The organism is Bartonella sp. MR30HLJHH, assembly GCF_042194195.1.
GTDB lineage: Bacteria > Pseudomonadota > Alphaproteobacteria > Rhizobiales > Rhizobiaceae > Bartonella > Bartonella grahamii.
Genome location: NZ_JBHIMO010000003.1, coordinates 33266 through 249136 on the forward strand (window position 1 = coordinate 33266; position 215871 = coordinate 249136).

Annotated in this window: 167 protein-coding genes, 3 tRNA genes and 3 pseudogenes; 102 read left to right on the forward strand and 71 right to left on the reverse strand. The window is 37.5% G+C overall.

Annotated elements, in window-relative coordinates:
• The 5 genes and pseudogenes from ACFIKR_RS02790 to ACFIKR_RS02810 all read right to left on the reverse strand — a co-directional run.
• Positions 1 to 1076: pseudogene (locus ACFIKR_RS02790) on the reverse strand (autotransporter outer membrane beta-barrel domain-containing protein); the annotation flags it as partial.
• A gap of 392 nt (positions 1077 to 1468) precedes the next feature.
• On the reverse strand, positions 1469 to 2254 hold the full coding sequence (locus ACFIKR_RS02795) for a DUF1499 domain-containing protein (protein ID WP_375658741.1): 786 nt from the start codon (positions 2252 to 2254) through the stop codon (positions 1469 to 1471).
• Positions 2255 to 2783: 529 nt separating this feature from the next.
• Positions 2784 to 3323 carry a hypothetical protein gene (locus ACFIKR_RS02800; RefSeq protein WP_375658742.1) on the reverse strand — a complete coding sequence of 180 codons (540 nt, stop codon included), beginning with the start codon at positions 3321 to 3323 and terminating at the stop codon, positions 2784 to 2786.
• Positions 3316 to 3912, reverse strand: a complete 597-nt coding sequence (locus ACFIKR_RS02805; RefSeq protein WP_375658867.1) for a DUF1214 domain-containing protein — start codon at positions 3910 to 3912, stop codon at positions 3316 to 3318. Before ACFIKR_RS02805 ends, ACFIKR_RS02800 begins: the two co-directional genes overlap by 8 nt.
• Before the next feature lie 17 nt (positions 3913 to 3929).
• Positions 3930 to 6080, reverse strand: coding sequence for a transglycosylase domain-containing protein (locus ACFIKR_RS02810; RefSeq protein ID WP_375658743.1), 2151 nt, complete (start codon positions 6078 to 6080; stop codon positions 3930 to 3932).
• A gap of 347 nt (positions 6081 to 6427) precedes the next feature.
• On the opposite strand from ACFIKR_RS02810, the gene ACFIKR_RS02815 reads away from it, so the two are divergent.
• From ACFIKR_RS02815 to ACFIKR_RS02870, 12 genes are all read left to right on the forward strand, one after another.
• Positions 6428 to 6664, forward strand: a complete 237-nt coding sequence (locus ACFIKR_RS02815) for a hypothetical protein (protein ID WP_375658744.1) — start codon at positions 6428 to 6430, stop codon at positions 6662 to 6664.
• 21 nt (positions 6665 to 6685) lie between these two features.
• Positions 6686 to 7351 carry a response regulator transcription factor gene (locus ACFIKR_RS02820; RefSeq protein WP_375658745.1) on the forward strand — a complete coding sequence of 222 codons (666 nt, stop codon included), beginning with the start codon at positions 6686 to 6688 and terminating at the stop codon, positions 7349 to 7351.
• A complete protein-coding gene (locus ACFIKR_RS02825) occupies positions 7351 to 8769 on the forward strand; it encodes an ATP-binding protein (RefSeq protein ID WP_375658746.1) in 1419 nt (472 codons plus the stop codon). Before ACFIKR_RS02820 ends, ACFIKR_RS02825 begins: the two co-directional genes overlap by 1 nt.
• A 246-nt stretch (positions 8770 to 9015) precedes the next feature.
• A complete protein-coding gene (locus tag ACFIKR_RS02830; RefSeq protein ID WP_375658747.1) occupies positions 9016 to 9789 on the forward strand; it encodes a tetratricopeptide repeat protein in 774 nt (257 codons plus the stop codon).
• Positions 9790 to 10090: 301 nt separating this feature from the next.
• Positions 10091 to 10570 (forward strand): cytochrome c maturation protein CcmE, encoded by a 480-nt coding sequence (gene ccmE, locus ACFIKR_RS02835; RefSeq protein WP_375658748.1) that lies wholly within the window; start codon positions 10091 to 10093, stop codon positions 10568 to 10570.
• A 7-nt stretch (positions 10571 to 10577) separates the two neighbouring features.
• Positions 10578 to 12557, forward strand: coding sequence for a heme lyase CcmF/NrfE family subunit (locus ACFIKR_RS02840; RefSeq protein ID WP_375658749.1), 1980 nt, complete (start codon positions 10578 to 10580; stop codon positions 12555 to 12557).
• 1 nt (position 12558) lies between these two features.
• A complete protein-coding gene (locus ACFIKR_RS02845; protein WP_375658750.1) occupies positions 12559 to 12990 on the forward strand; it encodes a cytochrome c-type biogenesis protein CcmH in 432 nt (143 codons plus the stop codon).
• 204 nt (positions 12991 to 13194) lie between these two features.
• A complete protein-coding gene (locus ACFIKR_RS02850; RefSeq protein WP_375658751.1) occupies positions 13195 to 14706 on the forward strand; it encodes a Do family serine endopeptidase in 1512 nt (503 codons plus the stop codon).
• Between the two features lie 72 nt (positions 14707 to 14778).
• Entirely contained in the window at positions 14779 to 15465 is a 687-nt protein-coding gene (locus ACFIKR_RS02855; protein WP_375658752.1) for a winged helix-turn-helix domain-containing protein, read from the forward strand.
• Positions 15462 to 16844: an ATP-binding protein gene (locus tag ACFIKR_RS02860; RefSeq protein WP_375658753.1), complete on the forward strand. Its 1383-nt coding sequence runs from the start codon at positions 15462 to 15464 to the stop codon at positions 16842 to 16844. Before ACFIKR_RS02855 ends, ACFIKR_RS02860 begins: the two co-directional genes overlap by 4 nt.
• Before the next feature lie 77 nt (positions 16845 to 16921).
• On the forward strand, positions 16922 to 19867 hold the full coding sequence (locus ACFIKR_RS02865) for a bifunctional [glutamine synthetase] adenylyltransferase/[glutamine synthetase]-adenylyl-L-tyrosine phosphorylase (protein ID WP_375658754.1): 2946 nt from the start codon (positions 16922 to 16924) through the stop codon (positions 19865 to 19867).
• A gap of 684 nt (positions 19868 to 20551) precedes the next feature.
• Positions 20552 to 21370, forward strand: a complete 819-nt coding sequence (locus ACFIKR_RS02870; RefSeq protein WP_375658755.1) for an outer membrane protein — start codon at positions 20552 to 20554, stop codon at positions 21368 to 21370.
• Between the two features lie 1428 nt (positions 21371 to 22798).
• Here ACFIKR_RS02870 and ACFIKR_RS02875 read toward each other — a convergent pair.
• The 5 genes from ACFIKR_RS02875 to ACFIKR_RS02895 all read right to left on the reverse strand — a co-directional run bounded on the left by ACFIKR_RS02875 (position 22799) and on the right by ACFIKR_RS02895 (position 31401).
• Entirely contained in the window at positions 22799 to 23689 is an 891-nt protein-coding gene (locus tag ACFIKR_RS02875) for a metallophosphoesterase family protein (protein WP_375658756.1), read from the reverse strand.
• Between the two features lie 880 nt (positions 23690 to 24569).
• Positions 24570 to 26666 carry a glutamine amidotransferase gene (locus ACFIKR_RS02880; RefSeq protein WP_375658757.1) on the reverse strand — a complete coding sequence of 699 codons (2097 nt, stop codon included), beginning with the start codon at positions 26664 to 26666 and terminating at the stop codon, positions 24570 to 24572.
• A complete protein-coding gene (locus ACFIKR_RS02885) occupies positions 26663 to 29461 on the reverse strand; it encodes a DUF4159 domain-containing protein (protein WP_375658758.1) in 2799 nt (932 codons plus the stop codon). Before ACFIKR_RS02885 ends, ACFIKR_RS02880 begins: the two co-directional genes overlap by 4 nt.
• Positions 29458 to 30369 carry a DUF58 domain-containing protein gene (locus ACFIKR_RS02890; protein WP_375658759.1) on the reverse strand — a complete coding sequence of 304 codons (912 nt, stop codon included), beginning with the start codon at positions 30367 to 30369 and terminating at the stop codon, positions 29458 to 29460. The genes ACFIKR_RS02885 and ACFIKR_RS02890 overlap by 4 nt, the downstream gene beginning before the upstream one ends.
• The gene (locus ACFIKR_RS02895; RefSeq protein WP_375658760.1) at positions 30370 to 31401 is read right to left on the reverse strand and encodes an AAA family ATPase; all 1032 of its coding nucleotides are present in this window, start codon (positions 31399 to 31401) and stop codon (positions 30370 to 30372) included.
• Between the two features lie 248 nt (positions 31402 to 31649).
• Here ACFIKR_RS02895 and ACFIKR_RS02900 point away from each other — a divergent pair, with 248 nt between their 5' ends.
• The gene (locus ACFIKR_RS02900) at positions 31650 to 32903 is read left to right on the forward strand and encodes a CCA tRNA nucleotidyltransferase (protein WP_375658761.1); all 1254 of its coding nucleotides are present in this window, start codon (positions 31650 to 31652) and stop codon (positions 32901 to 32903) included.
• A gap of 605 nt (positions 32904 to 33508) precedes the next feature.
• Here the strand turns inward: ACFIKR_RS02900 and ACFIKR_RS02905 are convergent.
• The gene (locus ACFIKR_RS02905; RefSeq protein WP_012754878.1) at positions 33509 to 33985 is read right to left on the reverse strand and encodes a tRNA (cytidine(34)-2'-O)-methyltransferase; all 477 of its coding nucleotides are present in this window, start codon (positions 33983 to 33985) and stop codon (positions 33509 to 33511) included.
• 732 nt (positions 33986 to 34717) lie between these two features.
• Between ACFIKR_RS02905 and petA the strand changes: the two genes are divergently transcribed.
• From petA to ACFIKR_RS02925, 4 genes are all read left to right on the forward strand, one after another.
• Complete coding sequence (petA, locus tag ACFIKR_RS02910) at positions 34718 to 35266, forward strand: ubiquinol-cytochrome c reductase iron-sulfur subunit (protein WP_012754879.1); 549 nt, start codon at positions 34718 to 34720, stop codon at positions 35264 to 35266.
• A 4-nt stretch (positions 35267 to 35270) separates the two neighbouring features.
• Complete coding sequence (locus ACFIKR_RS02915) at positions 35271 to 36527, forward strand: cytochrome bc complex cytochrome b subunit (protein ID WP_375658762.1); 1257 nt, start codon at positions 35271 to 35273, stop codon at positions 36525 to 36527.
• A complete protein-coding gene (locus ACFIKR_RS02920) occupies positions 36521 to 37417 on the forward strand; it encodes a cytochrome c1 (RefSeq protein WP_375658763.1) in 897 nt (298 codons plus the stop codon). Before ACFIKR_RS02915 ends, ACFIKR_RS02920 begins: the two co-directional genes overlap by 7 nt.
• 111 nt (positions 37418 to 37528) lie before the next feature.
• Entirely contained in the window at positions 37529 to 37969 is a 441-nt protein-coding gene (locus ACFIKR_RS02925) for a PRC-barrel domain-containing protein (RefSeq protein WP_375658764.1), read from the forward strand.
• A gap of 157 nt (positions 37970 to 38126) precedes the next feature.
• Here the strand turns inward: ACFIKR_RS02925 and ychF are convergent, their stop codons facing one another.
• Complete coding sequence (gene ychF, locus ACFIKR_RS02930) at positions 38127 to 39230, reverse strand: redox-regulated ATPase YchF (protein ID WP_375658765.1); 1104 nt, start codon at positions 39228 to 39230, stop codon at positions 38127 to 38129.
• Positions 39231 to 39497: 267 nt separating this feature from the next.
• On the opposite strand from ychF, the gene ACFIKR_RS02935 reads away from it, so the two are divergent.
• Positions 39498 to 40241, forward strand: a complete 744-nt coding sequence (locus ACFIKR_RS02935; protein WP_375658766.1) for a L,D-transpeptidase — start codon at positions 39498 to 39500, stop codon at positions 40239 to 40241.
• A gap of 236 nt (positions 40242 to 40477) precedes the next feature.
• On the opposite strand, the gene pth is transcribed toward ACFIKR_RS02935, so the two are convergent.
• Positions 40478 to 41059: an aminoacyl-tRNA hydrolase gene (gene pth, locus ACFIKR_RS02940; protein ID WP_375658767.1), complete on the reverse strand. Its 582-nt coding sequence runs from the start codon at positions 41057 to 41059 to the stop codon at positions 40478 to 40480.
• 76 nt (positions 41060 to 41135) lie between these two features.
• Positions 41136 to 41765 (reverse strand): 50S ribosomal protein L25/general stress protein Ctc, encoded by a 630-nt coding sequence (locus ACFIKR_RS02945; RefSeq protein ID WP_375658768.1) that lies wholly within the window; start codon positions 41763 to 41765, stop codon positions 41136 to 41138.
• A 292-nt stretch (positions 41766 to 42057) separates the two neighbouring features.
• Between ACFIKR_RS02945 and ACFIKR_RS02950 the strand changes: the two genes are divergently transcribed.
• Complete coding sequence (locus tag ACFIKR_RS02950) at positions 42058 to 43557, forward strand: helicase HerA domain-containing protein (RefSeq protein WP_375658769.1); 1500 nt, start codon at positions 42058 to 42060, stop codon at positions 43555 to 43557.
• On the opposite strand, the gene ACFIKR_RS02955 is transcribed toward ACFIKR_RS02950, so the two are convergent.
• The 4 genes from ACFIKR_RS02955 to lgt all read right to left on the reverse strand — a co-directional run bounded on the left by ACFIKR_RS02955 (position 43554) and on the right by lgt (position 47789).
• On the reverse strand, positions 43554 to 44486 hold the full coding sequence (locus ACFIKR_RS02955; protein ID WP_375658770.1) for a ribose-phosphate pyrophosphokinase: 933 nt from the start codon (positions 44484 to 44486) through the stop codon (positions 43554 to 43556). The two genes, ACFIKR_RS02950 and ACFIKR_RS02955, sit on opposite strands and share 4 nt — an antisense overlap.
• Positions 44487 to 44962: 476 nt before the next feature.
• On the reverse strand, positions 44963 to 45754 hold the full coding sequence (pgeF, locus tag ACFIKR_RS02960; RefSeq protein ID WP_375658771.1) for a peptidoglycan editing factor PgeF: 792 nt from the start codon (positions 45752 to 45754) through the stop codon (positions 44963 to 44965).
• A gap of 102 nt (positions 45755 to 45856) precedes the next feature.
• The gene (locus ACFIKR_RS02965) at positions 45857 to 46936 is read right to left on the reverse strand and encodes a class I SAM-dependent methyltransferase (protein ID WP_375658772.1); all 1080 of its coding nucleotides are present in this window, start codon (positions 46934 to 46936) and stop codon (positions 45857 to 45859) included.
• Complete coding sequence (lgt, locus tag ACFIKR_RS02970; protein WP_375658773.1) at positions 46911 to 47789, reverse strand: prolipoprotein diacylglyceryl transferase; 879 nt, start codon at positions 47787 to 47789, stop codon at positions 46911 to 46913. Before lgt ends, ACFIKR_RS02965 begins: the two co-directional genes overlap by 26 nt.
• Positions 47790 to 48096: 307 nt before the next feature.
• On the opposite strand from lgt, the gene ACFIKR_RS02975 reads away from it, so the two are divergent.
• A complete protein-coding gene (locus ACFIKR_RS02975) occupies positions 48097 to 48342 on the forward strand; it encodes an accessory factor UbiK family protein (RefSeq protein ID WP_375617607.1) in 246 nt (81 codons plus the stop codon).
• Positions 48343 to 48746: 404 nt separating this feature from the next.
• Positions 48747 to 49247: a YbjN domain-containing protein gene (locus tag ACFIKR_RS02980; protein ID WP_375658774.1), complete on the forward strand. Its 501-nt coding sequence runs from the start codon at positions 48747 to 48749 to the stop codon at positions 49245 to 49247.
• A gap of 45 nt (positions 49248 to 49292) precedes the next feature.
• On the opposite strand, the gene ACFIKR_RS02985 is transcribed toward ACFIKR_RS02980, so the two are convergent.
• Positions 49293 to 50633, reverse strand: coding sequence for an ATP-binding protein (locus ACFIKR_RS02985; protein WP_375658775.1), 1341 nt, complete (start codon positions 50631 to 50633; stop codon positions 49293 to 49295).
• Positions 50634 to 50641: 8 nt separating this feature from the next.
• The gene (locus ACFIKR_RS02990) at positions 50642 to 51346 is read right to left on the reverse strand and encodes a response regulator (RefSeq protein WP_375658776.1); all 705 of its coding nucleotides are present in this window, start codon (positions 51344 to 51346) and stop codon (positions 50642 to 50644) included.
• Positions 51347 to 51490: 144 nt separating this feature from the next.
• Between ACFIKR_RS02990 and ACFIKR_RS02995 the strand changes: the two genes are divergently transcribed.
• A complete protein-coding gene (locus tag ACFIKR_RS02995) occupies positions 51491 to 52141 on the forward strand; it encodes an MBL fold metallo-hydrolase (RefSeq protein ID WP_375658777.1) in 651 nt (216 codons plus the stop codon).
• 65 nt (positions 52142 to 52206) lie between these two features.
• On the opposite strand, the gene ACFIKR_RS03000 is transcribed toward ACFIKR_RS02995, so the two are convergent.
• The 3 genes from ACFIKR_RS03000 to ACFIKR_RS03010 form a co-directional block, all read right to left on the reverse strand.
• Positions 52207 to 52968 carry a BA14K family protein gene (locus ACFIKR_RS03000; RefSeq protein ID WP_375658778.1) on the reverse strand — a complete coding sequence of 254 codons (762 nt, stop codon included), beginning with the start codon at positions 52966 to 52968 and terminating at the stop codon, positions 52207 to 52209.
• A gap of 737 nt (positions 52969 to 53705) precedes the next feature.
• Complete coding sequence (uvrB, locus tag ACFIKR_RS03005; protein WP_375658779.1) at positions 53706 to 56048, reverse strand: excinuclease ABC subunit UvrB; 2343 nt, start codon at positions 56046 to 56048, stop codon at positions 53706 to 53708.
• 259 nt (positions 56049 to 56307) lie between these two features.
• On the reverse strand, positions 56308 to 56622 hold the full coding sequence (locus ACFIKR_RS03010) for an SH3 domain-containing protein (protein ID WP_375658780.1): 315 nt from the start codon (positions 56620 to 56622) through the stop codon (positions 56308 to 56310).
• Positions 56623 to 56961: 339 nt separating this feature from the next.
• Between ACFIKR_RS03010 and greA the strand changes: the two genes are divergently transcribed.
• On the forward strand, positions 56962 to 57435 hold the full coding sequence (gene greA / locus ACFIKR_RS03015; RefSeq protein ID WP_012754902.1) for a transcription elongation factor GreA: 474 nt from the start codon (positions 56962 to 56964) through the stop codon (positions 57433 to 57435).
• Positions 57436 to 57452: 17 nt separating this feature from the next.
• Positions 57453 to 58511 carry a glycosyltransferase family 4 protein gene (locus ACFIKR_RS03020; RefSeq protein ID WP_375658781.1) on the forward strand — a complete coding sequence of 353 codons (1059 nt, stop codon included), beginning with the start codon at positions 57453 to 57455 and terminating at the stop codon, positions 58509 to 58511.
• Between the two features lie 846 nt (positions 58512 to 59357).
• Here the strand turns inward: ACFIKR_RS03020 and ACFIKR_RS03025 are convergent.
• Positions 59358 to 60752 (reverse strand): TrkH family potassium uptake protein, encoded by a 1395-nt coding sequence (locus tag ACFIKR_RS03025; RefSeq protein WP_375658782.1) that lies wholly within the window; start codon positions 60750 to 60752, stop codon positions 59358 to 59360.
• Positions 60753 to 61062: 310 nt separating this feature from the next.
• Between ACFIKR_RS03025 and trxB the strand changes: the two genes are divergently transcribed.
• Both trxB and ACFIKR_RS03035 read left to right on the forward strand, forming a co-directional pair.
• Positions 61063 to 62019, forward strand: coding sequence for a thioredoxin-disulfide reductase (trxB, locus tag ACFIKR_RS03030; RefSeq protein WP_375658783.1), 957 nt, complete (start codon positions 61063 to 61065; stop codon positions 62017 to 62019).
• Positions 62020 to 62061: 42 nt separating this feature from the next.
• A complete protein-coding gene (locus tag ACFIKR_RS03035; RefSeq protein ID WP_375658784.1) occupies positions 62062 to 62967 on the forward strand; it encodes a LysR family transcriptional regulator in 906 nt (301 codons plus the stop codon).
• Between the two features lie 1158 nt (positions 62968 to 64125).
• On the opposite strand, the gene ACFIKR_RS03040 is transcribed toward ACFIKR_RS03035, so the two are convergent.
• The 3 genes from ACFIKR_RS03040 to carB all read right to left on the reverse strand — a co-directional run bounded on the left by ACFIKR_RS03040 (position 64126) and on the right by carB (position 69591).
• Complete coding sequence (locus ACFIKR_RS03040) at positions 64126 to 65328, reverse strand: pyridoxal phosphate-dependent aminotransferase (RefSeq protein ID WP_375658785.1); 1203 nt, start codon at positions 65326 to 65328, stop codon at positions 64126 to 64128.
• Positions 65329 to 65649: 321 nt separating this feature from the next.
• The gene (locus ACFIKR_RS03045) at positions 65650 to 65859 is read right to left on the reverse strand and encodes a cold-shock protein (RefSeq protein WP_012754908.1); all 210 of its coding nucleotides are present in this window, start codon (positions 65857 to 65859) and stop codon (positions 65650 to 65652) included.
• Positions 65860 to 66105: 246 nt separating this feature from the next.
• The gene (gene carB / locus ACFIKR_RS03050; protein WP_375658786.1) at positions 66106 to 69591 is read right to left on the reverse strand and encodes a carbamoyl-phosphate synthase large subunit; all 3486 of its coding nucleotides are present in this window, start codon (positions 69589 to 69591) and stop codon (positions 66106 to 66108) included.
• Between the two features lie 763 nt (positions 69592 to 70354).
• Here carB and ACFIKR_RS03055 point away from each other — a divergent pair.
• Positions 70355 to 70879, forward strand: coding sequence for a methylated-DNA--[protein]-cysteine S-methyltransferase (locus tag ACFIKR_RS03055; protein ID WP_375658787.1), 525 nt, complete (start codon positions 70355 to 70357; stop codon positions 70877 to 70879).
• On the opposite strand, the gene ACFIKR_RS03060 is transcribed toward ACFIKR_RS03055, so the two are convergent.
• From ACFIKR_RS03060 to thiC, 9 genes are all read right to left on the reverse strand, one after another.
• Complete coding sequence (locus ACFIKR_RS03060) at positions 70876 to 73197, reverse strand: ATP-binding protein (RefSeq protein ID WP_375658788.1); 2322 nt, start codon at positions 73195 to 73197, stop codon at positions 70876 to 70878. The genes ACFIKR_RS03055 and ACFIKR_RS03060 overlap by 4 nt on opposite strands.
• Positions 73198 to 73481: 284 nt before the next feature.
• Positions 73482 to 76109 (reverse strand): aminopeptidase N, encoded by a 2628-nt coding sequence (gene pepN, locus ACFIKR_RS03065; protein ID WP_375658789.1) that lies wholly within the window; start codon positions 76107 to 76109, stop codon positions 73482 to 73484.
• A gap of 69 nt (positions 76110 to 76178) precedes the next feature.
• Positions 76179 to 77009 carry a uracil-DNA glycosylase family protein gene (locus tag ACFIKR_RS03070; RefSeq protein WP_375658790.1) on the reverse strand — a complete coding sequence of 277 codons (831 nt, stop codon included), beginning with the start codon at positions 77007 to 77009 and terminating at the stop codon, positions 76179 to 76181.
• 473 nt (positions 77010 to 77482) lie between these two features.
• Positions 77483 to 78241 carry a hydroxymethylpyrimidine/phosphomethylpyrimidine kinase gene (locus ACFIKR_RS03075; RefSeq protein ID WP_375658791.1) on the reverse strand — a complete coding sequence of 253 codons (759 nt, stop codon included), beginning with the start codon at positions 78239 to 78241 and terminating at the stop codon, positions 77483 to 77485.
• Entirely contained in the window at positions 78232 to 78837 is a 606-nt protein-coding gene (locus ACFIKR_RS03080; RefSeq protein ID WP_375658792.1) for a thiamine phosphate synthase, read from the reverse strand. Before ACFIKR_RS03080 ends, ACFIKR_RS03075 begins: the two co-directional genes overlap by 10 nt.
• A complete protein-coding gene (locus tag ACFIKR_RS03085; protein ID WP_375658793.1) occupies positions 78834 to 79607 on the reverse strand; it encodes a thiazole synthase in 774 nt (257 codons plus the stop codon). Before ACFIKR_RS03085 ends, ACFIKR_RS03080 begins: the two co-directional genes overlap by 4 nt.
• A gap of 4 nt (positions 79608 to 79611) precedes the next feature.
• Positions 79612 to 79809 carry a sulfur carrier protein ThiS gene (gene thiS, locus ACFIKR_RS03090; protein ID WP_375658794.1) on the reverse strand — a complete coding sequence of 66 codons (198 nt, stop codon included), beginning with the start codon at positions 79807 to 79809 and terminating at the stop codon, positions 79612 to 79614.
• Positions 79810 to 79812: 3 nt separating this feature from the next.
• A complete protein-coding gene (locus ACFIKR_RS03095) occupies positions 79813 to 80763 on the reverse strand; it encodes an FAD-dependent oxidoreductase (protein WP_375635700.1) in 951 nt (316 codons plus the stop codon).
• The gene (gene thiC, locus ACFIKR_RS03100) at positions 80760 to 82595 is read right to left on the reverse strand and encodes a phosphomethylpyrimidine synthase ThiC (protein ID WP_375658795.1); all 1836 of its coding nucleotides are present in this window, start codon (positions 82593 to 82595) and stop codon (positions 80760 to 80762) included. The genes ACFIKR_RS03095 and thiC overlap by 4 nt, the downstream gene beginning before the upstream one ends.
• A gap of 3486 nt (positions 82596 to 86081) precedes the next feature.
• Between thiC and ACFIKR_RS03105 the strand changes: the two genes are divergently transcribed.
• Positions 86082 to 87056, forward strand: a complete 975-nt coding sequence (locus ACFIKR_RS03105; RefSeq protein WP_375658796.1) for a tail fiber protein — start codon at positions 86082 to 86084, stop codon at positions 87054 to 87056.
• Positions 87057 to 88126: 1070 nt separating this feature from the next.
• Here the strand turns inward: ACFIKR_RS03105 and ACFIKR_RS03110 are convergent.
• From ACFIKR_RS03110 to ACFIKR_RS03130, 5 genes are all read right to left on the reverse strand, one after another.
• Complete coding sequence (locus tag ACFIKR_RS03110; protein WP_375658797.1) at positions 88127 to 88960, reverse strand: heme ABC transporter ATP-binding protein; 834 nt, start codon at positions 88958 to 88960, stop codon at positions 88127 to 88129.
• Positions 88957 to 90054 (reverse strand): FecCD family ABC transporter permease, encoded by a 1098-nt coding sequence (locus ACFIKR_RS03115; RefSeq protein WP_375658798.1) that lies wholly within the window; start codon positions 90052 to 90054, stop codon positions 88957 to 88959. Before ACFIKR_RS03115 ends, ACFIKR_RS03110 begins: the two co-directional genes overlap by 4 nt.
• A 5-nt stretch (positions 90055 to 90059) precedes the next feature.
• Positions 90060 to 90962 carry a hemin ABC transporter substrate-binding protein gene (locus ACFIKR_RS03120; protein ID WP_375658799.1) on the reverse strand — a complete coding sequence of 301 codons (903 nt, stop codon included), beginning with the start codon at positions 90960 to 90962 and terminating at the stop codon, positions 90060 to 90062.
• An 18-nt stretch (positions 90963 to 90980) separates the two neighbouring features.
• Positions 90981 to 92024: a hemin-degrading factor gene (locus ACFIKR_RS03125; protein ID WP_375658800.1), complete on the reverse strand. Its 1044-nt coding sequence runs from the start codon at positions 92022 to 92024 to the stop codon at positions 90981 to 90983.
• A gap of 271 nt (positions 92025 to 92295) precedes the next feature.
• Complete coding sequence (locus tag ACFIKR_RS03130; protein ID WP_375658801.1) at positions 92296 to 94473, reverse strand: TonB-dependent hemoglobin/transferrin/lactoferrin family receptor; 2178 nt, start codon at positions 94471 to 94473, stop codon at positions 92296 to 92298.
• Between the two features lie 245 nt (positions 94474 to 94718).
• Here ACFIKR_RS03130 and ACFIKR_RS03135 point away from each other — a divergent pair, with 245 nt between their 5' ends.
• A complete protein-coding gene (locus ACFIKR_RS03135; RefSeq protein ID WP_375658868.1) occupies positions 94719 to 95471 on the forward strand; it encodes an energy transducer TonB in 753 nt (250 codons plus the stop codon).
• A gap of 1023 nt (positions 95472 to 96494) precedes the next feature.
• On the opposite strand, the gene ACFIKR_RS03140 is transcribed toward ACFIKR_RS03135, so the two are convergent.
• Positions 96495 to 98585, reverse strand: coding sequence for a lytic transglycosylase domain-containing protein (locus ACFIKR_RS03140; protein WP_375658802.1), 2091 nt, complete (start codon positions 98583 to 98585; stop codon positions 96495 to 96497).
• Between the two features lie 251 nt (positions 98586 to 98836).
• On the opposite strand from ACFIKR_RS03140, the gene dapA reads away from it, so the two are divergent.
• Both dapA and smpB read left to right on the forward strand, forming a co-directional pair.
• Positions 98837 to 99721 (forward strand): 4-hydroxy-tetrahydrodipicolinate synthase, encoded by an 885-nt coding sequence (gene dapA / locus ACFIKR_RS03145; protein WP_375658803.1) that lies wholly within the window; start codon positions 98837 to 98839, stop codon positions 99719 to 99721.
• An 18-nt stretch (positions 99722 to 99739) separates the two neighbouring features.
• Positions 99740 to 100216, forward strand: a complete 477-nt coding sequence (smpB, locus tag ACFIKR_RS03150; RefSeq protein WP_375658804.1) for an SsrA-binding protein SmpB — start codon at positions 99740 to 99742, stop codon at positions 100214 to 100216.
• A gap of 49 nt (positions 100217 to 100265) precedes the next feature.
• On the opposite strand, the gene ACFIKR_RS03155 is transcribed toward smpB, so the two are convergent.
• Positions 100266 to 100934: a uracil-DNA glycosylase gene (locus ACFIKR_RS03155; RefSeq protein WP_375658869.1), complete on the reverse strand. Its 669-nt coding sequence runs from the start codon at positions 100932 to 100934 to the stop codon at positions 100266 to 100268.
• A gap of 557 nt (positions 100935 to 101491) precedes the next feature.
• Between ACFIKR_RS03155 and rpoZ the strand changes: the two genes are divergently transcribed.
• The 11 genes from rpoZ (at position 101492) to panB (ending at position 110892) form a co-directional block, all read left to right on the forward strand.
• Positions 101492 to 101890, forward strand: a complete 399-nt coding sequence (rpoZ, locus tag ACFIKR_RS03160) for a DNA-directed RNA polymerase subunit omega (protein ID WP_273791104.1) — start codon at positions 101492 to 101494, stop codon at positions 101888 to 101890.
• A 127-nt stretch (positions 101891 to 102017) separates the two neighbouring features.
• Positions 102018 to 104243 carry a RelA/SpoT family protein gene (locus ACFIKR_RS03165; RefSeq protein ID WP_375658805.1) on the forward strand — a complete coding sequence of 742 codons (2226 nt, stop codon included), beginning with the start codon at positions 102018 to 102020 and terminating at the stop codon, positions 104241 to 104243.
• 16 nt (positions 104244 to 104259) lie between these two features.
• Positions 104260 to 104838, forward strand: coding sequence for an orotate phosphoribosyltransferase (gene pyrE, locus ACFIKR_RS03170; RefSeq protein WP_375658870.1), 579 nt, complete (start codon positions 104260 to 104262; stop codon positions 104836 to 104838).
• 94 nt (positions 104839 to 104932) lie between these two features.
• Positions 104933 to 105523, forward strand: coding sequence for a DUF2062 domain-containing protein (locus ACFIKR_RS03175; RefSeq protein ID WP_375658806.1), 591 nt, complete (start codon positions 104933 to 104935; stop codon positions 105521 to 105523).
• Positions 105524 to 105543: 20 nt separating this feature from the next.
• Entirely contained in the window at positions 105544 to 105945 is a 402-nt protein-coding gene (gene acpS / locus ACFIKR_RS03180; RefSeq protein WP_375635690.1) for a holo-ACP synthase, read from the forward strand.
• An 80-nt stretch (positions 105946 to 106025) separates the two neighbouring features.
• A complete protein-coding gene (lepB, locus tag ACFIKR_RS03185; protein WP_375635832.1) occupies positions 106026 to 106838 on the forward strand; it encodes a signal peptidase I in 813 nt (270 codons plus the stop codon).
• On the forward strand, positions 106819 to 107526 hold the full coding sequence (rnc, locus tag ACFIKR_RS03190) for a ribonuclease III (RefSeq protein WP_375644889.1): 708 nt from the start codon (positions 106819 to 106821) through the stop codon (positions 107524 to 107526). Before lepB ends, rnc begins: the two co-directional genes overlap by 20 nt.
• Positions 107519 to 108424 (forward strand): GTPase Era, encoded by a 906-nt coding sequence (era, locus tag ACFIKR_RS03195; protein ID WP_375658807.1) that lies wholly within the window; start codon positions 107519 to 107521, stop codon positions 108422 to 108424. The genes rnc and era overlap by 8 nt, the downstream gene beginning before the upstream one ends.
• A 25-nt stretch (positions 108425 to 108449) precedes the next feature.
• Positions 108450 to 109196 (forward strand): DNA repair protein RecO, encoded by a 747-nt coding sequence (gene recO / locus ACFIKR_RS03200; RefSeq protein ID WP_375658808.1) that lies wholly within the window; start codon positions 108450 to 108452, stop codon positions 109194 to 109196.
• A gap of 23 nt (positions 109197 to 109219) precedes the next feature.
• Entirely contained in the window at positions 109220 to 110080 is an 861-nt protein-coding gene (gene panC, locus ACFIKR_RS03205) for a pantoate--beta-alanine ligase (RefSeq protein ID WP_375658809.1), read from the forward strand.
• The gene (gene panB, locus ACFIKR_RS03210; RefSeq protein WP_375658810.1) at positions 110077 to 110892 is read left to right on the forward strand and encodes a 3-methyl-2-oxobutanoate hydroxymethyltransferase; all 816 of its coding nucleotides are present in this window, start codon (positions 110077 to 110079) and stop codon (positions 110890 to 110892) included. The genes panC and panB overlap by 4 nt, the downstream gene beginning before the upstream one ends.
• 593 nt (positions 110893 to 111485) lie before the next feature.
• Here panB and ACFIKR_RS03215 read toward each other — a convergent pair.
• Together ACFIKR_RS03215 and ACFIKR_RS03220 are read right to left on the reverse strand one after the other, a co-directional pair.
• Entirely contained in the window at positions 111486 to 112103 is a 618-nt protein-coding gene (locus ACFIKR_RS03215) for an HD family hydrolase (protein WP_273788501.1), read from the reverse strand.
• A complete protein-coding gene (locus ACFIKR_RS03220; protein WP_375658811.1) occupies positions 112096 to 112968 on the reverse strand; it encodes a YgfZ/GcvT domain-containing protein in 873 nt (290 codons plus the stop codon). Before ACFIKR_RS03220 ends, ACFIKR_RS03215 begins: the two co-directional genes overlap by 8 nt.
• Before the next feature lie 64 nt (positions 112969 to 113032).
• Here ACFIKR_RS03220 and ACFIKR_RS03225 point away from each other — a divergent pair, with 64 nt between their 5' ends.
• A complete protein-coding gene (locus ACFIKR_RS03225) occupies positions 113033 to 114361 on the forward strand; it encodes a dihydroorotase (RefSeq protein WP_375658812.1) in 1329 nt (442 codons plus the stop codon).
• A 413-nt stretch (positions 114362 to 114774) separates the two neighbouring features.
• Here the strand turns inward: ACFIKR_RS03225 and ACFIKR_RS03230 are convergent, their stop codons facing one another.
• Entirely contained in the window at positions 114775 to 115143 is a 369-nt protein-coding gene (locus ACFIKR_RS03230; RefSeq protein ID WP_208439587.1) for a TIGR02301 family protein, read from the reverse strand.
• 498 nt (positions 115144 to 115641) lie between these two features.
• Here ACFIKR_RS03230 and cysS point away from each other — a divergent pair, with 498 nt between their 5' ends.
• From cysS to pssA, 5 genes are all read left to right on the forward strand, one after another.
• On the forward strand, positions 115642 to 117150 hold the full coding sequence (gene cysS, locus ACFIKR_RS03235; RefSeq protein WP_375658813.1) for a cysteine--tRNA ligase: 1509 nt from the start codon (positions 115642 to 115644) through the stop codon (positions 117148 to 117150).
• 45 nt (positions 117151 to 117195) lie between these two features.
• Positions 117196 to 117867: a DUF421 domain-containing protein gene (locus tag ACFIKR_RS03240; protein WP_375658814.1), complete on the forward strand. Its 672-nt coding sequence runs from the start codon at positions 117196 to 117198 to the stop codon at positions 117865 to 117867.
• 116 nt (positions 117868 to 117983) lie between these two features.
• On the forward strand, positions 117984 to 119867 hold the full coding sequence (locus tag ACFIKR_RS03245) for an ABCB family ABC transporter ATP-binding protein/permease (protein WP_375658815.1): 1884 nt from the start codon (positions 117984 to 117986) through the stop codon (positions 119865 to 119867).
• A gap of 117 nt (positions 119868 to 119984) precedes the next feature.
• Positions 119985 to 120683, forward strand: coding sequence for a phosphatidylserine decarboxylase (locus ACFIKR_RS03250; protein ID WP_375658816.1), 699 nt, complete (start codon positions 119985 to 119987; stop codon positions 120681 to 120683).
• An 8-nt stretch (positions 120684 to 120691) separates the two neighbouring features.
• A complete protein-coding gene (gene pssA, locus ACFIKR_RS03255; RefSeq protein WP_375636563.1) occupies positions 120692 to 121531 on the forward strand; it encodes a CDP-diacylglycerol--serine O-phosphatidyltransferase in 840 nt (279 codons plus the stop codon).
• Positions 121532 to 121601: 70 nt separating this feature from the next.
• On the opposite strand, the gene ACFIKR_RS03260 is transcribed toward pssA, so the two are convergent.
• The 9 genes from ACFIKR_RS03260 to rpsF form a co-directional block, all read right to left on the reverse strand.
• The gene (locus tag ACFIKR_RS03260) at positions 121602 to 122351 is read right to left on the reverse strand and encodes an SDR family NAD(P)-dependent oxidoreductase (RefSeq protein WP_375658871.1); all 750 of its coding nucleotides are present in this window, start codon (positions 122349 to 122351) and stop codon (positions 121602 to 121604) included.
• Positions 122352 to 122353: 2 nt separating this feature from the next.
• Positions 122354 to 123847: an amidophosphoribosyltransferase gene (gene purF / locus ACFIKR_RS03265; protein WP_375628701.1), complete on the reverse strand. Its 1494-nt coding sequence runs from the start codon at positions 123845 to 123847 to the stop codon at positions 122354 to 122356.
• 90 nt (positions 123848 to 123937) lie between these two features.
• Positions 123938 to 124504, reverse strand: a complete 567-nt coding sequence (locus ACFIKR_RS03270) for a CvpA family protein (protein WP_375658817.1) — start codon at positions 124502 to 124504, stop codon at positions 123938 to 123940.
• A 127-nt stretch (positions 124505 to 124631) separates the two neighbouring features.
• Entirely contained in the window at positions 124632 to 126008 is a 1377-nt protein-coding gene (gene radA / locus ACFIKR_RS03275; protein ID WP_375658818.1) for a DNA repair protein RadA, read from the reverse strand.
• Positions 126009 to 126014: 6 nt separating this feature from the next.
• Positions 126015 to 127505 carry a replicative DNA helicase gene (locus ACFIKR_RS03280; protein ID WP_375619412.1) on the reverse strand — a complete coding sequence of 497 codons (1491 nt, stop codon included), beginning with the start codon at positions 127503 to 127505 and terminating at the stop codon, positions 126015 to 126017.
• Positions 127506 to 128099: 594 nt separating this feature from the next.
• On the reverse strand, positions 128100 to 128696 hold the full coding sequence (gene rplI / locus ACFIKR_RS03285) for a 50S ribosomal protein L9 (RefSeq protein ID WP_375658819.1): 597 nt from the start codon (positions 128694 to 128696) through the stop codon (positions 128100 to 128102).
• 46 nt (positions 128697 to 128742) lie between these two features.
• Positions 128743 to 129702 (reverse strand): hypothetical protein, encoded by a 960-nt coding sequence (locus ACFIKR_RS03290; protein WP_375658820.1) that lies wholly within the window; start codon positions 129700 to 129702, stop codon positions 128743 to 128745.
• 149 nt (positions 129703 to 129851) lie between these two features.
• Positions 129852 to 130100, reverse strand: a complete 249-nt coding sequence (gene rpsR, locus ACFIKR_RS03295; RefSeq protein WP_012754957.1) for a 30S ribosomal protein S18 — start codon at positions 130098 to 130100, stop codon at positions 129852 to 129854.
• Entirely contained in the window at positions 130100 to 130507 is a 408-nt protein-coding gene (rpsF, locus tag ACFIKR_RS03300) for a 30S ribosomal protein S6 (protein ID WP_375658821.1), read from the reverse strand. Before rpsF ends, rpsR begins: the two co-directional genes overlap by 1 nt.
• Before the next feature lie 333 nt (positions 130508 to 130840).
• Between rpsF and ACFIKR_RS03305 the strand changes: the two genes are divergently transcribed.
• From ACFIKR_RS03305 to gmk, 7 genes are all read left to right on the forward strand, one after another.
• Complete coding sequence (locus ACFIKR_RS03305) at positions 130841 to 131428, forward strand: undecaprenyl-diphosphatase (RefSeq protein ID WP_375658822.1); 588 nt, start codon at positions 130841 to 130843, stop codon at positions 131426 to 131428.
• Between the two features lie 77 nt (positions 131429 to 131505).
• Complete coding sequence (gene fabD, locus ACFIKR_RS03310) at positions 131506 to 132450, forward strand: ACP S-malonyltransferase (RefSeq protein ID WP_375658823.1); 945 nt, start codon at positions 131506 to 131508, stop codon at positions 132448 to 132450.
• A gap of 19 nt (positions 132451 to 132469) precedes the next feature.
• Complete coding sequence (gene fabG, locus ACFIKR_RS03315) at positions 132470 to 133207, forward strand: 3-oxoacyl-[acyl-carrier-protein] reductase (RefSeq protein ID WP_375658824.1); 738 nt, start codon at positions 132470 to 132472, stop codon at positions 133205 to 133207.
• Between the two features lie 261 nt (positions 133208 to 133468).
• Positions 133469 to 133705: an acyl carrier protein gene (locus ACFIKR_RS03320; RefSeq protein ID WP_004860281.1), complete on the forward strand. Its 237-nt coding sequence runs from the start codon at positions 133469 to 133471 to the stop codon at positions 133703 to 133705.
• 101 nt (positions 133706 to 133806) lie between these two features.
• A complete protein-coding gene (fabF, locus tag ACFIKR_RS03325) occupies positions 133807 to 135069 on the forward strand; it encodes a beta-ketoacyl-ACP synthase II (protein ID WP_375658825.1) in 1263 nt (420 codons plus the stop codon).
• Positions 135070 to 135165: 96 nt separating this feature from the next.
• Entirely contained in the window at positions 135166 to 136275 is a 1110-nt protein-coding gene (gene mltG, locus ACFIKR_RS03330; RefSeq protein WP_375658826.1) for an endolytic transglycosylase MltG, read from the forward strand.
• A gap of 299 nt (positions 136276 to 136574) precedes the next feature.
• Positions 136575 to 137252: a guanylate kinase gene (gmk, locus tag ACFIKR_RS03335; RefSeq protein WP_375638578.1), complete on the forward strand. Its 678-nt coding sequence runs from the start codon at positions 136575 to 136577 to the stop codon at positions 137250 to 137252.
• Positions 137253 to 137282: 30 nt separating this feature from the next.
• Here gmk and rsmA read toward each other — a convergent pair whose 3' ends face one another.
• The 6 genes from rsmA to lptF all read right to left on the reverse strand — a co-directional run bounded on the left by rsmA (position 137283) and on the right by lptF (position 144822).
• A complete protein-coding gene (gene rsmA / locus ACFIKR_RS03340) occupies positions 137283 to 138113 on the reverse strand; it encodes a 16S rRNA (adenine(1518)-N(6)/adenine(1519)-N(6))-dimethyltransferase RsmA (protein ID WP_273788483.1) in 831 nt (276 codons plus the stop codon).
• Positions 138104 to 139117: a 4-hydroxythreonine-4-phosphate dehydrogenase PdxA gene (gene pdxA / locus ACFIKR_RS03345; protein WP_375644910.1), complete on the reverse strand. Its 1014-nt coding sequence runs from the start codon at positions 139115 to 139117 to the stop codon at positions 138104 to 138106. The genes rsmA and pdxA overlap by 10 nt, the downstream gene beginning before the upstream one ends.
• Positions 139117 to 140073, reverse strand: coding sequence for a SurA N-terminal domain-containing protein (locus tag ACFIKR_RS03350; RefSeq protein WP_375658827.1), 957 nt, complete (start codon positions 140071 to 140073; stop codon positions 139117 to 139119). Before ACFIKR_RS03350 ends, pdxA begins: the two co-directional genes overlap by 1 nt.
• 109 nt (positions 140074 to 140182) lie before the next feature.
• Positions 140183 to 142543, reverse strand: coding sequence for an LPS-assembly protein LptD (locus ACFIKR_RS03355; protein WP_375658828.1), 2361 nt, complete (start codon positions 142541 to 142543; stop codon positions 140183 to 140185).
• Positions 142544 to 143635, reverse strand: a complete 1092-nt coding sequence (lptG, locus tag ACFIKR_RS03360; protein WP_375658829.1) for an LPS export ABC transporter permease LptG — start codon at positions 143633 to 143635, stop codon at positions 142544 to 142546.
• Positions 143632 to 144822 carry an LPS export ABC transporter permease LptF gene (lptF, locus tag ACFIKR_RS03365; RefSeq protein WP_375658830.1) on the reverse strand — a complete coding sequence of 397 codons (1191 nt, stop codon included), beginning with the start codon at positions 144820 to 144822 and terminating at the stop codon, positions 143632 to 143634. Before lptF ends, lptG begins: the two co-directional genes overlap by 4 nt.
• A 397-nt stretch (positions 144823 to 145219) precedes the next feature.
• On the opposite strand from lptF, the gene ACFIKR_RS03370 reads away from it, so the two are divergent.
• The 3 genes from ACFIKR_RS03370 to ACFIKR_RS03380 are packed head-to-tail and all read left to right on the forward strand — an operon-like array spanning position 145220 to position 146093.
• A complete protein-coding gene (locus ACFIKR_RS03370; protein WP_375658831.1) occupies positions 145220 to 145666 on the forward strand; it encodes a DNA polymerase III subunit chi in 447 nt (148 codons plus the stop codon).
• Entirely contained in the window at positions 145666 to 145821 is a 156-nt protein-coding gene (locus tag ACFIKR_RS03375; protein WP_375658832.1) for a hypothetical protein, read from the forward strand. Before ACFIKR_RS03370 ends, ACFIKR_RS03375 begins: the two co-directional genes overlap by 1 nt.
• 8 nt (positions 145822 to 145829) lie before the next feature.
• Positions 145830 to 146093, forward strand: coding sequence for a hypothetical protein (locus tag ACFIKR_RS03380; protein WP_375658833.1), 264 nt, complete (start codon positions 145830 to 145832; stop codon positions 146091 to 146093).
• Here the strand turns inward: ACFIKR_RS03380 and ACFIKR_RS03385 are convergent.
• Positions 146090 to 147379, reverse strand: a complete 1290-nt coding sequence (locus ACFIKR_RS03385; protein WP_375658834.1) for an MFS transporter — start codon at positions 147377 to 147379, stop codon at positions 146090 to 146092. The two genes, ACFIKR_RS03380 and ACFIKR_RS03385, sit on opposite strands and share 4 nt — an antisense overlap.
• 562 nt (positions 147380 to 147941) lie before the next feature.
• Here ACFIKR_RS03385 and bafA (ACFIKR_RS03390) point away from each other — a divergent pair.
• The 4 genes from bafA (ACFIKR_RS03390) (at position 147942) to ndk (ending at position 160535) form a co-directional block, all read left to right on the forward strand.
• Positions 147942 to 153506 (forward strand): BafA family autotransporter, encoded by a 5565-nt coding sequence (gene bafA, locus ACFIKR_RS03390; protein ID WP_375658835.1) that lies wholly within the window; start codon positions 147942 to 147944, stop codon positions 153504 to 153506.
• Positions 153507 to 153786: 280 nt separating this feature from the next.
• The gene (bafA, locus tag ACFIKR_RS03395) at positions 153787 to 156351 is read left to right on the forward strand and encodes a BafA family autotransporter (protein WP_375658836.1); all 2565 of its coding nucleotides are present in this window, start codon (positions 153787 to 153789) and stop codon (positions 156349 to 156351) included.
• Positions 156352 to 157154: 803 nt separating this feature from the next.
• Entirely contained in the window at positions 157155 to 159719 is a 2565-nt protein-coding gene (bafA, locus tag ACFIKR_RS03400; RefSeq protein ID WP_375658837.1) for a BafA family autotransporter, read from the forward strand.
• A gap of 393 nt (positions 159720 to 160112) precedes the next feature.
• On the forward strand, positions 160113 to 160535 hold the full coding sequence (gene ndk, locus ACFIKR_RS03405) for a nucleoside-diphosphate kinase (RefSeq protein ID WP_375628682.1): 423 nt from the start codon (positions 160113 to 160115) through the stop codon (positions 160533 to 160535).
• Positions 160536 to 160832: 297 nt separating this feature from the next.
• Here ndk and pgsA read toward each other — a convergent pair whose 3' ends face one another.
• From pgsA to ACFIKR_RS03420, 3 genes are all read right to left on the reverse strand, one after another.
• Complete coding sequence (gene pgsA, locus ACFIKR_RS03410; RefSeq protein ID WP_375647554.1) at positions 160833 to 161414, reverse strand: CDP-diacylglycerol--glycerol-3-phosphate 3-phosphatidyltransferase; 582 nt, start codon at positions 161412 to 161414, stop codon at positions 160833 to 160835.
• 72 nt (positions 161415 to 161486) lie between these two features.
• Positions 161487 to 163466 (reverse strand): excinuclease ABC subunit UvrC, encoded by a 1980-nt coding sequence (gene uvrC / locus ACFIKR_RS03415; RefSeq protein ID WP_375658838.1) that lies wholly within the window; start codon positions 163464 to 163466, stop codon positions 161487 to 161489.
• A 396-nt stretch (positions 163467 to 163862) separates the two neighbouring features.
• Positions 163863 to 164726, reverse strand: coding sequence for a 23S rRNA (adenine(2030)-N(6))-methyltransferase RlmJ (locus ACFIKR_RS03420; protein ID WP_375658839.1), 864 nt, complete (start codon positions 164724 to 164726; stop codon positions 163863 to 163865).
• Between the two features lie 1358 nt (positions 164727 to 166084).
• Between ACFIKR_RS03420 and tatA the strand changes: the two genes are divergently transcribed.
• The 9 genes from tatA (at position 166085) to ACFIKR_RS03465 (ending at position 174828) form a co-directional block, all read left to right on the forward strand.
• Entirely contained in the window at positions 166085 to 166396 is a 312-nt protein-coding gene (gene tatA, locus ACFIKR_RS03425) for a twin-arginine translocase TatA/TatE family subunit (protein ID WP_273788360.1), read from the forward strand.
• A gap of 55 nt (positions 166397 to 166451) precedes the next feature.
• On the forward strand, positions 166452 to 166856 hold the full coding sequence (locus ACFIKR_RS03430) for a twin-arginine translocase subunit TatB (protein WP_375658840.1): 405 nt from the start codon (positions 166452 to 166454) through the stop codon (positions 166854 to 166856).
• Positions 166853 to 167635, forward strand: coding sequence for a twin-arginine translocase subunit TatC (tatC, locus tag ACFIKR_RS03435; RefSeq protein ID WP_375636512.1), 783 nt, complete (start codon positions 166853 to 166855; stop codon positions 167633 to 167635). Before ACFIKR_RS03430 ends, tatC begins: the two co-directional genes overlap by 4 nt.
• A 61-nt stretch (positions 167636 to 167696) precedes the next feature.
• The gene (serS, locus tag ACFIKR_RS03440; RefSeq protein ID WP_375658841.1) at positions 167697 to 168974 is read left to right on the forward strand and encodes a serine--tRNA ligase; all 1278 of its coding nucleotides are present in this window, start codon (positions 167697 to 167699) and stop codon (positions 168972 to 168974) included.
• Between the two features lie 133 nt (positions 168975 to 169107).
• Positions 169108 to 169767 (forward strand): protein-L-isoaspartate(D-aspartate) O-methyltransferase, encoded by a 660-nt coding sequence (locus ACFIKR_RS03445; protein ID WP_375658872.1) that lies wholly within the window; start codon positions 169108 to 169110, stop codon positions 169765 to 169767.
• 155 nt (positions 169768 to 169922) lie between these two features.
• Positions 169923 to 171104: a peptidoglycan DD-metalloendopeptidase family protein gene (locus ACFIKR_RS03450; protein ID WP_375658842.1), complete on the forward strand. Its 1182-nt coding sequence runs from the start codon at positions 169923 to 169925 to the stop codon at positions 171102 to 171104.
• Positions 171105 to 171792: 688 nt separating this feature from the next.
• Positions 171793 to 172245 (forward strand): preprotein translocase subunit YajC, encoded by a 453-nt coding sequence (yajC, locus tag ACFIKR_RS03455; protein WP_375658843.1) that lies wholly within the window; start codon positions 171793 to 171795, stop codon positions 172243 to 172245.
• Positions 172246 to 172706: 461 nt separating this feature from the next.
• Positions 172707 to 173093, forward strand: a complete 387-nt coding sequence (locus ACFIKR_RS03460) for an Mth938-like domain-containing protein (RefSeq protein WP_012754989.1) — start codon at positions 172707 to 172709, stop codon at positions 173091 to 173093.
• Between the two features lie 874 nt (positions 173094 to 173967).
• The gene (locus ACFIKR_RS03465) at positions 173968 to 174828 is read left to right on the forward strand and encodes a phytoene/squalene synthase family protein (RefSeq protein ID WP_375658844.1); all 861 of its coding nucleotides are present in this window, start codon (positions 173968 to 173970) and stop codon (positions 174826 to 174828) included.
• A gap of 737 nt (positions 174829 to 175565) precedes the next feature.
• Here ACFIKR_RS03465 and ACFIKR_RS03470 read toward each other — a convergent pair.
• Positions 175566 to 177455 carry a peptidyl-prolyl cis-trans isomerase gene (locus tag ACFIKR_RS03470; RefSeq protein ID WP_375658845.1) on the reverse strand — a complete coding sequence of 630 codons (1890 nt, stop codon included), beginning with the start codon at positions 177453 to 177455 and terminating at the stop codon, positions 175566 to 175568.
• A 154-nt stretch (positions 177456 to 177609) separates the two neighbouring features.
• Here ACFIKR_RS03470 and tpiA point away from each other — a divergent pair, with 154 nt between their 5' ends.
• The 14 genes and pseudogenes from tpiA to ACFIKR_RS03540 all read left to right on the forward strand — a co-directional run bounded on the left by tpiA (position 177610) and on the right by ACFIKR_RS03540 (position 191709).
• A complete protein-coding gene (tpiA, locus tag ACFIKR_RS03475) occupies positions 177610 to 178374 on the forward strand; it encodes a triose-phosphate isomerase (protein WP_375658846.1) in 765 nt (254 codons plus the stop codon).
• Between the two features lie 82 nt (positions 178375 to 178456).
• Complete coding sequence (secG, locus tag ACFIKR_RS03480) at positions 178457 to 178909, forward strand: preprotein translocase subunit SecG (RefSeq protein ID WP_375658847.1); 453 nt, start codon at positions 178457 to 178459, stop codon at positions 178907 to 178909.
• Positions 178910 to 179036: 127 nt separating this feature from the next.
• Complete coding sequence (locus tag ACFIKR_RS03485; RefSeq protein WP_375658848.1) at positions 179037 to 180665, forward strand: CTP synthase; 1629 nt, start codon at positions 179037 to 179039, stop codon at positions 180663 to 180665.
• A gap of 36 nt (positions 180666 to 180701) precedes the next feature.
• Positions 180702 to 181538 (forward strand): 3-deoxy-8-phosphooctulonate synthase, encoded by an 837-nt coding sequence (gene kdsA, locus ACFIKR_RS03490; RefSeq protein ID WP_375658849.1) that lies wholly within the window; start codon positions 180702 to 180704, stop codon positions 181536 to 181538.
• 71 nt (positions 181539 to 181609) lie between these two features.
• Positions 181610 to 182881: a phosphopyruvate hydratase gene (gene eno, locus ACFIKR_RS03495; RefSeq protein WP_375658850.1), complete on the forward strand. Its 1272-nt coding sequence runs from the start codon at positions 181610 to 181612 to the stop codon at positions 182879 to 182881.
• A 111-nt stretch (positions 182882 to 182992) separates the two neighbouring features.
• Positions 182993 to 183400, forward strand: a complete 408-nt coding sequence (locus tag ACFIKR_RS03500; RefSeq protein WP_375658851.1) for an NINE protein — start codon at positions 182993 to 182995, stop codon at positions 183398 to 183400.
• Positions 183401 to 183782: 382 nt separating this feature from the next.
• Positions 183783 to 184241: pseudogene (locus ACFIKR_RS03505) on the forward strand (hypothetical protein).
• A gap of 64 nt (positions 184242 to 184305) precedes the next feature.
• On the forward strand, positions 184306 to 184623 hold the full coding sequence (locus ACFIKR_RS03510) for a septum formation initiator family protein (protein WP_375658852.1): 318 nt from the start codon (positions 184306 to 184308) through the stop codon (positions 184621 to 184623).
• Between the two features lie 130 nt (positions 184624 to 184753).
• Positions 184754 to 185794, forward strand: a complete 1041-nt coding sequence (pdhA, locus tag ACFIKR_RS03515; protein WP_375658853.1) for a pyruvate dehydrogenase (acetyl-transferring) E1 component subunit alpha — start codon at positions 184754 to 184756, stop codon at positions 185792 to 185794.
• A 16-nt stretch (positions 185795 to 185810) separates the two neighbouring features.
• Positions 185811 to 187175 (forward strand): pyruvate dehydrogenase complex E1 component subunit beta, encoded by a 1365-nt coding sequence (locus tag ACFIKR_RS03520; protein ID WP_375658854.1) that lies wholly within the window; start codon positions 185811 to 185813, stop codon positions 187173 to 187175.
• A 14-nt stretch (positions 187176 to 187189) separates the two neighbouring features.
• On the forward strand, positions 187190 to 188533 hold the full coding sequence (locus ACFIKR_RS03525) for a pyruvate dehydrogenase complex dihydrolipoamide acetyltransferase (protein WP_375658855.1): 1344 nt from the start codon (positions 187190 to 187192) through the stop codon (positions 188531 to 188533).
• 221 nt (positions 188534 to 188754) lie between these two features.
• The gene (lpdA, locus tag ACFIKR_RS03530) at positions 188755 to 190215 is read left to right on the forward strand and encodes a dihydrolipoyl dehydrogenase (RefSeq protein ID WP_375658856.1); all 1461 of its coding nucleotides are present in this window, start codon (positions 188755 to 188757) and stop codon (positions 190213 to 190215) included.
• 67 nt (positions 190216 to 190282) lie between these two features.
• On the forward strand, positions 190283 to 191245 hold the full coding sequence (gene lipA, locus ACFIKR_RS03535) for a lipoyl synthase (protein ID WP_375658857.1): 963 nt from the start codon (positions 190283 to 190285) through the stop codon (positions 191243 to 191245).
• Between the two features lie 2 nt (positions 191246 to 191247).
• The gene (locus tag ACFIKR_RS03540) at positions 191248 to 191709 is read left to right on the forward strand and encodes a type II toxin-antitoxin system RatA family toxin (RefSeq protein ID WP_375658858.1); all 462 of its coding nucleotides are present in this window, start codon (positions 191248 to 191250) and stop codon (positions 191707 to 191709) included.
• A gap of 549 nt (positions 191710 to 192258) precedes the next feature.
• On the opposite strand, the gene ACFIKR_RS03545 is transcribed toward ACFIKR_RS03540, so the two are convergent.
• Genes ACFIKR_RS03545 through rirA form a run of 3 tightly spaced genes read right to left on the reverse strand, consistent with a single transcriptional unit; the run spans position 192259 to position 194402 of the window.
• Positions 192259 to 192747 (reverse strand): CinA family protein, encoded by a 489-nt coding sequence (locus tag ACFIKR_RS03545; RefSeq protein ID WP_375636491.1) that lies wholly within the window; start codon positions 192745 to 192747, stop codon positions 192259 to 192261.
• Entirely contained in the window at positions 192744 to 193934 is a 1191-nt protein-coding gene (locus tag ACFIKR_RS03550; RefSeq protein WP_375658873.1) for a bifunctional 2-C-methyl-D-erythritol 4-phosphate cytidylyltransferase/2-C-methyl-D-erythritol 2,4-cyclodiphosphate synthase, read from the reverse strand. Before ACFIKR_RS03550 ends, ACFIKR_RS03545 begins: the two co-directional genes overlap by 4 nt.
• Before the next feature lie 24 nt (positions 193935 to 193958).
• Entirely contained in the window at positions 193959 to 194402 is a 444-nt protein-coding gene (rirA, locus tag ACFIKR_RS03555) for an iron-responsive transcriptional regulator RirA (protein ID WP_375658859.1), read from the reverse strand.
• Between the two features lie 175 nt (positions 194403 to 194577).
• On the opposite strand from rirA, the gene ACFIKR_RS03560 reads away from it, so the two are divergent.
• The 8 genes from ACFIKR_RS03560 (at position 194578) to ACFIKR_RS03595 (ending at position 205761) form a co-directional block, all read left to right on the forward strand.
• The gene (locus ACFIKR_RS03560; protein WP_375658874.1) at positions 194578 to 196842 is read left to right on the forward strand and encodes an ATP-binding protein; all 2265 of its coding nucleotides are present in this window, start codon (positions 194578 to 194580) and stop codon (positions 196840 to 196842) included.
• Position 196843: 1 nt separating this feature from the next.
• Entirely contained in the window at positions 196844 to 198202 is a 1359-nt protein-coding gene (locus ACFIKR_RS03565; RefSeq protein WP_012755009.1) for a sigma-54 dependent transcriptional regulator, read from the forward strand.
• A 4-nt stretch (positions 198203 to 198206) separates the two neighbouring features.
• The gene (gene trkA, locus ACFIKR_RS03570) at positions 198207 to 199583 is read left to right on the forward strand and encodes a Trk system potassium transporter TrkA (protein WP_375619458.1); all 1377 of its coding nucleotides are present in this window, start codon (positions 198207 to 198209) and stop codon (positions 199581 to 199583) included.
• Between the two features lie 10 nt (positions 199584 to 199593).
• Positions 199594 to 200403: a hypothetical protein gene (locus tag ACFIKR_RS03575; RefSeq protein ID WP_375658860.1), complete on the forward strand. Its 810-nt coding sequence runs from the start codon at positions 199594 to 199596 to the stop codon at positions 200401 to 200403.
• 146 nt (positions 200404 to 200549) lie between these two features.
• Positions 200550 to 201182, forward strand: a complete 633-nt coding sequence (clpP, locus tag ACFIKR_RS03580; protein ID WP_375619460.1) for an ATP-dependent Clp endopeptidase proteolytic subunit ClpP — start codon at positions 200550 to 200552, stop codon at positions 201180 to 201182.
• Between the two features lie 183 nt (positions 201183 to 201365).
• Complete coding sequence (gene clpX / locus ACFIKR_RS03585; RefSeq protein WP_273723371.1) at positions 201366 to 202640, forward strand: ATP-dependent Clp protease ATP-binding subunit ClpX; 1275 nt, start codon at positions 201366 to 201368, stop codon at positions 202638 to 202640.
• Between the two features lie 183 nt (positions 202641 to 202823).
• Positions 202824 to 205250: an endopeptidase La gene (gene lon, locus ACFIKR_RS03590; protein ID WP_375658861.1), complete on the forward strand. Its 2427-nt coding sequence runs from the start codon at positions 202824 to 202826 to the stop codon at positions 205248 to 205250.
• A 232-nt stretch (positions 205251 to 205482) separates the two neighbouring features.
• The gene (locus ACFIKR_RS03595) at positions 205483 to 205761 is read left to right on the forward strand and encodes an HU family DNA-binding protein (protein WP_012231443.1); all 279 of its coding nucleotides are present in this window, start codon (positions 205483 to 205485) and stop codon (positions 205759 to 205761) included.
• A 1100-nt stretch (positions 205762 to 206861) separates the two neighbouring features.
• Here the strand turns inward: ACFIKR_RS03595 and trmFO are convergent.
• Complete coding sequence (gene trmFO, locus ACFIKR_RS03600; protein ID WP_375658862.1) at positions 206862 to 208274, reverse strand: methylenetetrahydrofolate--tRNA-(uracil(54)-C(5))-methyltransferase (FADH(2)-oxidizing) TrmFO; 1413 nt, start codon at positions 208272 to 208274, stop codon at positions 206862 to 206864.
• Positions 208275 to 208408: 134 nt separating this feature from the next.
• On the opposite strand from trmFO, the gene ACFIKR_RS03605 reads away from it, so the two are divergent.
• The 6 genes from ACFIKR_RS03605 (at position 208409) to ACFIKR_RS03630 (ending at position 214387) form a co-directional block, all read left to right on the forward strand.
• Positions 208409 to 208491: transfer RNA gene (locus ACFIKR_RS03605), tRNA-Leu, on the forward strand.
• A gap of 135 nt (positions 208492 to 208626) precedes the next feature.
• Positions 208627 to 210054 (forward strand): trigger factor, encoded by a 1428-nt coding sequence (gene tig, locus ACFIKR_RS03610; protein ID WP_375658863.1) that lies wholly within the window; start codon positions 208627 to 208629, stop codon positions 210052 to 210054.
• Positions 210055 to 210182: 128 nt separating this feature from the next.
• A complete protein-coding gene (gene gatB / locus ACFIKR_RS03615; RefSeq protein ID WP_375658864.1) occupies positions 210183 to 211682 on the forward strand; it encodes an Asp-tRNA(Asn)/Glu-tRNA(Gln) amidotransferase subunit GatB in 1500 nt (499 codons plus the stop codon).
• Positions 211683 to 211863: 181 nt separating this feature from the next.
• Positions 211864 to 212262 (forward strand): NADH:ubiquinone oxidoreductase subunit NDUFA12, encoded by a 399-nt coding sequence (locus tag ACFIKR_RS03620; RefSeq protein ID WP_012755018.1) that lies wholly within the window; start codon positions 211864 to 211866, stop codon positions 212260 to 212262.
• A gap of 88 nt (positions 212263 to 212350) precedes the next feature.
• Complete coding sequence (locus tag ACFIKR_RS03625) at positions 212351 to 212776, forward strand: DUF2155 domain-containing protein (RefSeq protein ID WP_375658875.1); 426 nt, start codon at positions 212351 to 212353, stop codon at positions 212774 to 212776.
• 885 nt (positions 212777 to 213661) lie between these two features.
• Positions 213662 to 214387 (forward strand): rhomboid family intramembrane serine protease, encoded by a 726-nt coding sequence (locus tag ACFIKR_RS03630; RefSeq protein WP_375658865.1) that lies wholly within the window; start codon positions 213662 to 213664, stop codon positions 214385 to 214387.
• A 3-nt stretch (positions 214388 to 214390) separates the two neighbouring features.
• On the opposite strand, the gene ACFIKR_RS03635 is transcribed toward ACFIKR_RS03630, so the two are convergent.
• Positions 214391 to 215221 (reverse strand): TrmH family RNA methyltransferase, encoded by an 831-nt coding sequence (locus ACFIKR_RS03635; protein ID WP_375658866.1) that lies wholly within the window; start codon positions 215219 to 215221, stop codon positions 214391 to 214393.
• Positions 215222 to 215426: 205 nt separating this feature from the next.
• On the opposite strand from ACFIKR_RS03635, the gene ACFIKR_RS03640 reads away from it, so the two are divergent.
• From ACFIKR_RS03640 to ACFIKR_RS03650, 3 genes and pseudogenes are all read left to right on the forward strand, one after another.
• Positions 215427 to 215510: transfer RNA gene (locus ACFIKR_RS03640), tRNA-Tyr, on the forward strand.
• Positions 215511 to 215541: 31 nt separating this feature from the next.
• Positions 215542 to 215615 (forward strand) — tRNA-Gly (locus tag ACFIKR_RS03645).
• Positions 215616 to 215795: 180 nt separating this feature from the next.
• Positions 215796 to 215871, forward strand: a pseudogene (locus ACFIKR_RS03650) (elongation factor Tu); the annotation flags it as partial.

Here is a 215871-nt window from a genome sequence, read left to right on the forward strand (position 1 = left end):
AAAGAAACCGTGCTTCCTTTGTCAGCACTTATTCCTTTCCCCATAAGAAAGCCATCTTTACCGCTTGATATTTTCACATCTTTCAGCGTGTTTTCTTTGCTTGTGGTTTCAAGGAATAATGCCCCTACTGCTTCGCCTTCTGTGATCTCAATAGATCCTCCTGTCATCTTGATTGTCGCATTATCACTTTGGGCTTTAACACCGATCGTAGCATTTTTAATTGTTGTGTTTCCATTCAATTCAATGGTGCTGGAACCTCTTGCAAATGCGCCGAATTTTGTTCCTTTTCCATTTGCTGTGAGAGCAACGTCTTTAACATTAATATATCCACCAGCTTTTGTATATAATACACTATTGCTACCGGTAACAGTTCCCCCTGTCATAAAAATGTTTGATTGCTTACCAATTGCATGGAGGCCATTACCCTCAGATGATGTGATTTTAGCCTCATTGTTCAAAGTAATGGTACTACCGCTTTGAGCATTGATTGCATCTTCTTTTGCCTCAAAAGATCCATTAGAAACCATTACTTGAGATTTGTTATCTGCATAGATGCTGCGTTTTGCTTTTGTGACGGTTACATTATTTAAAGAAACCGTGCTTCCTTTGTCAGCACTTATTCCTTTCCCCATAAGAAAGCCATCTTTACCGCTTGATATTTTCACGTTTTCTAATATCGTTGTGCCATTGTTATCAGTGTCTGATATAACGCCATAATCGGCTGCAATAACACCTCCTATCATCTTAAATGTACTACCATGCCATATTCCAACACCACTATGAAGCTGAGTATTGTTTGCACTTTTAATGGTTGTATCCCATAACTCAATTGAAGATTTGGTTCTAAGGACTACAGCATCCAAATCGTTGTTTATTGGATGACCTCCGATCACTGTTAAATTTTTACCGATGACTTTTCCACCATTTGTTGTTTTAATATATTCATAAGTCTTGTTTGATACGTTTTTTACTTCTCCTTTATCAACTTCAAGAGATTCAGCATGTACGTTGAGATTTTTGCCAAAAAGCATAATTGCTGCGACAGCTGTACAGGAGAGTAAAGATTTTTTAGACATAGCTGTTCCTCCCTTATAAGCTCCGCATGTTTTCCCCGCTTAGAAGTAAGAAAAATAAACAATTAAAATTTTAATTACAATACTTACCTATTAGTTAATTTGTTATTTTTTGTCAAATATTATAAATTTACTTTTTAATAAAATAAATCATTTTTATTGTTTAATACATAGTATATTAATAGTTAATATATTTTAATACTTAAAATATTTTAAAGAAAAACATCAAATGAGAGACAAAACAATATTTTTGTTATGAAATAATTTAGGATTGAGATATTTTCGTTTAAAAGCTTTGTCTTGAAAGAGTAAAAGCACTTTCAGTAATAAGTAATAATAGTGGAAACAAATGACAGGTTAGTAGGGATTTTTCTGTTGGAAGTAAGTACAAGTTTCTACTCATCATCTTGAGAAAGAGGAAGTGACGAGATTTCTGTATCAAGCGCATCCATAAAATCGATAATAAAAACAGCATTTGTCCCCAAATCTCTTGGCAAATAACGTGAAGCAGAGCGCATATCAACAAAAGTTGTGTCCCCTTCATCAGTTAAGCGTATCACGATATCCGAAATAAACCCAAGGTAAAAAGTTTTTGCTATTGTTTCAATATAAAGCGCATTTTCTTCATCTTTAAACTCTCGTTGAGCCACAACAGGCCAATCATAGGCTGCTAAAACATTGAGAACAGATTCGCGAATACGATCAGGTGAGCCATCATAACGGCGCCCCGACATTTCTGGCCATTGTGACATCTGTAATGTTGCTTGTTCAGTCAAAACACTTTTAAGTGGCAAAGCATCGCTGGGACGTATTGTACGAAAAAAAACCGGTGGTCTTTGTGTATCGGTAGAAATATCGTAAAGAGCTGGTAAGGTAAACCAAAGTCCAAAAAATAACATCAATGGTGTAGCAGTTATGAGTGAATAAATGATCCCTTTTAAAGCTTTCATTCCTCCTAGGGCTCCATAGACCCATAAGCTATAAAGTGCTTTTAAAGCAAGAAAAAGAGAAATAATCATACAGCCAGTAGAGATACCTATCAAAATTATGAAGTCGGTTACGTTAATGACGGAAAAACGTTGTAAAATGACTGAAAATAATAAAACAAAGAACGCCAATCCACCAAATCGAGGGGACCATACTGCTGCTCTTGAAACGAACCGAACATATCTCTTCTTCATGAAGTTTTTTCCCCTCAATTGTAAACTATAAGCCAAGTTTTTTCAGAGTGCATATCTTACAAAAAGCTTCTGCTTATAAGAGAAAAATAAAGCACTTATTTTTGAGGTCAAGGATGCGTAATGTCTTATAAGTTTCCAGCGATTGTTTTAGCACTTTATTGAAGGTAATCAGTATTTCTTCTATAGTTTATCATGTCATTGATGCGAATTTTATAGGAATGTTTGTAAATAAAAAGAAATAAACTCAAATAACAAGTTTTACGGTTGTTAGTAGCATATTTATTTAGAGTTTTGATTTTTCTCTTCTGATTGCGGGGAGTGTTTTCTGTCAGATAATGCGTATCAAATAGGATATGATGATGTGCAACAGAGATTTCATACTACTTCAATAAAAAATTTAGGGATCTATAATCAGACAAACCTGAATTCGAATATTCGATTAATAAAAGAAAAAGATAATCATTTTGATAGGCTTCATTTATTTTGTATAGAAAGTAAGGTGTTATACAAATGAGAGGTTAGACCGTTTTTATTCATAAAATATATGGCAGGTTGCAGATGAAAGGAAAGATTCACTTTCCTTTTTTGCAAGTGAAGAAGGGGCAAAAATACGTAAAATGACAAAACCTTCATTCAAATTTTTAGCAACCAAAACTGAATTGGCATTTTTTTTAGGTTTTGATTTTTTGAGTTCTATTATTTGTATTGGTTTTCCAATAATAAGATCGAGTGTATTATTAGGGGCTGTTCGGTCATTAAGGTTATAGAAAATAATTCCGTTGTGTGTGTAGGCTGCTAATGACCAAAATTGTCGTGTTTTCAAAGCTTTTAAATGAACAGGTCCATTTTCAAGATTAAATCTGCAGACTTTAAGAAGAAAGAGTGGATCAGCAGATTGTTGAATAGGACTATCGGGAGTAAAAGCAACAAATTGATAAGGGGCTCCGGATTTTTTAAGTGCTGTCCATATATTATTTTGTGCCCAATAGGGGATCAGAAAGAGAACGCAAATATGAACGATAATAGCGCCAATGATTGCAAGAAGTGCGATATAAATGAATCTAGTCACAATTTATTTGTCCTGATGGGATTTGTTCTATTGATGGCATTGTAAGCTTTTGTAATGCCGTTGCAGAGATGATTGAGGTATCGTATAAGGTAAGAATAAGCCCGAATTCTTTTTGACTAACTGTTGCAAGCCAATTGCCGGCTTGCGGTGTAGGTGAAATATTGATGTGCAATGAGCCATCATGCTCATAAGTAACAGCGTTCGTATGGAGTTCAAAAGGTATTTCTTTGGATGAAGTATAGGGCTTTAGGGATTTGTCAGCTGTATAAAGGGTAAAAAGACGGGTTTCAGGGATGGTGCCTTTGAGCAAATAATGACAGCGGGGGTGGAGTGGACGCCCTTGGTTATCTTGCCAAATCTGGAATTGAATACCTTCAGTACGTCCGAGTGAAACAATGCCTTGTTTAGCGGTGCGGGCGCTGGTATAAGGATCCATATTGGCGGTTCCCATTTGTGGATAAGCACTCCATTTTCCAATTCTAAAAAGTCCAAAATGATGAGAGGAATTGAGTACATAATCGACACTCAATTTTCCACATAAAATAGAAAAAGCGAAGATAAAAAAGAAAATGGTGATATTAAAAAACATCATAGAATATTTTGAATTCAAAATGTTGAATCTCCAGTTGTTTTCATCTTCAAAGAAATTGCAGATGGTTTTTTCAGATCTTTGTTAATCAATCGCACAATATTCAATGTTTCAGGAGAAAGCGTAGAGGGTATTGGGGGAAAAAATTCAGAATCTGTATGGGAGGAAAGTATTGGGGGATGATAAGGAAGAAGAGAATCTTTAACACCATAGAGTTGTTTGAGCATAATATTTTGATGTGCAGCAAGCATGATGCGATGCCATATCATGGCAGGAACTCCACCCCCAAAAGCACGATTCATCGGTGAAAAGTTATCATTTCCCATCCATACCGCTCCAGTATAATTGCCTGTAAAGCCAACAAACCAAGCATCACGATAGGATTGTGATGTTCCAGTTTTTCCAGCGACAAGAGTCATGGGCAGAGCAGCACGCTTACCAGACCCTCGTGTTGTGACACCCACCATCATTTGGTTCATATAGGCAGCTGATTGTCTGCTGAGAACTCGGTGTAACTTATTTCCGTTATGCTCGAAATCCCATACCTCATGTCCATCGATTGTTCTGATTTGCATGAACCCATGACGATTACCAGCTATCCCGCCATTCGCAAAGACATTAAAGCCAGTTGCTTGATCCATGGGGGTCATGTTGGAAGTGCCAAGAACCATCGTTTTGTGTGATAAAATATGCGCGTTAATCCCCATATTTTTGATGAGATCTATGATAGGTTGGGTATCGCGGTGAAGATATTGATAGGTGAGATACACAGGGACTGTATTAATGGAAAAAGCTAAAGCTGTTGCTAAATCAATTTTCCCCAAATAACGACCAGAATTATTTTTTGGTGTCCACCCCCCCCAATTGATGGGAGCATCTAAAACGATTGTTGAGGGAGACAGTCCGTGTTCCAGTGCGGTTGCGTAAACATAGGGTTTGAATGAAGAACCGGGTTGTCTTCCCCCTTGTGTTGCTCTGTTAAATTGGCTTTTACTATAATCCAATCCTCCAACAATTGCGCATACGGCACCGTTATTATCGAGTATAACAGTGGCAGCTTGTGTTACGCGATATTGTTGACCATATTGATGTAAATGATATGCAATTGATTCTTCTGCTGCTTTTTGAATATTCGGATCAAGGGTCGTTTGAATAATTAAACTATGGCTTGGAAGTTGATTACGCATTTTTTTGACTTCCTCGAATGCCCAATCAAGAAAATAATCAGCCTGATTATTTTCTATTTGGGGAAGTGCCCTAGCAGGGTGGCGATGCGCATTGATAATCTGGCTCTTCGTCATAAAGCCACTATTAACAAGATTAGAAAGGACTACATTGGCGCGTGTTTGAGCAGCGAAGAGATGACTATGAGGAGCATATTTTGTTGGAGCTTTAAAGAGTCCTGCTAACATAGCAGATTCACTTAAAGATACATGACGTATGTTTTTTCCAAAATAAAATTTTGCAGCTGCTGCAATACCAAAATTGTTTCCTCCCATATAGGCTCGGTCAAGATAAAGTTGCAAAATCTGTTTTTTGCTAAAATTTGCTTCTAGCCAAAGAGCAAGATAAGCTTCTTTGATTTTACGTGTTATGGTTCTCTCGTTTGTTAAGAATAAATTTTTAGCCAATTGTTGTGTGAGAGTTGAACCACCTTGCACCACACCTTTAGCTTGCATATTTTGTGAAATTGCCCGTGTAAGTCCTTGAAAATCAATACCCCAATGATCGAAAAAACGACGGTCTTCTGTAGCAAGAACCGCTTTAATGACAGTGTCAGGCATTTCTTCAACGGGGACAGAGATCGCCGGTAGTGCACCACGGTGCCCAATGGAATTTCCATAGCGATCTAGAAAAAGAATGGAAAAGTTTTTAGGAGAAGACCAATCTGTTTTGGTCAGTTCAAAAACAGAAATGCCCAAAATAGTGAAAAGAGTAAAGCCCATCAACCCTAATGTCAGTATTTCATCGAGAACTTCAACGATAAAACGTTTCCATCCTTGAAGATGAAAATTTTGTGAGATAATTTTTGCCTTTTTCCAGAAAAAACTGTTAGCAGAACGAATGTGATAAAGCGCTGTATCTAATCGTGCGTCTAATTCAATGAGAGCAGGACTGTGAAATGGCTTACGATGTTGCCCTTTCTTTTTTTTAAAAAAATCAAACATTTAAAGAGAGCCTATGGCAAAGAAATACAACCAAACAAATCTACAATAATTATATGGAGTAGAAGTATTTTTTTGCTATAGTGCTAACAGAGAAAGAGTTGATTTTAGAATTATTCATTTTTCGTAAGATAGTGTATTAAGATTTTATTATTTTATCTAATAAATTTTATTCTCATTATTAAAAATATTTTATTTTGAGTTTTTAAAAATTTAGAGTAGTGTTAATGCATTCTTCTGTAAGATAGAGGATAAATTATTTCCATTTGTGATTTTTAGATCGACCCAAAAAAACCATTATTTCTTTTATCCTTATTAAGGAAGAGAAGAGGTGGGTTATTGAAATATTTATGATGAAAAAAAATTTCTTGTTCGTAATAATAGCAGCTTTTTTAGGAGCAGATTCTGTTCTAGCTTCTGGGTGTGCTGAAGTAGGGAAGAAGGTTGCCGCGCAAGAGAGCGGGGTTCTCGTCCGTTCAAACCCAGTTGTTCAGGATGGAAAGCGCATGTGTGCAATTGTGATTGTTATACCAGCCCGTAATGGTGAAAAGTTACGTCGTGTTGAGTTTTTTGTTCCTGCTGATTAGTCTTTGGCAGATGGTGTTGTGATGCGTATCTTAATTGTTGAAGATGATCGGAATCTTCACCATCAATTAGCAGAAGCTGTAAGACGTGCAGGATATGTTTCCGATAGTGCTTTCGATGGTGAAGAGGCTTATTTTTTAGGGAGCACAGAGTCTTACGACGCGGTGATACTTGATATAGGTTTACCGCAGATTGATGGTATTAGTGTTGTTGAAAAGTGGCGTCAAGAAGGGCTCTCCATGCCTGTTTTAATGCTAACAGCGCGAGACCGTTGGTCTGATAAGGTGCACGGTATTGATGCTGGGGCTGACGATTATGTTGTGAAGCCATTTCATTTGGAGGAAGTGATGGCGCGTTTACGAGCATTAATTCGTCGCGCTACGGGACATGCGACAAGTGCATTATGTTGCGGAAATGTTTTGTTGGATACGAAGACGTCTCGTGTTTTTGTGGATGGTCAGTTGATTAAACTAACATCTTATGAATTCAGACTGCTTTCGTATCTCATGCATCATTGTGACAGGGTCATTTCAAGAACAGAGCTTACTGAACATCTTTATGATCAGGATTTTGATAAGGACTCGAATACGGTGGAAGTCTTTGTAGGTCGGTTACGGAAAAAGCTTGGAGTGGATTTGATTGAAACTATTCGAGGAATGGGGTATCGCGTGAGAACGCTAGGTGATTAATGAATACTTTCGAAGAGAATAATTGGTGTAGGAGGTTCTTTTTTGTAATTACTCGATCTCTCAGTTTACGTGTTATGGTCTTATCAACATTATGGGTTGTTATTTCTCTTTTATCGATTTCTGCAGTAAGTATTTTATTTTATAAACGTTCAACTGAACAAAGCCTAGAGCGTATTCTTTCTGCTCAACTCTACAGTCTTATTGCAACAGTGACGGTGTCATCGGAAGGTATTTTGAGAGGAGAGGCTGGGATTGATGATATTCGTTATTCTGATCCAACAACAGGATGGTATTGGGAAGTTGTTGCTATATCTCATAATTTAAAAGGAAGATTGACATCCCCCTCATTGGGGACAGGTGAGATATTTACACCAAGTGATGTTGATATACCTTTTGACAATAAATTCTTTCGCTCTTATCGGATAAAGGGGAACAATGGTCAAAAGCTACAAGTGATTGAGAGTGATGTTGTTCTTGATAATAAAAATCATATTGCACGTTTTCGGCTTGTTGGGAATATCGATGAAGCTCATGCCCAAGTAAAGGAATTTAAGCGAACTTTGCAAATTTTTCTTTGGAGTTTTGGTATCGGCAGTGTCCTTATTAATATTGCTATTATTTTCTTTAGTTTTCAACCGTTGAAGCTTATTCGACGCGCATTGAATGATATTCGCGAAGGAAGAGTTCACTATGTGAATACGGATTTAATAAGCGAAGTGATGCCGCTTGTACAAGAGATGAATGCTCTCATTAATAATAATCAACGTATTATTGAGCGATTTCGCACACAGGTTGGTAATCTCGCGCATTCATTGAAGACGCCTCTATCCGTGATTATGAATGAGACAGATAAGATGCGCGGAGAAAAGGCTTGTATGTTGAGAGAGCAAACGCAAATAATGCAAGCTCAAATCAATCATTATCTTCAGCGTGCGCGGATTGCAGCACAATGCGATAGTATTGTCTATCATACGTCTGTTCGCAGTGTGCTTGAACGTTTGGTGCGGGTTATGAAAAAGCTTAATCCTGAAAAACAAATTCGATTTATTATGGATGTTGATGATATTGTTTTTTCTGGAGAGAAGGAAGATTTAGAAGAAATTATAGGGAATTTGATTGAAAATGCTACTCAATGGTCTCGAGCAAAGGTTTTGATCTCTTGTTGTTTAGAAGAAAATGTTGAAGAAACAGAATATTTTAGTATCTTTGTAGAAGATGATGGTCCTGGTTTAACAGAAGACAAAATGGAGGAAGCATTAAAAAGAGGGCAGCGGTTTAATGAAAGTAAACTAGGGGCAGGCTTAGGGCTAGCAATTGTTTCAGATATGGTCGGTGAATATGGTGGCAAGCTCTTTTTATCACGTTCTGATTTGGGTGGGTTGTATGCAAAAGTTTTATTACCTAAGATGGGAGAATAACATATTTTCGCCTTAAGCAAGAAATGTCTATAAAGTTTGTAAAGCAGTATTTTCAGATAATACATAAAAAGTAGGGAAACATTGTTTTTAGTTCCTTTGTTTAATTGATATATATAAGAAAAATGGACAATAGATTTTATAATATTTTCCATGAAAAAGTGAATTTTTATCAATTCACATCACTCTTCTCATGAAGAGGGTAAAATGTAAGCGAGTCATTCTCTGTGCGTATTGGAAAAAAATGATATGCTTTTATTAATTTTTGCAGCATTTTTTCTGATTTTTCTGGCAAGTATTCTTTTTCTTTCACTACGTTTTGACGATGATATAAAAAAAGAATGGAAAGTTCAAACCGTGGATGGCTATAGAAGTCATAAGCATACGATTGAGTTTAACAAGCTTTATATGCATTATAAAAAAAGAAATATTCTTAAGGCTTTAAGTATTTTATTTGTTCTTCTTATGACATGGAATATTTATGGTCTGACAGGCAGTCCAGAAGTGAAAAGTTATTTTTTTAGCGAATTAATGGATAAGGATCCTAAAACTCTTAGTAAGCAAGAAAAGCTTATTCGTTTACAAGTGCTTTTTTTCCGTGCACCTCATGATGGCAAGCTAGCAGATGCGTTAGCGGTAGGGTATCTCGAAGAAAGCCTTTTTCAAGAGGCTGTGAATACTTATTTAGATGCACTTCGTTTGAATGGAGAAACAGCTCCAAGGCTTGTAGGATATGGTTTAGCATTGGTTGGTTATGAAGGGGGAGTGATAACACAAGAAGCACAAAATGCTTTTCAAAAAGCAGCAGATTTAGCGCCAACAGATTTTTATCCACGTTTATTGTTGGCCGATGCACTGCATCAAGCAGGAAAAACTGCGCAGGCAGTGCAATTTTTACAAAGCTTTCTTGATACAATGCCTGAAAATTTTTCAGGACAATCACGTGTTAAAAAAATGATGATTCAGTTACGTGATTTATCGAGTGAGCATACAAAGAAAAGCAATCGTCGCCAATTGAGATGATGAAATATAAAGAGAAATGCTGTTTAGAAAGACAAGAGAAGTAATCTCTTAGAAGTAGGTGTTTATGAAGAAGATTGAGGAATAGAAATGAAGAATGTAAAGAGCGCGATATAAGTGGTTATAGGTTAAATAAAAATTGGTTGTAAAGCTAAAAAGGAAGAAAGATATTGATAAGTTTGTTAGCAAAGGTGAGGTATTGGATAAAAAGTTGCACCTATGTAGAAGATGTGCAAAGCTCTTAAAAAAAATAAAATATTGATACTTAATTATAACGTATTTAAATTTTTTTCGTAGAGTGTCTATGAAAAGTCAATCTTTAAAGAATTCTTCTTCGTTGAAGGTTATTTTAGAGCAGCGAAAAAAAAGGCGCTTGCTGATCATATTATTATGTTGTTTGGTTATGACAATTGCAGCAAGTCTTATAGTATATGCAATGCGTCATGCGGTCAGTTTTTTTAGAATGCCCTCTGAAATTACAAGAGAAGATATTTTAACAGGGCGCCCTTTGCGTTTGGGTGGCTTTGTTGAAAAGGAAACTGTTCAATATATTGGAGAGAGAGGCGTTATTTTTTTTGTAACGGATAATAAAAAACATGAAAAAGTGGTTTTCAATGGTGCCTTACCGGATCTTTTTCGTGAAGGTCAGGGGGTGATTGTAGAAGGGCATTTCGATGAACAGGGTTTTTTTATAGGGACACGTATTTTAGCAAAACATGATGAAACTTATATGCCTAAAGAAACAGCTGATCGTTTGAAAAAACATTACGGTATGGAGAAATAATTCGATTGTGCTTGTCGAACTGGGTCATATTTTTTTAGCTGCAGCATTTTCAGTAAGCTTATTAGGGGCGTTCTTACCTGCTTTAGGTGTTTGGTGGAGAGAGCGTTTGTTAATGCAAACAGCTGTTCCTCTAGCATATATCACTTTTACATTACTGCTTTTATCTTTTTTAGTGATAATTTATGCTTATGTCGTATCTGATTTTTCTGTTTTGAACGTTGTTGAAAATTCTCATTCAGAAAAACCGATGCTCTATAAAATTACAGGTGTTTGGAGCAACCACGAAGGCTCTATGTTGTTATGGGTTTTAAGTCTTGCTTTTTTTAGTGCATTGATGGCCTTTTTTAGCCAACATTTTCCAGAAGATTTTAAGACGCTTGTTTTAATTTGCCAAAGTTGGATTACAAGTGCTTTTCTTTTGTTTATTCTTTTTGTATCCAACCCATTTTTACGTGTGAATCCACCAGCATTACAGGGAAATGGTCTCAATCCTCTTTTACAAGATATTGCATTAGCAATTCATCCACCGCTACTTTATTTAGGTTATGTCGGTTTTTCACTTTGTTTTTCTTTTGCCGTTGCGGCATTGATTATGGGACATGTTGATAGAATTTGGGCGCGTGGGATTCGTCCATGGCTTTTACTTTCTTGGTGTTTTTTGACATTGGGTATTATGGTTGGCTCCTATTGGGCTTATTATGAGCTAGGATGGGGGGGCTATTGGTTTTGGGATCCTGTTGAAAATGTTTCGTTTATGCCTTGGCTTTCAGGAACGGCTCTTTTACATTCTGCTCTTGTTCTCGAAAAACGAGAAATATTGAAAAGTTGGACTTTGTTTTTAGCGCTGCTTACTTTTTCCCTTTCTCTGATGGGAACTTTTCTTGTGCGTTCGGGGCTTTTAGTTTCTGTTCATAGTTTTGCTGTTGATCCAGCACGGGGGCAAGCAATTCTTGCGCTTTTATTTTTTTTTACGGGAGCGGCTTTTCTTCTTTTTGCTTTGCGCACTCCTATTTTAAAAACAGGAATTTTTTTTCAACCAATTTCACGTGAAGGGTTTATTGTTTTAAATAACTTGTTACTTACAACAATAACAGCAACAGTATTGATTGGTACGCTTTATCCTTATTTTATTGAGATATTAACAGGACAAAAAATTTCTGTAGGGGCTGCTTTTTTTAACCTTACCTGTGGACCGCTAATGGTTTTTCTGTTGTTGTTTGTTCCGTTTGGGACAATGATGGCATGGAAACGCGGTGATTTTCTTGCAGTTTTTGAACGGTTATGGTTTGTTTTTGTATTGGCTGGTATCGTCTGTTTTATAATATTTTATGCGACATCTTTGCGTGATATTTTTGCAGTTTTAGGGATTGGGCTTTCAGCGTTTGTTTTTCTAGGAAGTTTAGTGGATCTATGGGGAAAGAGTGGATATGGCAAGAGAGCTTTTTCAGTACGCGTTAAGAGATTTCTTGGATTGCCATGGTCTACTTTTGGTGCAGCAATAGCACATATGGGATTAGGCGTTACATTATTTGGTATTGTTTGTGTGGCAAGTTTTGGGCAAGAACGTATTTTAATCATGAACGTAGGGGATAGGGTGACGATAGCGGATAAAACGCTCCATTTTGATGCAGTGTATGATGGTGTTGGTTCGAATTATTCGGCAATGGAGTTTTATTTTAAAATATATGAAAATAAAAACATTGTGGGTCATGTAACAGCCTCAAAGCGATTTTATTCAAGCCAAAATACATCAACAACAGAAGTTGGTCTTCAAAATTATGGCTTATCGCAGCTATATATTGTACCAGGACATACCGATAATCGGGGTCTTGTTGTACACATATGGTGGAAGCCTTATGTAATATGTATTTGGTTAGGGGCATTCATGATGGCTGTAGGCGGATGTCTTTCTCTTCTGGGGTATTGGTTTCGCATTGGCATGTACAATAGGGTACTGCTTGCTTTAAATTTTTGGAAAAAACATTGAGATGAAAAAAAATCTTTGGATTTTATTTTTTTTAATTGCAACATTTCCTTTTCGATTAGCAATAGCAGTAGAGCCGGATGAGATTTTAAAGGATAAGGTTCTTGAAGCGAGAGCACGCCATATTTCATCACATTTACGTTGTCCGGTTTGTCAAAATCAATCAATTGATGATTCAGATGCTGCTCTAGCACGTGATTTACGGCTTTTAATTCGGGAAAGGCTAAAAATGGGCTATAGTAATCAGCAAGTCACTGACTTTCTTGTTGAACGATATGGTGAATTTATTCTCTTGAAACCACCATTGAATAAAATAACTTGGTTTTTATGGTTTTCGCCTTTGATCATTATCATCATTGGCGCAAATATCATATTTTTTCACTTAAAACGGAATAATCATGAGAAAATAACGAGTTATCTGAATGGAAAAGAATAGTCAAAAATGCCATTGCATTAAAAAAGATATTACATAAAAAAAATCGGCTCATCTGCAATGAGCATACAATCTTATTATAATTATATTAGGGTATACTGAAACCTTACAAAACTTTAATAATTTAGACAGAAAACGGTAAGGTCTAGTATTTTATAAGTGATCGCAATTGGAATAAAGGTATGATTGAATAGGAGCATAGAGTAAATGGTTAAAAAGGCTTTCTTTAAAACGTTTGTCGCAGTGAGTTTTTCTGCGATATTGGAAAGTGCACTGTTTTTTAGTGGATGTACATCAAGCTTGTTGATGACAAAGGCTCATGCAAGTTCTGTATTTACTTCGTTAATGCAACAACAGGGATTTGCCGATATTGTTGCTCAAGTGAAACCAGCAGTTGTAGCAGTACAAGTAAAGAGCAATAAAAAGAAAGAAGATAGGTTCTTTAGCAACTTTTTTAGTGGTCCAGGGTTTGATCAATTACCAGACCAGCATCCTTTGAAAAGATTTTTTAAAGAGTTTTATGATTTTGATAAACCTAAAAATAAATTTCCCCACCAATCACGGAGACTCCGTCCTGTTGCTTTTGGATCGGGTTTTTTTATTTCGTCTGATGGTTACATTGTGACCAACGATCATGTGATTTCTGACGGAACAAGTTATACTGTTGTTCTTGATGATGGTACAGAATTGAACGCAAAGCTCATTGGGAAAGACCCCAAAACCGACCTTGCCGTATTAAAAGTGAGTGATAAAAGAAAATTTTCCTATGTTGATTTTGGCGATGATTCAAAGCTTCGTGTTGGGGATTGGGTTGTTGCCATTGGGAATCCATTTGGCCTTGGTGGAACTGTGACAGCAGGTATTGTTTCTGCACGTGGACGTGATATTGGCACTGGTGTGTACGATGATTTTATTCAGATTGATGCTGCTGTTAATCGAGGAAACTCTGGTGGCCCAACATTTGATCTTAATGGAAAGGTTGTTGGGGTTAATACAGCAATTTTTTCTCCTTCTGGAGGAAATGTTGGGATTGCTTTTGCTATTCCGGCAGCGACTGTAAAACAGGTTGTACAACAACTTATTGAAAAAGGTTCAGTTCAACGTGGTTGGTTAGGTGTTCAGATTCAGCCGGTAACAAAGGAGATTTCCGATTCAATAGGTTTGAAAGAAGCCAAAGGTGCTTTGGTCACTGATCCGTTAAAAGGACCGGCAGAAAAGGCTGGTATTAAAGCGGGTGATGTAATTATTTCAGTGAATAATGAAAAGGTTGCTGATGCGCGTGAGCTGGCGAAACGTATTGCAAATATTAAACCAGGAGAAACGGTAACCATAGGGATTTGGAGATCAGGTAAGGAGGAGAGTATCAAGGTTAAACTCGCATCAATGTCTGAAGATGAAAGTAAGAAAGAGGCTTCAAAACATTCAAATGAACGGGGTGATTTAGATGAAACATTGGAAGATTATGGTCTGATTGTTATGCCTTCTGATGATGGTGTAGGGGTTGTCGTAACGGATGTCGATACCGATTCAGATGCTGCAGATAAAGGGATACGCCCTGGTGATATCATTGTGACAGTAAATAATAAACCGGTTAAAAAAGTCTCTGATATTATTAGCACAATCAAAAATGCTCAGCAGTTAGGACGAAAGGCTATACTCTTACAAGTGCGAACCAATGATCAAAATCGTTTTGTTGCTCTTCCAATTTTGAAAAAATAAGGCTTTAGTTGTAGGACAAATGTTTATTAAATGTTTGTCCTACAACATAATAAAATAATGGAGATACGTTTTATGAAGATACTCGTTATTGAAGATGATCATGAGACGGGGCATTATCTCGAAAAAGCTTTTTTGGAAGTAGGGCATTCTGTTGATGTTGCTTATGATGGGGATACGGGATACGCTTTAGCGACCACGGAAAATTATGACGTTATGGTTGTTGACCGAATGCTTTTGCATCGTGATGGTCTTTCTATTATTGCTGAATTGCGCGCTAAAGGCAATGAAACACCGGTTCTTATCCTGTCGGCTTTAGGGCAAGTTAATGATCGTGTAACGGGGTTGCGCGCAGGGGGAGATGATTATTTGACAAAGCCTTATGCTTTTTCTGAACTTCTTGCGCGTGTTGAAGTTTTACAAAGGCGGAAAAATCCTAAAGAAGCAGAAACTGTTTATTGTGTAGGTAATCTTGAGCTTGATCGGCTAGCACATACGGTAAAACGGGGTGGTAGAAACATCTTATTGCAACCACGAGAGTTTCGTTTACTTGAATATTTGATGCGCTATGCGGGGCAGGTTGTTACACGCACTATGCTTTTGGAAAATGTTTGGGATTACCATTTTGATCCACAAACGAATGTCATTGATGTCCATATCTCCCGTTTGAGAGCTAAAATTGAAAAAGATTTTGATGTTCCCCTTCTCCATACCGTGCGTGGAGCTGGATATATGCTGAAAGCACCAGATAACAAAGCATGAATCGTTTGATTAATATAATGCGCACGACGGCGCTAAGGCTTTCAGCACTTTACATTTTATTGTTTGGATTGGTAGCAACAGGGCTTTCTATTTACATGACGGCATTTTCTGCTTCATTGTTAACAGAGCAAACTGAACAAGCTTTACATGAAGAATTAAAGTATATTGAAAATGCTTATAATTATGGGGGATTATCCTTATTAATGCGCACTATTGATTATCGTTCAAGACAACCAGGAGCATTTCTTTATCTTGTCACGGATTCTATGGGGCGTATTTTGGCAGGAAATGTAGCACGTATTGAATTAGGTCTTTTGAATCAGAGTGGTTTTATTTCTACCTCTTTTTTGTATTCCCGTTTTGGAGAACATGGCAAAACAAGTGAACATCGCGCTTTGGCGGTTATTGTTGATTTACCGAATGCTATGAAGATTCTTATAGGACGCGATTTGGATGAGCCAGAACGTTTTGCAGTGGTTATTCGTAAAGCTGTGATCATTGCACTTGCTGCAATGGTTGGAGGCGCTTTACTCATATGGTTTTTTGTTGGAAGGAGAGCCCTACAAAGGATTGATCATGTAACGGCTGCATCACAGCGCCTGATGGATGGTGATTTCAGTGGGCGTTTACCTGTTTCTGGAGTAGGGGATGAGTTTGATCGATTGTCAACTAATCTTAATGTTATGTTAGACCGCATTGAAGAGTTAAATATTGGTTTACGTCAAGTATCAGATAATATCGCTCATGATCTGAAAACGCCGTTAACGCGTCTTAGAAATTGCGCTGAAGAGGCGCTTTCAGGAAATAAGACAAAGCTTGAATATCGTCAGGTCCTTGATAGGGTTATTGCAGAATCAGATCAACTTATTTGTACGTTCAATGCGATTTTAATGATTTCACGTATTGAGGCCAGCAGTGCAATTGAGCATCTTGAAATGATGAATATGAAACTGATCCTTGAAGATGCTGTTGAGATTTACGAACCTTTTGCTGAAGAGTCAGGTGTTTTACTTCGGTTGGGAAATATATTTGATAAAGAGCTTAAGTTGAATCGTGAGCTTGTTGCACAATCAATTTTTAACCTTATAGATAATGCCATTAAATATGCTTCTAAAGGTGAAGGGAAAGCGGAGGTTTGCTTATCAATGGAATATCGTGATGAACATTTATTAGTTGTTGTGAGCGATAATGGACCAGGAATAGCAGAGGATAAACTTGAAAAAGTGACAGAACGATTTGTTCGTCTTGAAGAAAGCCGCACACAACCTGGATTTGGGATTGGTTTAAGTATAGCAAAAGCAGTTATGAAGCTTCACGGGGGTGAATTGTTACTTGAAAATGCAAATCCAGGGCTTAGGGCTGTTTTGTTATTTCCTTAAAGATATTTTTCTTCACTTTTCTCTTTTCATACGTAACAACTATTTTAAAAGTATAAAGCAATAGAAAGGAAGGCAAAATGCTTTTCAAGGGAGCGCAGACGAAACAGGCTTTTTTAAAAACACAGCTTTCCCCTTTATGCCCTCTCGATAAAAGTGGTTTCCAATGGTTAAAAGACATGGAAGAACAAGCAAGGAAAGAAGGTTTAGAATCACTTGTTTCCCTTATTTCAGAAAGTGGAACGCAGATTGATTTTATCAGTTCGGTTATGACCTTATCTCCTTTTTTGCGTGAGGTTTTAATTGCCAATCCATCATATCTTAGTGCTTTATTAAATGTTGATATAGAAACAAGGCTGAGCGAAATTATAGATGATATTACGGCTATTGATAAGGATGAATCTATAAATGAAACTTCATTGATGTCTGCTTTAAGGCGCAAAAAACGAGAAGCGCATGTTCTCATTGCTTTAGCTGATTTGAGTGGTGTTTTTACTTACGAAGTTTCATGTGCTTGGTTGACAGGTTTTGGCGAAGCAGCATTAAGTGTAGCGCTGCGTTTTCTATTAAGAGAAGCGCATGATCATGGTAAGATCAATTTATTAAGCCGCGAGAATCCAGAAAAAGACTGTGGTTTAATTATTTTAGGGATGGGAAAATTAGGAGCAGGGGAACTTAATTATTCTTCTGATATTGATCTTATTGTTTTCATTGATGAAACATCACCTCATATTGGTAATCTTTCTGAAAGTGTTGACGTATTTTCTAAAATGGTACGCCGATTAATCCGTATCATTCAAGAACGCACTGCGGAAGGATATGTTTTTCGTCTTGATTTTCGGCTTCGTCCAGATCCAGGATCAACTCCTTTGGCTTTACCAGTAAGGACTGCCTTGCGGTATTACGAAGGGCGTGGGCAAAATTGGGAACGAGCAGCCATGATTAAAGCACGTCCAGTTGCTGGCGATAAGAGGGCAGGTTTTAACTTTCTTAAAGAGCTTTTTCCCTATGTGTGGCGGAAATATTTAGATTACGCTGCTATTGCTGATATTCATTCGATCAAACGTCAAATTCACGCGCATAAAAATTACGGTCAAATTGCAGCTTATGGGCATAATATAAAGTTAGGTCGTGGTGGTATTCGTGAGATTGAGTTTTTTGTTCAGACACAACAGCTCATTGCTGGTGGGCGTTTTCCTCAATTACGTGGACGTCAGACAGTTGCAATGTTAGCAGAACTTCACACGCTTGGTTGGATCAGTGAGAAAACAAGAAATAGCCTTATAAAAAGTTATGCTTTTCTTCGAAATGTGGAACATCGGATTCAAATGCTTTTCGATGAACAAACACACCTTCTTCCAAATGATATTGCTCAATTCACGAGTGTTGCCTATTTAATGGGTTATCAAGACAGTAGCAGCTTTATCCGTGATTTATTAAAAACACTTCAGGTTGTTGAAAAACATTATGCAGCACTGTTTGAGAATGAGCAAGAACTTGGTTTAGAAATTGGTAATTTAGTTTTTACAGGTGAAGAAGATGATCCGGAGACATTAATAACGTTAAGCCGTTTAGGCTTTGAAAGAGCAAGTGATATTTGTCGTATTATGCGCACTCTCCATTGTGGTCGTTATAAAGCAACGCAATCAGCCGAAGCACGCGAGAGATTAACGGAATTAACACCAGCTCTTTTGAAAGCTTTTGGTGGGACAAAACGAGCTGATGAAGCGATGTTACGTTTTGATAGTTTTTTACAGGGCTTACCTTCAGGAATTCAACTTTTTAGTCTTTTGCAGTCTAATCCCTCTCTTCTGGATATGCTTGTCCTTATTATGGGTGCTGCTCCACGTCTTGCAGAAATTATTACACGCAGATCTCATGTTTTTGATGGAATGTTAGATCCGAATATTTTTTCAGAGTTACCAACAAAAACGTATTTAGAAAAACGGCTTGAATATTTTCTTGAAAATATTCTTCCTTATGAGGAAATTCTTGACCATTTAAGAATTTTTGCAGATGAACAACGTTTTTTGATTGGTATTCGGATTTTGAATGGTGGAATTACAGGAGAAAGAGCGGGTTTTGCTTTTACTGCGCTTGCTGATCTTATGATTACAAAAACATTTGGAGCTGTTCAAGAGGAATTTTCTCGTCTTCATGGTAGTGTTAAAGGGGGGCGTGTTGGCATATTGGGTATGGGGAAGCTTGGAAGTCGCGAATTAACGGCAGATTCCGACGTTGACCTCGTTTTGCTTTATGAACACGATGATGATGCAGAAATATCTGATGGAGAAAAGCCTCTTTATATCTCTCAATATTATACGCGTTTAGCACAGCGCCTCATTTCTGCTTTATCCACTCTTACAAGCCAAGGTGTTCTTTATGTCGTTGATTTAAGGTTACGGCCATTAGGCAATAAAGGACCTGTCGCTGTTTCTTTTCCATTTTTTAAAAAGTATTATCGCCAAGAAGCATGGATATGGGAATATCTTGCTTTAACAAGGGCTCGAGGCATTGCAGGAGATCCTGATTTTTTACAAAAGCTAGAAAATGAAGTGTGTGCAATTATTGCTATTTCTCGTGATAAGAAGGAAGTTGCAAGAGAAGTATGTGAAATGCGTTCCTTGATTGCAAAAGAAAAGCCGCCAAAAAATCAATGGGATTTAAAAACGATGTCTGGTGGCATTATAGATTTGGAGTTTATTGCTCAATTTTCTCTTATTACGCATGTCATTGAGTTTCAAATTGGAGCAACGACAGCTGATATTTTAGATCACTTACCAAACAGTTTTCTTAATCAGTCATGTATTGCTGATTTACATTATGCCTATCGTCTTTATACAAATTTGAGTCAAATTATACGACTTTGCTTAAATGATTCTCTTGATCCCAATGATATGCCACCTGGATTAAGTGACCTTTTGTTAAGTAGTGTTGGGGAACCTGATTTGCTTCGTGTTGAAAAATTAATTGCAGAAACTGGGCAATTGGTCTGTTCAATTTTTACAAAAATCATGAAACATTAGAATAATTCTATAAGAATAATAAAAATTATTAATTCCATTTTTATATATTAATTTTTGTCTTTTATTTCATTACACCCTTGAAAGGGTTAGAGTAAAATTCTCTAATGGTTTCTCAAGTGTGATGAAAAAATTTCTCTGTTAAATGTGCCATTCTAGGTGTCATTCTTTATACAAAAAGCGATGAGTGACGAGTTCAGTGAATGATATTCTTTATGAGCCTTATCTCATGTGTATGATAAAAGCATATGGGCCATTTACTAAGCAGTAGTATACCAGATACATTTATGAATTAAGAGATATTCAACACAAAAATATATTGCAAGAGTGTTTTTATCGTACATATTTAATAAAAACTTATAGAGATTATGTCTCATTACACTAATAATACCAAAATATTATTAATATGATAAAAATCTTTATTGATTACATATCTCATTTTTTTAAAATTTACATTATAATTATTTATATAATTTTGTATAGTAATGATTAATATGAAGATATAAAAGATAATATGTAATAATTAATAGAAATATAAAGCATATTTAAATTTGTTTTATAATATTATTTATTAAAACTAATTTTATTTTTTTTGTAACTGTGTCAGTTTTGCTATAGATTTTTTAAAAAAACTGTGAAACGATTTACTATTATTTATGTATCACATTAGCTTTTAGGGGAGCAATTATGATTACAAAGTATTTAGTCTCAACATCTATCGTTTCTTTAATTTCAATTTCTGTAGTACAGGCGGCGGATGTCATTATTCCTGAACAGCCTGTTCCTGTTATTGCAGCTCCTACTTTTTCTTGGACAGGATTTTATCTTGGAGGACAGATTGGTAGCTTTTCAGGTAAAACAACTGCAAGTTATTTAAAAGATGAGACAGGGATATGGAATCCAATTGAAAAGGAGGATTTACCTAAACTTTCTGGTTTTATAGGGGGAGTTTATGCAGGTTCTAATATTGATATCGATAATGGTTTTATTATAGGTATTGATACGGATATTATGTGGTCTGATAAAAAGAGTACAAAAGATATTAATCGATCAAAAAAAAGTCAAACTGAAGAAGCTTCTTCAGAAGAAAAAAATCTAACAAGAGATTCTCATGAGGAGGATTCAACAACACCTATTGGAGCTGTACGCCATACTTTAAAACAAAAATGGGCTGGTGCTACGCGGGTGAAAGTTGGTTTTGCAGTTGAGCGTGTGATGCCTTATGTTTCTGGAGGGATTGCCTATACGCAGCTTCAGAATATTTTTGGGTTAGTTGCTGATAGCAACAACAGATCAGTTAATTTTTCTGATTGGTTGCATGATGAAAAAAAGACCATGATTGGTTATACCCTCGGAGGTGGTGTTGATTTTGCAATGGCTGATAATCTTATTGTGCGTGCAGAATACCGTTATTCAGATTTTGGTAAAAAGAAGTTCGTGTATGATAAATTTGAAATGGGCTACAAGACAAACGATTTCCGCGTGGGTGTAGCTTATAAATTTTGAATTTTTGCAGAATTAATAATTCAAAAGTCTCATTTTCAAATGAGGCTTTTATTTTTTAGATATGTGCTGGTAAATATCCTTTACTCAAAAGATCTACTATTTTATTTGAACAATACTTTGATTTGTAAATATAATTTGCTTTTTTCATGTTGAGTGAGAGCCCTAAGTATCATAAGATTTTCTCATTTTAAATCTATACCATGTTTTTGTACGTCAAAGGAGGGAGAGCCGTGAGATAAAAAACATTGAAGAAAAAATAAAAATGCCTCTTATGAACCATCTCAAGTGCCAAAGGCTGTCGCTAGATTGGGGGGGGGTAGCAAAGTGTGAGATTTGGTACTAGCTTTCTTTTTCATAATGTAAAGATGGTAGCTTCTAAATGGACTTATCATTACCTAATTCATAGGTGTCGTCGGGAAATGGGGTTGGGTGCTTTAAAAGATGCTTTTTTAAACCAACATGTGAATTGGCAAGCTAATGGCATTTTACCTTATTTGAAAGATCTCTCATACAATCAACTTTTCTGTTTTGCGGTATCGTAAAATATTTTATTTAATAACAAAAAGATCGCAAAAAAATTCTAAAGCACGTAAAATTACATCCGCAATATAACTCAATAATAATGAAAATTCATATTATAATTTTTATTATTATTAGATATTTTATGTGATATTATAAATAATAATTTATAGTAATAAAATAATTATAAAGAGTATTATAAAGTGATTTATAGGAAAAATAGATAGCAAATTAGGAATTTATCGAGATATAAAAAACATTATTACATGCCTGTTATCGAAATAGAATCTATTATTTTTTATAAATCTTTTAAATGTACGATAGTAAATGTCGAGTGAAATAGGAGGGGATAACTTCAAATCTATTGACGATAAATCAATCAGCGTCGTTTGTTTATGAATTACAAGTAGGTTGGGTTATTGGAATTATATACTTTAGTTATTATTGGGCTTTTTTAGTCATTGATTTTCAGGTATAGAAGCTGAATGAGCTTCTCGATTATTTTATAAAATATCATCACTATAGTGGTATAAGGATTTTAGGCATTAGATGCTTTTGGAGGAGTGTATGATGAAATTCAAGGCAGGATTTGTGTGTAGAGCTTTGTGAAGTAAATCACATGCACAATTAGCAGGTGGAACCCGTGCGACAAGAATCTAGATTATTTATAGATCAGGTGAGGTAGGAATTTTCGTTCTCTAAGACGGGAAGGAAGTAAACCAATGAGTTTGTAAAGCCAGTCATATAAGAGGGTAGCAGATGGAATTCTCTGAGAGAAATTAATTTATCGACAGAGAAAGTGAAGCTTTGTCTTTTAAGGAGAAAAAGGGAAATAAGAATTATGATTTCCAAAGGGATATGAAATAAAAACATTTTTGTTTTTGGTTGTTTTGGCAACTATGAAGATGTTTAAAGATTAATTGTTTCAGTACATGCAATCTCATTTTGGGGGTTGATAATGCTATAACGTTGCAATTGGCAGTGCCATTGATTGTGTAGGCGTTTAATGGAGAATAAATTAAAGCCTGCGGGTGGTTTTTTATCACCAAAAGCTTGTGATGCGGAAGGAACACCAACAATAGGAATTTTTTTAATTGGTCCTTCAATGTAATTCAATGTGGGTAAATGAGTATGTCCGTGAAGAATAAGTTCGCAACCGTGATATTTGATAACGTCTAGAAAACGTTTTATATCTCGTAGTTTTTTATGCCAAGATGTTGCCTTGGGAAAGGGGGGATGGTGAATCATGACGACACGAAAAAGGTTACGCTGTGCTGCTTCCTTTAAAAAGAGCGGTAAAGTTTGCGCTTGCATTTTACCAAAATAACCAGAAGCTTGAAAAGGTGGTGTCGCGATGGCTGAAGAAGTTGCTATGATGGCAACATTTTCGCGAATGCGCATGTAAGGAAAAAGAAAGGCGCTTTTTTGAGGGACGTCACCTGTGATCCAAGGTTTAAAAAGGGTACATGCTTTTTGAAAAGCACCGCGGACATAGGCGTCATGATTTCCAAATGTCAAGGAAATATCTTGAGGTTGTCCTAAGTTAAGTAGCCAACGATGTGCTTGTTCAAATTCTTTATCTAGAGCAAGATTCACAAGATCACCAGAGATCACAAGATGATCAGGCTTTTTTTTGTTCAAGGCATCTATTAAAGTTTCTAGGACATTTGTTGCCATTTGATTCTTACGTTTTCTTTGCCAATTCAGATAACCGGTAAGACGCTTTCCAGAAAGTTCAAAAAGGGAAGGTTGCGGGAGAGGGGAAAGATGTACATCCGATATATGGGCAAGATAAAACATAAAAGCTCGTAGGGTATTAAAAAAGATTTAAAAAATAAACATAAGATAAGTTGATACTTAAAGGCAAGAAGGATTGTAAAATGAAAAATAGCTTTTTGAAAGTATGAGAAAATTCTTTGAAGAATTAACGCTGTATTGTATTCTTTATGAAAAAAGGCAGCGTAATACAACATATCATTCTTGGCAACCGATATGTCTTTTGTATAATGGGATAAACTTTAAAATGATGGTCTTAAAATTTTAAGACTTTTAAACAGTTTTATACGACCACACATTATCATAAAAAGTCTAATTATTCAGTGTAAAATGCAAAAGAATGTATTGTATTTATCAGGAATTTTTACGGTTTTGCGCTGCCATGTATTGCTTTGAATGAGAGATTTTTTCACACAAAACAGAAGGTTTCAAGAGAAATATTCCGAAATAGAATATCATTGTGTTGTACATTTATATATTTTTTTTGAAGAGGTATTTCCCAGTTCGCGTGATCCCATTTCATGAAAGTTCTCAATGCTACGAAAAGCCTCGTTTATAAGGCTTATTATGCGCTACTATTTTACATTTATACAAGGTACAAAGTAAAACTATCATACTATTCCCTCCCAATTTTGTGAAAATCCTTGCTTTAAGAGGATTCATAAGAGGTACTTTACTCTCTTCTTCAATGGTGTTTATTCATACAGACCTCTTTTAATGATGCGCAAGCGAGTGATTTTAATTAATTTAATATAGAAAGTATTACAAAAAAAATCCTACTGGGAATAATGACTCAATATGACAATAATGATAAATTATCATTATAGATCAATGTTTTTATCTAATTGTAAAAGACAAGAAAATAAGCTGAGTTTTAAGACTATTATACGAAATTTCAGATTTTTCAACGGCTTTCACGATGCCACATGCTGCTCAACAGTAAAAGACAAGCAAGCATTGCTAAGAAACCAGAAAATATCGAAAAATAAAAGGTATTAATTAAACGGGTTTCTGCCGCTTCTTTCAGAATAATTGAATGTGCTGAGGAAGAAGACGGGTTTATTTTTGATTGAATCAGCTTGAATGGAGGAAGATGAATGTTTTCTTTTCCCTCAGGGTACAACCGTCCGATGTAACCACCGGTGTGCTTAATAATAGGGGCTAGTTTTTCTTGTGTTGAAATTAAGTCAAACAATTCAAGATTATCGAGCATCCCTACAGAAGAAAGTATTGTTAAATCGCCATTTTTAATGGTAAAAATCCCTGTTTCATCAGTGATCACAGTTGCGCTGAAGAGACCTTCTTGCTCTTTGGTGAGAGTGATATGTTCTTTTTTTCCAGAGGGAAAGGTTATTTCAGCGGGTTCTGGATGGTTTTTTAGAGTTTGGCGGCGAATTGTTAAATGATGATGGCTGCTGGTTGCACTTAATTTTTCTTCCTCAAGCTCTGGTTCTTTCATGAGCCAATGGGCAATACGACGATAAAGAGCTGCATAAGGACCGCCGCCTTCGAAACCTCGTGCCCAAAGCCAACTTTCATCGGAGAGCAACATGCCTACACGTCCTTTATCAACATGAGCGAGAAGTAAAAGAGGTTGTTCATCGGCTCCTTTCATGAGAGCGATTCCGTTATTTATGTTTTGAATAGCAATTTGTCGCAACCATTTTCCCCATTGAGAAGCTGGAAGGTTAAGTGTTGCAAGGCCCCTTGTGACAGGATGGCGCTCACCTTCTTTGGTTAATGTGGGGCGAAAAGGCTTTTCAATAATAGTTCCATTGGGCAATGCCGGTAGAATGCTTATTAAAGGTGTTTTCGCAAGTGAGTTGTTTTTTGTAAATTCAGGTCCTGTTACCATCAGCAATGCACCCCCCTTTTGTACATATTGGGCGATATAATCATAATAGATTAAGGGTAGAGCAGCAGAGTGCTGGTAGCCATCAAGGATGATGAGATCAAAGTTATTAATCTCTTCAACAAAGAGTTTTCTAGTCGGAAAGACCACCAAGGATAATTGGCTTAAGGGCGTATTATCTGCTTTGGTGGGAGGACGCAAAATAGTAAAGTGAACAAGATCAATATTGGAGTCACCTTTCAAAAGGTCTCGCCATGTCCGTTCTCCATTATAAGGAGCACCTGAAATAAGAAGAACGCGTAAATTTTCTCTGATTCCTTCAATGATTGTTATGGCGCGGTTGTTTTCAAAGCTTAGTTCACCTTTGTGTGGATCGGTTATCACTTGGATAATATTTTTTTCAGCATGAGGAAGGGTAATTTCAGTTTGAAAAATCACGCCAGGAGTTACAGAATAATGGCCAATGTCTTGTCCATTGACGCTTAGCGTAATATTTGCTTTCTGTGGTATTGTTTTTTTGGCGGGGCCTTTATCTTCTACCAAAATGGAGAGCGTTTGTGGTTTGTTGACAAGGGCAAAGCGTGGAGGAGAAATAAACTTGATTTGGCGATCAAATTCATCTGAGTGTCCTGTAATCAGAGCATTGAGAGGTGCTTTATGATGAAGGTCTGAAAAGGAAGGGATGTCATGTACTTGCCCATCGGTGATAAAAATGGTTCCTGCATAACGAGAGGGCGGCACATCAGATACTGCTTGTGTTAAAGCATCAAATAAATTCGTTGAGGGCGCATACTGATTATCAGCAAGTTTTCCAGCTTCAATAAAGCGTGGTTCAAATTGTGGATAATGCGCCAATGCTTGCGTTAATTGCGCGCGCGCTTCATCACTGTCGTTTGTACGTGTTCCAAATGTTTGGCTTTTGCTGCGGTCAATGACAATACCTACTGTGCTTTTCAGTGGTTCGCGCTGTTCTTTTATGATCATTGGATTGAGCAAAGCAAGGATGAGGGCGCTTAATGCCATTAGACGAAATAAAGAACCTTGACGTTGCGTAACAAGACCAACAACGACAAAAAGCATCGATATTCCACTTAAGAACAGAATCCAAATGAGTGGTAAAAAAGGCTGAAAAGTGAAAAATGATATCATTGCCTTCTTTCTCTTTTAAAGCGTTCCAAGAGTGCTGGAACATGAACTTGGTCCGCTTTATAGTTTCCTGTAAGAACATAAAGGACAATATTTAAACCTGCACGAAATGCCCATAGACGTTGCATTGGATCATTGGGAACAAGGGGATATTTCCATGCCCCTTTTTCATCGAGTGCCCAAGCACCGGCAAAGTTATTGGCGGTGATGAGAAGAGAACTTACATTATCACCGCTAGCAAGAGAATTTTTATTTTTTTTGTTTGTTGATGAGGATTCAATCCATAAAGGTGAACCACGGTAGAGACCAGGAAAATCTGGCATAATATAAAAAGAACGTGCAACAACATGATCCGTTGATGCTGGCTCAATGGATGGAATATTTAACTCTTTTAAGATATCTCGTAATCGTTGCGTTTCTGGAGTGGCATCTCCTTCAAGATTAAGATTACTCTTTATCTGATCGCGTGTGTCAAATAAAATTGTTCCCCCATGTTTCATAAAGTTATTTATTTTTTCAAGACTTTTGGGGGTAGGTATAGGACTCTTAACATCAATTGGCCAGTAAATAAGAGGATAAAAAGAGAGTTCATCTTTATCGAGATCAAGTGCTGTAACAGAGCCTGGGGTAAGCATTGTGCGCTCTGCAATAAATTGACTTAACGCTTCTAGACCACGTTTACTCGTTGTATCAATCTCATGATTATTGGTTATAACATAGGCAAGATGTGTTGCACCAGCAGCTTGTACACTATCATGATGATTTTCTTTCGTTTGTGCATGAAGAGTTGGATCATATGAAAACAAGGCAATAAGACTTATAAAAGGGAGGAGAAACATATTACGCCGTTTCATGAAAGAAAAAATATCTCCCATCCATAAAATGAGAAAATTGTCAAAGGCGAATAATAAGATGGCTAATCCTAAAAGTGGACCGATAAGATTTTTTTCTTTTGTATCGTAAGATAAAGGGCTTTTATTAAGAGAAGTTGGCAATGATGATTGTTTCATCAAGTGCGACGAATGAGTTAAGAGATTGAGTGCATAAAAATCGCTTTTGACACCATAAAGTCCTGGGGGAGTATTATAGGAAGGATGGGGTGGATTTTGAGAGTCAAAGACCAGTGGAACAACATGAGAGGTCGGTACTTGTAATTGTCCGTCAGCGGTTATGGTTCGCCACGGGTTTTGTACCATTGTTCTTTTTTCTCTGTGTGTTAGGTTTGTGTTTTCGTTAGACCCTAATGTGATTAGTTTTTGCAACATTTGTGCAAAAAAGCCAGAAAGAGGAAGATTAGACCATGTGGGGTCAGGAGCAACATGAATGAGAATGAGGGTTCCTTTACCACGTTTTGCTGCGGTAATAAGAGGGGTTCCATCCGAAAGGCTAAGCCACGTTTTTTCAAAAAGATCTGGGGTTGGTTCTGCGAGGATTTGGCGCGAGACAGTGACATCTTCTGGAAAAGGAAGATCAAAGAAAAAGCTATTTTTTGCAAAAGGGGCAAGCTTTTGTGGTTTCGTCCAAGACATAATACTTCCAAGGAAACGTTGCCCCTGACGTAGCGGTATCGGAAGGAGACTATCATAATGTTCTGCACTACTGAGTTTTTCTCCTGCAAAGCGGATGAGTGTTCCCCCTTTATTCACAAAATTAGAAAGTTTTTTTTCTGCTTTTTCAGGCATGTTAACCATGTCGCTCATAATGAAAACAGATGGATTTTGTTTAAGCAAATAATCAATATCCGTTGAAAGCTCTCTTCCACCGGCGGTTATAAGCTGTGTATATTCCTGTAATGCTTTGATAATGTAATAAAATGGAGAAAGTAAAGGCTGTGCCATTTCATTGGTATCGGGTGATAGAAGAGCAACACGGCTTATCTTGTTATGGCTGTCTACCAAGAAAGTTGCAGCAGCATGGTTTTGATTATTCATTTTTATCCAAGCGATATCATTGCGTAGTTCAAGTGGTACATCAAAAGGAACAAGAGCTGTTGTTTCTCCTTCAGAGAAATTTTTCGTAAATTGACCGAGAAGTTGATTGTTTGAATCGTAGAGGTTGAGTGTAGCGGAAGTTTTGCCGTGTGTTGTTGAGCGGATAATACGCGCGACCATGCTTCCATCGTTATTTTCTACGGATGTTATGCCGATTAAATCGGAAATATCAGCCAAATACCATAAGAGTTTTTCAGGTTTTAATTCTTCAAGCAAAGCAAAAGCCTGCTCATCTTCATTTGTTTGTAATCCATCACTTAAATAAGCAACATCAAGAGGTTTTCCTTTGGTTATTTTTATGAGTTTTTTCAGTGCGTGCACACGGTTGACAGGCCAAGGACGCGGTTGCAAATGCATTAAATGCTGTTTTATAATCTTGGCGGGTTGCGGCTCTATATTGGAGATATCATTTTCAGCTGTTGCAATAAGATAAATATTTTTTTGCTGTTTTTCTGCCTGAGCAAGGAGCATTTCAGCGATAGAGATGCGCTTTTTCCATTCTTTTACAGAAGCCCAACCATTATCAATAATGAGTGCAAGGGGTTGAGATCCGGAAAAGCTGATTGGTTTTTGATCCCACGTGGGGCGTGCTAACGCTATGATAACAAGTGCCGCTATGGTTAAACGCAACAAGAGCAACCACCAAGGTGTATGTTTTGCTGTTTCCTGCTGATGAGTTGGTTTGGGTAAGAAGCGTAACGGAGGAAAAAGCTCTTTACGCGGAGATGGAGGAGTTATCCGCAACAGCCACCAAATGACCGGTAGGAACAAAAGCCCTAGTAACAGAAAGGGAGCAGCAAAACTCAAAGGGCCCTCCTTTTTTGCAATGGAGAGTCGCCCATTGTATTTGCAAGATGAAAAATGGTCTCTGTTAAAGGTTGATCCGTTTTACTAACGTGATAAGACCATCCTTGACGTGCGCAAAAATTTGCCAACTCTTGTCGCCTTGCGTGATATAGTTTACAATAGCTCTTACGAAGATCTTCTGCTTTTGTAGAAACATGTTTCTCTTTCGTTTCAGGATCAAAAAATTCTGTGTGACCTGCGTAGGGAAAGCTTTCTTCTGCGGGATCAGAAATTTCAATTAAATGAGCTGTCACCTGTTTTGTAGTTAAAACGGTTAAATGTTGGATGATTTTTTCAGGATAGTCGAGAAAATCACTCATTATAACGACATGTGAAAAGCGTGTAATCGTTGAAAAATCCAGAAATGAATTTTCATCTGAATGATTTTCTAAAGCAAAGGCTATTCGCTCTACGACATTGGATGTCATTGTGGGGGACATTAAGTTTGGAATAGCAATATGTTCGCCACTGCGAGCAAGAAGTGATGCTAGGGTAAGGGTAAGAATAATGGCATGATTACCTTTAGAGATTTTAGAAAAGCGCGAACAGTAATGCATTGACGCGCTTTGATCAGGACAGAGCCAAACGGTTTGTGTCATTTGCCATTCGTGTTCGCGGAGATATGTATTTTCATCACGCGCTGAGCGACGCCAATCAATGCGGGTAATGGATTCTCCTTCAACATAGGGACGAAATTGCCAAAAGTTTTCCCCATTACCGCGTTTGCGTTGTCCATGCCATCCGGTTATCAGTGTATTAGCGATATGACGTGCTTGTAAAAGGAAATATGGCATTTTGCCAGTATCCTTATGCAGTTCATTTGCCAGTGACAATGGAGGCTTTTGTAAAACTTTTTTGCCAATAGCCATTCAAAGAACATCTTTCACAAGGTTATTGATAATATCTTTTACAGTTACATCTTCAGCACGGGCAGAAAAATTAAGAGCCATGCGGTGTTGTAATACGGGATAGGCCAATGCTTCAACATCATCAAGTGAGGGGGCTAAGCGTCCATAATAAAGAGCACGGGCGCGAACACAAAGTGAAAGGGCTTGTGATGCCCGTGGACCAGGTCCCCAAGAAACATAAGTATTAGCAAGGCTATTGTCTTTATGAGGGCGAGTTGAGCGGACAATTTTTAAAATAGCTTCGATCACATTTTCTGAAAGAGGCATTTTGCGAACGATATTTTGAATTTTTTGCAATTTTTTGGCGGACAAAATTGGTTTTGCATTTGATTTCTTTTCTTTTGTTGTTTCTAAAATGATCCGTCGCTCTGTTGTGAGGTCAGGATAGTCAATATCGATTTGCATCAAAAAGCGATCCAGTTGTGCTTCAGGAAGTGGATAGGTCCCTTCTTGTTCGAGAGGATTTTGCGTTGCAAGAACATGAAAAGGTTTTGGCAAATCATAACGGTTACCTGCAACAGTAACATGATATTCTTGCATAGCTTGTAAAAGGGCTGACTGTGTCCGTGGAGAAGCACGATTGATTTCATCGGCCATGAGAAGTTGCGTGAAAATAGGACCTTGAATGTATCGAAAAGAACGTTTACCGTCTTTATCGGAATCCATAATTTCAGAACCAATAATATCCGATGGCATTAAGTCAGGAGTAAATTGGATGCGTTTTTCATCAAGTCCTAAGACTGTTCCCAATGTTTCAACAAGACGTGTTTTTGCAAGTCCTGGAGCACCGACAAGAAGGGCGTGACCACCAGCAAAAATAGCGATTAAAGCATATTCGATTACCTGACTTTGCCCAAAAATAACTTTGTCAATTTCTTGTTGTAAAATATCCAATTCTTTGTGTGCCATATCAATATCATCAATAATGACTTGAGCCTCATGATTGATATTGACCTTTTTTACAGAATTGGATGATAGATCATGTTGACTCATATTTCTTCCTTAAGGCGTTTGTCGCAAAAATGGTAATTTTCTCTGCATGATAATGGATATTTTATTGTTTGTAACAGAAAATGAGAAGAAATGAAGTATCATATGCCATTTTTTTCATATTCGTATACAAGAAGAGAAAAGTTTTTTTGGAAGGAATAGACGTGTTTTATAAGGGATGTCTTAAAAATTTTGTTTTATGAAGAGAGTTCTTTAAAGCAATGAAGACAACTTTTTTGAAAGGTTAAAGGGTGAATATAAGACAGGACTTCAAACAGGTTGCGTGGTTACAACAAAGGGATATCCAAACACTTCTTCGTGTTTTGTCTTTGGAGGGAGAAGAGGCGCGTATTGTAGGGGGAGCAGTGCGCAATCAACTGCTAGGGCAGCCTATTAGTGATATTGATATTGCAACAACCTGTTTGCCACAACAGGTTATTGCACGTGTAGAAGAAGCAGGATTTAAAGCTATTCTTACAGGGATTGCTTTTGGTACAATAACAGTAGTTGCTCATTCATGTTCTTATGAGGTTACAACGCTTCGCTGCGATATTGAAACAGATGGTCGTCATGCAAAAGTGGCATTTGGTCGTGATTGGAAAAAAGATGCTGAACGGCGGGATTTCACGATAAATGCGCTTTATTGTGATGCTGCTGGCAATCTTTATGATGATGTGGGAGGTTTGAGTGATATTGCTAGCCAAACAGTTCGTTTTATTGGGATTGCAGAAGATCGTATTTGCGAAGATTATTTGCGTATTTTACGTTTTTTTCGCTTTTTTGCATGGTATGGAGCAGGGCGACCTGATGTACAAGGATTGAAGGCATGTGTTAGTTTAAAACACGGTTTAAAAAAACTTTCTTCTGAACGTATTTGGGCAGAAATGAAAAAGCTTCTTGCAGCGTTTGATCCAACGCGTGCTCTTTTATGGATGCGACAAAGCAGAATTTTGGCACTCATTTTTCCTGAAACAGAACGATGGGGTATTGATGCAATTCACGCATTGGTGAAGACAGAACAGGCTCTTGGTTGGAAAGTTGATCCATTGTTACGGCTAGAAAGCCTTCTTCCTCCTGACCCCATACGTCTTCATGAAATGGCACAGCGCTTGCATTTTTCCCATAAAGAAACAACACGATTAAAAGAATGGGCAGAGTTAGAAATAATAAACCAAAACTGTTCTGATCATTTTGTGCAAAAACTGATTTATTTTCATGGACGACAGCCAGTTTTAGATCAATTATCGTTGTCTGTCGCTGCATCACATCTCGATAATCTGGAAAAAAGTGATGCTTTGCAAAGAGCAGAGGATTATGCCAAGCTTCATCAGCTTGCCAAAAAATGGCAGATTCCAACTTTTCCCATTAATGGTAACGATTTAATAAAGAAAGGTTTTGCTAAAGGTGTGCTTTTAGGAAAAAAGCTTAAAGAGTTAGAAATGATATGGGTCGAAAGCGGATTTTTAATGGATCGTCATGCATTATTAGAAAAAATTGATTTATAATAATAATTCATTATTCGTCATGTGAAACAAGAGCTCCGAATATTGTGAGGTTATTTCAAACCTGTTCATATTACATAAATCCAAATTATAGCCTTACACGTTACAAGTGGGGGAAGCCGTGTGAGGAAAAATGATTACAGAGAGAAAAAATGTCTCTTATGAACCATCTCAAAGATAAGGATTCTCGAAAGTGAAAACGGATAAAGAGAATAATGATAGCAGTTTGCACTTTGTATGAGCATAAAGAGGGGGGTGTCCAATGGATTTTTACTATGAGGAGTATTTAATCATTCATAGGTGGTGATATGAAGTGATATGAAATGGATGTGATGGGCACTAAGAAATGTTTATTTTATCAGCACCTGATTGTTGGAAAATGATAAGTGTTATACGCTCTAACTATTCTTTATATGTTGTATATTGTTTTTCGTGATAATTTATGAGTTTTTATAGGCATTCTGTAAGTTATTCCAAAAGTATTAGTGAACTTTATGCGCTTTTAATTACTCATTATATTCTATAAAAAAGATTTTTTTAATTATTTAAAACCATATTTCATGCATTTTTATTGTTTTATTAATTATTTTAATGGAATTGTTGTGTTTTTATAGATTACAGTTTCTTTCATGATAACCAATTTGGCGTAATGCTTCTCCCGTTGTTATGGCTACGCACATGGCGAGATTTAGAGAGCGTGCCTGTGGTTGCATGGGAATTTTCAATGTGTAATCGGCAGCTTCATGAACATAATCGGGAACCCCAGCTGTTTCACGACCAAAAAGTAAAACATCATTTTTTTGATAGCATATCTGCGTATAGCATGTTTTTGCTTTTGTACTTAAAAGCAACAGACGGCGGTTAAAGTGTTTCATGGAGCTTATAAAATGTTGCCAATCAATGTGTCGTTCTAAGGAAGCATATTCGAGATAATCCAATCCTGCGCGTTTGAGATTACGATCCGACAGATTAAAGCCTGCGGGTTCAATAATGTGCACATGTAAACCAAAACAAGCGCTAAGACGTAAAATCGTTCCAGTATTACCAGCAATATCAGGTTGGAAAAGAGCTATATGAAGTGTCATGTTCTCTGTAATATGATTTTTCTTTCAACTTTGTAAAGAAGCGTTACAATTTATTCGAAAAATATGCTTTGAGAAATACATATTTTTTTACGTTTAATTTTTATTCACTTTAAATTTCAGGGAAAAATTTATGTACACAGGTTTGTTTGGGATAAGAGAGAATCTCCCTATTAGGGACTTCCTTTATATTGAGCGATACATAAAATGGATTGGCTCATTATGTTGAAAAGTGGGATATTTAATGAGGTTAGATCATCCATTTTAATGAAAATCAACAAAATATGCTTTTTATGCAAAAGCAGAAGCGGAAAAAATACTCATTCAACCAGTTGGAATTGAGGGAGGGAGAGATGCTGTAAATGTGTTAAAGAAATAACCGATAAGCTCAACTTATTTACTGAGATCTGGTCATAATAAGACTATGTTTCTTTCTTTAGGAGTGTTTATTTACACGCTATTTCCGTTTTTTACAGGCGGGAGAGTAATTTTGATTGATTAATATGAAAATAGGTTTGAAATGAAAGAAACTTACGGTGTTTCAGGATTTTATTACACTCTGTAAAACGATGAATTATCATTATAAAACAGTTTTTTGTATAGACCATACAAATGGCAGAAGTTTTTTTACGGGGATGTTTTTATGGTTGATGCAACTGAGTGATCAAGCATTGTACAATGGGAGAGGGTATGGTAGAAGAATGTTTTAGCAAATAGTCTCTTTAAGTTAAGGCCATGGGTGAGCAAACGAGGCGGGATTTTCTGTTTTTGGTAACAGCTGTTGCAGGAGCAGTTGGAATGGGAGCGGTTGCGTGGCCTTTTATCCGTCAGTTGCGTCCAGATGAAGCTGTTTTGGCATCTTCCTCTGTTGAGGTTGATCTTTCTGGTATTGAAGAGGGGATGTCGGTGACGGTAAAGTGGCGAGGACAGCCTGTTGTTATTCGAAATCGTACGACAAAAGAAATTGCTGATGCGCGCGCTACTGAATTGAGTCTTCTAAAAGATCGTCAAGCGCGCAATCCTAATCTTGAAGGTGAAAAAGAAGCAACAGATTTTGCGCGTTCAGCAGGTAAAGGACGTGAAAATTGGCTTATTGTTATTAATCTTTGTACTCATCTAGGCTGTGTAACACTTGGGAAGTCGGGTAAATTTGGAGGCTGGTTGTGTCCCTGTCATGGGTCTGTTTATGATACCGCTGGAAGAGTGCGGTCAGGTCCAGCTAACTATAATTTGGCTATTCCACCTTACCAATTTCTTTCTGATACTTTGCTCAAAATAGGATAAGGTTATGACAAGGTTTCCTCCTTATTATCCTAAAAATGCTCTTGCTCGTTGGTTTGATAAGCGTTTTCCTCTTCCTCGTTTTTTTTATAATACATTTGTGATTTTTCCTGTTCCGCGTAATCTTAATTACTTTTACACATTTGGCGGTATTTTGACCATTATGCTTTTATCACAGCTCTTGACTGGCATTGTCTTGGCTATGCATTATGTTCCAGATATTCATTTGGCTTTTGAAACTAGTGAACGATTTCGGCGTGAAGGGCAGTTTGGTTGGCTTTTTCGTCCATGGCATTCTGTAGGCTCTTCGTTTTTTTTTATTGCTGTTTATATCCATTTGGCACGTGGACTTTATTATGGTTCTTATAAAAATATGCGAGAAATGGTGTGGGTTACAGGTATTTTTATTTATATCATCATGATGGCAATAGCATTTTTTGGTTATGTGCTTGTTTGGGGGATGATGTCTATTTCAGCGGCTTCAGTGATTGCAGGGCTTTTAAAAACAATACCTTTGATGGGGACATGGTTACATGAGACACTTCTGGGTGATTATGGCGTAGGACAACCAACGTTGAATCGTTTTTATGTTTTCCATTATGTTTTATCATTTGTTTTGCTTCTTTTTGTGGGGCTGCATATTTGGGCAATCCATTGTGTCGGGCAAGGTAATCCAACGGGTCTTGCTATACAATCAGATAAGGAAACGGTTCCATTTGCACCTTATGCGCTTATCAAAGATATTTTTGCTATTACTGTTTTTCTGATCTTCTTTGCCTGGTTTTTGTTTTATATGCCCGATTATATGGGGCAGGCTGAAAATTATAATGTGGCAGATCCTTTAAAAGCACCTCTTCGTGTGGTTCCAGAATGGTATTTTTTGCCTTTTTATGCGATACTTCGTGCTATAACTTTTGATATTGGTATTTTCCCTTCAACTTTTGTGGGCTTTGTTTTATTCGTCAGTTCGATTTGCATTTTAATTTTTGTGCCATGGTTAGACCGCTCTAAAATATGTTCAGCAAGATATCGACCTGTTTATAAAATTTTCTTTTGGGCGTTGGTTATTGATGTCGTTTTCCTTGGTTGGTTGGGATCAAGAGAAATAAATGACAAAATCCTTTTATGGACGCAATTGGCTACGGTTTATTATTTTATATTTTTTTTGGTTATTTTGCCGACTTTGCCAGCGTTTGAAAAAAATTGTTCTCTTCCTTCTTCAATTATGCAAGATTTAAAACAGAAAAAAAAGAGACTATGGTAAATGTTTTTGTCGGACTGATTGTTATCGTTGCTATGAGCTTTTCTGCTCAGAGTTTAGCGGGGGATGCCTCTGATCAGGAGGAGGAATTTATTTCTTTTCCTTTAAGGATTCCTAAAAAACAAGAATGGAGTTTTTCAGGTCCATTTGGGCTTTATGATAAGGCGCAATTGAGGCGTGGATTAAAGGTTTATAAACAAGTTTGTTCCAGCTGCCATGGGCTAAAATATGTGGCTTTTCGCAATTTAAAAGCTCTTGGGTATGATCAAGAACAGATTAAAGCTTTGGCACGGCAATATGAAGTGCGCGATGGTCCTAATCGAGAAGGAAAATTTTTTAAACGTGCTGGGGTTGCAACGGATTATTTTCCTTCTCCCTTTGCACATGAAGAAGAAGCAAGATTTATTTTAAATAGTGCTTATCCTCCAGATTTGTCATTGATGGCACGTGCACGTGGTGTATCTTTGCCGTTTCCTGCTTTAATTACTGATGCATTGGCTCATTATGATACAGCTAGTCCAGATTATATTACAGCTCTTTTAACAGGATATCAGAAGGCACCGAAGGAGATAAAAATTGCGGATGGTTATTGGTATAATCCTTATTTTATTGCCGGTAATTCTTTAACTATGGCTCCTCCTTTGAGTGATGGTATGGTTGCTTATGAAGATGGAACCCCAGAAATCATTGAACATTACGCGCGCGATGTTTCTGCTTTTTTGATGTGGGCTGCCGATCCTCATATGGAAATTCGTAAAAAAACCGGTTTTCGTGTTATTTTATTTTTAATCATTTTTGCAGGGCTTGTTTATATTTTAAAAAATCGTATTTGGTGTGGTTTAGAAGAAGAGTTAGAGAAAGAAACAAAAGACGAAATAAAGAGAAAATGGTAAAATGACAAGGCTTGAAAGAGTATAGAGTATTAAAGAGCATAAGGAACAAATCTGTTTATGATGCATTGAGGTTTTATAAAGTAAAAGCAAAGTAAAAACGGAGATGTTAAAATGAAAAAAATTGCATGTACTACTCTTATGTCAATTTTGATGGTTTCTAGTACTTACGCCCAGTCTTTTAAAGTGCCTTCAAAACCTGAAATGATCTCTTCGACGGGTATTGTACAGGTGGGGGTAGATAAGTCTGTGCGTTATGTGACACCTTTAGCAACGGATTTTGTTGCTTCCAGCCTTATAGGCGCCAATGTATATAATATAGAAGATGAAAATATTGGTGAAGTAAAAGATATTATTTTACGTGAAAATAATATTGCAGGGTTTGTTGTTGCTGTTGGTGGTTTTCTTGGTATAGGCGAGAGTTATGTGGTCGTTTCTCCAGAAACAATCCAGATGACAAATGATTATGGTAAATGGAAACTCATTACAAATGCGACAAAGGATTCTTTAAAGGACGCTCCAACATTTAAATACGAAGGGCGTTGGACGCGCTAATTTTATATTTCCATTCTTTAATGGATAAAACCGTTGCTATCATAATAATATGCTAGCAACGTTTTTTTTGTTCAAAAAATCTTGGGAGCTTTTGCGACAAGATTCCAAGAACCTATTACAAAGTTTTCAAGATAAACTATTAAGACAGAGTGAAGATTTAAGTATTATGTTTAAATAACATGACATCGCCATCTTGCACAATGTATTCTTTTCCTTCATCGCGAGCTTTTCCTGCTTCTTTTGCACCGCTTTCTCCACCCAGAGCAATATAGTCATTGTAGCTGATGGTTTGGGCACGAATGAAACCGCGCTCAAAATCTGAGTGAATAACGCCAGCTGCTTGGGGAGCTTTTGTACCACGCGTAATTGTCCATGCTCGTGTTTCCTTAGGCCCACAGGTGAAGTAAGTAATGAGATCAAGTAAATGGTAACCAGCGCGAATAAGGCGATTTAAACTTGGTTCAAAGAGTCCTAGAGTATTGAGATATTCTGATGCTTCAGTATCACTCAGTTGTGTGATTTCCGCTTCGATAGAAGCAGAAATGATAATGCTTTGCGCATTTTGCTCTGTTGCCATTTTTTCAACTGTTTGGGTAAAGCTATTTCCATGAGCGGCGTCATTTTCGCTTACGTTACAAACATAAAGTACAGGCTTGGAGGTTAAAAGATTCAAACTCTTAAGAATATGGTGTTCATCGGAAGAGATATCTTTGAGTAATAACCGGACAGGGTTTCCCTGTTGCAGTATGTTTAATGCTTTTTCCATAATGGGTAAAATTGTGAGGGCTTCTTTGTCTTTTCCGGTCGCACGTTTACGGATTTGTACGATTCGTCGCTCAAGGCTCTCAAGATCGGCAAGCATGAGTTCGGTTTCAACGGTTGTGGCATCAGAAACAGGATCAATACGTCCTTCTACATGGGTAATATCTTCATTTTGAAAACAGCGTAAAACGTGGACAATGGCATCGACTTCGCGAATATTGGCTAAAAATTTGTTTCCTAAACCTTCGCCTTTTGAAGCTCCTCGTACAAGCCCCGCAATATCGACGAAGTTAATGCGTGTAGGAATTATTTCTTGTGAACCAGCGATTGATGCAATTTTTTCCATTCGTAAATCTGGAACAGCAACTTCACCGGTATTGGGTTCAATGGTACAAAAAGGATAATTGGCAGCCTGTGCAGTGGCTGTTTTTGTTAATGCATTAAAAAGGGTTGATTTCCCAACATTAGGTAATCCAACAATACCGCATTTAAAGCCCATGAGAGTCTTTCTTTTCTTTTGGTTTTATAGTCAAGATAAAGCTTCTTTTTTATAGCATATTTTTAGAAGAGTTATAGTCTTTGTGTTGCGATAAGTGAGAAAAAAGTTTAAAGTAACAGATAATCTGCTTTTTTTACCTTAGTTCTTCTTATCTTAATGCTCTCCTTAATCTCAAGGATAAGAAAACTTCGAATTAATGTTAATAGTGTGCTAAGTTTTTCATGGTATGCAAATCTGCATAAATAATTAATCGGAGAAAATAGAAGAGTGTTATCTCGTTGTGCCTTTTTAATTGCAGCACTTTTGGCTTTAGCTGGATGTGCTACACATCAGTCAGATATGTCATCGGTTCCTTTTCAACAAGTTCGATACATTCCACCAGAAATACAGGCTTTGTACGGTCCTGTAACGAATGAGACCTATTTGTTACCTGCTGTTGATCTTGCGACAATTGATCCAAAGTTTTGGCGACAAGAAGTGATTTATTATACATCTTATCCTCCTGGAACATTGGTTGTAGATACGCAAGAGTGTTTTCTTTACCTTATTGGTGAAAATGGAAAAGCTTTACGTTATGGGATTGGGGTTGGTAAGGAAGGTTTAGCATTTGAAGGTGAAGGGGTTGTACAGCGCAAGCGTCGGTGGCCAAATTGGGCTCCTACTGCAGCTATGATGGCTCGAGAACCAGAACGTTATGGTCATCTTGGGAAAGGAATGCCACCAGGACCCGATAATCCATTAGGTGCGCGGGCACTTTATTTGTTCAAAAATGGGAAAGATACACTTTTCCGTATTCATGGTTCACACGAATCGTGGTCAATTGGGCGTGCTATTTCAAGTGGGTGTATTCGTTTACTTAATCAAGATATTATTGATCTTTATGATCGTGTTCCCGTTGGTTCGCGTGTTGTAGTATTACAAAACAATAGGAATATTCCTACAGTTTATAGCCAACAGTCAAATGGCTACGATCCGCTACAGTCGACCATTCAGCCAAATGAATTTTTTTAATTTGGGGGAGAAGACTGGAGAGAGCCGTTTGAGTATTTTGGTTTGCTGTTCAATCTTCTCTTTCTCTCAAAAGAGAATATAAGCTTTTCTTTTTCAAAAGTGTGTACAAGCTTGTATTCTTATTTTATTTTCTAGCTTCTCAGGTTGCCAACAGATTTTGCCTTTGAGAACGTGTATAAGAGACATTTTTTTCAAGAGTTTTTATCCATATGCTTCATGCGACTGTGACACGCAAGTCAATGGTTTTGATTGTTTTTTATCGTTTGTGAAATTTCATTCATAAAGAGGGATTTGTCATCTTTTATAAGGAGAGCGATATTTTTTGCAATTGTCTCTAAGAGAGGAGATAACCATTCTTGATCAGATTTGGTAAAATTTCCCAGAACATGCTGATGAACAAGTTCTTTGCTTCCAGGATGACCAATTCCTATGCGTATACGACAATAATCAGTACCACAATGGGCATCAATAGACTTAATACCATTATGCCCATTATTTCCTCCACCAATTTTTATACGAACTTTTCCCGGTGACAGGTCTAACTCATCACAAATGATGATCAAATTCTTCAGATCTAATTTATAAAATCGCAAAGCTTCACCGATAGCTTGACCAGAGAGATTCATGAAAGTTTGTGGTTTTATAAGAAAAATTTTCTCATTATTTATGAAACCATTGGAGATTTCTGCTTGAAACTTCTTCGACCATGGAGAAAAAGAGAAGGACTGATAAATGGCATCAACAGCCATAAAACCGATATTATGGCGGTTATTTTGATATTGTAAACCAGGATTGCCAAGACCAGCAATAAGCCACATGTGTATCTTCAGTCAAAGTATGAGTAAGGGTAATGTCTCATAAATTAAGGCGGAAAAAATTCCCGCCTTTTGAGTTTTATGAAGTTTGCGTGTCTTCTTCATCATTTTCTTGTTCAGAAGTCTCATCGCTGACATCCATGCCAGCAGGAGCTGCAATGGTTGCAATGGTAAAATCTCGATCTTGGATGATGGGAGTCACGTCTTTTGGCAGTTGCACTGCTGAAATGTGAATAGAATCACCAATAGAGTAGCTGGAGAGATCAATTTCAATAGCTTCAGGAATAGCACTTGCTGGAGCCGTACATTCAATTTCGTGCCGAACAACATTGAGAACACCACCCTTTTTAAGTCCAGGTGCTGTATCTTCATTGAGGAAATGGACAGGAATATTCACTTCTACAACGGATTTTGCTGAAATGCGTAAGAAATCTACGTGGAGGGGAAAGTCACGCACGGGATCGAGTTGATAATCTTTCGGCAAAACCATAATTTTTTGCTTGTCAAGAATAATCGTTGCAATGGTGGTACGAAAGCCACCGGCATGAATTTTATAGAAAATTTCTTTATAGGGAACTGTTATTGCCAAAGGAGGTTGTTTTTCACCATAAATGACAGCAGGAATAAGACCGTTGCGGCGAAGTTCACGGGAGGACCCCTTACCAACCCGCTCGCGTTTTTCGGCCTTAAGAGTGTAGCTTTTGCTCATAATTTAAGTCCTTTTTACATGATTGGAGATCCTTCAAAAACAGTAATAGTTTTTGCATGGATATGAAGATATGCGCTAACCAACAGCGATCGCTCCATTCTGCGTTGCCTCCAAGGGTGTCTACACAGAAGTTTGTTCTATAATTCAAACTATTCATAGATGCAAGAGTTGTGGGAAAAATCGATGATTTCTACCGTTAAAAAGGAGGAAATGTTACAAATTACGGTGTGGATGGAGAATCAGACAATATGCGCTGGCACTGATATGTTCAAAATCAAACACTGGAGATGTTATGAAGGTTGAGATTGCCTTGGGTGAGATGTCAGAGAGTCGTGCTTTGCATAAATCGATGCCAGCACTTCTTGATCTGGAAGAGTTATTGGCGACACGTCTTCTTGTACAAGGTAATTCCGGTTCAGGGAAATCACATCTTTTACGCCGTCTTTTGGAGCAAAGTGCTAAGTGGGTTCAGCATTGTGTAATTGATCCAGAAGGCGATTTTATAACTTTGGCAGATAAATTTGGTCATGTTATTGTAGAGGCTCAACGTAGTGAATTAGAATTGACTCGTATTGCCCATCGCATTCGACAACATCGGGTTTCAGTGGTATTTAATCTTGAAGGTTTGGATACTGAACAACAGATGCGTGCTGTAGGGGCTTTCCTTGGGGCACTGTTTGATGTGGAACGTGATTATTGGTATCCTATGCTTGTCGTTGTCGATGAAGCACAATTGTTTGCTCCAACTGCGGCAGGAGAAGTTTCTGATGAAGCACGTAAGATTTCTCTTAGTGCTATGACCAATCTTATGTGTCGAGGGCGTAAACGTGGTCTTGCTGGTGTTATTGCGACACAACGATTGGCTAAGTTGGCCAAAAATGTTGCTGCTGAAGCTTCAAACTTTTTAATAGGGCGGACTTTTTTAGATATTGATATGGTGCGCGCTGCTGATCTTTTGGGAATGGAGCGTCGCCAAGCGGAAATGTTTAGAGATCTTGAGCGGGGGAATTTTATAGCTTTAGGTCCCGCTTTATCACGACGTCCCTTACCAATCATTATCGGTTCTGTTGAAACTTTGGCACGCTCTTCTAGCCCTAAATTAATGCCACTTCCAACAGAGCGGGATGATGTGCAAGAGCTCGTTTTTACGGCTTCACCAGAGGAAATTTTAACGCCATTTAAACAAACACGAGAGCCGATAAGGGAAAAATCAATGCACGAAATGTTAGAGGAGGTAGTACATAAAAAACAAGAGTTGTTGGAAGAAACCCCGAGTTTATTTCCTGAACTTTCTGATGATGAGCGTGATGGACAAGCAGAACATATTATTCGGGAAATTCTTGAGGATTCTGAGGCTTTTTATCGTTCAACAGCGGTGCTTTATCAAGATTTTTCAGTTCGGTGTCGTATCCATGGTATGTCAAAGGTTCCTTTTAATCTTTCACAATTTCGGCGTAAATTGGCTATTGCCCAGGCTTTTGTTGATGAACAAACGGTTGTCAGTGAACATTGGAAACATATTTTGCAGATATCAGAAAGTTTAGAAGAAGATGTCCAAGGAGTCTTCTTAAATGTAGCACAGGCCGCATTAGGGGGAAAGCCCTGTCCATCCGATGCATTTTTAGCACGTCTTTATGGGACTCATTCTTTAAGCCGTGCACGCCGACTTTTAACCTACTTTGAAGAGCGTGGTCTTATTGTCATTCATACGCATTTTAGTGGTCAACGTATTGTTGCATTTCCTGATCTTGGTGTTGAAACAGCACCAGGAGACCCCAAGGAACCACTTTAACCAAATAAGCTGGAAACCGATTGTTCTGCTGCTGTCCTTGCTATTGCTTCTCCAATAAGGTCGGCAATGGGCAAAACACGAATATTGTGGGCTTTCTCAATAGCTTGTATTGGCATAATTGAATCTGTAATAACCAATTCTTTCATCTCTGAATTGGTTATTCGTTCGATTGCATTACCAGAAAGAACACCGTGCGTGATATAAGCCGTGACACTATTGGCACCATGTTTAAGCAGAGCACTTGCTGCATTGCATAAAGTTCCACCTGAATCAACAATATCATCAAGCAAAAGGCAATCTTTTCCCGATACATCTCCAATGATATTCATAACCTCTGATTCACCGGGACGTTCACGACGTTTATCCACAATAGCAAGCAAACTGTTCAAACGCTTGGCGAGCGCGCGCGCGCGTACGACACCACCCACATCAGGTGAAACAACGATAACATTTTCAAGAGAATAATGCACTTTGACATCGCGAGAAATAACAGGAACAGCATAGAGATTATCCGTAGGGATATCAAAAAAACCTTGAATTTGTCCTGCATGAAGGTCCAATGTTAAAACACGATGGGCCCCTGCTTCAGTAATCAGGTTGGCAACAAGTTTTGCGGAAATGGGAGTACGCGGACCAGGTTTACGGTCTTGGCGGGCGTAACCAAAATAAGGGATAACAGCTGTGATGCGACGTGCCGAAGAACGGCGAAGCGCATCAATCATGATGAGTAATTCCATCAAATGATCATTGGCTGGATAGGATGTAGATTGCAAAACAAACACGTCCTGTCCACGCACATTTTCATGCAATTCTACGAAAATCTCTTGATCAGCGAAACGTTTTACGGTGGCTTTGCCTAAGGGGATGTTCAAATAAGTTGCAACATCTTCAGCTAGGCGTGGATTAGAATTTCCGCAGAAAAGTTTCATAGTAGAACCTCTGAATCATCATGGTGGGAATGCGACACGGTTTTTAATTTCTTTTTATTAAATTGCAAGAGAACAATTACAAAAGCCTTACAATTTTATCGATTATTGTTAAAGAGCTATGCGGTATGTTTTCTCTTTTTCCAAAAGTTTGTTTCTTTTAGAGCAAAGTTTTTTCTCCATGCGGCAAAGAAATACGTATTGATTAAGCTTTTTGGTTATTACTTTATAAAAAAATGCTTTCAATATGGGAATGTTTTATATTTAAGATGAATGAAGGTGAGTAAATAAAAAGAGTATCGTCTTGCTTTCAATTGTTATAACCAAATATTGAAAATAATTCAGAGCAAAAGCTATCATATTTTATGGGCTGGTAGATGATTTTGTAAAAAAAGCAAAGTACAATGGAATTTATTTTTACATTTGGGTAAAAAGTTTAGCTTTGCAGTTTTGGTATTGTTCTAAAGTATCAAAGGGGTTCATTTTTTATTTTTCAGCATAATAGCAGAAATTTGCCGTCCGTAATCAGGTTCGTTGCGGTGTATTGCACGGCGATAGGAGAAAAAACGCTTTTCGTCTTTGTAGGTGCAAAGCTCTACACAAGAAGCATTAACGCCTGCTCTTATGAGTTGATGCATAATGAATGCCCATAGATTAAAGTAAAAGTGATTTATTTTGTCTGTTTTTATAAAATATTTTTGGTATTTACTGTGGCAATCAATAAATTGGTCGTAAAATTCACTTGTTACTTCATAGTGACAAGGACCAATACAAGGTCCAAGGACCGCTGTTATTGATTGTCGTTTAGCTCCTTGTTCTTCCATAATGGAAATTGTTTTTTCTACAATGCCATTTAGACTCCCTCGCCAGCCAGCATGAGTTGCAGCGATGACCCCAGCTTGTGGATCAGCAAACAGAATGGGGCCGCAATCTGCTGTAAGAATGCCGATTACGAGTTCTTGTGTGGTGGTAACGAGAGCATCGGCTTTAGGAGGGGAGCCGATAAAAGCTTTATCAACGACAACGACGCCACAAGAGTGTATCTGATTAACAGTGACTAAATTTTGTACCTCAACATCAAAATAATGAGCGACCAAAATGCGGTTTTGTGCAATATGTTTAGGGTGATCATTTGAGCTTTGGCAGACATTAAGGCTTTGATAAAGACTTTTTGAAACACCACCTTGACGTGTAAAAAAACCATGTTTTATCTCATGGGTGTGTAAAGTAGAAAGATTTTTTGCAAGAATGGGATGAGGGATAGATTTCATAAACGTTCCTTATGGAGATTATTTGAAGTGAGGGTGGAGATGTTCATATTTGTCAATAAATATTTCAGATAATGATGTGCTTATTGACAAAAGCGCCGATCATCAAAATTGGGGAGGAATGGAGATATTTTTATCACAAACATGCAAGACTTTAAATAATTTTCCCATTTGATCTGGTCCGGCTAGTCGTTCGATATCTTGGCGGATTTTGTCTTGCAGTGTAGCACTTTTACCCGCTCCAAGCTGTTTTGCGCGTTCCAGTAGCCCCATTCTTAAAAGAAAATCTCCTTGCTCGAAGATTTCAGAAAAACAACCTTGTTTATGGGCTATTTTTTTTAAAAAGAAAAAACCAACATGTGATGTTAAATCCTGTTCACCAGGAGCATCAAAAATATCACGGAATCTGTGTTTTGACAGTGCTTGCAGTGTATCACCAAATGCAAGATCAGCAGCACCATAATCAATGAGTAAAGCAGAACCTTTTCCTTGTACTAAGCGGTTGCTGATGTGTTGTATAAATTGATGCCGTGAGGGCGCATGTTCAAAAATTGTTCCATCAGGGACATTAGAACTGTAGGATTGTAAGCAAGAAGAAGGAAATTTACGCGGGTCAGCGATAAATGTAAACTTTCCATTTTGATCGATTGTAATGCGGCGTTCTCTCCATTCTCCCTTAATTTTAATATATTGGTTGATGGGGAGTGTATCGAGAAATTCATTAGCTATTAAGAAGAGTGGTTTTGAGGGGATTTGATCAAAACTTTCAATGCTATGAATTTGTTTTTGATAAGAGGAAAGACTCTTTTTTTGTTCTTTTGCGAGTTTTTTACTTATTTCAAGGAGAAAAACTTCAGCAGATTCAAATGCTGTCGTGGATAATTTTTGAATGGTACGCAAAACATCATCCATGAGAGTTCCACGTCCTGGACCTATTTCAGCTAGAATGAAAGGGCGAGGACAACCATGAGCGTTCCAGCTTGCGAGAGTCCAAATCCCAATCATCTCTCCAAATAATTGGCTTATTTCAGGTGCGGTAATGAAATCACCGGTACGCCCAAAGGGATTTTGTGTTTGATAATAGCCAAATTGAGGATCAGTGAGTGCCAACGCCATATATTGGCTAACAGTGATTGGTCCATTGCGTGTAATAATTTCTTTAATTTTTTCTTTTAGATTGGTCATTTTCTGTCGATTTATATTTAAAGGCGTGGAGAAGAAGATAAAACCCTAAAAGAAACATGGGAAGAGATAAAGCCATGCCATAGGTAAAACCAGTAGAATGAAAAAGGGTGGAAAACCATTCTGGATCTTCTTGAGGAGCACGGTAAATTTCTGAAATGCTCCGTGCTATTGCGTAGCCTATAATAAATGTTCCTGCGACAGCTCCAGGGCGCTTTAATGCTTTGAAGGCAACAATGATAAGGCATAAGATGATGAAGAGAAGAAATCCTTCCATGAAAGCTTCGTAGAGTTGACTTGGATGGCGCGGTAAATAATAAGGATCTTGAGGGAAGCAAACAGCCCAAGGTTGTGTGGTCATATTGCCCCATAATTCTTGGTTGATGAAGTTGCATATTCGCACAATACCGATGCCAATAGGGGCACCTGCAGCAATGATATCAAACATGGCTCGTATGTTAATATGATTTTTACGGGCAAACCAGATCATAGCAATGATAATACCAATAAGCCCGCCATGGAAGGACATTCCCCCATCCCACACTGCGATGATAGCGCTTGGATGGCTGAAATAGTAAATAGGATCCCATACAAGAACTTGTCCTAAACGCCCTCCGACAACAACACTTATGGCAGACCAGACAACAAAATCTCCGATTTTTTCTTTATCCATAGGAGGGTGGTCTCTATACCATAGAGATGTTTTTTTTAATAATTTTTGCGCATACCACCAAGCAAAAAGAATACCCACCACGTAACCAAGTCCATACCAATGAAGTGCTATGGGACCTAACTGGATAATGACAGGATCAAGAAAAGACGGAAAAGCAATGGCTGGACAAGACAGATTATTCATGAATTAAGTATCTTACATTATACGAGATGAATATGAAGTGACTCTGATGATCAGAAATGACAGATGAATGCACAATGGTCAAGTCGGTAGGGAGGCTAGTCAGAAAGGGGGATAGATTTCCACTGATTTATCGCAGTAAAAAAAATATGGTGATAAAAGAAATATTAAAAAATCTTAAACAAAATCGTCATGAAAAATCTGCACAGCATGTAAAATATAGGGTAAAAGGAACAAATTACAGTATCTAAATGTTATGAGAATACGCTATAATGCGTGCGTCAATAATTAAAATTTAAGGAAAAATGTTATGCGTAATGGATCAAACCGTATTCTTGATGAATTGGCAAAATTAGCAACAGATGCTGCTGACGTCGCGCAAGGCATACGACGTGAAGCTGGAACAGCTTTTCGTGTGCAGGCTGAAAAGATAGCAAACAAACTTGATCTTGTTTCTCGCGAAGAGTTTGAGACCTTTAAGGAGATGGTACTGAAAATCCATGCTGATAATGCTGATTTGAAAAGACGCCTTGATGATTTTAAAAAAGATGATTAAAAAAACGCAGACACAAAAAGTAAGATAGTTTCTTTCAAAAAGAATCTTCAAAAAAATATCCCCAATTTTTCAATATGATGCGTGAAACTAAAAAATGCTTAATCTTGAGTCTGTTAGAGCGGAGCATTTGTTTATTTTTGATTTTTTTTTGGGGGTAAAATACATTTTTTTGAATCAGGGGGCTGGCGCTATGAAATTGTATCAATACACTGAAAAGACTTGGTGATTCGTTTTATGACTATCAGGTTGCCCTAAACAACGCGATTGTGTTTTGGGTGTTTGTGTACTGTCAATGTTTTTATGTGTATTTGTTTGGTGTAAAGGTTCTGATTGTAGCAAAATATTGTTACAGTTTAGACGGTTTATATTCTGTTGACGATGTTTTATGATGATTGAGGATTGTGATGAGGCTTGCATTTTGCGCCACAGAAAGAAAAGAGCACCCTGTTGACTTTATCGAACAGATTGCCTGTGAATATGATTGGTCGTTTGAGCGGGATGCACAAGATGAAATTAGCGTTTGTGTGGAAGGAAAACGCGCAAACTATCGTCTTGCTTTTTCATGGATGGAAGAGCATGAAGCACTTCATTTGGCTTGTTCGTTTAATCTCTCTATTAAAAATGCTCGAACAGCTGAAATACAGCGATTATTGCTAGCAATTAATGAAAAGTTGTTGTTGGGACATTTTGATTACTGGCAAAGGAATAATTCAGTTATTTATCGGCAAGGTCTTCTTTTGGCTGGTGGGATGCATCCTTCTCATATACAGGTTGAAACATTGTTGATACATGCACTTAAAGCCTGTGAAAGCCATTATGTTGCATTTCAGATGGTTGCTTTGTCGGGAGAAAGTGCTTACAAGGCACTGCAGTACACTTTGTTTGAAACTGTAGGGAATGCCTAAAATATACAGTCTGTTATTTTTACAGACAGTTTGCTGAAATATTGCTCATAGGGGGATGTCAAGAATAGCGCGTAATCCCCCGAGTGGGCTCTCATCTAATTGTATATTGCCACCATGGCTGCGTGCTATGTCTTGAGCAATAGAAAGACCAAGTCCTGTTCCACTTGCATCTTGATTTCGCGCTTTATCAAGTCGAAAGAATGGCTTAAAAACTTCTGTGCGCATATTTTCATGAATTCCAGGTCCATTATCATCGATTATCAATATAAAAGATTCTTGTTGAGAGTTAGCTGTTAGTTTAACGGTTGTGCCGTAACAAAATGCATTTGATACAAGATTGTTGACCAAGCGTGTGAAAGCACGGGGACGTACTTGTATTTCTATAGGGCCTTCAATGGTATAGGAAAATTGACGTTTGTGAAGATGAGCATCGGCGGAGAATTTTTGCATAAGAGCATTTAAATCAAAGCTTTTAACACTTTCATTCCCCTCGCCACGGGCGAAAGCAAGGTAATCTTCTAACATATTTTGCATGTCACTTACATCTTGCTCAAGCGGTTTAATATCAAAGTCAGTATTTGCTAACGCTAGCTGAAGTTTAAAGCGTGTAAGAATGGTTCTTAAATCATGACTTACTCCTGAGAGCATCATGGTACGTTGTTCAATTTGGCGTTCAATACGTTCACGCATGCGTAAAAAAGCGATGCCTGCACGACGGACTTCATCAGCTCCTTGTGGTTGAAATCCTTTTGGTAAAGGACGACCGCGTCCAAAGCTTTCTGCTGCTTCAGCCAATTGTTGAATGGGTTTGATTTGATTGCGCAAAAAGTAAATTGCTATCAGTAATAAAACAAGAGCTGTTCCTACCATCCAGCTTAAAAAAATAGCAGTATTGGAAGCATAGGCTTGGCTGCGTGGAGCAAAGACGCGTAAGATGTTGTGACCAAGGTGGATACGGATTTCAACAAGATCAGAATCTCCTACGGTATCGATCCAGAAGGGACGGTTAATTTGGCGGGTGATTTCTTCACTTAAAAAATAGTCAAGGATGGCAAAAAATGGTTTAGGTCCTGGAGGGGGTAAGGAGGTAGGAGATAGAATAGAAATGTTTAATCCCATACGTTGTTGTGCAATACGCTTGATATCTTCATAGTTATCTTGTTGTGGATATGTTTCAAGAATATCAATAATGGCTGAAATATCATGCACGACAGCTGTTGAAAGACGCTCGGTTACCATTTGCCAATGGCGTTCCATAAAGACATAAGCAATGACCGTTTGCAGAAGCACCATGGGAGCGATAATAATGATCAAAGAGCGAGCATAAAGCCGTTTAGGCATTTTTTTCGTTAACCATCGAAGAAAAAATCTTAAAGGTTTGGTCATTCTTGTGCCTATTCAATTGAGAGTTTATACCCTATTCCTCGCACGGTTTGGAGCCATATAGGCAGTGCTGGGTTTTTTTCGATCTTACGACGAAGGCGGTTGATCTGTACATCAATGGCACGTTCACTTATATTGCTGTCATCGGTTGCGAATTTATGGCGCGGAATTGTATCGCCTGCATTTTCGGCAAAAATGACCATCATTTCTTGTTCTTTATCTGTTAATTTAATAATTTCTCCTCCTTTTTTGAGTTCGCGTCGTGAAATTGAAAATATATAAGGTCCAAAAACGATCTGTTCAATTTTGGGTTGGTGAGGGGGAAAGCCACGCCGTAAAATGGCATTGATACGAAGGAGAAGTTCACGAGGATCAAACGGCTTAGCAAGATAATCATCTGCACCCGCTTCTAAGCCATGGATACGATTGTCTATTTCTGATAAAGCTGTGAGCATGAGAATGGGAACATCTTTTGTTTGGCGGAGTGAATGAGTAAGATCAATACCGTTTTCACCAGGCATCATGACATCAACAATAAGAAGATCAAAATCTAAACTTGCCAACAGTCGTCTTGCTTCATTAGCATTGGCTGAAACTGAAACACGAAATCCATTTTTAATGAGAAATTGAAATAAAAGATTGCGAATGCGAGTATCATCATCAATTACAAGAAGGTGAGGGGCATCGTCACACAAAACTTGAACGTGATTGGTCATTCTTAAAAACCTTGATAAAAATTTAGTTTACACAAGATGCAAGTTTACATAAGTTGTATAAAGCTGTCGAGCAGGCTGTTTTTTGTAGAGGAAGAGTAATGCTCCTTATAAACTTAGTAAAATTTTACTTTTGAAAAGGACGTCATGGGGAATCTTAGTGCACATATTATTCCAGTTACGACATTCCAACAAAATTGCACTTTGCTTTTTGATAGTGAATGTAAAACGGGGGTTCTCGTTGATCCTGGTGGTGATTGGCCGCGGATTCAAGACGTAATCGAAAAGAAAGGCGTTATCGTTGAGGCTATTTGGATAACACATGGTCATTTTGATCATGTGGGAGCAGCAATGCAAGCGAAAGAAGCGCTTAATGTAAAAATTATCGGTTCACATCGCGATGATAAGCCTGTAATGGATGCCGTGAGCGAAAGCGCAAGAAATTACGGCATCACTGATGCTTGCATCTGTATTCCTGACCAATGGTTAGAAGATGGTGAACGCGTTCATTTTGCTGGACATGTGTTTAAGGTTTTTCACACCCCAGGACATTCTCCTGGTCATGTTATTTATTTCAATGAAAAAGAACGCCTAGCTCTCTTGGGTGATGTGCTCTTTCGTGGTTCTATTGGACGCACTGATTTCCCCTTCTGTTCTCATGAAAAATTGATGCACTCTCTTCGAGAAAAAGTTTTACCCTTAGGCGATGATGTTTGTTTTATCTGTGGGCATGGTCCTAAAAGTAGCATAGGCTATGAGCGTCAAAATAATCCTTTTCTTCAAGATTTTAATATATGAGCAAACAAAAAAACGCTTTGAAGCGTTTTTTTGTGCCATTTAAGACTTTTTTAGTAGAACAGAAGTTAATTTATTGGGGCATAACAAATGTGTTCCAAACCATTACGGTCTCGAAAAGTCCCTGTTTTAGGGTTGAAGGAACGGTATTTTTTCTTGCAATAGTTAAGCCAATTAGATTCTAATGATTGCTGGAGTGGCTCATATTCCGCCGTTTGCTGCACCTGATAAACTCTTTGATTTTGCGGAACTTTTTGATAAATTACCTGATTTTGTGGTACTATTTGATAAACCACTTGTGGCTGTTCTGGTTTTTTTAAAATTGTACCAAGAACACCCACTGCTAAAGCATCTCCTGAGTTGTCTATATGAATATTACTGTGTTTTGTCTTTTTACGCTCAATGTGATGATATGTTTTGTTTTCAACATGATGATAATGATGATGATAATGATGATGATAATGATGATGATAATGATGTTGTTGTTGTTCCGTCCTATTACGTTTGGCTTTAAATCTTCTAGAGTTTTCTTCAGAAAGCTTGCGGAAATCATCAACAAACTTTTGGAAATCATCAGAATGACAGACATTTTTTCTATCAGAACAATGGGAGCTAGAAAAACGGGAACGCCAGATATCATCAATTTTCTTATCAATTTCCCTTGTCGCATCATCTCTTTCTTTACGCATCTTCCTCCTCATATCATCTATTTCTTTCGTGAGAGGGTGAGTAACATCCCATGCCATATCCGCAAGCGTTGCATTTAGCGGCATGAAAACGGCTGCAGTTGACACTACTGATAATACCGCTAGCTTGATCACCTTTTTCATAATGATGCTCCTTGTGTAAATTCGTATTTTTTACATCCTACACGTTTCAAACTGAATAGAGCCTGAATAATTTTGGACTTTATTGTGATAAAACAAATGAAAATTCATTTAGTTAAACCTATCGCAGATACAATAAAATAAAATCATGACAGAATTTTGATTTCAATTAATGTATTCTGCTTGAGGTTAATTAATAAGTTTGTATTGAGAGTACCCGATTTTTTACTATGGAATATAAACTCTTTATTTATGGATACTTTTTGTATCACTTGATACAATATGAATTGAATAATAGGTGTATGAATAAAAGTTATCATTTTTTATCATAAGCTTATTGTGCTATGATAAAGTCTTTTTTTACTTTATTTGTGTTATAGAACAGTGTCCTGTTTGAATATTCTCTTGTAAGGCTAAATAATATTTGAGTTCGATATCAGAGTATAATTGTATAAAGATAATATATTGTGAGTAATTTTTTGATATATATAAGACATTCCCTTTAAATTTGTCTGCTTTTTTATAGTTTATAAGTTTTTTACATTTTTAGGGATTTTTTATAACGCAGTTTAACAAGAAAAATTGCTTAAAAAGTCAATAAATTTTAGGCATTTTTTGTAAAATATTCTCTCTCATGGTGTTTTAGATAAATTGGAGCTCCCTTGATGTTTGGGGTTGTCTATTTTGCGGATAATGCTGTTTGCTTTTGAGCTTTAGTCGTTTTTTAGAAGAACTGGAGATTATTTTAGGCTGTTTGAAATTTCTTGCTCCTTTGTTGATTGTGTTTTTTTTCGTTTTATTGTTGCTTGATTAGGGGTGTTTTTACCAGATTTTCCTTTTCGATTTTCCAGAATACCAGTGTCCATGGTTGGTCCCATGTGTGCAAGGTCTGGTTTGGAGAAAAGACTTGGTTGTAACACGGGCTCATGGGTGGATTGTTCGCTATGATGTGTTAAGGGGTTCTCAGCGATTTCTAGTTCTATCTTTTGTAATTGTTTGATTTCATCGCGAAGGCGTGCTGCTTCTTCAAAGTTGAGATCAGCAGCCGCTTCATGCATTAATTTTTCAAGGTGTTTTATATGAGATGCTAAATTGTTGCCAACCATATTTTTTTTCTCGATGATATCAGGGATATTTGTGCGAATATGGTTGTTTTCATAGCCTGAATTGAGAATATCTCCGATATTTTTTTTGATACTTTTCGGTGTGATATGGTGTTCTTCATTATAGGCTATTTGTTTTTGTCGACGTCTTTGTGTCTCCTGTAAGGCTCGTTCTATGGAGCCGGTGATTGTATCTGCATAGAGGATAACGTGGCCATCCACATTACGTGCAGCACGTCCGATTGTTTGTATGAGGGAAGTTTCAGAGCGCAAAAAGCCCTCTTTATCGGCATCTAGAACGGCAACAAAGCCACATTCTGGAATATCTAAGCCTTCTCGGAGCAAGTTGATACCAATGAGGACATCAAAGGTGCCAAGCCGCAGATCGCGTAGAATTTCAATGCGTTCTAATGTATCAATGTCAGAATGCATATAGCGTACACGAATATCTTGTTCGTGGAGATATTCAGTTAAGTCCTCTGCCATACGCTTTGTGAGAACTGTCACCAATGTACGGTAGCCTTTTTGAATTGTTTTACGAATTTCATTCACAACATCATCGACTTGATTGCTGGCTGGACGAACCTCTGTTGGCGGATCAATGAGCCCTGTTGGACGAATAATTTGTTCTGCAAAAGTGCCGTGAGATTGTTCTATTTCCCAGCGTCCTGGTGTTGCAGAGACAGCAATAGTTTGTGGGCGCATGGCATCCCATTCTTCAAAGCGTAAAGGGCGATTGTCCATACAGGAAGGTAGGCGAAACCCATATTCTGCTAGGGTTGCTTTTCTTCGAAAGTCACCTCGGTACATGCCTCCAATTTGGGGAATAGTTACGTGACTTTCATCGATAAAAACAAGAGCATCGTTTGGAATGTATTCGAACAAGGTTGGTGGTGGTTCCCCGGGTTTTCGCCCTGTTAAATAGCGTGAATAATTTTCGATTCCAGAGCATGAGCCGGTGGTTTCCAACATTTCCAAATCAAAAATTGTACGTTGTTCTAAACGTTGTGCTTCTAAAAGACGTCCAGCTGCATTCAACTCATCAAGGCGTTGAACGAGTTCCATTTTGATCGATTTCATCGCTTGATTGAGTGTTGGGCGTGGTGTTACGTAGTGTGAGTTGGCATAAATTTTAATCGATTGAAGGTTGCCTGTTTTTTGACCCGTTAGAGGATCAAATTCCGTAATTGTTTCCACTTCATCGCCAAAGAGCGAAATACGCCAAGCACGATCTTCGAGGTGGGCAGGGAAAATTTCGATTGTATCCCCTCGAACACGAAAGGAACCACGGATGAAATTAATATCTTGCCGATGATAGTGTTGGGCAACTAAATCGGCCAATAATTGCCGTTGATTGAGTTTATCACCTTTTTCTATTTTGAAGGTCATAGCAGTATAAGTTTCTACTGAACCAATCCCGTAGATACAGGATACAGATGCGACAATAATGACGTCATCACGTTCAAGGACAGCACGTGTTGCAGCATGGCGCATACGGTCGATTTGTTCATTAATTGAGGATTCTTTTTCAATATAGGTATCAGAGCGGGCAACGTAGGCTTCTGGCTGATAATAGTCATAATAGGAAACAAAATATTCAACGGCATTGTGGGGAAAAAAACTTTTAAATTCCCCATAAAGCTGCGCTGCTAGAGTTTTATTTGGTGCTAAGATTAAAGCTGGACGCTGTGTTTCTTCAATGATTTTGGCCATTGTATAGGTTTTTCCTGAGCCGGTAACACCCAAAAGCACTTGTGTACGCTCATCTTTTTGAATTCCCTCAACCAGAGTTTTAATGGCTGTAGGTTGATCTCCCGCAGGTTCAAAGGGTGTTTCGAGTTGAAATGGAATGCCACCTTCAGACTTTTCAGGACGAACAGGGCGGTGGGGTGTCCATAACGCGCCATTCTTAAAAAGAGGGTTGCCTGAGGCAATCAGAGCAGAAAGAGCCTCAACCGTTGCTGTAACACCATTTTTCATTGTTGTATCCTTTGATAGAAAAGTGCTAGTGATTTTAAAGAAAATACTAATTTTTACAATTTCATTACGCCAACAGCAAAACGTTATTGAACAGATTTACTTTGGTTTATTGGAGCTTTCATTAGGATATTGATCAAGTTTTTTCTATGAGACGAATTCTTCGAAGTGTTTCTTTGGAGGGGCATATTTGTGGTTGTTCATGGATACTATTGCATTTTTGCCATGATGATATTCAAGATGGCATAAGTTGTTATGGCTATTATGGAGAATAATCGGTACGTTTGGGCACTAAAGACATTGTGTATGTGTGATAAAGATCATTTCCATCTTTAAATGAAAGATAACGAGATGACACCCAACCTGTTTGAGTGTTATATCGAATATGGCACCAATTTCCTTCACAGTTTTTAACAAAAACCAATTCTCCAGCAGAGATTAAGCCGCAAAGTGCATACTGAGTGCTGGGACCTGTTCTAAAATTAAGATTCCTCGTAACAAAAGCATCCGCAGCTTCAGATGCTATTGTGGCGAAAAAGAAAGAGCCAAACATAAAAAAAATGACGATTTTTTTCATTCTTCTGTAAAGAATTTCTTTAGAGATTTTCTATCCTTCTCTCTATTGTATCCCATATGATTTTTTTTGCTAGATTATGATAAAACAGAAAAAAATACAATTCTTTCTTCTTTAGGAGACTTTAAAGAGAAGAGTGAAGTTTAACGGTTTAAACACCAAAATGAGATGTTTTAATCACTATTTGTGCATGTTTTGTTTCCTTTATTTATTTTTGTATGGAAAATAGCGATACTGTACTATATAATAAAAAAGATCGTAGTTTTCGGATTCCAAAAGTAATTTTGGAAGCCGTTTTTTGTATTTTTATTAAACCTTCCGTGTAATAGAAAGGGACGGATTATGGAAAAAGTTCCGATGACTACAGCTGGTTTTGAGAGTCTTAAAGAAGAGTTGCGTTGGCGTCAACAACAGGAGCGTCCGCGAATTATTGAAGCAATTTCTGAGGCGCGTGCACATGGTGATTTATCAGAAAATGCTGAATATCATGCAGCTAAAGAAGCGCAAAGCCATAATGAGGGGCGTATAAATGAGCTTGAAGATTATATCGCACGAGCAGAAGTTATAGATGTCACGCGTCTTTCAGGCGACAAAATAAAATTTGGAGCAACCATTAAACTCTTGGATGAGGATACTGAAGAAAAAAAAGTGTATCAGATCGTAGGAGATCAAGAAGCTGATGTAAAGGTTGGTAAAATCTCTATTTCTTCGCCTATTGCACGTGCACTTATTGGCAAGCAAGAAGGTGATGTGATTGAGGTGAATGCACCCGGTGGTGCGCATAATTACGAGATCATTAAGGTTCAGTACATCTAAATAACATATGGATTATTATGCGTGTATCTTTGGATGAAACTGAGATTATTGCGCCTCACTTTAAAAGGCGTTTATCGGGAGTAACATCTACGATTATTCAGCTTATTCCACTGCAACGCGAACAGGGTATGCGTATATCCACTTTGGGGTTTGGTTTACCACAAACTTTGCCGGCTCTTGCTTTTAAGGACCTTTTCGGACTTTGGAAAAGTCCGAAAGGGAAGCCATTTCGTATTTGGCATGCACGACGCAATATTGAGATGCTTTTTGGGATCTTTTTGCGCGATATTTTGAAAATGAAGCTGAAACTTATCTTTACATCGGCTTCACAACGCCATCATAAGCCTTTTACCAAATGGTTGATTCGCTGTATGGATAGGGTTATCGCTACCAGTACACATACGGGCGCTTATCTAGAAGTGCCTCATAAGGTTATTATGCATGGGGTGGATGTGAAGCGTTTTACTCCACCACAGACTCTTGATGATTGCTTTTTTTCGACAGGATTTCCAGGAAAATATGCGGTAGGGTGTTTTGGGCGTCTGCGTTACTCAAAGGGAACAGATTTGTTTGTTGATGCCATGATAGCGTTATTGCCTGACTATCCTGAATGGACAGCACTTATCGCTGGTCGTACGACAGAGCAATATTATCATTTTGAAAAAGAATTACACCAAAAGATTGCTAAGGCTGGTCTGGATGATCGCATTATTTTTCTTGGTGAGATTTTGGATATCCCTTTGTGGTATCGTCGTTTATCACTTTATGTTGCACCTTCTCGTACAGAAGGTTTCGGTTTAACACCATTAGAAGCAATGGCATCACAGGTTGCGGTTGTAACGAGTGATGCAGGAGCTTATAAAGAATTGGTGGTTGAGGGAACAGGAACAGTTGTAAAAGCAGGAGATGGAGCGGCTTTAACAGCAGCAATTGAACCTTATTTTGCTGATGTAGAAAAAACATTGGTAGCCGGAAAGAAAGCTTTAACCCATGTTCGTACACACTTTCCTTTGGAAAAGGAGACAACCGAGATTGAGCGTGTTTACAAAGAACTGTTTGCGGAAAAAACACTTTGATATGATATCAAAAATCTTCTTGAGGAATGATAAAAAGTATTTTCCTTAAAGGTTTTTCATAGTCATCAAGAAAACAGCTCAATGATATAAATGTTATTTTACAAAATTTATATTGTCTTTAGTAGAACGCTATAAGAAGTTCTAAAAATTTTGGATAAAAGATTAAAAATGTATACGCTTGAGAGCGATATGTGGTTTATGATAAAGCATACTAGGAGAGAGGAAAGCTATTTTTATTCAGTGATATTTTAGATTAAGAAAATAATGCTTTAACTCAAGTCTAGATATACGGTGTCGTACTGATATTGTTCGTTTTGTAAGACTTAAATAGATAGCAAAAAAACGTTTTCTTGTCTCAAAAAAGGTATTGATGGTGTCTCCATGGGTAAAATAGTCGTACATATTGTCAATAAGTTCATAATAAGATGGATCTAAGATCAATATATATATATGATTTCTATAGATAATTTACCTTTTTAATTTGAATAAAAGCTATCCTCTTGCACATCATAATTGGAAGAAGGCATGTGGTGGATAAAAACTATTGAAGACAGGGTGTAAAGAGATTTCTTATAAATTGTCTGAAATGCAGGTTGTTACGACATTAACAGAAAGAAAATAATATGGTGGCACTAATTTATATCTTATTTTGTGGTACCGGCTGGCACCTTATTATTATTTAAGTAAAAATGATGGTGCCTGTTTTATATCGTTGATATGATGATTTGTATGAAATTTTAGGAAATCTTCAGTGGATTAAGTGAGGGGTGAATATTATGACTCATACTGTTCACACCTTTTTATCTTGTAAATTTTTTATCATGGTAGAATAAAATGCTTTATGCATTAGAATTGTTCACGCCAGAAAGCGGGAATAAAAAGGACGAATATTGTTATGATTTCAAGGCGTCCAGCTAACATTAGAAAACTTAAAATCCATAAAGCATTATCGTTGATTGTAGAGAAATTACCAGTGGGGCCAATAATATCTCCAAAGCCTGGACCAACATTTGAAAGTGCGGTTAAGACCCCCGTAAAGGCAGAAGTAAAGTCAAGACCGGTTGTAAGCAAAAGTGCAGTGCCGATAATAAGGCAAAACATATAAAGACAGACAAAAAACAAAACGGCTTGTGCAACATCGTTTGATATATTTGAGTGATCGTAGCGTGCCTTTACAACGACATTAGGAGAAAGAAGTTTTTCTATATTTGTTTGTGTAATACGCCAAAGAATAATGAGGCGATTGATTTTCATGCCACCAGAAGTAGAACCAGCACATCCGCCTGTAAAAGAAACAATGAAGAAAATTCCAAGCGCAAACGGTCCCCAAAGTTGATAATCTTCAGCGCTGTAACCTGTGGTGCTAATAATGGATGAAAGGTGAAAAATGACATCAAGGAAAATCAAGTGGAACGCGCGATGATCATAAAACCGTAGCCATGCCGCTAAAGCAAAGCTGAAAAGGAGAACAATATGGAGAAAAACAATCACTTGTGGGTCAAGGAAGCGTTTGGAGTGTCCAGGAAGGACTAATTTAACATAAAGTACGAAGGGCAAAGCAGAAAGCAACATAAAGATTGTTGAAATAATTAAGATGGCTGGTGTATCAGAAAAATAACCAAAAGAAGCATCATGCGTTGAAAAACCAGCTGTTGCTACTGTACTCATTGCATGGTTAATGGCATCAAATAAATTCATGCCTGCAGCAAAATAAGAAAGCATACAAGCCAATGTGAGTCCAACATAAGCTATGATAATTCCATTGGCAATCTGGTTGATGCGAGGCAATATTTTTTCAGATTTATCAGATGATTCCATATGAAAAAGTCGGACGCCACCCACACGCAGTGAAGGCAAAAGTAAGAGGGCTAAACCGATAAAACCAATGCCTCCAATCCAGCATATAAGAGAACGCCATAACAAAATACTTCGCGATAAATTATCAAGATCAGAAAGGACTGTGGAGCCTGTTGTTGTAATTCCAGAAACAGATTCAAAAATGGCTCCTGCTAGAGAAATGGGAAGAGGAGAAAGATAAAGAGGTAAGGCACCTACGATGCTTCCTGTTAACCAAAGACAAACAGTGAGCATAAAGCCAAGCCGTGCTGAAAAACGACAAGTAGCTCCCTTAGTTGCTAAAAGAATCAGCGTTGCTAACATGGTGATTATGGCATAAGAATAGAGAAAGGTTATCCAATTACGATTGTTGTCGTGCAGATCCACAAAAATTGGCAAAAGCATTGCTCCTGCCATGATTAACGCAAAACGTGCACAGACATTGATAATAAACTGAAAAATGACCGTTCCCTATCTTTGTATCTCTTTTTATTATGGTTTTGTGCTCATAAGAATTTACGTTTTTCTCTTTATAGGATAAAGATTAATTCTTAACATTAGCATACCTTGATTAATTGGTAATCAGACCTTTTCATAAAACTTGAAAAGAAGCATGTATAACATAATTGATGCTCTTGAAAAATATTTTTTTAAAAGGCTGCATTCCGTTATTATTTATAGAATAATTAAGTTAGAATAAAGTGAAGGGGATTTAATGATACAATCACATATTCGTCTGCTGATTATTGGCTCAGGTCCGGCTGGTTATACAGCGGCGATCTATGCAGCAAGAGCAATGCTTAAGCCGGTTTTGGTGACGGGCTTGCAGCAGGGTGGACAATTGACAATTACAACTGATGTTGAGAATTATCCAGGTTTTGCAGATCCCATTCAAGGACCGTGGTTGATGGAACAAATGGCGAAACAAGCTGAGAATATGGGGACAAAAATTGTCTATGATACAATTATAAAGGCTGATTTGTTGAAGTATCCTTTTGTCTTATATGGGGATTCAGGAACACAATATTCTTCTGATGCACTGATTATTACAACAGGAGCTCAAGCGCGCTGGCTTGGTTTAGAAAGTGAACAGACCTTTATGGGCGGTGGTGTTTCCGCTTGTGCTACATGTGATGGCTTTTTTTACCGTGATAAGGACGTTATTGTCGTGGGAGGAGGAAATACCGCTGTTGAAGAAGCACTTTATTTATCGCATTTGGCTAAAAGTGTAAGCGTGGTTCACAGGCGAGGGCAGTTTCGGGCAGAAAAAATTTTGCAAGATAGGTTGCTTGCTTGCAAGAACGTACGTATCATTTGGGATCATGTGGTGGAAGAAATTGTGGGGTTGCCAGCACAGGGAGCAATGGGCGCTGTTGTAACAGGGGCACGTCTGAAAAATGTTAAGACAGGTCACGAGATGACAGTGAATGCAGAGGGCATATTTATTGCCATCGGGCATGATCCTGCTGTTTCTCTGTTTGAAGGACAGCTGAAACAAAAACGAGGCGGCTATTTATGGACAGCACCGGACTCAACAGCAACAAGCATTGCTGGCGTTTTTGCTGCTGGGGATGTAACAGATGAAACATTCCGCCAAGCTGTAACAGCTGCGGGAAGAGGATGTATGGCAGCGTTGGAAGCAGAACGGTTTTTGGATATACCTAAGCGTTAGCAACTCATTGAGAACATAGAGAATCTAGAGGTAGAATTAATTGTGACGCCACCGTTGGATTGGGATAAGTTAAGGGTTTTTCACGCTGCAGCAGAAGCGGGATCTTTTACGCATGCTGCTCAAAAACTTCATTTATCTCAATCAGCCGTTTCACGACAGGTTTCGGCTTTAGAACAAGAGGTTGGGGTATCCTTATTTCAACGTCATGCGCGTGGTTTGATTCTTACAGAACAGGGAGAAACTCTTTATCGTACAGCTCATGATGTTTTGATGAAGCTTGAAAGTGTACGTTTGCAATTAAGTGAAAGCTATGCAAAGCCAACGGGGCACTTGCGTGTGACCTCGACCTTTGGAATGGGGGCAGGGTGGATTGCAGAGCGTATGCCAGAATTTCTTAGTCTTTATCCTGATATGCAGGTTCAGCTTTTGCTTTCCGATGAAGAGCTTGATTTGACAATGTGTCATGCAGATTGTGCTGTTCGCTTACATCAACCCCAACAACCTGATCTTATACAAAGAAAACTCTTTACAATTCATATGCATGTTTATGCTTCGGAAAAGTATATTGCAAATTATGGAAAGCCGGAAAAATTGTCTGATCTCGATGAGCATCGTATTATTTCGTTCGGTGAACCTGTCCCACCTTATTTGTCTGGTTTAAATTGGTTGGAAAAGGCTGGTAGAAGTGATGGATCATTACGCGTTTCAGTTCTACAAATCAACAATATCATCTCAATAAAGAATGCGCTTATGCGTGACCTTGGGATTGCTGTGCTACCTGATTATATCGTCAATAATGATGAGCATTTGGTGCGTCTTTTCCCTGATATGGTTGATATTCCTTCTTTTGATACTTTTTTTTGTTATCATTATAATTTAAAGAATTTGGCAAGGTTAAATGCTTTTCGAGATTATATTTTTTTAAAAGCCCGTCAGTGGTCTTTTTAAGATTAGTGCCTTAATTTATAAGGGATAATTAACTGTTTTGCAATTTGAGACTCCCCTAATATTCTTTCGTTTCAAATTTGCCCATATTGAATCAATTAAAACTATTCGTTGCACATTAAAAGTGGAGGGAGTCCGTGTGGATAAATACTTTTGAAAAAAGAGATAAATGTTTTTTATGAATGCTAGCAAATGTGAGGGTTATTATATATTGAAACTGGACAATCGTGTGATGGTGTAGCTTACATTTTTATATTTAATTAAAAAGAGAGTGGTACATGATGGAGATAAATTTAAAGCTATGTGTTTATTGCATAGCAGATACGCTTAAGTCTTTATTGTACTTTTTCTTATAAAATGACATAGAATACTATCTCTTGATTATGTTGCCTCCCAGTACATTTTCTTGAGTGTTCCCTTACGAAGATCTATCAGATTGATTTTATCTCTGAGGATTTTCCAAATTTGCCGGGCATATGTCCGGCTTTTTTTTATTTTTGAAAGAGCCCCTAGAAATTGCAATATATGGGAAGATGATAAGAAAAAAATTCGAAACTTGTGGATATCCAACAATTTTTTAAGAATACTAAAATTCAATAAGGAGTTTGAGAAAGATTTATTCTGTTGTAGCATAAAAGTCTGTCTTTTAGAGGCGTGATATAAAATAGTTAAAACTTTATACTTGAAGTGCTTTTTATTAGAGTGTGAGGTGAATATTTAAGGCAGGTCTTGTTCATAAAGCCTATGAAGTAAATCAAGTCGTTATTAGATAGAACTTAAAGGAAACTGGATTGTTTACATAACGAGGGGAGGTGGATTCTTCTTCATTTTAGGACGAAGAAGAAGCCGAGAAATAGAAAAGATTTGATTGTAAGGGCTCTTGATTATAAGGGCAATTGTGTTTAAAAGTGCTCGATCTTTTTTAGAGTTATGAATTGAATAGAGAAATCAGAATAGTTTTTTCATCTCTTATGATAATAAACCGATTCATTTATTTAATCGCTAGATTTTTTGATCTTTATCTACAACCTCTATTGTTGTGTTTATTCATGAATATTTTTGCTGAATCGATTGATTCAGACCATGATACAGTTTCCGATATTTTCTCGGATATAATGACATTCGGCAAAAAAATGATCACAAGAGATGATATTAAAGATTTTAAATTAAACTGTTGCAAAAGCGCTGTATACGTATACAAGCTTCTTCAAGTAATTCTTCTGATGTTGCATAAGAAATACGAAAAGCTGATTCAAGTCCAAAAGCAGATCCTTGGACGACAGCAACAGCTTCTGTTTCTAGAAGCGCTATGGCAAAGTCTTCATCATTCGTAATGCATTGACCGTTGGGTGTTTTCTTTCCAATAAGTTCTGTGCAAGAAGGATAAACATAAAAAGCACCTTCGGGCGTTGGACAGTGAATGCCAGGAGCTTGGTTTAGCATGGAAACAACGAGATCACGACGTGCTTGAAAAATACTTTTATTTTTAGCGATAAAGTCTTGTGGCCCATTGAGTGCTTCAACAGCAGCCCATTGTGAAATGACACTTGTTCCAGATGTTTGCTGACCTTGAATGGTATCCATAGCTTTAATTAATTCTTGTGGTCCGCCTGCATAGCCGATTCTCCATCCCGTCATCGCATAGGCTTTGGAAACACCATTCATTGTGAGTGTACGCTCATAAAGCGCTGGTTCTACTTGAGCTGGAGTAACAAAGGTAAAACCCTCATATGTGAGATGTTCATATATATCATCGGAAAGAATATAAACATGAGGATATTTTACTAAAACATCTGTGAGTTTTTTCAATTCATGATGCGTATAAGCGGCACCTGATGGATTTGAAGGAGAGTTAAAGATGAACCATTTGGTTTTGGGAGTAATGGCAGCTTCTAGCTCTTGTGGTTGGAGTTTATAAGAAAATTCGTTTTTTGTTTTTAAAAAGACAGGCGTACCATCGTTGAGTGCGACCATTTCTGGATAACTAACCCAATAAGGGGATGGAATGATGACCTCATCTCCTTTATTCAAAGTTGCCATGAATGCATTAAAGAGAATCTGTTTACCGCCAGTTCCAACAATAATTTGCTCTGGTTCATAATTGAGATTATTTTCTCTTTTAAACTTTGCAGAAATTGCTTGGCGCAATTCTGGAATTCCAGATATGGGAGGGTATTTTGTTTCCCCTCTTCGAATAGCTTCAATGGCCGCGTTTTTGATGTTGTCTGGGGTATCAAAGTCTGGCTCTCCAGCGCTTAAAGCAATAACGTTGCGCCCTAATGTTTTTAAATGACGGGCTTTTTGGGAAGCAGCAATTGTTGCAGAAGGTTTGATACGAGACAGTTTATCGGCAATAAAAGCCATAATTTTAAATCCTTATATTATATCAACAAATGGTTATTGCTTTAAGGATATTCTATAAGAGATTATATTGTATGCAATAAAAAATTTCCAAAATACTCTTACACGGGCTTTACATTCTTCTTTTTTGAGATTTTTACAAGATAATCTCTTCTTAAATTTTATGAAAATTTTTGAGGAAGCATAAGGGAGGTTTGATAAATTGTGCAAAGGAGATAAGCAGTCTTTTATTTTAACAAGGTAAAATGATGCTTTATACAAAATAAAAAAGTCCTCGTCGTTACAGACAAAGACTTTTAAATAAAATATTGCAAAGTTTAAATTTTAAAGGGCTGCAAGGTTGCCAGCGGCAAATTTTCCTGAACGACGATCTTGAAGAACATCATAAGAAATTTTTTGCCCTTCATTAAGACTGTTTAGACCAGAACGCTCAACGGCAGAAATGTGTACAAATACATCTGCACTACCATCACTAGGCTGAATGAATCCAAAACCTTTTGTTGTATTAAACCACTTAACTGTTCCTGTAGACATAGGAAACTCCTTAGAATATATAATTATATTAAGTATTGAAGCTTTCATTCCTTCAATACGGTTGTAGATCGAAATTAGGTGGTAGAAGTTTCGTCAAAAGTGCAGATTGCACAGGAAAGAAAGTCACGTAACCGAAAATTCGATGAGACCTCTATAAAAGTCTTTAGAACAAAAAGCAAGTCTTAATCAATTTTTATATAAAGAAAAAATAAGAAAACAGTGTACATTTTGCTGAGTAGAAAAAATTCAACTGAAATAACTTTGTAGTGAACGTACTTCAAGGCGCCTTTTTTTGAGTGCTTTGATCGCTTCTACGACGGCTTCGGCTCCAGCTATTGTTGTATAATAGGGAACGTTTTGCATGAGTGCTGCATAACGTAATGATTTTGAGTCTGAGATGGCACTGGCAGTGCTAGTTGTATTAAAAATCAATTGAATTTTTCGATTACGAATGGCATCTTCAATATGAGGATGCCCTTCGAGGACTTTATTGATTTTTTTTGCCTCAATATTATGTTCGGTAAGAAATTTATGTGTTCCACTTGTGGCGACAACAGAAAAGCCAAGCTCACCTAAAAGTTTTACAGGATTTAAGATGCGTTTTTTATCTTCATCTCTTACAGAAACGAACAAAGTTCCCTCTTTAGGGAGTTTTACACCAGCTCCAAGTTGGGCTTTAGCAAAAGCAAGCGAAAATTCATAGTCAAGTCCCATAACTTCACCAGTTGAGCGCATTTCTGGACCAAGAAGTGTATCAACACCTGAAAAACGAGCAAAAGGAAACACTGCTTCCTTGACGGCAATATGTTGTTTTTCCTGCAAAGAAGGTAATCCACCATAAGCTTGAAGAGCATCATGAAGTGTTTCTCCTGCCATAATACGTGCAGCCATTTTAGCAATAGGGCGACCAATCGTTTTTGCAACAAATGGGACAGTACGTGAAGCACGGGGATTGACTTCTAAGACATAAATAGTGTCATCTTTTATAGCATATTGTACATTCATTAAACCGCGAACATGAAGTGCTTGTGCTAATGCTTTGGTTTGGCGCTCTAATTCAGTAACTATTTTATTTGAGAGCGTACGGACTGGTAAAGAACATGCTGAATCACCAGAGTGGATACCAGCTTCTTCAATGTGTTCCATAATACCAACAATCAGTGTTTCGTTGCCATCACATAGACAATCAACGTCTACTTCAATTGCTTCGGTTAAATAGGTATCAAAGAGAAGCGGATTTTTACCAAGCAATATATTGATTTGTCCTGTTGTGTTGTTAGGATAACGGACTTTGATATCTTCTGAAATTAATTCAGGAACACTCTCAAGTAAATAATTTTGTAAGCTACGTTCATCACGGATAATTTGCATAGCACGTCCTCCTAAAACATAAGAGGGACGTACAACCAATGGGAAGCCTAGTTCATGGGCAATGAGGCGTGCTTGTTCGATGGAGTGAGCAATACCATTTTGAGGTTGTGTTAAGTTAAGTTTAAATAACAGTTTTTGAAAGCGATCTCTATCTTCTGCTAAGTCGATAGCGTCAGGTGAAGTACCCAAGATGGGAATGTTGTGTTTTTCTAGAGCGCTTGCCAGTTTCAAGGGTGTTTGTCCGCCAAATTGGACGATGACTCCAACTAAATCTCCTTTTTCCTGTTCTGCTTCTAGAATAGCGATAACATCTTCTGTTGTTAAAGATTCAAAGTAAAGGCGATCAGAGGTATCATAGTCGGTTGAAACTGTTTCAGGATTACAGTTAATCATAATCGCTTCAAAGCCTGCATCACGCAGTGCAAAAGCAGCGTGGCAGCAACAGTAATCAAATTCAATACCTTGACCAATGCGGTTTGGTCCACCGCCTAAAATGGCAATTTTTTTGCGTTCAGAAACGTGTGCTTCCGAGTGCTCTACACCTGCAAAGGGAACTTCATATGTTGAATACATATAGGCTGTAGGAGAAGAAAATTCAGCGGCACAAGTGTCAATTCGTTTGAAGACGTGTTTAACATTCAGTGATCTGCGTAAAGCTGCGATATCATCGGGTTCTTTTCCAGTAAGGGAGGCTAATCGCGCATCTGAAAATCCCATAGCTTTTAACATACGTAAGTTATCTGCGTCTTGGGGTAATCCATGAACGCGGATACGCTGCTCCATTTCAATGATGGAAGCTATTTGTTCTAAAAACCACGGATCAATTTTGCTAATTTGGTGAATCTCATTTAAGGGTAAGCCTGTGCGCATGGCTTGAGCAATATAGCGTAGACGATCAGGACTTGGTATTGCAATGGCGGAGCGTATAGAACTTTTTTCATCACCTTCAGCATGCTCTGGAATTACAATTTCATCAAGACCCGTAAGTCCTGTTTCAAGCCCACGGAGTGCTTTTTGTAACGATTCTTGAAAAGTGCGTCCAATTGCCATGACTTCTCCTACAGATTTCATCGCAGTTGTGAGGACAGGTGATGAACCGGGAAATTTTTCGAAAGCAAAACGAGGAATTTTTGTCACAATATAGTCAATAGAAGGTTCAAATGATGCTGGTGTTGCACCGCCCGTGATATCATTTTTTAATTCATCAAGAGTATAACCAACAGCCAGTTTAGCCGCTACTTTGGCAATGGGAAACCCCGTTGCTTTTGAGGCAAGCGCTGAAGAGCGAGAAACACGCGGATTCATTTCAATAACAATGAGGCGCCCATTTTCAGGATTGACAGCAAACTGTACATTGGATCCCCCCGTTTCAACACCAATTTCACGCAAAACAGCAATCGAAGCATTACGCATACATTGATATTCTTTATCTGTTAAGGTAAGAGCAGGTGCTACAGTAATCGAATCACCGGTATGAATCCCCATTGGATCAATGTTTTCAATAGAACAAACAATGATACAGTTGTCGTTTTTATCACGAACAACTTCCATCTCATATTCTTTCCACCCTAAAACACTTTCTTCAATTAAAACTTCAGTTGTAGGCGAAGCTTCAAGACCGCGTTCGATAATTTCATAAAATTCAGAACGATTGTAAGCGATTCCACCACCGGTTCCACCAAGGGTAAATGAAGGACGAATAATAGCTGGAAGTCCAACAACATCAAGAGCTTGAACTGCTTTTGCTGTTGCATGGGCGATATAATGTTGTTTGCGATCAGTTTCGGTATGTTGCCAGTTGCGCTCAAGTTCTTCGAGTGCTTTGTCAAGTGCAGCACTAGAAAGTTTTGCTTTAAGTTCAGCACGCGTTTTTGCGTGCTGTCGGCGATTTTCTTCTTTTAGTTCTGTTGCATTGGCTAACATAGAGCGTGGCGTTTCCAAACCGATTTTTGCCATTGCTTGGCGGAATAAAGCACGATCTTCAGCTTTATCAATAGCATCAGCATTTGCCCCTATCATTTCAACATGATAGCGGTCTAAAATACCCATACGCTTTAATGATAAAGCAGTGTTGAGGGCTGTTTGTCCTCCCATAGTGGGCAAAAGGGCATCGGGACGTTCATGGGCAATAATTTTAGCAACTATTTCAGGCGTAATGGGCTCTATATACGTTGCATCAGCTAGATCTGGATCTGTCATAATCGTGGCAGGATTAGAATTTACCAAAATAATTCGATAACCTTCTTCTTTTAATGCTTTACAGGCTTGTGTGCCTGAATAATCAAATTCACATGCCTGACCAATGATAATAGGTCCTGCTCCGATGATAAGAATAGATTTTATATCTGTGCGTTTGGGCATGGCTTTTTCCTATGACAAATATCTGTGCACGATTGTTGCGGGTAAAATATTTCAGTTCTGAGGCTACAGTCATTTTATAAGTTAAGTGACAAAGAAAGTAAGCACTAAAATACCTTTTCCATGCTTTTTTTCATAAAATTGAAGATAATTTTTTTGAGCTGAGTCATCTCGTCAGTATATCAAAAGTATGGCCTTTGATAAAAAATAATAAAAGCTGGAACATCTTTCCAATCCATTGTCGGCACATTTTGTGTTTTATGACGTTGTTTGTCTAAGAGGGCGCGTGTTTTTTCTGTTGCTTGTAAAACATAAGCCACTATTGATGGTTCGATGGGGTTTTGTAAAATGAAATGGGAAGTTTATCTTGTTGTTCCGTAAAATACTGCCGTTTAGAGCTGTGATATAAGGTATGAAAATTTACCACATTAAGGTATTTTTTGTTAGAGTATATGATAGAATTCAGGGCAGTATTTGTCTGTAGGGAGCTTATGAAATAAATCATATGAAATGGTCTCAGTTAGAATCTGTCAGATAAAAAGCAAGATTGTTGATAGATCGGCTCTGGTCGAAGTTTTTGTTTTAGGGTAGGAAGAAAGTCAATCTATGTATATTTCCCTTTCATAAAAGAGTGAGAGTGTATTTTAATACAATGGCTAAGGAGATAATTTCAGAATGATTTTGTTTGTTGTTAAAAGATAGTAAATACTCTCCCTTTACTTTATGGATGATGTTCAAAACTTTTTAAAATATAAAGAAGGCTAAAATGCTGAACATTTCTCAAACGAAGATATTCTGCCTGAAAGATGTATCAATAGGAAAGCTTTTGGTGGCTAGGTCTCAAAAAGGAATTTGTCATATAGCGTTAGGAGACACTATAGAGCAATTATTACAGGAGTTTACGATACGCTTTGGCAATGCACAACAAGTTGTAGGTGACAATACATTTAAGAGAGAAGTTGCTCATATTATAGCCATGATAGAAACACCTAAGTTGGTAAAAAAATATAATTTTCCCTTAGATATAAATGGTACAGTTTTTCAACGACAAGTATGGGCAGTATTATGTAGTATACCATGTGGTGAAACTATTTTATATGAAGTCTTAGCGTGCCATATTGGTATACCGAACGCTTTTCGTGCCGTTGCTAATGCGTGTGCACGTAACGAACTGGCTGTTATCATTCCTTGTCATCGTGTTGTGCGTAAAAATGGTTTTATTTCAGGGTATCGTTGGGGCGCCAAACGGAAACAGATTTTGCTACAACGAGAACAAAATGGAGAAATTTAACTTTGTGTGATGGGCATTATAATCGTTACAGTTGTGCCTTTCATTTCTTTTGAAGTAATTTCAAGTTTTCCTTTGTGAAGTTCTAGCAAGGAGCGTGAAATGGCTAAGCCAAGACCTGAGCCCGTGTGAGATTTAGTAAGCTGATTTTCGACTTGTTCAAAAGGTTGCCCAAGTTTTTTAATTGCTGATTGGGGAATACCAACACCTGTATCTGTAATTTTAAAAATAAGGTTATTTTTTTTCTTGAAAGCGCAGACATCAATATTTCCGCCAGAAGGCGTAAATTTAACGGCATTAGAGATGAGATTAAGGAAAATCTGTTTCATTGCACGACCATCAACTTCAGCATGAAGTTCTGGGGTAATGTTTGTTGTAACAACAATATTTTTTTCTTGAGCTTGAGGCGTGAGTGTTCGTACTGCTTCACTAATGATAGGCTCAAGATCGGTATTTTTACAATCAAGCGTAAATCTTCCAGCTTCAATTTTTGACATATCAAGGATGTCATTGATAAGGGTTAGAAGATGGGTTCCTGAATTGTAAATATCATGCATATATTCCTTATAGCGTTGTGAACCAAGAGGGCCAAAAGTCGATTGCAACATGATATCTGAAAAACCGAGAATAGCATTCAGTGGCGTGCGCAATTCATGAGACATATTGGCTAAAAATTCTGATTTAGCCTTATTAGCACTTTCGGCGCGTTCTTTTTCTGCTTTCAAACTTTTATTAAGTTTTTCAACTTCTGTTGCGCGTTGTTGAGCACTTCCTCGAGCACGTTTGAGTTCTTGAATGAAAGAAAAAAGACGCCTTTCACTGTCTTCAAATTTTTCCTGTTGTTGTTTAAGCTCAGAAATGTCAGTACCAATACAAACCAATCCTCCGTCTTGGGTTCGCCGTTCGTTAATTTTGAGCCAACAACCATCTGCCGTTTGGCGAATACTGGTTAAGTTACCAGTACCATCATCTTTAAGGGGATATTCACTGAGTGCAGGGCGTGCCATGGCTTCGACGGTTGCACGTTGGATACCGGATTGTAGAATTTGTTTAGGAATAGCAGCATATTCGCAAAATTTGCTGTTGGACATGACTAAACGTCCTTCTGAATCCCACAAGACGAAAGATTCTGAAATATTTTCAATAGCATCACGAATACGAAGGTCAGCTTGCGCTGTTTGTTCAGCCAATTGTTGCTGTTCACTAATATCGAAGGAAATACCAACCAAATGGGGTTCTTCTTCTTCAGTAACTTCAGCACGAATCCGCATCCAGACATAATGGCCATCGGCATGGCGCATGGGAACATTAATATCGATATGCTTTTTTTTACCGCTCATTAATTCCTGAGCAAGATCAAAAAAATTCGCATCATTTGGATTGATAATGGCGCTAATTTGGGAAATTGATAGCAGTGCATCTTGAGGGACATAGCCCAGCATTTCATACATTGCTCGTGACCAGTAGACGCGTCCACTTGCCATATTCCAATCCCATAGTCCACAGCGTCCACGCATCATTGCCATATCAATACGGTTTTGAATTTTTTCTGAGACAAGATCCGTTTTGCGTGCTCGTACAATTTGGTTGTAATAAGCATAAAGAAGAGCGAGGATAACGCCACTAGTTCCAATGAATAGGGTTATATTTAACGAGAGAATTTTCCGCCATTGCATGGCGCTATCTTGCATTTTTTCGCTAATGAATACGCCATATTGCCCATTTTCTGTTTGCTGAAATGAAGCAAGAGCAGGGGCATCTTTTCCTATTGTGATTTTCATAATTCCAACGTGCTGTCCAAGAGATTGTAAAGCAATACTGTCAGAGATAAAATTTTGCAAAGGTTTTCCTAAAGCAATCTCTGAACTGGATGAAGCTAAGACATTTCCTTTTTGATCAATAATGGCGATTAGAGTGCTAGGATTAATAAGATCTTGATTACGAAAAGTGGTGAGGATATTTTGCAAATGACTATGAGAAAGGGCAGAGACTTTTCCTTTCTGAGAGACAGCCAGTAAGTCATGATTAATTGTATTGGTAATATGAGAAGCTAAGAGAGTGATGGTAGAACGCGTGTTCTTATCAATCGTGTTACGCCAATCATAGAGTGATACAAAACGAATTGATGCAAGTACAATAAGAAATGCTAAAATGACAAACGGAAGTGAGCGACGCAACCAAGGTTCAATAAAGAGAAGCTTTTGATAGGCGGAGCCAGAAAGCAGATGAATACGTTTTTTCTGCGCTTTATGACTTGGAGCGCTCGATTTTGAATCAGCATATATCTCCCTTGGCGCATTATATGCGTCCAATTTAGCCATCTCTTGTTCCTTTAATTACAGAATAATGTGATTTAAAAACTGCTTCGATATTCATAGTAACCCCATCGAGTGCAATGAATCAAAACAGGAGTCTTCTGTCCAGTCTTTTTTTTAAAAAAATAATTTTACTTCTATGAACTTGGAATATGAAAAGGAAAAGGCACTTTAAATATGATCTATAAACAGGCTTAGATTGCCTGTTTATAGATTTAATGATGATCGAATAGTCTGTAGAATTTATTTAAAAAATATTATAGAATATTGATTTAAAATAATTTTTTGTTTCAAGTGAGCAGACGGTTGATGATATCAGCGACATCGCTTGATAATTTTGGCGCAGCAGCAATTGTTTTTAATTCAGTTTCAAGTTTTTGTTGTCGAATGGGTTCTAATTGTCGCCAAGAGCGCATCGTCGTTAATAATCGTGAAGCGAGCTGTGGATTTTTTTTGTCAATTTCCAAAATGATTTGGCAAAGAAAATGATAAGATGCTCCATCTATCCTGTTAAAGCCCGTGAGATTGTTAAAGGCAAAGACACCGATTAGGGAACGCACACGATTGGGATTGTCTTTTGAAAATAGCGGGTGTTGCATGAGCTTTTGAACATCCTTGAGCGTTGATGCTCCTGCAACCATTGCTTGAATGGAGAACCATTTATCCATGACCAAAGGATCATGGTGATAGCGGTTTTCAAAATCATTTAAGGCATTTTGCGCCTGCTCACTTTCATTAAAACGCTTCACGAGAACAGCGATACTAGCCATACGGTCAGTCATATTATCAGCTGTTGCATATTGTGCGGCAGCACGATTTGGATTGGCCTCAGTAATGGAAAGATAATCCAGTATTATATTCTTTAATGCTCGCTTTCCAGCTTGTACAGTGTTTGATGAATAGGGCTCTTTGGTTTGCATTTGCCCATAAAATTTTGTGAAGAGCCCTTGATGTGTATGTGCGAGCGAAGCTAAAAACTGATTGCGCACATGATGAATACGCTCTGGGTCAACATTTTTACCAAGTGTATGGGCAAGTTCAACTTCGCTCGGTAAACTTAAACAAAATGCACGAAACTCAGGTTCAAGACTTTCATCTGTAATGATAGCTTCAATCAATTTTATCAAAGCAGAGGGCATCCCCTCTTTTGCTTTTGTTTCATCTTGAATGCTTTGAATCAAAGCTTGCGTCATTAAATGATTAAGAGATTGCCAGCGATTGATGTGATTGTCATCATGTTGTGCAAGAAAAATAAGTTCGCTTTCATTGAATGGAGTTTGTAGATTGATTGGCGCAGAGAAGTCTCTAAGCAGTGATAAAACAGGTTTTTCACGCAGACCCTTTAATGTAAACGTTTGGTTTTCCTTGGATAAAAGCATAACGTTTGATTGAATATCTGTATCCGCTTCATAGGTGAGGTTTTCTCCATTAGGTCCTAACAAGCCAAATAATATAGGGATAAGCATGGGCTTTTTTGTATTTTGTTGTGGGGTTGCCGGAATATGTTGCTTTGCATGAATTGTTAAAACACCATCGCTATAATGACTATCGATTTTTACATTTGGTGTTCCAGCTTGTTCATACCACAACATGAATTGGGAAAAGTCTTGACCAGATACTTCAGCAAAACAGGTGATAAAATCTTCAATTGTACAAGCTTGTCCATCATGACGTTGAAAATAAAGATCAGTACCTTTACGAAACAGAGAGGGTCCTAAAATAGTCCGTATCATGCGAACAACCTCAGCACCTTTTTCATAAACAGTTGTGGTGTAAAAATTGTTAATTTGGCTATATTGACGAGGACGTACAGGATGAGCGAGGGGACCAGCGTCTTCGGCAAATTGAGTAGCTTTTAATGTTTTTATATTTTCAATTCGCTGTAGGCTGCGTACATTTTGATCTGATGAAAATTCCTGATCACGATAAACAGTGAATCCTTCTTTTAAACAGAGTTGAAACCAATCGCGACAGGTAATACGATTACCGCTCCAATTATGGAAATATTCATGTGCAATGACACGTTCAACATTTCTATAATCTTGATCGGTTGCTGTTTCAGGATCTGCGAGAACATATTTATCATTAAAAACGTTAAGTCCCTTGTTTTCCATTGCTCCCATGTTAAAGTCGGACACAGCAACAATATTGAAAACATCAAGATCATATTCGCGCCCAAAACATTGTTCATCCCAACGCATGGAACGTTTAAGAGCATCCATTGCATAGGTTGCGCGTTTGGTTTTTCCTTTTTCCACATAGATACCAAGCTCGATACGTCGTCCAGATACAGTTGTAAAATGATCTTCTAACTTATCAAGATCTCCACCTACTAAAGCAAAGAGATAAGATGGTTTGGGATAAGGATCTTCCCAAATGGCAAAATGGCGATTATTCTCTAAAGTTCCTGTTTCCACTAGATTACCATTTGAAAGCAAGATTGGGATTGTTTGGGAATCTGCTTCAATTTTCACTCTATAGGTAGAAAGAACATCTGGGCGGTCGTAAAAATAAGTAATACGACGAAAGCCTTCCGATTCGCATTGTGTGCAATAAACACCATTTGAAAGATAAAGGCCCATAAGTTGGCGGTTGCTTTCAGGATTCAGTTCCGTAACCAATTTCAATGTAAAAAGAGCCGCTGGTGGGTTTGTAATTTCTAAACGTGAAGGCGTCACTTTATAAGTGTTTGGGGCTAACGTCTCACCATTGATAGAAACGGAAATTAAAGTAAGATCATCACCAGAAAGAACAAGAGGTGTTAATTCTTTTGTATTGTGACGGGGTTCAATAGACAATATGGCTGTAACATAGGTTTTTGTTGGTGCCAATTGGAAGGAAAGTTGTGTTTTAGGGATAGCGTAAGGGGTTGGCTGATAGTCTTCCAAACGATAAATAGATGTTGTTGGCTGTTCCATAGTTTTTCCCATTCGTATTTTAAGAGTTAAAGAAGGTGTTTAATTTTAGAGTCAAAGAAGATTACAGAATTACAAAAGGCTATCGAGGCGATTTTTTACTTCTAAGAAGTCTATCCATGTAAGTTTTTTTTGACTAGGGGTTCGGAGAAGGTAGGCAGGGTGGAAAGTTGGCATAACAGGTATTTTAATATTATCCTCACTTTCATAAATATGCCATTTCCCTCGTGTTCGGATAATCCCATTTTGAGATCCCGTAAGAAGCTGTGCAGCAATGCCTCCCAGTGCTATAAGTACACGAGGACGCGCTAAATGAATGTGCCGTTCAATAAAAGGACGGCACAAGGCAACTTCTCTTGGTGTTGGTGTACGATTTCCTGGTGGACGCCAAGGAATAGTGTTGGCAATGTAAACATTATTTCTTGTTAAGCCAATTGATGCGAGGATTTTATTAAGCAACATCCCTGCTTTTCCCACAAAAGGAATTCCTTGTATATCCTCTTCTCGTCCTGGTGCTTCGCCTATAAGCATCAGGGGGCTTCCTGCTGTTCCATCTGAAAAGCAGGTATTTTTTGCTGTCAATTTTAGTGAACAGCCATTAAATGCGAGGAGCGCAGATTTTAATTCATCAAGTGTTTTTGCATTGTTTGCACTCTCTATAGCTGTGGGTTCATTTTGTATAGCCCCCCTAGAGTTATGCAGCGGACGATGATCTGATTTTACGGTGGGAGATGTTTGTTGATTATGAGAAATGTTCACGACAGATATTAATTTGCTCTCTGAACAAGCAGACTGCTTAAAACGATTAATAGGGAAATTTGTCAGAACAGCATCCGCACCACTTTCTTTATAAAAGTTTAAGAGTTCTTCATAGGAAATTGAGCACGGCGTTTGATTTAACATTTTATTTTTTCTAATGATCTAGCAACTATAGATCAAACAAAATTATCCTTCAAGTTTTATAAATGTATTCGCTAGCCATTAATGTACAAGAACGCTGATAGGATTCTCTCTTTTCACAAAAAAGGCAAATCGTAAAATGCGAGTGTTCGCGATTATATACATCTTTAAATGTACATTTTGTTTAAATTACGCTATTTTAAATTTTTAAACAGACTAAGCTCTTTATAATAAAAGAATTCTCTACTGAATGCAAGTGGTATGATAACATTTTTGATCATTATATTCTATATTTAATAATTAATGAAAGTGACTTTTATAGTATTTTATTTGTAAAATTAAGTATAAATTTTTTATTATTATACTTTTATCTTTTTTTTAATAATTTTTATTAAAAATATTAAATATATGAATGAGATATATAAATATTACTTTTATATGAGAAAATATTAGATATATGAGAAAATACTAAGACTTTACAAACTGTTTTTACAATGGGTTGAAAGCAATGTGTAGATATATGCTTTTGCTTTTTTTACAGCTGAAATGAGAGGTTCATTTAATGCTAAATGCGTAGCAATAGCGCTTGAGAGAATGCAACCTGTTCCTCGCATTGTTCCTTTTAAACGTGGCGTAGAAATATTTATGACTTCAGTTTTGTCAATGAAGCTATCAATTGCAAGAGGACCCTCTGCATGTCCCCCTTTTACTAAAATAGATCGAGCTCCCAATGACAAAAGTTTTTTTGCTTGTTGTATTGCTTGCTCATCATGAGATGCCAATGGACTTTGGCTAAGAAGAGCAAGTTCTTCTCTATTCGGTGTTAAAAGAGTAACATGAGGAAGCAGTTTATCGATCATAGTGTCGATGATTGTTTCCGTTGTTAGTTTTCCTCCTGATGAAGCGACAAGTACAGGGTCCAGAATAACTGGAACATGGGGATAGTCTTTGAGTACGTTACAGATTGCTGCTATAATTGCTTTTGTCCCCGTCATACCGATTTTTATTGCGCTTATTGGATTTGCTTCTAGGGCAGCACGCATTTGCGCAGCGACGAGATCTCCACGCATTGGAATGATTTCGGCAACGCGATTATCATCTTGTACGTTAACACAAGTGATTGCTAAATTTGCTTTTATTTGAAAATGTGCAGCGGTTTCTATATCACAAACAATACCGGCACCTCCTGTAGGATCCGTGCCCGCAACAATAAGAATGGAAGGTATCAACGCCATGTTTGTGTCACTTTTATCCACTGCTGGACACGCTCTTCAGGTTTTTTATGGAGGATAATATCAGTCACAACAGCAGCACTATTTGCTCCTGCTTTTAAAACATCAACTGCGCGTTCTGGTGTTAAACCACCAATACCCACCAAAGGTAAAGCACCAATCCGCTTTCTCCATTGTTTGATTTTTTCTAGTCCTTGCGGCATCCATTTCATTTTTTTTAAGATTGTCGGATAAATAGGACCAAGTGCAATATACTCAGGATTAACAGAGAGTGCGATATCCAATTCATGTTCATCATGTGTACTAAGACCAACTTTTATACCACTTTTACGAATTGCGTGAAGATCAGCATTGCTTAGGTCTTCTTGTCCCAGATGAATAAAATTGCACTTTTCATCAATTGCTATTTCCCAATGATCATTAATAATTAATTGTGCTTCCAATTTATTGCATATGTTTTTTGCGCGCTTGATATGTTGACGGATTATTTGTTGATTTTCATGTTTCATACGCAATTGTACGAGCTTGATGCCAAGAGGGAGCAAACGTTCAATCCAATCAGCGTTATCAACGATGAGGTAAAATGGATCCAGTTTCATGAAAATACTGCTTTTCCAATGACTGGCGTTGAAGGGACTGCTACATTGCGTGCTTCGATCATGCCAGCTTTATATCCCATACGTCCTGCTTGAACAGCTTTAGAAAATGCTTCAGCCATTAAGACAGGATCACCTGCTTTAGCAACTGCGGTATTAAGCAGTACTGCATCATAACCGAGTTCCATCGCAATGGCGGCATGTGATGGGCGTCCAATGCCGGCATCAATAACAAGAGTAGCGTCAGGAAGGTAAGCACGGATAGAACGCAGTCCATCAGTATTATGAGGTCCTTTGGCAGAACCAATAGGAGCACACCAAGGCATAATAACACGGCAACCAATGTCGAAAAGTTTTTCAGCAACAATGAGATCATCCGTTGTGTAAGCAAAAATTTTGAAACCTTCATTGTTTAAAATTTGTGCTGCTTCGATTAAGGAAAAAATATTTGGCTGTAAGGTGTCTGGGTTTCCTATCACTTCGAGTTTAATCCAAGCTGTTTTAAAGAGATCTCTTGCTAATTGCGCTGTGGTTACGGCCTCTTTAACAGTATAACAACCAGCAGTATTAGGAAGCACTGTTACTCCAAGTTCTTGAAGAAATTGCCAAAATTGTCCACCTTGTTTTCCACCTGCCGTTTCACGACGCAAGGAAACAGTCACAATTTCCGTATTCGATTTATGAATAGCATCACGAAGAATTGTTGGTGAAGGATATTGCGCTGTACCTAATAGAAGACGGGAAGAGAATTGTCGTCCATAAAGATTCAGCATAATTTTAGCCTCCTTGCATTGGGCTTAAAATTTCAATTTTATCTCCTTCATGCAAGACAAATTGGTTTCGTGCATCTATGGAAACAACTTCAGCGTTAACAGCGGTTGCAAGCCAATTTCCTTCATACCCCAATTCTTCAAGTAAGAGACCGAGAGTCATAACTTCTGTTTGGACTGTTTCACCATTAACAAATATTTGCATGCTTTATTCCAATGCCAATTTCATTGCTCGTTTTGCCATTTCTGGAGACAAAAGAAAACCATGTCTATAAAATCCATTAATAGAAATACAATTACCATCTTTATGCACAGAAGGGAAGTTATCAGGATAACATGGACGAACACCAACGCCAGATTCAATAATTTCTGCTTCAGCAAAAGCAGGATGTAAAGTATAAGCCGCGTTGAGCAGTTCCATCATTGATCTCACTGAGATTGCACCATCAAAGTCACTTTCAATCATTGTTGCACCAATCATAAAAATATTATCTTGTCGAGGTACAATATAGAGAGGAAACCGTGGATGAAGAAGACGAATTGGACGCAAAATTTTAATATCGGTGCAGCGCACGAGAAGCATTTCGCCGCGTACGCCCCGTATATTTTTATCTTTTCCTAAACGTGCTATTCCTGTTGCATCAATAACAATATCAAAATTTGTTTCAGCCGTCTCTACATCAACAAAACACGCTCCATTGTTGAGAAGCTTTTCTTTTAAAGCCATAAGTGCTTTGCGAGGATCAATATGGGCTTCATTTTCATAAAAGAGCGCACAGTTAAAACGTTCCGCAAGATCTGGTTCAAGATGAGCTATTTCTATATTATCTATGGTTTTGTGATTATGCGTGCGTCCAGAAAACCGTTCAAGCTCTCCTCTATCTCGTGTAGGTGCAACCACTAAAGTGCCTTTTTGTATGACAAGGTTGGGAAGCGTTTTACGCCACCACTGTATAGCTTGTATACCAAGATCTTCAACAATCTGTTCCGCATTTTCTTTCTCACAGTAAGGTGCGAGCATTCCTCCTGCATACCAACTAGCACTTCCTATAGGAGAATGAGGGGGAGCTGATATAGTAACAGAAACACCTTTTTGCTGTAACATAAAGGCAACCGTTAAGCCGCCTACACCTGCACCTTTGATAAGAATGTTCTTCAACTGTTTACTTTCTCTTTTTGAGGAGGAACAATTTCCATATAAAGGTCACCATTTTTCTGATATTTCTCGGCCATGGCGATCATACCTTCCCCTTTTGTTTTTCTTATTGCTGCTGCCTCACGAATATCATGAGAAATACGCATAGAACAGAATTTTGGTCCACACATGGAACAAAAATGTACCAATTTATGGGCTTCTTTAGGCATTGTCTCATCATGAAAGGCACAGGCTGTTTCCGGATCAAGAGAAAGGTTGAATTGATCATGCCATCTAAAATCAAATCGTGCACGCGAAAGAGCATTATCGCGCAATTGTGCTCTAGGCAAACCTTTGGCAAGGTCAGCGGCATGAGCAGCAATTTTATAAGTGATCACACCAGTTTTTACGTCATTCCTATCGGGGAGTCCTAGGTGTTCTTTAGGCGTTACATAACACAACATAGCTGTTCCAAACCATCCAATCATAGCGGCACCAATTGCTGATGTAATATGATCATAACCAGGAGCAATGTCGGTTGTAAGAGGTCCCAAAGTATAAAAAGGCGCCTCGTGACAGAGATCTAATTGTTGCTCCATATTTTCTTTAATTTTGTGCATTGGGACATGCCCAGGACCTTCAATCATAACCTGTACATCTTTTTCCCAAGCAATTTTTGTCAATTCTCCCAAAGTTTTAAGCTCTGCAAATTGGGCTTCATCATTGGCATCGGCAATAGAGCCAGGGCGCAATCCATCTCCCAAGGAAAGAGAGATGTCATACGTGCGTGCAATATCACAAATTTCATCAAAATGTTCATAAAGAAAACTTTCTTTGTGATGATGCAAGCACCATTTTGCCATAATAGAACCACCTCGTGAAACAATACCTGTTACCCGATCAACGGTCAAAGGGATAAAAGGTAATCTTAATCCCGCATGAATGGTAAAATAATCAACACCTTGCTCTGCTTGCTCAATAAGGGTATCACGGAAAATATCCCATGTTAAGTTTTCGGCAATACCCTGTACTTTTTCGAGTGCTTGATAAAGTGGAACAGTCCCAATGGGAACAGGGGCATTTCGAATAATCCACTCACGAATATTATGAATATTTCGACCTGTTGAGAGATCCATAACTGTATCTGCTCCCCAGCGAATGGCCCAAACCATTTTATCAACTTCTTCTTCCATAGATGAAGTCACTGCTGAATTGCCAATATTGGCATTAATTTTAACACGAAAATTACGCCCAATAATCATGGGTTCGCACTCTGGATGATTAATGTTTTGTGGAATAATGGCGCGTCCACAAGCAATTTCATTGCGAACAAATTCGGCAGTATAAATTTCTGGTATTGATCCAGCAAATGTTTCATTTGATGGTACATTCTGCCGTTCTTTTACTGCTAATCCTTCATTTTCTCGTATAGCCACATATTCCATTTCCGCTGTAATAATGCCTGCGCGCGCGTAAGCCATTTGTGTAATTGCTTTGCCATTTTTTGCTCGTAAAATGGGACGTTTTTGTTTAAAGGTTGGTGTAAGGTTTTTATCAGAAGCCAATCCATTATCTTCAGGTTTTACTAATCGTGCAGGATAAGTTTCAGTATCATCCCGCTTAGAGAGCCAAGGCAAGCTAATTGCTGGCAAGCCTTTTGTAATATCAATGATCATATCTTTATCTGTGTAGGGGCCAGAAGTATCGTAGATGTTTAAAGGTTTTTCACCACTGCCACCAGCCAATGAAATTTCACGCAATGGTACGCGTACATCAGAAAAGATAGAACTTTGTTGATAAATTTTGCATGAAGCGGGAAAGGGGTTACAACTGATTGATGGAGTATTTTTTTGCACAAACTTTTTCCTTATAGACACAGAGTTCAAAAATAGGTTGCGATGTTAATGGGGATGTATTCAAATTATCAACCACGAGCATTCGGATGAATAGGCATAGTATTGCTTTATAGCAAAGCAACCCCAATAAAGCTTAAGAAAATTTATTTTGAAAAATTGATACAATATCTATTTTCATATTTGCTTGCCTCCTCCCACTTAAAGTATTTTTGTTAATACGAATATGGTTGGCTTAAATATCTATATTGTCAATCATAAAAATATATTTAAACGATTTTGGTGTATTTTTTAAGAGTGAAAATAGATATTATGAAGTGATAAACTATGATACTGAAGCTTTTATAAACAAGAATAAAGTTAAAAACGGATTATCAAGGAAAAATTAGATAGTTTATAGCTCTGATCGAGATTTTTTTCATATTAAAGTAATAACTCAGAATACCATAAGATTCTTTCATCATACATCTTTTCATATAAAATCACTTCCTTGCACGTCATCAGTGGGAGCATATGGGGCAAAACACTTGAAGAAAGGAAGCCAAAAGTCATTCATGAACATTCTCAGATGCGAGGACTATCGCAATGTGGGGACCAACAAAATGTATAATGGGTTCTAGCTTGTATCTTCAAAAGCTTAAAGATGATGATCTGTAATGGCTTATCATTGTATCATTGACGTGCGCTGTCGTAAAATGAACGGAGTATATTTTAAGCAATATTTCTTTAATAAAGTGCGTGATATGCAAGATCATTATATTTTGTGTGGGGCATTCTATTTTTCATGAGGGGATGTTCCCATTAAGAGTGCGATAAACAAAAGCGTGAAACAATACCTAATCTTTATTATTAAAAATAATATTGCCTTGAATGTTTTAAAAATCGTAAAGCTGAATTAAAAAATGATGATGAAAATGAACAAAGGCTTTTCATCTTGAGATTTCATAAACACTTTTAAATAGTTGGAAGAGAGAGGAAAGCAAAAGGATGTATCTCAGCATAAAGTACTACGTAAATTTATTAATTAGTTTGCATAGAAATGTGTACAAAGCGCTGTGTTTTAGCTTAAGACGAGGTAAAAATTCATTTTCTGAGACATAAAGCTCTTTGTTTTCAAGGTAAAGTTATTCAATAGTCATGTGATATCGTGCAACAATATTACAGATAAGAAATCATTAATTATATACAAAAAACTTTCTAATTATAACAAAGTGCTCTTATTATTATAATAGAACAAGAGAAAAATTGAGTAAAGTTTCATCAAAAAATTTTTAAACACTAAAATAGCTAATAAATAAAAAAATAATAGTCTTATAGAATAGTATATTTTATATGCTACAGAATTTATTATAAAGAAAAAATATATAATATTTTGCTATGTTTATTATATAGTGTTAGTCATACACAAAATTATTTTTTCTAATATTATATAAATACGTGGATTAATAATTTAAACAAACGCAAACAAAGAATTATTATGATAATGACTAACAAAGCCCAAAACCAATTTTTGAATAAGTAGGGAATTATGAGGAAGAGTAACCAAATTCCCACCAACATTGCTATTATTAGCAATGTTACAATTGGTAGCCATATAAAAGCTGCAGCTACTATACAGGCAAAGATGATTGGTATACCCCAGAGATAGATAAATGTGTTAACAAGAGACTCATAGATAAATTCATTAGTGAATTCTTTATCTATACTATCATAGCATTCTATAATCGCTTTTCATTGTCCCAGTAACATCATAAAACTTGTTATGAATATCATAAAAGATATAAAAACAGCTTATCTTTTAGATCTTGTTAAAAAAATCATTCTTAAGTAGTGCAATTATACTAAATAATAAGGTAAATGCTGGAAGGAATAGAAAAGAACACCTAAAATATTCTCTTTTCCATTTTACTGTAACGATTTTAAGCATTCCCCAACCACCCAATGAAAAGATTATAAACAAAAATCCTAATATACTGCATACTATAAGATCTCCAAAACTCATATCTCCATCTTTCTTTTGTGGATTCATTAAGATATTTATATCAATACGTATTATATTTTTGTAGACTAGAACAGATCACATTTCACTCATGTATGGTAAGATTATGTATGATACATCTAGAAAGTCTGGAATTTCTGAGTTTTTTTATTACATGAAGAAAATGTTTCTGACATTGGAAAATATAGTGATAACTCCATCTAGAGTTGGTAAAGGGTGTAGCTAATAAATGATGTGTATTTTAAAGGGAAGATAGAAGTTAAAGGTGCAGAGAACACTGAAAATAAAGTCGGTAATGAGTGGAAGGGATATTCTCTTTGGAAAAAACAAGCCATGGATAGTCCAGTTGTCTGGCTACTTATTTAGCAAGATTCTGTAAGATGTTTTTTTTTGATAGTTAAGAGTATAGCAAGTGTTAAATCGATAGATCGTATTTTTTGTTTGGATTGATGAGGCGGATGAGTTAACAAAACAGTTTGGAGAATGTTTTTTTATATTGCCATGAATTAAGAAGACACCAATAATTGCAAGATGTTGTTTAGAATGATTTATTGTTCTTGCAAAAAAAATATACATATAATAATATATATATATATAGGGAGAGGTGTGTTAAGTGTGGGAGAGGAGAAGTTGGTTACGGGGCATTTAAAAAACAAGGGTATTGTTCATAAAAATTGGGGGAGGGTATCAGGTTATGTTTTTTAATGTTTTCCGGATCGGATACAACCTTCAGATTTGGTGAAGGTGTGTGATGTTTCTTTAGTATTTCAAAGTATTTCATTGAACTGGAAATGAAAGTGTGAAGAAATGGCCATATTGAATATATTCTCTATGATGCATTTAGATTAAACAAAAGCTTGTTCAAAAAAACATTGGTGCTGATCTTGTAACACAATTTCAGGAATAAAATAGAACAAAGTATCTGCGTGTAAATAAAAACATAATGAAGCATGCAAAGAATTTGAAGCTAACTTTTAAAATTTTAATACAAATGATAGCCAAAAGATAGAGTTACTTTGTTTAAAATATATGGTATAAAATATCGACGAGATAGATTTAACCTATTGAAAAAAATAAAAAAAGATAATGTTTAAGTCAGAAACTTTCTATGTGGATGATAAGTTATTACATTCGATAATGGTTATATAAAATCCATAATAAGAAAAATTTTGAACAGTATTTATAAATTTTGCAACAAGATGCAAGATTTGAAAAATAATTATATAACAACAGCAAAGCAAGAAAACAAGATATTAAGTAACATCAGATGAGGTGGCTACATTATATATTAGAAGTGAAAGCATTAATACTAATGTTATGAAAAGCGTCTGATGAATTTAGGTTATTAAATTGCAAGGAGTGAAGAGAGGTAAAATGCGTAAATACAGATGGTGCAGTAGTTATGATGTACCAATAAACAGCGACAGCACATTTTAGTGCACAGAATGAGAAGTTGTTAGAAAAACTATGAAAATAATGGGGGATTTATAATGTCTAATATTTACGATTGGTCTCTAAAGGCTGATGAAAATGCTTATTCAGATAGTATCATCAATTGGGCAGAAGGTCAGCCGCCTAGTTCTGTTAATGATAGTGCACGGGTGATGATGCAGCGCGTGCGTGAATATCTTGCAGATAATGGTGGATCTATTAATTCAAGCTTTATAGTAAATGTGGAAGATAAAACAACATTAATTACCTTAAAGACAGTTTCGCCTATAAAGAAATACAACAATGATATCGTCATACGTTTTAAAGCTTGTGGTGTAAATATTGGCGTGACAACAATAACCGTTAATAATATAGGAGAAAAGCCTATCTATAAAGCCACTGATGCGGGGATTATACCATTAGAAGGTGGAGAATTTCAAACAGATGGCATTTATGAAATGGTATATAATAATGGTGTTTTAATAAAAGAGCATGAGGGTTGGTATTTATTAAACCCTACACCACCAAAGATAGAAAGTTTTCCTTCTGGATTCATTGCAACATTTGCTATGCAAAATGTGCCAAATGGTTGGCTTTTATGTGATGGTAAGGCCTATAAGCGTGAAGATTATCCGCAGTTATTCAATGCAATAGGTGATAAATGGGGAAAAGACAGCAATAAAACTTTTAAAGTTCCTGATTTTAGAGGCATGTTTTTACGCGGCTTTGATAATGGTCGGGGTTTAGATGGTGATAGAAAATTTGCAGATGAACAACAAGATAGCATAAAATCACATACGCATATTGGGAGTATTGAAAATGCAGGCGAGCATGCGCATAATTTTGAGTATCAAGGGGTAGGATGGCCCGTTGGTGATATTGGGAGACTCCCGAATCATTATACTTATAATGCGACCCTTAAAGGGAGAACAGGTTCTGCTGGTGCACATACACACAAGGTAACTCTTTCCCATACGGGTGAGGCAGAAACGCGCCCTGTTAATACAACCGTTGTCTATGCTATAAAATCATGAGTATGTTTAAGTAATAATAATCTATACACCCTGATAATTTTGTTAACGCGGAGCAATTCCGCGTTATTTTCATATATATATATATATATGAAGAGAAAATCTATATTGTTAATACGATACTTGAGAGAGTCAAAAAACAATTTTAAAATGATAGAAAGAAAGAGTTAAGGATATAATTTATTATAAGAAAAAGAAAATCATGATTTTTTTATAATTGTATGATAACATAGAGAAAATGTGTAAAAATCATTCAACCTGAGGCATAAAAAAGTACAATATTTTTAACGTCTTTTGTGTAAAACAGCATACCCCTGTATGAATTAATTTATTTCGTAAAGATATCTCTCATCTTGTTGTCTATTTCTTTGCATTGCTATGGTATAGGCTTTACCTGTAAACGATAGTATTCCTTGAGTGGAATCATTGTTGTGCTTGTGAAGCAGCAGACAAACGCTATCTCTCTCCTCATCCCTATATTTCGCACTGTTTTTGCATTAGGGGGCTTATAAGAAGCGTTATTGAATTTATTTTAAAGTTTTTATTCAATAGTTTAATTATTTGTGATATGCCAACGAACATTTTTTTAACATAGAGAGAGAAAAGTAAAGAATATCATTATAAATCAATATTTATTTATACAAAAAGCTAAATTATATGTGTTATAAAGAAAATATTACCATTACAGCTACAAATAAATCTTTTATGGATGGGAGAAAGGTACTTGATTTCTACATGATCCTTAGAAGATATAAATAATACACCCCATTATTATAACAAAGGCATTTGTACGCATTTCTTGAATCATTTTTATAAAGATAAAAGTGATAGAAAGAGTGGGAAAACGCATATTTATGTTGTATAAATTAGTATTATCTAACAGTGTGATAGCAAAACAAAATTTCACATGTTTTTAGTTATGTAAAATCTTAAAAAATTTTAAACTAGTAGTTTTTTCCCAAAATATCTTTAGGGTGTTTGGTCTTCTTTTTTAAAATGACAGATGACAAAAAAAGCTCATATAAAAATAAAAAAATTCTTGAATATTTGCATGTTTTATTTTTCTATGGACTTTAGTTTTTAGATTGAAACCGATAGCTTAGAGATTTAATTTCATAGGAGGATACCGTTTGAGGGAGTATAAATGGGATATCTTCTTTAGGTAATTCAGAAACATTTAAAGAACAATGATAAACATCGCGGAGATTTTGTGTTGTCAAAACGTTAGTTGCATTTCCTTCGCAATAAATCTCTCCTTCCTTGAGCAAGATCATGTTATCTGCATAATGTGCAGCGAGATTGAGGTCATGAAGAACAGCAAGAACGCCGCCACCAGAATGGGCAAATTGTTTAGCAATATCCATAACGATGATTTGATGTTGAATATCGAGGCTAGCAATAGGTTCATCTAATATCATCCAGCGAGGAATCCCATTATGAACAGGTTTCCAGATTTGGCAAAGTACACGGGCAAGTTGTACTCTAGCTTGTTCTCCGCCTGATAATTGGTGATAATATAGGTTGCCATAATCAGAAAGGTCAACGCACTCTAAAGCTTTTTGGATAAGATTTTGCACTTTGGCTTTGGTAATGGTAAATTGGTTTACAGAAAGGCCAAGCCCTACAACTTCATGGACTAAGAATGGAAATACGAGCGTTGTTGATTGTGGTAGTACAGCGCGCATTTTGGCCATTTCATAAGTTTTTGTTTGGCATACATTATAACCATTTAAGGTTATTTTTCCACTGTAAGGAATTTCACCACTCAGAGCTTTGATAAAAGTACTTTTTCCTGATCCATTAGGACCAATAATAATGGTAAAAGCACCACTTTTAGCTTGAAGATTAATGTGTTTAAGAATCTGCTTCTTTCCGCGCTGAACACAAATATTTGTCGCTTCAATCATGAAAAATCTGTTCCTCGTTTGCATATAAGGATCCATAGAAAGAAAGGTGCACCAAAAAGTGCTGTTACAATTCCAATTGGCAATTCTGCGGGGGCAACAATTAAGCGTGCAAACGTATCAGCAAAAATAAGCAATGCTGCTCCCAAGAGAGCAGAACAAGGAATGAGATAGCGATGATCAGGACCAATGAGTTGACGTAAAATATGAGGAACAATAATACCAATAAAACCAATACCACCACTGACAGCAACAGCACTACCACACATAAGAGCAACAAGGGGAATAGCAATATTTTTAACGCGTTGAATATGAAAACCAATATGGCCAGCAACAGCTTCTCCAAGAGCAAGGGCATTAAGTGCTCGTGATAAAAAGGGAGAGAAAAGAAGACCAATAACGATGAAAGGGAGAACGAGCCATACTTTCAACCATGTAGCGCCTGCAAGAGAGCCAAGACTCCAAAAAGTGATATCACGTAATTGTTGGTCATTTGCGATAAAAATCAATGTTCCAACAACTGCACTGCTTAATGCGCCAAGAGCAATACCAGCGAGCAGCATGGTTGCAATAGAGGTAAAGCTATTATGCGTTGCTATTATGTAGAGAATAATCGTTGATAAAAGTCCACCAAAAAAAGCACCTATGATAACTTTGTAAGGCTCTAGAAAAGGTGCAAATGAAACAGGAAAAGCAATACCGACAACAATTGCTAAGACTGCTCCAAGTCCAGCACCTGCTGATACACCTATAATTCCAGGATCTGCAAGAGGATTACGGAAAAGCCCTTGCATAAGAACACCAGAGACAGCTAAAGCTGCTCCAATCAACAATCCAAAGATAACACGGGGAAGCCTTATGTCGATAAGCACGAGGTAATCACGCGTTTTACTACTTACTGAAAAATCTTGTGTAAGCATCACATGGAGGAGATCAACGAAAGAAACCTTTGCGGCACCATTCAAGAGCCCACCAAAAATACTGAAGATAAGGAATATTATTAAGCTTAATAATAAAATCTTCCCCTGCTTTGAACGGTTTATTTTTTTACCTTCTTTTGCTTCAGGTAAATGTATCATGGATGTACCGTCTACCATTTTTATCAGCTCTTACCGTTTTGATTTGCACCATAAAGTATCTCAATAAGCTCTCTTGATGCGTCTGCAGTGCGTGGACCAAATCCTAAAAAATACATAGCATCCATCTGTTTTATGGCATGATTTTTTGCTGCTGTTGTTGCTTGAACTGCCGGTATGGCTAAAATCTTATCAATGCTGGTTGATCTTGCACCATGTTTTACAAGTAAGATAACATCAGGATCTGATTTCAATAACGCTTCGCCATTGAGAAGTTTATATCCTTTATAATCGGTGATAGCATTGATAGCACCTGAAAGTTTTATCATACTATCAGCTGCAGTACCTGTTCCAGATGCCATGACGCGTCCATTTTGCACAGAGAAAACAAAAAGAACACGCTTTGGTGTTGTTACTTTCGTCAAAAGCGCATCGTTTTCTAAAAAATTACGCTTCAATTTTTCAATTAACGCAGCCGCTTGCACTTCTCGATGAATAGCTTGGCCAACGAGGCGAATCTTTTCTATCACATTTTCACGGGAGTAGTCTTCTGGTATGATCACCAGAGGTATTGATGTTTTTTTGAGAATATCAATTGTTGAAGCGGGACCGCTTCCTTCAACAAGTAATATGCCCTCTGGGGCAAGTGATAAAACACCCTCCGGTGAAAGAGCACGCATATATCCAAGCACAGGAAGCTTGAGCGCTTCTTGTGGGTAGACGCTTGTACTATCACGGGCGACAAGTTGATCTTGGGCTCCCAATGCATAGACAATTTCTGTAAGTGCTCCGCCGATAGAAACAATTCGAGCATTTTCAGGAAAACGGGTTGTAGGTTCAGCAATCACTTGTTTAGAAAAACAGGTAAGAGAGAGCAGTAAACATATAAGGAAAAGGTTTGATAACCTATGCAAAAGAGATATGAACATGTCTGACCTTACCTTATCTTAGTTACTGCTGTTTTCTTGACACGATGGTAAACCATTCAATAAAGAGCGCCAATCGTCACGTTCTTTTTGGCCCTCCTTGCGTACGCCAAAGAATTGAATAATCATCTCATCATCTTTATCGAAAACTTCAAGTGAGTTGACATACCCATCAATTGTAGGTTTGCGAACACGCCATACCTTCTTGATTCCAGAAACGAGTAAATGGAGGTGAAATTTCTGATCGAGAACATTAAGCCAAGGTCCCATTTGCTTAATGTTCTTTACTTGTCCAGTGAAAATTTGGATACATCCTTTATTTCCAACAAAACACATAATTGGTAACTCTTCTTGTACAACTTGTTTGAGCATCATCTCAACAGCTTCTATTTTTAACTCATCGGCAAATTCATTTCCGGCATGTTTTACAGCATTATGTCGATTAATTTTCAGTTCAGAAATAATTCCATGAAGTTGATGCACATCAGTCATCTGTCGCCAACGATCTCGGAACTTTTCAACATCTAACTTTGCCGTATCACATTGTACTGGAGTAGGAGCGGGAGAAATATCAAGTGCGGATGATTGATCTTCATGAAGCAACTTTTCAACAAGTGCAGCCCATTCTTCCATATTTGTTGCGTCTTGAGAATAGAGTTTGAAAATAGCAATGCCATATTGATCAAAAAATTGCAGACTTTTCATAGGTGTTCCGAGAATAGTCACGTCATGCTCGAAACCAAACTTCCACTGTTTTGAAAAAATACGCAAGTCAATTTCACCGAGTGTTATCGGAATATGTTGACTTTGAACAATCTTCTCAAAACATCCTGTTATTTCATGGACAGCATTTTCATTCCGTGTTAATGCCATGACTATTCCAAGTTTAGGAGCATTTTCCAAGAGAGTAGCGACATCAGCGCGTAGTTTTTTTGCTTTTCCAATTGTACAATAAGCCGCAATGAGTTCTGCTTCGGATATACCAATAGAGTCCGCAAAATCGCGGCTACGCATCTCTTTTTTTTCTTCACGCAAGCGAATAATCATTTCGGCTGTGTATGACATGGGCTTATCCTTATGTTACCTGTTTAAAGGTTAATTGTTTAATTTTTCAAATCAAAGAAAGTGAGTCGAACCACTATCGACTAATGGTCCAACTCACCACCAAATAAGCCCTTATTTTATCAACAATAGAACAATAAAAAACAATAAATTACAAAGAGCTAAAGCGCAAACCTCAAAATTTGTTGTTCAAAGAACAATAAGAATAGAAACGCAACAATTTATTCTTTATCGATATAACCTTTTTCATTGATCTAATGGTTAACAAAAGTGACTAAAATTTTTGCACGAACGAAACTTTAAAGTTGCGACCAGGCTGACTATAATAATCCTTCGGCGTTGAGCTTTCACCGGAAGGAAGATCTGATACATTCCAATATTTTTGATTGAACAGATTATAAACACCAGCCCTTATAACAGGACCCTTTTCACCAAAGGGCTTCAACCAACCTGACACATCAATAATATTATAACCTGGAATTTTTTGATAGTCCGATTCCTTAGCAACTTTATCACGTTTGGCAGATGAGGTAAGCACGACGTCTGCTCCCCAGATTTCTTTTGCATATCCGATCCCAGCAATCACTTTTAAAGCTGGAATTGAGTTAAGATATTCATCTTTATCAAGATCCTTTCCTTGCGAATAGGTAAGAGAAAAATTGCTATGGAATCCATCATTAAGAGCCAAATGTATTTTTGCTTCAGCACCATAAATACGCACATTCGCACGATTTGTATAATGGCGACGTCCCAATCGGTATTCCTCTGATGGCCCTATATCCACAGTATCTATGAAGTCCTTGTATTGATTGAAAAAGGCACTGAGTGAACCACCGAAATTTCCATTTCCATACCTTATGCCAACATCATACCCATTGCTCGTTTCTGCTTTTAAATCAGGGTTGCCCTTCGAGTAATAAGCAGGGGGTTTCATATAAGAGACGTAAAGTTCTGCAACACGTGGTGCACGAAAAGCCTGTGCCCATTGAGCATAAAGCGTTACTTGATCACGAACATCCCACTCCATACGTAATTTGGGAGAAAAACGTGAACCATTTCTTTCTGGAGGAAATTTGTCAGAAAGCAGAGCTTTCTCATAAGAAGACGTTTTCTGAGGGATATACTTATACCAATCATAACGAATTCCAGGTGTTATACGGAAATGGTTATCAGCAAAGCCAATTTCATCTTCAAAAACAAAACCCAAATTATAGCCATTTGTATCTGGTGAATCTGACCGATTAGCGGGTACAAAGAGGCACCCCCGTGCATTTTCCGGCAAGTGACAATTATCTTTCCCGAACAAATAATGATGAAACTTAGATGACACGACATTAGCGGCAAGCTTTAACGTATGATCTACAGTGCCAATATGAACTTTCTTGAGAGCATCAGCATTGAAACCATAATTGGTATTACGCAAAAAATTATCTCTCAAAAAATCCCCTTTGGGTGCCGAAACACGAAATGAAGTCGTAATATCATGACTTGATTGTCTTTGCCAATAAATCTGTCCACGAAACGCATCAAAAATAGCATCTTCATTGCCGTTATAGTCATAAGAAAGAGAAAAGCGTTCACGGAGTTTGTCGTCCTTCTCATAAACGGAACCAGGGGCATATCTGTCAGAAGCATTCAATAAATGTGTATCAATATTGTGACCAAAACGCTCTGCTGTAAAACCAAGCCGGTGATTGTCATCAAGGTATTGGTGAATTTTAAAGAGCAAATTATTTTGGTCAAAATGAGCAGGGTTTTTACGTGTGCGCTCTTCATAGCCTTCTAGAGTTCCCATATTTTTGCGCTCATGACCTTCCGCATAAGAACCTTGGAAAAGCAAAAACGTTTGTTGAGCACGCATTGCAACAGCTTGATCTACGTGCCAACTATTATCAACAGAATGATAACCACCTCTTATAAGACCACCCCAATTTTTTCCTTCTGTGATAAGATCTTCAGGATCAAGGGTACGCAACGCAACAACTCCTCCTAGTACACCAGAGCCATAAAGACTAGAATCCGATCCCTGAATAACATCAAGTGTGGAAAGCGCACTAAAGTCAAACATTGTGTTACCACTGTTCTCACGCAATATATCATTGAACCATGGAAGAACAATACCATCCATTGTTGTGAGAACACGGTTTGCTTCTAAACCACGAATGACAAAACTGTTATTGCTTGGGTTATAGCCCACGCTTGGATAAAGACGACTAATATCATAGGCATCAGTTATTTGTTTCTCACGAATATCCTTCGCGGTTTTTCGATCTGTCAGAATACTGACCGAATCCAAGGCCGTCCCTATTTTTTTCTCTTCAATAACAATTGGTTTGAGTTCAGTGACAGCACCTCCATCTTTATTTCGTGCAAAAACAAATGAAGGTATACAGACCGATAATGCACTTAAAATCACACAGCTTTTATAGATATTTTTTCGTCTTATTTGCATAACACATCACAACCTTTTTAAACATCCCCTCTCTGTTTTGAAATTTTATTTACATACAAAAAGGCTGGACCCGCTGATTAAAACTTGCCAGCCAATCAGAAATGATTTTGACAACAACATAAAACCACTAGAAAACCATATTAAACATGACAAAATCAGTCAAGAAAAAAGTTGCAATTTCAAAATACCCTGTTTTAATGAGATTGAATACCAATATTAAGTTTAAAATAGTGGCAGAAGAAACGATGAATTTTGCAAATACGAAGCAATTATTAACTCTTTGGATTGGTGCATTTGTTGGAGCTTTCTTTTTGCATGTATTATTGGGAGCGCAGTTTTATTTTCAAAGTACGGGTGTAAGTAATGGCTTGCTCTCGTCGGAGATTATGCTGACTTTTGTGCAAGAAACTATCTATCCGGATGTTGATACAGGCTTGTCAGATATTCATACAGAGCCAAAAGTATTACAGTCTGATCTTTTAGAGCAGAAGCCAGAGGAATTGGAATCCGTGGATGAAATTCAATCGGAAGAACCTCAGCATATGGTAGGACAAGATGACTTAAAGTCTTTGGAAGAACCCCTTCCTCAAAAAGTGGAGCATAAAGCGTTTATCAAAAAAATAATACCGATGCCAAAGGCTGTAGTAAAGCGCTCCAATGCAAAGGCGGTACGTTCTTCATCCACCAACAAGGGCGTTGGTACGGCAGGGCTTGAAGATATGTTGTTAATGGAGTGGTTAGCAAAGGTACAGTCACAATTAGAAAGGCAAAAAAATTATATTGTGGGACAGCGTACCAGTCGTGCAAAAGGAACGGTGAAGTTAGAATTTATGGTGCATGAGCAGGGGAGTATTTTTTCTAGTCGTGTAGCAGTCTCTGCTGGTAATCCGGAACTTGATCGATTAGCGATGGCGGCACTTCAACGCGTTGGTTCTTTTCCACCACCACCACTATCAAAAGTGAATAAAATAATCAGAGTATCCCTGATATTTAGCTGATTTTTTATATAGGGCGCTTATTCTTATAATATGTTGATTTATAATAATTATTTATAATTTGAATAAAAGTTAAAATATAGTTCGTTCGATTTTTTTGACGTTGTATCAATCAAAACCATTCGCTTACTTATGACACAAGTTGAGGGGGAGCATGGATATAAAACTTCTAAAAAGCAGTGAATATATTTCTTATGAATGCTCTAAATGAAAGGGCTGTTATAACATTGGGAGTTAAGGGATGATAGAGCTATAGCTTTTATTCAGTAAAGGTTAATCGTGTCTCATCGCTTTTTATACCATTCTTGAGAGGATTGTCGTAAGTACTTTTCAGATACACCGTTGTGAAATGGACTTAGAAACATTAAAATAAAACAAGAATAAGAATATAAATAAGAAAAACATACTATTTTTGGATGCTCTGTTTTGTGTGAAGGATGTGAGCTTGTATGTAAAAATGGGAAAAAAAGCAAAGCTTTATTTTCATCATTAATTAAAAGATATTGACATATTTAAAAGTCGTAAACCCGAATGAAAAGGGACGGGGTAGAAGAGAATTGTTTGCCTTTAAGGCTTTCTAACTCAATGAGTCTGTCTTTCTGTTATCAGAGATAATCCAAACGATATACATGATAACGTACTCTTATTTGGTATAGAAATGTTAAAAGCAGAACAAAATAGTCTTAAAATATGCTTATGCTATTGTACAAGATTTGAATATTGACACTAATAAGCAACAGTAAAAAAATGACCTATTTGTAATCATCTATGATATTGTCGTTTATGTTGAGAAGAAATGAACTATTTGTACGATATGTTGATTTATAATGATAATTCATCATTTTGTATTTGAAATAAAAGACCCTAATAGCGTAGGGTTTTCTCATTTTGAATTTATTGATACTGAATCAATTAAAATTACTTGCTTATACATCATAAGCAGGTTGGTATGTGGATACTATTTAAAAAGGAATAAAAACATTTCTTATGAACGCTTTCAAATACTATTTGGGAAGTTAAGGCATATTATTTCCGTCGACCAGAAAGCAGGTCGGTTTTTATATCTATTTTCCCAGTGAGTCTTGCTTTGTAGACACCATAATTTTCCATGACACGCATCACGTAATTACGTGTTTCTGTATAAGGAATACGCTCAATCCAATCAATGACGTTATCGAGAGATTGTCCTCGAGGATCGCCATAACGTTCTATCCATTCATTGGCTCGACGGGGACCCGCATTATAGCCAATAAGAGTTAGTATATAGGATCCATTAAAACGTTCCAATTGTTCATTGAGAAAATGGGCACCTAATGTTGCATTATAATGAGCATCACTGCTAAATTTTTTAGGAGACCATGCGATTGAGTATTTTTTTGCCAATGCTTTTGCTGTTGTAGGAAGCAATTGGAGTATACCTTGTGCACCTGCTTTTGATATGGCTGTTGGATTAAATTCGCTTTCTTGGCGTGCAATGGCATAGATAAGTGATTTTTCTTCTACAGAAATATTAGTAGAAGCTGGTATAGCTCCCAGAGGATGAGAGAGTGCACCGACATTTTTTCCCTGAAAAACAGCCATTTTTCCAATTTTGAGGCTAGTATAATAGTCTCCATTTTTTTCTGCCATAACAGCCAGAAGTGCTAATTCGCCGGGGCTTTCTATTTTTTTTCCGAGTTCTCTATAAAAAATTTTAGCAAAATCAGCATAGCCGGCTGCTTCAAGACGTTGAATTGCTTTGATCGCTTTTCGTGCACTAAAATGTTGTCGCTCAGCGGTTGTTGGTTTGGGAAAGGAAACTTTAAGCTTTTTTTGGTTGAGTCGTGCAGCGGCTAATTGACCATAGTAAGTTGCACCAAAATGAGCTGCGCGATGAAAGTATTGCTGAGCATTTTTATGTTCTTTTAGCGTTTCTGCTGTTCGTCCCATCCAGTAATATCCACGTGATGCAGAAAAAGGTAAAGAAGAGAGTTGAGGAATACGTGAAAAATGCTGCATTGCCAATTTAGGATTATGAAGAAAACGTAGTGCGTACCATCCTGCATGAAACTCAGCATCGATAGCTAATGCAGATGTTATACCAGTGTGCATTGCAACGAGTTGATAAGCAATTTTGGGTTTGTTTAAATCGAGCATTTCACGAGAAAGGGCGCGTTGTTCTTTCCACAATGAATGAGGGTTCATAAGGCGGAATACATCTTTTGATGTTTTCATCATGAGTGCTGCGGCTGCATTATATTGCTCTGTTCGTCGAAGATGGCGTATTCGAGCAAACTGAAAAAGAGGATCTTTTTGCCATGATCTCTCTACAGCTTTTAATTTTTGTGTAGCTCTAGGATCATTTTTTTCAACGGCCACAAAAGCATCAAAAAGAGATTGAGCATGGGCTAATTTTGCAACGCGTGCTGCTGAATCAAAACGATATGCATACAGCATAAATTGCATGCGTTTCAAATGATCAATAGGTTTTAATGCAACGCTTGCATTTTTAAGAACAAATATTTCTTCTTTTGCATTAAGCTGTGTTTTATGCCACCATGGCGCAATAACGTGTCGAGCACGAGTGGTTTGTCTCGTTACAATAAGTGCTTTAGCGAAGAGAGCCATTCCTTGCGCTGTTTGGGGTGGGTGATGAGAAAATTTTTGGATGATTGCGCGTGTGAGGTTGGTTTCGTTAAGAAAAGCACGTTCAGCATTGCGTTGCATCGTTTCTATACCGGGCCATCCTTTTAGCATGTTGATTGCATTAAATATTTCAGAACTTGGTATATTAGCTTGGTTTGATATCCCCAGCGCCCATGTCAAAATATGACGATCAAGGCTATGTTTTTCCATTGAATTACGAAGATTTATTGTTTTTGCAATATTGTTGTTTGCTAGTGCATCTAGCCCAGCTTTCAGTTGCTGAAGTGTAGCAGTATTGTGTGATGTCGTGTGTATCTGTTGAAGAGGCTCTTGAGCTCCTTTTTCGGTAAAGGGAGTAGGGCGCACCAAAGGGATTGGCGCTTTCCCGTGCAAAAGAGGTGTTTGCGCGGATGCACTTGAAAATAAAATTCTTATTGCCAGTATAAGTGCAGTAAAGGTTGATACGAAAAGAGAGGTGGAAAATACACGCATAGAGAAAAGACCTTGAGACCTTGCTTTTTGTAAAAACTTAAGGATTTATAGAACACAAGCATGAAAAACGCGTTAATATAGACGGTTTATTTTAAACAAATGTGCAACATTTAAGGAGGGACATTTTCATCTTATGAGGGCTTTTTTTGAAATTCATCTTGCTTCAATGATAGAGCAAGATTATGCTCTATTTAAAATTTATAAAAGGTGATTATTAAAAAAATAAAAGCGAATATTATAGGGAGTTTATCATGCTCAAGGGAGCTATAACTGCGCTTATTACACCGTTTGATAATAAGGGCGCAATTGATGAGAAGGCGTTTTGTGATTTTATTGAATGGCAGATTACACAAGGGATTAATGGTGTAAGCCCAGTTGGGACAACCGGTGAATCAGCAACGTTAAGTCATGAAGAACATAAGCGGATTATAGAATTGTGTGTTGAGCAGGTCGCAAAGCGTGTTCCTGTTGTTGCTGGAGCGGGATCAAATAGCACAAGTGAGGCTGTAGAGCTTGCACAATACGCGCAAAAAGCTGGTGCAGATGCAGTTTTGGTTGTCACTCCCTATTATAATAGACCAAATCAATCTGGTTTATACAAACATTTTTCTTCCATTGCCAAAGCTGTTTCTATTCCGATTATAATTTATAATATTCCTGGTCGTTCTGTTATCGATATGGCTGTGGAAACGATGAAAGACCTTTATCAAGATTTTAAAAATATCATTGGTGTAAAAGATGCAACGAGCAGAATTGAACGCGTTAGTGAACAACGTGAAAAGTGCGGGAAGAATTTTGTACAGCTTTCTGGTGATGATTGTACAGCGTTAGGTTTTAATGCACATGGAGGTATGGGGTGTATTTCAGTTTCCTCCAATGTTGCTCCAAAGCTTTGTGCAGAGCTTCAAACCGCTTGTTTTTGTGGTGATTATAAAACAGCACGAGAATTGAATGATCGCTTGATGCCTCTTAATCGTGCTGTGTTTATTGAACCTAGTCCAGCAGGTATTAAATATGCTGCTGCAAAATTAGGATTTTGTGGTGATACGGTGCGTTCTCCGATTGTTCCATTAACAGAAAGAACAAAGAAGATTATTGATGCAGCCCTCAGTCATGCTGGTCTTTTAAAAGCATAAAATGATATTGACAAAGCTATGAATAAAAAAAAGAACGCGCCCGTACGGAAAATAATTGCTGACAATCGTAAAGCACGTTTTAATTTTGAAATCCTTAATAATCTCGAGGCTGGTCTTGTTCTTCAGGGAGCGGAAGTGAAGTCCTTACGTTCTAATCATGCCAATATTGCTGAAAGCTATGCGAGTTTTGAGAATGGGGAATTATGGTTAGTAAACAGCTATATTCCTGAATATACGCAGGCTAATCGTTTTAATCATGAACCGCGACGTTTGCGCAAGTTATTACTTTCAAAACGTGAGATGGCACGTTTTTTTAATGCAACGTCTCGTGAAGGAATGACACTTGTTCCTCTTAAACTTTATTTTAATGAACGTGGGCGTGTTAAGTTGGAGATTGCGCTAGCGCGGGGAAAAAAGCTTCATGATAAGCGTGAAACGGAAAAAAAACGCGATTGGGGACGTGAAAAAGCAAGACTTTTAAAAAGATATGTATGACGGATGCGATTTAGATATCCTTTATTTATAGCTCTGGTTTAAAACAGTTTTAGCATTGATCTAAGTATGTTTTTGCTGCTTGAAAAATTTGGTGAAACATGGCGTCTGTCAAGCGTCCAGTATTTGTATTATAACGAGAACAGTGATAGCTCGAAAAGATGCGTAATCTGCCGATGTTATTGATTTCGCCGTGTCCAAAAGGGTGAGCTAAAACTTTTGCATTAAGGGCACGTATCGTTGAATGGTGCGCAATGGTTCCTAAAGTAATAACGGCTTTAAGTTTGGGAAGGTTTGTTAAGAGAGGTGAGAAAAAATAGCGGCACGTGTTAATTTCTGCACCGGTGGGTTTATTTTCTGGGGGAACACAACGAACAGAGTTGACGATTGCTGTATCAATCAGTTCAAGAGTATCGTCTGCTCTTTCTTCAAAGGTTCCTTGGGCAAAACCAAATTTTTTTAAAGTTGAATAAAGTAAGTGCCCAGCATAATCACCAGTGAATGGACGTCCAGTTCGATTTGCTCCACGTAATCCAGGAGCAAGCCCAACAATAAGAAGGCGCGTTGTGTTTGCTCCTTTATAAGGAAAGAAGGGGCGCACCGGTGCGTTATACCAACTTGGTTCTTTGGTACGCCAGTTAGTGATAAACTGATGGAGCCTAGGACATAAATTGCAATTTTTGGGTGGTTCTGGGCAAAGTGATGTTAATTGGCTATTCATGGTGTTAGGCATCAATCGTTTTTTCTATTTTTTTGAGTCTTTTATAGCGTATATGACGGGTTATGTTTTGATAAACAATCTATAATGAATATAAATAAAGTTTAATATAAACTTATTGCTAATTATTATGTACAGAGAGGTAATCTTTCAGTAATTTATTTGATGAATAAGAGTACAATACACATGATGTTCAAAGAAAAAAAGTTCTCTCTTTAAATAAAGATATTATCATAAAAAGTATACATAAGGCTGCCGTTATTGCAAAGGATTTTAAACAGCTGGTGTTCCTTTTAAAAGGATGAAGACTCCAGACAAGTATTTTGTCAAGAAAGACCTCCCCTTGTTTGAAGCCAATCTATTGGAATGCTTTTAAGAGCAGCTTTGATAACGAGCATAAATAGGTTATACATTTTTATAAATTTTCCAAGAATTTTCTTAAATAAGTTCTTTAATCAAAAAATATAAAAGTTTGTGTTGTTTTTCTTGTGTTTTATTTTGATTATTGTATATACTCTTCTATCCGCTATTAATTTTTTTTATTTGAGAAAGAGGCATAAATGGCCCGCGTAACGGTAGAAGATTGTATTGATAAAGTTGACAACCGCTTTGAATTGGTACTTTTAGCAGGTCATCGGGCGCGTCAGATTTCACAAGGAGCGCAGATTACGGTTGATCGTGATAATGATAAAAATCCAGTTGTTGCTTTGCGTGAAATAGCAGAAGAAACATTGTCTCCTGCTGATTTAAAGGAAGACCTTATTCATTCGCTGCAAAAGCATGTGGAAGTAGATGAGCCAGAAATGGCAAGTGAATTTATTACCCATTCAGGTGAAGCTGAAAGTGTTTTTAATACGTCGTCGCAAGAAGAAGGTACTTCATTTGATCATATGTCAGAGGAAGAGCTTTTAGCGGGTATTGAAGGTTTGGTTGTTCCAGAAAAAAGTGACGATTATTAATTGTGGCAATTTATATTACAGGAGTAAAAATACCTTGCCTGTAAGGAGCAGTTATTTTTCTTATCTTTTATTGATAAGACGTGTTCAATAAGGATTAGGGGTGTGAAAAGATAAAGGATATGCTCGTATGATGCGTCAGTGTGAGCTTGTTGGACGTGTTCAACGTTACAAGTCTGACGTAGATGAGGCTCTTTTAAACAGGGCCTATGATTATGCAATGAGAAAGCATGCACATCAAAAGCGTGCTTCAGGCGATCTTTATTTTTCTCATCCTTTAGAAGTTGCTGCTATTTTGACAGATATGCGGTTGGATGAGGCGACGATTGCTGTTGCTCTTTTGCATGATACAATTGAAGATACAAGCGCTACACGAGCAGAAATTGATCAGCTTTTTGGTTCTGAAATTGGGAAATTGGTTGAAGGACTTACAAAGCTTAATAAGCTTGATCTTGTATCAAAGAAAGCCGTACAGGCAGAAAATCTTCGTAAGCTTCTTATTGCCATCTCTGATGATGTTCGTGTTCTTTTAGTCAAACTTGCTGATCGTCTTCATAATATGCGCACCCTTGGTGTTATGCGTGATGATAAACGTCGGCGAATTGCTGAGGAGACGATGGATATTTATGCGCCGCTTGCTGGTCGTATGGGTATGCAAGATATGCGCGAGGAATTAGAGGATCTTTCTTTCTTTTATTTAAATCCAGAAGGTTATCGTACGATTACCAATCGTCTTTCTGAGTTATCAAAACGCAATCGTGATTTGCTTTCCACAATTGAAAACGAGTTGACAAAACTTTTTTTCGAGCATGGCATTAAAGCGAATGTTAAAAGCCGTCAGAAAAAATCGTATTCCGTCTTTCGCAAAATGGAAAGCAAGGCGCTTTCTTTTGAACAATTATCCGATATTTTTGGATTTCGTGTGATTGTTGAAACAGTGCATGATTGTTATCGCGCTCTTGGTGTTATTCATACGACGTGGCCAATGGTTCCAGGTCGTTTTAAAGATTATATTTCTATACCAAAGCAGAATGATTATCGTTCCATTCATACAACGATTGTGGGACCATCGCGACAACGTGTTGAATTGCAGATTAGAACTGCTGCTATGGATGAAATTGCTGAATATGGCGTTGCGGCACATTCCATTTATAAAGAGCAAGGTTCTAATTATTCGGCTTCGAGGTTATCAAATGAAACAAATGCGTATGCATGGTTGCGTCAAACGATTCAATCTTTGTCAGATGGAGATAATCCGGAAGAATTTTTAGAACACACAAAGCTTGAGCTTTTTCAAGATCAAGTTTTTTGTTTTACGCCGAAAGGTCGATTAATTGCTTTTCCTAAAGGAGCTACGCCTATTGATTTTGCTTATGCCGTCCATACAGACATCGGTGATTCTTGTGTGGGTGTAAAAATCAATGGTCGTATTATGCCTTTAATGACCAAATTAAAAAATGGTGATGAGGTTGATATTATTCGTTCACACGCTCAAATTCCGCCAGCTGCATGGGAATTTCTTGTTGTCACAGGTAAAGCACGTTCAGCTATTCGACGAGCAAGTCGTGCCGCGGTACGTAAACAATATTCGGGTTTAGGATATCGTATTCTCGAGCGTTCATTTGAATATATGGGAAAACAATTTTCAAAAGACGTTTTGAAGAAAGTTTTGCCACGTTTAGCACGTAAAGATGTAGAGGATGTATTGGCTGCTGTTGGGCGTGGAGAGCTGTTTTCCACTGATGTGATTAAAGCGGTTTATCCTGATTATCAAGATCACCGTGTGGTACAAAAGTCATCTTTTAAGCCTGGAGAAGAAGGTTGGTTTAATATTGAGAACGCTCAAGGTATGATTTTTAAAGTTCCAGAAAATGAAAAAAATGCAATGGTCGAGAATCATCAATCTAAAGCATTGCCTATTAGAGGAACCCGTGGAGATATACCCGTACGTTTTTCACCGGAAGGAGCAGTACCTGGAGATCGGATTGTTGGTATTATGCAGCCCGGAGCTGGGATCGTTATTTATCCAATACAGTCTTCAGCTTTGATGGCGTATGATGATCAGCCAGAACGATGGATTGATGTCCGCTGGGATATTGATGCCCAAATGAATGAACGTTTTCCTGCACGGATAAATATTTTGGTTGTAAATAGCCCTGGTTCTTTGGCTGAAATCACACAAATAATTTCTGCTAACGATGCCAATATCCAAAATTTATCTTTTATCCGTACAGCACCGGATTTTACAGAAATTATGATTGATTTGGAAGTGTGGGATTTAAAACATTTGAATCGTATTTTTTCTCAGTTAAAAGAGGCAGGTTCAGTAAGTACAGTACGGCGGGTTCATGGATAAAAAGAAAGATTTTGCAATGAATACACAAGATGTCATTGATATTTTTAAACAAGCAGATGCTATTCTAGAAGGGCATTTTATTTTAACATCGGGGCGCCATAGTGCGACTTATATGCAAAAAGCGAAAGTATTCATGCATGCTGACTTGACGGAAAAGTTATGTCGTGGTTTGGCTGAAAAAATCAAAAAATCTATCGAGGGAGAAATCGATTATGTTGTGGGTCCCGCAATTGGCGGTCTTATTCCTTCCTATGAAACTTCACGTCACCTTGGTGTTCCTTCTCTTTGGGTAGAGCGTATAAATGGCATCTTTGAATTGCGTCGTTTTGAAATCAAGAAGGGGGCACGGGTTGTTATTGTCGAAGATATTGTGACAACGGGTCTTTCCATTCGTGAGACTATTGAGGCGCTTGTTGCAGCAGGAGCAGAAGTATTGGCCAGTGCATGTATCCTTGATCGTTCTGGTGGTAAGGTCAATGTTGGAGTTCCATTGATTGCGCTTGCTGAATATGAGATAACCTCTTATACTAGTGATGCACTTCCTGCAGAGCTTTCTGTCCTTCCAGCGATTAAACCAGGCAGTCGAAATATTTAATTGTCTTTCTATTTTTTTTTGTGCAAAAGCTTAAAAAGATTAATTTGGATGATATAAATTATTTCATCATCAAAAGATGTGTATTGAGAGTCATATGCTTTTTCGTAGTCGAGAACCAATAGATTTTGTAACGCGTATTCGACTTTGGTTATGGCCACGTCGTTCATTTTCTCGCTCATTTTGCTACATACATAAACGTATCTTGCGTATATCAGCAACACCGCATGAAGTAGCATTAGGGGTTGCTGTTGGCATTTTTTTAGCTTGTTCCCCTTTCTTTGGGTTGCATATTATTTTGGCAATATTTTTATCTTGGCTTTTGCGTGCAAACTTTGCTGCCGCAATCATTGGGACGATTTTTTCTAATCCACTCACATTTTTATTGATTGTCATGGCTGATTATAAAGTAGGGTATTTTTGTTTATCACTTTTTAGCGATGTCAAAGAGATTTCTCTTTCGCAAATTCGTGCTCTATTTAATGGTTTGACATTGTCAAATCTCTCTCTCCTCTTTAAAGGCGCATGGGACACAATTATGAGTCCTATGATTTTAGGTGGAACTCTTTTAGGTATTGTTTTTGGTGGTTTATCTTATATAGGTGTTTACAGAGCAACGGTTCGTTTTAAACAAAAGCGATATCAAAAGATTATAAAAAAAAGGCTTTTAAAGAAGCGTTCATCATAAGAAAGATCGGGTAATATGGTATGATTGTTGGTCTTGGAAATGATCTGGTTGATATACGACGTATTGAGAAAATGTTGGTTCGCTATGGTGAGCGTTTTACCCAACGTATTTTTACGGATATTGAAAGGAATAGATCCGAAAATCTCAAAAAAAGCTCCTCTTCCTATGCAAAAAGATTTGCTGCTAAAGAAGCATGCGCTAAAGCCTTAGGAACGGGAATCGCTTGTGGTATCAATTGGAAAGACATGGGGGTTGTTAATTTGCCATCTGGTAAACCAATAATGCAATTAACAAATCGTGCGCAAGTGCAACTTCAAAAGTTATTACCTCCTCATCATGATGCAGTTATTCATCTTAGCATAACAGATGATTTTCCTTGGGCACAGGCATTTATTATTATCGAAGCACTTCCACGTGGATAGATGGTGTGAGAGATTGTGCTTTTGTTATTTGAATATTATGATGAAAAAAAATTATATCTGTGATGAGAAGGCAGTTGGTGATGATCCAAAAAGATAAAGTGCATAAAAAAGAAAAAAAAGGTGGGGTTCGTGAATTTATTTCTGTTTTAGTACAGGCTCTGCTTTTAGCAGCGGTTATTCGGACACTTTTTTTCCAGCCTTTTAGTATTCCGTCCGGTTCAATGCGTCCTACTTTGTTGGTGGGAGATTATCTGTTTGTTTCTAAGTATGCATATGGGTATTCTCGTTTTTCCATCCCCTTTTCTCCTCCTCTTTTTTCTGGACGGATTTGGGCATCTCAACCTCAACGTGGAGATGTGGTCGTTTTTCGCTTACCAAGTAATCCGAAGATTGATTATATAAAACGCGTTGTTGGGCTACCAGGTGATCGTATACAAGTCCGTCAAAGTGTTCTTTATATTAATGATGAGGCTGTTTCACGTCACTTTATGGGGGAGATTGATAATTCTGATATAACAGAGGTTAACTATCCTGTTGAGGTTTATCGCGAGACAATGCCTAACGGTGTTAGTTATGATACACTTGATTTAGCTTTCATCCCGAAAGTTGATGATACAAAAGTTTTTGAAGTTCCTCAAGGACATTACTTTATGATGGGAGATAACCGCGACAATTCAGATGATAGTCGTTTAGATGTAGGCTATGTTCCAGAAGAAAATCTTATTGGTCGCGCGAGCGTGATTTTCTTTTCTATCAGTAACGGTTCAAGTGCTTGGCAGGTTTGGCGCTGGCCATTTGATGTGCGTTGGAAGCGTTTGTTTTCTTTCATAAATACGGTTCATGATTTGCCGCTTATCAAGCAAGGAAACAACGATGAAACGTCTAATGATTGATCAGCTTTTCAAGCTGACGGGGCATCGTTTTAAAGATGAAGAGAGGTTAAAGAAGGCATTAACACACTCGAGTGTGCAAGATTCGGAACAGGGGAATTATGAACGACTAGAGTTTCTAGGGGATCGGGTTTTAGGGCTTTTGATTGCAGAAATGCTGTATCAACTTTTTCCTCAGGCAAGTGAAGGTGAATTATCAGTCCGTTTGAATCATCTGGTCAATGCGCAGACATGTGCTGATATTGCGCGTGAAATGAGGCTGCCTGATATGATCCGTGTTGGTTTTGAGATGAAAAATTTCGAGGGGCGTCGACTCATCAATATGCATGCAGATGTCGTGGAAGCTTTGATTGCCGTGATATATCTCGATGGAGGATTGGAAAGCGTTCGCCCTTTTATTCAAAAATATTGGCACGGTCGGGCAAAGAAAATGGATGCTGGTCGGCGTGATGCTAAGACCGAATTACAGGAATGGGCGCATATCCAAGGCAATGCACAACCACATTATCAGGTTATAAAACGTTCAGGTCCAGATCACGATCCTGTTTTTATGGTAGAGGTAAGTATTTCTGGGTTTGCTTCAGAGATTGGGCAGGGAAGTTCCAAAAGATATGCCGAAAGAATGGCAGCTGAAAAAATTTTGCGACGAGAGGGTGTATGGAAAACAGTGGGAAAAAATGATCATGAGTGACGTTATAAAAACGCGTTCTGGGTTTGTTGTACTTATTGGGATGCCTAATGCCGGTAAATCGACATTGGTTAATCAATTGGTTGGAACAAAGGTTTCAATTGTAACGCATAAGGTACAAACAACACGAACTTTAATCCGCGGTATTGTCATTCATGATGATGTGCAAATTGTGTTGGTCGATACACCGGGTGTTTTTCGTCCCCATAAGCGCTTAGAACGTGCCATGGTCTCTGCTGCTTGGGGAGGGGCTAAGAGCGCGGATGTTCTGCTCGTTTTAATTGACGCTCAAAGTGGTCTTTCGGATGAAGTTGATATGATGTTAGATATTGTAAACAACATGAAACAAGAAAAAGTTCTTGTTCTTAATAAGGTTGATACAGTTGTTAAATCATCTCTTCTAGCGTTAACCACTAAAATAAATGAACGTGTAAAGTTTGCGCAAACATTTATGATTTCTGCTCTAAACGGTTCTGGTTGCAAGGATTTACTTCATGCGTTGAGTAATATGATGCAGGAGGGACCATGGTATTATCCGGAAGATCAAATTTCCGATATGCCCATGCGTCATCTTGCTGCTGAAATTACGCGTGAAAAACTTTTTCTTCGTCTTCATGATGAACTTCCTTATTCCTCAACGGTTGAAACAGAAAACTGGGAAGAGCGTTCAGATGGTTCCGTTAAAATTAATCAAGTTATTTATGTCGAGCGTGAGAGTCAGAAAAAAATTGTCTTAGGAGCAAAAGGCGATACAATTAAAGTGATTGGTCAAGCAGCACGTAAAGAACTCATGGAAATTATGGATCAAAAGATTCATCTTTTTCTCTTTGTGAAAGTGCGCGATAATTGGGATACCGATCCAGAACGTTATCGCGAAATGGGATTGGATTTTTTAAAATAAGATTTTTTAAAATAATTAAAGTAAAATGAAATGGAAAGAACAAGCTGTTATTCTTGGTACACGCCAATATGGTGAAACAAGTGTTATTCTTGAGGTTATGACACGTGAACATGGTCGTTATATGGGAGTGGTAAAAGGGGGGCGATCGCGTCGTATGGCAGCTCTTCTTCAACCTGGAAATTTTGTGGAGGCTGAATGGTGGGCTCGTTTAGAAGAACATTTGGGACTTTTTCGGCTTGAAGCTCTTGATCTACATGCGGCACGATTAATCTGTCTACCAGAAGCACTTTATGCTTTGCAATTGATAGCTTTTCATTTGCGGCTTCTTCCCGAACGTGATCCTCACCCCATTTTATATGATATTTTACACCTTTTTATGCAGAATTTTGATGAACCATTTGTAAATGCAGAATTGCTTGTACGTTTTGAAATGCGGCTTCTTGAAGAACTTGGTTTTGGTCTTGATTTATCTTGTTGTGCTGCAACAGGTCGTCAGGAAAGGCTTCATTACGTATCACCAAAATCTGGACGGGCTGTCTGTGAAGAAGCAGGAGAACCTTGGAAAAAAAAGCTCCTCATTCTACCACAGTTTCTTGTGCAAAGAACGACTCGTCCTACTGATTTTAGTGACATAATAAATGGTTTTATACTGACGGGTTTTTTTCTTATGCGTCATGTCTGGGAGCCACGAGATATAAAGCAACCGTCAGTGCGCATGAATTTGATACAATTGTTTGAGCGCCAATTTGGTATACAAGCATTAATTTGTTGATCTGATGATAATTGAATGGGAAAATGAAAGTTTTAAAGACAATTTCTGAAGTCCGCCAATATACTTCAGAGGAACGACGTTTAGGTTTTTCGATTGGTTTTGTTCCAACAATGGGGGCATTGCATGATGGTCATATTGCATTAGTACAGTATGCAAGAGCAATGTGTGATCGCGTATTGGTTTCTATTTTTGTCAATCCAAAGCAATTTGGACCTCATGAAGATTTTTCTCAATATCCAAGAGATTTGAAGGGCGATTGTGCTTTGTTAGAAGAAGCAGGTGTTGAATGTGTTTTTGCCCCTTCTGTAGATGAAATGTGGCCACTGGGAAATGATACAATTGTGCAAGTGAAAAAATTATCACGTATTTTGATGGGAAAATTACGTCCAGGGCACTTTTGTGGTGTAACAAGCGTTGTTGCTAAACTTTTTAACATTGTCCAACCAGATAAGGCTTTTTTTGGGGAAAAGGATTTTCAACAAATTTTAATTATTCGGCGTATGGTTGAAGATTTGGCTTTTCCTATTGAAATTGTTGGAGTTCCTATTCTACGGGAGTCAGATGGTGTCGCTTGTTCTTCACGCAATCAGTTTTTAACATTAGAAGATCGTAAAGCTGCCAAAATTATTCCTGAAAGTGGGAAAGCTGCTGAAAAGCTTTACCATGAAGGTGAACGGTCGGTTGATAAATTATGCAAAACTGTGCGTGATATTTTACAACAAGAAACGCGTGCAATTATTGAAGCAATAGATTTACGGGATATGGAAACTTTATGCATGATTAAAGGAACATTGAATAAACCAGCAGTTTTACTTCTTACTGTTCGCTTTGGAGAGGTAAGGCTGATTGATCAATATATATTGCAAGAGAAGGGCGGAAAATGAGTGTACATAAAACCGTAAAGCGTATAACATCTTCCGAAATACGTGCAAGAAAGGGACAACAGCCAATTGTTTCTTTGACAGCTTATCAAGCTTATACTGCGCGGATTGCTGATCCATATTGCGATATCCTTTTGGTTGGTGATAGCGTTGGTATGGTTGTGTATGGGTTTGAGACAACGCTTCCTGTTAATTTAGATATGATGATTTTACACGGACAAGCCGTGGTGCGTGGATCTCAAAAAGCTCTTGTGGTTATTGATATGCCTTTTGGCTCTTATGAGGAAAGTCCAGAGCAAGCTTTTTTTAATGCATCGCGTATTCTTGCTCAAACGGGGTGTGGTGCAGTTAAGCTTGAAGGTGGTGTTTATATAGCGGAAACAATTGATTTTTTGTGTAAACGTGGCATTCCAGTGATGGGGCACATTGGTCTTACACCCCAGGCGGTGAATCGTTTTGGTGGCTTCAAAACACAAGGACGAAAACAGAGTGATTGGCAAAGAATTGAAGCCGATGGGGCTGCAATTGAGGAGGCCGGTGCTTTTGCTATTGTTTTAGAAGGGATTGTCGAACCTTTAGCAATAAAACTGACAGAAAATCTTTCTATCCCTACGATCGGTATTGGTGCATCCAATCAGTGCGATGGACAAGTATTGGTTATGGAAGATATGTTGGGCTATGGTGCTCATGTGCCAAAATTTGTACGCCGTTATGGAGACCTTGAACAAGCCATGGAAACTGCAATAAAGAATTATGCAGAGGATGTCACATCTCGTGCTTTCCCAGCGGATAATGAAGTTTATAAACTAAAATAAACTTCAGTTTAAGATGAAAAGTTTGACAAGAGAACATTTGTTATTTTGATAATGAAAGTGCATTATTTCATATATTTTGTATGCAATTTGAGCTGTGATTTTTTCCATTTCTTTAATGGAGACACGTCTCTCATGCAAAACAGAACGCCATTGGGTTGCTAAGTCATGTGCTTTTTTTAAGAAAGCTTTCTTAAGGAACTCAACTCCTATTTCGCGACGGCATCCGTGAATGGTATAAAGGTAAAGCTCCTATGAAGTGTACAATTTACAGAGCACTAGCATCTTTACGCTTCATAAGAGAGCAAGCCGGCACTATCACACACGTTTGCCACTTTTCAATGTTGCGACAGCGCTTGGCACTTAAGATGGTTCATAAGAGGCATTTTAATTCTTTCTTTAAAAATTTTTACCTATATGCCGGTCTCGTTTATGAGGTGCAAGAGAATGATTTTGATTGATTCAATATAAACAGATTTGAAATGAGTGAATCTCATGATATTAGGGGCTCTCATTCAACATGAAAAAACAATGAATTATTATTATAGATCAGTGTGATGAGTCTGTAATGACAAGAAATAAACAATGCGAAGAGTCTATAATCTTTGGGCATCTAAGTCATTAAAGCGAGTTAAAAATGCGTTTTCAATTTGTTGGGTAGAATAGGGGTATAAATTAAGATCATCGGGTAAAATATTATTGGGAGAGCCAAAATAGCGAAGGGCTTCTTCTGTACTAAATCCAGCAAGCGTAATTGCTTCATAATACGCAGCGATACGGTCGGCTTGTTTGATTTTTTTTAAAAGTTTTTGAGAAAGATCAACGGGAAGAGAAAAGCGCATGTGGATAGCATCTTGGATGCCCTTTTCAATGCGTTCATATTGTTTTCCTATGACAGCTTTAAAGGGGGAAATCATATCGCCGATGACATATTCTGGAGCATCATGAAGAAGAGCATAAAGACATTCGTTGCTTCCCGATTGTGGAAAAAGTTTTTGAAATATTTGTTCAACCAAAAGTGAATGTTGTGCAACAGAATAGGCATGCTCCCCTCGTGTTTGACCGTTCCAACGTGCCACGCGAGAAAGTCCATGGGCAATATCTTCAATTTCAACATCAAAAGGAGAAGGGTTGAGAAGATCAAGTCTGCGTCCAGAGAGCATTCTTTGCCAAGCGCGTGCTTCTCCATTTTTTAATAATTCAGCTTTAGCCATGCGTATTTTCTATAGTCTTTTCAGGAAAGGTAAAATTCATATTTTCAGCAATGTTTATAGTGACAGGAATGTTTTTTACAGTAAAGGGGATGTTATGGTCCATAGAATCTTTGACGTGATCAATACGCATTAAAGCGAGAGCCTCATTTTCTACACACGTTCCCAAGTAGCCAAGCACTTTTGTTCCTGCTTCAATGCTAGATTGAGGAGTTAATTCACACTGGCCTTTTACAATAAAAATACGGCGACGTGCTGCACGGCGGTGGTGCATTCGTGAAACAATTTCTTGTCCAATATAACATCCTTTATTGAATGAGAGTCCATTGATTTGATCGTAATTAATATCATGAGGAAAGACTTTGCCAACTTCATAGTCTTGATCACTTTCCGCAATTGCATAACGGATACGCAATTGATTCCATGTATCATGATATTCTGAAGTCAAAAAAAGTTTTTTTCCATAGATTCGTATTATTTTTTCTTTTTGTGGGAAGCGTTTATCAACAAAACTTGAATCAAAATTTAAAGCATCTGATTCATTATTCAAAGAAACCGTAACAAGCTCTTGTAATGGTTGTGTAATTTCTACTTTTTTACGCAGCTTATAGAGCAACAGACGTTGGTGAAGCGTATCAGCTAAAGGCATTCTGATATCAATCAGGTAACCATTTTCTTTTTTTCCGATAAGAAAATCAGCAAGAATCTTTCCTTGTGGGGATAAAAGGGCTCCAGGGAAAAGTTCCTGTGGACTGATTTTTTTTACATCTGTCGTGATCAAGGATTGTAGAAAATCTGTTGCTTCTTCGCCTGTAATTTGAATAAGTCCGCGGTTTTTTAAGCAAATGGCATTTTGTTTTTCAATCATGGTTCTTGCCTTTCTGCTCAAAGTTACATAATCGATAAGTGAGCAATATGTAAGGAGCGTGGCTATGTTTAAAACATTTGATACAATTTTTAAAGGTGCAACACTTGTGAATCATGATGGAAGAAGCAAGCGTGATATTGGTATTACAAATGGTCGTATTGCTGAAATAGGCAACCTTACATGTGCATCGGCTAGTGAGGTCATTGATTGTACGGGGCTTCATATTTTACCAGGAATTATTGATAGCCAAGTGCATTTTCGTGAGCCAGGAAATGAATATAAGGAGGATTTGGAAAGTGGCTCGTATTCTGCTGTGTTAGGGGGTGTTACGGCAGTTTTTGAAATGCCTAATACCAATCCGTTGACAACATCAGAAGAAACATTAAACGATAAGGTTAAACGCGGATTTCATCGAATGCATTGTGATTTTGCATTTTGGGTTGGAGGAACGCGTGAAAATGCCCATGAACTCTCTGAGTTAGAAAGACTTCCCGGAGCGGCTGGAATTAAAGTCTTTATGGGGTCCTCTACCGGTGATCTTTTGGTTGATGATGATGAAAGTGTACGCCTTATTTTGAAGAATACACGCCGTCGTGCAGCTTTTCATTCTGAAGATGAGGCGAGGCTCAAAGAGCGTAAAATATTGCGTATTGAAGGGGATGCATCGTCACATCCGATTTGGCGTGATGAAGTTGCGGCATTAAAATGTACGCAGCGTTTGGTAAAAATTGCCAATGAGACGAAAGCACGGATTCATGTGTTACATCTTTCGACAGAAGAAGAAATTGATTTTCTAAAAAAACATAAGGATGTTGCAACAATTGAAGTGACACAACATCATTTGACTCTCACGGCTGATGATTATAAGAAGTTTGGTACATTAATTCAGATGAATCCGCCTATTCGTGAGTCGCGCCACCGTGAAGCTCTTTGGTACGGTGTTCAACAAGGAATTATTGATGTCTTAGGCTCAGATCATGCGCCTCATACTCTTGAAGAAAAACTTCAACCTTATCCCTCTTCACCTTCAGGAATGACAGGGGTGCAAACAACAGCAGCAATTATGTTGACACATGTGAATGAAGGAAAAATATCTCTTGAACGTTTTGTTGATCTCACTTCACATGGCCCTAGTCGTATTTTTGGTATAAGCTGTAAAGGGCGCATTGCTGTTGGGTACGATGCTGATTTAACCATTGTTGATCTTAAGAGAGAAGAAATTATTACGAATGGCTTAATTGGTTCGCGTGCCGGTTGGACACCTTATGATGGTCAAAAAGTTAAAGGTTGGCCTGTTGGGACTATTATCCGTGGTATGCGCGTTATGTGGGAAGGTGAAATTGTCACACCTTCACAAGGAGAGCCTGTTAAATTTATGGAAACTTTGGTGTAAACAGATTAAAAAGTATGCTGTAAAATATCACCTTTTAGAGTGATGATATAGGGTATGTCAGCCTCTGTGGCACATAAGTCTTTTTTTATGCGTGGTGAATATTCTTAGGCTTATTTGTAGAAACTATGAAGCAAATTACATGAGTGGGAAGCCAAGAGGAATCTTGTTCAACAAGAACCTAGATTATTTACAGAGCAAATTTAGTTAACAATCTTCATCCTTTGAGGTGTGGGGAGGAAGCCAAAGAACGATTTTGTATGGGGAAAAAGGCGCTCATACGAATAAAAGCGTATCGAGACATTATTCTTTAAAAGTTTTTCTATTTTCAGAGCTGGTTTATTGCTCCCCGTATTTGTGAGAGGAATATCATTGATATCGCTAAAATGGAGAAAGATACTTTTTGTATAGATTAATTATTTATAATGCATGAGGAGGTTTTCAGATAAAATTCTTCCTTCCTCTATGTATCTTTGATTGGCTTCAATGGCTGCTTGTGTACAATGGTGATAATTTTCTGAGAAAGCACGATACGCTTCATTAAACGCTTCATAAAAATAAGCACGTCTTTGTGGAATGGGGTGTTCTGCTTCAATTAGTGCATTCATATAATCATACCATTGGTTTGTTGGAGGCTCGCAAAGATTTTGGAGAGAATGCAATGATCCCAAAATTTCTGCTAGTCGGAGTAATTTTTTTTCATAAGGTGGAGATTGTTGCGCAAAGGTTGGCATTGAAATGACAAGAAATATTAAAATAATGATGTTCATCAATCTATTACGCATTATTTTTATTGCTTTCTTTGAATAAAACTCTGTACAGATAAAATAATTTTGTCATGAGAACGGTGTAAAAAAATAGAGTTAATTGCTACATTATTCTCAATTATTGATTATAAAATATAGGGCGTAAGAGGCAGTAAGGAACCCGTTGTGGAATATTGAAAATACTGACGAAGCTTTGCGTGGTTAAAAATTTAAGATTTGCTTCCTGCAAGCTATCTATTTTTCACATAGGTTTATATTGTGTTGCCTATAGAATTTTTTCTAAGCTCGTTTTCTTTAAGAAGGGAAAGCATCTCTAATGATAGAATGCTTTTGTTCAATCAAATAAAATAGATTGTTTTTATGATAAATGATGGATACAGCCGTGAATACAATGGGAAAATGGTAAGAAGAATTTACTATAAGATAAAAGTTTTTAGCCTAAACCGCGTAATACGATAATTTGAGATAAGATGCATCTAAAAGGAGTGGTGCATAATATCGTCTATGGAGTCAATAATGAAAGAGTTGCGATTTTATAATACGCTGACACGTAAAAAAGAAAATTTTACACCAATAGATCCGACAAGAGTACGTCTTTATGTTTGTGGGCCGACAGTTTATGATTATGCGCATATAGGAAATGCACGCCCTGTCATTGTTTTTGATATTTTATTTCGTTTATTGCGTCATGTTTATGGCAATGAGCATGTTCTATATGCGCGTAATATTACAGATGTTGATGATAAAATTAATGCACGAGCAGCTTTTGAATATCCAAACTTGTCATTGAATGACGCCATTCGTCAATTAACAGAACGTACATATTGCCAGTTTCAACAAGATACAATAGCACTTGGTTGTCTATTACCAACCAGTCAGCCGCGCGCAACCGAGCATTTAGAGGAAATGCGCTCTTTAATTGAAAGATTGCTTGAAAAGGGGCACGCTTATAAAGCGGAAAATCATATATTATTTTCTGTAAGTAGCATAAAAAATCCTCCCCATTATGGGGCATTCGCAAATCGTTCTTTAGACGAAATGAGAGCGGGGGCGCGTATCGATGTTGCTGCTTATAAAAGGGAAGAGATGGATTTTGTTTTATGGAAGCCTTCTGTGGAAGGAGAGCCAGGTTGGGAATCGCCGGCCGGAATTCCTGTTTTAGGTCGTCCAGGTTGGCATATTGAATGTTCTGCGATGTCAATGGCAAAGTTATTAGCGCCCTATGGTGGTGGTTTAACCTGTGATGATCCGACCGCGAATGTTTTTGATATCCATGGTGGTGGACTTGATTTAATTTTTCCTCATCATGAAAACGAGATTGCACAAAGTTGTTCAGCTTTTGGGACGGAGCGAATGGCAAATTTTTGGATGCATAATGGTTTTTTACAAGTTGAAGGCAAAAAGATGTCGAAAAGCTTTGGCAATTTCATAACTATTCGTTCTGTTTTAGAGAATAATTTTTTGGAGTTTAATGGTATTTTAATCGATGAAATGAAGAAAAATTGGGCTGGTTTGTCTGCGCGTTTTTCGATGTTGCAAACGCATTATCGTGAACCATTAAATTGGACAGCGCAGCGTTTAATACAATCGAGTGGCGAACTATATCGTTGGTATGAATTGCTTCACAGCAAAAAAAGTGAGATGGAAAACAATGAAGCAATTAATGATACTTTGATAGATGCACTCAGTGATGATCTTAATACTCCAAAAGCACTGACTCTTTTGCGAAAGTTTTATAAAGAAGGGAATGCGCTGGCTCTTGCTAATGGGATGAATTTATTAGGACTGTTACGACAAGAATGGATTAAAGAAATAGACTGCCCATTATTTATAAAAAAAACTTTTCTTGATTCAAAATTTATTGATCAACGTATTGCTGAAAGACTACGACTTATCCATAATAAAGAGTGGGAAGCAGCGGATACAATTCGTGATGAGCTTGCAGCCGATGGGGTTCTTTTAAAAGACAGTAAGGATCCGCAGAGTGGTGAGCGCATAACTGTGTGGGAAATAAAACGATTTTAATTTTCCTATTCCAGCAGCTTACATAAATAAAGGGAGGAAAGTTTGATGGAATTTTTATATCATTATGGATATATCGCGCTTAAGCTGGCTGTAGGTCTTGTTGCCTTCTTATTTATTTTAAGAACGACGGGGCGGGGGAGCCTTAGTCAGATGACACCAGTTGATTTGGTCAGTAATTTTGTTATGGGAGGTATTATTGGAGGAGTTATTTATAATCAGAGTATTAGTAGCATTCAATTATTGCTTGTTTTACTCATCTGGCAAACCTTGATTACATCTTTTAATTTTTTTGCACGCTATTCAGTTTTTTTTCGTCGTCTTATTGCAGGGCGGAATGTTACATTAGTTTTAGATGGGGTTTTCCAAATAGATAAGATTAAGAACTTAGGGATCAATGTTAATGATCTCATTACGATGTTACGTCTTAAAGGGTGTCACTTACATGAAGCCGCTTTTGTTCGTTTGGAAACCAATGGTGATTTCACTGTCATTAAAAAGGAAGAAGGGAAAAAATCGACGATTTTAATAGAAAATGGTGAAGTTATTGATGATGGACTTAAAGAGATTGGTAAAACAAAAAAGTGGCTTCAGGCAGAATTGAAAAAAAACCATGTAAAAGTTGAAAATTTATTTGCAGCAGAGTGGTATGAAAATACAGATCAAAATAATAAATTGTATAGTGGATTATTTCTTGTTCCTTTTTCAAAAACAGTCTAACTTTAAATAACGAGTAGGTATAGCTTATTGGAAGCGTAATGAAGAGATAAATCTATAAACAACCACAGGGGGGTATTTTGCCTTTTTCGTGTGGATGATAGAGAAGTAAGGACTTTATGAAACGCAATGAAATGACAAAAACTGTATCATCAGATACAGGCAGAACTCTGCACACACTTTACAATTTATGGCCCTATATGTGGCCAGTAGGGCGGCGTGATCTAAAAATACGTGTGCTATGGGCAATATTTTATCTTGTTTTGGCTAAGCTCGTTCTCATATCTGTACCGTATTTCTTTAAATATTCTACGAATGTGCTTGATTCAAGCTTTCAGCTACCTGAATGGTTCTCATCCAGTTGGATTATTCCCATCATGCTCGTTTTGGCATATAATGTCGCACGTATTATGCAGGCTGGATTAAATCAATTACGCGATTCTCTTTTTGCCACTGTTGGTCAATATGCTGTTCGTCAATTGGCTTATAAAACCTTTGTACATATGCATGAGTTATCCTTGCGATTTCATTTGGAACGCCGAACTGGTGGGCTTTCTCGTGTGATTGAGCGTGGTACAAAAGGAATTGAAGCGATCGTAAGATTTTCAATTCTGAACACAGTACCGACAGTTCTAGAGTTTATATTAACGGCACTTGTATTTTACATAAGTTATGGGTGGCATTATCTTCTCATCGTTCTTGTAACTGTTGGATTATATATCTTGTTTACCATTAAGGCGAGTGATTGGCGCATTCGTATTCGGCAACAAATGAATACGGCAGATACTGAAGCGAATACTCGCGCTGTTGATTCTCTTTTAAATTTTGAAACGGTCAAATATTTTGGCAATGAAACTCTAGAAGCCGATCGATTTGATGCTTCTATGGTAGGTTATGAAAAAGCCGCAACAAAGATTTGGACATCGTTAAGCTGGCTTAATTTTGGTCAGGCTCTTATCTTTGGTATTGGAATGACGATCATGATGCTGATGTCAGCTTGTGAAGTTTTTTATAAGACACAAACTTTAGGAGATTTTGTTTTTATTAATGCACTTTTAATGCAACTTTCCATTCCACTGAATTTTATTGGTTCAATTTATCGTGATATTCGACAAGGTTTAACGGATATTGAAGCAATGTTTGATCTTTTAGATGTTCAGAAGGAGATCGTTGATAAATCGGATGCTAAACCGTTAGAGATAAGCGATGGGACCATTCGTTTTCATCAGGTAAAGTTTTCCTATGATTCGACACGTCAGATTCTCAGAGATATTGATTTTGAAGTTCCTGGAGGAAAAACAGTCGCCATTGTCGGTCCGTCGGGTGCAGGTAAATCGACTATTTCTCGGTTGCTTTTTCGGTTTTATGATGTTGATGCGGGCTCTATCACAATTGACGGGCAGGATATTCGTGACGTAACACAAAAGAGTTTGCGTGAAGCGATTGGCATGGTCCCACAAGATACAGTGTTATTTAATGATACAATTGCCTATAATATTTGCTATGGGCGTCCAAGTGCTACAGACGAAGAGATGCGCAAAGCTGCTGAAATGGCACAAATATCAAAATTTATTGAAATTTTACCGGAAGGTTTTCAGTCTATGGTAGGAGAGCGAGGTCTCAAATTATCAGGTGGTGAAAAACAACGTGTGGCTATTGCACGGACACTCTTAAAAGCCCCCCCACTTCTTATTTTAGATGAAGCAACATCGGCTCTTGATACGGCGACTGAACAGGAAATTCAACAAGCATTGGATATTGTAAGCCGTGGACGTACGACATTGATTATTGCTCACCGTCTTTCTACTGTCATCAATGCTGATGAAATTTTGGTTCTTAAAAATGGTCGTATTATTGAAAATGGGGCGCATACAGAGCTTTTACGCAAGAAAGGTTTATATGCTTCAATGTGGAATAAGCAGCTTGAAGCATCGAAAGCTGAAGAAAAATTACGTAAAATACGGGAAGAAGATGAGACGAGTGTTGTTAATCGTAAAAAATAAATAGGGCAAAATATAATCTATATCTTTATATGGAGTGATTGATTAAATACATAAAAAGACACAAGAGGAACAAAAAGATTTGTTGCTTGTTTGAGTTTACGATGAATAGGAAATTATATGAGTATTCTGCAATCTTTCCATAATAGCTTTGTACCGGTTCATAAAGAGGGTTATCCTTTTATTGTAGCGTTTTTTGTTATTTCGCTCATTCTTGGTTGGATATGGAGTCCGTTGTTTTGGTTTTGTCTCGTTCTCACGGTGTGGTGTATATACTTTTTTCGTGATCCAGATCGTGTGATCCCTTTGAATTCAAATTGGGTTATGTCGCCTGCAGATGGGCGTATTTCATTTGTGGAATCATGTGTTCCACCTGAAGAATTAGGATTAGGGAAAGATGAAATGATCCGTATTTCCATTTTTATGGATGTTTTTTCATGCCATATTAATCGTATTCCTATCAGTGGTACAGTAGAGTCTATCGTTTATCATCCAGGTCGATTTACCAATGCTGAGTTTGATAAAGCTAGCCAGTTTAATGAGCGTAATGGTGTGGTAATTGATAGCAAACATGGTAAAATCGGTATCGTACAAATAGCGGGAATGGTTGCACGCCGGATTGTTTGTTGGTCAAAAGAAAACGATGCCGTTATGACTGGTGAGCGATTTGGATTGATTCGTTTTGGTTCTCGTCTTGATATTTATATACCAACTGAAATGAAATTGCGTGTTGCAGTTGGACAGACCGCAATTGCTGGAGAAACAGTTTTGGGTTCTTTTGATGATAAGAGTGCCACAACGGACTTCAGATACGATTAGGACTCACAATGAAAAATTTTTCGCCATTTTCTTCATTCAATCCTGAGGGGCAGCATGATGATGTTGCAAGTCGGCGGCGTTCACCTACATCAATGCGGTATGTCATTCCCAATATCATTACTATTTTAGCAATTTGTGCAGGGATGAGCAGCATTCGTTTGGCTTTTGAACATCGCTATGAAGCTGCTATTTTAATGGTGCTTTTGGCCGCAGTTTTAGATGGTGCTGATGGTCGCATTGCCCGTTTAATAGATGGTAGTTCATCTTTTGGGGCACAGATGGATTCTCTTGCTGATGTTATAAATTTTGGTGTTACCCCTGCACTTATTGTTTATTCCTTTATCTTGAATCAAGCAAATCACATTGGTTGGGTTGCAGCCCTTGTTTATTGTGTTGCTTGTTGTTTGCGATTAGCACGTTTTAATGTGATGTTGGATAACACCAATATACCTAAGTGGCAGAAAAGTTATTTTGTTGGTGTTCCAGCACCAGCAGGAGCATTACTCCTTTTATTGCCTACCTATTTAGGCGCTCTTGGTTTGGTCCCCAATTGGGGGTGGGCATTATTTTTTAGTCTTTATACTGTAATTATTGCTTTTCTTTTGATTAGTCGTTTACCAGTATGGAATGCAAAAACAATTGATCAAAATTTAAGGCGCGATATCGTTATACCGTGCATGTTGGTCATTGTTATTTATGTCGGTTTTCTTGCTACTTACACATGGAAAACTTTATTGATTACAGCTGTTAGCTATATGATTTTTCTCCCCTGTAGTTTTATCGCTTATAATAAACGTGCTACTTTAGAAGAGAAAAAGGCTGATGCTAAATCTATCCAAGAATCATAAAGTGTTTCATTCTTCTGTTGAGAAGCACAGGAAAAAGAGAGAGTTAAACGATTTACTTCTCCGATGATGATCAATCAGGTACATGATAATTTACAAACCGATTTTTATGAACATTAAAGAGTTTTCCAGTTTCCTTTAAATCAGGTGATAGCAAATGTACTATCTTTTTTGCAACCTCTTGTGGTGAAGGGAGAGTTTGTGGATCTTCACCGGGCATAGCTGCAGCGCGCATGGCAGTGCGTGTGGCACCAGGGTTGACACAATTAATCTTAATAGGGGTTTGTTTGAGTTCTTCTGCCCAACAGCGGGCAATCATCTCTAAAGCCGCTTTAGAGGCTGCATAAGCTCCCCAGAAAGGGCGCGCAGCATGCGCAACGCTTGAGGATAACAGAATGGCTCGTCCAGCATCAGATTCACGTAATAAAGGCTCAACAGCTTTCATTAAGCGCCATTGGCTGAAAAGATTTATTTGAAAAACATCTTCAAATACCGTGTTCTCTATATGCGCTATTGGTGAGAGTGTTCCAAGGATTCCTGCGTTTGCAACGATAATATCAAGTTTTTTCCAGCGTTTGGCGATTGAGATAGCAAGAGTATCGATGTTTTCCATATGATGCAAGTCAAGGGGAACAAGGGTTGCATGAGCCCCTTTTTCTTGGATCTGATTATCTAATTCAGTAAGTCCACTGACTGTTCGTGCAAGAGCAATAATATGAGCGCCGCGAGCAGCAAGCTCGAGTGCCAAATAATAGCCAATTCCTCTTGATGCGCCAGTAACAAGTGCAACACGCCCATGGAGACTAAAGTCACATTTTGTCATCATTAATCTCTTGTTTTAAGAACAGATGATTGATGAGTTTTGGAGAGGTTTTCTTGATCAACCAGCTGCGTAGGATAATATCCAGTAAAATAATGGTCAGTAAATTGTGGATCGGCGTTATTCCGTTTTTCCCCTGCTACAGCAAGATATAATCCATCCGTTGAAAGAAACTCTAATGAATCCGCTCCAATAAAATCACACATAGATTTTAAATCTGGATATTGATTTGCTAAAAGGCTTTCAACTTTAGGTGTATCAATACCATAAAAGTCGGGATAGAAAATCATAGGGCTAGAAATGCGCATATGAACTTCTTTTGCTCCTGCATCACGGAGCATTCGCACAATTTTAAGAGATGTTGTTCCACGTACAATAGAGTCATCGACAAGAATAACACGTTTTCTTTCAATCACAGGACGGTTTGCAGAGTGTTTTAACTTGACACCAAAAGCACGAATTTGTTGTGTTGGTTCGATAAAAGTACGACCAACATAGTGATTACGAATAATACCAAGCTCGAAGGGAATTCCAATTTCTTGTGCATAGCCAATTGCAGCAGGAGTTCCTCCATCAGGAACAGGAACCACAACATCACCCTCACAAGGGGCTTCCTGTGCTAAACGGATTCCCATATTTTTGCGTGTTGCATAGACACTACGCCCTCCAACGATTGAATCCGGACGGGCAAAGTAAACATATTCAAACAAGCAAAGTTTTTCTGGTTTTTCATTTTTTGGTTTTATAATTTTTTTAGTAATTTCCCCATTTTTTTGTATTTCACATATGATGATCTCCCCATTTTTAACATCACGGACATACTTTGCTCCAATAATATCAAGAGCACAAGTTTCAGAACAAAAAATAGGCTTACCATCAAGTTCCCCCATCACAAGGGGTCTAATCCCTGTTGGATCGCGTGCAGCAATAAGCTTTGTACGTGTGAGCGCTAACATAGCATACCCACCTTCTACTTGCCGAATTGCATCAACAAAACGATCAGAGGACGATTCATAACGTGAGCGGGCAATAAGATGAAGAAAAACTTCTGAATCTGATGTTGATTGACAGATAGCTCCAGAAGCGATGAGTTCACGGCGTAATGTAAGACCATTGGTAAGATTACCATTATGAGCAATAGCAATGCCTCCAGCTTTTAATTCAGCAAAAAGGGGTTGAACATTGCGTAATGCTACTTCTCCAGTTGTTGAATAACGGGTATGTCCAATAGCGCGATTTCCTGGTAAGCGTGCAAGTGTTGTAGGATTTGTATAGTGATCACCAACAAGACCCAAATGCTTTTCTTGATGAAACATTTTATTATGGTAGGAAACAATACCAGCTGCTTCTTGCCCACGATGCTGAAGTGCGTGGAGTCCAAGAGCTGTTAATGTTGCTGCATCTTCATGCCCAAGAATACCAAAAACGCCACATTCTTCATGAAGGGTATCATCATCTAACGAAAATTCTTGACAGAAAACATCACTTTTTATCATCATATTCTTTCAGTTGTGATACGGAGGAATCATTAATATCACATTTTACATCATTTAGTTCTCTTTCCTCATGAAAAACTATTCTTTATTTTTTTAAATTATCTTTTTATGAGAGTGTTGCTCATACGTATGTTTATTGCTGTCTTTAAACAAATTTTCCGCCTTTTCGAGAACAGATCCAATATCTTTTGGGAGTATTTCCCAAACTTTTTGTCCTAGTGAATCTAAAATAGGCCTTGTTTTTGCATTTTTTAACCAATTCGCTTGAAGCTCGGGTTTAATCAGTGCATTAATCAGCAACATACCGATGACCATGATAAGTAAACCGCGAAGTGCTCCAAAAATAAAACCAATAGCACGGTCAAGGATACCAATTCGACTATCAATAATAAAATCAGAGATCTTCATTGTAATAATTGAAGTAATAATGAGAACAATAATAAAAATCGTGACCAATGTTGTGATCAATGCAATCATTTTATTAGAGAGATAGTGTTCAAAGAAAGGTAAGACAGGCTTGAATAAAAACAGTGTCGTAATAGCTGCAACTGCCCAAGAAATCAACGATAACACTTCACGTGAAAACCCTCGAAGCATAGCAAGAAAAGCGGACAACAGGATGATTACTACGACAATTCCATCAAGGATTGTTATGATCATTTGTTTGTTCCTTATACATAAAGTTGTGTTCTTCTAAGTCTATGTGCAAATATATTTTTTGTTCTTATAGCAAGGATCTTTTGTATTTTATAGAGTTTTTTCTATATTATTATATCTATGGTGCAGATCATTTTTTACTTACGGTAAGAGTAGCAACGAGTTCGGGAAGGTCGGAGAAAGTTTTTTGTTGAAAATTGAGCGGCTTCATCATTTCGGTTGTTGTTGTGGGATGAAATGCTCCTTGAAAGCCGAGTTTTTTTGCTTCATTGATGCGCTGTGCTGAATGTGAAACAGCGCGGGTAGCTCCTGAAAGACTGACTTCACCAAAATATACATAATCCGTTGGCAATGCGATATTGGCAAGAGAGGATACCAAAGCAGCGGCTACAGCTAAATCGGCAGCGGGTTCTGATATGCGATATCCACCCGCTACGTTCAGATAGACATCATGCTGTCCAAAGCGAATGCCGCAATGGGCTTCTAAAACGGCAAGAATCATAGAAAGGCGATTTCCATCCCATCCGACAACCGCACGTCTTGGTGTCCCAAGGGAAGAAGGAGCAACAAGCGCTTGAATTTCTACGAGTATCGGGCGTGTCCCTTCCATTCCCGCAAAAACAGCAGCACCTGGTGCTTTTTCATTACGTTCTCCTAAAAACAATTCGGATGGATTTATCACTTCGCGTAATCCTTTATCAGACATTTCAAAGACACCAATTTCATCTGTTGGTCCGAAGCGATTTTTTACAGTTCTAAGAATGCGATAATGATGTCCTCCTTCACCCTCAAAATAGAGAACGCCATCAACCATATGTTCAACAACTCGAGGACCAGCAATTTGCCCATCTTTTGTAACATGACCAACAAGAACAACGGCGGCTCCTGTTTTCTTGGCAAAGCGGATCATTGCTTGAGCACCGATACGTACTTGTGTGACAGTGCCGGGTGATGAATCTGCTGTATCTGACCATAGGGTTTGAATCGAATCGATAATCACCATATCAAGGTTTTTATGTTCGCTTAAGGTTGCCAGAATATCTTCAACATTGGTTTCAGCAGCAAGTTTCACTTCTGTATTGTTAGCTTCAAGCCTTTGTGCGCGCAGACAAATTTGCGCAATAGCCTCTTCACCTGAAACATAGATGACATTATATCCTTTACGTGATAAAGCAGCGGCTGTTTGTGTCAGCAATGTTGATTTACCAATACCCGGATCACCTCCAACAAGGAGTGCTGATCCACGGACAAAGCCCCCACCGGTAACACGATCAAGTTCAGCAATACCAGAATGAATACGTGGAGCATCTTCGATATTTTCAGAAAGAGATGTGAGTGTGACGATGCGTCCTTTACGAGCACTCTGCTTAGGACCACTTCCTATACCGCTATTTATAGTTTCTTCAACAAGGGAATTCCATTCTCCACAAGCACTACATTTTCCTGCCCAACGAGAATGGACAGTTCCACAATTTTGACAGATAAATTGAATACGATTGCGTGCCATGGTGGTTTAGCCAATTTGCTCTGGAAGATAATTGCTATCGGCCAGATCACTGAATCGTGTGAAATCAGATTGAAAGGCAAGTGGCACGATTCCTGTCGGCCCATGGCGCTGTTTTGCAATAATAACATCAGCTTTTCCAAAAGCTTTGTCCATTATTTCTTGCCATTTTGTATGTTCCAAGCTACCTAACTTTGGTTCTTCATTTTTGAGATAATATTCTTCGCGATAGACGAACAGAACAATGTCGGCATCTTGCTCAATTGAACCAGATTCACGTAAATCTGAAAGTTGTGGACGTTTATCTGTTCTATTTTCTACTTGACGTGAAAGTTGAGAGAGAGCGATAATAGGAATGTTCAATTCTTTCGCTAATGCTTTTAATCCTGTGGTAATTTCTGTGATCTCTTGAACACGATTTTCTGATGAACGCTTTGAACTGCTTGTCATGAGTTGGATATAGTCAATAAACAAGATATCTAAGCCATGTTGTCGCTTGAGACGCCGCGCACGAGCAGCTAATTGCGTAATTGATATTCCCCCAGTTTGATCAATATAAAGTGGTGCCTTTTGTAGTTGGTTCACCGCACGAATAATTTTTGAAAATTGTTCATCTGAAATATTACCACGCCGAATATCAGAAGAAGAGACTTCTGTTTGTTCAGAAATAATACGTGTTGCAAGCTGTTCTGAGGACATTTCAAGTGAGAAGAAACCTACAATGCCGCCTTCATTTTCTTGAATATTGGCATTGCGATTATAAGCATTAGCAATATTAAAGGCAATATTGGTAGCCAGTGAGGTTTTACCCATACCAGGGCGTCCCGCAAGGATAATTAAGTCAGATGCTTGTAATCCTCCCATTTTTTCATCAAGTGTTTTAATATGGGTGGCTATCCCGGATAATTGTGAAGAGCGCTTTTTCGCAGCACTTGCCATATCGATAGCTTTTTTGATAGCCTCATTAAAATTTTCAAATCCACCTCCATATTTCCCTTTTTCTGCTAGCTCAAATAACTGATTTTCAACAGTTTCAATTTGTTGGGTAGGCGTGAGCTCTACAGGAGCATCAAAGGCTGTATTGACAACTTGAGTTCCAAGGTTAATCAAAGACCGGCGGATAAAAAGATCGTAAATAACGCGTCCATAATCTTCAGCGTTAATAATAGTGACTGCCTCTGTGGCTAAGCGAACAACATACTGGTAGACAGTAATATCTCCAATTTTTTCTTCCATTTGGATATAGGGCTTGATTGTAACTGGATCTACACGTTTTCCTGTTTTAATAAGGTGAGATAAAACATGATAAATTTTTTGATGCAATGGTTCAAAAAAATGTTCTGGTTTTAGAAAATCTGAAACGCGGTCAAGAGAATCATTGTTGATAAAGATGGCACCAAGCAATGCCTGTTCAGCTTCAATATTATACGGAAGTTGCCGAAAAGAAGGAGAATCTTCTTTTTTTGAAGAGCTGACATTAACAACGTTAGTTTCTTCCATAATATTTTTCCACTAAAATTCCAAGTCTAGCTACTTTAGGCGATAAATTGAAAATCGTATAATTAAAAGAATAGAGCTACAAACCTTCATTTTAAGTTAAAATTATATAATTTTTCAAAACTCTCTTTTCGTTACTCATTTATCATTTGTGTATTATTTATATAACGTTTATCTATTTTATTTTATAATATGTGATTTTAAAGTGGAAGTTTTTCTACTCTAAATTTAAGTATTTTGAAGTTACATGACCTTAAAATTCCAATATCTGTGTAAGTAAAATTACTTTTTTATAACTGAAATTATTTCAGATCATGTGAGGATATAATCAACTTACCGCTCATACAAGCCTTACCCTTAAGGGTAGAACTTTAAATTATTTTTGCTTTAGATGCTAGACAAAAAAAGACATTTCCTCTTAGTGATATTATTATTCTCGGCATGCAGTGCCTTTAAATAATATATTTCTAAGTCGTTCATAAAAATTAGGTTCTTTATGTATGATAGCCATAAAATACTCACTTTTAAAGTGTGAGTATTTTATGAGCAATATTTAAAATGGAATAAAAAATATAAAACAGAAAGCAAAAATAGCAATTAAGCTTCTTGATGAGAACTGTTTATATCGTTGTCATTAATTTCTTCTGCCAATAATTCTTCCTGACTTCCTTCTAATAATTCTTCTTGAATATTATATATTTCTTTAGCAGAAGTGAGAGTTTCACCTTCTGCTTGGCGTTGTGCTTCACTGGTAGAACGCGCAACATTAATAATCACAGAAATTTGAACCTCAGGATGTAAGCTAAGAGTGATAGTGTGAAGACCAATCATTTTTATTGGATGGTTAAGTTCGACTTGATTTCTCCCAATAGAAAAGCCTTCATCTGTTATAATTTCAGCAATATCACGTGTTGACACAGAACCATAAAGTTGTCCTGTTTCACCAGCAGAACGAACAACAATGAATGATTGTCCTTCAAGTTTTTCAGCAACTTTTTGCGCTTCGCTTTTGCGTTCAAGATTACGTGCTTCAAGTTGTGCACGTTGTATCTCAAAATGTTTTTTATTGGCTTCATTTGCACGTAAAGCTTTACCTTGAGGCAAGAGAAAATTACGCGCATAACCATCTTTAACTGAGACAATATCACCCATCTGACCAAGACGAGGAATGCGCTCAAGTAAAATAATATCCATAGTTTTTCCTTTCGAACAAATAAATTTAGTGGAGTTTTTTGCGTGATTAAAAATCGTATTGAATAGCAGCCCAAATTCCCATTAAAAGTATCATGAAAACAATAGGTGGAGCAAAAACAACTGTTAAAATAGCAATATAAACAAGAGAAAGTATAATAATCCGACCGTTTACCCCTTTTGTAATATTGTGAAGATATGCTAGACCGCTAATTAATATGATGACAGTGTATGCAGTACTAAAGACACAGGTACTCAAGTTAAGAGAAGCGCTCAACTCAACCATCGATGCTATGCAAACAATAATGAAAATAACAATTCCAGAAATTGGAAGGCGGAGGGTTTGGCTCCAATCATCACGGGGTCTTTTCAGCCATTTCATGTGTTGGGCTGCTATCATGGAAAAGTAAAGGTTACCAATGAGAAAAACCAAACTATAAAGAGTCAAAGAAACAGCAGTAAAAGTTGCTGTATGCGTCATTAAAAGCTCACTAAAAGCGCGTATATTGTCTTCTTTTATTGACTGTGATTGTTGCAGAGTTTGTGCTATGTTTTCGGTGATTTTTTTTGCAATGACGGGCGTGGAAGGACGGGTTTGAACATAGAGCCCAATGAAAGTTGCTATAAGAGCGATAAAATTAGTTAAATGAAAAATAACCGATGATAATGGATACCATATCAGTTCGTTTTCTTTTTGCGCTGGTCGTGCAAGTCCAAGAAGCCAAGAAGCATAGACAGCAGGAAGGAAAAATAAGAACATCAAGCCAAGAGCAATATAGGTATTAGTGGTTATGATAAGAACAACAGTGGCATTTATGAGGGCGATGAGACTGGCTAATGTTCCTTGACCGAACGCAACAATAAAAATTGGCAATGAAAGAAAGCAGCCAAGAAAAAGAGAAAAAAAGGGCGCGATATTTGCAATACTGATGATTGCCATTCCTATTACAACAGCAAATAATCCTGCTAAAATACCGGTTAATATCTCATAGGTACGATTTTTTTTCATTTATTGCTGTCCTGCTTTCTGCAGTTAGGGGCTTGTCAATACCCCAACTTTGACATGTAATAGCTTAACATAGGATGCAACAAGCTATTTTTTAATCATATAAGAAAAGCAACTGGAGAAACTCTCCAGTTGCATAGCGTATTGAGCGTTTACTTTATAACGTACGGAAGTAAGCCTAAAAAGCGAGCACGTTTGATAGCATTAGCTAATTCACGCTGTTTTTTCTGACTAACAGCAGTAATCCGTGAAGGAACAATTTTCCCACGTTCGGAAATGTAACGTTGTAACAACTTGATGTCTTTATAATCAATTTTGGGAGCATTGGTCCCTGAAAAAGGACATGTTTTACGACGACGATGAAAGGGGCGACGTGCAGAGTTTTGATTGGTATCAGTCATCATTCTACCCCTTCTATAGCATTTTCACGTTGACGACGTGGAAAACGAGGACGCTCTTCATCGTGTCCAATGTGACTATTGCGATCAAGGTGTGAGAGCATAGCAGATTTTTCTTTTTCGTGTTTTTCTACGCGAATGGTCATATAACGCAAAATATCCTCATTGATGCGCATCTGACGCTCCACTTCAGCAATTGCCGAAGCTGGTGCATCAATATTGACCAAGGTATAATAAGCCTTACGGTTTTTACGAATGCGGTAAGCAAGAGGACGAAGTCCCCAATTTTCTGTACGCCCAACTTTCCCACCATGTGCTTCAATGACACCTTTGTAGAGACTCAAAAGTTCATCAACTTGCTGCGGTGTAATGTCTTGTCGGGCAAGGAACATATGTTCATAAAGAGCCATTGTTGTTTTGCCTTTCTTCAATTAAATCTTACCGGTTTTAGCGCAAAGCCTCTGCGACTTGTCTTTTTTGGAAATCCAAAGAAGAAAGGACGCGTTTACGATTCGAGACATCCGAGAGCGGAGACACGGGAGGCCGGAAACATTGTATTTCCTACTGATATTTTACAGCCCTCCGTTCAACCTCCAGCTAAAGTGCCGGCAACGAATATTTCATATCTACAGGTTATCTTTTAAAATAGCAAGTTTATGCACATAAAAAAATTGATTTGCTAAATCTTGATATATTTCCCTCTATCTACAAAAAGATAGTACTGTAACATAAAGGAGAGAAAAATGGACTTTTTAAACCAGATTGATGTTACACTCTTTGAAATATTTGTCGGCAATCATCAAGCTTGGTCGATTGTAGTTTTGTTTAGTATTTTTTGTGCAAAGTTTTTAATTTACATTATTCCTCTCCATCTTTGTACATTGTGGTTTTGTGGTGGGGAGAGGGAACGATGTGTCGTGCTAAGCATTTGCATGAGTATTTGTGCAGCTCTTTTCATAGGTTATCTCATTTCTCTTTTTTATTTTCATCCTCGCCCATTCGTGGTAGGGTTGACAACACCGCTTATTAAACATCGTGCAACAGCTTCTTTTCCTAGTAATCATGCCTTGACCATTGCATCTTATGCAGCTAACTTTTATTTTTACCGATACAAAGTTGCTTTTAAATTTGCCACGGTGTTTTTGTGCTTGATCTGTTGGGCGCGCATCTTTGTGGGTGTACATTATCCCTTTGATATTTTAGCAGGTACAATTTTAGGAAGTCTCATAAGTTTTTGTGTTATTCAGTTTATAGCTCCCTACTTTCCTAAGTTTTTATATCAAATTCCGCCTTTAAAATATAATTTTAAGAGTGGTATTCGTTTTAAATGAAGGGCTTTATCTTGATTTGTGCGGATGAATAAGGTCAAAAGAGAATAATTTAATTGTACAATTTTAGGAGTTGATAAATGGGTGCAGCTTTTATTTTTCCAGGGCAGGGAAGTCAACTTGTTGGTATGGGGAAGGCGCTTACAGAGCAATTTATTGCCGCACGAATGGTTTTCGAGGAAGTTGATGATGCTTTGGGTGAGAAATTATCAAAGATCATTTTTGAAGGACCAGCAGATGTTTTAACGTTAACAGCAAATGCACAACCGGCATTAATGGCTGTATCCATGGCTGTCATTCGTGTGATGCAACAATTAGGGCTTTGTATAGAAGAAAAGGTAAAGTTTGTTGCTGGTCATTCTTTAGGCGAATATTCGGCCCTTTGTGCTGCCGGTACATTTACTCTCACAGATACGGCAAGACTTTTGCGTATTCGTGGCAATGCTATGCAGGCTGCTGTCGCGGTTGGTGAAGGTTCTATGGCAGCACTGATTGGTTTGGAAGAGCACACTGTGGAAGAAATTTGCGAAACTGTTTCTGAAGAAGGACTATGTCAGATTGCTAATGATAATGGTGGTGGGCAAATTGTTATTTCAGGTAAAGCAAAAGCAGTTGAGACAGCGGTAGAGATTGCATCAACAAAAGGTGCAAAACGTGCACTTCTTCTTCCAGTTTCTGCACCGTTTCATTCATCTTTAATGCAACCTGCTGCTGATGCCATGAAGAAAGCACTTTTGACTGTTAACAAAATGCCCCCTATTGTTCCTTTGATTGCCAATGTTTCTGTTGCACCTGAGAGCAATCCAGAGCGTATTACTACTCTTCTTGTTGAACAAGTGACTGGGAGAGTGCGATGGCGTGAAACAATAGAATGGATCGCTGCTAATGGGGTTGATACGCTTTTTGAAGTTGGTTCTGGAAAAGTATTAACAGGTTTAACGCGTCGTATTAACAAAGATATAAAGGGGGTAACAATTGGAACAGTTGATGAAATAGAATCAGCGCTAGGCATGCTTGGCGTTTAATCTATAAGGAGTTAAAAAAATGTTTAGATTAACAGGACGTAAAGCTCTTGTAACGGGGGCTTCGGGAGGAATTGGTGAGGCAATTGCACGCTGCTTTCATGCACAAGGAGCCATTATTGGACTTCATGGAACACGTGAAGAAAAGCTTAGAGAAGTGGCGGCAGAATTAGGGCAGAATGTTTTTGTATTTCCCGCTAATCTTTCTGAACGCCAATCGATTAAACAATTGGCTGAAGTTGCAGAAAGAGAAATGGATGGCGTCGATATTTTGGTTAACAATGCGGGGATCACTAGGGATGGTCTTTTTGTGCGTATGCAAGATAAAGACTGGGATGATGTTTTAGAAGTTAACCTAACAGCAGCTTCTCTTTTGACGCGTGAATTAATACATTCTATGATGCGCCGCCGTTATGGAAGGATTATTAACATTACATCTGTTGTTGGTGTTGTGGGAAATCCTGGACAAACGAATTATTGTGCTGCAAAAGCAGGCTTGATAGGTTTTTCTAAAGCATTGGCACAAGAAATTGCTTCGCGAAACATCACTGTCAATTGTATTGCTCCAGGATTTATTAAATCTGCGATGACAGACAAGCTTAATGAAAAGCAAAAAGAAGCCATTATGGCTGCGATTCCAATGAAGCGTATGGGAAGTGGGCAAGAAATAGCTGCTGCTGCTGTTTATTTAGCAAGCGATGAAGCAGCTTATACGACAGGTCAAACACTCCATATCAATGGTGGAATGGCAATGATTTGAGTATTTATTTTATTCCACATTGATTTATGAGTTGTATTATTTTAGATAGTAACGATTGAAATAGAAACATGCATCTATTTCTTTAACATGGTCGTTGATCAATTGATGTCGGAATGTCAGATTGGTTCATTTTGTAGGGGATATCCACAGGATGTTTTAAATCATTGCTAAAATCTTTTAAAGTAATGCATCTATTGCTTGATTAGATGAGCCGATATAGTTAACCAAATTATAGGAAAATATAAATTCGAGGATTTCAACATGAGTGATACAGTAGAGCGCGTTAAGAAAATTATTGTGGAACATCTTGGGGTTAATGCTGATAAAGTTGTAGAAAATGCAAGCTTTATCGATGATCTAGGGGCTGATAGCCTTGATACGGTTGAACTTGTTATGGCTTTTGAAGAAGAGTTTGGGGTAGAAATTCCAGATGAAGCTGCTGAAACGATTTTTACAGTTGGTGATGCAGTCAAGTTCATTGATAAAGCTTCTGCATGATTACTAAAGGGCAAAGGCATAAATTGCTTTTGCCTATATTCTTCGGAGCTCTTTTGAAAAGAGAGCTTTGAGATGTGAAGTTTAGTTCAAGGTTAGAAGTTATGAGACGTGTTGTTGTTACTGGTTTAGGATTGGTATCTCCATTAGCTGGTAATATTGAATATAGTTGGAAACGACTTCTTGAAGGAAGAAGTGGTGTCCGACGTATCACTGAGTTTGATGTGTCAGATTTGCCATGCCAGATTGCTGGGCGTATCCCCTTAGGGGATGGAACAGAGGGGACCTATAATGCTGATTTGTATATGGAACCTAAAGAGCAACGTAAAGTTGATGCATTTATTGTTTATGCAATGGCTGCTGCTAACCAAGCGCTTGCAGATGCCGAATGGTTTCCTAAGAGTGATGAAGATCAGATTTGTACAGGTGTGTTAATTGGTTCGGGAATTGGGGGAGTTGAGGGCATTGTTGAAGCTGGTTATACGCTTCGTGATAAGGGACCTCGTCGTGTTTCTCCTTTTTTTATTCCAGGTCGTTTGATTAATCTTGCTTCTGGTTATGTGTCTATTCAATATGGTTTACGGGGGCCTAATCATTCTGTTGTAACGGCTTGTTCGACAGGGGCGCATGCGATTGGTGATGCAGCACGTTTGATTATGTTTGGTGATGCAGATGTCATGGTGGCAGGGGGAACCGAATCTCCGATAAATCGGATATCTCTTGCAGGTTTTGCAGCTTGTAGAGCTCTTTCTACTTGTCGCAATGATGATCCTGAACGGGCGTCACGTCCTTATGATGCTGATCGTGATGGTTTTGTGATGGGGGAAGGAGCAGCAATTGTTGTTTTAGAAGAGCTGGAACACGCCAAAAAACGAGGAGCGCGTATTTATGCTGAGGTTATTGGCTATGGTTTATCTGGTGACGCTTACCACATTACAGCGCCTTCAGAAAGTGGTGAAGGGGCTCAGCGTAGTATGATGGCTGCTCTTAAGCGTGCACAAGTGAATGTGAGTGAACTTGATTATATTAATGCTCACGGTACATCAACGATGGCTGATTCCATAGAGCTAGCAGCTGTTGAGCGTGTTTTAGGGAATTATGCACCACAAGTATCCATGTCATCAACGAAATCATCTATCGGGCATTTACTTGGTGCCGCCGGTGCTGCTGAGGCTATTTTTTCTGTTCTAGCTATACGGGATAATATAGCCCCAGCGACACTTAATCTTGACAATCCATCGATTGAAACGAAAATCGATCTTGTACCACACAAACCGCGTGAACGAAAGATTGATACGATTCTTTCTAATTCTTTTGGATTTGGTGGGACAAATGCATCGTTGGTGATGCGACGTTTTAGGGGATAATAAGTATTTTTATTTAATTTCTGCTTTTGAGTTTTCTACTTTGTTATAAGGTGAATGAGAAATTATAATATTGTCCTTAATCGCTATTGAGGGGTTATGTCCGATGTGAAAAATGGAAAATCATTAAAGGACGTAAGTGATTCCTCTTCGAATCATTTAGCAGATAGTTATGACATGTTAGTACATAAAAAACGAAAGAAATCATCTATCGTCCGTAATCCGTTGGTTATTCTCGGTCATTTTTTTCTTATGCTGATTGTGGTTATTCTTTTCGCCATAAGTATTCCTCTTTATATTGGAAAAAGTATTTTTGAAGAAAAGGGAAAAATTGAGGAAGAACAAATTGTTCTTATCCATCCTGGCACAGGAATTCGTGAAATTGCTTCATTGCTAGAAAAACGTGGTTTCATTCGATCATCAGATATTTTTGTTTATGGGGTTGGTTATCACCAAAAAACAACGCATCTGAAGGCTGGTGAATATTTAATTCCGGCACATTCTTCGATGCAGGATATTATGGATATTCTTGTGAAAGGAAAATCTATTGAATATACATTTACAGTACCTGAAGGTTTAACGGTTCAGCAAGTTTTCGATCGATTAGCTGCGAATGAAATTTTGATTGGAGATCTTCCAAAAATTTTGCCTCCAGAGGGCTGTTTAATGACGGATACTGTTCGTTTTATTCGGGGGACAACGCGTAAAGAGATTGTAAACAGATTGCGTGAAGGGCAGACAAAATTAATTCATGCTATATGGGCTACGCGTTCACCTGATTTACCTATTAAATCAATTGATGAATTTGTTATATTAGCCTCAATTGTTGAGAAAGAAACGGGAATTGCAGCAGAAAGACCAATGGTTGCCGCGGTATTTTATAACCGCCTTACAAAGCATATGCGTCTTCAATCGGATCCAACAGTTATTTATGGTCTCTTTGGAGGAAAAGGAAAGCCATCAGGTCGTGCAATTTATCGTTCCGATCTTGAGAAGGAAACACCATATAATACTTATAAAATTAATGGTTTGCCTCCAACAGCTATTGCAAATCCAGGTCGAGATTCTTTGAAAGCGGTGGCACATCCACCAAGCAGTGATGCACTTTATTTTGTTGCTGATGGTTCAGGAGGGCATGTTTTTTCTCGAACTTTAGAAGAACATAATGTGAATGTTCGCAAGTGGCGAGAATTAAAGGCAAGACATTGAATTTATAATGATAATGCATCTTTTTGCATCGTAAATGAGAATGCAAAATATAGTAAAATTTTTCTCTTTAAATTTTTTATGAGAATGATAAAAAATCATTTTTTTGTCTGTCACAAGTGGGATTAGCGTATGGATAAAAATATTTAAGAAAGCAGTGAATACACTGCTAATAACTTATCTCAAAAAAGAGCAGAATAACATTGATAACTGCTAAGAAAATACATTGATTAGGGGAAAGGTTGAGATAATGTATAATTCAAATTTTGGAGAAACATTTATGAACAAAGTAGAGTGATGTAATGACAGTCTTCGAAAGTAAATTGAGTGCTATAAAAATAAATCAACGCCGCGGTTTTTTATTTATTCTCTCTTCTCCTTCAGGTGCTGGTAAATCAACAATTTCTCGATTACTTCTAAAAGATGGACAATTAGAGCTTTCCGTAAGTATGACCACAAGGAAAAGGCGTCCTAGTGAAGTAGATGGACTGCATTATCACTTTATTTCAAAGGAAGAGTTTGAATATAAGCGTGATAGAGATGAATTTATTGAATGGGCAGAAGTTCACGGGAATTATTATGGCACTTTACGTGAAACTGTTGAGAACGCATTGAGTACTGGCCGTGATATGTTATTTGATATTGATTATCAAGGTACCGAGCAGCTGCAAAAAAAGATGCTAGGAGACACTGTATCTGTTTTTATCCTTCCACCATCAATGAAAGAGCTTGTTTCGCGTTTACATCGTCGAGCAGAAGATAGTCAAGATATCATCAATTTACGATTGGAAAATGCACGAACGGAGTTAAAGCATTGGCGTTCTTATGATTATGTTGTGATTAACGAAGATTTAGATCAGTCTTTATCTTTTATTAAATCAATTTATTTAGCTGAAACCGTAAAACGCGAGCGCTGTTCTTATCTTGACTCTTTTGTTGATGGGCTTATTGCTGAAAAGATCGATAAATGTCTTGATTAAAAAAGGTTGCATAACAAAAAGTGCAATTTTTTAGAGCACTAGATGCGCTAAAGTTACAAATTCTGAAACCGAGAGCGTTTCAGCACGGCGTGTTCCATCAATTCCAGCTTTTTCTAATAGCACTTCACCTCCAAGTGTTTTGAGATTTTGACGAAGCATTTTTCGTCTTTGTCCAAAGGCGGTTTTTGTGACGAGGCTTAGTTTTTGTGCAGAGCAGGCAAGAGGTTGTATTCGCGGAATAATATGAACAACGGAAGAAGTTACTTTAGGTATTGGTATGAAGGCTTGAGGGGGCACATCAAAAGCAATTTTAGCAGTGGTACGCCAGCCAGTTAAGACACTAAGACGTCCATAATGAGTAGATTGGGGTTTAGCTGTAATCCGTTTGGCAACTTCACGTTGAAACATCAATGTCATTGATTCATAAAAAGGAGGCCATGGTTCAGTCAAAAGCCAATTTAATAAGAGTTGTGTCCCAATATTATAGGGAAGATTTGCAATAATGCGAGGTTTTTCGGGGCTTGTTTCAAAGAGTTTTGAGAAGTCTTGCTTCAGTGCATCATTACAAATAATTTTTAATTTTTTAGGATAGTGTTTTTCTATTTCTAAGAGAGCTGGTATGCAGCGTTCATCGCGTTCTATTGCTGTTACAATGGCGCCCTTTGCTAGCAAGGCACGTGTGAGACCTCCAGGACCAGGACCAATTTCAAGAACAGGTTTTCCTTCTATATTACCTGCGTGATGAGCAATTTTAGATGTTAAGTTAAGATCAAAAAGAAAATTTTGCCCCAAAGATTTATGCGCTTGTAATCCATATATATCAATGACCTCACGTAGAGGAGGGAGATTATCTATTGGCATGGTATTAAACTATTTTCGGCAAGTTGATTTGCAAGTTTAAGAGCAGCAATAAAGCTTTCGGGAGAGGCTATCCCTTTATCAGCAATGTCAAAAGCAGTTCCGTGATCTGGAGACGTGCGAATGAAAGGGAGACCTAACGTGACATTAACAGTGCTATCAAAGTCTAATGTTTTAACAGGGATAAGGGCTTGATCATGATACATACAAATGGCAACGTCATATGCCTTTCTTGCGCATTCATGGAACATTGTGTCGGCAGGCAGCGGTCCTGCAATATTGAGTCCTTTCTTTTTAAGATATTCAATAGCAGGAGTGATAACTTCAATATCTTCTTTTCCCATTGCACCTCCTTCTCCAGCATGAGGATTAAGACCAGCAACAGCTAGTCGGGGTGACGTTATTTTAAACCGTGTTTTTAAGTCACATTCAGTAATAAGTACCGTTTGAACAATTAAATCACGGGTAAGCTGTGAAGGAACATTTTTAAATGGAATATGAACAGTTATTGGTACTGTTTTTAATCGAGGTCCTGCTAACATCATAACTGGATGATAACATTTATGAAAAGCTTTATGAGCTAAATCGGCTAAAAATTCTGTATGACCTGGAAATTGAAAACCGGCATCATAAAGATTCTTTTTTGCAATAGGACAAGTAATAAGTGCACATGCATGGCCATTTTGAATTAATTGAACACAGCGTTGAATTGCTTCAATGATTCCAGCGGCATTATTCGATGAAGGTATACCTAATTGATCACTTTGCTTGTTTTTTAACGGTATGATAGGAAGAGCGTTTTGAAAATTTTTTGCGGAATTATTGATTAAAACAGATTGCACCTCAACATCAATCTGTAAAAAACGAGCGCGCGAACGAATAACATCTGGATCAGCAAGAAGCACAAAAGGTGGAATTTGGCGCGTAACACGCAAACTCCACGCTTTTAGTACTATTTCAGGACCAATTCCGGCAGGATCACCACCGCTAACAATAAGAGCAGCCATTATGAATTTTGAATGCGCGCCACTCGCCGCAGTTCTCCTAAATATTTGTCGCTTAATTCTTCAAGTTTTTGCGGGCTTCTTTTTTTACTATCTTGAAGAGAAAATATTAGTCGAGCGACATAATCATCAGAAACTCTTTTTATTTTGCAGACAGCAATTGCTTCGATTCCATCAGATGTTTCTTGTAATTTTGTCATTTTTCCAGCAGGCGTTGCAAGAATAGCTTGTTCCCATGCACTGGGAAGTTGGGGCTCCAGAAACTTTCCTAAGTGGCGGATAGTAACGTCTAAAATACCTCTTGCTTGATTGTGAGCATTGGCACATCCACGGAAATGTGCGCGAAAATTGCTTGCTTCTCTTTGACGTCTTTCAAAAATTTCTGAACGACGATGTGCAGGAATGACAAAAACAATTCGCTGTAATGTATATTCATTGGTTGAAGGTTTTACACCACCATTTTTTAATATCCTGCGTACAGCTTCTTGTTCGCTAATCATACCTGTTTCAGCTTGATAGCGTGCACTAACAAGACGCCCCCATCCTATTTGTCCACGGATGTAATCTTTAAAGTGTTGCACAGTGATCTCAGTTTGGATCAGAATCTGGTTGAGCTGATCAATCGTCATATTATTTTGTGTCGCAAAATTCTCAAAAGCTCTATCAACTTCATCATTGCTTACTTCAATATTACGACGTTTTATTTCAATATTTTTTAGCTTTTCATCGATAAGCTCTTTTTTAGCCTGTGCCACCAAATTGCCTTGCTTTTGTTGTAATCTGAGAAAAGCGAGGCGCCTTTGTATATCATAATTTGTGATGGGGTTGCCATTAACTGTAACAACAATAGAAGTCTGCGCAAAGACCGTTGGAATCAAAAATTCATTTATTAGCAGGCTACTTACGTTCAAAGACGCAATATAAAATAAAGCAAGAACACGCTTTTTCAATTTATTCATGTGAATAGGCTTTCGCATTGTTTATTAATTCTCATCAACAACTTAAAATATACTCTTTCTTTCATAAAAACAATGATAAGTTAAATGACTGATACATTCTCTTTATAAATTAATCTATCTTTTTTCCGATATCTGCAATCGTACGCAATGAAAGAGAGAAATTAAAGTTTTGCAAGGGTGTTTTCCTGCCTGGATTCGTTACCTGTTGATAACCGAATGTTAACCCGAAACATTCATCTGTATAATTCAAGCTAATTCCTCGCTTTACAAATGTACCAGATACTAAATCATAACCGGCGTTGCTATTAATAGACCAATAATCTGCTAGTTTAAGTCCTGTTTGAAAAGAAATTTCTTGGCGCTCTTGAGGATATTCATAATCTGGTTGCTTTGCGATATAGGCATATTGTAGAGCCGCCCAAAAATTTTGCCATTTTTGTGATGCTTCGATTTCACTACGGCGGATTTTTCCTGTCTTTTTGTCAAAGCGTCCACGCGTTTCTAAGGAAAAACCACTTTTATGGGTTGCACCAAACATTGCAACATAGTCTGAACGTTTTGCCTCTAAGCTAGAATGAATACCGACATTGACAAAGTCCTTTTCTGCAAAAGAATTCTTTCCTGCTAGATGAAAGGATTGTCCAACAAGACCATAAAGAGACCAATTGTCATTAAAGCTTCCAGAATATCTTAAACCTATATTGGCTCTTGTGCCACCTTCTACACGATCATAACCAGAAAATTTGTCTCGTTGAAAGAGAGTGGTTGCATCAAAGACAAAGCTTTGAGCATCTTCATTAGGAATTTGTCCAATATATTGTTCATTATTGCGTATAAAAATTTGTGCGGTTGGTTCTATAATATGTGTAGAATGATCCGCTGTAATAAGGAAGGGATAGCGTAGTTCCAACCCTGCTGTTGCCATGCCACGAATTGTTGAACCATGAATTGCGGATGAGGAATTTTTTTCTGTAGAAGCTGTATAATTTTCGCTTGCATTGGTTGTAATGATATCAGCGCGTAGAGAGAGAAGGGGGGTTAAGATGAGTCCGTTGTGCGTGTTGAAGCGCTTTTTCCACTGAAGCTCGTTTGTTAAACGCAAACTATTTCCAGCCATACCAGAAAGCCTTACTATGTTGAGAGGGTTTCCGTTCTGGTCGGTAGAACTGAAGTCAGTATGACGACGATAAATTGATTGCATATTACTATGGAAGGTAAGCTCTCCATTATAAATGGGTTCATCTGGTGTGAAAAAATAATCGATGCGCGGTAGGACCCAAGCTTGCCGAGAGTGACGTTCATAATGAGGATCATTCAATATTGAATCTTGAACTTTAAAATGATAAAAACGCATATCAAAATAATTTTTTCCTGCAAGACCATTCAGATAGATCTGAGAAAGTTGTGTAGGATTGCTATAGTTTTCAAGTTTATAGGCACGACTAAAATGCCGATCTGATTGTGCAAGAATATCCCATCCATAAGTCCAGTGTGAATTAATACGAAAGTCCCCCTTTGTTGCCAGCATATAACGGTTTTTATACTGTGCATCAATCGTATCATTATCAAATCTATGCCGTTTCATTTGGTATATATGAGCAAAGCGAATATTATAACTGCCCATTTTTAAACGTTGACGCCATTCCCCTTCGGTTAAAAGCCCTTGTTGGGTATAAACGGTAGAAGAAAGGGTAAAATCATAGTGAGGGGCGAGATTCCAAAAATAAGAATTCTTTATCCCCATACCGAGATAATCAGTATAAAAAAAATGAGGGGTAAGCAGACCGCTAGCACGCTTGACAGTTGGATCATAGATCTCAAAATTTGGAAATTTTATAATCGGTGCACCAAAAACTTCAAAACTGCTATTTTCAAACCGAATTTTTTTGATGCTATTATTCCATATGATCTTTCTTGCTTTAATTTTCCATAGGACGTCTCTATCTGGTTTATAAGAGCAAGGTTCACAGGCCGTATAGGTTGCATTTTCAAAGACTGTTATGTGATTGTTTTTGCGTGTAGCATTTTGGGCTGAAAAGTGAACATTGTTGGCTGTATCAATACGTAAGGCGTTTACAAAACCCTCGCCAAGATCTTTGGTCATATCAATTTGGTTGGAATAAATTTTATTACCATCCTTTTGAGTAATTTCAACGTTCCCTTGTGCTATAAGCCGTCCTGTTTTTTGATTATAGATAATTTTTTGAGCGACAACTTTATTGCCATCATATTCGATTTGGACATTCCCTTGTGCAGAAACAGTGTTTTCATCACGGTTGTAGATGAGTTCATCCGCAGAGAGCAAAAGAGGGCGTTCCGGATTTTGAATGCGACTTTGAGAAGGAGATATAAGGCTTTGAGCGTGCGCACAATAAGACAAAGCACCTCCTAAAATAACCCCCATAACACTTGTAAAAGCGAGAGCACTTAATTTTGTTAAAATAATTTTTTTAAGTATTAATGCTTTCACTTAGCCATCCTCTTTATGAAGTAAAAAAGAGATTCCTAAGAATAACGCAATAACAACGGGTGTCCAAGCTGCAATAATTGGTGGAATATATCCAGCATTACCAAAAGCTTGAACGAGTACGGAAATAACATAAAGCATGAACCCAGCTATTACTCCACCAAGAATCAACGTTCTAGATTGCCCAAAACGCGTAAAATTTAAAGATACAGTTGCTGCAATGAGGGTCATTGCCACAAGTAATGCCGGTAATGCAATTAAAGATTGGAAATACATATCAAAATTATTAGCAGAATAGCCAAATGAACGTGCAATCATAATTTTTTTTGGCAATTGGTAAAATGGAATAGTCGCGGGATTCGCTAAACGTTCCGTTAAAAATTCAGGTTTTAGATTGGTTTTTATTTGCAACACGGTAAATTTTTCAGGAGGATGCCCTATTTTATAGATTGTTCCATTTGTTAATAGCCAAGATCCATTAGTCAAGGTTGCTTTTGGGGTGTTAATCCAATTTTTGACGGTTGCGTTGTCCTTGTATTGTACAAAGGTTGCATCGAGAAGAGAAAGTCCTTGGTCGGTAATAAATTTAGCACCAATAGTTGTTCTGCCTAAATTTGTACGTTGTGTTAACCAGTGGATACCTGTATTATGAAGAGGTGTTAGTATATTGTTATTGCGCCATTCAGTCATCTTTTTTTCTGCTTGAGAAAATCCCCATGCAGCAAGTGGATTAATGAGAAGAATTGAAAATAATCCCAAAAGAAAAGCTCCCAAACAAGCTGGCATAAGAAATTGCCATGCAGAAACACCGATTGAACGAGTCACCACAAGTTCAAGTTTTTTGTTGAGTGAGATAAGCGTTGCCATTGCAGAAAAGAGTGCAATGAAAGGGATAAGTTGTTGCATGATAAAAGGGATGCGTAAAACAGAGAGGAAAAATGCATCTTTTGCTGTATGATGTGGAATGGAGGATAGCCTACCAGAGTTCTCTGTGAAATCGATTAAAAGAGCAAGGACAAAAATGCTTCCCCAGAAATAACAAGTTATTTTAAGATAACGTATAAAAAAGTATCGTCCAAGTGTCCACCCAATCATGATATTTCATCCGAGGAATCTTGAGATTTTCGATGTTCAAATTTATTCATTACTTTTTGAAAAGCGATTTGAATAATCTCATTAACTCTTGTGGGGAGCCTAATTTTATGATTCGTTAAAAGCATAAAAAAAACAAATGCACTTGTCCCTATGGGCATAATATAAAGGAGAGGAACGTATGCAAGATCGTTCTTTGCTTTTTCTGCGAAAAAATATCCTATCCAATACACCAGAAAAGAAAGGGTAATTGCCGAGAAATTTGCGGAATGACGAGCTTGTCGATGGGAGCATACATCCCCTGCCGCTGCTAATGCAATAAGTGAAAAAACAATAGGGTAGAGCCATTGTGTTAATCTGCGGTGAAACTCAGCTTTATATTGGAGTGGTTTTCGTTGATAGTAGGGATCTTTTGGATCAGGGTTTTGTAAATAAGAAAGAGAGCGATCTTTTGGATAAAGAGTAGGTCCTTTATCACTGGGGATAAACTCCCCTAGGCTAAAAGTATATGAGCTAAATTGAACGATTGAAACACTGTTATTCTGATGGCTGACTCTTTCTATTTCACCGTTATTGAGAACCAGAAAACTACCGTTTTTATTGCTCATAATGGATGCGTCTGTTGCATAATAAAAAAGATCAGTCTTAGGATCACGCTGGTCGGCAATGAAAAGGCGTTCAAGTGTTCCATTTGGATTTCGTTCGCCAATTTCTATGTAAAGGTTATTGGCGAGTTTTTGGAAGCTTCCTTCACTAATGAATAGATTAATAAGATCAAAATGAGCACTTGCTAGCATTTGTCGCATATGAAGACGCGCTTGAGGAACAACAAAATTAGCTATAGAAAAGGAGATACAGGATGCAAGAATAGCAAGAAGAAGAATAGGTTTCCAAACAGTACTTTTAGGAAAACCAGAGGCATTAATGACAGCAAGTTCTGAGTCTTGATTCATTGCTGAAAGGATGGTTGTAATTGCGATCACTAATGCAAATGGAATGACAAGAAAAACAACAGAAGGAACCAATGAGAGTGAAAATTGTAAGACTGTGAGGAGTGTTTGTTTACTTGTTGTGAGAAAGTTTATCCGTGCAAGAATTTGTACTGTCCAACTAACGCCTACTGCTGCAATCATGACAGAACTAAACAAAACAAGGACACGTTTCAGGATGTAGAACTCAACAATACGCATAAATTGGGGAAAATCCTCAGTCTTTAATTCGATAGCAAATATTTTTACTGCTTTCGGTTAAAATGTAATAAAGTGTGAAAAAACACCTTTCCATGAATTGGATATTTTTACCAAATAAATAATATAAAATTGCCTATGAGGTCCTCTTTAAATTTTCCGTACATTATATTTTATTTTCAACTATAGTCTACAAAGAATCTAGAAAATAACTTAAAAAACTTTTTTATTAACGTTGGAAATAAAAATTTTTGTTTTTTTTAGACACGTGCGAAAAGATAATGTATCTCAATCAAAAAAGAGGGTTTATATCTTGAACCTTTTCCTTTTATATTGGGGGTATGGAAGTTTCTCTAAAAAAGATTTAGCTTTTTATAAAGAGTGATGAGGGCTTAAGAGGTTGGATATTTTATTCTATCATTTGACGCAGTCAACGCTGAAAGATATTTTGCCAACGCTTGTAGAGCGTGCATTGGCTCGTTTTGGTAAGGTAACAATACAATGTGTAAGTGAAGAACAACGCGATTCTATGGATATGCATTTATGGGTTTATGCTGATGAGTCATTTATTGGACATGGAACTGAGTGTGATCAATATTCAAACTTTCAGCCTGTATTTCTGACGACAGGACAAGAAAATCCGAATGATTCAAAAATTCGTTTTCTCATAGAGGGAGCCGTATGTTCGAATATTGATACTTATCAACGACTTGTTGTGATATTTGATGGTAGCAATGATGAGCAGTTGAGTCATGTTCGTGCACAGTGGAAAAAATATAAAATGGAAAATCATAATTTAACGTATTGGCAACAAACTGAAGATCGTTGTTGGGAAAAACAGGTTTAATGCGTCTCATTTCTGTTGTTCTGATTTTTATAGGACTGGTAGGAATAGTAAATCCAGCGCTTTTTATTGCGAAAGAATCAGGGGGAGGGCGTTGGGTTTTTATTGTGATTTTTCTTTTAGGCATATTAAAGATATGGCCTAAAATTAAAAAATGAAACGGCACATGATGATTGATCGAATTTTGCTTGTTTTATGGGCTGTGATATTGGCTTTTTTTTGCGTTTCGTGGTTGGGAACAACACATATCCTATCAGGAATGTTTACTGTTGCTTATATAAGCAACAGTGTAGATTTTTTATTTTTCTTTTTGAGTGCCTTGTTTGCGGGAATATTGTGGTGGAAAATACCTCAACCCATGTCTTTAAAAATGAAACTGGCAGCATTTTTGCTGCCAGTACTTATTTTATTCTTCTTTATTATATTTTAGTTGGATATTTCATCATCTGTAAATCCGACGAAGCAAATTAGTGAAATAAAAGAAGCAAGAAGCAAATAATAGCCGATATAAGATGTACCAAAATGTTGTACCAGATATTCTGCAATATAAGGCGCAAGAGAGGCTCCTACGATACCCGATAAGTTGAAAGTAATAGAAGAACCAGTATATCGAATTGCTGTTGGGTATGGTGAAGCCAAAACAGCACCAAGAGGACTGTATATCATCCCCATGATAGACAAACCGATAACAGACATTGCAAGGACTCCTATAACTCCAGAATTTAAGAAATAAGGAATTGCAAAAGAATAGATACCGGTGATGATTGTAATCCAAATCATCAAAGTTCTACGTCTAATACAATCAGCGAGTCTTCCAGTAATAACAGTAAAAATTCCACAGAAAATAGCACCAACAATTTCGACTTGAAGAGCTTGATAAAATGGCAATTGCAGATGGTTTGTTGAGTAGCTTAACAAATATGCAGTGACCAAGTAAAACAAAACAAATGTTGCCATACCAGAAAATACTCCAAGAAATAGGATTCGTGGACATTTTAAAAAGACTTCGATGATAGGAACTTTAACACGTTCTTTACTTTCAAGAGTTTTTTTGAATTGAACAGTTTCATTGATTGAAAGACGAACCCATAATCCTATAATCATAAAAACAACTGAAGCAATAAAAGGAATGCGCCATCCCCAAGCTAAAAGTTCCTGATGATCAAGAAAATGCAACAGACCTAAATAAACAGCAATAGACAAAAATAAACCGATCGGAACGCCCAATTGGGGGAACATCGCGTACCAGCCGCGCTTTTCTGGAGGGGCATTTTCTGTTGCGAGCAAAACAGCTCCTCCCCATTCTCCTCCTAATCCCATTCCCTGTCCAATACGACACAAGGTTAAGAGGAAAGGGGCAAACCATCCAGCGGTTTCATAAGTAGGAAGAAAACCAATAATGACTGTTGAAAGACCCATTGTGAGAAGAGAAGCAATAAGTGTTGCTTTTCTTCCAATTTTATCTCCAAAATGTCCAAAAACAATTGATCCAAAGGGCCGGGCAAAAAAGGCCGCTCCAAAGATCAGGAAAGATTGTAAAATGGCAATCTGATCATTTTGTGTTGGAAAAAACACATGAGGAAATATGAGAGCTGCGGCAGTGGCAAAGACATAGAAATCAAAGAATTCAATTGTTGGGCCAATAAGGCTTGCAAACAAAATGCGACGAGGGGAATTTCTGTTGCTTGTACCTTGCATTTCTAAGTTTATAGACATGAATAGAATGTCCCTTTCAGTATATGACAAATCAAATGATGAATTAACTGACTATAATTATAAAAAATTCAAATCACTGTCGAGTCGATATTATGATGTTTCTTATATATTAGAACAATGGTTATGGCTTGATGAGCATGAATAAGTGTTCTTTAGATTATCCAAATTAAGTAGAATAAAGACACTGTTTTAAATGCTGTAGAGGATGAAATATGTGAATATAAAGGCTGCTCTCATTAACATTACTGTTTCCTTTAATGTTTAATGCCATTTTTATCTATTGAGGGATCAATCTTATTTATAAACCAGCCTTTGGTATCTCAAAAATATTTTTCATAGATGTAATTATAACACTTTTTAAGCGTATCTAAAAGAAATTAAATCTTTTAGTTGTGCATGCATTTTAAAACACAGGGTGTATATTTGATCTGTCAGAGTTTAATCCATCGAATGCTTTGTTATCTTAAAAAACATGAGGTTGAGCAATTGCATTGAGTTGTTTTGGTCTATGCACTTTTTTCTAAATGGGGGAATTTAAATTTGAAATTATGGAGTGTGAATAATGCAACGCAAATTGAAATTAAGTTTTTGTGCATTAATGACCAGTGGTTTTTTTGTCAAGATTGCGAGTGCAGATGGAGTAGCGACACCAAAAGAAAAGTTATTAACACCAGTAAGTATCAGTGAACATCTAGAAGAGACAAAAAAATTGTTATCGGAAGTGAGGGGATTAAAAGAAAAAAAAGGGGGATCAAAAAGGATAGAGAATAAACAGATAGTAGAAGGAAGTAAGTCTTCAGAAGAGGAAAAGAAGAGGTTAGAAAACCTATTTTTTGAAGTACTCACAAATTCAATAATAAGTGATGGTGCTACTATCTATATTACTAATCGTGATTCTGAAGATTCTGAAATAAATAGCTTTAAATATGAAGATGCAGGCTATTCCATCAATAATACGGTTCAAGAAGGTGGAAAACTCTACATTGATGCAGCAAGTGTTAGCAGGGATACGACAATTGAGAGTGGTGGTATTGAATTCGTCCAAAATCTGAGCAGTTCAGAATATGCCACTGTTAAAAAAGGTGGTAAACAAATTGTTGAGAGTGGTGCAAATGCTGAGGGGGCTAAAATCTATGGTGGTGAGCAGATTATTTTTGGTAAGGGGGTCCTTGGAACTGGTTTGTCGCGTAAAGATAAGGAAAGTAGTGCGTATAACACCGAAATTTATGCTGAAGATGGAATCCTAGGACTACAAAGTGTCTATAGTGGGGGGATAGTTGTTGACACAAAGGTTATGAAAGGAGGTGTCCAGAATCTTGACGGTAAAGAGAATTTTAATAACGGCTTCTCAGAAGATACTGATACAGCTGATACAGAAAATGAGGATTTTACAATCAATGAGGGGGCTTTTGCACTTAATACCGAACTTTTTAAAAATGGTGCGCAGAATATCTTAGCAGGAGGGAATGCGAGCGAAGTTACTTTATATGATAGAGCTACTCAGAAGATATATGATTCTGGATATGCGGATAATCTAACAATTAATCACCAAGCACAATCATGGGTTTTTGCTGGTGCAATATTAGATAAGGATACAAATGTTAATGATTTTGGCAACCTCTATCTTTATGCTGGGAATGGTGAAGCTGTTACGGAAGTAGAAAATCTTATTTTAAATGGAGAAGATGCCAAGCTATACTCTATTGCAACTGAAAATAACGATACTCTCTCTCAGGTTAATATCCAGAATTTAACTGGAAGTGGCAGAGTTATTTTTACGTCTTCTGGGGCTGATAAGCATTACTCTAAGCTTAATATTGATGATCTATCAGGTTCTTTACACTTTGAGTTTAATGTCAACTTTGCCAAGCATCTTAGTGATTATCTTGTTATTAAAGAAAGTGGCTCAGGTTATCATACAATAAGTATTACTGATTCTGGAGGTGAGGTTACAACCCCTTCCCACAAAAAACTTAAATTAATTTCTGATCATAGTGGAAACGCTCATTTTACTCTGACAAACACTTTTGGTGAAAAAATCAGAGCTATTGATACCGGAACCTACATGTACAGTTTGAAACATAGAAAAAATAAGAGCAATGGTAAAACTTGGTATTTAGATGCGAATTATGCTCTTGATGAGGAAAATACCTCTTTATTTTCTGATTTTAACTTGCAACCATCTGCTATGGCTTCATTATCGAATGATCTCACAGAACGCACAATTGAAAAGGGAATGATTGTTACGATTGCTGGTCCTAGCTTTGATAGTAACAGTGAGAAAGTGGATAGCAATGGAGAAACTTCAGTTAGTAATATAGTTAAAGATGCTGGAAAGCTTTCCGTTTATAACGGTGGTCTTAGCCTGTATACGACAATTCAAAGAGGCGGTATTGAACTTATTAGAACACAGGGTCGTTCACAGGATAGTACAGTTAAGAGAGGGGGAAAACAAAAGGTTGAAGATGGGGGAAAAGCTGATGGGGCTAAAATTTACGGTGGGGAGCAGTTTGTTTCAGGAAAGTCTGATATCAAAGGTGAGATGGTAAGGAGTAGCGCCTATGACACTGTCGTTTCTGGTAAAAATGGGGTGCTAGGATACCAGAATGTGTATGATGATGGAGAGGTTTTTAGTACAAAAATCATGGAAGGAGGGGTACAAAATCTTTTTGTGGAAGAAGATCTAGACCATTATAGCAGTTTTGCATTTGATACGAAGATCTTTTCTGGTGGAGAACAACATGTTTTAGCGGGAGGAATCGCGATTGGTGTTCTCTTACAAGGGAATGCTTTTCAAGCAATAGATTTAGGAGGCTATGTAAAAGATTTAACGATTAAGGATCAAGCACAATCGTGGTTACATTCTGGTGCAACATTAGAAGGAAACACCATGATTCATAATTCTGGACGGATTTATCTTTATGCTGGTGCTGAGCGATCTCATACTGAAGTAGAAAAAATTGTTTTAAATGGCAAAAATACCACATTATACTCTATTGCTTCCAAGATGGATGGTGAAAGCTCTTTGATTGAGGATCTAAGCGGGAATGGACGCGTTGTTTTTACTTCTACCGTGTTTAATCCACATTACTCTAAACTTGAGGTCGGTAATCTTTCAGGTAATTTACATTTTAGGTTTAATACTAATTTTGCAGAACAGCGCGGTGATTATCTCCTTATAAAAAAAGGAGCAGGTCATCACACCATCAGCGTTATCGATTCTGGTGTTGAAATGACCAATTCTCTTCTACAAAATCAGGACTTAGTTTTGGAGCTTGATTTAATTCATGATCAAAGCGGAAATGCGCATTTTACTCTGATAGATTTTTTTGGTGAAGAGATAGTTACTGTTGATAATGGAGTCTACATGTACGCTCTAAAGAAAAAAGATCATAACGGTGGAAAGATTTGGTCTTTATCGACACCATTTACATCGGAAAAAATTTCTACTCCTATCTTTCCTCCATCTAATACGGAGTTGTCTATAGATAACTCTTTTGAGCAAGAAAATACTGTTTCTCCTTCGGAAGATTCTATAGCCAATTCTTATACAGGTGATTTCAGTTTTTATGCAGAGGATTTCATTACTGGTCTAGGTGAAAAAATTTTACAAAACTCCATACTCGGTGACAATAGCATAGTTTATATTGCTGGTGATGGAGAAACGGATGATTTTAAATTATCCATTAATAATACAGTTCCAGAAACTGCAACACTCTATGTTGAGACTGGTGGTTTTAGTAAGAATACAACAATTGAAAATGGTGGTTCAGAGATTGTAGGGGAACAGGGGATCTCAGAATTTACGATTATTTACGAGGGTGGAAAACAAAGAGTGGAGGGAGGAGGATCCGCATTGAGAGCTGAAATTTATGGTGGGGAGCAGCTTGTTTTCGGAAATGGTTATGTAAATGGTGAAATTGTGGGGAGCAGTACCTATAACACGACACTTTATGGTCAAGGTGACACGCCGGGACAGCAGAATGTATATGATGATGGGATGGCTGTGGGAACAAAAGTGATGAGTGGAGGAATACAAACTCTTTCTAAATGGTTCGCAGATGATGATGATTTTGTACAAAAAAGTGGTGGCTTAGCCTTGAATACTGAGGTTTTCGCGGGTGGGGTACAGCGGGTATTAGCAGGGGGAGAGGCGGATATTGTGACTTTACACCGCCATGCTGCTCAAGAAGTTCATGCTGGTAGCATTGTAAAAAATCTAACAATTAAAGAAGGAGCCAATTCATGGGTTTTTGCTGGTGCGATGTTGGAAGGAAAAATAAAGATTCATGATTTTGGACAAGTCCATCTTTATGCTGGAAATAATAGCTTTTATACTGAATATAAAAATTATCAGACAACAGTAGACGATATTAATTTAGAGGGAGAAAACGCTAAATTATACTCTATTTCTACTGGATATGGAAACACAGAAACCTATATTAAGAAGCTAAGCGGTGTGGGAAATATTATTTTTACTTCTACAGAATCCGATTTACATTACTCTAAGCTTTATATTGATAATCTTTTGGGGAGTCTACATTTCGATTTTAATGTCAGCTTTGCAGAAGGAGAGGGTGATTATCTCTTTATCAAGAATGGCCATGGTTCTCACACAATAAGTATTGTAGATTCCGGTATTGAAATTGTTGATCCTTCTTCAACAGAACTTGATTTAATTGTTGATCAAAGTGGAGGAGCACATTTTACTCTGAGAAGCTTTTCTGGTGCAAATGTTAAAACTATTGATGGCGGAACCTATACGTATGGTTTAAAACAGAGAATTGATGAGGATGGGGGTGAAAAAGTTTGGTATTTATCTGCGGTATTTATTGATAATGTTTCATTTCTCAACAGTTTGCCACGTAGTAGGAGCAGGTCTGCGCGGCATTTAAATCAAAATCAATCAGTTTTTTCTCTTTCAACTAGTAGAGTTACAAAAGAGCATGCTATTAAGTTGTCACATCGAAGAGAAAACCGCCAAAACTTAAGGAAAAAGTCTCCAGCTTCTGTATCTCTAACTGTTTCAACTCTTGGAAGTCAAGTTATTGAAGGAGTATATCCAGCAAGTCCTCTTCATTTTTCTGATGGAAAGCAACAGGCTGTTGTTTCAGAATCTTCACAATCTTTAGCCGATCAAATGATTTTGCGTCCAGTTCATAAAGATCATCCTTCTCCACAATTGAGTAAGACGCTTTCAGTTTCTCACTTTTTAACCACCCCCTCTACAGATGCGGTATTGTCTATGTCTGTAGCTCCAGCGATGGTTTTTCACAATGAAATGCAAACCGTGCGTGCGGGAAGAGGAATTCTAGATAAAAGTAAAAAGAATGCAGCTTTATGGACCTATGCGATCAAGTCTAAAGAGAGTATTGCTACAGAGCATATAGATTTTAAGTTGGATCAGACAGGTATTGTTTTAGGGATCAATAGTTTAAGCGAGTGGGAAAATGGAGAATTTTATATAGGTGGTTTTGGCAGTTATGACCGTGCACGCATTGCGCATGCACGGGGTGGTATGAGTGGTATCAATACTTATGGCATTGGCGCTTATGTCACTTATTTGGATCATAGTGGATGGTATTTAGATGGTATTTTAAAATATAATCATTATCAGAATACTCTAAAGGCAGTTTCAACGAATGGTTTAGGGATTGAAGGAAGTTATAGGCAATGGGCGGTGGGCACCTCCTTTGAAGCAGGTTATCGACTTAAGACGTCAAAGAGCAGTTGGTTGCAGCCTTATGGACAATTTACATGGTTGCAAGTTGAGGGTAAAGAAATCAAGTTATCGAATGACATGATAGGTGACATGCGTCCATTCACTTCATTACGCAGTGAGGTTGGCTTAACTTTAGGATATGAATTTGGTTCTCGCGTGGATTCCTCATCACTTGCGTATATTACAGCAGCATGGTTGCGTGAGAATAAAGATGACAACCGTACATTGATTAATCAACGGCATCCATTTACCACTGATTTATCTGGTAATGCAGGTAAGTTAGGAATCGGTTTGAGCAGTTTAGTGAGTGAGAAGTTAAAGTTATATGGTGAGGCACATTATGTTAAAGGACGTAAAACAAAACAGTCCTTTCAGGGTATTTTAGGTGTACGCTATAGTTTTTAATGATATGGTTATTTTTTAGTTATCTTTAAATGTATGATTGTTTTAAAGGTCTTTAATGAAGGTCCAGAGAACAATTTTTCAGAGCATGCAGCTTCGCTTTTCATGGTAAACTGTATGCCCTTATATTCTTGATCAAAAAGGTATTAAAAGAACTGTAAAGAACAGTTTTTTATGAGATAAGGAGGATTTTTAAGAAGGATTGTTTACAATCTAAGGTTGAAAATATGTTTTGTAGAGCTAATTACGTTTAGTGTCTATGCAGGCGTGAAGGGGGGAGGATATGGCTCTACAATATAAATGGAAACAACATTGTTGGATACTCATGTTGGGCAGCTGTTTTGTGCAAGCTGCTGCTGCAAATGAGGGGGCAATACCACTTTTTTGTCAATCTTCAAGTTATGAAAATGGCAAAATATTTCAGGATCAATACAATGAGGATATGAAAACAGGAAGATGCATTCTTGGAGCATCTAATGATGTTATTATAAGGACGCGCAATGAATTAGACTTTTTTAAAAAGCCTAGCGATTTTACTGAGGATAAGGGCGCTAGAGTGTTTGCGAGTCAACAGGAGCTTGACAGCAGTCGTCGTGACAATGTTGGATATAATGTACAAGAACAAAATATTGCGTTTCTTAAAAAACCTGAGCTTATCTTCATTAAAGATGGGGCACTGTTAGAAAATTATGTCCTTGATAATGAAGGTAAAGCATACATTTCAAATGATGGCGAGAGTAATAGCCCAGGGCGATCCATTAATAACACTGTAAGGAATGGTGCAGAGCTTTATGTGTATGCAGGAGGTCTCAGTGAGAATAGTAAAATTGAACATGGTGGAATTGAAAATGTTCAAGCTTTAAAGGGAAAACAAGGTTTTTCGAAAAATGCTGTTGTTAAAGAAGGCGGGCACCAAAATGTTGGAAATGGAGGAAAAGTAGAGGGGACTAAAATTTATGGCGGTGAGCAGCTTATTTTCGGCGAGGGGGATATTGGAGGAGAGATTAAAGGGAGTAGTGCTTCTCATACTGTCATTTATGGTCAAGATGAAACACTAGGCCAACAAAAAGTATATGATGGCGGAAAAGTTTGGAATACGAAAGTTATGCGAGGGGGTGTCCAAGAGGTTGGACAAAAGTCTCAAAGTACAAAAAATGGTGGTTTTGCATTTGACACAGAAGTTTTTGGTGGTGGTAAACAACGTATCTTAAAAGGCGGTCAGGCTATTGGAGTCACTTTAAATGAGAGTGCTATTCAGGAAATATATACTGATGGATCTGTAAAAAATCTAACAATGAATGATCAAACAAAATCATGGGTGCATGCTGGAGCAACATTAGAAGGCAAGACACAGGTAAACCATTCTGGGCAGATCCATCTTTATGCTGGGAATGATCAACAACGCACCACAGTAGAAGATATTATTTTAAATGGAAAAGATACAAAATTGTACTCTATTACTGATGAATTTGATGGAAAAAGTTCTTTGATACAAAAATTAAGTGGTGAAGGGAGTGTTATTTTTTCGTTTACAGGTTCTGATCCATATTATTCTCAGCTTCATGTGAATAATCTTTCAGGAAATTTACATTTCGCGTTCAATACTACGATTGCCCATAACCGTGGTGATTATCTCTTGGTTGAGAAAGGCGCTGGGAAACATACAATAAGCGTTGCTGATTCTGGAGTTGAAATCACGGATCCTTTTTCAAATAAGCGTGATTTAATTATGGATCAAAGCGGTGGAGCGCATTTTACGCTGACAGATCTTAAGGGTGACAAAATTAACGCCATTGATGGTGGAACTTATATGTATGATTTGAAAGAAAGAAAGGATGAAAATGGAAAAGTTTGGTTTTTATCGGCAGACCGCCTCAGTAGACCAGAACCTTCTATGCCAGATCCGACAAATCCTTTTTTTCCTGATGAAACATCAACAACCCCCTCTACAGATGCAGTGTTAACGTTGTCCGTAGTTCCTGGACTTATTTTTAACAATGAGTTGCAAATTATACGGAATGGTAGAAAAATTTGGGACAGAAATAAGAAAGATATCGAACTATGGACTTATGGGATTAAGAGCAGAGAACGTGTTGCGACAGGCCATACACACTTTAAGCTTGGGCAGACAGGTTTAGTCTTTGGTGCTGATCAGTTGAGTGAATTAAGGCATGGAGAGTTGTATGTTGGTGGTTTTGGGAGTTATGATCAAGCACGTGTTTCTCATGCACGAGGTGGTGATAGTGATTTGAGCTCTTATAGCATTGGAACTTACGCAACTTATTTTGATCATCGTGGATGGTATATGGATGGTGTTTTGAAATATAATTATTACCGAGATAATTTAAAAGCCATCTCAACGAATGGTTTAGCTATTCAAAGTCATTACAATCAGTGGGCGATAGGTGGATCATTTGAGATTGGCTGTTATTTTGAACCGGCACAGAATACTTGGATGCAGCCTTATATCAAGCTAACAGGTTTGCAGGTTGAAGGTAAAAAAATAAAACTTTCCAATGGAATGATAGGTGGTCTAAGCCCATTAACCTCATTCCGCAGTGAAGTTGGATTGACTGCAGGACATGAATTTTTTGTGAATTCAGAAACTTCATTAACAGCTTACATTATGGCAGCTTGGTTGCGTGAGAATATAAATAATAACTATACGACAATTAATAACCAGTATAAATTTATTACAGATTTATCAGGCAGTGCGGGTAAATTGGGAATTGGTTTAAACGGTTCGGTCAATGATAAACTAACACTTTATGCGGAAGCACATTATCTAAAAGGACATAAAATTAAAAATGCTCTTCAAGGTATTTTAGGATTACGCTATAGTTTCTAAGTACACCTTTACATGGCTGATTAACTTTACAAATGTCATTATTTTGCAAGCTTAAATAGATAACGCATTGCTATGTCATCTCGAGAGTATAGAAACCTTCTCAAACGGTAAGGATGCTTTTATACTCTCTTTTAAGATAAGGTATTAATTTATAAAGAGTGTCCATTGTTTTGCACGTTGAATGTGAGTTCTGAATATCGTAAGATTCTCTTATTTCAAATCTGCTCCATGTTGAATTAATCAAAGATAAAAATTGTACAAGAAAGAACTAAAAATACCTCTTATAAACTTGCCTCAAGTACCACAGGGTGTCGCGTTGCAACATTTTAGGGCTGGAAAAGTGGTGTGATGGTACTGGTTTGCTTACGCCATGAGCGTAATGATGGTGGCGCTCAATGAATTTACCATTATACTTTCATGGTTGACGTCGGGAAATGGGCTTGGGCGTATTGAGAGATGTTTCTTTAAAACAAACGTGTGAATTAGAAACCCAACGGGGTTTTGTTTTACGTGAAGGGGGGGACTCCATTACAGGGCACAAGCATTTTTTTCATCTATAATTCCAAATATACAAATTATTCCTTGAATTTAAGTAAACATTTTGAATTTTATTCAATTTTTTTGCCTTAAGTTAGAGTTTTTTAGTGGTTTATAGATAAACAACTTAAAGTTGTTTAAATTAAAAAAACACACTAAAAAATTGTACTTAGACATAAATAAAACACATTATGATACAATCTAAAACGAGCTATCTATGTAGTCGCGGGGTATTTTTCTAAATAATTGAGAGTGGAGTGTGGATAATGCGGTATAAATACAAATTAAGTTTTTCAGTATTGATGATCAGTAGTTGTCTTGTGCAATCTGCAAGTGCAGTTGAGAGTAGGAATAGAGTGCTAACAAGAGCAACACATGTGGTAAATAGAGAAGAGGAAGAAAAAAAAATAGCACTGATTTCTAGTTTTTTTCGCAATAATACTATTCTCAAAGATGGTGATGTAGAGCTTGTTGATAATGGAAAGACTTCTGTGGAGTCCACTATTAAAAAAGGAGGGATGCAAATAGTTACACGAGCAGGAATTGCAATGAACGCCAAAATTTTGGGAGGTCAGCAGTTTATTCATGAAGAGCCATATATTGATCTTACAAGCGTGGAGAGAAAAAGTAGTGCATATAATTCCACAGTTACTGGGGATGGTGGAACAGTTGGACAGCAGAATGTGTATGATGGAGCGTGGGGTTGGTATACGAAAGTGGGAGATAACGGAGAACAAAATCTTTATGCAGGACAAAGAAAAGAGGGGGGAAAATCAATGTATGCTGAGGTCTCTGGAAATGGGAGACAGCACGTCTTAGCGTTAGGAGAATCTTATGCTACTAATTTGAAAGATCATGCTATTCAAGTTGTATATCCTGAAGGGTTTGTGGATGGTCTGACTGTTAACAACTTTGCTAAATCGTGGTTCCATGTTGGTGTACAAGAGGTCCTTGGAGAAATAAGGATCAATGATCACGGAGAGCTTTATTTATTCGCTGGTGATAGGACAAATCATACGACTAAGAAAAAAATTCCTATAGAAGAGAGAGTGGATGAAACAATATTTGAGGTTGGTGAACGAAATATAGGAGAAAAACCTCAAATTGAAATTGAAGATTTAGGGGGGCAAGATGGGACTGTTATTTTTACTTCTATACCGTATGATCCACGACATATTTCACTTCATGTTGAGAAACTTTCAGGGAATTTACATTTTCGATTCAATATTAGTGCTACGGGGGATTCGAGTGATTACTTGTCGATTGATGAGGGCGCAGGTAATCACAAAATAAGCGTTGCAGATTCTGGTCGTGAAATTACAGGTCTTCTCTCACAAAGGAATAGTTTGGTTACAGGGATTAATTTAATTACTGATAGAAGCCACAATGGAGGCGCTAATTTTACTCTGGCAGATCTTTCGGGTAAGGACATTACAACTGTCGATGGAGGAGCCTATCAATATCAATTGCTGAAGAGAGATAGATGTGCTGATTCTAGTGGTAGTGCTACAATTTGGTATTTAGGAAGAGCTTCTGAAGGTACGACACGTTCGAATACTGAAGCACAGTGTGTAAACAAGAAAACGAAGGTTCCTCTTGCATTGTCTGATCAAGGCGCTTCTTCTAGAGGAAAAAATAGCGGTTCTCGTAAACCTACTACAAAACAACCAGCTAAACCACGATCTCCACGTCATTTAAGAGGGGCACAGAATGTCTCTAGTGGTTCTGTATCTCCCTCTCAAGAAAATCAGACTCTTGTAGTGTTACCTCCATCAGCTCTTCATTTTTCTGATGAAAAGCAACAGGCTGCTGTTTCAGAATCTTCACAATCTTTAGCCGATCAAATGATTTTGCGTCCAGTTCATAAAGATCATCCTTCTCCACAATTGAGTAAGACGCTTTCAGTTTCTCACTTTTTAACCACCCCCTCTACAGATGCGGTATTGTCTATGTCTGTAGCTCCAGCGATGGTTTTTCACAATGAAATGCAAACCGTGCGTGCGGGAAGAGGAATTCTAGATAAAAGTAAAAAGAATGCAGCTTTATGGACCTATGCGATCAAGTCTAAAGAGAGTATTGCTACAGAGCATATAGATTTTAAGTTGGATCAGACAGGTATTGTTTTAGGGATCAATAGTTTAAGCGAGTGGGAAAATGGAGAATTTTATATAGGTGGTTTTGGCAGTTATGACCGTGCACGCATTGCGCATGCACGGGGTGGTATGAGTGGTATCAATACTTATGGCATTGGCGCTTATGTCACTTATTTGGATCATAGTGGATGGTATTTAGATGGTATTTTAAAATATAATCATTATCAGAATACTCTAAAGGCAGTTTCAACGAATGGTTTAGGGATTGAAGGAAGTTATAGGCAATGGGCGGTGGGCACCTCCTTTGAAGCAGGTTATCGACTTAAGACGTCAAAGAGCAGTTGGTTGCAGCCTTATGGACAATTTACATGGTTGCAAGTTGAGGGTAAAGAAATCAAGTTATCGAATGACATGATAGGTGACATGCGTCCATTCACTTCATTACGCAGTGAGGTTGGCTTAACTTTAGGATATGAATTTGGTTCTCGCGTGGATTCCTCATCACTTGCGTATATTACAGCAGCATGGTTGCGTGAGAATAAAGATGACAACCGTACATTGATTAATCAACGGCATCCATTTACCACTGATTTATCTGGTAATGCAGGTAAGTTAGGAATCGGTTTGAGCAGTTTAGTGAGTGAGAAGTTAAAGTTATATGGTGAGGCATATTATGTTAAAGGACGTAAAACAAAACAGTCCCTTCAGGGTATTTTAGGTGTACGCTATAGTTTCTAATCATATGGTTATTTTTTGATTGATCTCAATGTGTGTAGAAGGATTTTCAAACCTAGATCGAAGTATCTAGGTTCATCCTCTTTAAAGAAGAAGGCTTTCAAAAAGGTATATATTTTGTATGTTAGGCTTTTCTTATGATTCTTTATTGCTTCAATGATAAATTTGATGAGAGGCATTTAAGATTATGTCAGAAGGTTCAATATTTATTGAGAGTCGGTAGCGCATCTTTATGATGGGATGAGAAATTAAAGGTATTTCTATTAAAGTTTTTTTTATAATTCATTCTATATTTTTGAGAATTTGTGTAGATTTTTGCAGAGTTACTTGGCAAAGGGCTTCTTGCTCGCTATAGAAATGGCGAAAGAATGTTATAAATGAAATAAAGGTGGTTAAATGGCTTTAGAGCGTACTTTTTCGATGATTAAACCAGATGCAACCCGTCGTAATTTGACTGGCGCAATTACTAAAATGCTTGAGGATGCGGAGCTACGTGTTATTGCGTCTAAACGTGTCTGGATGAGCAAACGTGAGGCTGAAAATTTTTATGCTGTTCATAAAGAACGCCCTTTTTTTAGTGAATTGGTGGAATTCATGTCTTCTGGTCCAACCGTTGTACAAGTTTTGGAAGGCGAAAATGCAATAGCTAAAAACCGTGAAGTAATGGGGGCTACGAATCCTAGTGATGCAGAAGAAGGGACAATTCGTAAGGTTCATGCTTTATCGATTGGCGAAAATTCTGTCCATGGATCCGATAGCGCTGAAACGGCAAAAACAGAAATCGCCTTTTGGTTTTCTGAGGTAGAAATTGTTGGTTAATAAAGCGTTTATAATAATAAAGCGTATATAAGAAGCAAAAATCCGAAACACTATATTTCGGTTTTTTGCTTATAAGAGTATAGACTTTTTTAAAAGCATAGGGAGCATTCATCGTTTTTTTAGCTTTTTACTATTTTTTTGAAGAGCTTTTATCTACATGCCACCCTTACTTGTAATGTGCAAAAAAGTGGTTTATTGATTTATCATTAATAGATTTAAAATAAATTAGTCTTATGCTATCCTCATCTCTTATTTAAGTACAAAAAGATAAATTATCATTATAAATCTCCATACTCTTCACGGGATAACGTGTTTTAAACCTGCACGAAAATAGTCCCATCCTGTCCACAATGTAAGGAGGGCAGCAATCCACAGCATAGTAATGCCAAACTCTACTGTGTAAGGAAAAATTTTATTACCGGCTGGTCCAGCTAAAAGAAATACAATAGCGATCATCTGTACAAAAGTTTTCCATTTTGCAAGACGAGAGACAGGAACACTAACTTTTAACTCAGCCAAATATTCACGTAATCCTGATACAAGAATTTCTCTGCAAAGAATGATAATAGCTGCCCATAGTGTCCACCCAGCGATGGTACTGTCTGCGGCAAGCAAGAGCAAACAGGCAGAGACGAGAAGTTTATCAGCAATTGGATCTAACATGCGACCAATATTGGATGTTTGTTCCCAAATACGAGCAAGGTAACCGTCAAGAAAGTCAGTAATGGATGCAATGATAAAAATGGAAACAGCAATCCAGCGAGTGATATCACTTGATTGTAGTCGCCCTTCTAAAAAAAAGCATGCAACAACCATTGGGACTGCAACAATTCGTGCATAAGTTAAAATATTTGGAAAAGAAAAAGTATGATTTTTCATGGAGCCATTTTTAATTCTTGTGAAAGAGAATATATTTCCTAAACGTAACAAGGCGAAGGTTATGAAACAAGCCTATTTTTCATGAAAATGATTATGAATTTTTTGTGCAATTGTCATAGAGATTCCCGTAACTTTTTTTAAATCTTCAAGTGAGGCACTAGCAACAGCCTTGGCACTTCCAAAATGATGAAGCAACGCACGCTTTCTTGTCTGACCGATATTTTCGATTTCATCAAGTGGGTTTTTGAATGTTGCTTTTTTTCGTTTTATCCTATGAGCTCCAATCGCAAAACGGTGTGCTTCATCACGCAGACGTTGCAAAAAATAGAGGATAGGATCACGTGGAGGAAGTGTAAAGGGGGGGGTACCTTTTATAAAAAATCGTTCACGTCCCGCATGACGGTCGACACCTTTGGCGATTCCAACAACTGTGAAGAGGTCATTTAATCGTAATTCAGCAAGTATTGCATGTACACTGTTGATTTGTCCTTCACCACCATCGATTAAGATAAGATCAGGCCAAATGGGAAAAAGATCATCATCTTTTATGTCATGACTTCTATTTGGCTGATCATGCTCTTTTATAAGGCGTGAAAATCTTCGTTTAATCACTTCTTTCATCATGCCAAAATCATCGCCAGGCGTGATATCTATTGAGCGAATGTTGAATTTGCGATATTGATTTTTAACAAAGCCCATTTGACCAGCAACAATCATAGCCCCTACAGCATTTGTTCCCATGATATGAGAATTGTCATAGACTTCTATCCGGCGTGGAGGAAAAGGTAGTTGGAATATTTTAGCAAGACTTTGAAGCAATTTTGTATGGGTGGCTGTTTCAGAAAGCTTATGTTCAAGTGCTTCATGAGCATTGAGATAGGCATGATTAACAAGAGTTTTCCGTTCACCTTGTTTGGGTAAAGAGAGAGACACTTTGTGATTTGCTTTGAGACTGAATGCTTCTGTAAGAAGTGTCTTTTCTTCAATTTCTTCAGATAAAAGGATGCTTTTGGGAAGTGGTTTATCATCGTAAAATTGAGCAAGAAAACTCGCTAAAATTTCAGTACGGGAAAAAGAGAGGTCTGCCTTAGGAAAATAGGCACGGTTTCCCCAATTTTGCCCCATGCGAAAAAAGAACACTTGAATACAGGTCATTCCTTCTTTTTGCGCAATTGCAAATACATCCGCTTCTTTTATCGTTTGAGGATTAATACCCTGATGGCTTTGTATATGAGAAAGGGCTGATAAGCGGTCACGATAGGAAGCGGCTTGTTCAAAATCAAGATTTTCTGCGGCTTTATGCATAGCTTGAACCATATTGTTTTTAACAGATTGATCTTTTCCCGAAAGGAACGCTTTTGCTCCTCTCACCAGTTCTTTATAATTACTGTCACTAATTTCATGGGTACAAGGTGCAGAACATCGCTTAATTTGATAAAGCAAACAGGGGCGTGTACGGTTTTCAAAAACTGAATCAGTACAGGTTCGTAATAAAAAGGCGCGTTGTAAAACATGAACTGTTTGTGTCACTGCACCAGCAGAAGCAAAAGGACCAAAATAGTGAGCTTTTCGTGTTCGGGCACCACGATGTTTGTAAAGTGCAGGCACTCGATGATCATCTGTAATCATAATATAAGGGAAGCTTTTATCATCACGTAGTAATACATTAAAATGTGGACGCAATCTTTTGATGAGATTGGCTTCTAAAAGGAGTGCTTCCGTTTCTGTATGGGTGACGATAAATTCCATATGATATGTGGCACGAATCATGCGGGTAATACGATTATTGTGTCCTTGTTCACGTGTATAGTTTGAAACACGTTTTTTGAGATTACGAGCTTTGCCAATATAGAGAATATCACCATTTTCACCAATCATTCGGTAAACGCCTGGCTTATGCGGAAGGTGTCTAACAAACTCTTGTATGACTTTGATACCTTGGAATTGATTTTTCTCATTGCTTTGATTGGCATTATTCCATGCAACGTTAGAGAGAAAAGAAAGCTTTTCCCGTTCATTTTGCGGACAATGTGTATTATTTTTCAGGACCATTCCGTTTATTAAGAATATGTTTTTCGTTTAATATATGAAATATTCTTTTTATTAAATAATGATTATTTATGCCGTTATTAATTTTTTTCTATAAATATAGCTTATAGCATAAGAGTATGATTTTAGAGAGCCGATCTTTCATAAAAAATATAAGAGTTGTTATTTAAGACAGCTTTATGAATTTGCCCAATTTATTCATTAAAATGATTGGAAAAGGAAATCCATGATGATTAAGAAGATAGACTTTCTAAAAGGGAAAAAATTAATTCACGCTGATCATCATTACCGTATCATTATAATATGTTGATATTATCCAAAAAATCAAAGAACTTTATCATTTAACACCTTTGTATCTTACAACATGATATTTGATTTAGGAAAAATATAGAGAAAGACCTAACATAATAGATGTTCTTTTTGAAGCCACTTATGCGTTATTTGGGCATTTTCATCTTGTCCCAGGCGATTGATAAGAAAGGGGCTGAGTTTTTTCATTTCTTCTTCCAAAAGGTAGGGAGGGTTAATAATAATCATACCACTTCCATTCATTGTCGGTGGACTTGAATTTTTTCGGATACGCATTTCAAGCTGTAGAATCTTAGGAATTCCTGTTTGATAAAGCGCGTGAAGAAAACTTTCAATTTCTTTGTCATATTTAACAGGATACCATAAAGCGTAGATCCCTCCAGAAAAGCGACGATAGGCGTTCATTAATCCCTCAATAAGGCGGGAAAATTCTCCAGTTTTTTCAAAGGGAGGATCAACAAGGATAAACCCACGTTTTTCTTTTGGTGGTACATGAGCATTTAAGGAAAGCCAACCATCTAAATGCAGAACTTTTGTCTGATAATCTCCGGCAAAGTTTTTTGCTAAAATATGATAATCTTCATTGTGCAATTCTATTGCGGTGAGGCGATCTTGTTTCCGTAATAATTGACGAATAAGAACAGGAGATCCAGGATAAAATACAATTTCTTTTTCCCCTTTATTGAGGGCATCAATGATATCACACCATGGACAAAGGAGTGCTCTTAAATCTTCTGGGATAGAAGTTGAAAAAAGTCGTTGGACACCTTCGCGATACTCTCCTGTTTTATGTGCTTCTAAAGAAGAAAGGTCATAAATACCGATTCCAGCATGCGTATCTATAACGCGAAAAGCTTTTTCTTTGCGTTTGAGATATTCTACAATGCGAGTGACAATAATGTGTTTAAAAACATCAGCAAAATTGCCAGCATGATAAATATGCCGATAATTCATGGAATAAACTCCATCATATGTATGACTGTACCGGATTATTAGCATAGAATATTAGTGAAGTTTGTTAAAAAATTTAAGGTTATCTTTCAAATTCATTCATAAATTTACTTGTTTAAAGATTAAAGAATTTAAAATGCTTGATAAAAACATTGTTACATTTATCAGTTTTTTTAGCGAGCGTAAAATTATAGATAGAGCAATAAAGTCCTGATATTATAGTGATAAATTTTTGTAAAAGTGTGGATGGGTCTCATTGGTTTAAACGGAGCCCAAGCTTTACATTATACACGCTAAATGGCTAGGTTATTGTGTATAATGCTAAAATAAAACTTTTGAAAAGTGATATGTCCTCTGCAAGCGATCTCAATAAAATGAGGTTTTTTTAACTAAAGTAAATAGGTTTATCTATCTCTAACACTGTATTATCTAGCGGCTTTATGAGATAATCTTATAAAAAGACTAGGATAAGAAATTCTTTTACATGAATTATGTTTCGATTCCATGTTTTTGATTGAATGTAATTTTCTATTAATGCCCATTCTGTTTTCAATACTGAGATAGGTTAAGCACATGATATTATGAGAACGCATGCCCAGAATCCGGAGACTTGTAATAGTTAGGGCATGCAGCGGTTCAGAGAGCTGGTTATATGGAGGTATTTTACTGAATAAAGGCGTAAGCTGGTACCATTTTTATTTTTTAGTATTGCCATACCTCTTGGCCACTTGACCTGATTCATAAAGTGCATTTTTACTCTTTCCGCTAATAGTTTTTATCCACACGTCAGATATTTAATTGAATGCGATGATGGCTTATATTTCGTATTGTATATGGAATCATGAATGATAAAATTCCCACCAACGCAAAGAATAAATATTATGCGTAAGATGATAGTTTTTTAAGAGACTGATGATGTGTCAAAAAAGTTTTTTAGAGATTTTTCTTTCTGAATTTTTTAATTGAATACGTAAAATTTTTTACAGCATGGTATGATCTTTATCAGTACCGGATAATTTGGAGAAAATGTTTGTAATGATATGTACAACATTGTTTAAAAGGAAAGACATGAGCTATAGTATTTACAGGAAGATAAGTAACTAAGAGATCAGATGAAGTTATTTTAGAAAAGTTTTTAAGCCTTTTGAATTTTGTATGAAGCGGTTTATCATTTTTGAATGGTCTGTGTTATAATACGCTAAAAAGGGATGAGAAGATAAAAAGTTTTTTTGCAATAAAAGCGTGTGATTGTTTTCAAATTAAGAAGAAAATATATAAGTAAGATATTATATTTGATACATTCTTCAGAGGAAGCATGAATAAATGAAATCGAATTTACAAGCATAAAGTTAGAGAGAGTAATGGGTAATATTTTTTCACCAACGCATTTAATTATAATTTTACTGATTATCTTTGTGCTTTTCGGTCGCGGTAAGATTTCTGAATTAATGGGCGATGTTGCTAAGGGAATTAAAGCCTTCAAAAAAAATATGAAGGAAGAAGATGACGGCATTGAGGATAAAGTTGAAATGGCTACTACTTCCCAAATAATTGATGTAGAATCTCAACAATCTCAGCCGTTATCGGTAAAACATGTAACAGCGCGCAGAAAGGCTTCTTCTGCTTCTAAAAGAAGCAAAACATCTGTTGCTAAAAAACAGCGTGTCAAATAACAAAAACGTAATCATCATTGTGCGTTATTTTTTGATGAGGAAGTCGAATTAAGAGATGTTTGGGATTGATGGACCAGAGTTTGTCGTAATCTTACTTGTTCTCATCATTGTTGTTGGACCGAAAGATTTACCTAAAATATTAAAGACAATCGCAAAGGTAAGAGCGTATGTGTATTCAACAGCAAATGAACTTCGTCACCAGTTTGATGATGTAATAAAACAAATCGAGCTCGACGATTTGCAAAAAACATATTCGGATATTAGCAATTCAAGCAAGAAGTTGACAGAGACTTTTGATCCCATTCAAAATACATTAGAAGATATCCACGATAATTTGGATGTTAAGGCAACACACCATAAATCAGAAAAAGGTAAAGAAATTTTGGAATGCGATCACAACGTAACCAATAAAGATATGACAGGATCTATAGCTTCTAAAGATAAAGAAGATGTGTCATGAATGTTAACAAAGATGAAGTTGATGCCCATATGGCACCACTTTTGGAACATTTAATTGAACTTCGTCAGCGAATTATTGCTGCCTTGGTTGCATTTATGATCGCTTTTATGATGTGTTTTCTTGTTAAAGATTATATCTTAAATTTTTTACTATGGCCATATCAGTGGGCAATGAAAATAGCAGGGGGTAATCCTGAGGGTATTCGTTTGCAATCAACGCAAGTATGGGAAACTTTTTTAACGAAGATGAAGCTTTCTGCTTTTGGGGGAATTATTTTATCTTTTCCCTATACGGCTTTTCAGTTTTATAGTTTTATTGCACCAGGGCTTTATAAAAATGAACGTATGGCTTTTTTACCATTTCTCATTGGGGGACCTATTTTATTTTGTATTGGGGGAGCGTTTGTTTATGGTCTATTAGCGCCAATAATACTATGGTTTAGCCTTTCTCAACAATTTCTTCCAGATGTTCATTTAAAAATAGAGTTTATAGTGCGTATTTCTGATTATTTGGGCTTTATGACATCATTTATCCTAATTTTTGGTTTGATTTTCCAATTACCTCTTGTCATCAGTCTTTTAACAAAAGTTGGATTTTTAACGTCTCATGATTTGGTGTCTAAACGAAAATGGGCTATTTTACTCTCTTTTATCATTGCGGCAATCATAACGCCGTCGGATTTTTTTACGATGTTTGCAGTGGCTTTACCAACGATAGCACTTTACGAGATTTCAATTTTAATTGCTTACAGTATAGAAAAGAGAAGAAAATCCGCTTAAGAAAAGTGTATAATCTTATGCGACAAGAAATGAATAAAAACAATATAAATGAGGAATTTTTATGCTTGATATTAAGTGGATTCGTGACAATCCTGAGAAATTAGATAAAGCACTCGTAAGTAGAGGTCTTGAGCCACAAGCTGAAAGGTTAATACAACTTGATCTTGCACGTCGGTCGCATATTGCTAAGGTGCAATTGGCGCAGGAACGTCGCAATACGGTTTCAAAGGAAATAGGACAGGCTTTAGCGGTATCTGATCAGCAAATGGCTGAAAGCTTTAGAGCTGAAGGTGAAGAGATTAAAGTCTTTCTTTCCTCTGCAACAGCGGAAGAAAAACAGCTGACGGAGAGTCTTGAGAAAATTCTTTCAGCACTTCCAAATATTCCATTAGATGATGTTCCAGAAGGTAAAGATGAAAGTGATAATGTCGTCATTCGACATTTTGGTACACCTCCAACATTTAATTTTACACCAAAAGAACATTTTGATCTTGGTCAAAATCTCAAGCAGATGAATTTTGAACGAGCTAGTCGTTTGTCTGGAACACGTTTTACAGTACTTTCAGGGGCGTTAGCACGGCTAGAACGAGCATTAGGCCAATTTATGCTTGATGTGCATGTCAATGAGCATGGTTATACAGAAGTCTCAATACCTTTTCTTGTTCGTGATGAGATTGTTTACGGAGCAGCACAATTGCCGAAATTTGCTGAAGACCTTTTTCGTACAACAGATGGTCGATGGCTTATTTCTACAGCAGAAGTGCCATTAACCAATTTGGTCAACGATGAAATTCTTGAAATATCAGATTTACCACTGCGATTTTCTTCTTTATCTCCCTGTTTTCGTTCAGAAGCGGGAGCAGCCGGTCGTGATACGCGTGGTATGTTGCGTCAGCATCAATTTTGGAAAGTTGAAATGGTCTCAATTACCAGTGAAGAACAGTCTTTAATTGAATTAGAACGTATGACGGAATGTGCAGAAGATATATTAAAACGACTTGGTTTGCCTTTTCGCACAGTGGTTCTTTCTACGGGTGATATGGGGTTTGCAGCACGTAAAACCTATGACATCGAGGTTTGGCTTCCTGGTCAAGAATGTTATCGTGAAATTTCTAGCTGTTCAGTTTGTGGAGATTTTCAAGGTCGTCGTATGAATGCGCGTTATCGTAAAGAAGGTGATAAAAAATTGCATTTTGTTCATAGCCTTAATGGTTCTGGTACAGCTGTTGGACGTTGTCTTATTGCCGTGCTTGAAAATTATCAACAGGCTGATGGATCAATTATTGTTCCAGATGTTTTACAACCTTATATGGGAGGCATGCGTTGTATTACTGCTTAATTTTACGAAAGGAGAGACAATATGCGTTTATTGCCAAGAGGTGATGATATGCAAACGCAAGTTTTTGCCATTTTAAAAGAAGCAGTTTGTCAGTATGATAAAAGTGCACCTTCATTGGAGATTGAATGATACTATGGTGCAAAAGGGTATTTTACAATTTCGTGAGGAGTTAGCCGCTCTTGTACTAAAAATGCGTAGTAAAGGCATTGATGACGTGCGATTTTTTTCAGCATTAGAGAAAATTCCGCGTCAACAGTTTGTTTCTGCTCCTTGGTTTAATAGTGCTTATGATAATAAAGTTATTCCCCTTGAGTGTGGTGAATATATGGAACGTTTGGAAGAACAACTCTTAATTCTTTCGGCATTATCGTTGAAAAAAAGGCATCGCGTTTTAGAAATCGGTACAGGATCTGGTTTTTGTACTGCGCTTATGGCATGTCTGAGTGACCGTGTGACAACGATTGATCGTTATAAAACGCTTGTTGATTTGGCACGCCAAAAATTCCAAACTTTAGGAATTGAAAATATTATTATACGGCAGATTGATGGAAGTCATAGTGTGACAGGTTTGGGATCATTTGATCGCATTCTTATTTGGCCATCACGTTTTGATGAACCCGAGGAATTTTTAGAACTTTTAGCTGAAAACGGAATTCTCATTCAGGCGATAGGACCTGACGAAGGGGTACAAACGGTGACGCGCTATACAAAAATTGGTAGTCGATTTGAGTGTTTAGAACTGTTTCAAGTGCGTTACCAGCCTTTTATTAAAGGCATTGCGGAGATACTTTAATTTTTAAAAGTTAAGAAATTGCCACAAATAGCCTACGTTAAATTCATTTTGATCTTATATAAAGATATTTATGCATAAAACATCTCATTTTAACTCTTCGGTAATTTAAAAAAGCTTTAATGGAGTGAGTTGATTATTGATGAGTGAGCAAAACGATGCGTTTAAAAGCTTTGGATAATATTTTCCAGCATAATTTTCAGAGAATAACTTTTTTAGCGGTGGTAACTATTGTTGCTGGTTGTAGTTCTGGTACACAGCGTTTTTCCAATATTGTCTCTCATCGTACGGTATCATCTCAATCAAATATGTCGAGTACTATATCTACAGATCCGCGAATGCTATCGTACGGTAGCGGTATGATACAAAGCACTGAATTGCCACCTGTGGAATCAAGCGATGATTCGTGGGGAGATGACAATTCTCCCTATAATTTTCCACATCAAGGTAGGATAACTTCTTCTGATGGTCGCGTTATGGGAGTCCCTCCACGTAATCTTGGAACACTTTCCCGTTCACAAATGGATAAATCTCCTATTTTTCGCCGGAACTCTTATATTGTCCAGAGTGGAGATACACTGCTCAGTATTGCACGACAAATAGGGGTTAGTGTTGAGGCATTAAAATTAGCAAATGGTATAAACAGCAATTCCATTTATATCGGTCAGGTACTTGTTGTTCCAAGCAGGCGTACATTAGCAGCTTCAAATGCACACACTAATAACGATTGGGCAGTGTCAAAAACAGAATCTGCATTCCAATCTCAAGTGATGTCCTCTATAAAAAACAAGAAATCCTCTCCTATATATAAAGCGCCTGTAACAACGCCCCCTTCTGCAAAGATGAACAAATCAAGTTCTGAGAAAAGTTTTTCTAAACAGATGACGCAATTGAATCATGAGACTGGTTTATCAAGTACTGTTACGAATACCGATAATATGACGACTCCGCAAGCCACAGGAATTTCTAAGATGCGTTGGCCAGTACGAGGGCGTTTATTAAGTCAGTTCGGTCAAAAAAAGGGAACAGTAATGAATCGAGGAATAGATATTGCAGTGCCAGAAGGGTCTTCGGTAAAGGCGGCAGAAAATGGTGTTGTTATTTACGCGGGAGATGGATTAAAAGAGCTTGGTAATGTTGTAATGATTCGACATGAAAATAATATTATCACTATTTATGGATGTAACAGTAAGCTTGTTGTTAACAAAGGACAAAGGATAAGACGTGGTGATGAGATTGCTAAATCTGGTGTTTCAGGAAATGTTAAAACGCCACGTGTCTATTTTGAGATGCGTAAGAATTCATTACCTGTTGATCCCCTTAAATATTTAGAAAACTAATTTATTGATGATTTTTAAATTTAAATAGTCTTATAGTTTATAGAAACTTCATGAAAAACAATTGATTTTCTTAAATCAATAACACTGCAGCAAAAAAATCATTGCTTTAAGGAGAGCAGTTCGTTGGGGTCGTTAGATATTACCATCTTTGTGTCTATGAAAGTGTAAAACAATAGTATCATACTTATTTGTCAGCTTTCAGTGTTTCAACGACTCTTGCATTTGAGAGAAGCATGAAAAGAGATATTTCACGCCTTTCTTAAAAAGTTTTTATCTACAGGCTCATTTCATATGTGAGACGTGCAAAAAAATCGTTTTGATTAATTCAGAGGATTTGAAATGAGAGCATTTTACTGTATTTATGTCTGTCATTCGATATCAAAAACGATAATCTATCTATATAAATTAAAATTTTTTCATTAGAAAAATTATTTTGTATCATTTATTGAGTTAGTGAAAAGGTTTACATTGTAGGATATATAATAGGGGAAAATGAATCTATTTTTAAAGATTTTTCTCATTGTATTTTGGTATTCTGTCTCTTAAGGATTTATTGCATTTTTGTAAAGCTGTGATTAGATTATGTAGTTATTGCTTTTTATGATAAATTCTTTAAGAATTTTTTCTGAATCGGAATTTTATTTTAATAGAGTGGGGAATACCTGAAGTTTAACTATAGGAGATAAAAATGTTTATTACGAACGCTTATGCTCAAGTTGCAGGCGATGTTTCCGGTGGATTTTCATTTGTTGGCGCTGTCCCACTCATTTTAATTTTTGCAATTATGTATTTTTTTATCATTCGTCCACAGCGTACCCAAATGAAAAAACGCCAAGAAATGCTTAATGCAGTACGTCGTGGTGATACAGTTATAACGGGTGGTGGTATTATCGGCAAGGTTACGAAGGTTCACGACGAGAGTGGTGAATTAGAGGTTGAAATTGGTGAGAGTATGAATATTCGTGTTATTCGCTCAACATTAGCTGATGTGCGCGTTAAAGGTGAGCCGATTGCAGAAAAAAAATCAAAGCTTAATGCTAAAGCAGAAACACCACAAAAGTCTAAATCTAAAACGACAACGAAAGAAAATATGAGTGTCTCTAAAGAGAAAAAAGCTATATCAAAAGAAAATGAATCTTAAGGTGTAATGGCAGTTTATTACATTTTTTAAGCATTTTTATAAAAAGCTTGGCAAGATCAAGACAATTTCATTGGAAAAGTGGCTTTTATAGTGGATACAGAAAATCGAGTTTTTGTTTCCTTGAGATTATTAAAATAGTTGCTTTATTTATAGAATATTACGCAATTTTTTTCTGTTTTTTAAACAAGATCATTGTTTCTATAAAAAGAAACTTGTGAGTAAATAAACTGAGAAAACTTTTTAAAAGGTAGATTTATTTAAGCAGGTAGAGCATTTGATCGCGGTTTATTATCAAATTTTCATATACTTGCTGTATGAGAAGATTAGGGTTTTGTATAAAATTTTCACTTCAATACTAGGCTATGGTTAACATATCAATGTTTGTATCAGTCTTCCTTTAATTTTTATGGTAAGAAGTAGCAAAGACAATTGGATTATTCAAAAATAAAGGGTGCTTTTTCATGTTCGATGCAATTCAAATTCGTGAAGCACATTTTCCAAGTCGCGCACCTATTGATGCTTATGGAAATGGTGGATTTCGTTTTGCTGATATGTCTCATAGAGGTTCTATTATTTGTGTACCATCGGGTATTTATGGTATTGACATGGCAGGGCCTATTCCCACTCAAGGGGATCTATCTCGTATTTTAGAAGAAGCTTCTGAAATCGAAGTTTTATTAATAGGTACTGGAATTGAATTATTGCGATTACCTGAAGAGTTACGGGTTCTTTTATGGGAAAAACGTATTTCATCAGATACAATGAGTACGGGAGCGGCGGTGCGTACATTTAATGTTTTATTGGCTGAAGATCGCGCTGTTGCGGCATTATTATTTGCGGTAGAATAGAGTATTGTTTAATAAAACAAATGCTCTCGTCTAGTATGAAAGACTTGTGTGATTATTTTACTGCGCCGTAAAATACCGTCGTTTAAAGTGGTGATATAAGGGGAATAAAATATACATAACTTAACACATTAAGTGTTTTTAAATACAGTAGTAAGTATTCAGGGCAGAGCTTGTTCGTAGTTCAATGAATCACATGAGTGGTCAACTCTTGGCACTTGAGACAGTTCATAAGAGGCATTTTTAATTCTTTCTTATACAATTTTACCTACAAGCCAGCCCAGCTTGTGACGTGCAAGGGAATAGTTTTGATTGATTCAACATGGAATTGCTTTGAAATGCAAGCATTCTACGATATTTGAGATTCTAATTTAACATATAAAACAATGAATTATCATTATAAATAAATGCGTTGATAGTAATAGAAACTCACCGAGAGCAATTGGATTTTTTACAAATTGGTATTGGTAAGAATCTTTGTTCTTTAGTATGGGGATGAGGTCAATGATTTGATGAAGTTTTTGTGATCAGTGTATTTTTTATAAAATAATATTGTCATCTATTCAGTAAAAAGTGTTTTGCGTTGTTTGTTATTCTAAGTTTCACTATGCATGTTACGATTAGTTTTTAGCTTTTTTTACTGCAAATGAAAACTTGAAGTCCGATAAGATAAGTTTTATCAGAAAAGTTATTTATTTAATTTTTTTCTTTCTAAAACGAAAAGTGACTAGAAAAGAAATTTTAATTCATAATACAGTTAAGAGACACATTTAAAAATCTTATTTTCTGAACTGTATTTGCTTATCCCTCATTTTTTAATATGAATAAAAAGAGGATATTAATTTCATTACTAAAAAAGGGATGTTAATAGGTTCAAATGATAGGCTCTCTTCCTTATTGTCTTGATATTTTACGTACCATAGATCGTGATCGCTATATATCGGTTTTATTTGCGCCTAAAAAAAAGCGCCAAGCATTGGCTGCTCTTTATGTATTTAATGCTGAAGTTTCTCGTATTCGCGAAAGTGTACATGATCCACTAATAGGAGAAATACGGTTACGTTGGTGGTATGATTCTATTGCTCATGGTGAAATGCAAACGAGTAGAAATAATCCGATTTTGAGTGATTTATTGAAAGCAATGACTCTTTTTAATTTACCTAAGACAGCTTTTTTACGTTATTGTAATGCACAAATTTTAGATCTTTATCACAATCCAATAGAAACGCTTCATGATCTAGAGCATTATTGTGGTGAGACAGCGAGCATAATTTTACAGCTTTCTTGTCAAATATTAGATTCTGATACTGCACAAGAGTTTACAGATATCTATAAACATGGAGGGATATCTCAAGGATTAAGCGGTGTATTACGTCTTTTATCATTCATGCAATCACGATATCAATATTATTTACCTACTGATATATTAAAGGCTGTAGGAGTAAATAGGGAAGATTTGGAATCTCATCGTCTCAGTGATCAACAAAAGGATCGTATTGTTGAAGCTATGGTAGCATTATCGCGCGATCATTATACCAAATTTTACGAGTATTCTTGTGCCTTACCTAGAGTTCTTAAGCCAGCTTTTCTTCCATTGGTCATTGTCCCAGCTTCTCTTCAAAAAGCTATACAGCTGGGTGCTGCAATTTTTCAAGAGAGTGCAACGTTGCCATTAATATATCGCTATTGGTTGATAACAAGGGTAGCAATAAGCGGCAATTTTCCAAAGATATTGTAAAAGAATATTACCACGTTGGAATACGTAACATATAGACTGATTTTCTCATATGAAAATAAAAGGAACTATGGTGTTTCCAAACCATTTTTTGTTATAAAAAATGTTGATGTTTTGATTGTTATGAGCGCAAAAGAATAAGAAATTTTATGAGAGAAGTTATCTTGGCAGTCTATGAGTTTATAAAAAACTCTTATTTTTGAGAAATTATAAAATCATAATTGATGACTGTTATGATTTATGAATATATTGATTTATAATGATAATTCGTTTTTTCTCATATTGAATAAGAGTCTTGAATAGAAAAAGATTTCTTCATTTTTATAATGAATTTTAAAAATAGTTTTTTTGTATATTATAAGTTGGGTGTGTAAATGAAATCGTTTAAAGAAAAAGCAATACGCTCCTTATGAATGAGTATTAAGAGTAGCAATATGATAAGCTATAAATGAATGACGATAGGGATGACATTTATAGCTTAATGGGTATAACTTAGTGTGCGACAAATTTTACAACCTTTGGATGGATAATATTTTTTAATGCGTTGCAAAAACGACTCTACATCCCATTGACTATTTTCTCGCAAATCCATATATACACTGATTTGCGAGAGAATTAATCATTATACAAATGTTGATCCTAAGATATGCAAACAAGAGACCTATCTTACCTCTTCAACTATAGACGAAGAGCTGATGGAAACTTTATCAAATAAGTTTTTTAAATTATGCACAACCTTTTTATTGGAGAGCGTTAAAGATCTGATTATAATTTGTGCTATTAATTTCCAAAGGATGTTCTTTATTGGCAATTTGTAGCATTTCTAGCTTGAGATCTTCTCTTATCATCATATCTATATTGGCGCGGACCTCCGTTGAAAGAGTATGAGGCGTGATATCTTTAGGCATGGTTACAGTCTTTATTTGATAAATGATACGGTTTGTTGTAACTGGACCTTTTATGATGCCATAATGACCTTTGGGAGCAGAAAATAATGCTTTAATCCCTTCAACGCCAAGAGGGTCAGATGAGTCTTGACGCCGGAGGGCTGGTGTTGTTTGTTTTGTAACACCAAGGGTACGAGCAAGCGCAACAAGACTTTTTCCTTCCGTGAGCTGTTTGAGAGCATTTTGGGCTTTTTCATCAAGAAGACGTTGTATTTCCTCACTTTTCCATTGAGAAAGAACATCTAACTTAGCCTCTTCAAGTGTTTTATCGCGGGCAGGAATAATTTTATCGACCTTATACCAGAGATATCCACCATTTTGAAAAGAGAGAGGATCAAGATCAACTCCTTCGTTTGATTGATAGATGGCATTCAGTAAAATATCTTTTTGAGGTAAATCCGTGAGTATTGCACCTTCAAGCGTTTTTCCCGTTTTATCAATGGTAATTGTGCGCAAAGATAACTTGTATTGGTCAGCTAGCTCTTTGAGAGAAGCACCCTCAAAACGAGCATTTTCAATGGCTACATAATTGTTACGGATATCATCAGTAGCACGATTTTTGGCAAGTGTTTGGCGAATATTTTCTTCGACACTTTCAAAAGGAAGAGAGCTTGAGGGTTCAATATGTGTGACGCGAATGATAATAGGTCCCTGTAAGTCATTTATCACAGTACTGACTTGGCCTTGTTGAAGTTCAAAAATTTCAGATGCTAGATGACTAGGAAGTTCATTTTCTGCGAGAGGACCTTTTTTTATGTCATTAAGAGTCTTTTTTTCAGCTTTTACCAGTTCATCAAAACTCAATCCATCAGCTATTTTTTTTGCTGCATTATCGGCTTCTTCACGTGAGGGGAATTGCAGTTTTTCGAATGTACGCTTTTCAGGCGTTACAAAACGTGAAGCATTTTGTGTATAATAGGCTTTCGCCTCATCTGTTAAGATATCTTTAGGTTTTACAAAATCATTAAGTTCCATAGATAGCAAAGAGACAGTGCGATATTCTGGAGCACGAAATTGACTTTGATGTGTTTCAAACCATTTTTGTAGTGTTTCGTAATTAGGATCAGCAATTTTTTCCTTTTCTTTTAGATCAATAACGAGATAATCAGCAATACGCATTTCTCCTTGATAAAGAGCAAGTGCTTTATAAAAGAGATTTGGTGCTTTCATATCAGAGAGTAAAGCTGAAATAAGTTGGTTACGCTTTTCTTGTTTGGTGTAATAATTAAGAAAAGCACTTTCACTAATACGTAAATGCTGAAGATAGTTATAAAACAAATTTTTATCAAAAGTGCCATTTACTTGGAACATCTTATCAGAACCAATCGTATGAGCTATTGTATCTTTTGAAAGACTAATTTTCATTTTACGGACTTGTTCATCAAGCAATATATTTTGTTGTAATTGATTAAACACAAAAGCAGGAATTTGGTATTGCTGCATTTCATTTGCTGTAAACATTCGTCCAAGATGAGCAGCATATGCTAAACGAGCGCTTTGATCGGCAAGTGCAAGACGATAATCATCGACAGTTATTGTGGACTTTCCAGAAGTAATAAGATCTCTTTCACTTTTTTTGTGTAATTGCGGTATTCCCCATAGAAGAATGAAGCATAAGAGTAAAATAGCAAGGAAAATTCTAGAAATCCAAGAATTTGTAGCATTTCTTATGATGTCAAGCATTGTTCAAGTCCATTTTTAATGTGAATTATTATCAAAGCTGTAATGGAATTTGCAATAAAGAGATGAAAGATGCAAGCTTTAAAGACTTGCTTTCATGTTATAATTTGGTAACTACAGATAAACAATGTATTGTAAGAGCTCTTGAGGTGAAAATATGTCTCCAAATACTCGGCCTTTTCTTGCTGGAAATTGGAAAATGAATGGAACGAGTGAATCGCTTGGAGAGTTGCGTGCTATTGCTACAGGCGTTAGCTCTGATCTCAGTCATCTTTTTGAGGCGCTTATTTGCGTCCCAGCAACGCTTTTATCTCGTGCTTCTGATATGCTGGATGGTGAAAATCTCCTTTTGGGAGGACAAAATTGTCATTTTGATGATCATGGTCCCTATACTGGAGATATTTCAGCTTTTATGCTTAAAGAAGCAGGAGCAAGTCATGTCATTATTGGGCATTCAGAACGTCGTACAGTGTATCAGGAAAATGATGCGATTGTCTGTGCCAAAGTGCAAGCTGCGTGGCGAGCAGGTCTTGTGGCTCTTGTGTGTGTTGGTGAAACATTGGAAGAGCGTAACAATAATAAAGTGCTGGATATTCTCACGCAGCAGCTTGAAGAATCTTTACCAGATGATGCAACAGCAGAGAATACCATTATCGCTTATGAACCTGTTTGGGCGATAGGCAGCGGCAATACAGCGACTCCAGAAGATATTGCAAAAGTACATCATTTCATTCGTGATAAGGTGCGTTCTCGTTTTAGTGATGAAGGCAATAAGATACGTCTGCTTTATGGTGGGTCTGTAAAGCCATCCAATGCATTTGAGCTTTTAAGCATCCCTCATGTTAATGGTGCTTTGATAGGTGGAGCAAGCTTAAAAGCGATTGATTTTTTAACTATTTGCGATGTTTGTCGTAAACTATAGTAGAGAAATTTGAGTTTCCCCTTGGATTGTGTGTTATTTATGTGTAAATAGCTATGAAAGAGTTATTTGAAGAGCAGGGTTTATGCAAACAGTACTTATAGTTATTCATTTGTTGATTGTGATTACTTTGGTTGGTGTTATATTAATCCAACCTTCAGAAGGTGGTGGGCTAGGTGTGAGTAATAGCTCAGGGTTGATGAAAACTCGTGGATCTCGAAACCCTTTAACACGTTTGACTGCTATTTTAGCCTGTTGTTTTTTTGTTGTGTCTATTGGACTTACCGTAGTGGGTAATATATCAAATTCTAGTTCTGATATTTTAAAGCGTATACCGGTTAATTCAGAGCAGAATTCTGGCAATAAAGGCTCAGAATCAGTCCCATCATCAGATGGTGAGTCTTCCCCTTCTATTCTTGAACAGCTAGGAGGCAATTCGAATTCTCCGCAGGAACAGAAACAGTCCACAAATCCTGAAGCAGAAAGTCCAGTTCCACCGGTTCTTGAAAATACAGTTCCAGATAACAGTACGAAATAGTTTTTTAAGAAAATATAGACTTTTTTAAAAGGTGATTTTTTCACCTTTTTTATTTTAGAAGAAAAATTGTTTCTTTTTGCATTTTTTGCTGGAAAAATCATTATAAATTGCTTATCACCATAAGCCCATGGCACGTTATATTTTTATTACTGGTGGTGTGGTTTCTTCCCTTGGAAAAGGCATCGCAGCGGCGGCGTTAGCAGCGTTATTACAGGCTCGTGGCTATCGTGTGCGTCTTCGCAAACTTGATCCTTATTTAAATGTTGATCCAGGTACGATGTCACCTTATCAACATGGTGAAGTATTTGTGACTGATGATGGTGCAGAAACGGATCTTGATCTTGGTCATTATGAGCGTTTTACTGGGCGTTCTGCAAATAGCCAAGATAATATCACAACAGGGCGTATTTATCGCAATATCATTGAACGAGAGCGGCGTGGTGATTATTTGGGGGCAACAGTCCAAGTTATTCCTCATGTTACAGATGAAATTAAGAGATTCATTACGATGGGAAATGAAGAATTTGATTTTGTTTTGTGTGAGATAGGTGGAACGGTTGGTGATATTGAAGCAATGCCTTTTCTAGAAGCGATTCGTCAGCTTCGCAATGAGCTACCAAGACAAAGTGTCGTTTATGTCCATCTCACATTAATGCCTTATATACCTTCGGCAGGTGAATTAAAAACGAAACCAACACAACATTCTGTCAAAGAATTGCAAGCAATTGGTATTTCTCCTGATATTTTGCTTGTACGTGCAGATAGATCTATTCCAGAAACAGAACGGTGCAAATTATCCCTTTTTTGTAATGTTCGCTCCAATGCAGTCATTCAGGCATTAGATATGCCAACGATTTATGATGTTCCTATGGCATATCATAAGGAGGGTTTGGACTCTGAAGTTCTTTGCGCTTTTGGAATCAATTCGGCACCTTCCCCTCAGATGGATCGTTGGGAAAATATTACGCATCGTATTCACCATCCTGAAGGAGAAGTTACGATTGCTGTTGTCGGAAAATATACGGGTTTAAAGGATGCTTATAAATCTCTTATTGAAGCGATTGCGCATGGTGGTTTAGCGAATAAAGTAAAAGTTAATATTGAGTGGATTGATTCGGAACTTTTTGAAGAAGAAGATTCTGTTTCAGCTTTACAAAAAGCCCATGGAATTTTGGTTCCAGGTGCTTTTGGGGCACGAGGAGCAGAAGGAAAGATTCGAGCAATTCAATTTTCGCGAGAGCGTAAAGTTCCATTTTTAGGGATTTGTTTTGGAATGCAATTAGCTTGTATAGAAGCTGCTCGCAATATTGCACAGATTAAGAATGCTTCATCAAGTGAGTTTTGCGAAACAGAAAATCCAATCGTAGGTTTAATGACAGAATGGCTTAAAGGAGACGTTCTTGAGAAACGTACAAGAAATGGTGATCTCGGCGGATCAATGCGTCTTGGTGCTTTTGCTGCTGAATTAAAAGAAGAGAGTCATATTGCTCAAATTTATGGGATGACCAAGATTGTTGAGCGACATCGTCATCGTTATGAGGTCAATATTGATTATAAGGATAAGTTAGAACAGTGTGGTTTGATTTTTTCTGGGATGTCTCCTGATGGTATTTTACCAGAAACTATAGAATATGCAGATCATCCATGGTTTATTGGTGTTCAATATCATCCAGAATTAAAATCCCGTCCTTTTGATCCACATCCGCTTTTTTCTTCTTTTATTGAAGCCGCTGTAGAACAAAGCCGATTAGTTTAATGCATAAATTGGGTTACTTTTCTTTTGAGGGATAAAATGGCTAAACCAAATGCCTGTGTGAAAGTTGGAAATATTATTTTTTCAAATGAAATGCCTCTTTCATTAATTGCAGGGCCGTGTCAGATGGAAAGTCGCGATCATGCTTTTGAAATGGCTGGTCGTATTAAAACAATTACCGATCAGCTTGGTATCGGGTTTGTTTATAAATCGAGTTACGATAAAGCTAACCGAACTTCTTTAGGGGCGGCACGTGGTATTGGTCTTGAAAAAGCAATGGCTGTTTTTTCTGATTTAAAAAAGGAGTTTGATTGTCCCATATTAACTGATGTGCATACAGAAGAGCAGTGTACAATTGTTTCTTCTACGGTTGATATTTTACAAATACCGGCTTTTTTATGTCGTCAAACAGATCTTTTGGTAGCAGCTGCTAAAACGGAGTGTGTTATTAACATTAAAAAAGGTCAGTTTTTAGCGCCGTGGGACATGGAGAATGTTTTAAAAAAGGTTGTTTACAGTGGTAATCCGAATGTTATGCTTTGTGAGCGAGGCACGTCATTTGGTTACAACCGACTTATTTCTGATATGTGCTCGTTGCCTATTTTACGTTCATTTGGTGCTCCCGTTATTTTTGATGCAACGCATTCTGTTCAAGAACCTGGGGGGCAGGGTGCTTCATCTGGTGGACAGCGTCAATTTGTTGAAGTTTTAGCACGTGCGGCTGTTTCTGTTGGGGTAGCAGGTATTTTTTTAGAAACGCATCAAGATCCAGATAATGCACCTTCTGATGGACCCAATATGGTTAAACTTGATAATTTACAAAGATTGCTTGAGACTTTAATGGAGTTTGATTATCTGTCAAAGAAGTTGAATTGAGAAGAGAAAAAACATTTCATTAATAGGACATTAGAAATGAATCAAGACTTTTGTTGGATAAGGAAACACATATGACTATAATTGTCGATATCATTGGACGTGAAGTTCTTGATAGCCGTGGTAATCCAACGGTAGAAGTTGATGTTCATTTGGAGAATGGAGCTTTTGGTCGTGCTCTGGTTCCATCGGGAGCTTCAACAGGAGCACACGAGGCTATAGAGCTTCGTGATGGTGGTTTGCGTTATCAAGGGAAAGGTGTTGAAAAAGCGATTGCTGCAGTTAATGGCGAAATTCTTGAAGAACTTGGTGGGCGGGATGCAACAAATCAAATCGCTATTGATCAAGCAATGATTGCTTTAGATGGAACGCCAAACAAAGCTCGTCTTGGTGCCAATGCACTTCTTGGTGTTTCATTAGCTGTTGCAAAAGCAGCTGCGGATTCATTAAATTTACCTTTGTATCGTTATATTGGTGGTACACAAGCGCATATTCTTCCAACCCCTATGATGAATATTATTAATGGTGGCGTTCATGCTGATAATTTGATTGATTTTCAGGAGTTTATGATTATTCCTATAGGAGCCCCTACTGTAAGAGAAGCCATTCGTTATGGCGCTGAAATTTTCCATGCGTTGAAAAAGCGTTTAAAAGATGCGGGTTATAATACCAATGTTGGTGATGAAGGTGGTTTTGCACCTCAATTTAAAAGTGCTGATCAAGCAATTGATTTTATTATGGAATCTATTACAACATGTGGCTACAAACCAGGGGAACAAATTGCCATTGGTTTAGACTGTGCTTCAACCGAATTTTATAAAAATGGTTCGTATTTTTATAAAGGTGAGGGGAAATGCCGTGACATCCAAGAACAGGTAGATTATTTAGCGCAGCTTGTGAAAAATTATCCTATTATTACAATTGAAGATGGAATGGCTGAGGATGATTGGGAAGGTTGGAAGTTACTCACTGACACAATTGGAGGAAAATGTCAGCTTGTTGGCGATGATTTGTTTGTAACAAATTCAGCACGTTTGCGTGATGGTATCAAAATGGGGGTAGGCAATTCTATTCTCATAAAAGTTAATCAAATTGGTACATTGAGTGAAACACTTGATGCTGTAGAAGTAGCACATAAAGCAGGTTATCGTGCCATTATATCTCATCGTTCAGGCGAAACAGAGGACTCTTTCATTGCAGATCTTGCGGTTGCAACGAATTGTGGACAAATTAAAACAGGTTCTCTTGCGCGTTCGGATAGATTAGCAAAATACAATCAACTTATTCGTATTGAAGAAATGCTAGGAGCCCAAGCGCGTTATGCTGGTGATTTATATCATGTATAGTTGTGAGCACAAAATATGAAAGTATAAGATCATTTAGATTATGAAATTGAGATTTCTTATCAAAGGCATATACGCAATAATTTTTAAGTGTTTAAATTTATAGGGATTAAGATGAGAGGTATAATTATTAGTCAAGATCAAGGAACTTATCTCGTTTCGGGTGATGATGGTAAACGTTATCAGTTTGCGACTTGGGATTGGTTGGGAAAGAATCCACCACGGATTGGTAATGCTGTTGATTTTGTCTGTGAGGGGGGTGTTGTCAGTTCTGTTTTTCCATTGTTAAGACCAGGTACAGAGAACTCAAAGATAATGTTCGCACTCCTTTGTTGGTGTTCAGGTATCTTTGGTGTCCATCGCTTTATGGTTGGTAAAGTTCGGACTGGTGCCTTAATGCTGGTTCTATCTTTATCATTGTTTGGATTGATAATTACCGGTATTTGGGCAATTGTTGATTTTATAGTTATTCTTGGTGGTAGATTTACGGATAAAGATGGCAATCAGATTACAGATTTTTAAAAATTTTATAATAAAGAGAAAGTAATTCAGTTCTCTTTTTATTTTTATCAATATATTAAGTTTATAATGCCGAATTATTGTACTATAATGTCTTTAATGTGAGATATTAAGAAAATATGCACAGTTAAATAAAAATATTGAAAAAGACAATGCTATTTTATATGGGTAAGGCAAAGACGCAAATTAATTAAGGCGTGTATTGTGTTTCTGCTTATAGTAGTGGATAACATTGGATTATCAGGGAGCTCAAAACTGTTTTTATTTCATGTTTTCACGGTGAGTACGGATTGTATTTACACAGTGAGGTTGGTTAATGTGTTATCAAATTAAAAACAACCTCTTTATGAATAATACGTGAGGAGCAGCTTTGTAGGTGTTAAAGATGAAAGGTACGATTATTGGTCAAGATCAAAGGGTTTATCTCGTTTCTGGAGATGATGATAAGCGTTATCAATTTTCGCCTGAGGATTGGTTAGGGAAAAAACATCAAAGGTAGGGGATACCGTTGATTTTGTCTGTGAAGGGGATACCATTAAATCTGTTTTTCCTATCTCGGTTGAAGGTCAGTCACAAAAATTAAATGTGATACTAGCGATCGTTTACTTGTTTTTTTGTGTATTGGGGATTCATCACTTTATGGTTGGTAGAGTTGTATCGGGACTTATAACGCTTCTTATAAGTGTAATAAGTCTGCTATTTCTGGGGATCGGTTTTTTTGACAACTATACTTTGGGCATTGATTGATTTTATATTTATTTTAACAGGAAATTTTAGGGACAAAGATGGGGATAAATTGAAAATAACAAATTATTTTGGTGTAGATTTGGTAATGAGGTATTAATCAAAATCGTGCATAGTTGGGCAAAATATTAAAAAAATTGTGCTATTAAAGACTGTGCTATTTTATGTGGACAAAGCAGAAACGTCGATCAATCAAAGTACGCTTTGTACTGCCTCTTATGACGGTGGGAGTCTTAAGCTATTTCAGTTATCACATTTATCATGGTGAGTATGGGTTATATTCACGCAGTGAAGTTAATCAGCATATTAGCGAATTAGAAAAGGAGCTTCATAAAATAGAAGCTGAGCGGATATTCATGGAAAAGCGTATTTCTCTTTTACGCAATGGGCATATAGAAAAGGATATGTTGGATGAGTATGTCCGAAAGAACTTAAACTTTTCTAAATCAAATGAATTGACAATTTTAACGCCTTGTAAATGATACCAAAAGTAAATGAGAATTCGCTGAATTTAAACAACAATGACCGATGATATTGTTTAAGCCGATTGATAAGGCTTGTAACTTTGGTTTGTAAAGGTTATTCCTAAATAATCATAAAAGGGAGTTTAATATGGCAGAACGACTTAAAAAAAATTCTGCGTCGGTGGCGCGCACTGCATTATCAAGCACCACAAAGAAAGCACCAATAGCAGATTTTACAAAAGAGGAAGAAATTAATGCTTATCGTGAAATGCTTTTAATTCGCCGTTTTGAAGAAAAAGCAGGACAACTTTATGGTATGGGGCTTATTGGGGGATTTTGTCACCTTTATATTGGTCAGGAAGCCGTTGTTATAGGAACATTGAAAGCGGCAAGAGAAGGTGATCAAGTTATTACGTCTTACCGTGATCATGGGCATATGTTAGCCGTTGGGATGAGCCCGCGTGGTGTCATGGCAGAATTAACAGGGCGTCAAGGGGGCTTTTCCAAAGGGAAAGGTGGCTCGATGCATATGTTCTCTAAAGAAAAGAACTTTTATGGAGGACATGGTATTGTTGGTGCGCAGGTTCCAATTGGTTCAGGTTTGGCATTTTCGAATCAGTACCTTGGTAAAGATAATGTGACATTGGTTTATTTTGGTGATGGTGCTGCAAATCAGGGGCAGGTTTACGAAAGTTTTAATATGGCTTCACTTTGGAAGCTTCCCGTTGTTTATATTATTGAAAACAATCAGTATGCTATGGGAACGTCAGTTTCGCGTGCATCTGCAGAAACTGATTTTTCCCGACGTGGTCTTTCTTTTGAAATTCCAGGTATTGTTGTTGACGGTATGGATGTTCGATCAGTAAAAGGAGCTGCTGATGAAGCGATTTCTTGGGCACGCTCAGGTAAAGGACCGATCATTCTTGATATGCAGACCTATCGCTATCGTGGTCATTCCATGTCTGATCCAGCAAAATATCGTTCAAAGGAAGAAGTCCAAAAAATAAAAGAGGAACACGATCCGATTGATCAAGTAAAAAGTCGGATTCTTAAGAAAAATTGGGCAAATGAAGATGATTTAAAGTCTATTGAGAAAGAGGTTCGTGCAATTGTTGCTGATGCGGCAGATTTTGCACAAAGTGATCAAGAGCCAGATGCTTCTGAGCTCTATACTGATATTTTAGTTTGATGCGAGGGAAGCAAGTATGTCTATTGATATTTTGATGCCGGCGCTTTCACCAACTATGGAAGAAGGTAAACTGTCTAAATGGCTCAAGAGAGAAGGTGATAAGGTTAGCTCTGGCGATGTTATTGCTGAAATTGAAACGGATAAGGCTACAATGGAAGTAGAGGCCGTTGATGAAGGTACTCTTGGTAAAATTTTTGTGCCTGAAGGTTCTGAAGGCGTAAAGGTTAACACTGTTATTGCGATTTTGTTAGAAGAAGGTGAGCGTGCTGAGGATATTTCGCAACCTACGGATACAGCACAAAAACCTAAGGAATCTCCTCTTTCTCTGCCTTCGTCAGTTCCGCAGGTTCCTACTTTTGATACGTCTCCTGATTTTGATATTCCAGCGGGAACACAAATGGTTACAATGACAGTTCGTGAAGCGCTTAATCAGGCTTTGGCTGAAGAAATGCGGCGTGATGAAAAAGTTTTTCTTATGGGGGAAGAAGTCGCGCAATATCAAGGTGCCTATAAGGTTAGTCAGGGTTTATTGGACGAATTCGGAGAGCGCCGAGTTATTGATACCCCAATTACAGAGCACGGCTTTGCTGGGTTGGCTGTTGGGGCTGCTTTTGGAGGGTTACGTCCCATTGTTGAGTTTATGACCTTTAATTTTGCGATGCAGGCGATGGATCAAATTATTAACTCAGCAGCAAAAACACGTTATATGTCTGGTGGACAAATGACCGCTCCTATGGTTTTCCGAGGTCCCAATGGTGCGGCTGCCCGTGTTGGAGCTCAACATTCTCAATGCTACGCTGCATGGTACAGTCATATACCAGGTTTGAAAGTTGTCATGCCTTATAGTGCTGCAGATGCAAAAGGTTTGCTGAAAGCTGCTATTCGTGATGATAATCCTGTTATTTTTCTTGAAAATGAGATTTTGTATGGGCATCAATTTGATGTCCCTCAACTGGATGATTTTGTTTTGCCTATTGGTAAGGCGCGTATTCATAAGTCTGGACAAGATGTGACGATTGTCGCGTGTGGAATTGGAATGCATTATGCCGTTCAAGCGTTGCCGGAAATTGAACAGCTTGGTATTGATGTTGAATTGATTGATTTACGAACCATTCGCCCGATGGATCTTCCAACAATTCTTTCTTCGGTTAAAAAAACAGGTCGTTTGGTAACAATTGAAGAGGGATTTCCTCAGTCATCCGTGGGAACTGAAATAGCAACGCGTGTTATGCAGCAGGCTTTTGACTATCTTGATGCGCCAATTGCTACGATTTCTGGCAAAGATGTTCCGATGCCTTATGCCGCTAATCTTGAGAAGTTGGCTTTGCCTAATACTGCTGAAATTATTGAGGCTGTTAAGGCTGTGACATACAGAGCATAACGGAGGAAAGCATAATGCCCATTAAAATTACAATGCCAGCGCTTTCCCCTACGATGGAAGAGGGAAATTTAACAAAATGGAATATTAAGGAGGGAGATAAAGTTTCCTCTGGTGATGTTATTGCTGAAATTGAGACAGATAAAGCGACAATGGAAGTCGAAGCCGTTGATGAAGGTAGGGTTGCCAAAATTGTTGTTCCTGCTGGAACACAAGGCGTTAAAGTAAATGCTTTAATTGTTGTTTTAGCAGAAGAAGGTGAAGATTTAGCTGAAGCTGCAAAAGTTTCAGAAGAAATCTCTTCTTCTACAAGACAAGAACCAGAGGGCGTAAAACAGACAGATTCTCTGAAACAGACGGACTCAAAGGGTACAAAAATGTCTCATGAATCATCAGCTCAGCAATTAATGCAGCAAGATAAAAAGGAAGCGCGTCTTTTTGCCTCTCCCTTAGCGCGGCGATTAGCATCTCAGGAAGGTCTTGATTTATCCCTTATTTCTGGAAGTGGTCCGCATGGGCGTATTATCAAGCGCGATGTAGAAAAAGCTGTAAGTAGTGATATTTCTAAAGTGTCTTATTCATCGCAAATAGGGGAGCTAGTAGCTACAGGTGCTTCTGACAAACAGATACTGAAACTCTTTAAAGAGGATGAATATATCTTCGCACCCCATAATAATATGCGTAAAACAATCGCAATACGTTTGATGGAATCAAAACAGAGAGTTCCACATTTCTATGTAACGGTAGATTGTGAACTTGATGCGCTATTAGCACTGCGTACACAACTGAATGCTGCTGCACCAATGATTAAGAGGCAGGAAGAAACTCAGCCTACTTATAAGCTTTCTGTTAATGATATGGTGATTAAAGCTGTCGCACTTTCTTTGAAAGCTGTTCCTGATGCGAATGTCTCTTGGCTTGAAGACGGAATGCTTCATCATAAACATTGTGATGTTGGGGTTGCTGTTTCTATTCCCAATGGATTAATTACGCCGATTATTCGCCATGCAGAGGAAAAGCCGTTATCACTTATTTCCAAAGAGATGAAGGATTTTGCAAAGCGTGCGCGTGAGGGAAAGTTAAAAATGGAAGAATATCAAGGTGGAACAACAGCTGTATCAAATATGGGGATGTATGGTATAAAAAGTTTTTCGGCTATCCTTAATCCACCGCATGCGACGATTTTTGCGATTGGTGCAGGGGAAGAACGCGCCGTTGTTAAAAATGGTGCATTAGTTGTTGCGACAGTTATGTCAGTTACAATTTCTGCGGATCATCGTGCTGTCGATGGTGCTTTAGCCGCAGAGCTCGCGCGGACTTTTAAGAAGATGATTGAAAATCCATTAGCAATGTTGGTTTGAACTGTTTAACAGTTCTTCACGTAAATTGTGAGAGAGTATGTTAAGAGAATAAAACAAATTTAAGAGTTTGAAGAGCAATGTTATTGCTATTTCTAGTTTGGGTAAAGCATTTACGTGAAGCTTAAAGAAAAAGACATAAGATAATTCTGTGATGTTGTTTTGCAGTCTTAATTTCAAAAAATGCATATCCGTTTTATATATATATCCATGGAGGAATTACTGTGGCAAATCTTTATGATGTAATTGTGATTGGATCAGGTCCAGGCGGATATGTAACCGCAATTCGTGCAGCACAATGTGGTTTTAAGACTGCGATTGTTGAACGTGAACATTTGGGAGGGATCTGTTTAAATTGGGGATGTATTCCAACAAAGGCTCTTCTACGTTCAGCGGAAATGAAACATTTTGCTGAACATGCAAAAAATTATGGATTAAAAATTAATGGTTCAATTGAGGCAAACATCAAAGATGTTGTAGCACGTTCACGACGTGTTTCAGCACGTTTAAATGCTGGTGTTGATTTTTTAATGAAAAAAAACAAAATTGATATTATCTGGGGTGAAGCAAAGCTTACTAAAAAAGCGAAGGGAAGCCATCCTGCGGAAATTATGGTTTCTTCATCCTCCAAACCGATTATGCAACCACAAAATCCAGTCCCTAAAGGGACGTTAGGGGAGGGAACTTATCAAGCAAAGCATATCATTATTGCAACGGGCGCACGTCCTCGTGTCCTTCCTGGTATTGAGCCAGATGGGAAACTCATTTGGACTTATTTTGAAGCTATGATACCGCCAGCAATGCCAAAATCGCTTTTGGTTATAGGGTCTGGGGCTATTGGCATTGAATTTGCCTCTTTTTATTGTGATATGGGAGCTGAGGTAACTGTTGTTGAAATGATGCCCCACATCATGCCTGCTGAAGATATTGAAATTTCAACGTTTGCTCGTAAACAGTTAGAGAAAAAAGGTTTACGCATTCTTCGTCAAGCAAAAGTAACAAAGATTGAAAAATCTTCTGATTCTGTGACTGTACATATTGATATTCAAGGTAAAATAGAGTCAATGACTGTTGACCGATTGATTTCCGCTGTTGGGGTGCAAGGTAATATTGAGAATCTTGGTTTAGAAGCTTTGGGAATAAAAACCGATCGTGGGTGCATTGTAACCGATGAATGGAGCTGGACAGGGGTTGCGGGTATTTATGCTATCGGTGATGTAGCAGGTCCTCCCATGTTGGCACATAAAGCAGAAGAAGAAGGTGTGATATGTATTGAGCATCTTGCAGGTTTGAAGAGTGCTCATCCGCTTGATAAAAGAAAAATTCCAGGGTGTACATATTGTACACCACAGGTTGCCTCTGTAGGGCTTTCAGAAGCTACAGCAAAAGAAGCAGGTTATGATATACGTATTGGTCGTTATTTTTTTGCTGCGAATGGCAAGGCGATTGCTTTGGGTGAAGATCAGGGGTTAGTAAAAACGATTTTTGATAAAAAAACAGGACAGCTTCTTGGGGCCCATATGGTAGGGGCTGAGGTAACAGAATTGATACAGGGTTTTGTTATTGCCATGAATCTTGAAACAACAGAAGAAGAATTAATGCATACTGTCTTTCCACATCCGACTTTATCGGAAATGATGAAAGAAAGTGTATTGGATGCTTATGGTCAAGTTTTAAACGCTTGATGACTGGATTGTATGAAAGATTTTATATTTTTGATTGTTACTTCGTATTTATAAGGCAAAGGCTTAAATGGTTACGGTTGTTGATAGAATTACAAATAGACGTTTGCGTCATCCTGAAAAGGCACATCGTCCTGATACAAGCGTTCAAAAAAAACCAGATTGGATTCGTGTAAAAGCGCCAACATCACCAGTTTATAAGGAAACACATGGTATTGTACGTACGCATAAGTTAGTGACTGTATGTGAAGAGGCTGGTTGCCCTAATATTGGTGAATGTTGGAGCCAGCGGCATGCTAGCTTTATGATTTTAGGTGAAATATGTACGCGTGCTTGTGCTTTTTGTAACGTTGCAACAGGTATTCCACTTGCCGTTGATGATAATGAGCCAGAACGTGTAGCCGATGCTGTTGCACGGATGGAATTAAAACATGTTGTCATTACATCTGTTGATCGTGATGATCTTGCTGATGGTGGTGCTGAGCATTTTGCAAAAGTTATTTATACGATTCGTCAAAAAACTCCTAAAACGACAATTGAAGTTCTGACACCTGATTTTCGTCATAAGGATGGCGCTTTAGAAGTTGTTGTTGCTGCTAAGCCTGATGTTTTTAATCATAACTTAGAAACAGTTCCTTCTAAATATTTGAAGGTTCGTCCAGGGGCACGTTATTTTCATTCAATTCGTTTATTACAACGCGTTAAAGAACTTGATCCAACAATTTTTACAAAATCGGGAATTATGGTTGGCCTTGGGGAGGAGCGAAATGAAATTTTGCAATTGATGGATGATTTGCGCTCTGCTGATGTTGACTTTATGACGATTGGACAATATTTACAGCCTACACGAAAACATCATCCAGTTGTTCGTTTTGTGCCTCCTGAAGAATTTGAGTCTTTTGCCAAGATTGGTAAAGTAAAAGGATTTTTACATATGGCCTCCAATCCTCTGACGCGTTCATCTCATCATGCTGGAGATGATTTTGCTATTTTGCAAAAAGCGCGCGATGAAAAATTTTCCTTACAGAGATAATTATGCCGATTTTTACAATACATCGGCAGATCACCCATAGTGCCAGTGAAATGTTTGATCTGGTTTCAGATATTGAGCGTTATCCTGAATTTTTACCAATGTGTGAGTCTTTAATAGTACGTTCTCGAAAAGAGTATGGGAAAAAAATATTGCTTCTTGCGGATATGACCGTTGGCTATAAGATTATCCGTGAAACTTTTACGACTCAAGTATTTCTTCAGCCGGAAAAAAATCTTATAGAAGTTAAATACATTGATGGTCCATTCAAATATCTTGAAAATCGTTGGACCTTTCATGGTATTGAAAATACCAATGCATGTAATGTAGAGTTTTTTATTGATTATGAATTTAAAAGTAAAACGCTTGGATTAGTGATGGGCTCAATGTTTGATATTGCGTTTCGCAAATTTACCGACGCTTTTGAGAAGCGTGCGCATCAGATTTATGGCTCTACGGTAACATAGTCTATTCTGTTATTTTTTAACAATACGTATTGCTTATAACAGCGTGAAGGTGAAAACCGGTTTCCATCTTTACTATTTGTTTTTAATTCAGCTTTCAAAAGTATACTAAAGGAATATCATTTTAAATGATGAAGATGATGCACAGCTTCACGCTTTTGTTTCTCTCTTTTTTAATGGAGGCACATCCGTTAAACAAAACGTCCAAATAGAACATGCTTGCGTCTACCCATTTCATAATAGCGCACATAACAAATAGTATAGATCCTCGTAAAAGTATATAAAATAAACATCTTTACACTTACGAAGAAGTCAGCCTGCACCATTTATTTGCCATCTCTCAAGATGTTGCGCTAGCTCTTAGCATTTGAGAGAGGTACGAGTATCCCTTTCTTTATTCATTTTATTTATACAGTTTTTTTCTTGTGGCGTGCAAGTGAATAAATTTGATTAATTCAACTTAAAGCTGTGATTCAATAAATCATTTTTTCAAGATGTTGACGATTATAGACTCAATGTGGAATAGAGAGCTTTGAAATTAGTACGGGGAATTCAGTGAAGCAATTCCAGAATCATTTTAAAAACATTTTCAACAGTTGCATGGCGGATAGCATTGCGGTTAAGATGACCAAAGTGCATTTCTTTGTGCAGAGTTTTATGATTTTTGTAAGCAACTGCGCAATGCACAAGTCCTACAGGTTTATCAAGACTTGCTCCTCCTGGACCAGCAATTCCTGTTACAGAGACTGCAATGTCAGCTTGTGAATGTTTTAATCCACCCTCAGCCATTGCAAGAGCAACTTCTTTTGAAACGGCGCCATAGGTTCTTATAAGTTCAGCACAAACGCCAACAAGGCGTGTTTTAGATTCATTTGAATAAACAACAAATCCACAATCGAGAACATCTGACGAGCCTGCAATATTTGTGAGGCTTGCAGCAATGAGTCCTCCTGTACAAGACTCTACAGTTGTTAACAGCAAACCTTTTTGGCGAAAGATATTAAGGACTTCATGTGCTTGTTTTTCACAAAGATATGTCATTGGGGAAGTTCTCCTGAATAAAGAACGCTCGCTGTTGCAAGAGCAGCAATTCCTTCACCGCGACCAATAAATCCAAGCTTTTCATTTGTTGTTGCTTTGATAGAGATTCGATCAGGTGTTATTGAAAGTATCGTCATAAGATTTTCTGTCATGGCATGACGATAGGGACCAATTTTAGGATTTTCAGCAATAATTGTGATATCAACATTGGCGATACGACCACTTGCTTGTTTTAGAATATCAAGAGCATGACGGAGAAAAATTTCTGATGATGCATTTTTCCATTGAGGATCAGAGGGAGGGAAATGTGTGCCAATATCTCCAGCACCTCGTGTAGCGAGCAGGGCATCTGTTAGCGCATGAAGAGCAACATCCGCATCGGAGTGTCCATTTAATTTTTTATGAAAAGGGATTTTTATACCACATAAAATAAGAAAATCACCATCCTCGAAAGAGTGAACATCATAACCATTGCCGGTGCGGATATCAGGAAATATTTGCATTTTCTTTTGGAGATATAAATGTGCGGTATTAAAATCTTCATGCCATGTAATTTTTATGTTGTTAGGATCCCCAGGAACGGTACGCATAGGAATTCCAAACCATTCGGCAATCGCAGAATCGTCAGTGAATTCTTTTTTGCAAGCTTGTTTTGCTTGCTTATGGGCCGCTAAGATATGTTCAAAGGGAAAACACTGTGGAGTTTGTGCACTATAAAGATGGGTACGGGGAATTGTTTCTAAAACATGCTGATTATTTACACGTTTAAGGGTATCAGAGATGGGAAGAACAGGAAGAACACCTTCTTGAGGCGTGATTGTGTTGTGAATGTTATCAAGAAGCTTGTTTTCGATAAAGGGGCGTGCACCATCATGAATATGCACATATTGGAGATTGAATTTTTTGAGTGCCTGAAGTCCATGTAAGGTAGAGATTTGACGTGTATTGCCTCCTTCAACGATAATAAGGCGCTCTTTAAAATCGCCAATAGCTTGTTCACAGATTTGATGATCTTCTGGATGAATAACAAGGATAATTGTTGTGATAGCTGGATGCCGCAAAAAACAATGCACGGTATGATAAATAATCGGCTTTTGTCCTAGAAGCCGATATTGTTTTGGAATTTTATGGGGAGATCCTGCTCTTTCACCACGTCCAGCGGCTAATATTATTGCTGCAATAGAAATAGCTAATCTCCTTATGTTATAATCTTAGTTTGCCTGTTTGTCATTAATTTTAAAATGATTTTGAAAGGATGGTTGTTGTAGATCAGCAAGGGATATCACGGATAATACCTCAAAAAAAGCATTTAATGCTTTTTGAAGTGCGGTATTTAAACCACAAAAATCGATCAAGGGGCAAGTTGGTTCTGCAGTATCGAAACATTCTGCTAGGGAAAAGTTGTCTTCTGTTACTTTCACAACATCAGCGACTGAAATCTCTGCTGCGGGTTTCGCCAACCTAACTCCACCATTGCGTCCACGCACTGTTTGTATAAAACCTGCTTGAACAAGCAGCTGAAGGATTTTAAATAAAAAAAGTTCTGAAACGGCATATGCTTTAGCAATTTCTGGAACACGACTGAGAGTTCCCTGATTATCTGCACAATACATGAGCATTCGAAGAGCATAATTTGTTTGTTTTGTTAATCGCATCTCATTTCCTTCGTAAAGTATCGTCGAACACAGTTTATTTTAAGATATTTTGCAAAATGTAGAAGTTCTTTCTCATTGACTATATTTGCCCTATTTTAAATGTAGTATTAGTATTGTCAATTTTTGCTACAAAAGGTTATATGAGAATAATGGGATAAGGGTATGTAAGCTCATGATGAATATAACATCTGTGACGAATCTTCAAGACATAGATAAAAATACTTATAACGATGAGTTGTATCGTTTAAGTAAGGTATATATTTTTTTAGGGATTACAATTATTGTATTGGCTTTACTTACGGCCTCTGTTTCATTTATTATTCTTATTGGATTAACCCCTGTTGTTCCCAGTAGAACAGTAACCCTTATTCTTATAGGGATTAATAGTTTTTGGGTTTTAGGGCTTATTGTCATCGTTTTTTATGAGATGATTCCGATAATTCGTGCTTGGCGTTCAAGGCGTGCAGGATCGCGTCTTCATGTGCGCCTTATTTCATTGTTTGCACTTGTTGCAACAATGCCGGCTGTTGCTGTAGCTCTTGTATCGGGTCCAGCACTAAATTTGGGACTTGATCGATGGTTTGATACAACAACGCGGCAAATTGTGGGCTCTTCTATTGATTTAGCAAATGCTTATGCAGATGAAATGCTTCAAAATTTAAAAAATTTATCCTACGCGATGGCATTTGCACTTGATAACAAAAAACTCTTAGAACGTAATCCGGCTGAATATAGGATGCAATTGACACGTCATGCTCTAGGACGCAATTTGCGTGGCGCATTTTTGTTAAGTTCTAGCGGAGCTATTTTTATATCGAGTGCTCTTGGTGATGAAGATAAACTGCCAATTCCTCCTTCCAATCTTATTGAACGTGCAACCAGTGCGAGGCCTTTTTCTTTTCAACCAGGCGTGCATGATTATTTTGGTATTATTTTAAAATTTACCAACATTCCAAACACATTTTTATATTTGGTGCGTGACGTTGATAAAGGTGTTTTATCTGCTTTGCGTTTAACAGAAGTCAATACAGATCGTTATCGTGATTTAAACGAAAATCGCCTGCTGACACAAATTGCATTTGGTATGCTTTATTTATGTCTTTTTTTTAGTTTATTCTTATCAGCTATTTGGGCTGCTATTGCTGTCGCTGATCGTTTAGTACGTCCTATTCGTCTTCTCATTAGTGCTGCTGATGATGTTGCTACTGGAAATATGGAAATTTTTGTGCCGGTACGCGCGAAGGATGGAGATATTGGGCAACTATCCAAAACTTTTAATTACATGGTCAGTGAATTGAAAAGTCGGCGCAATGAGTTGATTGCAGTGCGTGATCAAATTGATGAGAGACGGCGTTTTTCTGAAGCAGTGTTATCGGGTGTAACAGCAGGAGTAGCGGGTATAGATGATAATGGTGATATTACAATTATTAATCGATCTATTGAAGCTATGTTTGATATTCGCTCTGAACACGTTGTTGGACAAAGTCTTTTATCTTTAAGTGCTGAAATTTGGCAGGTTTTTCAGTTTGCACGTTCATTGGATCGTAAAAATCATCGTGAGCAGGTTGCTTTAAACGTTGCAGGAAAAGAGCGTGTCTGTAATGTCCAGGTTACGATGGAAGAGGATGATGGACAGGGGCAATCTTGGGTTCTAACAATTGATGATATTACAGACCTTGTTGCAGCGCAACGTACAGCGGCGTGGGCGGATATTGCACGGCGTATTGCACACGAAATAAAAAATCCCCTCACACCCATTCAGTTGTCCGCTGAACGCATTCGTAAACGTTATAACAAAGTTATTACACAAGATAGAGAGGTCTTTGAGCGGTGTATTCAGACAATTATTCGACAGGTTGGAGATATTGGGCGTATGGTTGATGAGTTTTCCTCTTTTGCACGTATGCCCAAACCACAAATGCATATTTTAGATATACGAGAATTGTTGCGTGAAGCATGTTTCTTGATAGAAGTGACACGACATGATATTCATTTTGAGCAAGATTTAGGAAGTCTACCACTTATGGGTGCATTTGATAACCGTCTCATTGTACAAGCTTTTTGCAATGTGATCAAAAATGCGAGCGAATCCATAGATTCAGTTATGCGAGAGGAAAATATTCACGGTCATATTCTTGTCCGTTCTTATCGTCAAGAGGAATGGGTGGTTGTGGATGTTGTTGATAATGGGAAAGGACTTCCTAAAGAGCAAAGACAAAAGTTATTAGAGCCCTATATAACAACGCGGGAAAAAGGAACAGGGCTCGGGTTAGCCATTGTGCGCAAAGTTATTGAAGATCACGGTGGTTCCATGGAGCTTCATGATGCACCGGAGAGTTTTTATGAAGGTCGTGGTGCAATGATTCGTTTGATGTTTCCGGCGGATGGGGGTAAGCAGGGTAGTGTTATACAAGCCATAAATCATAAGATAGGGGAATAGTATGGTATCAGATATCTTGATTGTTGATGATGAAGCAGATATTCGTGAGCTTGTTGCTGGTATTTTAGATGATGAAGGTTATGAAACGCGTGTTGCTTGTAACTCTGATGAAGCATTGGCTCAAATTAGTGAGCGTATTCCAAAGCTCATTTTTTTGGATATTTGGCTACAGGGTAGTCGTCTCGATGGTTTAGCACTGCTTGATGAAATTAAAACGCAATATCCGGCTCTTCCGGTCGTTATGATCTCTGGTCATGGTAATATTGAGACGGCTGTTTCCGCTATAAAACGAGGGGCGTATGATTTCATTGAAAAACCTTTTAAAGCTGATAGACTTGTATTGGTTGCGGAGAGAACACTTGAAAACTCAAATTTAAAACGTGAGCTTTTAGAATTGCGAAAGCGTTCGAACGAGACATTGGAGTTGCTCGGAAAATCGACAGTTGTAAAAAATTTGCGTCAAATCATAGAAAAAGTAGCACCAACCAATAGTCGCGTCATGATAACAGGTCCTTCAGGGGCAGGAAAAGAGACTGTTGCACGAACTATTCATGCGCTCTCAACACGTTCGAATGGGCCATTTGTTACAATAAATGCTGCAACGATTACTCCGGAAAGAATGGAAATAGAGCTGTTTGGTAGTGAAATGGAAGGAAGAGAGCGCAAGATCGGTGCCTTAGAGGAAGCTCATGGCGGTATATTATATCTTGATGAAATTGCTGACATGCCACGTGAGACTCAAGGTAAGATTCTTCGGGTGTTAACGGGGCAGACATTTGAAAGAGTTGGCGGCACAAAACGTGTTAAGGTGGATGTCCGTATTATTTCTTCGACAGCGCAAAATCTTGAAAACCTCATTTCCGATGGGCGCTTTAGAGAAGATCTTTTCCACCGTCTTTCCGTTGTTCCTATTGCTGTTCCGCCTCTTTCAGCGCGTCGTGAAGATATTCCAGAACTTGTACATCATTTTGTAAAAACAATATCACAGCAGGTTGGGATTAAACCGCGTGCAATCAGTGATGATGTGATTGCTATTTTGCAAACGCATGCTTGGCCGGGTAATGTGCGGCAATTACGTAATAATATTGAGCGTCTTCTTATTCTTGTGCGGGATGGTGATGGTCCTATAACAGCGGACTTTCTTCCCAGTGAAGTAAGTGATTCTTTGCCACGTCTTCAAATGGATTCAGATGAAAGTATAATGGATTTGCCTTTACGTGAAGCACGAGAATTGTTTGAAAAGAGATATTTAGTGGCGCAGATTGGGCGTTTGGGTGGAAATATATCACGTACTGCTGAATTTATAGGCATGGAGCGTTCAGCTTTGCATCGTAAACTTAAAGCGCTTGGAGTTTCTTAAAGCGATGCGTGTTATTATTTGCGGAGCAGGACAGGTTGGTTATGGGATAGCAGAGCGTCTTGCTGCTGAAAATCACGATGTTACTGTTATTGATATTGAAACGAGATTAATTGAAAAGATTCGCGATACATTGGATGTGAGAGGTTTTGTTGGTCACGGTTCACGTCCTGAAGTTCTTTTGGCTGCAGATGCAGACAAAGCTGATATGTTGATTGCTGTTACTTTGTTTGATGAAGTCAATATGGTAGCTTGCCAAGTAGCACATTCATTATTTAATGTGCCCACAAAAATTGCTCGTATTCGTTCACAATCTTATTTAGAACCACGTTATAAGACGCTTTTTTCCAGAGAGAATATTCCCATTGATGTGGTTATTTCGCCAGAAGTTGAAGTTGGGGAAATGGTTTTGCGCCGTATTGCTTTACCTGGTGCAATAGATGTTCTTTATTTTTGTAATGATGATGTTGTTGCGTTAGCTTTGGAATGCATGGAAGATTGTCCAGTTATTAATACACCTTTACGTCAATTAACAGAGCTTTTTCCAGATCTTCATACGACGGTTACCGCTATTAAACGTGGTGCGGAATTATTGGTTGCACATTCAGAAACGCAATTACGCGTTGGTGATATAACCTATCTTGTTGTTTCTCGTGAACAGATGCGTCGTGCTGTTGGGCTTTTTGGTCATAAAGAACAAGATGCCCACCGCATGATTATTGCAGGGGGTGGTCATATTGGTCTTTATGTTGCACAGGCTATTGAAAAGCGTTTCCATAAATTAAAATTGAAGATTATAGAATCGCATAGAGAAAGAGCCCTCACAATTGCTGATCAGCTTGAAAAAACAACAGTTTTATACGGTAACGTGTTAGATCCAGTGATTCTTCAAGATGCGGGAATTGATCAGTCCGATTTAATGATTACATTGACCAATCAAGATCAGGTTAATCTCTTAAGCGCCATTATTGCTAAAAGATTGGGCTGCAAAGCCAATATGGTATTGATTAATAATGTTGCCTATCAAGAATTTAGTCGTGCTGTTGGTGTGGATGCATACCTTAATCCCCATAGCGTTACAATATCGAGAATTTTGCAACAAATGCGCCGTGGGCGTATTCGTTCTGTTCATTCAGTTTTTAATGGCCGAGCAGAAATTATTGAAGCTGAAGTGATGCAAACATCTTCATTGGTTGGTAAGTCATTATCAGAGCTCAATTTATCAGATGGTTTGAGAATTGGTGCAATTTATCGCAATAAGACAATAATACAGCTTTCGGCAGATACACGCATTTTGTCTGGTGATAGAATAGTGATTTTTGCTCTTGCTGATAGGGTTCGTGATGTTGAACAACTCTTTCGCGTAAGTTTAGAATATTTTTGATATATCATCTATGGATATTTGTACTTTTTGGTATAGTGGACAATTAAGATTGGTGGATAGGCTTTGTTTGTCCTCAATGGTTAAAACTGGACAGCGCATTAAGCTTTTTAGTTATGATAAAAAAATAGATAATCTCCCTGCTGGTGTTGAGTTGCATGAAGCCGAATCAATTTTACCACGCTCAGCAATTTATCGCCTTGATCCCGATTTTTCTGATGATAAACCAGGGTGTACAATTGTTCAGTTCTCGGATTTTTTTCGTGTTATGCTGATGAAATATCAACAAGGTGTTTGGTTAGATACAGATGTTTACCTTGTTAAACAATTTCATCCAGATGCGGATAAGGTTTGGTTGGCAAGAGAAAATAATACAAGAGTAGGTGTTTCTGCACTTTATTTTCCGCCTAATAACCCTATTATAAAAGTATTTGAAGATTATTGGGCAGGCACAGAAATTATTCCTCATTGGCTTGGGTTTAAGCGTCGTATTTGGAGACCGTTCTGGTTAAAGAGGAAAAAAATGCCGATTTTGCCGGGAAGTCTTGGCGTTACGATATTTGGCAATGATGGTATTTCGCGATTAGCAAAACGATATGGTTTTTTTCATGAAGCAAAGGAAAAGGAAACTTTTTATTATTGGACTGGGCGAAACGCTGAACGTATTTTTGAACCAGCTTTTGGCGTAAAGCCGCTTACAGATTCACGCTTGATAGGCTTTCATATTCACAGAAAGACAAAGACCACGAAAAGACCTCAGGAAGGAAGTTTTTACCATTGGGCGGTATCTCGCATTCCTGATGTTCATCATTTGTTTAGGTAGAGTTATTATTGCTATTTTAACTATTGAGATTTTAATCTATCTTAAACAGCTCTTGATTGTAGCTTGCACAAGAGAGTAATGTTAACATATGGATAAAAACATTGAATGTGTAAAGAGCGGTTGTTATATGAACGGAAAGTGAAAATATGAGTGATCCAATGAAAACAGCATTAAGCCTTGTTCCTATGGTTATTGAACAAACCAATCGTGGTGAACGGGCCTATGATATTTTTTCCCGTCTTTTAAAGGAGCGGATTATTTTTATTAATGGCCCTGTTGAAGATGGTATGGCAATGCTTGTTTGTGCACAATTGCTTTTCTTGGAAGCGGAAAATCCTAAAAAAGAAATTAGTCTTTATATTAATTCTCCAGGTGGTGTCGTAACATCTGGTATGGCTATTTATGATACTATGCAGTTTATTCGCCCTCCTGTTTCTACGCTTTGCATGGGGCAAGCGGCATCTATGGGATCTTTATTGTTAACAGCTGGAGCAAAAGGTCATCGTTTTACATTGCCAAACGCACGTATTATGGTGCATCAACCATCTGGTGGTTTTCAAGGTCAAGCTTCAGATATTGAGCGACATGCGCAAGATATTATAAAGATGAAACGGCGTTTAAATGAAATTTATGTTCAACATACAGGTCAAGATTATGAAATTATTGAGAAAACTCTCGATCGCGATCATTTTATGACAGCAGAAGAAGCCAAGGCGTTTGGCTTAGTTGATGATGTTATACAATATCGCGCAGAAACTGAAAAAGAAGAAAAAGATTAAGAATTTTTATAGAAAAAACAGCTACTTTAAATCACAGAGTTTTATAAAAAATATCGCAAAATAAGAGAAACACCTAAAAATATTGAGACATGCATGGTTTTCTATATGTCTTTTAGTTTTCATGATGAAAAGCTTCCTTTGAAAAGGAAAAGTATTCATATATCGTGGTGAAAGGAAAGAAAAATGAGCAAAATTAGCAATAGCGGGAACGAATCAAAAAATACTCTCTATTGCTCGTTCTGCGGCAAGAGTCAGCATGAGGTGCGTAAGCTCATTGCGGGGCCTACTGTATTTATCTGTGATGAGTGTGTAGAGCTTTGCATGGATATTATTCGGGAAGAAAATAAGTCTTCTGGGGTTAAGGTGCGTGATGGTGTTCCTACGCCACAGGAAATTATAACAGTTCTTGATGATTATGTTATTGGTCAGCAGCATGCAAAGCGTGTTCTTTCTGTTGCTGTTCATAATCATTATAAAAGGTTGGCGCATCAGTCTAAAAGCAATGATATTGAGTTGGCTAAATCAAATATTCTTCTTGTTGGTCCAACAGGCTGTGGTAAAACTTATCTTGCACAAACATTAGCACGTATTATTGATGTGCCTTTTACGATGGCGGATGCGACCACTTTGACTGAAGCAGGTTATGTGGGTGAAGATGTTGAAAATATTATTCTTAAGCTTCTTCAAGCAGCAGATTATAATGTTGAACGTGCGCAGCGTGGTATTGTTTATATTGATGAGGTTGATAAGATTTCTCGTAAAGCAGACAATCCTTCTATTACAAGAGATGTTTCGGGGGAAGGAGTTCAGCAAGCGTTATTAAAAATTATGGAAGGAACGATTGCTTCTGTTCCTCCTCAAGGTGGACGTAAGCATCCACAACAAGAGTTTCTACAAGTTGATACAACAAACATCTTATTTATTTGTGGAGGTGCTTTTGCTGGTTTGGAACGGATTATTTCAGGGCGTGGTGAAAAAACTTCCATTGGTTTTTCTGCGACCGTTAAGGCTCCTGATGAGCGTTGTGTTGGTGAAATTTTTCGTGATTTAGAGCCTGAAGATCTTATTAAATTTGGTTTAATACCAGAATTTATTGGGCGCCTTCCTATAGTCGCTACCTTAGAGGATTTAGATGTTAACGCCCTCATGCAAATTTTATCACAACCTAAAAATGCTTTAGTAAAGCAATATCAGCGTCTTTTTGAAATGGAGAATGTTGAGTTAGCATTTCATGAGGATGCTTTACGTGTTATTGCGAAGAAAGCAATTGAACGTAAAACTGGTGCTCGTGGTTTACGTTCTATTATGGAGAAGATCCTTCTTGAGACGATGTTTGAGCTACCGGCTCTTGAAGGCGTTCAAAAAGTGGTTATTTCGAGTGATGTCGTTGATGGGAAAGCGCGTCCTCTTTACATTTACTCAGAACGTGCAGAAGATAAAGAAAATGTATCAGCATGACATTGTGCGATGTACAATATAAAAGGTGGTAATGAACGGTATTTGATTTGTGTTTCTAATAATATCATTATAATGCTTGATTTATGTATTAGTAATTACCACTTCATGTATTGTGAAGAGCTGAGGTTTTCTAAAGGTGGGCTGGTTGTTATAGATAGCTCATAGGCTCCAGAAAGGAGAGTTATGCAATATATTGATGAAAAGACAGATGAAATAAGAGATGGGGTTTATGCTATTTTACCTCTTCGTGATATTGTTGTCTTCCCCCATATGATTGTTCCACTTTTTGTGGGCCGCGAAAAATCAATTCGTGCTCTTGAAGAAACGATGGCGGTTGACAAGCAAATACTATTGGTGACACAAAAAAATGCTTCTGATGACGATCCAAAATCAGAGGATATTTATCATATTGGTACATTTGCTAATATCCTTCAACTTTTAAAGCTTCCTGATGGTACTGTAAAGGTTCTGGTTGAAGGAACTGCACGTGCAAAAATTAGTCAATTTGCTTTAAGTGAAGGTTATCATCAGGCATATGCGACTGTTACAGAAGAATCTAGAGAGAGGGATGTTGAGATTGAAGCTCTTTCAAGGTCAGTGATTGCTTATTTTGAAAACTATGTAAAGCTTAATAAAAAAATCTCTCCTGAAGTTGTTAATGCGATTGGTCAGATTGACAATCCTTCTAAGCTTGCCGATACGATTGCTTCTCATTTGATGATTAAACTTGCAGAAAAACAGGAAATATTAGAGCTCTTACCTGTACGAGCCCGTCTTGAACGTGTTCTGTCCTTCATGGAAGGAGAAATTTCTGTTTTGCAGGTTGAGAAGCGTATTCGTTCGCATGTTAAACGGCAAATGGAAAAAAACCAACGAGAATATTATCTCAATGAGCAGATGAAGGCTATTCAAAAAGAGTTAGGAGCAGGTGATGATAGCCGAGATGAACTCTCTGAATTAGAAGAACGTATCAAGAATACAAAACTATCCAAGGAAGCACAGGAAAAAGCTGGGGCAGAATTGAGAAAATTACGGAATATGTCTCCTATGTCTGCAGAAGCGACAGTTGTACGTAACTATCTTGATTGGTTATTAGCAATGCCTTGGGGTAAAAAATCTAAGATTAAAAACAATTTAGATTTTGCTGAAAAGGTCATGAATAATGAACATTTCGGTCTTGATAAAGTTAAGGAGCGAATTATTGAATATTTGGCCGTGCAAAGTCGCGCGTCAAAGATAAAAGGTCCCATTATTTGTTTGTTAGGTCCTCCTGGTGTAGGGAAAACATCATTAGCGCGCTCTATTGCAAAGGCGACGGGGCGTGAGTATGTTCGTATTTCATTGGGAGGTGTGCGGGATGAAGCAGAAATTCGCGGACATCGCCGAACATATATTGGTTCGATGCCTGGAAAAATTATCCAGTCTATGAAAAAAGCAAAAAAATCTAATCCGCTTTTCTTGCTTGATGAAATTGATAAAATGGGACAAGATTTTCGTGGAGATCCTTCATCCGCTTTATTAGAAGTTCTTGATCCTGAACAAAACGGTACATTCATTGATCACTATTTGGAAGTTGAATATGATCTTTCTGATGTCATGTTTATCACAACTGCCAATACGCTTAATATTCCAGGTCCGTTAATGGATCGTATGGAAATTATTCGTATTGCTGGTTATACTGAATGTGAGAAAATGGAAATTGTTAAGCAGCATCTTTTACCAAAGGCACTCAAAGATCACTGTTTGTCTAAAAAAGAACTTAGTATTTCTGATGGAGCACTAAGGTCAATTATTCAGTTTTATACACGTGAGGCAGGCGTTCGTAATCTTGAGCGTGAACTCATGAAAATTTCCCGCAAATCCGTTACAAAAATTCTCAAAACGCATCAAAAATCTGTAAAAGTTACAGAAAGTAATATTCATGATTTCTTGGGTGTTAAACGTTATCATTACAATCAGATTGAAGGAGAAAATCAAATTGGTGTTGTGACAGGCCTTGCGTGGACAGAAGTCGGTGGAGAGTTATTGACCATTGAAGGAGTTATGATGCCCGGCAAAGGTAAGATGACTGTAACTGGAAATTTGCGTGATATTATGAAAGAGTCCATTTCAGCGGCAGCATCTTATGTACGTTCTCGTGCTGTTGATTTTGGTATTGAACCTCCGCTTTTTGAAAAACGCGATATCCATGTTCATGTTCCAGAGGGTGCGACGCCAAAAGATGGCCCATCTGCTGGGATTGCAATGGTGACAGCAATTGTTTCGGTCCTTACAGGAGTAGCTGTACATAAAGATATTGCAATGACTGGTGAAATTACTTTACGTGGACGCGTTTTACCAATTGGTGGATTAAAAGAAAAACTCCTAGCAGCTCTTCGAGGAGGGATAAAAAAAGTACTTATTCCTGAAGAAAACGCAAAAGATTTGGTTGATATTCCTGATGATGTCAAAAATAATATGGAGATTATTCCGGTAAATCATGTGAGTGAAGTTTTGAAACACGCCTTGGTTCGTTTTCCAGACACTATTGAATGGAAAGAACCTTCTACGGTGGCTGTCCCAATCCGGTCAGAGAGCAGTGATAGTGAAGGAATACAGATTGCACACTGATTCACTTATTTCATTTATAACGGCATTTTTTAGGTGGCAGAAGGCGTTGTTGAGGTTATTATTCTTTTTTTTTATTGGAAAAAGTGAAAAATTCCGTGAATAACTGTGATTATTACTAAAAAAACAATGTTTTGGATAAAAATAAGACTTCTGTTTGCTGTACTTTTCAATAAACTGACCAATAACATGATTAAGTCATGTTGTCAGGTAATATAGGGAAAGGAAATATTTTATGAATAAAAGTGAATTGGTTAGCTCCGTTGCTGAAAAGGCAGGTGTTTCGAAAGCGCAAGCTGGTGCTGTTGTTGATGCTTTTATGGCTTCTGTAACAGAAGCTTTGGCTTCAGGGGGAGATGTTCGTCTTCCTGGTTTTGGCTCTTTTGAAGTTTCTCATCGTGCTGCAACAAAGGGGCGTAATCCTTCAACTGGTGCTGAAATCGATATTCCAGCACGTTCTGTACCCAAATTTTCTGCAGGAAAAAGCCTTAAAGAGGCAGTTAATAAAAAATAATTTAAGCGGCATTAAAAAAACCCGATTTATTTATAAGCGGGTTTTTTTTTACACATGTATTATGCGCGTTTTCATATAAAACTTTGAGATCTTTGCAGTATTTTTTATTTTCATGTATTGCTGGTATTTTTGAAAATGATTTTAAGTGTTGTATAAAATACTGTCAGCTTAAAATATATTGTTTTTAGCCTTTTCAGTAAAATATTGCAGTGTATTAATGCAGTACGGGTATGGCTTATAAAATGTAATGTTAACTTGTATTACACTGAAGTGTTACGGTATTTATTTCAAAACAAGGTCCGTAAATAGTATGAGGCAAAAAATTCTGTAAAGTCTATAAAAGTTTATTATATACCGCCATTTGCGCTTAATAAAAGCGCATGTTGGTGCTGTCGTACTATTTTTCTCAGTTTCTATAATATTGCGACCAGCCCTCAATATCTGAGACGAGTGCATAAGGGATGGTTTTGTTCTTTTACTTATACGCCAACCTTGCTTGTAACGCACCAAGAGGATAATTTTTATTGATTTATTATAAGAGAGTCTGAAATGAAAGGATTTTATGATATTCAGACTTCGCTTTCAATATTGTAAATTTTCTTGGCATTTGAGAGGAAAGGGATAGATCCACCTCTATCCTACAAATATTTTTCTATATCTTTATTTCACTTGTGATATGCAAGCATTTTTTCTTCATCACACAAGAGTTAAAATGAGAGAAGATCACAAATTTTGAGGGAGAAAGTTAAAAAACAGAAAAATCAATCTTATAAAATAATGTATATTACGTAATATAAAATCTATCAATAGAGATAATATAGCATTGCTTATGTATTTTCCATCTATTAAAGTCTTTATTATTCATAATATATTTATATGATTATTTTATTTTTAGTCATTAAATCATATTAAATTGTTGATAGCGGTGAAGGTTTTTATAGCCAAAAGTTATTTTACAGCACCTACATAATTGAATAAATGATGAAACATAGGGTAGTATTTATTGATTGGGGGAGACAGTCTTTAAAAGGCTTTAGAATGATTTGTTCACGAGAGTCATAAAGATTTATTCAGTAGGTGAGAGGCAAATCGTGTGTTTTTTATAAACAGGAACTCTTTGATTCTTTATCTGCTAACCACTGAGTACAATCATTGAGAGCTCTCGCTGTTATGGCTTGTTTTTTTACTAATTTTTTTTCTTTACTTGGTAAGCGTTTTCCTGAATGTTTAATAGAAGCAATAGGGGGGAAGAGTCCGAAATTGATATTCATTGGCTGAAAGGACTGTGTTTCTGCTTTTTCATCTATGATGTGTCCCCCCGTAATATGACTCAAAAGGGCTCCGAATGCTGTAGTTTGTGGGGGTAGGCAAGGAGAAACATGATGATATTCGGCAGCAGCAAAACGTCCAGCAAGAAGCCCTATTGCCGCTGATTCTACATAACCTTCACATCCGGTAATTTGCCCTGCAAAGCGTAGTTGTTTTTTTTGTTTTAAACGAAGGGTTTGATCAAGAATAATTGGCGAGTTGAGGTAGGTATTACGGTGAAGACCACCAAGACGCGCAAACTCTGCTTTTTCAAGACCGGGAATCATTCTAAAAATGCGAATTTGTTCACCATATTTCAGTTTTGTTTGAAAGCCGACCATATTGTAAAGCGTTCCAAGTTTATTATCTTGGCGTAATTGAACGACAGCATAGGGTTTAACTGTAGGGTTATGGGCATTGGTTAAGCCCATAGGTTTCATAGGACCGTGTCTTAACGTTTCAAGTCCGCGCTCAGCCATAATTTCAATGGGGAGGCATCCATCAAAATAGGGCGTTTTTTCAAAGTCACGAAACTCTGTTTTTTCAGCATTTTTTAATGCTTCAACGAATGTTTTATATTGTTCTTTGTTGAGGGGACAATTAAGATAATCTTTTCCCGTTCCCTCAGGACCAATTTTATCATAGCGAGACTGATACCAACAAATGTTGATATCAATACTATCGGTATGGATAATAGGTGCAATCGCGTCAAAAAAAGAAAGAGCTTTTATACCGGTTATTGCTTGTAATTCTTGAGCAAGTGCAGGTGATGTAAGGGGACCCGTTGCAATGACAACATGTTTCCAAGCTTTAGGAATTTCTTGAACTTCTTCACGTTTGATTGTTATAAGAGGATGGTTTTCGATTGCTATCGTAACGGTTTTTGAAAATCCATCACGGTCAACAGCAAGGGCACTACCTGCGGGAACTTTGTTGGCATCAGCAGCTTTCATAATTAATGATTTCGCTAATCGCATTTCAGCATGTAAAAGCCCTACAGCATTTGTTAATGAATCATCGCAACGAAATGAATTTGAACAAACTAGTTCTGCTAATTTATCGGTTTTATGGGCATCTGATTTTTTTTCGGGTCGCATTTCATGCAAAACAACAGGAATTCCTGATTGAGCGATTTGCCAGCTTGCTTCACACCCCGCAAGACCGCCACCGATGATATGAATTGGGATATCGAATGTCTTTAACATAATTGACTTTTAGCGTAAGCAGTTATTTATGAAAAGCATAGATTTTGTTTTTTTAAATATATTTGTTTGCTTTTTTCCCGTAATTAATGGTATAGAGACGCCGCTTGTATAAGGTTATTAGCTTGTAAGTTTGAGCGGATGTGGCGAAATTGGTAGACGCACCAGATTTAGGTTCTGGCGGGAGACCGTGGGGGTTCGAGTCCCTCCATCCGCACCAAAGCAATCCCTTAAGTGCTACGGATTTCTACGTGTCTGAAATTCCGCTTCATGGTAAATGTAACACTCGAAGTGTTAGAATGTAATGATTATTAGAGTGGGTTTATCCCTCTCCTTAGGAAAATGAAGGTGTTTAATGCAGGTTACCGAGACGCTTAATGAAGGACTGAAGCGCGAAATTAAGATCGTGGTTCCAGCGAAAGATTTAGAAGAAAAGCTGAATGAAAGATTGGATGATACCAAGGGAAAAATCAAGCTTAATGGTTTTCGTCCCGGTAAAGTGCCTAGTGGGCATTTACGAAAAATGTATGGTAAATCCTTTATGGCGGAGATTCTCAATGAAATACTTAGTGATGCACCCCAGTCTATTTTAGCAGATCGCAATGAACGTGCAGCGATGCAGCCAAAAATTGATATAGATGAAGATGAAAAAATTCTAGATGGCAAAGCTGATTTTACTTTTAGTTTAAAGTATGAAGTTTTACCAAAAATTGAAATTAAAGATTTTGAACATATTAAGGTTATCCGTGAAATTGCAACTATTCCTGAACAGGATATTGATAATCAAATCAATCGCGTCCTTTCTTCTACGCGTAATTATTCCCTAAAAGAGGGGGCTTCTGAAGAAGGTGATCGTATTACCATAGATTATCAAGGTAAGCTTGAAGGCGTTCCATTTGAAGGTGGGGCAGATAGTGATGCACAACTGATTCTTGGGTCAAAACAATTTATTCCTGGTTTTGAAGAGCAATTGGTTGGTGTGAAAGCTGGGGATGCAAAAACGATTTTTGTTAAATTTCCTGATAATTACAGTGCGGCACATTTGGCGGGACGGGAAGCAGAGTTTGACATTACTGTCAAAGCTGTCTTTAAGCCAGATGAATTAAAAATTGATGATGAAGCAGCACAAAAAGTTGGTTTAGAGTCTCTAGATCGCTTACGTGAGGTCATTCGTGGGCAGATGGAAAGCCAATATGGTTCAGTGACACGTCAAAAAGTTAAGCGTCAAATTCTTGATGCTTTAGATGCTGATTATAATTTTGAGATTCCTGAAGAACTTTTAGAGATTGAGTTTAACAATATATGGGCTCAGGTTAATGATGATTTGAAAAAGGCTGAGCGCAGTTTTGAAGATGAAGGTATTACAGAAGAAAAGGCACGGGAGGAATATCGTGTCCTTGCGCAACGTCGTGTTCGTCTTGGTTTGGTGCTTTCTGAAATTGGAATGAAGGTTGGTGTTAAAGTTAGTGAGGATGAGCTAAAAGCAGCCGTTTTTGATCAGGTTCGCCAGTATCCTGGACAAGAGAAAGAGATTATGGATTTTTTCCGCAGGACTCCGGAAGCTGTTGAAAATTTACGTGCTCCAATTTTTGAAGAAAAGGTCATTGATCATTTATTAGCACAGATAAAAGTGACAGATAAAGAAGTGACGGTTGAAGAGTTGATGAAAGAATATGACGAATCAGATGTCCCTGAAGAAAAGCCGGCAAAGAAAAAGTCTGCAGTGAAAGAAACGTCTACAGAGAAAACATCAGCTAAGAAAAAGGCTCCTAAAAAAGCTTAATATTTATACAAACAGAAAAAGCCCGATAGAATCGGGCTTTTTGTAAGATTTATATCCTAGGATTGCACTGAGAGAATGGTTTTAGATAAGCCATGAGTATATTTTAAAATATTGGTAGTGGATTGGCAATGAGCATCATTGATACGCGTACTCCTGATTCGAAGCGTTTTATTTCTGGAGTTACAGGTGATTGGGAAGTCATCATTGGCATGGAAGTTCATGCGCAAATCATATCAAATTCGAAACTTTTTTCAGGGGCATCAACCAAATTTGGTGCAGAGCCGAACAATCATGTATCACTTATTGATGCAGCCATGCCAGGTATGTTGCCTGTTCTTAATCAAGAATGTGTTCGTCAAGCAGTTCGAACGGGGTTAGGATTAAAGGCGCATATTAATTTAAAATCTGTTTTTGATCGCAAAAACTATTTTTATCCAGATTTACCACAGGGGTATCAAATTTCTCAATTTCGTTATCCCATTGTGGGAGAGGGAAAGATTATCATATCTGTTGGTCCAGATTCGAATGGCCAATTTGAGGATATTGAAGTGGGAATTGAGAGGTTGCATCTTGAACAGGATGCTGGAAAATCGATGCACGATCAACATCCAACGATGTCTTTTGTAGATCTTAATCGTTCTGGTGTTGCTCTTATGGAAATTGTTTCCAAACCTGATATGCGCTCATCAGATGAAGCCAAAGCCTATATAACAAAATTGCGTACGATTGTTCGTTATTTGGGCACTTGCGATGGCAATATGGATGAAGGTTCTATGCGTGCAGATGTCAATGTATCTGTTCGTCGTCCTGGTAAAAATTTTGGAACGCGCTGTGAAATTAAAAACGTTAATTCTATTCGCTTTATTGGTCAAGCAATTGAGTATGAAGCGCGTCGTCAGATCGCAATTTTAGAAGATGGTGGTGTCATAGATCAAGAAACTCGGCTTTTTGACGCCGCTAAGGGTGAAACACGCTCTATGCGTTCAAAGGAAGAAGCGCATGATTATCGTTATTTTCCTGATCCTGATCTTTTACCATTAGAATTTGATCAAGCATTTGTGGATGCTTTGGCAGCAGACTTACCAGAATTGCCTGACGCTATAAAAGCACGTTTTGTTAAGGAAATGGGATTGACAGTGTATGATGCTTCCATTCTTGTGACAGAAAAGGCTATTGCTGATTATTTTGAAGAAGTAGCGCGTGGGCGTGATGGAAAAATAGTTGCCAATTGGGTGATTAATGACCTTTTAGGGGCTTTAAATAAAGATAATCGTGAGATTGAAGAGTCGCCAGTATCGCCAAATCAATTGGGAAGCATTATTGATCTCATAAAAGAAGGAGTTATTTCTGGAAAAATTGCCAAAGATCTTTTTGAGATTATTTGGAATGAGGGGGGAGATGCACGCCAAATTGTAGAAGAGCGAAATATGAAGCAGGTAACGGATACAAAGGCTATTGAAAGAGCTGTTGATGAGATCATTGCCAATAATTCTGATAAAGTTGCGCAAGCAAAGCACAAACCTGCTTTAGCCGGGTGGTTTGTTGGACAGGTAATGAAAGCAACAGGTGGTAAGGCAAATCCCCAAGCTGTTAATAAATTGGTTAAGATGAAACTTCGCATAGATTAAATTTTATGGGGTGGAGAAGAAGCCATACATATGATATCTTCTTGAAATTAAGGGATAGCACGTTATCCTATCAATCGGAATTGTAGCTGAAATTACTAGTAACTTTTTCGGTAATTTCAATCGTTAGCAATTTTATTCCAACGATTAATTTCATGAGCGCAGTAAATGAATGGAATAGCAGATGGCTCGTTTTTTTAAGCAAATCTTTACATGGTGGAATGGCAATACCATTGGTACGCGTTTTTTCACATGGCGCAAAGGTAAGCGGATAGGGGAAGATCAATTTGGAAATATATATTATGAAGGAGGACTTCATAAGGATGGTTATCCGCACCGTTGGGTTATCTATAAAGACTATTCTGAGGCCTCTACTATTCCACCAGGTTGGCACGGCTGGATTCATCATCGCTGTGAGTGTCCACCAACACAGGAGGATTATCATCCTTATGAATGGGAAAAGCCTCATGTCGCAAATATGACAGGGACAAGTGAGGACTATCGACCAAAGGGAGCTATCACCTCCAATGGAGAGCGTTCTTGTGTGCATGAAGATTATGATGCGTGGTCACCTAAAAAATAAAATTTTTAATGTGCGCGTGTGTTTTTGTCTTATTTGACTCTATGTTATGAAAAGAGTTATTTTTAAAGGTGCGATTGATTTTGATATGATGAGATTTTTTTTATTGTTAGGGGTGAGGCATTTTATATATATTTTTTTTATGGGAATTTTAGTGTTTTTATCCTTAAATAGTGGAGTGCGGGCTGAACGTATTAGCAATGGAGTTGCTGTTTTTGCAGGTCTTGACAAAATCACGGGGCGGACCACACGTTTTGAAGTTACTCTTGGTAAAATTTATCAGTACGGTGCATTACAGGTAACGCCACGTGCGTGTTATACGAGCTCTAAAGGTGAAGCAACGCGTACAACTGGTTTTGTTGAAGTCAATGAAGTGACATTAGATAAAAAAATACGGCGTATTTTTACAGGATGGATGTTTGCAGATAGTCCTGGTTTGAACGCTGTTGAGCATCCTATTTATGATGTGTGGTTAAAGGATTGCAAGCAGAATTCTCAAGATCTTCCTCTTCAATGATTAGTGTGTTATCTATTTATAATACATTGGTTTATAATGGTCCTTTATTATTTTACAACTTAATAAGAGGTTCAAATTCCTATGATTGCCTCATTTAAAGTTTTTTTATATTGAATTAATCCAAATTATTCTCTTGCGCATTGCAAGTAGCGGATGTGTAGATAAGAATCTCTAATATAAGGAATAAAAATTTCCTTCATGAACTGTTTAAATTCAAAGATGCATCATTAAAATCAACATATTTTTCAGTGTTTCATAGGAAACAGTTCTTGAATTATATTTGTTAGAGGTTGAAATGAAAGGCTTGTTTATATTTGTTAAAGAGATGAACTGAAGATTTTGCATTTATGAAGGAAACAGACTATCAAGTGAGTAATTCATCATGAAACACCAATGAGTATATCTAGAGAACGCTGTGTTGGTAGTTTTTTTCTCATAGAGATGTCGTCTTTCATTAAAAGAGTAGAAGTAATACAAGCTATATTAATGGAAAAATTAAGATTTAAGATTATTTAAAGTTTCTCAATCGAAGTATATTTTGGTTAAAAAATGCAATGATCAGTATATTTCTAGTAAAAAACAATTTTTATATATTTTTATTATACACCACCTCATAAGTGAGTTTGTCTATTCGTAAGTTCTTGTATATTACTTGATAACTTTACATTTTAATAAGCAGGATACCGCTAAGTTTGTAAATCATATTCTTGATATCCATGCTTTTTTAAATCTTTTGTATAAAATACACGTGTTTTCATGTAGAGCTATTGAAAATTTAAAAAGGGGCTTCGAAGAGGCGTTGAAAAGATTCTGCATCACTGGGAGTGGTATATTTATTTTGTATAAAGAATAACCCATTCTCTAAAGAATACGAGATTTTATAAAATGAAAGTTTCTAGTCACCAACATAATGATATTTCTCGATTACCGAAACAACCTAAAGAACCCTTGTTGAATGTTCCATTTATTATAGTTGTTTTGATAGCTTTTTGTTTTTGTCTTTATTGCATTTCTCAGTATTTTTTTTCTCATCAGGTTTATACTAAAAGTCTTGAATTTTTTTCATTTATACCAGCATTGTTTAAGAGGGATCCTGTAGCACTCTGTTATACCATGGTGAGTTATTCATTTATGCATAGTAGTTTTAAACATGTTGCTCTTAATATGGTTTGGCTTTTGATTTTTGGCTCTCCTTTAGCAAGGCATTTTGGTGCTTTACGTTTTTTAATTTTTTGGGTGTTAACGGCAGTTATTTCTGTTTTGACTTATTTTACATTTCATCAAGAAAGTATCATACCACTTATTGGGGCGTCAGGTGCCGTATCTGGAATGATGGGAGCTATTGCACGTTACGGTTTTCTTAGCGGCTATCTAGGTGTCAATGCACAGAACGAACAACTTTTTGGACCTTTATTGTCCATTAAAAAAGCTCTGTGTTCTAAGGAGGTGCTTGTTTATATGAGTGTATGGCTGATGACTGATTCTATTGTAGGTATTTCTTCTATTTTGTTTGAAGAAAAAGGTATCTCAATAGCATGGGAAGCTCATATTGGCGGTTTTTTTGCGGGTTTTTTGTTGGTTGGTTTTTTTGATGTTTCACAAAAAAATTAAAAACTAGAATCTAAGATATTTATGTGCCACATAAAGTGCTATTGTTGCTGCATTTGAAACATTTAATGATTTTATATTTCCAGGCATATCAAGGCGTGTTAAAGCACAAACGGTTTCACGTGTTTTTTTACGTAAACCTTTACCTTCTGCTCCTAAAACAAGAGCAATTTTATTCCCTGTTAATGCTGTTTCTAGAGGTTGATCACCTTCTGAATCGAGACCAAAGCTTGTAAAACCTGTTTGATGAAGTTCTTGAAGAGCTTCAGCGAGGTTTCGTACGGTAATATAATGAATCATTTCCAGAGCTCCAGATGCCGCTTTCGCAAGAACACCGCTTTCGTGGGGAGAGTGACGGCAAGTTGTAATAAGCGCTTTAGCTTTCAATGCAACTGCAGAGCGCATAATAGCGCCAACATTATGCGGATCGGTAATTTGATCCATGACAATGACCAGATCAGTATTGGTTAGTTCCGAAAGCTTGCATGGTTTGAGGGGTAAAGTTTCCAAAACAATACCTTGATGAACAGCCTCACTTCCAACAAGCGAATCAAGATATTTGGGGGTGCATAATGTAACAGAGCAAGGATAATCTGATTCGGATATATTTAATCGTTTTAAGGCATTTTGTGTAACGTAAAGACATTTTAAAATTCTTTTTGGGTTTTTTAAAGCAGCCTGAACAGAATGAATGCCATAAAGATGGATGATCCCTTGCTGTAAAGAAGCAGCGTTCTTCTTTAGGTGTGTAAAAGATCGAGAAGGAGAGCCTTTTGTATCGCGATATCGGCGACGTAAACGAGCATAATGAGAATTTTGTGATGTTTTTTCTTTCATAGCTTCTTTATAGCGTGTTAATAAGAAAAATAGAGAGAAAAAATCTATGATTTAAAGTTATGAGCAGGAAATTTGTACAGAATTGTATTTATTCTGTTGACAGATACAATAGTAATCGTCATAACCACTTCGCAATCAGATTGAATTGAATGGGTATTCAAGATGGTTGTCGTGATGTCTCATTGCGCGACTTTACCGGTGTAATGGAGGGGTGCCCGAGTGGTTAAAGGGGGCGGACTGTAAATCCGTTGCGTATGCTACGTTGGTTCGAATCCAACCCCCTCCACCATTCATCGAAGGAGAGTTAGTATGTGGGTCATGCGGGTATAGCTCAATGGTAGAGCAGCAGCCTTCCAAGCTGAATATGCGGGTTCGATTCCCGCTACCCGCTCCAAATGGTTGTTGGTGAGTGGGCAAATAGGTATGATGGAGGATATTCCATTTATAGATTGGGTAGGGTTTTCCGTCTAAGAGTCGTGGTGATTGAGCTGGTTACAGCTTAGTCGAATTGAGTTTTGCAGGACTGTCCCTAGGTGCTAACAAGAATAGGGAATAAAACAAGAGATTAATAGCGATGGCGAAGAGCAAGTTTGAACGAACAAAACCGCATGTTAATATTGGTACGATTGGTCACGTTGATCATGGGAAGA

Bases quoted from the DNA above. Each gene is read 5' to 3' on its own strand.
- ACFIKR_RS02795 (WP_375658741.1), bottom strand. From the start codon at position 2,254: ATGAAGAAGAGATATGTTCGGTTCGTTTCAAGAGCAGCAGTATGGTCC.
- ACFIKR_RS02805 (WP_375658867.1), bottom strand. From the start codon at position 3,912: ATGTTTTTTAATATCACCATTTTCTTTTTTATCTTCGCTTTTTCTATT.
- ACFIKR_RS02810 (WP_375658743.1), bottom strand. From the start codon at position 6,080: ATGTTTGATTTTTTTAAAAAAAAGAAAGGGCAACATCGTAAGCCATTT.
- ACFIKR_RS02815 (WP_375658744.1), top strand. From the start codon at position 6,428: ATGATGAAAAAAAATTTCTTGTTCGTAATAATAGCAGCTTTTTTAGGA.
- ACFIKR_RS02820 (WP_375658745.1), top strand. From the start codon at position 6,686: ATGCGTATCTTAATTGTTGAAGATGATCGGAATCTTCACCATCAATTA.
- ACFIKR_RS02825 (WP_375658746.1), top strand. From the start codon at position 7,351: ATGAATACTTTCGAAGAGAATAATTGGTGTAGGAGGTTCTTTTTTGTA.
- ACFIKR_RS02830 (WP_375658747.1), top strand. From the start codon at position 9,016: ATGCTTTTATTAATTTTTGCAGCATTTTTTCTGATTTTTCTGGCAAGT.
- ccmE (WP_375658748.1), top strand. From the start codon at position 10,091: ATGAAAAGTCAATCTTTAAAGAATTCTTCTTCGTTGAAGGTTATTTTA.
- ACFIKR_RS02845 (WP_375658750.1), top strand. From the start codon at position 12,559: ATGAAAAAAAATCTTTGGATTTTATTTTTTTTAATTGCAACATTTCCT.
- ACFIKR_RS02850 (WP_375658751.1), top strand. From the start codon at position 13,195: ATGGTTAAAAAGGCTTTCTTTAAAACGTTTGTCGCAGTGAGTTTTTCT.
- ACFIKR_RS02855 (WP_375658752.1), top strand. From the start codon at position 14,779: ATGAAGATACTCGTTATTGAAGATGATCATGAGACGGGGCATTATCTC.
- ACFIKR_RS02860 (WP_375658753.1), top strand. From the start codon at position 15,462: ATGAATCGTTTGATTAATATAATGCGCACGACGGCGCTAAGGCTTTCA.
- ACFIKR_RS02865 (WP_375658754.1), top strand. From the start codon at position 16,922: ATGCTTTTCAAGGGAGCGCAGACGAAACAGGCTTTTTTAAAAACACAG.
- ACFIKR_RS02870 (WP_375658755.1), top strand. From the start codon at position 20,552: ATGATTACAAAGTATTTAGTCTCAACATCTATCGTTTCTTTAATTTCA.
- ACFIKR_RS02875 (WP_375658756.1), bottom strand. From the start codon at position 23,689: ATGTTTTATCTTGCCCATATATCGGATGTACATCTTTCCCCTCTCCCG.
- ACFIKR_RS02880 (WP_375658757.1), bottom strand. From the start codon at position 26,666: ATGATATCATTTTTCACTTTTCAGCCTTTTTTACCACTCATTTGGATT.
- ACFIKR_RS02890 (WP_375658759.1), bottom strand. From the start codon at position 30,369: ATGGCTATTGGCAAAAAAGTTTTACAAAAGCCTCCATTGTCACTGGCA.
- ACFIKR_RS02895 (WP_375658760.1), bottom strand. From the start codon at position 31,401: ATGAGTCAACATGATCTATCATCCAATTCTGTAAAAAAGGTCAATATC.
- ACFIKR_RS02905 (WP_012754878.1), bottom strand. From the start codon at position 33,985: ATGACACTTCATATAGCTCTTTTCCAACCTGATATTGCTGGTAATACT.
- petA (WP_012754879.1), top strand. From the start codon at position 34,718: ATGGGTGAGCAAACGAGGCGGGATTTTCTGTTTTTGGTAACAGCTGTT.
- ACFIKR_RS02915 (WP_375658762.1), top strand. From the start codon at position 35,271: ATGACAAGGTTTCCTCCTTATTATCCTAAAAATGCTCTTGCTCGTTGG.
- ACFIKR_RS02920 (WP_375658763.1), top strand. From the start codon at position 36,521: ATGGTAAATGTTTTTGTCGGACTGATTGTTATCGTTGCTATGAGCTTT.
- ACFIKR_RS02925 (WP_375658764.1), top strand. From the start codon at position 37,529: ATGAAAAAAATTGCATGTACTACTCTTATGTCAATTTTGATGGTTTCT.
- ychF (WP_375658765.1), bottom strand. From the start codon at position 39,230: ATGGGCTTTAAATGCGGTATTGTTGGATTACCTAATGTTGGGAAATCA.
- pth (WP_375658767.1), bottom strand. From the start codon at position 41,059: ATGTGGCTTATTGCTGGTCTTGGCAATCCTGGTTTACAATATCAAAAT.
- ACFIKR_RS02945 (WP_375658768.1), bottom strand. From the start codon at position 41,765: ATGAGCAAAAGCTACACTCTTAAGGCCGAAAAACGCGAGCGGGTTGGT.
- ACFIKR_RS02950 (WP_375658769.1), top strand. From the start codon at position 42,058: ATGAAGGTTGAGATTGCCTTGGGTGAGATGTCAGAGAGTCGTGCTTTG.
- ACFIKR_RS02955 (WP_375658770.1), bottom strand. From the start codon at position 44,486: ATGAAACTTTTCTGCGGAAATTCTAATCCACGCCTAGCTGAAGATGTT.
- pgeF (WP_375658771.1), bottom strand. From the start codon at position 45,754: ATGAAATCTATCCCTCATCCCATTCTTGCAAAAAATCTTTCTACTTTA.
- ACFIKR_RS02965 (WP_375658772.1), bottom strand. From the start codon at position 46,936: ATGACCAATCTAAAAGAAAAAATTAAAGAAATTATTACACGCAATGGA.
- lgt (WP_375658773.1), bottom strand. From the start codon at position 47,789: ATGAATAATCTGTCTTGTCCAGCCATTGCTTTTCCGTCTTTTCTTGAT.
- ACFIKR_RS02975 (WP_375617607.1), top strand. From the start codon at position 48,097: ATGCGTAATGGATCAAACCGTATTCTTGATGAATTGGCAAAATTAGCA.
- ACFIKR_RS02980 (WP_375658774.1), top strand. From the start codon at position 48,747: ATGAGGCTTGCATTTTGCGCCACAGAAAGAAAAGAGCACCCTGTTGAC.
- ACFIKR_RS02985 (WP_375658775.1), bottom strand. From the start codon at position 50,633: ATGACCAAACCTTTAAGATTTTTTCTTCGATGGTTAACGAAAAAAATG.
- ACFIKR_RS02990 (WP_375658776.1), bottom strand. From the start codon at position 51,346: ATGACCAATCACGTTCAAGTTTTGTGTGACGATGCCCCTCACCTTCTT.
- ACFIKR_RS02995 (WP_375658777.1), top strand. From the start codon at position 51,491: ATGGGGAATCTTAGTGCACATATTATTCCAGTTACGACATTCCAACAA.
- ACFIKR_RS03000 (WP_375658778.1), bottom strand. From the start codon at position 52,968: ATGAAAAAGGTGATCAAGCTAGCGGTATTATCAGTAGTGTCAACTGCA.
- uvrB (WP_375658779.1), bottom strand. From the start codon at position 56,048: ATGAAAAATGGTGTTACAGCAACGGTTGAGGCTCTTTCTGCTCTGATT.
- ACFIKR_RS03010 (WP_375658780.1), bottom strand. From the start codon at position 56,622: ATGAAAAAAATCGTCATTTTTTTTATGTTTGGCTCTTTCTTTTTCGCC.
- greA (WP_012754902.1), top strand. From the start codon at position 56,962: ATGGAAAAAGTTCCGATGACTACAGCTGGTTTTGAGAGTCTTAAAGAA.
- ACFIKR_RS03020 (WP_375658781.1), top strand. From the start codon at position 57,453: ATGCGTGTATCTTTGGATGAAACTGAGATTATTGCGCCTCACTTTAAA.
- ACFIKR_RS03025 (WP_375658782.1), bottom strand. From the start codon at position 60,752: ATGCTTTTGCCAATTTTTGTGGATCTGCACGACAACAATCGTAATTGG.
- trxB (WP_375658783.1), top strand. From the start codon at position 61,063: ATGATACAATCACATATTCGTCTGCTGATTATTGGCTCAGGTCCGGCT.
- ACFIKR_RS03040 (WP_375658785.1), bottom strand. From the start codon at position 65,328: ATGGCTTTTATTGCCGATAAACTGTCTCGTATCAAACCTTCTGCAACA.
- ACFIKR_RS03045 (WP_012754908.1), bottom strand. From the start codon at position 65,859: ATGTCTACAGGAACAGTTAAGTGGTTTAATACAACAAAAGGTTTTGGA.
- carB (WP_375658786.1), bottom strand. From the start codon at position 69,591: ATGCCCAAACGCACAGATATAAAATCTATTCTTATCATCGGAGCAGGA.
- ACFIKR_RS03055 (WP_375658787.1), top strand. From the start codon at position 70,355: ATGCTGAACATTTCTCAAACGAAGATATTCTGCCTGAAAGATGTATCA.
- ACFIKR_RS03060 (WP_375658788.1), bottom strand. From the start codon at position 73,197: ATGGCTAAATTGGACGCATATAATGCGCCAAGGGAGATATATGCTGAT.
- pepN (WP_375658789.1), bottom strand. From the start codon at position 76,109: ATGGAACAGCCAACAACATCTATTTATCGTTTGGAAGACTATCAGCCA.
- ACFIKR_RS03070 (WP_375658790.1), bottom strand. From the start codon at position 77,009: ATGTTAAATCAAACGCCGTGCTCAATTTCCTATGAAGAACTCTTAAAC.
- ACFIKR_RS03075 (WP_375658791.1), bottom strand. From the start codon at position 78,241: ATGGCGTTGATACCTTCCATTCTTATTGTTGCGGGCACGGATCCTACA.
- ACFIKR_RS03080 (WP_375658792.1), bottom strand. From the start codon at position 78,837: ATGAAACTGGATCCATTTTACCTCATCGTTGATAACGCTGATTGGATT.
- ACFIKR_RS03085 (WP_375658793.1), bottom strand. From the start codon at position 79,607: ATGCTGAATCTTTATGGACGACAATTCTCTTCCCGTCTTCTATTAGGT.
- thiS (WP_375658794.1), bottom strand. From the start codon at position 79,809: ATGCAAATATTTGTTAATGGTGAAACAGTCCAAACAGAAGTTATGACT.
- ACFIKR_RS03105 (WP_375658796.1), top strand. From the start codon at position 86,082: ATGTCTAATATTTACGATTGGTCTCTAAAGGCTGATGAAAATGCTTAT.
- ACFIKR_RS03110 (WP_375658797.1), bottom strand. From the start codon at position 88,960: ATGATTGAAGCGACAAATATTTGTGTTCAGCGCGGAAAGAAGCAGATT.
- ACFIKR_RS03115 (WP_375658798.1), bottom strand. From the start codon at position 90,054: ATGGTAGACGGTACATCCATGATACATTTACCTGAAGCAAAAGAAGGT.
- ACFIKR_RS03120 (WP_375658799.1), bottom strand. From the start codon at position 90,962: ATGTTCATATCTCTTTTGCATAGGTTATCAAACCTTTTCCTTATATGT.
- ACFIKR_RS03125 (WP_375658800.1), bottom strand. From the start codon at position 92,024: ATGTCATACACAGCCGAAATGATTATTCGCTTGCGTGAAGAAAAAAAA.
- ACFIKR_RS03130 (WP_375658801.1), bottom strand. From the start codon at position 94,473: ATGCAAATAAGACGAAAAAATATCTATAAAAGCTGTGTGATTTTAAGT.
- ACFIKR_RS03135 (WP_375658868.1), top strand. From the start codon at position 94,719: ATGAATTTTGCAAATACGAAGCAATTATTAACTCTTTGGATTGGTGCA.
- ACFIKR_RS03140 (WP_375658802.1), bottom strand. From the start codon at position 98,585: ATGCGTGTATTTTCCACCTCTCTTTTCGTATCAACCTTTACTGCACTT.
- dapA (WP_375658803.1), top strand. From the start codon at position 98,837: ATGCTCAAGGGAGCTATAACTGCGCTTATTACACCGTTTGATAATAAG.
- smpB (WP_375658804.1), top strand. From the start codon at position 99,740: ATGAATAAAAAAAAGAACGCGCCCGTACGGAAAATAATTGCTGACAAT.
- ACFIKR_RS03155 (WP_375658869.1), bottom strand. From the start codon at position 100,934: ATGAATAGCCAATTAACATCACTTTGCCCAGAACCACCCAAAAATTGC.
- rpoZ (WP_273791104.1), top strand. From the start codon at position 101,492: ATGGCCCGCGTAACGGTAGAAGATTGTATTGATAAAGTTGACAACCGC.
- ACFIKR_RS03165 (WP_375658805.1), top strand. From the start codon at position 102,018: ATGATGCGTCAGTGTGAGCTTGTTGGACGTGTTCAACGTTACAAGTCT.
- pyrE (WP_375658870.1), top strand. From the start codon at position 104,260: ATGAATACACAAGATGTCATTGATATTTTTAAACAAGCAGATGCTATT.
- ACFIKR_RS03175 (WP_375658806.1), top strand. From the start codon at position 104,933: ATGCTTTTTCGTAGTCGAGAACCAATAGATTTTGTAACGCGTATTCGA.
- acpS (WP_375635690.1), top strand. From the start codon at position 105,544: ATGATTGTTGGTCTTGGAAATGATCTGGTTGATATACGACGTATTGAG.
- lepB (WP_375635832.1), top strand. From the start codon at position 106,026: ATGATCCAAAAAGATAAAGTGCATAAAAAAGAAAAAAAAGGTGGGGTT.
- rnc (WP_375644889.1), top strand. From the start codon at position 106,819: ATGAAACGTCTAATGATTGATCAGCTTTTCAAGCTGACGGGGCATCGT.
- era (WP_375658807.1), top strand. From the start codon at position 107,519: ATGAGTGACGTTATAAAAACGCGTTCTGGGTTTGTTGTACTTATTGGG.
- recO (WP_375658808.1), top strand. From the start codon at position 108,450: ATGAAATGGAAAGAACAAGCTGTTATTCTTGGTACACGCCAATATGGT.
- panC (WP_375658809.1), top strand. From the start codon at position 109,220: ATGAAAGTTTTAAAGACAATTTCTGAAGTCCGCCAATATACTTCAGAG.
- panB (WP_375658810.1), top strand. From the start codon at position 110,077: ATGAGTGTACATAAAACCGTAAAGCGTATAACATCTTCCGAAATACGT.
- ACFIKR_RS03215 (WP_273788501.1), bottom strand. From the start codon at position 112,103: ATGGCTAAAGCTGAATTATTAAAAAATGGAGAAGCACGCGCTTGGCAA.
- ACFIKR_RS03220 (WP_375658811.1), bottom strand. From the start codon at position 112,968: ATGATTGAAAAACAAAATGCCATTTGCTTAAAAAACCGCGGACTTATT.
- ACFIKR_RS03225 (WP_375658812.1), top strand. From the start codon at position 113,033: ATGTTTAAAACATTTGATACAATTTTTAAAGGTGCAACACTTGTGAAT.
- ACFIKR_RS03230 (WP_208439587.1), bottom strand. From the start codon at position 115,143: ATGCGTAATAGATTGATGAACATCATTATTTTAATATTTCTTGTCATT.
- cysS (WP_375658813.1), top strand. From the start codon at position 115,642: ATGAAAGAGTTGCGATTTTATAATACGCTGACACGTAAAAAAGAAAAT.
- ACFIKR_RS03240 (WP_375658814.1), top strand. From the start codon at position 117,196: ATGGAATTTTTATATCATTATGGATATATCGCGCTTAAGCTGGCTGTA.
- ACFIKR_RS03245 (WP_375658815.1), top strand. From the start codon at position 117,984: ATGAAACGCAATGAAATGACAAAAACTGTATCATCAGATACAGGCAGA.
- ACFIKR_RS03250 (WP_375658816.1), top strand. From the start codon at position 119,985: ATGAGTATTCTGCAATCTTTCCATAATAGCTTTGTACCGGTTCATAAA.
- pssA (WP_375636563.1), top strand. From the start codon at position 120,692: ATGAAAAATTTTTCGCCATTTTCTTCATTCAATCCTGAGGGGCAGCAT.
- ACFIKR_RS03260 (WP_375658871.1), bottom strand. From the start codon at position 122,351: ATGACAAAATGTGACTTTAGTCTCCATGGGCGTGTTGCACTTGTTACT.
- purF (WP_375628701.1), bottom strand. From the start codon at position 123,847: ATGATGATAAAAAGTGATGTTTTCTGTCAAGAATTTTCGTTAGATGAT.
- ACFIKR_RS03270 (WP_375658817.1), bottom strand. From the start codon at position 124,504: ATGATCATAACAATCCTTGATGGAATTGTCGTAGTAATCATCCTGTTG.
- radA (WP_375658818.1), bottom strand. From the start codon at position 126,008: ATGGCACGCAATCGTATTCAATTTATCTGTCAAAATTGTGGAACTGTC.
- ACFIKR_RS03280 (WP_375619412.1), bottom strand. From the start codon at position 127,505: ATGGAAGAAACTAACGTTGTTAATGTCAGCTCTTCAAAAAAAGAAGAT.
- rplI (WP_375658819.1), bottom strand. From the start codon at position 128,696: ATGGATATTATTTTACTTGAGCGCATTCCTCGTCTTGGTCAGATGGGT.
- ACFIKR_RS03290 (WP_375658820.1), bottom strand. From the start codon at position 129,702: ATGAAAAAAAATCGTACCTATGAGATATTAACCGGTATTTTAGCAGGA.
- rpsR (WP_012754957.1), bottom strand. From the start codon at position 130,100: ATGACTGATACCAATCAAAACTCTGCACGTCGCCCCTTTCATCGTCGT.
- rpsF (WP_375658821.1), bottom strand. From the start codon at position 130,507: ATGGCTCTTTATGAACATATGTTCCTTGCCCGACAAGACATTACACCG.
- ACFIKR_RS03305 (WP_375658822.1), top strand. From the start codon at position 130,841: ATGGACTTTTTAAACCAGATTGATGTTACACTCTTTGAAATATTTGTC.
- fabD (WP_375658823.1), top strand. From the start codon at position 131,506: ATGGGTGCAGCTTTTATTTTTCCAGGGCAGGGAAGTCAACTTGTTGGT.
- fabG (WP_375658824.1), top strand. From the start codon at position 132,470: ATGTTTAGATTAACAGGACGTAAAGCTCTTGTAACGGGGGCTTCGGGA.
- ACFIKR_RS03320 (WP_004860281.1), top strand. From the start codon at position 133,469: ATGAGTGATACAGTAGAGCGCGTTAAGAAAATTATTGTGGAACATCTT.
- fabF (WP_375658825.1), top strand. From the start codon at position 133,807: ATGAGACGTGTTGTTGTTACTGGTTTAGGATTGGTATCTCCATTAGCT.
- mltG (WP_375658826.1), top strand. From the start codon at position 135,166: ATGTCCGATGTGAAAAATGGAAAATCATTAAAGGACGTAAGTGATTCC.
- gmk (WP_375638578.1), top strand. From the start codon at position 136,575: ATGACAGTCTTCGAAAGTAAATTGAGTGCTATAAAAATAAATCAACGC.
- rsmA (WP_273788483.1), bottom strand. From the start codon at position 138,113: ATGCCAATAGATAATCTCCCTCCTCTACGTGAGGTCATTGATATATAT.
- pdxA (WP_375644910.1), bottom strand. From the start codon at position 139,117: ATGGCTGCTCTTATTGTTAGCGGTGGTGATCCTGCCGGAATTGGTCCT.
- ACFIKR_RS03350 (WP_375658827.1), bottom strand. From the start codon at position 140,073: ATGAATAAATTGAAAAAGCGTGTTCTTGCTTTATTTTATATTGCGTCT.
- lptG (WP_375658829.1), bottom strand. From the start codon at position 143,635: ATGATTGGGTGGACACTTGGACGATACTTTTTTATACGTTATCTTAAA.
- lptF (WP_375658830.1), bottom strand. From the start codon at position 144,822: ATGCGTATTGTTGAGTTCTACATCCTGAAACGTGTCCTTGTTTTGTTT.
- ACFIKR_RS03375 (WP_375658832.1), top strand. From the start codon at position 145,666: ATGCGTCTCATTTCTGTTGTTCTGATTTTTATAGGACTGGTAGGAATA.
- ACFIKR_RS03380 (WP_375658833.1), top strand. From the start codon at position 145,830: ATGATGATTGATCGAATTTTGCTTGTTTTATGGGCTGTGATATTGGCT.
- ACFIKR_RS03385 (WP_375658834.1), bottom strand. From the start codon at position 147,379: ATGTCTATAAACTTAGAAATGCAAGGTACAAGCAACAGAAATTCCCCT.
- bafA (WP_375658835.1), top strand. From the start codon at position 147,942: ATGCAACGCAAATTGAAATTAAGTTTTTGTGCATTAATGACCAGTGGT.
- bafA (WP_375658836.1), top strand. From the start codon at position 153,787: ATGGCTCTACAATATAAATGGAAACAACATTGTTGGATACTCATGTTG.
- bafA (WP_375658837.1), top strand. From the start codon at position 157,155: ATGCGGTATAAATACAAATTAAGTTTTTCAGTATTGATGATCAGTAGT.
- ndk (WP_375628682.1), top strand. From the start codon at position 160,113: ATGGCTTTAGAGCGTACTTTTTCGATGATTAAACCAGATGCAACCCGT.
- pgsA (WP_375647554.1), bottom strand. From the start codon at position 161,414: ATGAAAAATCATACTTTTTCTTTTCCAAATATTTTAACTTATGCACGA.
- uvrC (WP_375658838.1), bottom strand. From the start codon at position 163,466: ATGGTCCTGAAAAATAATACACATTGTCCGCAAAATGAACGGGAAAAG.
- ACFIKR_RS03420 (WP_375658839.1), bottom strand. From the start codon at position 164,726: ATGAATTATCGGCATATTTATCATGCTGGCAATTTTGCTGATGTTTTT.
- tatA (WP_273788360.1), top strand. From the start codon at position 166,085: ATGGGTAATATTTTTTCACCAACGCATTTAATTATAATTTTACTGATT.
- ACFIKR_RS03430 (WP_375658840.1), top strand. From the start codon at position 166,452: ATGTTTGGGATTGATGGACCAGAGTTTGTCGTAATCTTACTTGTTCTC.
- tatC (WP_375636512.1), top strand. From the start codon at position 166,853: ATGAATGTTAACAAAGATGAAGTTGATGCCCATATGGCACCACTTTTG.
- serS (WP_375658841.1), top strand. From the start codon at position 167,697: ATGCTTGATATTAAGTGGATTCGTGACAATCCTGAGAAATTAGATAAA.
- ACFIKR_RS03445 (WP_375658872.1), top strand. From the start codon at position 169,108: ATGGTGCAAAAGGGTATTTTACAATTTCGTGAGGAGTTAGCCGCTCTT.
- ACFIKR_RS03450 (WP_375658842.1), top strand. From the start codon at position 169,923: ATGCGTTTAAAAGCTTTGGATAATATTTTCCAGCATAATTTTCAGAGA.
- yajC (WP_375658843.1), top strand. From the start codon at position 171,793: ATGTTTATTACGAACGCTTATGCTCAAGTTGCAGGCGATGTTTCCGGT.
- ACFIKR_RS03460 (WP_012754989.1), top strand. From the start codon at position 172,707: ATGTTCGATGCAATTCAAATTCGTGAAGCACATTTTCCAAGTCGCGCA.
- ACFIKR_RS03465 (WP_375658844.1), top strand. From the start codon at position 173,968: ATGATAGGCTCTCTTCCTTATTGTCTTGATATTTTACGTACCATAGAT.
- ACFIKR_RS03470 (WP_375658845.1), bottom strand. From the start codon at position 177,455: ATGCTTGACATCATAAGAAATGCTACAAATTCTTGGATTTCTAGAATT.
- tpiA (WP_375658846.1), top strand. From the start codon at position 177,610: ATGTCTCCAAATACTCGGCCTTTTCTTGCTGGAAATTGGAAAATGAAT.
- secG (WP_375658847.1), top strand. From the start codon at position 178,457: ATGCAAACAGTACTTATAGTTATTCATTTGTTGATTGTGATTACTTTG.
- ACFIKR_RS03485 (WP_375658848.1), top strand. From the start codon at position 179,037: ATGGCACGTTATATTTTTATTACTGGTGGTGTGGTTTCTTCCCTTGGA.
- kdsA (WP_375658849.1), top strand. From the start codon at position 180,702: ATGGCTAAACCAAATGCCTGTGTGAAAGTTGGAAATATTATTTTTTCA.
- eno (WP_375658850.1), top strand. From the start codon at position 181,610: ATGACTATAATTGTCGATATCATTGGACGTGAAGTTCTTGATAGCCGT.
- ACFIKR_RS03500 (WP_375658851.1), top strand. From the start codon at position 182,993: ATGAGAGGTATAATTATTAGTCAAGATCAAGGAACTTATCTCGTTTCG.
- ACFIKR_RS03510 (WP_375658852.1), top strand. From the start codon at position 184,306: ATGTGGACAAAGCAGAAACGTCGATCAATCAAAGTACGCTTTGTACTG.
- pdhA (WP_375658853.1), top strand. From the start codon at position 184,754: ATGGCAGAACGACTTAAAAAAAATTCTGCGTCGGTGGCGCGCACTGCA.
- ACFIKR_RS03520 (WP_375658854.1), top strand. From the start codon at position 185,811: ATGTCTATTGATATTTTGATGCCGGCGCTTTCACCAACTATGGAAGAA.
- ACFIKR_RS03525 (WP_375658855.1), top strand. From the start codon at position 187,190: ATGCCCATTAAAATTACAATGCCAGCGCTTTCCCCTACGATGGAAGAG.
- lipA (WP_375658857.1), top strand. From the start codon at position 190,283: ATGGTTACGGTTGTTGATAGAATTACAAATAGACGTTTGCGTCATCCT.
- ACFIKR_RS03540 (WP_375658858.1), top strand. From the start codon at position 191,248: ATGCCGATTTTTACAATACATCGGCAGATCACCCATAGTGCCAGTGAA.
- ACFIKR_RS03545 (WP_375636491.1), bottom strand. From the start codon at position 192,747: ATGACATATCTTTGTGAAAAACAAGCACATGAAGTCCTTAATATCTTT.
- rirA (WP_375658859.1), bottom strand. From the start codon at position 194,402: ATGCGATTAACAAAACAAACAAATTATGCTCTTCGAATGCTCATGTAT.
- ACFIKR_RS03560 (WP_375658874.1), top strand. From the start codon at position 194,578: ATGAATATAACATCTGTGACGAATCTTCAAGACATAGATAAAAATACT.
- ACFIKR_RS03565 (WP_012755009.1), top strand. From the start codon at position 196,844: ATGGTATCAGATATCTTGATTGTTGATGATGAAGCAGATATTCGTGAG.
- trkA (WP_375619458.1), top strand. From the start codon at position 198,207: ATGCGTGTTATTATTTGCGGAGCAGGACAGGTTGGTTATGGGATAGCA.
- ACFIKR_RS03575 (WP_375658860.1), top strand. From the start codon at position 199,594: ATGGATATTTGTACTTTTTGGTATAGTGGACAATTAAGATTGGTGGAT.
- clpP (WP_375619460.1), top strand. From the start codon at position 200,550: ATGAGTGATCCAATGAAAACAGCATTAAGCCTTGTTCCTATGGTTATT.
- clpX (WP_273723371.1), top strand. From the start codon at position 201,366: ATGAGCAAAATTAGCAATAGCGGGAACGAATCAAAAAATACTCTCTAT.
- lon (WP_375658861.1), top strand. From the start codon at position 202,824: ATGCAATATATTGATGAAAAGACAGATGAAATAAGAGATGGGGTTTAT.
- ACFIKR_RS03595 (WP_012231443.1), top strand. From the start codon at position 205,483: ATGAATAAAAGTGAATTGGTTAGCTCCGTTGCTGAAAAGGCAGGTGTT.
- trmFO (WP_375658862.1), bottom strand. From the start codon at position 208,274: ATGTTAAAGACATTCGATATCCCAATTCATATCATCGGTGGCGGTCTT.
- tig (WP_375658863.1), top strand. From the start codon at position 208,627: ATGCAGGTTACCGAGACGCTTAATGAAGGACTGAAGCGCGAAATTAAG.
- gatB (WP_375658864.1), top strand. From the start codon at position 210,183: ATGAGCATCATTGATACGCGTACTCCTGATTCGAAGCGTTTTATTTCT.
- ACFIKR_RS03620 (WP_012755018.1), top strand. From the start codon at position 211,864: ATGGCTCGTTTTTTTAAGCAAATCTTTACATGGTGGAATGGCAATACC.
- ACFIKR_RS03625 (WP_375658875.1), top strand. From the start codon at position 212,351: ATGAGATTTTTTTTATTGTTAGGGGTGAGGCATTTTATATATATTTTT.
- ACFIKR_RS03630 (WP_375658865.1), top strand. From the start codon at position 213,662: ATGAAAGTTTCTAGTCACCAACATAATGATATTTCTCGATTACCGAAA.
- ACFIKR_RS03635 (WP_375658866.1), bottom strand. From the start codon at position 215,221: ATGAAAGAAAAAACATCACAAAATTCTCATTATGCTCGTTTACGTCGC.